Raw genomic sequence first — 230,686 nt, 5'->3', positions numbered from 1 at the left:
AAGCGGAACAGATTGTTGAATCCTCAAAAGCGGAGGCTGAAGAGTGGTGGAAAGAGCGGCGTGAGCAGGATGAACATCTAGTTGAGGCCGTCAAAGCCGAGGCTTATCAGCTAGGGTATCAAGAAGGTGTTTCTCAAGCTGAGCAAGAGATGAAGCTCAAAATTGCAGCGATGATGGATGAAGCTCGTGCTGTTTTAACTGAAGCCTATAAGGCAAGGGATGTCATTATTCAGGAAGCTGAACCTTTCTTGGTTGAGCTAAGCTGTGATATTGCGGAGAAAATTGTGGACAGACAGTTAACGGTTGAGCCGCAGTTTGCAATGGATTTGATTCGGAAGAATCTAGCTCGTAAACGTGAGCAGGGGCTGATTTCACTGTGTGTATCACCTGCGCAGTTCGCTTTCGTAAACGCAGCAAGGGAAGAATTGTCATTAGCGGTTGACTCGCAGGCTGAACTACAGATCTTGCCTGACTCGACTGTGAAAGATCAAGGTTGTGTAATCCGCTCCTCCTTTGGCAGCATAGATGCCCGAATTGATACTCAGCTTGCAGAAATCAAGAAAGAGCTGGTTAGAATCGCGCTGGACACCGATGAGCAGAGAAATGGGGAAGAAGATGCTTGATAGTAACCGTTATAAGGAGCAACTTCGTAATCTCGATCCGGTGAGGATCAATGGGAAAGTGACGCAGGTTATCGGTCTTATGGTTGAATCTGAAGGACCTGATGCTAGCATTGGTGATGTGTGCTATATCTATCCTTCTAAAGGAAATAAGCCGCTGCAAGCTGAAGTCGTTGGTTTCCGTGACAACAAGGTGCTATTAATGCCACTTGGAGAACTGCAGGCAATTGGACCTGGTTGTGATGTAGTGGGAACAGGTAAGCCGCTTAGTGTTCAGGTGGGTTCAGAATTGCTGGGTAAGGTACTGGATGGTCTAGGGCAACCGCTTGATGGTTCCTTGATCCCAGCTCGAATGCCACATAGTTCGACCTTTAACATTCCGTCCAATCCACTCAATAGACCACGAGTGCAAGAACCTATTAGCATCGGTGTAAGAGCGATAGATGGTTTGCTAACAATTGGTAAAGGTCAGCGGGTGGGGATTTTCGCTGGTTCAGGGGTCGGCAAAAGTACGCTCATGGGAATGATTGCACGTAATACATCAGCAGATGTTAATGTTATCGCTCTGATTGGGGAACGTGGCAGGGAAGTACTGGATTTCATCGAACGCGATTTGGGACCTGAGGGTTTGCAGAGGTCAGTTGTTATTGTCGCTACATCTGATCAGCCTGCATTAATTCGAATTAAGGGAGCACTTATTGCTACTACGATTGCTGAGTATTTTCGGGATCGTGGACTTAATGTGATGCTGATGATGGATTCGGTCACTCGTTATGCTATGGCTCAACGTGAAGTTGGACTTGCAGTCGGAGAACCACCAGCTATGAGAGGTTACACACCATCTGTATTTGCAAGCTTACCTAAACTACTAGAACGCGCCGGAACTGGTCCTACAGGCTCTATCACAGCTTTTTACACTGTATTGGTTGATGGTGATGACATGAATGAGCCGATCGCTGATGCAGTGAGAGGAATACTCGATGGACATATCGTCCTTAACCGAAGTATTGCGAACAAAGGACATTTTCCAGCAATAGATGTGCTTTCCAGCATTAGTCGTGTAATGAAGGATATTGCGCCAGAAGAACAGATCGCCGCAGCAGAGAATGTTAAGCGACTAATGGCCGTGTACAAGGATTCAGAGGATTTAATTAATATCGGAGCGTATCAGAGAGGCTCCAATGCTCAAATCGATGAGTCGATGGAGTATATAGACAGTATATGGGAATTCACCAAACAAAGAGTGAATGAAAAAGTTACGCTGGCTGAAGTTCAACAGTCTTTAATTTCACACTTCTCGAGGAGTTGATTCAGTATCATGAGATTTCATTATACTTTTCAAAAAGTCGTTGACTTGAAGGGCAATGAGAAGACACAGGCAGAATGGATGCTCTCAAGCGCGCTTGGAGAATTGCAGGCACAAGAAAGAAGCCTGGATGAACTCACCTTTCAGCGGAGCGCTATTATGTTATCTTTACAAAATGCCGCAGAACAAAAGGCACCTATGGCGAAGATTCGTGAAATGCAAGAATATGTAGAATACCTGGATATATGCATTGCCCGTAAACATACGGACATTAGAAGTGCACATCAGGAAGTCTTGAAGAAGCAAGATCAGTTAAGCACAAAGGTATTAGATGAAAAAGTATGGTTAAAGGCAAAAGATAAGGCTGAGACACAGTTTCAGCAAAGTATGATTTTACGGGAACAAAACGAACTGGATGAGATGGCAACCGTCCGCTTCGCGATGAAATCCCTCTAACCCGGGAGGTTTCCGCTAGTGGCTAAAATTGATAATGACATGGAACTTGAAAATGAAGGGTCAGCGGGGAAATTTGAGCGGTTCTTATTTCTAATGATACCGATTATCTTCACGCTAGTACTGCTTGGAGTACTGTTGACGCTTTTTAATATGGACATTCGTAATAACGTGCTTGAAGTTGCGAATAAAATTCCGATTCTGGAAAAATGGGTTCCTGATCCGCCAACAGATCCTTCTAAACCGAAGGAAGAAAGCAAAAAGCAGGAAGTGAGCTCAAACTCAACGATTAAGGAGCTCAAAGCTCAGCTTGCCCAGCAGGCAGATGAGTTGAAGAAGGTCACAGATGAAAAAACAGCCCAGAATACCAAGGTTCAGGCGCTAGAGTCGCAAATTGAGGGAATGAAGACGGAAGCTGCTGCAGCTGCTGAAATAAACAGTGAGGAAACAGAAGACCCTTATCAGAAGCAGGTTACTGATCTGGCGAAGCTGTACGCGGGCATGAAAGCTTCCAAAGCTGCACCGATTATGGAGAATTTGACTACAGAAGAGATGGTGCAGATATTCAGCGTAATGAATAAAGCGAGTAAAACTGCGATTCTGGAAAAAATGGATCCTCAAAAAGCGGCAGATGTCACGATTAAGTTGAAAGAAATCACCTCTTCGAGTGATATGGCTATTGCTGCTCTTCAATCTAGATTGAAGAAAGAGGCTGGCACTACTCAAACGACTAAAACTAGTACAAATCTGGATAAGGAAAAGTTGAACCAAACCTTTAGTTCAATGACGCCTGCCAATGCAGCTTCTCTACTAGGAGAAATGTATAAGATTAGCCCTGATAAAGTAGTAACGATTATGAATACCGTTAGTGATAGTGTTCGTTCTTCGATTTTGGGGGAAATGACTAAAAATGATAGTGCGCAAACCGCGAAGATTGTTAACCGTTTGATGGGTGCTAAATAAATATTGAAAGGAGGTGAAAAATAATATGAGTTTAGTGGTTCAATCGCTTGTGAGCGCAAATGCTACAGCCGCAAGTGGTAGCTCATCAACTTCTACTGGCACAACAGCTGCTGTACCTTTCGCGCAGACTTTAGTGCAAACTATGGGAGGAAACACAGCTAACACCACATCGGTACCTACTGATCCGCTTCTGGGAAATCTAGCCTCTTTATTGCAAGGTCTTTTAAAGGAAGTGCAGACAACTGGAGAAGATCAAGGGGGACAAGATACGCAGAATTCTGATCTTATCGAGAAGCTAACTGCTGATGTTGAAAATCTAGATGAAAGCATCAATAGCGATCCTGCTATGCTGGTAGCTTTGCAAGCTTGGCTTCTTCAGGTATCAGTTCTTCTATCGGGAAGTCAAGCGACTGAGGGTGATGCTACATCTGATACGGAGTCGGCAGGAAGCTTGTCGCCGTTAGCTAAGCATGCGGATACACTGCGATTTGCTGTTCAAGATGATTTGCAAAGTTTAGTTACTATGATTCAGGAAGCTGCTGTCAGTGGGAACGAAGAAGCTGCTAGTAAAGGAATAAGCCTGTTAAATAATTTCACAGCAATACTAGAACAGTCCTCCGCTAACACTATTAAGGGGAAGGGAAAGAACTCCAGTATAATTGAAAATTCTGGTGTATCTGTACAACAAGCTATAGTGACTGAAATCAAAGGTAATACGACGGACAAAACCATTCAAAACCTTAGTAATCGTGCTGGAGAAGCAGCTGCAATTAAGAATGAAGCAGTCCTAACTTCGCCTGTGACCTCAGGAGCTGTTCAAGATCCTGAAGCAGAGCTTACCGCTCCATTGATTAAAAGCAGTGCAACTGGAGAAACAAAGCAGGCAGAATCAACTCAAGATTCCACATCAGGAGCTACTATCATAGAAGGAGATCATGAGGTTGTAACTGCTGGTCAATTAGCTCTTCGGGGAGGAATTACTGCTCCGTTGAAGGCTGAGGTTCCAGTAGCTCCTGTACCCGTTCATCAGTTTGCACAGGAAATGACCGGTTTTATTACAGGTAAATTGGAGATTGTGCAAAAAGGCGGAGTAGCTGAGGCTACGATATCACTCTTTCCAGAAAATCTCGGACAAGTAGATGTTAAGATTACTATGCAAAACGGCCATCTGGTTGCACAGTTTATGACTGAACATTCCGGAGCAAAGGATATGTTGGAACAGCAGATGAACCAGCTTCGAGCGGCATTACAGTCTCAAGGCCTCCAAGTAGAAAAATTGGAAGTCACACAAAATAATACCCCCCTCAATTCAGGGTGGGGTCAAGAAGGACGCCAACCTGGTTCTGGAAGTGGTCAGCAGGGAAGACGCTCCAAAGAAAGTCGTGAGGAAGCTAATGATGCCATCCTTGCCGCAGAGCTAAATGGTGAATGGAAAGATTGGGTTTCAAACGCAGGGCAAGAAGATGAGAATCAAGGAAACTCCTTCTCTGCCAAAGCTTAAACTTATCACAAGTGAAAGAGAGGTGAACGGTTATGACGACAACAACAACTCCTCCTGTTTCTACTAAAGACCAGTGGAATTATACAACTCCTGAATCTACTAAAACAACAGGAAATTCTGTCTTGGGTAAGGATCAGTTTTTGAAGATTTTGATCACCCAGCTGCAGAATCAAGATCCGATGCAGCCGATGCAAGATAAAGAATTTATTGCTCAAATGGCACAGTTTACATCTGTTGAGCAGCTGATGAATATCTCTACACAGCTTACATCAATGAATCAGTCTCTTGGATCAGTATCCGGCTTGATTGGTAAAGATATCACATGGACGGATACCGCCACAAATCTACCTAAGACAGGGAACGTTGAATCAATCGTTGTCAGCAAAGGGATTCAATATGCGGTTGTGGGGAAAGACAGAATTGCTTTAACCGATATTACACAAATTCAGAATCCCGCAACAACAGAGAATGGTTCTGGTACAGATAGTAATACTCCGGAGAATAACGGAGGAAGCGAGGCGACAATATGAGTGACAGGCTGACCATAGGCCAACTGTATCCTGCGTCGTCCCTACATTCCTCAACGTTACAGCGATCTTCGATACCGAAGCAGACTGTGACTGGAGAAGCCACCTTTGAGAGCGTACTGCAACAAAAGCTTCTAAAATTCAGCAATCATGCTGCTAAGCGTCTTGAACAAAGAGGAATTGAACTTGGAAGCAGACAACTGGATCAGATATCTTCTGCTGTGGATAAAGCTGCTGCCAAAGGCAGTAAAGAATCCTTGATATTAATGAAGGACTTGGCATTTATCGTAAGTGTCCCGAATCGTACGGTTGTAACCGCTATGGATGGAAATTCGATTAAAGATAACGTATTTACGCAAATTGATAGTGCAATTGTGATTTCATAACCGGCTGGTCCTAACGGAAAGCCGAGGCGGCCGCTGACCGACTGACGCGGTCCCATTCACTTAGTAAGTTATTAGGACTCTATAATCTGGGAGGACAACACAAATGTTAAGATCTATGTATTCAGGGGTTTCGGGGATGAGAGGCTTTCAGACTAAGCTTGATGTAATCGGTAATAACATTGCCAATGTCAATACAATTGGTTTTAAATCAGGACGGGTTATGTTCAAGGACATTATGAGTCAAACTGTTTCTGGTGTAACTGCTCCTAGTGATGATGGTGCAGGTGGTATGAATGCTAAACAAATCGGACTAGGCGTAAGTATCGCTTCTATCGATACACTCCATTTACCCGGTAGTGCTCAAACTACTAATAACCCGACAGATTTACGCATTGACGGAGATGGTTTTTTCCTAGTAAAGCTATCAGAAGATCAAGAAACACCTTTCTTGACTCGTGCAGGAGATTTTCATGTAGATGCTGCACGTAATCTTGTAACTTCTGACGGACTTCATGTGCTAGATTCCGATGGTGGACCCATTCAACTGGGTGATGATGTAACAGCGTTCTCCATTTCCAATGATGGAACGATTGTTCAGACCATGTCGGATGGAACGACTGAAGCAGGTGTGAAGATCGGTGTAGCTAAGGTTACTAATCCATCTGGATTAGAGAAGATTGGTGGCAATCTATACCGTATGTCACTTAATGCGAATGCAGAAGGTGAGCTTGTTCCGACTACAGCGAATAATACAGAAGATGGCACTGGGGCGATCATTTCTGGTCAACTCGAAATGTCGAATGTGGATCTTACGAATGAATTTACAGAAATGATCGTATCGCAACGTGGATTCCAGGCGAACTCCCGTATCATTACGACTTCTGATGAAGTGCTGCAGGAAGTAGTTAACCTGAAGCGTTAATTTTATCAATAATTTAATATCTTTTTTTAAAGATTAACGCGGAGTCGTGGGGGAGATACCCCTCCCCCTATTTTTGTTAGGAGGCCTGTTATGATATCGGTAACGAGATTAAATGGAACACCGATGTGGATCAATGCCCTACTGGTAGAAATGGTAGAAGAAAGCCCGGATACATATATTACGCTAGTAACCGGAAAAAGACTGATCGTGCTTGAAAAAGCTGATGAAGTTATTACGAAGATCCGGGATTATAACAGGGACATAGGCACATATGCTGCCACCATTAAAGTCCAGTCAATGGAGGAGCTAACATGAAGAAGATGCTGCCATGGTTACTTACGATTTTACTTGCGATTACACTTATCGTGATCGCCGCATTTTTATTAATGGACAAGATCTTTCCGAAAGATTCGAATGATGTAAATGCTGCGGTTCAAAGTGTGGAAACCAAGTATTTAACTGCAGATGAAATCGTCGAATTAACGGCAGAGATCAAAGATATCAAAACAAATCTTGCTGATCCCGATTATATCGTTCAAATAGATTTCGCCTTCCAACTGAATTCTGCGAAATCAAAGGAAGCATTCGAAAAAATAAAAGAGATCAAAATCAAACCGATTATTATCAAAACGCTTGCAGATACCAAACCTGAGGAGCTTAATGGAGCAAATGGCAAAGACCAGCTTAGCAGCAAGCTTGTTAATCTGATCAATAAGACATTGACCGAAGGCAAAATCACTCAGATCGAAGTCACCAAATACCTTTTGGCTTCTATGTAGCTTCAGGCATGATAATTCTTTGATAGGGGGGTGATTGAATTGGTTGATGTACTATCACAAAACGAAATAGATGCTCTACTTGCTGCACTTTCTTCAGGTGAGATGGATGCCGATGAACTTAAAAAGGAAGAAACTCAGAAGAAGATCCGATCTTATGACTTTAAACGGGCTGTTCGATTTTCTAAAGATCATATTCGTAGTCTTACAAGGATTCATGACAATTTCGCACGCTATCTTACAACGTACTTTTCAGCCCAATTACGCACCTTTGTGCAGATTAATGTCGTTCAAGTAGAGCAGCTCCCTTATGATGAATTCATTCGTTCCATTCCGAAAATGACAATACTGAACATTTTTGAAGCCGAACCTTTAGAAGGTCGAATGGTAATGGAAGTTCATCCAAACATCGCTTTCGCTATGCTGGACAGATTGCTGGGCGGTTTTGGGACTGCGCCATCTAAGATTAATGCTTTAACTGAAATCGAAACAACGATTATGGAGCGTATCTTCAGCAGATGTTTTGAGAGCTTGCAGGAGGCTTGGAAGACTGTGCTGGATATCCATCCGCGCATGGAAGCGCTCGAAACGAACCCACAGTTCATGCAAATTGTATCGCCAAATGAGACCATTGCATTGATCTCGTTAAGCACCAAAATAGGAGATACAACAGGTATGATCAATCTGTGCATACCGCACGTCGTTCTGGAACCAATAATGTCTAGACTATCTGTTCACCAATGGTTTGTAACAGAGAAGAAGACGCGGGATGCAGATGAACTTGATGCTATTAAAGCTAGAGTTCATAAGGCGAAACTGCCGATTGTCGCTGAACTTGGAGAATCGAGCTTATCTATATCTGAGTTTCTTGGGCTTAGCGTCGGTGACGTGATCTCACTAAACAGGAATGTAGATTCTGGACTCTCGATTAAGGTAGGGGAGAAGCTTAAGTTCATCGGAAGTCCTGGAATGGTGAAAGACCGGGTAGCCGTGCAAATAGACGAGATTGTCAGTGAAGGAGTTGAAGAATTTGACGAGTAAAGATTATTTATCCCAAGAAGAAATCGACGCCCTTCTGAGACAATCTGCGGAAGGCTCATTGGCTCCTTCAGAGAAAACGGTAAATGACTATTTAACACCGTTTGAACAGGATGCTTTGGGTGAAATCGGTAATATAACGTTTGGTAGTGCAGCGACAGCTCTTTCCACATTACTAGGGAAAAAGGTTGATATTACAACCCCTCAAGTTTCCATCATTACACGCGGGGAATTTGAAGTGGCTTTTCCTAAACCACATGTAGCTGTACACGTGGAATATGTAGATGGATTTCAGGGTATTAACTCTCTTGTTATTAAGATTAGGGATGCACAGGTCATCGCAGATTTAATGCTTGGTGGAGAAGGCGAACCTAAAGATGAAGAATTGAATGAAATTCACATTAGTGCTGTGCAGGAAGCAATGAACCAAATGATGGGTTCTTCTGCCACATCAATGTCTACGATCTTCAATCGGTTTGTTAATATTTCACCTCCGGGTATCGACATTCTGAACATGTCCAGCGGTGAAGGTGTCGGCAGCTTACCCAATGACGAAACCTTAATTCGAATTTCGTTCCGACTTAAGATAGGAGATTTAATCGACTCTACTATTATGCAGCTCTTGCCTGTCCAGTTTGCTAAGGATATGGTAACGATGCTTCTGGGTGATGTAAGCCCTGCAGCGCAGGAGGCTGCAGTTACGTCGACAGAGACTCCTGCTAAGCCGGCTCAAGAGACGCCTCCTGTAGCTCCTCCAGTGCAACAGGCACCTTCACAGCCCGTAGGAGAAACACCTCCGCCGTACCCGCCGCAGGGGATGCCTGGTTATCCAGGAATGCCAGAAGGCGGATATTATTACCCTCCAGCAGGAATGCCGGCGTATGGCATGCCAGGGATGCCACCCTACGGAATGCCGCCTCAAGGCATGCCTTATGGGCAGACACCACCGCTTAGTCCTGAAGCGAATCGCAATGTAAATGTACAGCCTGTACAGTTTGCTAACCTTAACGGTGGAGCTTTTGGTCATATTGATGAAAACAATTTAAATTTATTGATGGACATACCGCTTAGAGTAACCGTAGAATTAGGAAGGACCCAGAAGCAGATTAAAGATATTTTAGAAATGTCTCAAGGCTCGATCATTGAGCTGGACAAGCTCGCCGGTGAGCCTGTAGATATTTTGGTTAACAACAAGCTTATTGCCAAAGGTGAAGTCGTAGTTATCGATGAAAACTTCGGCGTACGCGTTACGGATATCGTCAGCCAGTGGGACCGAATTCAGAAATTACAATAAGCATACTTAGGGAGGATTTTGTAAAAATGGCTAACCGAATTCTAATCGTGGACGATGCAGCATTTATGAGAATGATGATCCGTGACATTTTGTCGAAAAACGGATTTGAAGTAGTGGGCGAAGCTCAGGACGGTTCTCAAGCTATAGAGAAATTTAAAGAACTGCGTCCAGACCTTATCACGATGGATATAACTATGCCTGAGATGGACGGAATCGCCGCCCTGAAAGAAATCAAGAAGGTAGATCCGGCTGCTAAGGTCATTATGTGTTCAGCCATGGGCCAGCAGGCTATGGTTATCGATGCTATTCAAGCAGGAGCAAAAGACTTTATTGTGAAGCCTTTCCAAGCTGACCGAGTTATCGAAGCTATCAACAAAACGTTGGGTGTGTAGGAAAAAGACATGCCCCTCAATTCAGAACCGCTCGGGAGCAATAACACCCTGCTGAATTTGCTTAACGTTATTATTGTCCTTGCGGTAATCATTGTACTTATTGTGCTGTTGATCCGTTTTCTTGGACGTCGTAATCAGACCTTTATGAGCGGGCGCTCCATTCGAACGCTTGGTGCTGTAGGGCTGGGACCTAACAAGTCGATGCAGGTTATTGAACTGGGAAGCAGCCTTTACTTAATCGGGATTGGTGAGAACATATCCATCTTGGATAAAGTCACTGATCCGGATGAGGTGGCTTTGATCATTGCAGCATTTGAGGATCAGTCCTCCAACCAGAATAATTTTCTCGCACCGCTTATTGCCAAGGTTAAGGTTAAGCTGCGTGGGGAGGTTCCATCAGAAGAAATCGAGCTTAGTGAAACATCATCTTTTTACGAGACACTGCAATCCAAGCTTCGTTCTGCACCAGAGCGAAAAGAGAAAATGGAAGAGCTGTTACGGGATGATGTTACTAAGGATGAGTCGAGGAATTTATGAAAAAGAAGCTAATTCTTGCTATTCTGCTGTTCGGGTTCATTAGTATAGTTATGATGCGGCCGATACATGCTGATCCTATACCTAATGTTAATATTCAGGTCGGTAATGAAGATGGTTCAAGCGGTGGTACCAGTTCCATATCAATTCTTCTTCTCGTTACGGTTCTGAGTATTGCTCCGGCGTTTCTAGTTCTTATGACCAGTTTTACTAGAATTGTAATCGTGCTCGGTTTTGTTAGAACTTCACTTGGTACTCAGGCCATGCCTCCGAATCAGGTGCTGGTAGGGCTTGCTCTGTTTCTGACCCTGTTCATTATGTCGCCAACTTTGGCGCAAGTGAATGAAACGGCATTACAGCCGTATATGAAGGGGACGATTACCCAGACTGAGGCTTTTGATAAAGCTGCTGATCCGATGAAAGAGTTTATGTTTAAACAGACCAATTCCAAAGACCTTTTGTTATTTATGAAATATACCGGTTATACGGGATCGGCTAAACCGGCTACATACAGTGATATTCCACTGACGGTGATGGTGCCAGCTTTCGCAATTGGAGAATTGAAAAAAGCTTTTACAATGGGCTTCTTAATTTTCATTCCATTTCTGATTATTGATATTGTTGTGGCGAGTACGCTGATGGCTATGGGGATGATGATGCTTCCCCCGGTCATGATTTCATTACCTTTTAAAATTATGCTCTTTGTACTGGTAGACGGCTGGTACTTAGTCATTAAATCACTACTTCTTAGTTTTAACACCTGACCTTAAGAGGAGGCATGAGGATTGAGTACGGAGTTTATTATCGGTCTAGCAAGCCAAGCCGTATATTTAGTGCTGGAAGTCAGCGCTCCCATGCTGATTCTTGGTCTGGTGGTAGGGCTAATAATCAGTATCTTTCAAGCTACGACACAGATTCAGGAACAGACGCTAGCGTTTGTTCCAAAAATCGTCGCAGTACTGCTGGCTTTATTGCTATTTGGACCGTGGATCATCACGAAGCTAATTGACTTTACTAGCCAAATTCTAGGCAGTCTCTATATGTATATTGGTTAACCAATGAACATGGATACCTTATTGCAAAGTTTACCCGTCTTTTTGCTTATTTTTTGTCGAATTACAGCCTTTTTTGTTGTCGTTCCTGTATTTTCTTCTCAAGGGGTACCGACAACTTTTAAGATTGGCATATCTTTTATTGTAGCATTGGTAGTCTTTAGTGCTAATGGAACAGGGATTACGATTCCGCAGGATTTTAGTTATATTTTGCTGATTATGAGAGAAGTATTAATAGGCTTATTGCTAGGTTTCATTGGATATTTGATGTTTATGGCGATTCAGACAGCAGGTTCTTTCATTGATATTCAGATTGGCTTCGGTATTGCCAACGTCATTGATCCTATGACAGGAACGTCAGCACCTATTCTCGGTAATTTCAAATATATGATAGCCCTGCTAATGTTTTTGAGTATGAATGGACATCACCATTTACTAGATGCCATTGTGTACAGCTATAAATGGATTCCTATGAATAATGATTTATTTCTACGCATGGTTGATGGTAGTTTGTCAGAGTTTCTGGTCCGAACATTTGCGCAGTCGTTTGTATTAGCTTTTCAAATGTCGGCTCCATTAGTAACTGCACTGTTTCTGACCGATGTTGGTCTTGCTTTTTTAGCGAGAACGGCTCCGCAATATAATGTATTTGTTATAGGGGTTCCTCTAAAAATCATCATAGGTATTGCACTTCTTTTAGTGCTGATGCCAGGTCTGGCTGTGTTGTTTCAGAATCTCTTCGAAATCATGTTCGAATCCATGGAGAATTTACTGGGTCTCATGGGGAAGAAGCCGTAGGTGACCGTAAGGGGAGAGTATTATGCCTAAGACGAAGCGTTATAGACTAGATCTTCAACTCTTCGCCGGTGAAAAGACGGAAAAAGCAACCCCGAAGAAACGGCAGGATGCTCGTAAAAAAGGCCAAGTAGCCAAAAGTGCTGAGCTGTCTGGTGCGGTTGTATTGCTAGCTGCGGTAGTTAGCTTGATGATGTTTGGTGGTTTTATGAAAGAGCGTTTTATGAAGCTATACACGGACGTATTTCAGAATCGAATGATGCTGGACGTTACGCCTGAGAATATAACGCTGCTATTTAATCAGTATGGCTTGCAAATCTTGATTTTGCTAGCTCCATTACTTGGAATTACGTTTGTTATGGCACTTGTTTCCAACTTGGCGCAGGTGGGCTTTATGGCTACAGGAGAGGGGATTACTCCTAAATTCAGTAAGATTAATCCGATAAAAGGATTCAAAAATATTTTCTCTATGCGTTCGTTTGTAGAATTCCTGAAATCAATATTTAAGCTTCTAATTATTTCTTATCTGGTATATAGCACATTATGGGGAGAAAAGAAGAACTTTGCATCCCTGTCGCATATCAGTGCGGAGGGAATTTTTAAGTTTGCGGCCAAGCTGACGATGAGTCTTGGTTTGAAAATCGGGGTTGCCCTGCTAATTATGGCTTTTCTAGATTTTATGTATCAGAAGTACGAGCATGAAAAAAGCCTGAAAATGTCTAAGCAGGATATCAAGGATGAATACAAAAAAATGGAGGGTGACCCTCTAATTAAAGGTAAGATCAGGGAACGCCAACGCAGAATGGCCATGCAGCGTATGATGCAGGAAGTTCCTAACGCGGATGTAATTATTACAAATCCAACTCACTTTGCTGTTGCGCTAAAATATGATGGTTCCAAAATGGAGGCGCCACAGATTATTGCAAAAGGGCAGGATTATGTAGCACTTCGTATACGGGAGCTGGCTAAAGAACATGGCGTCGTGACTATGGAAAACAAACCGCTGGCACGGGCATTATTCCAAAGAGCAGAAATTGGAGATGTCGTTCCAAATGATCTGTTTCAGGCTGTAGCTGAAGTGCTGGCATATGTATATAAACTTAAAGGTAAGAGGAAATAAGGCGGGGGGTTAGGACATTGAAAGCTAAAGATTTAACAGTTTTGCTAGGCATCATCGGTATTGTGCTTATGATGATTCTGCCTATCCCGTCCTGGCTTTTGGACGTTTTGCTAGTTATTAATATTTCTATAGCATTAATTATCATATTAGTTGCTATGAACACGAAGAATGCGCTCGAATTTTCAATTTTTCCTTCATTATTGCTTGTTACGACATTGTTTCGTCTGTCACTAAACATTTCGACAACGAAATTGATCCTGACTTACGCAGATGCCGGTTCCGTGGTATCTACTTTCGGAAGCTGGATCGCCGGTGGACAAATTGCCGTTGGATTTATCGTGTTTCTGATTTTGGTAGTGGTTCAGTTTATTGTTATTACTAAAGGTTCAGAGCGTGTAGCTGAGGTAGGGGCGAGATTTACCTTGGATGCGATGCCCGGCAAGCAGATGAGTATTGATGCCGATCTTAACGCAGGCATGATTAATGAAACACAGGCACGTGAGCGTCGCCGCAATGTTGAACGGGAAGCGGATTTTTTCGGAGCCATGGATGGTGCGAGTAAATTCGTTAAAGGAGACGCGATTGCGAGTATCATTATCCTGTTAATCAATCTTATTGGTGGATTTATTATCGGTATGGTTGTGCATGGAATGGATTTCTCCACTGCGTTATCTACTTATTCCGTATTGACGATCGGGGATGGTCTAGTCAGCCAGATTCCTGCTTTGCTCATTTCGACTGCAGCAGGTCTTATCGTTACTAGAGCTTCATCGGAAGGTAATCTGGCAGAAGAATTAACAGGGCAGTTACTCTCCTATCCAAAGTTATTATATATTGTTGCAGTTACTGTTGCTTTTCTAGGTCTCTTTACACCTATACATATGATTACTACGCTCCCGCTAGCTGGTTTGCTGGCTTTTGCAGCCTATAGTATGGGACAAAATTTAAATCGAAAACAGATTGCCGAAGAGCAGCTTGTTGAAGAGAAACAGATTGAAGAGGTACGAAGTCCGGAAAGTGTAATTAATTTACTCTCTGTAGATCCTATTGAATTCGAGTTCGGCTACGGTCTTATACCTTTGGCAGATACAGGTCAGGGTGGAGATTTACTAGATCGTATCATCATGATTCGACGGCAATGTGCACTTGAAATGGGTCTTGTAGTGCCTGTTATTCGCATTCGCGACAATATTCAACTAAAACCGAATGAATATGTCATAAAAATTAAAGGAAATACTGTCGGCGGCGGTGAATTATTACTTAATCACTACTTAGCCATGAGTCCAGGCTATGATGATGAATCTATAAACGGTATTGAGACCATTGAACCATCTTTTGGACTTCCAGCGTTGTGGATTGACGAATCGGTTAAAGAGCGGGCTGAATTGTCAGGTTATACCGTGGTAGATCCACCATCCGTTGTTGCAACTCATTTGACGGAGCTGATTAAGCGTTATGGACATGAGTTGTTAGGACGACAAGAAACTAAGATGTTGGTGGATAACCTAAGAGACAATTATCCAGTGCTTGTTGATGATCTTATTCCTTCGGTATTAGCGATTGGGGATGTGCAAAAGGTACTTGCCAAGCTGCTGCGCGAGAAAATATCGATCAGGGATTTGGTTACTATTTTTGAGACGTTGGCGGATTACGGGACGTACACCAAGGATCCTGATATTCTTACCGAATATGTTCGTCAATCCTTGTCCAGACAGATTACTCAGCAATTCTCGCAAGTTGGAGAGACTCTGAAAGTTATTACGGTAGGACCTAACCTAGAGAAGAAAATTTCTGAGAGTGTGCAGCAATCTGAACAGGGCAGTTATTTGGCATTGGATCCAGCATCGACTCAAACGATCTATCAGCGGTTAAGTGAACAGATCAATCGACTGCTGCAGTCAGGACAACAGCCCATTGTACTCACATCACCAACCATTCGTATGTATTTGCGGCAGGTGATTGAACGGACAATGCAGGATATTCCTGTACTGTCTTATAGCGAACTAGAACCTAACATTGAAATACAAAGCGTCGGAGTGGTGAATTTATGAGAGTGAAGCGTTATGTGGTCGATACGATGCCTGACGCCATGCATTCCATTCGTAGTGAGCTTGGAAGCGAGGCAGTAATTTTAAGTACTAAAGAAATTAAGATTGGCGGATTTTTAGGATTGTTTAAAAAGAAAAAAATAGAGGTAGTAGCGGCTGTTGAAAAAGCTCAAAAGGAGAGTGCTCCTGAAAAGCCTGTGAAGCCTGCGATGAACATTCCGCGCAGCGCTGTCCCGCAAGCTTACCAAAAAGCTTCATCTTCATCATCTGCTTCTACTGTAACGTTGGAAAAGCCGGAAGAGCCTCGGTCCTTTGCGGAAATCGCCGCTGCCTTGTCGGAAGCTATTGATGTAAAAGAATCGATAACCAAACATCCAGAGCCTGATCAGAAATCTCTTGAATCCAATCCAGATGAAACTACCTCTGTATCAACCTTATATGAATCTTTAGGGTTAGATCAAACGCCAGAGGTTGCCTCGGCGCTGGAGAATGATGTTCTTCGTGAAATTAGAGATATGAAGCTTTGGATGGAACGAATCGCGAGGCAGTCTTCAGGGGCAAGAGAATTACCGGATAGTCTCCAGCAGCTTAGAGATCTTTTGATTGAGCAGGAGATGGATACTGTACTTGTTGAGGAGTGGATCAGTAATATTTCCGAACGTTGGGCGGATGAAGGGCGTACTTGGGGACCTGAGAAATTTCAGGAGTCCTTAAAAGAACAGCTCGATGGATTCCTGTCAGGGCGAATCGCTGATGGAATTGCACCTGATACCCAAATCGTATATATTGCAGGGCCCACAGGAGTAGGAAAAACTACTACCATAGCCAAGCTTGCGGCTGAACAGCTATTCAAAAACGGACGCAAGGTTGGTTTTATCACCTCTGATACGTATCGAATTTCAGCTGTGGAGCAGTTGCGTACATACGCAGCTATCCTGAATGTTCCGCTAGAGGTTGTACAATCTCCAGGAGATTTACAAAGAGCACTCTTTCGATTGGAGAGTTGTGATCTTGTAATTATGGATACAGCTGGACGGAATTATCGTAATGATATGCTTGTAGCAGAACTGCAAAGCTTGCTTGCGAAGGAATTAAGAAGTGAGACCTATCTTGTACTCAGCTTAACTTCGAAAAGCCGTGATATGAAATTGATTGCCGAGCATTTCGGCAGGTACAAGCTGGATAAAGTTATTTTTACCAAGCTAGATGAGACGGGAAGTTATGGACCACTCTTTAACGTCCTGAATGATTTCCCTCTCACATTATCTTATATGACCAATGGTCAAAATGTACCTGACGATTTATTGATGGCTTCCAAAGAACAACTTAGTGAGATGCTTCTTGGAACAGGTGAATCATGATGGATCAGGCACAATCCTTGAGACAGCTTGTATCCAGTCAGGAGCCTAAACTAGCTGAAAAAGGGGAAACATCCGCCCGTATCATTACTGTTTGTAGTGGTAAAGGTGGCGTAGGGAAATCGAATTTTACACTTAATTTCGCTTTAACTTTAAAAGCAATGGGAAAGAGAGTATTGCTGTTCGATGCAGATATTGGCATGGCTAACATAGACGTGTTAATGGGCGTGTCGGCGAAGTATAACCTATATCATCTGTTAAAAAGAGAAGCGGATATTGAGCAGATTATTCAGTTAGGACCGAACGGGCTTCCTTTTATAGCTGGTGGATCGGGCATGGATGAGTTATTTTCTCTTTCGGAATCGGACCTTAATTATTTCACAGCCCAGATAGCCCTTATTGCGGACAGCATGGATTATATTTTGTTCGATACAGGTGCTGGATTATCTAAGGAAACGATGAAGTTTATAACCTCTGCGGACGATTGCCTAGTAGTTACAACACCAGAGCCAACTGCTATAACAGACGCTTACGCATTAATGAAGGTTGTGAATCGGACGTATCCGGAGATTTCTTTTAAACTGATTGTGAATCAAGCGGGTGATGAGAGAGAAGCATCAGTGACAAGTGATAAGATCCGTATGGCGGCCAGTCGTTTTTTGCAATTAGATGTTTCCTATCTTGGTCATATAAGCTCAGATGCCCATGTAGTGCAGGCTGTCAAAAGGCAGACGCCATTTTCATTGGCTTTTCCAAACAGTGTTGCTGCAAAAGATATACATCGGCTAGCCCTAAGTTATTTGACCATAGATGGTAAAAAAGAAACAAAAGTTCAAGGTATTAAAGGCTTTATCCATAAATGGTTAAAGCGAAGTAAATAATTGTTCTGAATCTGGAACAGAGGTGGAAATGATATGAAGCCATATAAAGTTTTGGTTGTTGATGATTCTGCATTTATGCGCAAGATCATTTCCGATTTAATTGAAAATGACGCTGACTTTCAGGTGACGGCAACAGCCACAAATGGTCGCGAGGCTATCGAGAAAATAAACAAACTTCGGCCGGATCTAGTTACTATGGATGTGGAAATGCCGGAGATGAACGGCCTGGAAGCGCTGAAAATAATAATGGCGTCAGATCCGCTGCCAGTGATTATGCTGTCAGGCATCAATGAAGAGGGCATGAAGGAAACCATTCTTGCACTGGAATGGGGCGCTTTTGATTTCATTCGTAAACCTTCAATATCAAATTCCCAGGATATAACGGGCGTAGGGGAATCCCTAAGAGAGCAAATGAAAGAAGCTATGTTGGCTCGAGAGCAACGTGAAGCGCGAGCATCTGCTTTTAGGATGCCTGACATCACGCCTTTAGAGCCATTACTGCCGACTGCACCGAGATTGTTACCGGACAAATCCAAGGCAGCACTTAAATCTTCTCTCAAAGATGAAGAAATGAGAAAACCTCGGGGGAAACAGCCAGTAGATAGTACTATCCCTAAAAAAGCAACCAAACCAATCATCTCTGCTAAAACACCGTTAATCGAAAAGTCTAAACCAAAGACTAAAGTAGAGAATAAACCCATTCCGCCCAAACCGGTGATAGAGTCTTTAGTGGAGGTATCTACTGAGTCTCCGGGACTTTCTCCAGATCGAATGGTTGGTAGCAAGAATTTGCACAAATTAGTTGCTGTCGGTTGTTCTACAGGCGGACCTCGTGCACTGAAGGTACTCCTGGAAAAAATTCCAGCGGATTTTCCAGCTCCTATTGTCATTGTGCAGCATATGCCGCCTAACTTTACGAAATCACTAGCCCAGCGTCTGAATACATTCAGTCCGCTAGAAGTGTTAGAAGCAGAGCAGGGGATGATATTACGAAAAGGAGCAGCCTACATTGCACCTGGAGGCTATCATTTACAAGTTACACCCACATCTAAAGGGCAATATGCAGTTGTACTCACGAAGGAGGAGGCGCGAAATGGCCACCGACCTTCAGTGGATGTTTTATTCGAATCATTGCTTCCACTCACATCACTAGATCGGCACGTGTTGCTGATGACAGGGATGGGTAGTGATGGTGCTAGGATGATGAAATCTCTCTATGACTCAGGGGTTACCTCAACATTTGCTGAAAGTGAAGAGACCTGTGTCGTTTACGGGATGCCGCGATCTGCGGTGGAATTGCAGTGCGTCAAATATGTACTGCCTTTGCAAGAAATTGCTCCAAGGCTAGTGCAAGCCGTTAAATAACGGAAAAGCGAACTCGAAGGGGAGGTGCTCTACTATGGACATGAACCAATATTTATCCATGTTTATTGATGAGTCGAATGATCATCTGCAGTCATTGAACGAGAGCATGATGGGACTGGAAGCGAATCCTGAGGATCTTAGTATCGTCCAGGTAATATTCCGCTCTGCGCACACTTTAAAAGGTATGGCAGCGACTATGGGTTTTGAAGATTTGGCTTCACTTACACACCAAATGGAGAATGTGTTAGATCTTGTACGTAATAACAAGCTGCGCATGCAGGATTTCATTTTTGATACGTTATTCAAAAGTTTGGATGCCTTAGAATCTATGGTTGAGGATATTACTAGCGGTGGCGAAGGTAAAGCAGATGTATCAGCCATTGTCTCATCCCTACAGGCTATCGTACGGGGTGAGATTCCTGTTGAAGGCGGTACAGCATCTGCTGCTAATATGCCTGCTGCACAAGCAGCCGAAACTCCGATTCATTTAGATGAGTTCCAATTTTCTGTTCTAGAACAATCGATTCAGGAAGGGCATCATGCATTGTATGTGGACGTAACGATCCGTAAGGATTGTCAACTTAAGGCTGTACGTGCATACATGGTGTTTGATCTGCTCGAACGTTCGGGGGAAGTAGTTAAATCCTTCCCATCCGTTCAAGATATAGAACAAGAGAAATTTGACCAAAGCTTCTCACTCTATTACATAACCCAAAAAAACGCTGATCAGATTCAGGCAATGATTATGAATTTGTCTGAGATTGATAAAGTAACAGCAGTAGCACTAGATCAAGAATCCTTGAAAATGCTTGGTCAAGAAACGGCAGCTGCCGTGTCAGAGGTTGCCGCAACAGCCACTGTAGAGGAAACAGCTCCAGCTGCTTCAGTAGCATCTAAACCATTGCCTACCAAAGATGAAGCTAATAAGCCGGGAGCAACTAAAACAGGAGGGGCGCCTTCACGTACGATTCGAGTAGATATCGAACGCTTAGATGTGCTCATGAATCTATTTAGTGAACTTCTGATTGACAGAGTTCGTTTAGAACAGCTGGCTTCTGAGGTTCAGAATGGTGATCTTACGGAAACTGTCGAGCATATGGGCAGAGTAAGCGGAGATCTCCAGAATATTGTGATGAAGCTTCGTATGGTTCCAGTAGATACCGTATTTAACCGGTTCCCACGTATGCTTCGTGATCTAGCTAAGTCGCTGGACAAGAAAGTAGATCTAATTGTAACGGGTGCCGAAACAGAGCTTGACCGGACGGTAATTGATGAAATTGGTGATCCACTTGTACATTTATTGCGTAATGCGGTTGATCACGGAATTGAATCCATTGCTGACCGTATTGCTGCTGGTAAACCAGAGACTGGGACAGTTCATCTACGTGCTTTCCACAGCGGAAATCATGTCTTCATTGAAATTGAGGAAGATGGAACAGGCATTTATCCAGAGAAGGTTTTGAAATCTGCTGTGAAAAAAGGCGTGATCACGCAAGAGCAAGCGAAGAATATGACGGATGATGAAGCTTATCAATTACTATTTGCACCAGGTTTCAGCACGGCAGAAGTTATTTCTGATGTCTCAGGTCGTGGCGTAGGACTGGATGTAGTAAAATCTAAGATTTCTTCCCTGGGTGGTAATGTAACGATCTATTCTTCACCAGGCAAAGGTACGAATTTTTCAGTTCAGTTGCCACTTACTCTATCTATTATTGCAGCCATGCTTATTCGATTGGGTTCTGAGAAGTATGCCATTCCATTATCCTCTATTGTGGAAACTGGAATCGTGCAGAACACTCAAATCCGTACGATTCATGGCAACAAAATGATAGAGTTCAGGAATTCTCATATTCCACTAGTTTCTCTAAGTCGTCTATTTTCGGTACCTGATTATGATGAGAGTACTGAAGAAGAGACAGAGATCGTAGTTGTACGTAAGGGAGAACGTCTTGTAGCCTTAGCTGTACAGGATTTTATTGGTCAGAATGAGATCGTTATCAAGAATCTGGGTAAATATTTACCTGAAATTCAAGGGATATCTGGCGCAACGATACTTGGAGATGGCCAAGTCGCACTTATTATTGATCCGAACGCTTTTATTAAATAACTAGGATAGAACAGGGAGGTTCGTTCCATGGCTGAAGATATTAAAGTGATAGTGTTCAAATTAGGTTCAGAGGAATACGGTATCGAAGTTGAGAAGGTACAAACCATTGAGCGCATGATGCCAATAACTCGTGTGCCTAAAACGTATTCGTTTATCAAGGGTGTAATTAATTTACGTGGTGTTGTTATCCCTGTGATTGACCTTCGAGGCCGCTTTGGAATCGAAGAGGCGGAGCAAACAGATCAGTCACGTGTAATTATCGTATCTGTTAATGAAATGGAAGTAGGTTTCATTGTAGATTCAGCAAATGATGTAATAGATTTGAACAGGGATTCTATCGATACACCTCCAGATGTTGTTGGCGGCATCAAAGCGAAGTATTTAGATGGGGTGGCCAAGATAGGTGAAGAGCGCTTGCTGATTATGCTTAATCTGTCAGAAGTGCTTAACAAAAGCGAAATCGTTCAATTAGAAAGCCTAGAGGGCTAACCTGTGGAATTATTTAAGCACTATAAGGATTTTAAAATGGATGTGCTTAAGGAAGTCGGGAATATTGGAGCTGGGAATGCAGCCACCGCATTATCACAGCTCTTGAATAAGCCGATTGATATGGCTGTTCCCAAGGTACAGCTTCTCAACTTTGAAGAGATTACGGACAAAGTTGGTGGAGCTGAAGAACTAGTATATGCAGTTTTCTTACGTGTGGAGGGAGAAGCTCCGGGCAACCTGTTTTTCATACTTTCCCCGGAAGCCGCTTTGAACTTACTCAGTCGCATTGCAGGCATCGAGATTTTGAGTGACCAAGAACTTGGAGAAATGGAACTTTCCGCGCTGAGTGAAATTGGAAATATATTAGCAGGATCGTACCTATCTTCTCTTGCTGACTTTACCTCACTTTCTATGTATCCAACAGTTCCTGCACTTGCTATGGATATGGCTGGAGCCATCCTAAGCTACGGTTTGCTGCAATTTGGGCAAATGGGTGACGATGCATTGTTGATCGATACTACCTTTTTTGAGGGGAAAAACGAAATTGAAGGGCAATTTTTCCTTATTCCCGATCCGGAATCATTCCCGAAAATCTTCAAATCGCTAGGAGTTCCGTTTGAAAATGATTGAAGAACAAAGCATCATTAAAGTAGGGATGGCAGATCTTAACATTGGAAGCCAGGATAGTTTGATTCGTACAACGGGTCTTGGCTCCTGCGTGGGATTGACATTGTTTGACCCTGGAAAAAAACTCGCGGGAATGGCGCATGTGATGCTCCCTACTTCTGAGATTGCTAGGGAAGGGCAATTAAACATCGCTAAGTTTGCAGATACTGCAGTGCCGGAGCTCTTATCCCGTTTGCTGGAGCTTGGTGCGGTTCGGAGTCGGATCGTAGCCAAGATGGCAGGAGGATCACAAATGTTTGCCTTTGCCGGGGGGAGCGACACCATGAGGATCGGGCCTCGTAATGTTGAATCTTGTAAACTTGCTCTTGAGCATTTGAAAATTCCGTTAATTGCGGAAGACACGGGCGGTAATTATGGCCGTACGATAGAAATTGCCTGCAACACTGGTGTATTGTTCATCCGCAGTGTGCAAAAAGGCGCTAAGGAAATATAAATATGAAGATGATAGGAAACATTTTTATAAACTTGCTGTTTGGTTTGATAGGTTTTGTATTCACTTTTTTTGTAACCTACAGTAATAATGTTCTCGGTACTAGTTTATTACGAAGCCTATTAGGATTTATCATCTGGTTTCTGCTTGCTTTCCTCCTAAGATGGGTATTGGGTTTTATCGTGTATCAATCATCACCTCCGGATGAACAGGATGTTGAGGGAGAAGAACTTGGTGCAAAGCTAGACATCAGTACCCCTAATGAGGATGAAGAGTTAATTAATCTACTCAAACCGAAGCCAGGACAAGGGAGTGGGAACAGTGAGGGGTTCAAGCCGCTCACACCCCCAAAACTAGTCTCTATGAAAGATCCTGAAGAATTGGCCAAGGCCGTTCGTCACCTGAAAGAAGAATAAGCGAGCGCTGTGGCGGAATCGGTTATCTTAAATATAAGAAAGTATAAGTTTCACTTTATACATTATCCTTATATTTCTCGCTTAAACGCTACCGTCCTCATAAGGATGCCGAAGGCGTTTATGCTTGTGACTAGGCAGGTTTCGCCGCGACAAGCTCTCTGACTAAACTTTGGGAAGGGTGAAAGCTATTGAACGAGCGTAAAGCTTCTCAATTGGAAACTGACGAGCTATGGGAACAGTGGAAAGAACACAGTGACCCTGAAGCCAAAAAGAAGCTGATAGAGAGTTATCTCCATATTGTTGATTATGTATCCAGCCGTTTGGCTGTGGGATTGCCCAAAAATGTATCTAAAGATGATTTAGCCAGCAATGGAGTAATGGGATTAATTGATGCGATTGAAAAATTCGACTACAAACGGGGATTGCAGTTTCAGACCTATGCTTCCTGGCGCGTACGTGGTGCGATTTTAGATTCCTTACGCCAAAGTGATTGGGTCCCTAGATCTGTGCGAGAAAAAGCTAAAAAAATCGAGGACGCTTATCAGCAGTTGGAACAGAAGTATTTGAGATCCGTTAGTGATGAGGAAATGAGTCTATACCTGAATATTAGTGTAACTGAATTTCAAAATATGTTGCAGGATGTGGCTGTAATGTCACTATGTTCACTGGAAGACCCGATTCGTGAAGAGGAATCAGAGACCCGAATGTCCATACTGGTGGACGATAAAGCTAAGAATCCGGATAGCAAGGTAAATGAGTTCTACTTACGCGAAGCCCTCACCAAAGGTATTGAGAAATTAACGGTGAAAGAACGGACCGTTGTGTCCCTTTTATATTATGAAGATTTATCATTGAGCGAAATCGCAGAGGTCATGTCACTATCTCCTTCACGGATTTCGCAGCTTCATTCCAAGGCTATTTTGCGGCTGAGGGGAACGCTTGAGAAGAATCGCGATCTACTTATGCAGAACGATTAACCGTTAGTGGTGACAAGGGGGAGCAAAATTGATCGGTCAAAATGCTTTGGATCAGTACTTAAGTATTACTTTTTCGGATGACAAAGGGATCGCGTATTTGCAGTTCTCCAAAAAGGATGAGAATTTTTCCTGCTCTCCTACAGAATTGGAAAGCTTCCTGGACAGTCACAATATTCGCTACGGGGTCCAGCGTGATATTGTTGGACGTATTTGTAGTCATCCGGAGGAGTTTTTTTGGAGTAAAGTCGCTATTGCTACAGGCGAACCTGCAGTAAATGGAGTCGACGGAAGTATTATGCTTACTGTTGATCTGGAAGAGGATCGCAAGCCGCTTGAAAAAGCGGATGGTAAGGTGGATTATAAGGATTTAGTTCGGCTTCGTAACGTCCTCAAAGGAAAGCTGATAGCTAGAATTATCCCTGCTCAGCCTGGTAAGCATGGTAAGACTGTAACTGGTGATGAGCTTGCTTTCAGAGCTGGAAGGGAAGCTCATTTTAAAGTGGGCAAGAACGTACTCGTTGATAACAATGGAACCTCGATGTATGCCGCAATTGACGGTCTTGTTACTTTAACCGATAGCGGTAAAATCAATGTATTTCCTGTATATGAAGTGAATGGTGATGTGGACTACAGTACTGGGAATATTGATTTTGTAGGTACCGTTGTTATTCGAGGAAACGTACTTTCAGGATTTTCTGTAAAGTCCGCCGGTGATATTCGTGTGGTTGGTGGAGTTGAAGGAGCGGAATTAATCTCTGGGGGATCCATCGAAATTACGGGTGGAATTATCGGCTATAACAAAGGACATGTAACTGCTGGGAAAAATGTTAAGGTCTCTTTCATTCAAGATGGTAATGTAACAGCTGGTGAAGATGTCATTGTATCCCAGAGCATTATGCATTCCAATATACGTGCGGGCAGAGACGTTCTTTGTAACGGAGCTAAGGGATTGATAGTTGGCGGAACTGTACAGTCAGGGGAAAGAGTCGTAGCACGTACCATAGGCAATACCATGTCCACAGCGACTTCTATTGAGGTAGGAGTAGTACCTGAGCTCAGAAATGAGATTAACGAGCTACGTCAATCACTGCGTCAATTACTTGAAAATGAGGACAAAACGTCTAAAGCGTTGTATCTATTAAATCAATTGGCAACTAATGGTCAACTCCCTGCAGATAAAGTGGCACTTCGCGTTAAATTGAATGCTACTAAACAGTCTCATCAACGTGAGGAAAAAAGAATTAAAGAACGTGTACTAGAGATTGAAAGAATGCTAGAAGATACAGGCAGAGCTAGAGTTGAAGTGATCAAAACGATCTATGGCGGATCCAAAATTATGATCGGTAGATATACACGATTTGTAAAGGACCCTACAGAACGAGTTGTGTTTGTTTATAGTGAAGGTGATATATCCTTAACGCCATACAATTAATCGGGTGGGCAGCAATAGCGGCCGGCCATTCTTGAAATATAAGAAAGTATAAGTTTCACGTTATACATTATCCTTATATTTTTACGAGAAACAGTTATCGTCTTCATAAAGACGACAACATCGTTTCTTCTTATGAGAAGAGGGTTATGATGAGCCTAAAACCAGTGGAACTGCAAATTGCACTACCTCGGACTACGGAAGCGGGTAAGGTTCAGAATGAATCTCAGCAGCGCCCCGCTATTGATCAGCATCAACTGGCCGGACAAAATGTGAAACAAAGTCAGGAAATGACCATGCGAAGCGCTGAAGTGGATGAATCTTCTGAATCTGCTTTACGCGATGGCGGAGATAAAGGCAATCAACATTCCGGAGGGAATCCTTCCTCGGAGAAACGTTCGAAGTCAGGTACTCGTGATGCGGAACATCCTTACAAAGGACAGCGCATTGATCTGAGTCTTTAATAAGTAATTATATTTGATATGTTAAAGGAGATAAGGCACTTGCAACCATGGGTGTATATTGTGCTAGTAGGTGTCGCCGCTATTCTTTATGCCCTTTTACTTCCGGCGCGTATGAAGGAAGGAAAAGCAGAGCAGCAAAGCCTCAAAGAAACGGAGGCAGCGCTTGAGCTATATATGGCTGACATAGAGCGCGAGAATGAAGAGCTAGCACAGTTGGTCAGCAGTATTAAACAGCAATCGCAAACTAATCATGTAGCAATGCAAGGGCAGATTAGTGATTTACAGCATCAATTGACAGAATTACAGCAAAGCTCTTTATTACTAGAGGGCCGAGTAACTAACGAAGAAAAGCGGTTAAGAGAGTTGGAAGTTTCGGTTGAGAAGGGTTCGTATGCTAAGGTTGCGGCGATCGGAGACCCGTCTGCCGGAGCTGAATTGAGTTCAATACAACCAGAAGTGAAAGCGAAACCCATTAGTTCTATTAAATTGCGGTATCCAAGATTATTTGAACTACATGAGCAGGGGAAATCGATAGACTCCATTGCCAAGACGGCTGGACTTCAGCGGGGAGAAGTGCAACTGATTCTGCAACTCGCCAAACAGGAGGAATCGGTATGATGAAGAACCGTTCTTTTTTGTTCGGTCTTGGCACAGGGCTAATTGCAGGCGCACTATTACTTCAGTTAATGATATCCGGTGGAGCGGCTCCACTCACCAAGGAACAGGTAATACAAGGTGCTGAGAAATTGAACTTGAAGGTTATCGACGAATCTACTGAACCTCCTTCTGATGAGTCTGCTTTGGAGGACGCTGTTCAAGGTCAGAAGACTGACGGCGTTAATGAGGGAAGTACGGAGAACGTGGAACCTTCTAAGCCTACAGTAGCGGCTTCCCCCGCTCCTGTAGTATCTCCTACAGTATCTGATAACCCTAATAAGGTTGTCCCTCCTAAAGAGCCCTCAACGCCTAAAGAAGGCACTATTGAGAAGCCAGAGGTCACTACTGCACCATCTGCTGTTGCACCTGATAAGCCTAAAGCCACTGCGAATGCAGGGGTTGTTGTTCGTATACCTTCAGGTAGCACACTGACAAAAACAGCAGATATTTTGGAGAAGGCTGAAGTCATTAAGGACAAGGCTAGTTTTCTTAAAGCCGCCAATCAACGCCAGATCAATACGAAGATTCAATCGGGTTCTTATACCTTTAATAAAGATGAGAGTCTAGATTCTATACTAGAAAAATTAATAAGTTTTCAATGATCGTTGCATACACTAATAAAATATGGTATAGTAATTGACGGTGTTAAAACACACGCCGGTTGATTTCGACAAGGGGTGCTTTCTTCTGAAGAAAGTCTTGCTGAAAGATGACGCACGGCGGAGGAGACACACAATAAACCAAACTTAGGAGGTGTGTGAAGATGGCAGTAATCTCCATGAAACAGCTTCTAGAAGCTGGGGTACACTTCGGTCACCAGACTCGTCGTTGGAACCCAAAGATGGATCGTTATATCTTCACTGAAAGAAACGGAATTTACATTATTGACTTGCAAAAAACAGTCAAGAAGGTAGAAGAAGCTTACAACTTTGTAAAAAGCGTCGCTGGTGACAACGGCACAATCCTATTCGTAGGAACAAAGAAACAAGCACAAGATTCCGTAAAAGAAGAAGCAGAACGTTCCGGTATGTTCTTCATTAACCAACGTTGGTTGGGCGGAACTCTTACTAACTTCCAAACTATCCAAAAACGTATTGATCGTTTGAAGAAATTGGAATCTTGGGAAGAAGACGGCACTTTCGAAGTTCTACCTAAGAAAGAAGTTATCCTTCTTCGCAAAGAGAAAGATCGTCTTGAAAAATTCTTGGGCGGTATCAAGAACATGAAAGGTCTACCAAGCGCGTTGTTCATCATTGACCCGCGTAAAGAGCGTATTGCAGTTGCAGAAGCTCGCAAATTGGGTATTCCAATCGTGGCTATCGTTGATACTAACTGTGATCCAGACGAAATCGACTACGTAATTCCAGGTAACGACGACGCTATCCGCGCCGTGAAATTGTTGACTGGTAAAATGGCAGACGCTGTTGTTGAAGCTCACCAAGGCGAAGACACAACTACTGCTTAAGTAGCGACTAACACATACAAGAACTTAAATGAAAAGGGTGGTTGGCAGGTGGATAACCTCTCACTGCCCTTTTTTTAGGATAAAAGCCTTGAATAATGTAAGAAAACGACAATTACCTGGAGGGAATAAACAATGGCAGTTGATGCAAAAGCAGTAAAAGAACTTCGTGAAAGAACAGGCGCTGGTATGCTTGATTGTAAAAAAGCGCTTGAAGAAGCTAATAACGATATCACAAAAGCGGCTGAATTGCTTCGTGAAAAAGGTTTGTCCGCAGCAGCAAACAAAGCAGGACGTATTGCTACTGAAGGCGTTGTAGAATCTTACATCCACGCTGGCGGCCGTATTGGTGTACTTGTAGAAATCAACTGCGAAACTGACTTTGTAGGTAAAACAGATTCCTTCAAGGATTTTGCTCGCGATATCGCTATGCAAATCGCTGCAGCAAACCCACGTTATGTTCGTCGTGAAGAAGTTCCACAAGAAGATGTAGAAAAAGAAAAAGAAATCCTGAAAGCTCAAGCTTTGAATGAAGGTAAGCCTGAGAAAATCATTGAAAAAATGGTTGAAGGACGTATTGGTAAATATTACGAAGAATATTGCTTGCTTGAGCAAACCTTCGTTAAAGACCCAGACAAAACGATCTCCCAATTGCTGAACGAAAAAATCAGCACAATCGGAGAAAACATCTCGATCCGTCGTTTTGCTCGTTTTGAACTAGGCGAAGGTTTGGAAAAGAAAGTGGATAACTTTGTTGAAGAAGTTATGGCACAAGTAAATAATTAATATCAGCTTCATCATAAATGTGAAGAATTGAATAAAGGCAAGCATCAGAAGAGCGGAACACGTACACGTAGTGTTCCGTCTTTTGCAGAAAGTGAGGGTATACATTTGGAACAGCCGGTATTTAAGAGAGTAGTCCTTAAGGTAAGTGGAGAGTCTTTGGCAGGACAAAACGGATATGGTATTGATGCCGACATGATTATTTCCATCGCTGAACAGATCAAGGAAGTTGTAGAGCTTGGCGTTCAGGTTGCGATTGTTTGTGGTGGAGGTAACATTTGGCGCGGGATCGCTGGTAGTGCAAGTGGCATAGATCGCGCTACTGCAGATTATATGGGCATGCTGGCAACAGTAATGAATTCACTTGCTCTGCAGGATGCATTAGAACAAATCGATGTGCCAACAAGAGTGCAGACTTCGATCTCGATGCAGCAAATTGCTGAACCGTACATTCGTCGTCGTGCGATTCGCCACTTGGAGAAGGGCCGTGTTGTTATTTTTGCAGCAGGCACAGGAAACCCTTTCTTCTCTACAGATACTACTGCAGCACTTAGAGCAGCAGAAATCGAAGCAGAAGTTATTCTGATGGCGAAGAACAAGGTTGATGGTGTATATTCAGCAGATCCGTTTAAAGACAGCACAGCCGAGAAATTTGAACAGCTCACTTACATGGATGTTCTGAACAAAAACCTTGGTGTTATGGATTCAACAGCTTCATCTCTATGCATGGATAATAATATACCGCTCATTGTATTTGCCATTACTGAACAAGGCAATATCAAACGTGTCGTTCTCGGTGAGAAGATCGGAACGATTGTTAAAGGGAGTGTAGATTAATGCCACAATCGGTCAAAAAAAATGCCGAAGAGCGTATGGAAAAAGCGATTTCATCGCTGAAACGTGACTTGGCAACATTGCGTGCAGGACGTGCAACGACATCACTGCTAGATCGCATTCAAGTTGAATATTATGGTTCCCCAACTCCAATCAATCAGCTGGCGAACATCAGTACTCCGGATTCCCGGACACTGTTAATCCAGCCGTGGGACAAAACATCGATGTCTGACATTGAACGGGCGATTATGAAATCGGATATCGGTTTGACGCCTGCTAATGACGGCACAATCATTCGTCTTTCTATCCCTCCGCTGACTGAAGAACGTCGGACGGATTTGGTGAAATTGACGAAGAAATTTGGTGAAGAAGCGAAAGTAGCGATCCGCAACATTCGCCGTGATGCCAACGATGATATTAAGAAGATGGAGAAAAACGGTATCTCGGAAGATGAGTCCCGTGGCCATCAGGAAGACATTCAAAAGACAACGGATAAGTTCATAGCCGAGGTCGACAAAGTGCTTGTATCCAAAGAAAAAGAGATTATGGAAGTATAAAGATATTCTAGAGACTTAAGGCCCCTCCGTTAATGGTGGGGTTTGTCTCTTTCTGATAAGAGCTTGGAGGAAACGGAAATGATCAAACGGGTTCAAGCGTGGCTGAGCCGTAAAGACAGGCAACAGCCAGTCGAGATTTCACCGGATAACATTCCCCGGCACGTGGCTGTTATTATGGACGGCAATGGGCGTTGGGCTAAGCGTCGCGGGTTGCCGCGCGTTGTGGGTCATCAGAATGGCATGAAGGCTGTTAAACGTGCTACAATCGCTGCAGACGAACTGGGTGTTGAGTTTTTGACGATGTATGCGTTCTCGACAGAAAATTGGAAACGACCAAAGGAAGAAGTCGATTATCTGATGCGCTTGCCAGTGGAGTTTCTAGCCATTGAGCTTGATGAACTGATTGAGAAGAATGTCCAAGTACGTATGATGGGGGATACTGATGCACTACCTTCATACACACGCAAGGCTATGGAAGAAGCGGTTTCCCGAACACAGGGCAATACTGGACTTATATTGAATTTTGCTCTTAATTATGGGGGACGTAAAGAAATTGAGGACTGCATGCGCAGCATTGGTAAGGACATCCAATCAGGGGCTTTGTCACTGGAAAATATTACGACTGATCTAATCGATAGCCGAATGTTATCTGGTGGGTTACCAGATCCGGATTTGCTTATACGTACAAGCGGAGAAATGCGACTTAGCAATTTCATGCTATGGCAGCTTGCTTATAGTGAGCTGTGGTTTACTGATGTGTATTGGCCTGAATTTGATAAGGAGCATTTGCATCAGGCAGTTGCTGAATATCAACGCCGTACACGCCGTTATGGTGGACTGAAGTAGCTTGATAGGAGATGGAAACCTTTGAAGCAGCGATTGATTACCGGAATTGTTGCCGGAGCACTATTTTTAGGCTTATGCGTGTTGGGAAACTGGCCATACCAGTTGTTACTTACTGCCATGGCTTTTATCGGGTTTTATGAATTTGTGAAAATGATAGGGATACCTGCGCTTTCCGGTTCTACCGTTCTTGGTTATGCAGCCATTCTAAGTTTTATGATCCCTTGGAATTTGCTTGGGATCTCTGCACCTTTATCGTGGGAACAAGGAATTTGGATTCTGCTGCTGTTGTTCCTTTTAGTTACAGTTTTTACTAAAAATAAATTAGATATTCGAGTAACAGCCTTGCTGTTTACTGGTATAGTATACATTGGAATGGGTTTTTCTTATATGGCCATGGCTCGTGCATCGGATGACGGACATGGTTTGTTCTGGACTTTTTTACTCCTTTTCTGCATTTGGGGTAGTGATGCCGGGGCTTACTTTGTTGGAAGAAGCATGGGGAAGAACAAACTTTGGCCAGCCATCAGTCCCAACAAAACGGTGGAGGGTGCAGTAGGTGGGGTACTGATCTCGATGCTAATCGCGATTGTGTTTGCAATATTTGCTCCTGACCATCTAACGATAGGACGAGCGCTCCTTATAGGGCTTTCTTGTGCGGTCTTGGGTCAGCTTGGTGATCTTGTGCAATCTGCCTATAAACGTGCGTATGGTATCAAAGATTCAGGCACACTTCTGCCAGGTCACGGTGGTATTCTTGATCGATGTGACAGCTGGATTATCGTCTTTCCATTCGTACATATCCTAACGCTCATGCCTTACTATTAACGGAAGGAGAGGGTATAACTATGAAAAAAATAAGTGTTCTTGGTTCCACAGGTTCGATCGGCACTCAGACTCTAGATGTCATCGCTATGCACCCAGACTCTTTTCAAGTAGATGGCTTGGCAGCTGGAACGAATACAGCGTTATTGCTGGAACAAGTTCGTCGGTTTAATCCTCGTCGTGTTTCTGTTGCAACAAAGGAGTTGGCAGATGAGATTAGATCCAGTCTGCCTTCAGGCATACAGCTATACAGCGGGAATGAAGGTCTTGTTGAGGTGGCAGCTGGTGGAGATGCCGAAATGGTCGTAACGGCTGTTATGGGTAGTGTAGGCCTCCAATCCACGTTAGCTGCGATCGAAGCAGGTAAACATATTGGACTAGCTAATAAAGAGACTTTGGTAACGGCAGGACACCTCGTCACTGATCTAGCTAATCGTAAGGGTGTTAAGTTGTTACCTATTGATAGCGAGCATTCAGCTATCTTTCAGTGCTTAAATGGTGAGAACCTTGCTGATATAGCTTGCATCACTTTAACGGCTTCTGGTGGATCCTTCCGGGATTTCACTCGTGATCAACTTAAAAATGTAACGGTAGAGGATGCACTTCGTCATCCGAATTGGAGCATGGGCGCGAAAATCACGATTGATTCTGCTACAATGGTGAATAAAGGGCTTGAGGTGATAGAAGCGCATTGGCTATTTGGTCTACCTTATGAACAAGTAAATGTACTTTTGCATCCAGAGAGTATCATTCACTCATATGTGGAGTTCCGCGATAGCAGCATTATTGCTCAGCTTGGTAATCCCGATATGCGTGTCCCGATTCAATATGCGCTCACGTATCCCGAACGCTGGGAATCGCCGGCACAGCGTTTGTCGTTAGCTGAAGTTGGACGTTTGACTTTCCGAGAAATGGACTATGAACGATTCCCTGCGCTTAAGCTAGCCATGGATTGTGGAAAAGCTGGAGGGACAGCTACTACTGCTTTTAATGCTGCGAATGAAATTGCTGTTGCTCGTTTCTTGAGTCATGAGATCCCATTCCTGCGCATTGAGGAGATCATCGGGGAAGTGCTGCATCGTCATATTAACGAGGACAATCCGAATTTGGAACAAATTGAATCCTGTGATAAGCGTGTTCGTGAGCTGGCAGCAACGCTGTAGAAGGTAGAAAGATCTCTTTTTAAAAATATAAGAAAGTATAAGTTTCACTTTATACATTATCCTTATATTTCTCGCGTAAACGCGTACCGTCTCCTTAAGGGACGCCGATGGCGTTATTGCTTGACTGGAAATACTTACTTTGCCCTAAAAATAGGTTGGGACAGTTGATTCTCTTGTGCCTGATCGGAGAATAATGATAAATTAAGAGGACATACTTCGGTCTTACACCTAAAGGGGGATGATACGTTTGGAAATGGTTCAAGTCGTTTTATTAACGGTGCTCATGTTTTTTGTCCTGGTGACTGTACATGAATGGGGTCACTATTATTTTGCCAAACGCGCCGGTATTCTCGTGAGGGAATTTGCTATCGGTTTCGGTCCGAAACTGTTTTCTTATAAACGGAATGAGACACAGTTCACTTTGCGTTTACTGCCTTTTGGCGGTTATGCTCGGATGGCTGGTGAAGATCCAGAAATTATTGAAATTGGCTCAGGACAGACGATTGCAGTAAGACTCGGTCAGGATAATAAAGTAAAAAATATTTATCTGGACGCACTGGATACACGTAAAAATGTAATCCGTGGTGAGGCTTTGCATACTGATCTTGAAAATGATCTGCAAATCCGCTTGGATGTGGATGGCGAAGTTACTACTTATGATGTTCATCCTCAAGCGATGATGATTAAAGGAACGCAACAGACTCAAATTGCGCCTAAAGATCGCCAATTCGGTAGTAAAACCGTAGGTCAGCGAGCATTGGCTATTGTTGCGGGTCCTGTGATGAACTTCCTGTTAGCCTTTGTTCTGTTTGCCATCCATTTGCAAATGGTTGGAATTCCGGTGGAGAATCCTACTTATGTTAAGATCGGTGATGTCTCTGAAGGAATGCCTGCACAAGAGGCGGGATTGCAGAAGGGTGACATTATTGTCTCCATCAACGGTGAGAAGATTGGTGCCGATTACCAAAAAATGATTGACTTAACCTCGGAGTCCAAAGGGAAAGAAATGAAATGGATGCTGCAACGTGGTGATGAGACCCTTAATGTGACTCTCGTTCCTCGTAGCATGGAGGGACAAGAAGGCGGTAAAATCGGGATTACACCTGAGCTTCCTACCCGCAAAGCAGGGGTTGGAGAGACGTTGACAGGTTCAGGTAAAGCTATGGTCGATACGACGGAAGCTATCTTTTTGGGCTTTAAGCAATTGATCAATAAATTCAATATGGATGATATTGGAGGTCCGGTTCGTACCTTTGAAGTAACCGGTCAAATTGCCCAACAAGGCATTCAGTATCTTACCTATTGGGCTGCTATCCTAAGCTTGTATCTGGGGATTTTCAACCTATTACCGATTCCAGCACTCGATGGAAGCCGTCTGGCGTTCCTAGGTGTGGAGGCATTACGCGGTAAACCTGTAGATCCGAGTCGTGAAGGTATGGTTCACTTTGTCGGATTTGCATTGTTATTTTTATTAATGATTGCTGTTACGTATAATGATATTTTACGTTTGATCAGCGGCTAATTTTCTTCGGGAGGCATTCCATTACATGGCAAAAGATAAGCAATTCGTTACGGAAATCACGCCGCAAAGCGAGGATTTCTCACGCTGGTATATTGATGTTATAAAAAAAGGAGACTTGATGGACTACTCTCCTGTTCGTGGCTGTATCGTATTTAAGCCAGAGGGCTATGAAATATGGGAGCATATTCAGGAGGAAATGAACCGTCGCCTCAAGGAAACTGGGCATCGTAATGCTTATTTTCCAGTGTTCATTCCAGAGAGTTTCTTTCAAAAGGAAAAGGATCATATTGAAGGCTTTAATCCCGAACTGCCATGGGTAACTGAGGCTGGTGGAGACGTGCTTGAAGAACGTCTGGCTGTCCGTCCTACTTCTGAGACCATGTTCGGGCACATGTATTCCAAATGGATTCAGTCCTATCGTGACCTTCCTGTACTTATCAATCAATGGGCGAACGTGGTTCGTTGGGAGAAGCGTACTTTACCATTTATCCGCACTACTGAGTTTCTTTGGCAAGAAGGGCATACTGCGCATGAGAATGAAGCCGAAGCTCGTGAAGAAACCATGAAGATGCTGGATAACTACCGTGATTTTGCCGAGACATTCCTTGCCATTCCGGTGATCACTGGACAAAAGACACCTTCCGAGCGTTTTGCTGGTGCAGTAGATACGTATTCTATTGAAGCGATGATGAAAGATGGACGTGCTGTTCAGGCTGCTACCTCACATTACTTGGGTACCAAGTTTGCAACTGCATTTGAGATCCAGTATTTGAGCCGCGACAATAATTTAGAATATGTGCATACGACCTCATGGGGATCCACTACACGCTTGATTGGTTCGCTGATTATGGTGCATGGCGATGACCGTGGTCTTGTTCTGCCACCTAAGGTAGCACCAACTCAAGTGATTATGATTCCGATCGGACCTCCTAAAACTCGTGAAGCCGTGATTGGACGGACAGACGAGCTGTTCAAGGAGCTGAAGAACGCAGGTGTTCGTGTACGTGTGGATGATCGTTCGGATGTAACGCCAGGTTGGAAGTTCAATGAATATGAAATGCGCGGTATACCTGTGCGCTTGGAGCTTGGACCACGCGATATGGAGAATGGCGTTTGTGTTATCGTATCCCGTGTCACAGGTGAGAAGAAGGTAATTCAGCAGGAGAACCTTGTTGAAGAGGTACAAGCAATGCTCGAGCAGGTTCATAATGAAATGTTCGAACGTGCCCTGAAATTCCGTGAGGACCATTTCTATTCTGTAGATTCCTTGGAAGAAATGAAAGCTTCAATGGAAGAAAAACGCGGCTTTGCACTAGCTGGCTGGTGTGGTTCGGAAGAATGCGAGTCCAAAGTTAAGGAAGAGACAGGTGCGGGTAGCCGTAACATTCCTTTCGATCCGGCGGAGAAGAAACAAGTCTGCATTTGCTGTGGTAAACCAGCTGAGCATACTGTGGTTTTTGCAAAGGCATATTAATCTTTTGGTACCGATCAACAGTCTTGTAGTATTTTAATCTAGCTTCTGGAGAGAGGAGTCAGCGGGCCGAAAAAACCCAATGCTTTTTGAATCCAGAAGCTTTTTAAAATATAAGAATTTATAGGCTTACGTAATAAATTATCCTTTTATTTCTCGCATAAACACTTACCGTCCTCATAAGGACGCCGAAGGCGTTTATGCTTGTCATAACTTTCACTGAATATCATTGATTGTGTTTTACGGAGTTATCAAAGGTGGGAGGAAAGCATGGAACAAAACCAGGAGAGAAGAAAAAGATTCGAGCTCTTGATGAAGCAAGGTGAAATTCCACCTGCAATTATGGATCCCTACTTTTTAGATGGATATATAGAGCGTGTAGAGATCAGCCGTGGTAACCGAGACTGGCAAATTGTGATTGCGAAAGAAAGTCTGGTTCCAGCGCAGGTATACCGGACATTTTGCCTCAGAATGCGCGAGAAGCTACAGCATATAGCCAAAGTAAGCTTTTTATTCGTTTATGATCAAAAAGTTAGTAGAGCAGAGCTAGTCCAAGAATATTGGGGATTGTTTCTGGAGTGGGTGACTCGCGAGATCCCTTCGGTTAATGGCTGGCTGACACGTTCTACCCAAGAGCTTAAAGATGACACTTTAATGCTGACGATGAGTGACTCCACTTCTATGGAGCTGGCTCGTAAAAAAGGCATCGATGGGGCAATTATTAAATTTTATGATAAGTATTTCGGTCTCTCCTTAAAAGTTAAAGTGCTAATGGCAGAGAACGAAAATAATAATGTTGAAGCATACGAAGAATTTCAGCAAAAGCTTCAGCAAGAACAACGCGAGATCGTTGAGCAGATGATGACTGCTGTAGAAACAGAAGCTCCTGCTGATGATAGCGATCCTAATGAAGTAATTAAGCTTCAAGTGGGGTATGAAATTAAGGAACAGGCCGTGCCGATTCTTGAAATTCAAGATGAAGAGAAGAAAATTACAATTCAGGGTACTATTTTTGGTCTGGATCGTAAGGAACTTCGCAATGGCAGTACTTTGTTCACCTTCAGTTTGACCGATTTCACGGATTCTCTACAAATGAAGATGTTCGCGAAGACTAAAGATGATCTGAAGGTTATGAGTCAGCTAGCAAACGGTAAATGGGTAAGAGCACGCGGAAAAGTTGAATATGACCGTTTTATGCAGATTCCTGAGCTCGTGATGATCCCTTCGGATTTAACGGAAGTTAAGGCACCGCCTGCGCGTAAAGATACGGCTCCTAAGAAACGGGTGGAATTCCACCTTCACACTACGATGAGTACGATGGATGCGGTCACTCCGATCACTACCTATGTCAAAACAGCTGCCCAGTGGGGGCATCCTGCGATTGCTATTTCTGATCATGGCGGAGTTCAGGCTTTTCCTGATGCGAACCATGCAGCTCATAAGCATAAGATAAAAATGATTTATGGCGTGGAAGCCAATGTTGTGAATGACTCTGTGAATATTGTCGAGAATGCTCAGCCTTTGGACTTGAAGACAGCTACCTATGTAGTGTTTGATATAGAGACCACGGGGTTATCGATTACCCGCAATAATATTACGGAGCTGGCGGCCATTAAAATGTGTGAGGGTAAAGAAGTAGACCGTTATTCTACTTTTGTTAATCCGCATGAGAAGATCCCTTATCATATTCAGCAATTGACCAATATTACGGATGAAATGGTTAAGGATGCTCCTGATCTTGAGCCAGTGCTGCGTAAGTTTGTTGAATTTGTGGGTGACAGTATCCTTGTTGCTCATAACGCCAGATTTGATATGGGTTTTATTCAGGCCTCGTTACGTAAAATAGGTGAACCTGTGCTTTCGAATCCATCTCTTGATACGCTTGAGCTCGCTCGGTTACTATATCCAAGCATGAAGAATCACAGGCTGAACACATTAGCCGATAAATATAAAGTTCTTCTGGAAAGCCATCACCGTGCGATTGATGATACCATAGCACTCGGCGGTATATTAACAGGATTGCTCGCAGATGCTGAAAAGATGAAGGGCATGACCCGCCTTGATCGACTAAACGATTATGTGGGTAATGATCTTTCGAACACAAGACCATTCCACTGTAATATTTATGCACTTAATCAAGTAGGCAAAAAAAATCTCTATAAGCTCATTTCCATGTCACATACGGAATATTTCAAACGTGTACCTTGTATTCCGAAATCCAAGCTGGAAGAGCATAGAGATGGACTGCTCGTGATTTCCGGTTGTGAACGTGGAGAGTTTTTTGAAGCAGTACTCAACAAAACGACTGAGGAAGCCATGGAGGTTGCTCATTTTTATGATGTGCTGGAGATTCAGCCATTGACCATGTACATGCACTTGGTGGACAAGGGCTTTGTAGCAGGCCCTGATGAGCTTCGCGATGTAGTCCGCAAGGTTTGCGAAATAGGGGAACAGTTAAATAAACCTGTTATCGCAACGGGGAATGTGCATTATCTTGAACCCCGGGACAAGCTGTATCGTGATATTACGATTAATGGGATCACAGGCTTTAGTCCGCTTAAAGACCAACGCAAACCGGATGCACACTTCCGCACAACGGATGAAATGCTGTCTGAATTCGAATTTCTCGGTGCTGAAAAAGCGATGGAAGTCGTGGTTACGAATACAGTTGAGCTGGCAGAACGTTTTGAAGAACTGGAGCTATTTCCAGACAAGCTATTTACACCAATTCTTGAAGGGGCGGACGAAGAAATTCGCGAGACCTGTTATAACACTGCCAAATCCATTTATGGCGAAGAATTACCTGAAGTAGTTATTGCCCGTTTGGAGAAAGAGCTTGCACCGATTATTAAATTCGGGTTCTCTGCCAACTATTTGATTTCTGAACGTCTCGTTAAAAAATCAAATCGAGATGGATATCTCGTAGGTTCGCGGGGTTCTGTAGGCTCTTCTGTAGTAGCTACATTTCTTGGAATTTCAGAAGTTAATCCTTTGCCTGCGCATTATATTTGCCTAAACCCCGAGTGTCGCCATAGTGAATGGTTCCTGGACGGTAGTGTGCGGAGCGGATTCGATTTACCAGATAAAGTCTGCCCGGATTGCGGTCAGAAGCTCAAAGGTGAAGGCCAGGATATTCCGTTCGAGACCTTCCTTGGATTTAAAGGGGATAAAGTTCCCGATATCGACTTGAACTTCTCAGGGGAATATCAGCCGAATGCACATAACTTTACCAAAGAAATGTTTGGTGAGAAAAATGTATTCCGTGCCGGAACGATTGGTACCGTAGCCGAGAAGACAGCCTTCGGATTTGCAAAAAAATACGAAGAACTTCACCAGAAACGTTGGCGTGGAGCTGAAGTTGGCCGTCTGGCGGCCGGCTGTACAGGCGTTAAACGTAGTACGGGACAGCATCCGGGTGGTATAGTCGTTGTTCCAGACTATATGGAGGTAGAAGATATTACGCCAGTACAATTCCCGGCGGATGATGTCAATGCCGAATGGAAGACCACACACTTTGATTATCACGCTTTTGACGCGAATTTGCTGAAGCTTGATATTCTGGGTCATGATGATCCGACGATGATGCGGATGCTGCAGGATTTGACAGGTGTTGATCCAACTTCTATCCCGATGAATGATCCGAAAGTAATGAGCATGTTTAACTCTACAGATGCGCTTGGAGTGAGACCTGACGAAATCAGATCACCGGTTGCGACCTATGGTGTGCCCGAAATGGGTACCAAGTTCGTACGTCAAATGCTTATTGAGTCGAAACCGTCCAGCTTTGCTGACTTACTGCAAATATCAGGTTTGTCTCATGGTACTGGAGTTTGGCTTGGTAACGCGCAAGAGCTTATAAAGAATAACACTTGTAACATTAAGACCGTTATCGGTTGTCGGGATGACATCATGCTCTTCTTAATTTATAAAGCGGGAATGGATGCGAGCTTGGCCTTTAAAATTACCGAGAGTGTTCGTAAAGGTAAAGGTTTATCTGACGAATGGATCGAGGAAATGAAAAAGTGCAAGGTTCCACAATGGTATATTGATTCTTGTCTGAAGATTCAATACATGTTCCCGAAGGCGCATGCTGCTGCATACGTAATTTCTGCAGTACGTACCGCCTACTTCAAGCTGTATCATCCTATTGAATATTATGCGACTTATTTCTCTGTACGTGCAGCAGATTTTGATATTGAATTGTGCTGTAAGGGATATGAAGCGATCAACCGTCAGATCGTAGAAATTGAGCAAAAAGGATTTCAAGCTTTGCCTAAGGAAAAGGCTATGTTGCCTGTCCTTGAGATGGCTTTGGAGATGACGGCACGTGGGTTTACATTCAAAAACATTGATCTTTACCGTTCGGAAGCGAATAAGTTTATTGTTGATGACAAGAGTTTGATTCCTCCGTTTTCCGCATTAGCGGGAATTGGTGAGAATGCTGCTATCAACATTGCCGCTGCGAAAGATGCCGGGGAATTCCTTTCTATTGAGGATTTCCAGCAAAAATCCAAGGCGAGTAAGACAGTTATTGAGCTGCTAACCAATATGGGCTGCTTCCGCGGCTTACCGGAGAGCAATCAACTTTCCCTATTTTAAAGGCTTTAACAACACTTATTTCATGGTAAGCAGAAACGTCTTTACCGTCCTTTTTGGGACGGTACCCGTTTCTGCGAGAAATACAAAACGTATAGGATGGCGTGAAACTTATACTTTCTTGTATTTCTGGAAAAGAGAGCTCCAAAGGGGGAGTCAAGGGCTAGCACTTGTCAGTCCAGACTCACTATGGTATAATTTCTTTGGTAATAATGAGATAAGTCCGTTGTGTAAAGAGTGGGGAAACCCACTCTTTATCTTTGGTATATAGCAAAAGACAAGTTCGTGGAGGTAATTTTCTTTTGAGCACACCCAAATCTAAAATTAAACAAACGGTAGAGCAGATGCTCGGGCCCTATCTCGACGACAATGGTTTCGAACTGGTGGACGTTGAATACGTGAAGGAAGGCTCCAATTGGTTTCTGCGTATATTCGTAGATAAAGAAGGCGGCATTGATATTGATGACTGCGGAAGCATTAGCGAATATTTCAGTCAGCAGTTGGATGAGAATGATCCTATCCCTGAGGCATATTTCCTTGAGGTTTCCTCACCGGGAGCAGAGCGTCCTCTCAAAAAAGCTGCGGATGTAGCTAAAGCGGTAGGTAAGGACGTGTATGTGACTGTTTATGAGCCGATTCAAGGACTCAAAGAATTTGAAGGTCGTTTGCTCTCGTTCGAGAACGAGGAACTGCTCATCTCCGCGGGCAAAAAACAACATGTAGTACCGTACGCCAAAGTCGCAAGCGCGAGATTGGCCATTATTTTTTAACGTCTTGAAAGGGGGGCCGGAAATTCATGAGTATGGAGTTTATTGAAGCAATGAATGAGCTGGAAAGGGAGAGAGGCATCAGTAAAGATGTGCTGTTCGAAGCGATCGAAGCGGCGCTGATCTCTAGTTATAAACGTAATTTCAATGCAGCACAGAACGTGCGTGTTGACATGAACCGCAACACAGGTGTCATTAAAGTGTTTGCCCGCAAGCTAATTGTTGAAGAGGTCCTGGATACAAGGACTGAAATCTCATTGCCGGCAGCCAGAGAAATTAACCCGCATTTCCAGCTTGAAGACATTGCTGAGCTTGAAGTAACACCACGTGATTTCGGGCGTATTGCTGCACAGACTGCAAAGCAGGTTGTAACACAACGGATTCGCGAAGCAGAGCGTGGACTCATCTATAATGCCTTTATTGACAAAGAAGATGATATTGTAACAGGACTTGTACAACGTCAAGATATGCGGAACATTTACATTGATCTTGGTAAAATCGAAGCGGTCTTGCCGCTTAGTGAATTGATGCCAGGTGAGAAGTTTAAACAAAGCGAGCGTATCAAGGCTTATATCACTAAAGTTGAGAACACCACTAAAGGACCGCAAATTATGCTGTCCCGCAGTCATCCCGGATTGCTGAAGCGTCTGTTCGAACTAGAAGTTCCGGAAATTTTTGATGGTGTAGTTGAAATTCGTTCCGTAGCTCGTGAAGCTGGCTTCCGTTCGAAGATTGCTGTGTATTCCCGCAATCCGGAAGTGGATCCAGTTGGTTCTTGCGTAGGCCCAAGAGGAACACGCGTTCAAACCATCGTTACTGAGCTTCGTGGCGAGAAGATCGATATCGTCCGTTACTCTGATCTGGTGCAGGAGTATGTCGCTAATGCACTCAGCCCTTCTAAGGTGCTTGAAGTTCAAGTCTTTGAAGCAGAGAAAATGGCACGGGTGATCGTTCCTGATTATCAATTATCACTGGCTATCGGTATTAAAGGGCAAAATGCACGTCTTGCCGCTAAGCTTACCGGCTGGAAAATTGATATCAAGAGTGAAAGTCAAGCGGAGCAGGAATACGGTAGACCGAGAACTTCTATTGATGAAATGCATCAGGATTCCGTCTCCATTGATTAATTAACCTGCTTGACGGGAGGCGTATGTATGAAACAAAGAAAGGTGCCGCTGCGCAAATGCGTTGCTACCCAAGAGATGATGCCGAAAAAAGAGCTGATTCGAGTGGTTAGAACGCCCGAGGGCGAAGTACTGATTGATCTGACAGGTAAAAAGTCAGGCCGTGGTGCTTACATATGCGGCAAGCTTGAATGCTTTAAGCTGGCACAGAAGAATAAAGCACTTGACCGCGCTTTGAAATGTCAAGTGAGTCCTGAAATCTATGACCAGCTTGCCCGGGAGTTTACTTCCGTGGAAGAGCAGTTTCTAGCAGCAAAGGATAGTGAGGATAATGAGTAAGGCGCTTTCTTATTTAGGGCTTGCCATGAGAGCAGGCAAGATAGTCACCGGCGATGAGGCTGTACTCAAAGCTGTACGGTCTTCAGAGGCGAAGCTGGTCGTTCTGGCAGGTGACGCTTCAGATAATACCCAAAAAAAGTTCCGTGATAAATGCGGAACCTACGATATTCCACTAGTAATCGCATTTCACCGAGACAGCCTCGGTGCAAGTATTGGTAAAGACCAGCGTGTAGTACTGGCCATTACGGATAAAGGATTCGCGGAAATGATCTCCAAGCAACTCGGAGATACTGTCGGAGGTGGATTTATTGACTAAAGAAGAGAACAAAGATAAATTGCGCGTGTACGAATACGCCAAGTCACTAAACATGAGCAGTAAAGAAATTATTACAATTCTGAAGCGTTTGAATGTCCCTGTGAATAATCATATGAGTGTCATGGAGAACGGTTCCGTGAACAAAGTAGAGCAATTCTTCAAGGATATCAAGTCGAACGCTGCAGCCAAACGGGATACCAGCTCTAGCAGCCGTCCGGTGACAACCGGTGCGGTAACTGCCGAACCCCAAAGTGCTCAGAATGCCAACAAAAATCAACAGGAAAAGCAGGTAGGTATGAACAGTAACCAAAACAACAACCAATCGACGACGTCCCCAAGGCCCCAAAGCGGACAAGATTCCCGCAGAACAACAACAGGTTCAACGCAGAATGCACGTCCGCAACAAAGCGGAGCTCCACGTACTAACAGTACTAGCGGAAGCCGTCCGCAAGGAAGTAGCACAGGCGGCAATCGTCCACAAGGTAGCAACACTGGTGGCAGCCGTCCGCAAGGAAGTAATACTGGCAGCCGTCCACAAGGTAGCAGTACCGGTGGTAGCCGTCCGCAAGGTAGTAGCACTGGTGGCAGCCGTCCGCAAGGTAGTAATACCGGTGGTAGCCGTCCACAAGGAAGCAATACTGGCAGTCGTCCGCAAGGACAAAGCAGTGCACCTCGCACTGACAGCCGCCCACAAGGTCAATCTGGCACTGGCGGTGGCTTCACACGCGGTGACGACAGAGGTCCTAAGAAGAACACAACTGGTGGTAGACCAAATACGAACAATAGACGGTTTGATGATGGCAAAGGCGGTAACTACCGCGGTCGTGGTGGTAAGAATGGCCGCGGCAAGAATCAGCCAATGGTTCACCGTGAGAAGATCGATAACACACCTAAGAAGATTATCGTTCGTGGTAGCATGACTGTTGGTGAAACAGCAAAATTGCTTCATAAAGACGCTTCTGAAGTAATTAAGAAGCTGATCTCTATGGGTGTTATGGCAACCATCAACCAAGAGCTGGATATCGACACCATCCTGCTACTCGCTGCTGAATTCGGCGTAGAAGTAGAAGTGAAGATTCCTGTTGATGAGGATAGCTTTGAAACTGTGGAAGAGAATGATGCTGAAGAAGAACTTCAGTCACGTCCTCCAGTAGTTACGATCATGGGTCACGTTGACCACGGTAAAACTACTTTGCTGGATGCCATTCGTTCGACGAGTGTATCTCTAGGCGAAGCAGGCGGAATCACACAGCATATCGGTGCTTATCAAGTTGAAATCAACCAGAAGAAAATCACGTTCCTAGATACACCTGGTCACGAAGCATTTACTGCTATGCGTGCTCGTGGTGCACAGGTAACAGATATGACTATTATCGTAGTTGCTGCTGATGACGGTGTTATGCCTCAGACCGTTGAAGCTATTGCACACGCTAAGGCTGCTGGACTTCCGATTATTGTCGCTGTTAATAAAATCGACAAGCCGGGTGCAGATCCTGACAAAGTGAAGCAAGAGCTTACAAGCTATGAACTCGTTCCTGAAGAGTGGGGCGGAGATACCATCTTCGTTAACCTTTCTGCAAAACAACGTATTAACTTGGAAGAACTGCTGGAAATGATTCTGCTCGTTGCTGAAGTAAATGAGTACAAAGCGAACCCTGACAAACGGGCACGCGGTACGGTTATAGAAGCTGAGCTTGATAAGAATCGTGGACCAGTTGCACGTGTTCTGGTACAGAACGGTACATTGAAAGTCGGCGATGCATTTGTAGCAGGTAACTGCTTCGGACGTGTACGTGCGATGGTTAATGATAAAGGACGTAAGATCAAGGAAGCTGGACCTTCCACTCCAGTAGAAATTACTGGTTTGACTGAGGTACCACAAGCTGGCGATCCGTTTATGGCTTTCGAAGACGAGCGTAAGGCCCGTGCGATTGCTGATAGACGTTCCACATCCCAACGTCAATCTGAGCTGAATACGAACACCCGTGTAACATTGGATGATTTGTTCCAGCACATTAAAGACGGCGAGATCAAAGACCTTAACGTTATCATTAAAGCTGACGTACAAGGTTCAGTCGAGGCACTTAAAGGTTCCCTGGCTAAGATCGAAGTGGAAGGCGTCCGCGTGAAGATCATTCACAGCGGTGCTGGTGCCATTACGGAATCCGATATTACACTTGCAGCAGCATCTAATGCTATTGTTATTGGCTTTAACGTTCGTCCGGACGCTCAGACCAAGGCAGCTGCTGAACAAGAAAAAGTAGATGTTCGTCTCCATAACATCATCTACAATGTAATCGAGGAAATCGAAAGTGCAATGAAGGGTATGCTTGATCCTATCTATAAAGAGAACGTTATCGGTCACGCTGAAGTACGTAGCGTCTTCAAAATCAGTAAAGTGGGTACCATTGCAGGTTGTATGGTAATTGATGGTAAAATTACCCGTAATGCTGAAATGCGCTTGATCCGTAGCGGAATCGTTGTATTTACAGGTAAAGTTGATACCTTGAAACGCTTTAAAGATGATGCCAAAGAAGTGGCGCAAGGTTATGAATGCGGCATAACTTTGGAACGCTATAATGACGTCCAAGAGGGCGACATTATCGAAGCGTTTCTTATGGAAACTGTAGAGCGCTAAGCGAAGAGGTGAATATAGATGTCTAAAATTAGAGCAGGACGAGTGGGCGAGCAGATCAAGAAAGAGCTTAGTCAACTTATCCAAAGCGGACTGAAAGATCCTCGAATCGGTTTTGTAACTGTAACTGGCGTAGACGTGACTAACGATCTGTCGCAAGCGAAAGTATACCTAAGCGTGTTCGGGGATGAAGAGCAGAAGTCAGGCTCCCTTAAAGCGATTGAGAAAGCTAATGGTTTTCTTCGCTCCGAGCTTGGCAAGGCGATTCGCCTTCGGCATACACCGGAACTGATCTTCAAGATCGATGAATCTGTCGCTTATGGCAGTCACATTGAGAAACTTCTTGGAGAGCTTCATAAGAACGATTAGAAATAGGTACTAAAAGGAGTTCAAAATAGCTCAAGGCTATTTTGAACAACCTTTATAAAGGAGACGGCGAATGCAGAGCTATGAACAAAGTCTCCAGCAGACCCGTGAGTTTCTGCTGGAACACGACGATTACCTTGTAGTGTCGCATGTTCAGCCGGACGGAGATGCAGTCAGCTCCACCCTAGCGGTGGGCTGGCTTCTCTCATGTCTGGGCAAAAAATACACTATGCTGAATGAAGGACCGATACCGAAGCGGATGGAATATTTATGGCATTCGGATGAAATCATCAATATGGCCTCTAGTGAGCCGCCCCGTCAATACAGCAATGTGATCTGTGTGGATTGTGCTGATTTTCAGCGAGTAGGACTGACTCATCGCTATTTTGCGAAGGATGCTCTAATCCTGAACATTGACCATCATCCCACTAACAACGGTTATGGACTTGTGAATTTAATCAAACCGGATGCTGCTGCGACTGCGGAAATTTTGTTCGATCTGCTGAAGACGTTCGATATTGAATGGGACATTGATATCGCCACAGCTTTATACACAGGTCTTTTGACAGATACTGGTGGATTTCGATATACCAACACATCACCAAAAGTAATGGCAGCCGTATCTGAACTGCTTTCTTATGGCGTTAACGGTCCTGAACTGGCTGAGACATTACTTGAAGAAATGACATTGCCGCAGATTAAAATTTTAAATAAAGCGTTAAATACTCTTCAATTATCACCCGAAGGGGATATTGCCTGGCTCTATGTTACACCGGAGGATATGATTGAGAGTGCTGCTGCTAATGAAGATTTAGAAGGTCTCGTGAACTACCCTCGCAATATTAGAGGTGTGGAAGTAGGGATTCTGTTCAAAGTCATTCATGAACATGCGGTTAAAGTTAGTTTGCGTTCTGCGGGTAAGGTCGACGTGGCTGAGCTAGCGCAAACGTTTGGAGGTGGCGGTCATACCCGTGCTGCAGGTGCGCGTATAGAAGCTACACTCGAAACGGCAATATCGCAGGTGCTTGAGGAGGTAAGACGTCATTTATGAGTGAATTAGAAGGTGTACTGGCGGTTTACAAGCCAGCCGGGTTCACTTCACATGATGTTGTGGCCAAGGCGCGTCGTATTCTCGGCATGAAACGGATCGGACATACGGGAACGCTTGATCCACAGGTAACAGGTGTGCTGCCACTTTGTCTGGGCCGTGCTACTCGTGTCGTGGAGTATATTCAGGAGTTGCCTAAAGAATATGTGGCAACACTGAGACTAGGGATGTCCAGTGATACTGAGGACTTAACTGGGACTATTATAGAAACTGTAGATGAGGTGCATGTATCTGAAGAAGAGATTCTATCAGTGCTCGCTTCATTTAAAGGGGTTATTTCTCAGGTTCCACCGATGTATTCTGCGGTTAAAGTTGACGGCAAACGTCTTTATGAGTTAGCAAGAGAAGGTAAAACCGTTGAACGTAAAAGCCGTGAAGTAGAGATTTATGAAATTGAAATGACGGATATGACTTGGGAAGGCAATCATCCCGATATCACATTCCGGGTGCTTTGCTCTAAGGGGACGTACATTCGTACGCTCTGTGTCGATATCGGACGAGCACTTGGACTGCCGGGTGTGATGGTGAAACTAGAGAGAACGATGTCGGCAGGGATTTCTGCCAGTCATTGTCTTACGCTAGAGGATATTGCGACTCACAAGGAAGCCGGAACATTGGAAGATCATTTAATCGCTGCAGACGAAGCCATTTCTCATATGCCAAAGCACACTGTAATGGATGAGAAAAAGAAGGCAGCTTTGCAGGGGCAGCGTTTGTCCTCACGATTTATAGCTCCAGAGGTGAAGACGAACAGTCAATTTCGGCTATACGATCTTCAAGGTGGATTTCTTGGCATTTATGAATTGGAAGATACAGGTGCAATTGCTCCAGTGAAGGTATTTGCACAAGCTTAAATCAATTTTACCAAGTGAATTGTAGGTGAGAAACAGCGTGAGAACCGTAACGTTAACTTATCCGATGTCTCCGGAGACTGCTGCAGAGTGGGCTCAGCCTCAAGTGGCTGCTCTAGGGCAGTTTGACGGATTGCATCGTGGACATGCTAGCGTCATTACATCCGCTGTGGCCCTAGCCCGTAAACAAGGTGTGCCGGCCGCAGTCCTTACATTTCATCCACATCCTAAAGATGTTATGGGTAAGGGTGATTATGAAGGGTATTTGACGCCACCCGTAGAAAAGCAGGAGATTCTTGCTAGTTTGGGTGTCGATATCTTATATGTTATTGAATTTAACGAGCAGCTTTCCCGTGTAAGTCCACAGAATTTTGTCTCTGTTATGCTTTTGCCGCTACATATTGTAACTGCAGTTGTCGGCTTTGACTTTCGTTTTGGTTATCAAGGTGAAGGCGATGTTGAAATGCTTCGCAAGCTGGGTGAAGGTGTTATGAATGTAGAGGTTGCTCCCCCTTTTCTGCTAGATGGTGAGAAGGTCAGCAGCTCCGGCATTCGTAAAAGTCTCCAAAACGGGGATTTAGAGCTGGCAAACTCCTGGTTCGGACGTTGCTACTATCTGCGTGGTGAAGTGGGTCATGGTGAGAAGAGAGGTCGCACCATTGGTTTTCCAACGGCGAATTTGAAGCTCAGTGCTCATTTTGTCATTCCGACTAAAGGTGTATATGCGGTCCGAGTCTTTTATAAGGATAAAGTTTTGTACGGGGTCATGAATGTGGGCGTTAAACCTACCTTTCATGAGGGTGTATTGACGCCAAGCTTTGAGGTCCATCTGTTTGACTTCGAAGGTGATTTGTATGATCAAGAGCTTAAGGTGGAGTTAGTATCTTACATTCGTCCTGAACGAAAATTCGAATCCATTGGTGCATTGATTACTCAAATCGGTGAGGATGCAGAAACCGCGAAGAAGATTTTGGGTTATAATCTATAGTCATCCCGGACAAGCCGTTTACTTTTGTTAATGGAGATGCTATACTAATAAACGTTGCTGGCTTACAGCACCATAACCTTAGCTTGGTTGCACGTTCTCACCGACGGTGACGAGGCTAATGGCGATTATATTGAAGGAGGTGAACAGGATGGCATTAACTCAAGAACGTAAACATCAATTGATCGACGAGCACAAAACTCACGAATCCGATACTGGATCCCCTGAGGTGCAAGTTGCTATCCTAACGGAGAACATCGTTAATTTGACTGACCACTTGCGTACGCACAAGAAAGATCATCACTCCCGTCGCGGATTGTTGAAAATGGTTGGACAACGTCGTAAACTTCTGGCGTATTTGAAAAACAAAGACATCAGACGTTACAGCGCCCTGATCGAAAGACTGGGATTGCGTCGTTAATTTTCCATAAGATAACCCTTAAAGCAGCCTGGTTGTATACCGTATGTCCTTCTCGGAGCGACAGCGGGACAGCTGGGTTGCTTTTTGAAAATTTAGGGAAAACTTTATAGCAAGACTGATGAGATTATTCGTAAAAACGGCCACTTTACATCATCTGTAAGACTTAGCCGTTTCTTCTTATATGTATACAGAACAGGCTACATACCTTAAATTATAAGAAAGTATATGTTTCATGCTATACTTTATCCTTATAATTCTCGCATAAACGCTACCGTCTTATAAGGACGCCGAAGGCGTTTTTAGCTTGGGGACAAGCCTTTCCGATTCATTAGATCGATATGTGAACCTGCAATATTTGACTGCGGGTCTACTACTATTCAAGGAGGTATTTATGGAAAAACGTGTAGAAATGCAGCTAGGCGGAAGACGCCTTGTGCTGGAAACGGGCCGACTAGCTAAACAAGCAAACGCAGCCGTTATGGTGCGTTATGGGGATACTTCGGTATTATGTACCGTTACGGCTTCGAAAGAGCCGAAGGACCTGGATTTTTTCCCGCTTACAGTTAACTATGAGGAAAGATTATATGCGGTAGGTAAAATTCCGGGCGGATTTATTAAACGGGAAGGTAGACCGAGTGAGAAAGCGATTCTGTCCAGCCGTTTGACTGACCGTCCAATCAGACCACTGTTCCCTGAAGGTTTCCGTAACGATGTTCAGGTATTGAACATGGTAATGAGTGTGGATCAGGACTGCGCACCAGATATTGCTGCTATGATCGGTACTTCAGCTGCACTTAGTATTTCCGATGTGCCTTTTGATGGACCCATCGGCGGCGTTGCTGTAGGTCGGATTAATGGAGAATTTGTGATCAATCCGGATATGGCTCAGCAAGCGATCAGTGATATTTATGTAGTGGTTGCTGGAACGAAGGAAGCAATCATGATGGTTGAAGCAGAAGCGAACGAAGTGACGGAAGATGTGATGCTCGAAGCGATTATGTTCGGTCATGATGAAATCCGTAAGATCGTTGCAACCATTGAAGAACTGGTCAAAGTGGCTGGTAAAGAAAAAATGGCTGTGAAGCTGCATGCTGTGAATGCTGACGTGAATACTGAGGTCCGTGCATTTGCTGAGGCTCGTCTGGTGGAAGCCGTTAAAATTGCTGAAAAACATGCTCGTCAGGAAGCGATTGATGTCGTTAATGATGAAGCGGTTGCGTATTTCGTAGAGAAGTACATAGAAGCACCGGAGCTTCTGAAAGATGTTAAAGAAGTCCTACATGATATCGTGAAGGATGAAGTGAGACGTCTAATCACGCATGATAAGGTTCGTCCAGATGGACGTAAACTTGATGAAATCCGTCCGATTGAATGTGATACAAGCCTGTTGCCGCGTACACACGGTTCCGGTCTGTTCACACGTGGACAAACACAAATCCTTAGCGTTTGTACCCTTGGAGCTCTAGGTGATGTACAAATCCTCGATGGAATCGATCCTACTGAAACGAAACGTTTCATGCACCATTACAACTTCCCTCCGTTCAGCGTAGGGGAAGCTCGTCCGCTTAGAGCACCAGGACGTCGTGAAATCGGTCACGGAGCACTTGGAGAACGTGCATTATCCAAGGTAATTCCTAGTGAAACTGAATTCCCGTACACGATTCGTCTAGTATCAGAAGCGATTGAATCTAATGGTTCTACTTCTCAGGCAAGTATCTGTGCCAGCATTCTGGCTATGATGGACGCTGGTGTGCCAATCAAAGCACCAGTAGCCGGAGTAGCAATGGGTCTGATCAAAGACGGAGATCATGTCTCCATCCTGACGGATATTCAAGGTATGGAAGATCATCTCGGAGATATGGACTTCAAGGTAGCTGGTACAGCAGAAGGTGTTACAGCTATTCAAATGGACATTAAGATTGCCGGTATCGACCGCAACATTCTTCAAGATGCACTTCAGCAGGCTAAAGAAGGCCGTCTGTTCATCTTGGACAAAATGAATGAAGCGATCTCTGCGCCAAGACCTAATCTGTCCAAATATGCTCCAAAAATCATTATTATCAACATCAATCCGGACAAAATCCGTGATGTTATCGGTGCTGGTGGTAAGATTATCAATAAAATTATTGAAGAAACCGGCGTGAAAATCGACATCGAACAAGATGGCCGTGTCTTTATCGGTTCTTCAGATGAAGAAATGATCCAAAAGGCTCGTTCGATTATCGAAGGTCTTGTGCGTGAAGTACAAGTCGGAGAAATCTATGTGGGTACAGTTAGACGTATTGAGAAATTTGGTGCATTTGTTGAACTTATTCCGGGCAAAGACGGATTGGTACACATTTCCCAATTGTCTACTGAGCGTGTAGCTAAGGTAGAAGATGTTGTTGCTATTGGTGACACCATTACCGTTAAAGTTACCGAGATCGATCCACAAGGTCGGGTTAACCTGTCTCGTAAAGCAGTGTTGACTTCGGAAACTGGAGCTAAAGCGTAAGATTGATCTTAGTAATAACCTTTACTAAAGGGATCTAATTTCATTATTAAAAGAGACAGAAGCGATTTGCGTTCTGGCTCTTTTTTTATATGAACGAAGCTGGAAAACTGTAGCAAACATTCCTATCTATTAGTCTTGTATCTGTTCATGACATAAAATCCTCCCTTGTCTCATAGATTGGGACAAAGTGTCTTTGTAATCGTGTGGAACGAACCTGAAATTCGTTTCTACCGGGGAGGAAGTCGTCATGAAGACGGAAAAAGTGGCATTAGTGGTTGCTTGTGTAGCAATCGTGATAGGAATTGGTAGCACACAGGGACCAGTCAAAGACATGCTTGCGCAATTGAAGCCGCAGGATGATCTCGCGGTGTGGATGGATATCCCTAAGGCGGCGAACAACGATCTTCGTCTGAGGATTGAGACCGCCGCGGCCAAACTAAATGCACCTCCAGTGGATGCAGTGGTTGACCGGGTGTGGAAAGCCATTCCGGGCTATAACGGACTTGAGATTGATGTAGAGAGTACCTATCGGAATGCTCTTTTGGCACCAAAAGAGCCCATAAAGTTAGTGTATCGGCAGATCGAACCAAAAGTATCGTTAAATGAACTGGGAGCAGAACCTATATATCGAGGAAATCCGGCGAAACCGATGGTATCACTGATGATTAATGTGGCTTGGGGGAATCAGTATATCGTGCCAATGCTGGATATTTTGGATGAAGAGAACGTGAAAGTTACGTTTTTTCTGGATGGAAGCTGGCTGAGTAAGAATCCAGAGCTTGCTACAGAAATGTTAAAGCGTGGTCATGAGATGGAGAATCACGCCTATACCCACCCCAATATGAGTACTTTAAGTCGAGCGCGGGCTACCGTTGAGATTGAGAAGACGCAAAAGCTGCTAAAGGAATCGCTTGGAGTCACTAATAAATGGTTCGCACCTCCATCTGGTGATTTCGATCAAGAGACAGTAGAAATCGCTAGCAGCTTGGGCTTAAAGACTGTACTCTGGACTGTAGATACGGTGGATTGGCGAAATCCTTCTCCTGAATCTATAGTTGCCAAAATCACAAGCAAAGCTGAAGCCGGCACACTTGTTCTAATGCATCCTACTGCCTCATCCTCCAAGGCGCTGAAGGCCATGATACGCGGGATAAAGGCAAAAGGGTTACAGCTAGGAACAGTTAGCCAAACGCTGTCAGCGGAGCGTCTAATCCCCTCTGATGTTGAGTGAGTGATCTATTTCTGGTAGGATTATAGGCACGTGTATTAATTTAGATAGAACATGGCTATTGCCAGGAGGACATGAAGTGGAGAAAATAGTATTATCCAATGGATTACGAGTAGTGATGGAAAAAATTCCGACCGGCCGGTCCGTTTCATTTGGAATATGGGTGAAGACAGGTTCGCGGAATGAACACCCTGGAAACAACGGGATATCCCATTTTGTAGAGCATATGCTTTTTAAAGGTACGGACCGATATAGTGCTAAGGATATTGCCGAGCAGTTCGATGCTATTGGCGGCAATGTAAATGCGTTTACTTCTAAGGAATATACTTGCTATTATGCAAAAGTACTGGATGAGCATCTGCCTATCGCAGTAGATGTGTTAGCAGATATGTTTTTCCGTTCACGTATGGATGCTGAAGAGCTGGAGAAAGAAAAGAACGTCATCCTTGAGGAAATTTCTATGTGCGAAGATACACCAGACGATCTTGTGCATGATTTGATGTGTGCTGCTGCTTACAAGGATCATCCGCTTGCGTATTCTATCCTTGGCTTAAAGGAACGGCTGATGGAGATGAAGCCGGATGATCTTCGTGCCTACATGAAGGAGCAGTATACGATTGAGAATACGGTAATTAGTGTAGCTGGGAACATCAGCGATGGATTGATTGAGCTGCTGGAGCAGCATTTTGGTTCTTTTGCTAATCATGGCACATCTGCGCCATTGACTCCACCGGATTATTATGGGGACTTGTTGTTTCACCGCAAAAAAACAGAACAGAATCATATCTGTCTTTCCTTACCAGGTGTCCGCTCTGGCGACCCATTGCAATATGCTATGGTGCTTATTAATAATGCCATTGGCGGCGGTATGAGCTCACGGATGTTCCAAGAGATTCGTGAAAAACGTGGCCTAGCCTATTCTGTATATTCATACCACAGTTCTCAAGCGGATTCTGGTTTGTTCACGGTCTATGCTGGAACAGCACCGAAGCAAACTAAGGATGTAACGGAGCTAATTAAGGAAATGATGTACGAGCTTGCTACTGAGGGTCTTAGTGAAGATGAACTGAGAAAAGGCAAGGAGCAGCTTAAAGGTAGTCTAATTCTTAGCCTGGAAAGCACTAGTAGCCGGATGAATCGGATTGGGAAAAATGAACTTATGCTCGGAAAACATAACACATTAGACGATATGATCGCCAAGATTCAGTTAGTAACGATGGACAATATCAACAGTGTGCTTGATAATATGTTTGCTGAGCCGCTTTCTTTAGCGATGGTAGGTTCAACAGATAAAGCTATTGCAAATGTTAGGAGAGATGATCTTGTCATATTACGTACAAATCAATAAACTAGCTGGAAACGAGGATGTTAATCTTCCTTGTAAAATGTCAGAACAGGCTTCCGGGTATGATCTATATGCCGCAGTTGGTAGCGAAGTCGTGCTTGCGCCTGGAGAACGTGCATTAATTCCAACAGGCATATCATTAGCTATGCCAGACGGATTAGAAGCTCAAATTCGTCCACGAAGTGGACTAGCCTTGAAGCATGGGATTACGTGTTTGAACACACCTGGTACGATTGATGCTGATTATCGTGGAGAGATCAAAGTGTTGTTGATCAATCTAGGGCAAGAGCCATTTGCTATCGCTCGTAATGAGCGCATTGCCCAAATGGTATTTCAAGCGGTTCCAGTGGTCACTTTGGTTGAAGTAGATGCTTTATCCGAAACAGAACGTGGAGCCGGAGGCTTCGGTCACACTGGCAAATAATATGACTTATTAAAAAGCTTGTGAATTTATGCCTAATTGGCGTGATTCGCGAGCTTTTTTTCGTTTAAATATGACAATTTATAAGTTTCATATTTAATCCTGCATGGTAATTCTTCTCCGCTTTTCACCCATTAAGAATGCCCAGCATAAGATGCTCTATAGTCGATAGTGTATGTTGAAAGGAGCGTCATCCCTATGCTTACTGGCGTCAGGATCGTGTTCCTGGGCGGGGACGCGAGACAGCTTGAAGTGATTCGGAAATGTGTGGAATTGGATGCGACGGTAAGCGCTGCCGGGTTCGATAAATGGGAAGCCCCTTGCCCAGGGGTGAGCCTGGAACAGATGACGGTAGAGCTGCTTAGTAATGCAGATGTATTAGTATTGCCTACGGTTGGTTGTGATGATGAAGGGAATATCAGTGCTTTATTTTCTTCTGAACGCTTGATGCTCTTGGAAGAACATTTTGCTGCTCTGCCACCCCATTGTTTGGTGTATAGCGGTATGGCTAAAAGCTACTTATGCGGCATGTGCGCCAAGCATTCATTAAAGTTAATTGAATTGCTTAATCGTGACGATGTAGCCATCTACAACTCCATCCCAACAGCGGAAGGGGCACTGGTTATGGCCATACAGAACACGGATTTTACCATTCACAGTTCCAAATCGATGGTACTGGGTTTGGGCAGAACGGGTTTTACAATGGCAAGAAGTCTACAAGGACTGGGTGCTAGTGTTAAAGCCGGAGTTAGAAAACAGGAACATTATGCACGTGCTGAGGAAATGGGCTGGAAGCCGTTTATGACCAGTGAACTGTTGCTTCATGTGCCGGATGTTGATCTGATATTTAATACGATTCCAAGTATGATCATCACCGCACAAGTACTCTCACGTATCTCACCGCATTGCTTAATTGTCGACCTGGCTTCTGCTCCAGGTGGATGTGATTTTCGTTATGCTGAGAAAAGAGGAATTAAAGCGATGCTGGCACCTGGACTCCCTGGCATTGTAGCTCCTAAAAGCGCTGGGATTATTATGGCAAATGCGCTGGTTCAGTCGATATCGGACGAGGCTTTAATCAAGGGGGACGAATAAAATGGATTGGCACGGAAAAACAGTAGGGTATGCGATTACCGGATCTCACTGCACATTTGCGGAGGTAATGCCGCAAATTCAACGCTTCGTAGATGGAGGAGCAAACGTAGTGCCCATAGTTTCAGCATCCGTACTAGGCACCGACACCCGCTTTGGAACATCGCAAAATTGGCTAAAACAGTTGAAAGATATAACAGGTAATGATATCATTTCTACAATTGTTGAAGCGGAACCGCTGGGTCCTTCCAAGCTGCTGGATGTGCTGACGATAGCACCTTGCACTGGAAATACAACGAGTAAATTGGCAAATGCTATGACCGATAGTCCAGTGCTCATGGCTGCAAAATCGCAGATGCGCAATGGACGTCCACTTGTTCTCGCGATATCTACCAATGATGGCCTAGGTCTTAATGCCGCAAATATTGCAAAGCTTCTAGTGGCTAAACATATTTATTTTGTGCCATTCGGACAGGATAACCCTGAGGGCAAACCTAATTCGTTAGTAGCGCGTATGGATCTTATCCCAGAAGCTTGCTATGCCGCTTTGCAAGGTAAACAACTACAGCCGATGATTATTGAAAAGTTTCATTCCGTCTAGAATAGGGCGGAATCGGTGGAGCTAGTTGCGGACATAAAAAGGGGAGATGCACTAAATGAGCAATGAGAAGTTAAATGCCGCCTTGGTCGGAGTTACTTCTTAATCAATAGATGCGGTCGTTAACGCTCAAAGCCAAGATCTGCTAAACCCATTGCTGAGATCATTGCCACCAAAAAATATAAGATTTACTGCTACCGTCCTCATTTCGAGGGCGGTACAACCATTTTTCAAAATAAAAGAAAATTACTTAAGAAATAAGCTTACGTACTGTAAAGGAATTTCTCATTAGAGACGAAATGAGTTCTATTTACGAACGATTAGTGTGTTTGCTTTGACAATAATGGAGGAATTATACATGGGTATTCTGGTACAAAAATTCGGAGGAACATCACTTTCAACACCACAAGCTAGAGAGCACGTCATTCGTAATGTCAAACGGGAGCTCGCTAGCGGCTATAGTTTGGTCATTGTCGTTTCGGCAATGGGCAGACGCGGAGAACCTTATGCAACAGATACTCTGCTGGATTGGGCTGTTCAGAATGGAGATTCACTCCCAGAGCGTGAGAAGGATCTCTTGATGTGCTGTGGTGAGATTATCTCTGCTACTACACTTTGTGGCCTGCTGGAGAATGAAGGGATTGCTTCTACGGTTCTAACGGGAGCTCAGGCTGGTTTTATGACAGATAGCAACTATGGCAATGCAAGAATTCTAGATGTACGTCCTGAACGTATTCTTCGTGAACTGCGTGAAGATAAAGTAGTTATAGTGACCGGGTTCCAAGGACAGACTGAAGCTGGTGATTTGACGACTTTGGGCCGTGGAGGAAGTGACACCTCTGCGACTGCACTGGGTGCTGCCCTTCATGCAGATATGGTTGATATCTATACAGATGTTAACGGGATTCTTACAGCAGATCCGCGGATCGTTGAAGATGCAAAACCGCTAACGTATGTTAGTTATACAGAAATTTGTAATATGGCTCATCAAGGAGCAAAAGTGATCCATCCACGTGCGGTTGAGATTGCTATGCAGGCACAAATTCCAGTACGCGTTCGTTCAACATTTTCTGAGACTGAAGGTACGCTGGTTACGAATCCTGAAGGATTCAACGACATTCAGTCTGGCGGCATTGTAGATCGCTTCGTAACAGGGATTGCTTATGTCAGCAACGTCACACAGATTTCTGTGGAGTGTCCAGATGGAAATGGTACGGGCGTTCAACTGCAAATTTTTAAAAGTATGGCCGACAACGGAATAAGCGTTGATTTTATTAATGTAACACCTACTGAAGCTCTTTATACTGTGTTCGATGACAAATCAGAAAAGGCCATCTCAGTTCTTCAGCAATTGGGCTTGCGTCCTAAGAGTTTATCAGGTTGTGCAAAAGTTTCCGTTATCGGGGGCGGAATTAATGGTGTGCCTGGTATTATGGCGCGTATCGTTGAGGCACTTAGCTCACAAAATATTCAGATTCTCCAATCCGCAGATTCGAATACAACGATTTGGGTGCTGGTGAAGAAAGAGGATATGGTGCAGTCCCTGCGTTCGCTGCACGCTATGTTTGAATTGCACCGCTAAGGAGGAATTCAAAGTGGATTTCGGAAGATTAATAACAGCCATGGTAACCCCCTTTGACGGGGATGGAGAAATCAACTGGGATGTAACTTCACAGCTTGTCGATTATTTAATTGAGGAACAGAAATCAGAGGCATTGGTTGTCTGTGGTACAACTGGGGAATCCCCAACGTTAAGTGATGAGGAGAAACTGCAGCTGTTTTCTTTTGTACTAGAGAAGGCGAATGGTCGCTGTAAAATTATTGCTGGAACAGGCAGTAATAACACGAAGCACTCTATTCACCTCACGAAGGAAGCGGAGAAAATAGGTGTGGATGGCGTGCTTTTGGTCGTTCCTTATTACAATAAGCCTAATCAGGAAGGGCTCTATCAGCATTTTTCTGCGATTGCTACGGAGACTTCATTGCCAGTCATGCTGTATAATGTTCCCGGTCGCACGGGTGTAAGTATGAGCGTGGACACAACCCTTCGACTTGCTGAAATATCGAATATTGTTGCGACAAAAGAATGTGCATCTGTCGATCAAGTAACACTTATCGCTTCTGCGTGTTCCGATGACTTCCGTGTATATACTGGTGATGACTCTGCGGGCTTAGCTAGTCTAGCCGTAGGAGGATACGGAATTATCAGTGTAGCTAGTCATGTGGTTGGTGCACAGATGTCAGAAATGATCTATGCATTCACCTCAGGAAATGTTCAGCGAGCGGGAGAGATCCATCGGCAATTGTTCCCTATTTACAAGGGGTTGTTCGAATGTCCACAACCTTTACCGAATCCTTCAGCGGTCAAATATGCTTTAAGTCTGAAAGGTCTGCCTGTTGGAGGCGTCAGATTGCCGCTTATTTCACCTACTGAAGCTGAGGCGGCCTTTATCGAGGCACTATTTCACTAAGTGCTGAACAATGATATTCTAGTCTTTAAACCGGCTTCTCCTGTGGAGAGCCGGTTTTTATATTTATTATATTTTGCTAAAATAATGGGTCACATTTAAGGAAAGAATTTGGATACGAGATAGGGTGACTTGTCTTTTGCCAAAAAAATCATGTATAATGATCTTAAGTGACTGGGTGCGGTTAAAATTAAATATGCGGTAATCTTCCGTCAATGGTATACATTGTGAGACAGGATAGGTCCCAAGATGAGTCTGTGTAAATGATTGAAATGTCTTCGCGCGAGGGGCGCGACGGTGAATTTTGACGGCATTTGTCCGCTTCAATATGAACTTTACTGCCCGGAATCGGGAGCTTTCGCATTGCGCATTTTACAGATATCAGGAATATCCTTGTTAATTAAGGAAGCTATCAGCTGTTTGAAGAATGTGTTCAGCGCCGCTGAAATAATCGAAGTTCAATATTTACCAATAAAAGTATGACGTCCAACATCATAGGAGGGTTAGATTCATTTGTCCAAAAAAAACAACAACGATAAATTGATGATTTTCGCATTGGGCGGAGTCGGAGAAATCGGGAAAAACATGTATGTCATTCAATATGGAGCTGACATTGTAGTCGTGGATTCGGGACTTAAGTTCCCGGAAGAAGATATGCTCGGTATTGATATTGTAATTCCTGATATCTCTTATTTGACAGAGAACCGTGACAAGGTAAGAGGGATTGTACTTACCCACGGACACGAGGATCACATCGGTGGTCTCCCATATGTCCTGAAGAATTTGAATGTTCCGGTTTACGGAACAAGACTTACATTAGGCCTTGTAGAAAATAAATTGAAGGAAGCAAACTTACTGGGTGACACCAAACGAATTCTGATCAATGAAGATTCAGAAATTCAACTGGGAAGTTCGCTCAAAGTTACTTTCTTCAGAACCAATCACAGTATTCCTGATTCCGTCGGTGTATGCATAGAAACACCGGAAGGTAACGTAGTTCATACGGGAGATTTCAAATTTGACCACACTCCAGTCAACGGTCAATTTGCAAATCTGCATCGGATGGCTGAAATTGGTCAGAAGGGCGTGCTTGCTCTTTTGTCGGATAGTACAAATGCTGAGAAACCAGGCTTTACCCCATCTGAGAAAAATGTCGGTATCGTTCTGGAAGACATTTTCCGCAAAGCTGAACAACGTGTCGTTGTAGCAACTTTTGCTTCCAATGTGCACCGCATTCAACAAGTGGTTAATGCAGCAGAATCCACAGGTCGTAAGATTACAGTAATTGGCCGTAGTATGGTAAACGTTGTATCCATCGCTTCTGAGCTTGGATATCTGAACGTACCTGACGGTATGCTGATCGAGCCTGAAGAAATGAACAGAATGGCAGCGAACCGTGTCGTTGTTCTTTGCACAGGATCCCAAGGCGAGCCAATGTCCGCATTGACCCGTATGGCACGTTCCAGTCATCGTAAAGTAGATATCTTGCCAGGTGATACTGTTATTATTGCAGCAACACCGGTACCAGGTAACGAGAAATATGTAGGTCGTACCATTGATGAATTGTTCCGTCTTGGCGCTAACGTAATTTATAGCGGTTCCAATTCTGGCGTTCACGTATCCGGTCACGGTAGCCAGGAAGAGCTTAAGCTTATGCTCAACCTGATGAAACCAAAATATTTCATTCCAATTCACGGTGAATACCGTATGCAACGCAAACATGCGCTTTTGGCAGAATCTGTTGGCGTAGAGTCTCAGAACATTTTCATCACTGAAATCGGTGAGATTGTGGAAATTCAAGGCGGTGCCGCTCGTAAAGCTGGTAAAGTAACGGCTGGTAACGTATTGATTGACGGTCTGGGTGTAGGTGATGTAGGTAATATTGTATTGCGTGACCGTAAGCTGCTGTCTCAAGATGGTATTTTGGTTGTCGTGGTTACACTAAGCAAACAGAATGGTGCAATTGTCTCCGGACCTGACATCATTTCTCGTGGTTTCGTTTATGTTCGTGAGTCCGAAGGACTGCTTGACGAAGCGAACCGAATTGTTTCCAGTACACTGCAGCGCCTGATGAGTGAGAAAGTAAATGAGTGGGCATCGCTTAAAACAAGCGTAAAAGATTCACTCGGTCGTTTCTTATACGAGCAAACGCGTCGTAGACCGATGATTTTGCCAATTATCATGGAAGTGTAAGGAGAATTCTCCTTAAATAAATATATAGTTTGGGCATTGGCCCCTTTTCCCCGGAAATATTGGACGGTTTCTACGGGAAAAGGGGTTTTTGTATTGTTTATATTCACATCATGAGGAGAGGTTTGCATAATGCGGGGCCCTGAAATGTCATACTAATGAAAGTTAGTAAGGCTATAGCAGACCAGAGCTGCATAAGGAAAGGGAGAGCTGCGAAAATGAACTACATGAATGGATCAAATGGAGCAAAGAATGAGGAAGTTATACCACAAGAGGGAAATCCAAGTACAAATGAAAACATGCCGCCCACTACAATGGGTGCACTTAAAGAGCTTGGACAAACAGCGGTTCCTACGGGTGAACCGGATATCTTTTGCATAACGATCATCGGTCAGATTGAAGGCCATATTGTAATGCCTCCTCAGAACAAAACGACGAAATACGAACATATCATTCCCCAGCTGGTGGCAGCTGAACAGAATAAGAATATTAAAGGTCTGCTTATTATTTTAAATACTGTTGGTGGAGATGTAGAAGCTGGTCTAGCGATTGCCGAAATGATTTCTTCGCTCTCTAAACCAACGGTAACAGTAGTCATTGGAGGGGGCCATAGTATTGGCGTTCCGATCGCTGTATCCTCTACGTATTCAATTATTGCGGAAAGTGCAACAATGACGATACATCCGATTCGTATGAATGGCTTAGTAATTGGAGTGCCACAGACGTTCGAATACATGGAAAAAATGCAGGAGCGTGTAGTGAAATTCGTTACTTCTCATTCTCGGATTTCTGAAGAACAGTTCCGTGACCTCATGTTTAAGACAGGTGAGCTCAATCGTGATATTGGAACAGCCGTTGGGGGGTTGGACGCTGTTAAATATGGTCTCATGGATGAGGTGGGCGGGATCGGAGCTGCCTTAGCGCATCTTAACCGCATGATTGGTGGAGATTTCTCTGCAGCGCCTACAGCAGCGATTTCGGGAGGGCTTACGCAATGACACTCTATACGATAATGTCGATGGAACAGGTGTGGGAGGGGGCATTTAATAATTACGCTACTACGCGAGAAGTAAGTGTTCAGGGGATGCTCATGCAGGTTGAGCCGATGGAGGAAGGACGCGCGCGCATAGTAAGATTGCTGGATTGTCCTTTGGAGCGATATTTAGATCCGTCGTTCTCTCCTGGAGCGATAATTACGTTAACATAAAGATTCATTTTTTGACAAAAGAGAACATAGGTACGCCACGCCATTATATGGTATAATGTTGTTCCGGGGGTGGCTGGCGTGGCTAAACGAAAAAAGAAAAAGAAAAAAGCGCTGCTCGGCAGCGTTTTAAAATATGAAATTTACGGAATTTTACTAATAACGATATCCGTTATTGCTCTATCTGGTGAAGCCGCGGTAGGACGGTCACTTTCAAGTATGGCGGGTTATTTATTAGGGAGATTTTATTTTGTGTTGCCGCTTATTGGTATTTTTTATGGGCTTATGGTTATGATCCATCGAAGATGGCCTTCTTCTTGGAACAGTCGACATACAGGCGTGCTTCTGCTTCTGCTATCCATGTGCCTTATGAGCACTATTTCTGCAATGGAGCAGAAGCTTGGCCCGTTGTCCTTGCTCCATCCTGGCAACGTGATGACACAAATACATAATGATCTTTCGGGATCTCTTTCGCCCGGTGTTAACAATAGTAATGTCTATATGCTGGGTAAGGATATAAGTGGTGGATATATCGGCGGATTGGAGTATGCTGCACTGCTGTGGCTCTTTGGTAGTCTGGGAGCTAAGCTGCTCATGATTGTTATGCTTGCCATCAGCTTTATGTTAATTACAAATCTCTCCTATGTAGAGATTATTACTCTTTTGCGAGTTCGTACGGTTAAGTTTGTGGAGGGGATTCGTCTCCATGCGGCAAACCGTCCGAAGGCAGTCCCAGTAGCTGCTAGACCTTCCAAAGCAGCCGCACCCGCAAAGACTCGGCCGGTGAAGCAGCCTGTCTATGACGAAGATGACGAAGAGGAAGAAGACGATCGATATTTACCTAATCGTAAGCAACCTGTTCTATTGAAAAAAATATCCGGTTGGTTCACAGGCTCCACCCGTTCAGAGGTGGAAACCGATTCTGAGGATGATGATCAAGGTCCAATTGTAACAAGCGCTTCGCACGGTCCGATCATTTCTGGGCTTTCAGTAGATAGTCGTGTGACTCCACTTGAGGATATCCATCATGATTTTGATGATGCAGATATGGATATGGAACCTGTGACTCCAATTATTCGTGACTTCTTTGAGCATATCCGCTCAGAAGGGCTGAATGAGGAAGATCGGGAGGAATGGAGTGAATTCTCTCCAGCAGCTCGTGGTGTTACCGTCAAAGCTCCTGTTGCCGGGGTTAATCCAGTTAGTCAACAGCCTTCAGATGAGCCTGAGGAGAATGTGACTATTGACTTGGATGGATTGCTGAGCGCCACTCCTGATGGACAGATCATTTCTGCTCCACCGGCACCACCTCCACCAAAACCTTATAAGCTGCCATCTTTCAGACTTCTAGCCAAACCTAACAACAGCGGCAAAGCGGGAGATCAGAATGATTATATGCAGACCGCCCGTAAGCTAGAAGCTACTCTAGAGAGTTTCGGTGTAAGAGCAAAGGTTCTCGAAGTAGTTAGAGGTCCAGCGGTTACACGGTATGAGATTCAGCCGGATATCGGTGTCAAAGTTAGCCGCATTGTTAATCTGACGGATGACATTGCGCTTGCTCTTGCAGCCAAAGATATACGTATGGAGGCGCCAATTCCGGGTAAATCAGCCATTGGGATAGAGGTACCGAATTCCGAAGTGTCTATTGTGACCATGCGTGAAGTTATGGAGACACAAATCTTTCAGGAAGCTGAATCCAGATTATCGATTGCTTTTGGACGTGATATTTCGGGTCAGACGATTATCGGTAATTTAGCGAAGATGCCCCATTTATTGGTGGCTGGTGCAACGGGTTCTGGTAAATCGGTTTGTATTAACGGGATTATTACGAGTATTTTATACAAAGCTAAACCCGATGAAGTCAAATTCCTGATGGTGGACCCGAAGATGGTAGAGCTGAATGTCTATAATGGGATTCCGCATCTTCTGGCTCCAGTCGTTACTGATCCGAAGCGGGCGAGCTTAGCTTTAAAGAAGATCGTTGTGGAAATGGAGAAAAGGTATGAACTCTTCTCCAAATCAGGAACACGCAACATGGAAGGCTATAATAAGCTGATGGCAGAGAACCCAGCTGCTATACTTCCGTATATCGTTGTTATTGTGGACGAGCTTGCGGATTTGATGATGGTCGCCGCTAACGATGTAGAGGATGCTATCTGTCGGCTTGCACAGATGGCGCGTGCAGCTGGTATACATTTAATTATCGCCACTCAGCGTCCTTCCGTGGATGTCATTACAGGTTTGATTAAGGCGAATATTCCATCTCGTATCGCTTTCGGCGTATCTTCCAATGTAGACTCACGTACCATTCTGGATATGCCAGGTGCGGAGAAGCTGTTAGGTCGGGGAGACATGCTGTTCTTACCGATGGGGGCTTCTAAACCGATTCGTGTGCAGGGTGCCTTTATGAGCGATCAAGAGGTTGAGACGATCGTTCAATATGTCAGCAGTCAAGGTGAAGCAGAATATGATGAGTCCATTGTTCCAGAGGTTGATGACACAATCGCTGAAGACCAGGAGCCACAGGATGAGTTATATGAGCAGGCCGTAACGATCGTGCTTGAAGCGAAGCAAGCTTCAGTCTCGCTACTACAGCGCCGGATGAGGGTTGGTTACACCCGTGCAGCCCGTTTGATTGACTCTATGGAGGCTCGTGGGGTAATAGGGCCTTACGAGGGCAGCAAGCCGCGTGAGGTGCTTGTATCACTTGAGCAGTATCAGCATAACAAGATCAGTTCTTAAGCTGAACAAGTCAGTTTAAACCTTAAATAGACAGTGAAAAGGGGTCGTCCCCAAGTAGTTTGTACTACTTGGGGACGGCCCCTTACTCGTGCTGAAGAAGTGTAAATGACACTTCAAATAATGGCTTTAGTGAAGCTACGAATAAGGCTCCGAGTGAAGCTTCATTAAAATTATTAGGGAATTTCTCCCTGAAATTCTGAGATTATTGGTTCTCAAACTTATAATTAGGGAAAAGCTCCCTATAATTTATTAATTTTGGTAAGGAATAAAGGAATTGGCCTGATTTTTAGGGAGGAATTCCCTAATTCCATTCATTATCAGAGAATATCCACTATTTTCAGGGAGTTTTTCCCTAAAAGTGCGAACTGTTACTTGGACTATTGTGAATTCATATCACTAAAATATTGAAAAGTATGACGTATATCTATAATTTCAATTAATGCGTGGTTCCACAGTAAAATGTGGTCCTTTAAATTCATGATTCATATCAACTACATGGTTTTCTTATTTCGAATATAGTTGATAATTATTCTCAATTGTAATGAAAAGCTATTTCTTCTTTTTTAGTAATGCATAGGATGCGCTGACAGTCGTCATAATAACTTTAGCCATCCATGCAGAACTTACAAAAGAAAGGTAGAGCGAACCCTATGAAGAAACAAAAGATGTGGATATTTGCTGCTTTAACTCTTGCACTTGCTGCCGCGCCGTTTGCAGGAACGTTTTTCAAGGGGAATGGCATTGTTCAGACCAAGCAAAGTGCTGCTGCGTCATTTGTCCACGAGTTAAATAATCCTGACGAAGAAGCCTTGCCGGCTTTCAGTACAACACCCATTAAACTTGGGTCCACGGGTCAGGATGTCTATGAATTGCAGGGGCGATTAAAGCATTTAGGTTATTATGCCGGAAAAATAGACAGTCATTTTGGGCCAAAAACGAAGAATGCAGTTACTTGGTTTCAATGGAAATTCGGAATGAAGTCTGATGGCATTGTGGGTGCCAAAACTAAGCTGAAGCTGTATAACGCCACGAAGAACTGGAAGCCGACTGAGCCTTCTACGGGCACGGGAAATAAGACAGCACAGAATAACACTGGTAATAAAACAAATACGTCCAATAAAACGAATTCGCCAGGATTGTCTTCAGGTAATTCGATGGGCTTATCGGAGAATGATCTCAAGATCATGGCTAATGCCGTGTATGGAGAAGCCAGAGGTGAGCCTTTCGAAGGTCAGGTTGCTGTTGCTGCGGTCATTTTAAACCGAGTGAAATCACCTAGTTTCCCGAATACGCCGTCTGGCGTTATTTTTCAACCGAGAGCATTTACAGCTGTGGCCGATGGTCAGATCTATTTGGAGCCGAATGAGCAAGCACGTAAGGCAGTAGAGCAAGCACTCAGTGGTTGGGACCCTTCCGGAGGATGTTTGTATTACTTCAATCCTAAAACAGCGACCTCTAAATGGATTTGGACCCGTCCTCAGGTGAAGACGATTGGACAGCATATTTTCTGTATGTAGAGAAGAAGGATAGTGAATTCAGAGAGCAACCGGGAAGAGGCTTCCGGTTGCTTCCTTACTTTGGAATGGTTTAGAATGGTTAATAATTCATAAACATGATGTAGAGCAACTATCCACGCCGTAAAGGAGTTTTGGACTTGACTAATAATGTATTTCAGCATGGCACCGTAGGAGGCTTGCGCATTCACGTTATGCCGACCAAGGCATTTAAGACCTACGCGATCTCACTTTATGCTGGGATCCCACTTGATGAGAATACAGTAACCTCTACTGCACTAGCTCCATTCGTGCTTCGCAGAGGTACCGCGACTTATCCGGAGACCACACAATTCCGCGAGCGTTTGGAGGAACTGTATGGCGCTGGATTCGGGTTTGATATTTATAAAAGAGGCGATTATCAAATCGTTCAGTTCCGCATGGATACTATTAATGACTCTTTTGTGCAAAGCCAAGAGAGCTTACTTGAACAATCCTTCGCTTTCTTAGGTGAAGTACTGACTCGTCCATTAGTTGAAGACGGCAGCTTCCGGCCTTCGTATGTTGCAACGGAGCGTGAAACCGTTCGCAAGAAGCTGGAGTCCATCGTAAATGACAAGATACGTTACGCTGCTGAGCGCTGTATTGAGGAAATGTGCCGTAACGAGCCATATCGTCTTCACCCTCTGGGGCAAAGAGCGGATCTGGATCAAATCACTCCGAAAAGTTTGTATGAATCGTATAATTCCTGGCTGGATGATGCCATCCTTGATCTCTATGTAGTGGGTGACACTACAGCTGAGGAAGTAGAAAAGCTTGTACAGCGTCATTTCGGTCGGATTCAGTCCGAGGTGGGCTTATATAGCTCTAAGTTCGTACCTGTATCAGTTAATGAGGTGCGGACTGTAGAAGAGAAGCTGGATGTCAGTCAGGGCAAGTTGAACCTGGGCCTACGCACCTCTATTACTTATAAGGATGATAATTACGCGTTCGCACTTATGTACAACGGAATATTAGGAGGGTATCCCCACTCTAAACTCTTCGTTAACGTACGTGAGAAGGCAAGCCTTGCCTATTATGCTTCGTCTCGTTATGACGGCCACAAGGGCATTGGAACGATTCAATCAGGCATCGAAACGCAAAATTACGGCAAAGCCGTGGACATTATAGAGAAGCAATTGGAAGAGATGAAAGCTGGCAATATCAGTGATCTGGAACTGAGTCAGACTAAAGCTATGATCCGCAATCAGCTTTCCGAGATTACGGATTCTGCTTTTGAAATGATCTCTTACGACTTCAACCGCCAGTTGTCAGGAAAAGAACGGACAGCGGATCAGCTATTGGAGCAGGTGGAACAAATCGGTGCTGAAGATGTAAAAGCTGCCGCTGAAACCTTTCAGCTGGATACGATATATTTCTTGACAGGAAAGGAGGAATAACGATGGAACAAATTCATTACGACAGACTTCAAGAAACCATTTATCATGAGGTCATGGATAACGGACTTCAGGTATATGTGTTGCCGAAACCAACCTTCAAAAAGACCTATGCTACATTTGCAACTAGATACGGTTCCGTTGACAATCATTTTCATGTCGCAGGTGGAGAAGAGACCACTGTTCCTGATGGTATAGCTCACTTTTTAGAGCACAAAATGTTCGAAGAGCCAGAAGGCGATATTTTTGCTACCTTTGCTTCAAATGGAGCCTCGGCCAATGCTTTTACAAGCTTTGATCAGACAGTTTATCTTTTCTCAGCAACAGAAAATATAGAGACCAATCTTAGTACTCTCGTTGATTTTGTTCAGCGACCTTATTTTACAGATGAGAATGTAGAAAAGGAAAAGGGAATTATTGGTCAAGAAATCAATATGTATGCTGATAATCCGGACTGGCGCGTGTATTTTGGCCTTATTGAAGCGATGTATTCGAAGCATCCGGTTAGGATTGACATTGCAGGTACGGTAGAATCAATTAGTACGATCACTAAAGAAACGCTGTACACATGTTATAACGCTTTTTATCACCCTAGCAATATGTTGTTGTTCGTGGTTGGGGGTGTGGACCCGGAGAAAGTATTTTCCTTGATTCGCGCTAACCAAAAGGGTAAAACCTACGGCAAGCAGGGTGAAATCAAGCGTATTTTTGAAGATGAACCCGAACAAGTCGCTACAAAACGGCTAGAAAGCAAGCTTGCTGTTTCGATGCCGAAAATCATGTTTGGTTTCAAGGAAAAAGTAGAAGATCTAACAGGTGAAGCTTCTCTGAAACGCGACCTGATAACGAAGCTAATGCTCGATTTGTTGGTAGGTAGTAGCACAGCATTGTATCAAAAGCTTTATGATGAGGAATTGATCTCGGACAGCTTTGGACATGAATTTAATAGTTCTCCGCAGTATGCTTTTTCTGCAATGGGTGGGGATACAAAGGATCCGGACTTGCTTTTAAAACGAATTAAAGAAGAAGTAGATCTAATCTTAAAGTCTGGCTTTGCGGAGAAGGATTTCGAGCGGGCACGGAAAAAGAAAATTGGCGGTTATTTGCGCATGCTGAACTCCCCTGAAAGTATCGCACATGAATTTACACGCTACCAGTTCCGTGGTGGTGACCTGTTTGAAGTTCTGCCTATGTATGAATCGATCACTCTGGCAGAAGTAAATGAGCGTCTGCAAGCCCATGTAAACTGGGAACAGCTTGCCGTTTCATTGGTGGTGAGTCCTTAGGTGAGCGTTTTGGGAGAGAGCAGCAAACCACTAGGGGAAATGACAGTGCTCATTACAGGGGGAAGCGGAGGGATCGGCGGCGCCATTGCGGAACGATTTGCTTCTGTGGGGATGAATATAGTTATTCATTACAGACACTCACATGAAGCTGCGAATGATGTCGCTCGGCGTTGTATGGCCCTTGGCGCAAAGGTAATGACAGTAAACGCGGATATGAAGGATCGTAGTCAGATTGTACGTATGGCGGAAAAGCTTGAGAGTAATGGGATGCAGCCGGATATTCTCGTCAATAATGCCGGTAAATCGCATTACGGAATGCTAGCTGATGTGACCGAAGAGGAATGGGATGACATTATGTCCATTAACTTGAAGGGAACCTATATGTGCAGTCAGATCTTTATGCCGTACATGGTATCGCAACGTTATGGTCGTATCATCAACGTTTCTTCCGTATGGGGAATCACTGGAGCTTCTTGCGAAGTAGCTTATTCGGCTAGTAAGGGTGGAGTGAATGCCTTTACAAAGGCTTTAGCTAAAGAGCTGGCTCCATCTGGTGTAACGGTTAACGCGGTAGCTCCAGGAGCGGTTAATACGAACATGCTGTCCAATTTACAGGAGGATGAAGTCCGTATGCTGGAGGATGAGATTCCAGTAGGGCGTTTGGCTACGCCTAATGAAATATCTTCACTAATTTATTTTTTGGCTTTGCCTGAGTCCGGGTATATCACTGGCCAGATTATTAGTCCAAATGGTGGATGGATTACCTGATCTTCAGTTGGAGAAAAGCTCCAGCATAATAACTTAGCTTCTAAGACATATTATAAGTGTTGTTTTTAAATCTCACGTAAGGCGGCTTACAGCCTGTATGCAGGTGTTTGACCGTAAACATGAAGGAGGATTTAAGATGACACAAGAAGATAGCGTAATCAAAAATTTTGACACCTGGAAGAAATTTCTGGGAAAACGAGTTGTACAGGCGGAGAAACTTGGGATGAGTGAAGACACAATCTCAAAGCTGGCTTTTGAAATTGGGGAATTCCTCGATGAAAAAGTGGATCCAGCAAACACTCAAAACCGTGCAATCAAAGAGCTATGGGACGTCGGCAACGATGAAGAAAAGCAGACGATTGCTAAACTCATGGTCAAGTTGGCGAAAAATCACGCCTAAGCTTGCGGAAAAGCTCCCCTTGTGGGAGCTTTTCTGCAATTATTACAGGACTGACCTTGCCTTTCATTTTTATTTTATATATCATTAACATGACCCGTGTTTCAGACCACTTTGTCTGAACGGCATTTTTTTGATGTATATCAAAGTGCGGGAAAAGGAATCTATGAGGTGTACAAGTGGAATATAAACAATGGTATATGGAATACAAGATTCACAAGAACAGACCCGGTCTGCTTGGTGATATCGCTTCAATGTTAGGGATGCTAGAAGTCAACATTCTGACGATTAATGGCGTTGAAGGAAAGACTCGCGGAATGTTGCTGGAGACCAATGACGATGACAAAATAATGCTGATGGGCGAAATGCTCAAGAAAGTTGATAATATTACAGTTTCAGCTCTGCGGTCTCCAAGACTCGTAGACAAGCTGGCTGTGCGCCATGGGCGATATATTGAACGGGATTCAGATGATCGGAAGACGTTTCGTTTTACCCGGGATGAGCTTGGTCTATTGGTCGATTTTCTCGGGGAACTGTTTAAAAAAGATGGAAATCAGGTAATAGGACTTCGAGGTATGCCCCGTGTAGGAAAGACGGAATCAATCATTGCTGGCAGTGTCTGCGCGATGAAGCGTTGGACATTTGTCTCCTCGACACTTTTACGTCAGACGGTTCGAAGTCAATTAGCAGAAGATGAGATGAACCCACATAATGTATTTATTATTGATGGTATTGTTAGTACGATCCGCTCTAATGAGAAGCATTATAATTTATTACAAAATGTTATGAGTATGCCAAGTACGAAAGTGATCGAGCATCCAGATATTTTTGTGCGGGAATCTGAGTACACCTTTGATGATTTTGATATTATTATCGAGCTTCGCAATAATCCAAATGAAGAAATATTGTACGAGTCGTTTACGACTAGCTACAGTGATGATTTATAGAACAAGAATGAACAATGATATTCATTGAAATTTACAGGAGGTGATGGTATGTCGGAACTGGGCCGGCAATTGAAAGAGGCGCGTCTGCAAAAAGGGATGAGTCTTGACGATGTCCAGGAAGTAACGAAAATTCGCAAAAAGTATTTGGAAGCCATCGAGTCTGGAGACTATAAGGTGCTTCCAGGAAGTTTTTATGTTAGGGCGTTTATCAAAACGTACGCAGAGGCAGTAGGGATGAGTCCTGACGAACTGCTAGAGGAGCATGGGAATGTACCTGCCCCTCCCGAAGACACAGCCATGGAAACGGTGATTCAAAAACGCAGCCGTAGACCTGAAACCGAACGGAATGCAAAATGGCTGCCAACAGTGCTAATGTGGACATTTCCAATATTAATTATTGTTGTGATTTACATTTATGCATCTAGTTTGAACAAACCAGACCCTGATCAGATTGATCAGACGAATCTGACGAATGAACAGCAGGATCCTACGACTGCTCAAACATCTCCACCGGCTTCAGGAGGTGGAGTTGTAGCGCCAACTTCTTCGGCAGGAACAGAAGCAACAACTGAACCTACTGCAGAGCCAACGCCATTACCAACACCTACGCCTTCCCCGCAATCCATTACAGTTACACCGGATGGGAAAGCAGGAAAAACAACAAAATTCAAGGTTTCAGCTCCGGCTGGAAGTGAAGTGAAGGTTGAGATTTCTGCTACTGGGGTAAGCTGGCTTGAGGTGTATAAAGGTGAGAACTCTAAAGGTGAAAAACTCTCATTTGGTAACACAGCGGCAGGAGATCGTATGAGCTTTGTGCTTGGAAGTGAAGGAATGTATATTAAATCTGGTTATTCACCAGCTACTGAGATTACTGTCAATGGACAAGTGATTACGGATGAAAAGACCTCATCTCGTCTGCTACTTAATCTGGATGACGGTACTGGAAGTGAAACGACCCAGAATGAAGGTACCACCGATACTACCGACCAGACTAATGAAACAGGCCAATAAGAAAAATGATGCATAGACTTTGGCTTTGCGGGGAACATAAGACTGTTTCTAGTTCTTAGCCAAAGTGGGGTGTACATTCATGATTGTTAGCTGGATTGTAGCTGGACTTGGGGTTGTTGTCAGTCTTATCGGATACTATATGACACCAAGTGCTTGGGGTTATGGAATTCTCGGGTTCGGTCTTGCACATATCGTGCTTGGAATTCTGGATATGTTTCGAAGCCCGCTTCGAAGCAGATAGAGAATTTAGAATGTGCGTCTCCAAGGATATTTTCCATTGGAGACGTATTTCTACCTGAAACACAACTCATTTCGAAGGAAAAGCTCCACTATGTGGGGCTGTTTTCTGTGTCGGGTGAGGTACATATTATCCAATATTAGACTTAAGGGTATCATTCTTTTATAATAGTAGCAGACTAAAAAGTACAAAGGACGTGTAGTTATGAGTTCAGAAAGTTCATTTGATATCGTATCTAAAATGGATATGCAGGAATTAACCAATGCGATCCACCAAACAGAGAAAGAAATTGACAACCGCTTTGACTTTAAGAACAGCAAGAGTAGTCTGAAGCTGGAGAAAGACGCACTTATTATCGCCTCTGAGGACGAATATAAGTTAAACGCTGTTATTGATATTTTACAATCGAAGATGGTGAAGAGAGGTATCACGCTGAAAAACTTGGATTTCGGCAAAGTGGAGCCTGCATCTCTGGGTAGTGTTCGTCAGCGTTTAGGTCTTAAGCAAGGGATTGATCAGGAGAACGCAAAAAAAATTAACATCCTGATTCGTGATTCGAAATTGAAGGTGAAGAGCCAGATTCAAGGAGATCAGATCCGCGTAACTGGTAAGAGTCGCGATGATTTACAACAAATTATCCAGATTTTGCGTAAAGCTGATTTGCCGCTGGACCTGCAGTTCAACAACTTAAAATAGCATTTTGTACCCCGCAGTGCTTATCAGCGCCATTATGCGGGGTGCTTTGTATTTTTTTTGACACCTATTTATAGCTATAATATACTTGCTTAAGTAGAAATAGATGAGCCTGACTCAGGCAATTTGTATGAACGATTTAGGGGAGGAACTTCAGTGAATTTGCCCAACCGCATCACGCTAGCACGTATTTGCCTGATCCCGATTATGATGTTTTTCTTACTGGTGGATTTCAGTTTTTATCCAGAACCGATACATTGGGGCTCTTTTCAGCTATCTGTTAATCATTTGGTGGCAGCTGTAATCTTTTTGCTTGCAGCGAGCACAGATGGAATAGACGGCTACATAGCAAGGAAATATAATATGGTCACCAATCTCGGTAAGCTCCTTGATCCGTTAGCGGACAAGCTGTTAGTTTCTGCAGTTCTGATTTCACTTGTGGAATTGGGCAGATGTGATTCATGGATCGCAATTGTTATCATTAGTCGTGAGTTCGCAGTAACCGGGCTTCGCCAGATAGCATTGTTAGAGGGAAAAGTGGTTGCCGCCAGCAAATGGGGTAAGATAAAGACGGTTGTACAAATTGTAGCGATCTCACTGCTGTTGTTAAATAATTTCCCATTTCAATTCGTCAGCATTCCTGTAGACGATATTGCCATCTGGGCTGCAGCCTTGATCACTATTTACTCTGGAATTGATTATTTTGTGAAGAATAAGGATCTATTACAGCTGCATAATGCTTAAGCGTTTTAGGCAGCTACATATAGGAGAGGTAATAGGTAAAGCACCTATTACCTTTTTTAAACCCTAAAAGCAGTGTATCTACATTATAACGAGGAGGCGAAAGCCAGGTATGAAAGCGGAGATTATTGCAGTAGGCACGGAGCTTTTGCTCGGTCAAATCGTAAATAGTAATGCCCAGTTTTTGTCTATTGAGCTAGCTGCTATTGGGATTGATGTATATTTTCAAACTGTAGTTGGGGATAACAGCAGTCGCTTGCAGCAAGCCATTGAGATCGCTCAAAGCAGAGCGGATGTTGTCATATTTACCGGTGGTATTGGTCCTACAGAAGATGATCTAACGAAGGACGCGCTGGCTGCTTCCTTAGGTCGCACACTTCATATAGATCGCTTGGCAATGGATCATGTACAACGTTTCTTTGATGATCGAAAGATTGTTATGACGGAGAATAATCGTAAACAGGCACTTATAATTGAAGGAACTACACCGTTGCCAAATGAGATTGGTCTTGCTGTTGGCATTGCTTTTGAGCGTGAAAAGAAATATTATATTGTGCTTCCTGGTCCGCCTCGCGAGATGAAGCCGATGTTCGTAGATAAAGCTGTACCGTGGCTTCAGCAGCACGCTCTAACGACAGAAATGCCACTTTATTCTAAAATGCTTAAATTTGCCGGTATCGGAGAATCACTGCTTGAGGATAAGCTCATTGATCTTATTCACAGCCAGACAGACCCAACCATAGCTCCTTACGCTAAAGAGGGAGAGGTAACCGTTCGTATTTCGACAAAAGCGCCTTCCGAGCATGAAGCTTACAAGAAGCTGGAGATTCTGGAGAAACAGATCAAAGAGATTTTGCCAGAACATTTATATGCAAATATTGATGTGCCACTGGAGCAATTGATTGTGGATTGGATGGCGGATGCAGGTCTGACTTTAAGTGCGGCAGAGAGTTGCACGGGAGGCTTGCTGATGGAGAGTATAACTAACATTCCAGGCAGTGCTTCGATGTTTGCGGGAGGAATCGTCTGTTATTCCAACGACCTGAAGAAAAAACTTCTGAATGTGCCAAGTGCTTATTTGGAGGGGCCAGATGCTCCAGGGGCAGTTAGTCGTGAAGTTGCCGAGGTGTTAGCTGATCAGGTGAGAATGATCGCAGATAGTGATTTCGGTTTATCTGTAACTGGTGTAGCAGGACCAGGCTATTCTGAACGTAAGCCAGTTGGACTTGTATTTATTGGTTTAGCTGAACGCGGGCGTAAGACAGAAGTATACGAGCTTAATCTTAAAGGTACACGTGAAAATATACGACTGCGTACTGTTAAAGCTCTGTTGTATCGTCTATGGCGCAGACTTGAGGAACGGAAGGTGGAGACACCTCTTGAAGGCTCAGACTTGTAATGGGAGATTAGCCCAGTTATAATTGAGACATACGGAAGAACCGTGGCACTGAGATTTCTTTGCTGCGGTTTTTTGTATATCTGCGGAGATTTTGATCGCTGTTTTGGTTTTGATCATAAGTCGTTGATGTCCGGTGAAGTAGAGAAATCAGTTAACTTCTATGTCCGGAGGGAGGCTTACAATAAAAGGGATAATTAACGCTTGAGACAAAAAAAACGAATGTATGTTCGAAAAAAAGCTTGGCAAGACCTCAAAAACACGTTATTATATTATTATAAACAGTGAAGGAAGTGGTCTGATTGTCAGATCGTCGTGCAGCGCTTGATATGGCGCTTCGTCAAATAGAAAAACAATTTGGTAAAGGTTCGATCATGAAACTGGGAGAATCCACTCATATGCAAGTGGAAGTTGTACCTAGCGGATCTTTGGCACTTGATATTGCGTTAGGTATAGGCGGACTTCCAAAGGGACGTATTATTGAAGTATACGGACCTGAATCCTCCGGTAAAACGACTGTTGCTCTTCATGCTATTGCAGAAGTGCAAAAACAAGGAGGACAAGCTGCATTTATCGATGCTGAGCATGCGCTCGATCCGAAGTATGCACGTAACTTGGGCGTAAACATTGATGAATTGTTGCTATCTCAGCCAGATACGGGTGAACAGGCACTTGAGATTGCTGAAGCACTTGTCCGTAGTGGTGCAGTAGACATTATTGTCGTTGACTCCGTAGCTGCGTTGGTTCCTAAAGCGGAAATCGAAGGTGATATGGGTGACTCTCACGTCGGCCTACAGGCTCGTTTGATGTCTCAAGCGCTTCGGAAGCTATCTGGTGCCATTAGTAAATCGAATACAATTGCTATCTTTATTAACCAGCTTCGTGAGAAAATTGGTGTTATGTTCGGTAACCCTGAGACAACACCGGGTGGTCGGGCGTTGAAATTCTACTCTTCCGTACGGTTGGATGTTCGTCGTGTCGAAAGTATCAAGATGGGTAACGACGTTGTAGGTAACCGAACCAAGATCAAGATTGTGAAGAATAAGGTAGCACCTCCATTTAAACAAGCTGATGTTGATATCATGTATGGTGAAGGGATTTCCAGAGAAGGAAGTCTTGTAGACATCGGTACTGAAATGGACATCGTGAATAAGAGTGGTGCATGGTATTCCTATGAGGGTGAGCGTCTCGGTCAAGGACGTGAGAATGCCAAACAGTTCTTGAAAGAACATCAAGATATTGCACTTATCATTGAGAACAAGATCCGTGAAGCAAGTAACCTGTCCACTATTGTTGCTGCACCAAATGAAGCGGAAATCATTGCAGAGCAAGAGGAAGAAGAAAAGCTACTTCTCGAAATCGAACAATAGAATTTACTAAGGAATAGGACGCCCTGTGATTCATTGTTGCAGGGTGTCTTTTCTTAACAGTGTAAGAACATATATATTTGGGGTCCCCCCAAAGTACCTGAGTACGCATCGAAGTTAAGCCGCACTTTGTGGGGATATTTTATTGCTATGAGGTGACAAGCAACTATGGTAATACAGCTGGATATGGATTTTGAATCGGATGAGCAGGACGTACAGGTCCTATCTGATTTTCCTGATGGAGAATTTTTAGAAATTACTAAGGTAGAACGTCAGAAGAAGTCGGACCACCGCTACATCATACATTTCGGAGCCTATAACATGACTGTACACGAAGACGTCATGATTAAATATCGGATGATTACTGGAAATTCTTTTATGAAAGCCGATTTGGAGAAAATTGTTGTTGCTGATGAGCGACAACGAGCTTATGTAGAAGGACTTCGTTATCTAGAACGGAAGCCACGTACCGCTATGGAAATGACTCGCCGTTTACGGCAGAAGGAAATAGGGGAGACTATTATTGCGGAAGTGGTGCAACGGCTACAGCAGGAAAGATTTCTTGATGACCCCTTGTATGCAAAGCAATGGGCGGAGCAACGCATTACGAACCAGCGAAAAGGGAAAATGTGGATTCGCCAAGAGCTACGTGAGAAAGGAATCGACAAAACCTTGATCTCGGAAGCACTGGAGAATGTCAGTCCTGAACAAGAACTAGAGAGTGCACTTCAGATTGGTCGTAAGAAATGGAATCTTATTCGTGGTGAAGCCACAGATAAGCGCAGAAAGACTGGAGCCTTCTTAATGCGGCGTGGATTCTCGGGTGATATGGTGCGACAAGTGATCAATACTTTACTTGAGGAAGACAATTATGAGGGTGAAGATGAGGAATTTTACTAGACTCACTGATTCTCTTGACATTAATGCGCATATCGACTCTCTTGACAATGTCTTTTTATAAATAATAAAATATAACATGAATCGGCATAAAGTAAGAATCCTTTTTCCTTCCCAAAAAGGTGACTTTTTAAAACGGTTCGCGTACAACTCATATGAAATGTAATCGCCGGATAAGGCGGGCAGTGTGCATGTGCAGCATGTGCAGTATGGCAATCGGTTATTTACCGGTTTTTTGTATGGTGATGAACGGATAGTTTAACAACTGCACAATTCCCAGGGATATACCTTGGAGAGGAACCAACGAGGAGGTGAACAGATGCAAGCATGGATCTGGGTCATTATCGTTCTCGTTGTAGCTGCATTATTCTTTGGGTTCGGTTATTTTATTCGTAAATCCCTTGCAGAAGCTAAAATTCAAAGCGCAGAAAGAGAAGCCGTAGTCATCGTGGAGAACGCGAAGAAAGACGCAGAGGCGCTGAAGAAAGAAACAGTATTGGAAGCTAAGGACGAAGTCCATAGAATCCGTACTGAAGCTGAGAAAGAAACTCGTGAACGTCGGAATGAAATCCAACGGCAAGAGAGACGTTTGCTGCAAAAGGAAGAATCTCTGGATAAAAAAATGGAATCGCTTGAAAGAAAAGAAGAACAAGTAGCTAACAAAGAGAAACGAATTGATGAAACCCAACAGCAAATTGATGTTATTTACAAAAACCAAGTCACTGAATTGGAGAGAATTTCCAATTTAAGCATCGAAGATGCAAGAAGTATTATTCTTAGCAATGTTGAGCAAGAAGTTCGCCATGAAACGGCTCAAATGATCAAAGAGATTGAACAGCAGGCGAAAGAGGAAGCGGATAAGAAATCCCGCGAAATCATCACACTCGCTATCCAACGCTGTGCAGCTGATCACGTAGCGGAGACAACAGTTTCAGTTGTTACCCTGCCGAACGAAGAGATGAAGGGGCGGATTATCGGTCGTGAAGGCCGTAATATCCGTGCACTCGAAACTCTTACAGGTATCGACCTCATTATTGATGATACGCCGGAAGCAGTTATTTTGTCGGGATTTGATCCGATCCGCCGTGAAGTAGCCCGTACGGCACTTGAGAAGCTTGTGGCAGATGGACGTATCCATCCCGCTCGAATTGAAGAGATGGTGGAGAAATCCCGCAAAGAAGTGGACGAACGAATTCGCGAATATGGTGAACAAGCTACTTTCGAAGTGGGTGTTCACGGATTGCATCCAGATTTGATCAAGATTCTGGGTCGTCTGAAATTCCGTACAAGCTATGGTCAAAATGTATTGAAGCACTCCATGGAGGTTGCTTATTTAACTGGACTGATGGCCGGTGAGCTTGGGGAAGACATCGTGCTTGCAAAACGTGCAGGATTGCTCCATGATATCGGCAAAGCGCTGGATCATGAAGTAGAAGGATCGCATGTTGAGATCGGCGTTGAACTAGCGAAGAAATATAAGGAACATCCGGTTGTTATCAACAGTATCGCGTCTCATCATGGAGATTGCGAAGCTACCTCGGTTATTGCTATGTTGGTTGGTGCAGCTGATGCATTGTCAGCAGCAAGACCTGGCGCTCGCCGTGAAACACTGGAAACGTATATTAAACGTCTAGAAAAACTGGAAGAAATCTCAGAGTCATTCGAAGGCGTTGAGAAATCATTTGCTATTCAGGCGGGCCGTGAGGTACGCGTGATGGTACAGCCAGAGAAGATTGACGATGCAGAGGCATTCCGTCTTGCTCGCGATATTACGAAAATGATTGAAAGTGAACTGGATTATCCAGGACATATCAAAGTTACCGTTATTCGTGAGACACGGGCTGTTGAATACGCTAAATAGGTGGAATATAAGGTTAAGGGATAAGATGTAACTTATACTTTCTTATATTTGTTGAGAATTGGCCCCTAAGCGGGGCCTTTTTTCTTTTGAATATGAGGTTTTATCTATTAGATATAGCGGTTACGATTAGGAGGAGAGAATCATTAAAGTACTATTTATTGGAGATATCGTTGGAAATGTTGGCAGAAAGGCTCTTCGTGAGATGTTGCCCTCACTAAAAAGTAAATATCAGCCACATATCATTATTGTTAATGGTGAAAATTCTGCTGCCGGTAGAGGGATCACCAAGGCGATCGCTAATGAGTTTTTTAACTGGGGCGTTCACGGTATAACGATGGGAAACCACACATGGGACAACAAAGATATTTTTGAGTTCATCGATGATGAGGCTCGGATTATTCGTCCCGCTAATTTTCCGCCAGGAACACCGGGAAGAGGTTATACAGTCGTTAAAGGGAACGGTAAAGAACTGGCCATAGTAAATTTGCAAGGCCGGACTTTCTTACCTGCTATCGATTGTCCTTTCCGTGTCGGGGAAGAAATTGTGGAAGAGCTTCGCAGAGATCACAAATGTATTTTAGTCGATTTCCATGCAGAGGTAACCTCTGAGAAAATCGCCATGGGATATTTTATGGATGGTCGCGCATCGATTGTTGTTGGGACACATACTCATGTTCAGACAAATGATGATGTGATTTTACCAGGAGGAACTGCTTATTTGACCGATGCGGGAATGGTTGGTTCAAGCGAAGGAATTCTGGGTATGGAAAGAGATGCAGTACTTTATAAGTTCACAACTCAGCTTCCAGCACGATTTGTTGTCGATGAAGGCAAGTGGCAGCTTCACGGTTTATTTGCAGAATTAGATGAAAATACTGGTGCGGCGACTCGTCTGGAGAAGATACGGTTACGTGAAGATGAATGGGTTATGAGCTAAACGTAGAACAGAGTATGGTTTAATCCGGGTAATTTCGCTGAGTTAGGGTAAAGTGTGATATTTTTAATATCATAAAAGAGTATCTTTAATACCGTTTTTGGAAGACGTGGTCCGTAAAAAGAAGGAATTATTTCTTCTCTCGCGAATAACATCTAAAGTAGTGGAAGAACACCATTATTTTCCCAGGGGAGGTACTTACTATGGATGTATTAAAAGTATCAGCTAAATCCAATCCAAATTCCGTCGCCGGCGCATTAGCGGGTGTTCTTCGTGAACGTGGATCGGCCGAATTACAAGCTATTGGAGCTGGAGCACTGAATCAAGCAGTCAAAGCAGTTGCCATTGCCCGGGGATTTGTTGCACCAAGCGGAGTAGATTTGATCTGCATTCCTGCGTTCACTGATATAGTGATTGATGGGGAAGATCGAACCGCGATTAAACTGATTGTTGAACCCAGATAATAGACCTATAGAATGATTGAACCTGTTTACTTTTGTAAACAGGTTTTTTGCTTTTGATTTATAGTCTGGCGTTTTTTTGCATAGTATCTGAAATAGGCATTTGGAAATGATATGAACGGCTGGGACAGTGAGAAAGTGGGGTTGTAAAATGAGGGCTGATAAGTTTAAAGTAGCGGATTTCCATTGTGATGTGCTAAGCAAAATGCAAGCCTCCCCGGATATAAATTTTGACAATGATCCTCGATTAGATGTTACTGCAGAGCGTCTGGCTTCTGGCGGAGTGGCGTTGCAATGTTTTGCAATATATCTCTCAACTAACAGAGGAAAACCAAGCTTTGAACATGTTCTAGGGCAAATTGATCTCTTTAGGCAAAAGATAGTGAACACAGATGGGCTTCAGTGGTTACAGTGGAAGGAGCAAGTAGGAAATCGATTAGTAGGCGCACCTCCACAAGCAATGCTCTCTCTGGAGGGCGTAGACGGCTTAGAAGGGAACTTGTTTTATGCTCAGCTCTGCTTCGAACTTGGAGTACGGTTTCTTGGTGTGACTTGGAATTATGCGAACTGGGCAGCAGATGGTGTGCTAGAGAAGCGTAATGGTGGATTTACGGAAAAAGGGAGAAAGCTGATAGAATGGTGCAACGAAAGTGGAATGCTGCTTGATGTGTCGCATTTGTCACAAGCGGGGTTCTGGGAGTTGGCTGATTTAAGCAATCGTCCGTTTATTGCTTCCCATTCGAATGCTGCGGCTATATGTGGGCATGTTAGAAATTTAAATGATGAACAGATTAAAGCTTTGATTGCAATGGATGGAAGAATGGGTCTGACCTTTTATCCTTGGTTTGTAAGTGATGATGGGAAGGCTCGTATGGATGATTTGTTAAAGCACATTGAACATGTATGTAGTCTCGGCGGTGAGAAGCATATGATGTTTGGCTCGGATTTTGACGGCATCGATACTTGGGTAGAGAAGTTGGAGCATCCGGGAAAATACCCTGATCTTATAGAGCAGCTGCTCCGTTATTATCCAGAGGATACTGTGAAAGGCTGGATGTATGAGAATGCGACCTCTTTTTTAAGTCTAAATTTGCCCTCTCAGGTGTCTAAACCATGACAATCTTGTGCAAAAAACATAAATTGTCGAAAAAAGGGGCTTCGTTATGATGCAGCCCTTTTTATTTTTGGGTAAGAAGATGTATAATGGTTAATGGCTTGTACAGATACTAGAGAAAATACAAGGAGTGACTTTACAATGAGTAAGACTGTACCCGTAGGTGTGTCGGCTAGACATATTCACCTTACGCAAGAGCACGTGGAGGCTCTGTTTGGCCCAGGATATCAATTAACTGAGTTCAAACCACTTTCCCAACCAGGACAATTTGCAGCAAATGAACAAGTAGCAGTTATCGGTAGCAAAGGTAAATTTGACAAGGTAAGAATTTTGGGACCTGCTCGTCCGGCTTCCCAATTAGAAATTTCCCGTACTGACTCCTTCGCACTTGGCGTGAAAGCTCCAGTTCGCGAATCTGGAAATATTGAAGGAACACCTGGCATTACGCTTAAAGGACCTGCTGGTGAAGTTGAATTAGAACAAGGCGTTATCATCGCAGCTCGTCACATTCACTTCCACACTTCTGAAGCTGAAGCTTGGGGCATTGCGGATAAGCAATTGCTTAAAGTTCGTCTCGGTGGAGACCGCGGTCTCGTATTGGAGAACGTAATTGCTCGTGTATCCGACAGCTTCAAACTTGATATGCATATTGATACTGACGAAGCTAATGCTGCTGGTGCCAACAATGGCGACACTGCTGAAATCGTAGACTAATCTTCATACGAATGATAAGAAGCGGGGGAGAAATCCTTCGCTTTTTTGTTGTGTGTTGGGAAACGTTATTTGGCTGATACGCATACTTAAACATTTTTCGGACTGTATAGCAGCTATTTCGGTATTTTGATGTGTTTTGCTAAGGTATCGGACTGCATAGCTCTTATTAGCTATTAATTGTACAGGTATCCTGAAATGGATTTTTAATGAAAATTGGTGTGATGATAAAGAATATCTATTATTATGTGACTAATTGTGTTATGATTATTGTTTATGACGTGACAAATGGATTTAATGTTAAGAATATATGTATTAGAAATTAAGGAGACCCAATGACATTTAACGAACTGAATATTATGCCTGCGATTTTAAAGGCTTTAACCAAAGAAAACTATACATCACCTACACCTATACAGGAGCAATCGATCCCAGCTGTATTAGCAGGTAGAGATTTACTTGGATGTGCTCAAACGGGAACAGGAAAGACAGCAGCATTTTCTGTACCTATTATTCAATTATTAAGCGAACAAACAAGTCCCAATAAATCAAGCAATGTGCGACGCATTCGCTCGCTGATCTTAACACCGACAAGAGAACTAGCGATTCAAATTGCTGATAACATAAAAGCGTATAGCCAATACACAGATATCCGCTCTGCTGCCATCGTTGGCGGTGTATCACAGAAAGTACAAGAGCGTGCCTTGAATCAAGGGGCTGATATCTTAATTGCTACACCAGGAAGACTTATCGACCTGATCAATCAAAAACGTGTGGATTTACAGTATGTCCAAATTCTTGTCTTGGATGAGGCTGACCGCATGCTAGATATGGGTTTCATCCATGATGTGAAGCGAATTATCGCTAAAATGCCAACGAAGAAACAAACACTGTTCTTCTCGGCAACGATGCCTACTGAGATCTCCAAATTAATCAAAACCTTGCTTGTGAATCCAGTGAAAGTAGAAATCACACCCGTGTCATCTACTGCGGATAGAATCGATCAATCGATCTATTTATTAGAGAATGGAAATAAGCAGAATCAATTGAATCTTTTGTTACAGGATAAATCAATCATTTCTGCTCTGGTGTTTACTCGTACAAAACGTGGTGCGGACCGTGTTACACGCGATCTAGCGAAAGTGAACATTTCTGCACAAGCCATTCACGGCAATAAATCGCAGAATGATCGTCAGAATGCATTGCGGAATTTTAAAAGTGGTGCAACCCGCGTTCTTGTAGCTACGGATATCGCCGCGCGAGGAATTGATATTGATGAGCTGTCTCATGTAATCAACTTCAACTTGCCGAATATTCCAGAAACCTATGTGCACCGGATCGGTCGTACGGGTAGAGCTGGGTTAAGCGGAACGGCAATATCTTTTTGCGAATCTGAAGAGCTTCCGTTCCTTAGGGATATTGAAAAATTGATCGGAAAATCGATTCCAGAAGTGAAGGATCATCCGTATCCGATGTCTCGTAAAACGCAAATGAAGACAGAACGATCTTCGAAACCGTCAGGTTCGAGATCTGCATCTTCAAAACCATCGACTTCCAGACCATCAACAGCTAAACCAGCGGGGTCAAAACCTGTGGCATCTAAACCTGCCAAAGCAAAGCCTAAGTCTAAGTCTAACCCTCCACTAAAGCCAAAGTCTGAGTGGTTCACTAAAGGAAGACAAACGAGCAGCAGATAAGTTATTATGAACGCTGGACGTTTTTTATAGTAAGACTTCAAAACCATCAGTGAAATCTGATGGTTTTTTTGTTAGTTGATGATAAGGTGAATTCAAGATATGGTATGGTTTTTGTAATATTAGGGTGGGGTGGAAGTTATGAAGAAGATATTTAAGGCACCTAATTCGATCGTATGCGAAGAAATCATTCCGAGTATTTTTAACTCATGGGACAAGGATGCTTTGTTACTTCGAGTAAATAATGGGAGTGGAAAGTTAATAACTAAATTTGGGGTGGATAACTCTGGTGAGCGATTGATAAAATTAAAGATTCACAAGAGGTAGGGAATGACCTTAGTACTGCATTTGAAAAGGTTAAACCTCTACTGAGTATTCTAGAAAATGGTTATTACCTGATGTCTTATATAGAAATGATACCAACTAACGGAGAAGGAGAGTTTTTTTGGAACTTATTTACTAAGAGGAGAACGTATAATGCGTCAGCTGATGTTTTTTACAAGTACCATTCAAGCAAGGGGGTTCCCAATTTCCTTCTACCTTCTCAACGAATCGATTGTTTAAACATTGAAAGAGTTATGAATATAGAGAGCAAATTAAAAATGGGGAGATCATGACTGGGCTCGCATATTTTTATGAAGGTTTTATGAGTACATTAATTGACGGACATCATAGGTCCACTGCTGCATACATAGAAAATAAAACTTTAGAATATCTAACTATACTTAAAGTTTCGGGTTATGGAATTGATAGTCATGAGCCAAAACATTTTTATGTTAGTAGTATGGGATATGAGTTCAAATTGCTCAAAAATAATAAGAAAGTCTACAACAATTTAAAAAAGGATTTTTCTTCGAAAAAAGCTAAGCTTACAGCGGAAGAGATTCAGTTCATTATTGAAGACTGCGAGAAAATTAAATGTGAGAGAGAAGTGTCAAATGAAAATAGAGTTCTAGACTGAAAAATAAAGTGTTAGACTCGGCAAATAAAGTATTAGACTGACACTGCGTTATTAAGGTAACGGGCAGGTTAGTTCAATAGGACACGACATAAATTTGTTTAACCAGACATCTTCATTTAGAATAAAAGAAGAGATAGAAGGGAGTGTCGCAAATGGAATACCTATCAATTACGATATCACTTGTGTCCTTAGTTGTATGTTTAACTGTGTATAACAAAGTAAGTGCCATGGAAGCTCGTATCAAAACAATGCACGTAAACGTTGACCAAATTGCCAAGTCTGAAGGTCTGCCCCCACATCTTGTTCAAAATGAGGTTCTCCAGCTCGTACGTAACGGCAAGGAAGTAGCAGCTGTTAAAAAAGCGAGAGAAGTGCTTGGTTTGTCACTATTAGAAGCGAAGCAATATGTGGATGCCCTAAAGGAATAGCTGCAATAATGCGTCCATTCAAATAATAGCCCAAAAAAGACTATCGACAAGTCCATTCGATAGTCTTTTTTATGATATATTATCAAAAATTAAACAGGAGTAGTAATATTGCTGTCGATGGTACCTTTGCGGTAATGGCTTTAAGCTAATGGGCAGGTTAGTTAAAAGGGCGTTTTATTGAAATTAACCGAAGTAAAGGAATAGTGAAATGTTTACGATTCTTCTTGAACTAACGGGACACGTTAGTCTAGAGATCCTGGGAGCAGTTTGCCACCGCGGCAGCTGCTCCTTTCTTCGTTAAGTTAACGGAGGATAGTTTGTAAATGCTGATATAAGGATGTACATATTTGCTTGTGTAAGAATGTTCTAAAATGATTGGTATAATCCTTAAAAACAGCTGCTAAGCGCTTTTCTAGGATTATATGCGTACAAGTGAGCTTCTTGTACATAGTTTTCTGTGAATATTACATGTATAGAAGTGAATGGTTTGTGAAACAAAACCATTCCAACTCTATATATGCCAACAACTGAAGCGAGAGCGGAAGGCGTTAGTTAGAGCCAAAGATTCTTAATTCTTTGTTATTATTCAAGCGTTTTGTACAATCTTATCCAAGCGAAACTGTACATTTAGATTCAATCATTTACACCCTATCCTATTCTTTGGAGGAGGCCGGGGGCAGGATAAAATCCTGTTCCCCGTTGTCGGCGGCGAAATGGCACGTCAAAAATCCAGCCTGTCAAGGGTTTTAGGGTGGAGATTTTTTCTGTGCTGCGCCTGCGGCAGAATAAATACTACCCGCCCCTTGATAGGTTAGATTGGTGGAGTGGTGGTATTGGGATAATCTATAGATCATCCTGCACGGCAAAATGTGATATATTGGCTATAATCTATAGCTTAAAATGAGCTTAAAGGAAGGAATCGCTATCAATGATCATCGCTGTCGATGTGTATTATGAGGAAAATAAAGCGAAATCAGTGGGGGTTATTTTTCAATGTTGGGAAGATTCTAAACCACTCGAAGTCATCATGTCTTATACGGAAAACCCTCACAAATACGAAACGGGTTTTTTCTATAAACGAGAGCTCCCTTGCATACAGGAACTGTTGAAACTTACTGACATAAATCAAATACATACCATTGTTGTGGATGGCTATGTGTACTTAAACAATGAGAAAAAGCCCGGGCTCGGACATTATGTTTACACAAATTTTTCAGGGGAAATTCCAGTGATCGGTGTTGCAAAAAATGCCTTTCACGACAACGAAGCCTTTGTCAAAAAGCTTTACCGAGGCAACAGCTCCAAGCCTTTGTATATAACCTCTGTCGGCATGGAGCTAGCAGTCGCTGCCGAGCACATACAGAGTATGTACGGAGAATACCGATTTCCGCATCTGCTGAAATTGCTGGATAAGCAAACGAAGGAAGCCCGGCTATAATCAACAGGGGGGATTCAATATGTTGTTTTGGAAGAAAGAAACACAACTTGATCGAATAAAAAACAAACTCGAAAAGGCCATGCGCAAAGATACGGCTTTTTTGGTGTTTGGAGCATCTTCACATAAATACAAGGTTTATGAAGTGCTTACAGCAAAAGAGCTTGCGGACTGGCAAGCAAAGAATCAAGTCACACTTCCGGAGCCTTATGCCCAGTTTTTAACGAAAGTCGGAAATGGAGGTGCCGGGCCTTATTACGGGATTTATTCGATTGAAAAAGCAACTTCCTATACCGAAAGAAATGCATTCACTACAAAATGCGTTCTACACCCGAGAATGACAAAAGAAAAATGGAACCATCTGATCGAGCCACTGATCAGTGATGAAGACATCTCCGACCCGGAATACGACGCCGCCCGTGATAGGGTGATGGGCGGCATGTTGTGCATTGGCACACAAGGCTGTGAATACGATATGTATCTCGTACTTGAAGGGAAACACAGGGGGAAAATCATTTACACTGCAGTTTTTTATCCTGATCATCCCTTTTTCTTTGTCTATGAAGACAACTTTCTGGACTGGTATGAGCGCTGGCTGGACGAAATTATTCTGGATTATGATATCGCGTGGTTTGGCAGTAGAATGCCGGGCGATGAAAATGCGTTGATACAGGTTTATCAAAACGCCCCAAACGAAGAAATCAAATCAAAAGCGCTTGATGGAATGTTCAAGTTTAAGAAAATCTCGCAGCCAACCATTGATTTTTTAAGGAGCGTTGCTGAGCAAAGACAAAATGATCGCACCACAGCCATTCAGCTAATCTGCAAAACCTCTTTTGATGCGGGAAGAGACTATCTTCTGGAGCTGTTGTATTCTGAAAGAAATGAAGATTTTTTACAAGCTTTAATGATTCTGAATTGGTACGGTAAATCTTTTGATTTAGCGGAATTTATAAAAGTGATATTGCAAAGTCTTGACAGGGTTCACGATTCGGAAACGTTACGTCATGTGGGGTATGTTTTGGAATCTTCCGGCGCGATTACACTTCAGAACTTTGCGTCCTTTTTGTGCCACACCGACTCGAATATTCAATCTGCCGCAATCTATGCCACACGCAATTGCAATGACAAATCGGAAAGTTGGGAAATCATTGAACAGATGTTAGTGGGTGGCGATAAGGAGGTTGTGAAAAACACTATTTTATTTTGGGGAGTTATCCCTCATGAGAAGTTATTGCGTCATTATAAGGTTGCATGGCCGGAATATAAAAGCAATATTAATTTCAGAGAAAAATTTACAGGTTGTTTGAAAAAATTAAATTTGCCAGATGATTATTTTGACAAAGAATAATTACTCATTATTCATACAATGCGGATGCATGACCATAAATCAAACTTTATCCTATAAATATTAGTGGGTCTAATATCTACAAGACCAACAACCAATTAGTTTTAGGCAGGTAACGGTTTACACCGTGGCCTTATTTTTCTGTCGAATGACAAGAATATAAGCCGATTAATTACCGCGTAAATCGTGGTTTTATTGTTTTATCGGTACATATTCTTGTCAATGTACAATGTCAAGAATATGTACCGATTGCCAAAGAGCTATTAAGTTTTCTCACGAAGGCTCATTTATTAGTGAAATTTGTCAGCTTGATAAGTGACGATAGATAACGCTCTACAGGAATGCTAACGGGAAACGATAGTTCAACCATGACAAGGCTGCCAGCACGATTGGCAGCCTTGCTGCGCTAACGGGCAGGATAGCTCAGTAATTTCGCGAATACTCAACATACGGAATTATTCACGAAGTTCGCGAATAAGACGTTGTCTGAAACCCCTGATTATATAAACACAGAAACAAGAACGCTAGTTTGCATTTCTGTTTTAGGATAGAATGAAAGTACACTAACGGGTACGTTAGTGGAATAGCGGTTGCTTCGGCAGCCGTTTTTTATTTATTCAACTAACGGGCAGCAGAGCGTAAGCATTTCGACGAATACTTCATACATAAGAAAATTCACGAAGTTCGTAAATAAGGCGTTATATGAAACCGCGGTGCAAGGAAAGGATTGAAATCATGGATCCGATCAATGAAGAAATTATAGAATGGTTTCACTCAGTCTTGAGGAATAAACTTTCAACAAAGGAATTTGAACAGTGGCTTTATGACAAAGAAGAGATACTTGAAGAATCATTAGGTAAAGATGTCTATTTTAGATTGATTAATCTAAATTATAATTCTAAATATGTGATGGATGAATTAGAAGGGCAACTTACAAAAATTCTTAATTATAGGTCAGTTGAAGAGTTTAAGATCAGAGATCTATTAAATCGATTTGTTTATATTGAGGAGGAATTCATTAGTTCTTGTTCACACATTTACAGGGAGTATTGTAATGGATATTCCTTTTTTAGGATGATAGCCCTTAAATATATTGTATTTGATTACGATGATCAACTTGCAGACTCAGTTAAAAGGTCAGAGTTTTCCCGACAATATAAAGATGAATTGTTAAATGAAGGATTGAGATTGCTTAGTTTTTTTGATTCTAATGAAATAGAAATAATTAGTGAGAATGAGTACGTAGATAAGAGACATAAGGATCTGAAGATTGAAGAGCAATATTGGACGTAATTCAAGGCTTAAAAAAAGATGTTGTTATATTGCTTGAATCAATTGTTTTTTTTGCTATTGGCTTGTTACTTACTGTAAATGTAGCAAGTAAAATTTATGAGAGTTTTGGAATTGAATTCTTTACTCAACTCTCAGAAGCCCCCTTTTAATGCTAGATTGATGACTTTCAAACTTCCAACAACATTGTACCATATATTGGGATTTTTATGTTATCGTGTCGTTAAGCTAATGAGGAACTAGAGTTCAATAATGAGGGCTGCCGAGAGGTAGCCCTTTGTTCAACTAACGGGCAGATTAGTGGAGTAAAGATATGGTAAAATATATAACATACCCCCTTGATGGTTAAGGAGACTGACTTGGAATATTCTTAAGTCAATCGATAGCAAATTATACAAGGATAAGGTGTGCTGCGGATGACTGATTTTACAATGATTAAAAAGCTGTTTCATATTACGAAACGAAACGGGTTTAGTCATGACGAGATACAAACCATTAAAAATAATTTTGGTGAATTGCCCCAGGTGTTTATAGATTATTATTTGGAACTCGGTAAAGACGAGCGGCTGAACCATACGCAAGATAGTTTGATCAAGCCCGAGCAATTCCAATACTTCAAGCATAGCAAATATTTAATTTTTTATTGCGAGAATCAGCGTGCCTGTGTCTGGGGAATCCATAGGAACGATTTATCCAGGTCCAATCCCCCTGTCTATATGAGTTACGATGAAAAGGTATGGAAAATGGAATTTGAAACATTGACCGATTTTTTTCAGGCGATGGCCTATTTGCAAACCGTATTCGCTCTTGAATACGGCTGTGTATCGTTCTATTCCATTGAACAAACCGACTTGGATTTTATTCGTGAAAATTTTAAAAACAAAGGTATTTCCTTTCGGCATTGGATTGGCATCGAATTTTATGGGAATTACGATGACAGCATAATAACAGTGATGAATAATGACGATAGTTTTGATTTGATTTATGCTTCAAGCGACAAAGAACATTTTGATAAAATGGATCGGGTTCTCTCAAAACTAGGAGTAGTACTTTGAAATTTTCTGTTTCAAGAAGTCAACAAAATAGGGACTTCAGAATGTCATCAATAAGTTAAATAGCTTGGAATAGCCTTACAGAAGAAGTGCGAAAAATAGAGTTAAATCCAGTGGGGCAAGCATCTGTTGTACTGTTTGGAATTGAGGATGAACGAAATGCTAATTGGATAAAAAAATAATTGTTCAAATCAGATAAAAGATGAATTTGCTGCAGTTACCTTAAAAACTAAAGACGATGAAAGGCTTGGTCCAATTATTATATATATTGATGTCCTGAGAAAATAAAGTTGTAGACTGAGAAAAAAAGTATTAGACTAGCGGACGCTTCATTAAGCTAACGGGCAGTTATGCGTAACTTCCAGGGAATGTAAACATCTAAATAACGTAAGGAACGAGGAGGCAGACAATTCATGGGAGGAACGAATGTATGGGATGCGGAGTGGGAGGTTAACGAAGAGCAGGCGCGGACGCTGATCGGCAGACAATTCCCTCAGCTGTCATCGAAGCAAGTGAAGCGATTGGGCTGGGGCTGGGACAATACGGTTTTTCTCATCGCTGACGAGTACGTGTTCCGGTTTCCAAGAAGAACGATTGCAGTTGGCTCGATTCGTATGGAAGGGAAGCTGCTGCCGAAGCTGGAGGCATATATGACCATCCCCTATCCGAAACCGTTGTTTTATGGCGAAGCAAGTGACGAATACCCGGCACCATTTCTTGGCTATGACTACGTGCTAGGAGATTTCCCAATCGGTTTGACGGAAGAACGCCGGGCTTTATCGGCAGAGACGCTGGCGAAATTTTTGCGGAGATTGCATGAGTTTCCGGTGCAGGCGGCGCTGGAGTGCGGAGTTCAGCAAGATCATCGAAACTTGACGGACATAGCATCGCGCAAAGTGAAATTGGAGGGCTTTCTATCGAAGGTGGTTGAACACTTGTCGCCGGAGGAGTCCGGTGTGATCGAAGCGTATATTAGCAGGCTGAAAAAGGACCGTGTCGAGGCGGTGAATGCACTGCTACATGGCGATCTTCATTTCAAAAATATGCTTGTGAATGAGAACGGGATCGTTTCCGGCATCATTGATTGGGGCGATATGAGCGTAGGCCATCCGGCTTGCGATTTGAGCGTTGCTTATAGCTTTTTACCACCTTACGCTCGCGGCGTGTTTTTCGAAACGTACGGAGGAGCGGACGAGGAAACGAAGCTACTGGCGCGGCTAATCGCGGTATACATCCCCATACTGATCTTAATGCAAGCGGTCGATGACGGGAATGAAGCAATTGCGGCAGAGGCGAAATCCAACATCATGCGGGCACTGTCGGATTAGGCTTATTATTTCGTTGCGGCTATGGGGCTATGGCTATCGGCACCATTTTGTCGTTTAAAGGCCGCGATAAGGTACGATCCGCCTTCTCTGATGCCGCTTTATGTTGAGGAACACGAAATTCAACAGAGTAAGTCGTTGCGCTAACTGGGAACGATAGTTGAATAATACAAATTGATTTGCAGGAGCTACGGTATCCTGCTTTTTTCATTGAACTAACGGGCAGTTTAGTTTAAGAATGTGGTACATTTTATAAATAGTCGGTTAGTAAAGGAGCATTATCCTGTGAATAGGGAAGAAAGAAAAAAGCGTTTAGAATATCTAGTTCAAGAAAGAAAGAAACATGAAGAAAAATTGGGAAAAGAGAAACGAATTTCAGAGATGTTAGAGCTGTTCCCAGAAAAGGACAAAGTGGATATATTAGATGAGAGCGAAAGTGATAAGATTGAAAGTAAAATGACAGATTGTTTTCCGATTGGATTTTGGGGAAGAATTGATTGGGAAAAGGTAAATAAAAAAATTATTCTTACTAAAGAAGACATATTGAATATCCCTACCGTCCTATCTAATCAATCTTTGGACACTTCAGTTCCTGTTTACCTTATTGTTGGGATATATAAATACCCATTGGTAAAGACCTCCTTATTTACAATACTAGAAAGCATTGAGGATATTATGGATATGGGACCAGACCAATGGATTTATAGTCCATCGTTAAGATATGTAATTGAATTTTGTCATGATGAGGTAATAACAATAGGCTGGATATGAGGTGCTTATTAAGCTAACGGGGAACGTTAGTTCAATAACAGCGTCAGTCTAAAACTAATTTTTAAAAACTGAGTAATCTCCAATTCAAAACCCCCGTTAAAACAACAACTCCAGTCTAATACTTTATTTTCACCGAACAAGAAGATTTAAGTGAGATGTTGGGCAGGAAAAACTATCCTGATTATCTAGCCATCGCATTTGGAAATATGGCAGGAGATGTCTCTGAAGGGCGTATTAGTGAACTTATGATAAAGAGGGGTAAGAATAGATAATATCAGAACATTAGTTACAGAGAATTTAAATTTACAAAAAAATAGCCGCTAAACAGTTCCTCACTGTATAACGGCTGTTATCTTTTCTCTTATGCAGTCGCTTCAATTGCATTGTCCTGAACATAAGAACTAAGCTCTTGCTGAAGTGCTGTGCTGATGGAAGTCATTGGGAGGCGAAGCGTATCCGAATTGATTAGGCCATTCTGGCTAAGCATCCATTTGATTGGAGCGGGGTTCGATTCCTTGAACAAGAGACGGATGATCGGCAGTAGTTGTTCAAAGTTTTCTTTTGCCAAGTCGAATTGACCCGATTTGAAGGCTTCGTATATACGGATACATTCTGCTGGATAAACGTTCGCAGTAGCAAGCATACCGCCAGCTGCCCCGGAGCTAAGCATTTCATAAAAGAGTGAATCGTCGCCGCCAAGCACAGGTTTGCTACCTGTACGAACTAGCTCAGTAACCATTTTGGTGCTACCTGAGCAGTCTTTTAATCCGACAACATTATTCATTTCTAGGATTGTGCGTGCAGTATCTAGAGTCATAGCAGTACCAGTACGACTAGGAATGTCATAAGCCATGATCGGAATACCTACTTCTGCTGCTTTGCGGAAATGGGCAATGATGCCCTCTTGCGATGGACGACTATAATAAGGGACGACTACTAGTGCGCAATCTGCACCAAGGTTAGCTGCGATCTCTGTGCGTGCTACCGTAGAAGCTGTGTCATTGGTTCCTGTACCGACTACTAAGGGGATAGATGTAGATTGTAAAAGCTCACGAGAAGTGTTTACTAGAAGCTGCATTTCATTTACGGTTACAGTTGGCGATTCACCGGTGGTTCCATTAACGACCAGACCTTGTATGCTGTTGTTAATAATGTTCTTTACATAACGCTGATACGAATCCAGATCGACTTCACCAGCAGCATTGAACGGGGTGACCACGGGGACATAAATTCCATAAATCTGTTGTTCTGTAAGCATAAATTATCGGCCTCCAAAATATTTTAATTCCTCTACATACACTTTACCATGGAATGTTGCATCGTCGTTAGCTATAATAAATGATGTGTATCATCAAAAATATTGATGTTAGGGTGAGGTTATGGATTTAACTTATTTACGAACATTCCGCGAGGTAGCTAAACGTCAGAGCTTTACACGGGCTGCTGAAGAGCTGGGTTACGCGCAGTCGAGTGTTACGATGCAAATACAGAAAATAGAGAAGGAATACGGAGTGCCATTGATAGAAAGGCATGGTCGACAGCTGCGTCTTACCCCGCCTGGAGAAGAGTTGTTGAAGCTATTCGTGGAGATTTTGGATCTGTATGATCGTTCTAAAGAAACCATCGCCCAGCAAATTGGAGGTACGCTAACGATTGGTACGATTGATTCATTAGCTGCTTTCTACTTGCCACCCTACTTACAGCAGTTGAGGACGAAATTTCCGAAACTTGATATCCATCTACAAACGATGCAGGAAGCTAACCTCTTGGCCAAAATAAAAGATGGGGAAGTAGACATCGGTTTGATGCTCGATCGTACCACTACGGATTCTTTACTTGATCGTACGATCATTAGAGATGAACCGCTCGTGTTGATAGCCCCCATTAACCATCCCCTTGCCCAGATGGATATAGTAACCTTACAGGATCTAAATAAGTGCGAATTAATTGTTTCTGAAGAGAGCTGTATTTACCGGAGTCTGTTTGAGAATTTGTTAAAAGAGCACGGGATTATTTTCCGCATTGGTTTTGAGCTTTCGAATCTAGAAGCGATCAAACGTTGTGTTATGAATGGTTTAGGGATTGCATTATTACCTAAAATTGTTGCAGAGGAAGAAATTGAGCGGGGGAACTTGGCCGAGCTGCCCTTCGCACATCAAGAAATTCATTTTGATCTGCAGCTTCTGATGCATCCTAAGAAGTGGAAGTCTCAGCCATTGCAATTTCTAACGCAAATGTTACTTGCAAATCATTAGTTTATTCCCATCAGGGTCTTTCACCACAAACCATTGTTGATCTTGAATATCGGTTACTATCTCTACACCGAGCTCCTTCATATAGTTGATAGAGGCTTGCAAATCATCGGTTATAAGCATAAGAGCAGGTGTTGTAATTGGAGGAGCCCCTTCAGGCTCTAAACCTCCCCACATGGGCATGGTGTCCAGAATGATCCCAGTGCTTCCTTGCATAGTTAACGGGCATAAATGACCGTTCATAATCGGATGATCTGCTTCCTGGAGTCCTAGGACATGGCAATACCAGCTACGAGCTTTTTCAATATCGTGTACGGGGATAAATACACTGCCAATCAAATTCTTAATGGGACTTGTTGCTGAAGAATTTACAATGGACTGCGCTTGTTTATTCATTCGAATTCCTCCTAGGTCTGATAATGATAACCCTTTATTTGGAATTTATGCATCTAGTCTATTTAAAACATAGAATCAGCCTACGCGCAAGTGAATCATTAATGATCAATAAAATCTTAAATTTGTATACAAAAGATAGCATTCTTTAAAGAAAGTCGCTGTAAATATTGACATTCAAAATCAGTTTATGTTATATAAAAAGAAGAATTAGCACTCATCTAACAAGAGTGCTAATCACGAAATGTTGGACAAGATGTTATTTTGAAAGGAGATTTACTTATTCATGGCCAAAAAAGAGTTTAAAGCCGAATCGAAAAGATTGCTGGAAATGATGATTAACTCCATTTATACACAACGGGAAATTTTTCTGCGCGAGTTGATTTCTAATGCAAGTGATGCAATTGATAAGATCTATTACAAAGCATTAGCTGATGAAAGCCTGGTCTTCAATAAAGAAGATTATTATATTAAAGTGACTGCCGATAAGGCGAACAGAACTTTGACGATCTCCGATACAGGTATCGGGATGACACAAGAAGAGCTGGAGAATAACTTAGGAACAATCGCGAAGAGTGGATCTCTTGCATTTAAGAAAGAGAACGAAGCCAAGGATGGTCACAATATCATCGGACAGTTCGGTGTTGGCTTCTATGCTGCGTTTATGGTAGCAGATGACGTAATTGTGATCAGTAAGGCGCTTGGTAGCGACGAGGCCTTTAAATGGGAGTCTAAGGGCGCTGATGGCTATACTATCGAGCCTGTCGAGAAGGATTCTGTAGGTACTGAAGTGATTTTGAAGATTAAAGAGAATACTGAAGAAGATCAATACGATGAATACTTGGAAGAGTATCGCCTGAAATCCATCATTAAAAAATATTCTGACTTCATTCGTTTCCCAATTAAAATGGACGTGAAGGAGCAAAAGCCAAAAGAAGGCACAGAGAACGAGTTCGAGGAAGTTGTTCAAGAACAAACCGTGAACAGTATGGTGCCAATCTGGCGGAAGAACAAAAACGAGTTGACTACAGAAGATTACGATAACTTCTATGCAGAGAAACGTTACGGCTTCGATAAGCCGCTTAAACATATTCATATCAGTGCCGATGGTGCTGTAGTGTACAATGCAATCCTGTTCATCCCAGAAAATACACCGTTTGACTACTACACAAAGGAATATGAAAAAGGTCTTGAGCTCTATTCCAATGGTGTATTGATCATGAATAAATGTGCGGATCTGCTGCCTGACTATTTTAGCTTTGTAAAAGGTATGGTAGATTCAGAGGATCTTTCGCTAAACATCTCCAGAGAAATGCTCCAGCATGACCGTCAGCTGACTCTGATCGCTAAGAACATTAAGAATAAAGTGAAGAGCCAACTGCAAAGCTTGCTGAAGGATGAAAGAGAGAAATATGAGCAGTTCTATAACGCTTTTGGCAGACAGCTTAAGTTTGGTGTGTACAACGATTATGGAATGCACAAAGATACACTTCAAGATTTGCTGATGTTCTACTCCTCCAAGGAGAAGAAGCTGGTAACGCTGGACGAATATGTGTCAAGAATGCCAGAAGATCAGAAGTATATCTACTATGCATCCGGAGAGTCGATCGACAGAATCGAAAAGCTCCCACAGACCGAGCTTGTATCGGATAAAGGGTATGAAATTCTTTACTTCACTGATGATATTGATGAATTTGCAATCAAGATGATCATGTCTTATAAAGAAAAAGAATTTAAATCCGTATCCAGTGGTGATCTGGGTATCGAAGCAGACGAAGCGGACAAGCCAACGGAAGCGGAAGAGAACGAAAACAAGGAGCTTTTTGAAGCGATGAAGGACATCTTGTCCGGCAAAGTGAAGAATGTTAAAGCTTCCAAACGTTTAAAGACTCATCCGGTATGCCTCTCAGCTGAAGGCGAATTGACAATCGAGATGGAAAAAATCCTGAAATCGATGCCGAATGGGCAAGAGGTTCAAGCGGATAAGGTACTCGAAATCAACATCCATCACGAAGTCTTCCAGTCTTTGAAAGCGGCAGCTGAGAACGATAAAGAGAAGCTCGGTTTATACACGAACCTGCTGTACAACCAAGCTCTGCTGATCGAAGGATTGCAGGTTAGTGATCCTGTTCAATTCACCAATGATATTTGCAAAATCATGAAATAGATATTAGAAAAGCCATCCTATCGTATTACGATTGGGTGGCTTTTTTTGTGCGGAAAAGGTAGTAATCGATTTCAGAGTCATTATTTGTGCAACCGCTGATCGAATAGATTATTTCACCTTGTGTGTTTTTTTTACTCGTCACTTCGGAGCAGGTATCGGTTCTAACTCCTGTGTTACTTCCACCGAATGCATCATTAGAAGTATCGTAGCTATAACTAATTACGTTGCCATCAAACTTCAAATCCTTAAATATGGGATCGCCCTCATCTGTGTAACTTGTAACTCGTATATTGTCTGCTTTTTTGCTGGAGAGATTAGTTATAAATTGCTCAAATTTATCGAGGTTGTACACTTTTTCAAAAGAAACAATATCCCCTCTATTGATGGCTTTTTCGGAAGTATAGGGTTCACTTTTGGGAACAGAATTAACCTTATTATCGGAACAACCCCATACCCCTGCTAGTAAAAGAACAGAGAGTATAAGCAAGTTTACTTTTTTCATTGAAGGACCTCCTCCTTGTAACTTATTTATATAAAAGACGAAAATTAATTGAAAAAGTTACAGTGAGCTTGATGTTTCACATTGACAATAAACAGAAAATTAAGTATCATTTCCAGTAACTTGAATATTTAAAGGCAAAGAAGAGAAAGAGTACCACGGCAATTCTTTCTACAGAGAGCTCCGGTCGCTGAAAAGGAGTAAAGAAAAACCTTGGGAATATGGTCTCAGAGCTGCGCATCGAAACCTTTTGGGTTGTAGGCTGCGCCGGAACCTGCATCCGTTATAGTGCTAGGGTATAAACGTTTATTAACGTCGTACCTGAAGAGGTAAATGTCATGAGGCATTTATAAAATTAGGTGGTAACACGTGAGTAGAACTCTCGTCCTTTGTGGATGGGAGTTTTTTTGTTGTCTAAAAAAAGGAGGAGAAGGTTAATGAGTAATGTGTTTATTGGTGGTGCTTGGCCGTATGCGAATGGATCTTTACATCTTGGAAGATTATCAAGTGTGTTGCCTGGGGATGTGCTGGCACGCTATTTTCGCAGCAAGGGGGATAACGTTTTATATGTGTCAGGCAGCGATTGTCATGGCACACCTGTAGCGGTTCAGGCTGCTAATGAAGGGATCACACCCGAAGCTTTTGCCAGTCGATACCACGAAGAGTTTCTGCAGTGTTTTGAACAGCTGGGATTTAGTTATGATCTTTATACTCGAACGGATCAACAGCAGCATCATAAGGTTGTGCAAGAGTTGTTTGCGAAGTTACTAGAGAATGGTCATTTATATAAAAAAACCATTGCGCAATGTTACTGTGAGGTGGATCAGCGCTTTTTGCCAGACAGATACGTGGAAGGGACTTGTCCAGTATGTGGCCAGCGGGCGCGTGGAGATCAATGCGATTATTGTTCTACGATTCTAGACCCTGCCGATTTATTGGACAGAGTCTGTAAATTATGTGGGAATACACCGTCAGAACGACCGACAGAACATTTTTATCTTAGCTTATCTAAATTTCAATCTGAATTAACGGAATATGTAGAGGAAGCACAATTTTGGAGAGAAAACGCTATAAAACTGACCAAACGTTATTTAAAAGAAGAACTGCTGGACCGCGCGGTAACAAGAGACTTATCTTGGGGTGTAGATGTTCCTATAGCTGGATTTGAAGACAAGAAGATTTATGTTTGGATTGAGGCGGTAAGTGGTTATTTATCAGCCAGTAAGCAGTGGGCTGCACAGTCTGGGCGGAGCTGGGAGGATTTTTGGTCAGAGGAACAAGAGGACATCACCGCTTATTATGTCCATGGTAAAGATAATATTCCTTTTCACACCCTGATATGGCCAGCCGTCTTATTAGGAGCAAGAGAACTACATTTACCGGATCGGATTATATCCAGCGAATATTTAACCCTTGAAGGGCAGAAGTTCTCCACTAGCCGTAATTGGGCAGTCTGGGTACCTGATATTCTAGAGCGGTATCATCCTGACTCTATTCGTTATTTCTTAATTGCCAACGGGCCTGAGAAGCGGGATACGGATTTTTCCTGGAGAGAGTTTATTTATAGTCATAATGGTGAGCTACTTGGAGCATTTGGTAACTTTGTGAATCGCTCATTGGCTTTTGTAGAGAAGTTTTATGAAGGGATCGTGCCAAGTGGAAAGTTAGATAAGGGGTGGAGCGACAACATTGACCTCTTGTATCTGGAGTCAGGACGCCTAATTGAAGCGGGAGATTTGAAGGATGCGCTCGAGTATATTTTCTTTTATGTACGTAAGGCAAATCAGTATTTTGATCGGCAAAAACCTTGGATTCAGGTAAAAGAAGATCAGGAGTCCTGTGGTTCTACAATATATACATGCGTGCAGATTATAGCTAATTTGGCGAATTTGCTGCATCCGTTTCTACCGTTTTCTTGTGAGAAGATCAGGGGATTCCTATCGCTTGAACTACCGAATTGGAAGCCCCGCTCGGTTCCCCCTTATCAACAGGTAACTGATTTGCAATTATTGTTTGAACGAATTGATATAAGTCAAATTAAAGAAGAAGAGCAAAGATTAGAACAACAAAAAGTCAATAAATAGGAATGGTTAAGACAAGCTCCGGGCAGGATCCTTAACCCTTTAAAAACATCCCTGCTGATTAACCAATAAATTACATCACAGCATAGCAAAAAGGACGCCTTTTTTTGTGGAATCATTTGTACCATCAAATGACTCTGTAACAGAAAGAGGCGACCTCATGTGAAAGTCTAAAATGCTTCCAAATCTTATTCAATCCGTACTTCTCGAGGAAGACTTTGTGATTCGTCTAACTGATAATATGATTATTCTCTTACTTACTTGTTCTCCATGCAAGGATACCCGCGTTCATACTCTTACAAGCCTCTAATGCTACTTCTGACGTATTAAGCTCATCCCCCCAAGCGATGTAGTAACGGAATTCATAGAATCCACCTAGTGTCGCCTTAAAGTTCGTTTCCCAATAATTATTCATGGGCCATGAATAGAGATGGGCTGGATCATGCACGAGTCCAGGGTGTCCGCTCAATAGTCGATCCTCATAGTCTAAGGAGCCGAGTTGGATGAGAGGTGTATCTGGCATCGCAATGGCAACACCATGTGTGTCACGGACAAAAGCTACACCTTCATCGACACAATAGAAATCTGCTAAGGATCCAGGCAATTGATCAATTCGTGGACGTAAGGCTGCGCCTGTCTTTTCTATCCACAGCGCATCTTGCCCAGCAGCGGGAGCACTCCCAAACGGAAGTGAAATGTACACATTTTCTGGATCCCATACACTTTCCTTATGTATGCGTACGGCTACATCAGCACGTGCGCGATCACCGTATACGGTGACGAGTAAGGAATAGTGACTGCAACCATTCACGCGATAGGTCAATTGAACTTTTCCATAAAGGGCACCCTTTTCAACGATATTGACATCAACTAATGCTCCGACAGAGGTTATCGCATCAGCGCCTCTACGATTTCGTCCCATCTTACGACGTACATCATACATGCCAAATTCATTAGGTGCTTGTGTTACGTTGTAGACAGGGGAGAATGCATTGTGTTTCCGATCAGACCGTAGTAAATCTTGTTGACTGCTTTTGTCGACCCATTTCGTAATCCCTGCCCCAAGTTCCCATTCGATCCGAACGAAAGGTGACTCGATAAATTTCGGTGTCACATGTAGCTTCGGTGGAACAGGTGGAATAATATCCAGCATGCGATCGGATCCAACATAATCGGTGCGATACGCTGTTACAGGTGGATGCGCTTCGATTGCCTTGATCGTCAATTGGACCTTTTGATTCGGCTGCAAGGTTACTGGAATGGTAATGATGACCCCGCGGTGTGCCGTCACCATTTGTGCTTCATAGACAGTTCCAGTCACTTCATCGAGTACTTCAAAACCTTTTTTCAGCTCTGTAATGTACCAGCCCTCCATAATTAATTGGGCATAATCGGTTTGGACAAAGTTATTTGGGTTATGCAACTCAAATTTCATAGGACGATCTGGTCCTAATAGTGCATCTCCTTGTGCCTCAAGGATATCGTATAATGCGGTATGGGCAAGTGCACTCGCATTGGCGGCATAAGCTTCTTTACGACAGCCCAGCTCTTGTACGAATGGGTTCCAAGGTTCTGTCACAGAGGAATGGTATCCCCATGTATGTTCAGCAAATAAAGCCAACTCGTATTCAATCGCCTCAAGCCGCTCTTGGTCAACAATCTCACGGGTAGGATCTAATTGCTTCACTTTCGTGTACACGCGTTGCGCCTCTCGGAAGATCTGAACATGCATCGGAGTAGTAGCTGAGCCATCTGTCCACCAATCCGGCCAATCTCCTCGAAAGGTCTCGATCTCATCCGGATGCTCGTTCGCATATGCTCTTAAATCTGTAAAGAAATCATCCAGTGTCGCTGGTTGAATCAAGATCCGATCACCATGCAACGCATTCCAATGGTTTACAAAATCCATTAATGCGGCATTCGGTGAGCCATTATCTGTAGGGAGCCCAGATACCATGACAGGTACTAACGGGAAGGTATAGCCATCTTCAACTAATTGCTCTAAATATCGATCAAACCGCGCTTCAGCGACTTCCAAGGACACGCCTTTTCGCACGTCATGCTCATCACGAATGGTATAGGAACCTCCTATACCAGGAATCAAGCCGAGGTCATTTCCGAACATATAATGCTCGCCACTCCACGTTAGAATTCGATCACCTTTTGGTGTTTCCCACCAGAATGGAATTTGTTTCTTCCATAATGGAAACATGGAGTGATGTGTATGAATACAGGTTATTAAATTCTCGATACCAGCATCGGCCAAGACTTGACTATATCCCCAACCAAAGCCAGTGATGTCTGCAGTCATAGCAGAACGTACGGGGAATTGAATCGATTGACCATAGTCAGTAATCCGTTGAATCATGACGGAGAGCATCTCTTGATTTAATTGCTCGCCGAAATTGAGATAGGTTCCAGATAGACCGATATAGCCTTTTTGTACCGCTTGCGCGAATTCTTCTTTTTCTGTTGGTGTCGCTTTTAAGAGGAAGGATTCAACAGGCCAGAACGTTTCGCATACCCATTTGTAGCCCTTCCAATCTAGGCGAGCACCGCTTTCTATGTCACGTACAATTTGTAACGCTTGCCGAATGTAATTGACATGATATTGCCGGATTTTCTCTTGACGTTCTGTATAGCCAACATCCGTATGGGAATGTTGAATGACGTAAATTTTCCATGGTTTGTGGGTGTTCATTGTAAAGCTCCTCTCAGGTATTTTATGATTAAAGATGAGATTGGAATTTCAGCTTGAAGCGAAATAACGCATCTTCTTCGTACCAAGCCTGGAAATTTGTACCCCAGACATTGTTGTGTAAATTGACATGCATTCCTCCAGTAAGTGAAGCGAATGTATGATCAAATTGCACAAGCCGTGGTTCTCCAGGAGATACGAGCGCGGCATCTAATGTCGTGATATCCACTTGACCGTCCGCTGCCGCATAATACATGCCCTGATCTACCGCATGCAGATTGCGATTTCCCCCTTTAACAACGTCTAGTGGGGAAGTGAGTTGTCCGATTTTATCAAGCTTCCATTGATTTGGATTATTGACGATCGGATTGAAGCTCATCCATGCTGCTTCTGGGAGGCGATATGCATCCTTATGGAACCATTGAAGCTTACATTCTACGGTAGCAGTGTGCTTCTTAAATATATATTCGATGGTCAACTCTCGTGGAGCACCCATTCCTTCACTAGCTGCTCTAGGCATCTTTAACGTAGCAAGGACAACATCCTGTTCTTCTCCACATAATGCTTGCAAGGATAATAGTTTGGGTTTCGTCACGTTATGCATTATCCATTCTTTCGTCAGATCCATACCTGGTTTCCCGAAATCTCCGGTTGCCCATACATGCGTATCTTTCCATCGCACGTGATATTCACGGTACCAACGATCATAATCCGCTTGGGAGAAAGTCTCATATGAGAATAATCCGATCGGGTTGTTCGGCCCAGCCCACTCTCGATTACGTTGGTCTAGCAAACTGATAATAGAACCGTTATCCTCAAACACGACCTCAAAGTCTCCTAAAGTATAGGATTGATCCGTGTACAGGATTGTCGCATCCGCATTAGCAATCTGTGGACGAACCGGTCGTAATGCGGCTAGAGCAGCTCGTGCTTCGATCTGACGTTTTACGCCCAGAGTAGATACGGCATTTTCTAAATATTCCCTTTGCTCTTGCCAAGACTGCTCCATGAGACTAAATGAGCGGGCACTAAGCTTCTCCACGGCTTCCACGCCGAACATCTCGATCATTTCAGCGCGTGAATTTTTTTCGTAAAAACGATATTCAAGTGGGTTTAAGTTCACATCAACCTTGTCTCGAGCTCGTGCTTGCTGAAAATCTTCCTTATCATAATGAATGTAATCTGCCAGATAACGCTTAATATCTACACCCCACGTATGCTCAGGAATCATAATTAATTCATCGCAGAAGTTGTGATATTCCTCGTCGGCTGCAGCAAGAGATCCTTCTAGTAGCCATTTACTCTTTAAGCGAAGTAGTTCACGATAACAAGCTAATTTGTAGGGATCAGTCGAAGATCCATGGATCCAGCTATCCCCAATCTCTTCTTCGACGATCGGTAACGTATCACGAATGGCCCATACCTTCTCCGCATATTGATCCAACGTGGATGCTCTGATATCCGCATGTGGATAGGCCTCACGAAGTTGAGTGAATTCCGCTTTAATTTGTTCAACGGTGGAAGGACCATGATTATCATGCGTATGAGCAAAGTATAAAACATCATTCAAGCCTTCTGTTTCGAAGGTTGTTCCATAATCTTTACTATATTGAACGACGATTTCAGAACCATCTGGATTTCTCCACAAAAACATCTCAGGAACATGAGGAACATGGCTTGATGGGTTTACACCTAAATGAAGATACTTCATACCCGCCTTGGCCATATGTGTAATCAGCGCACGTGTATGACCAGGGACATCCGTCATTTTGGCTGCAATGGTGTGGATACCAAAGCGTTGGTCAAGACGTGTGGCCATTTGAATACCGTAATCTAGAAGCTCGGCATCGTATAATTCGGTATAGGTCGTGAAAGGGAGGCCATGCCATCTTAAATAGCCTTTTGCAATAGCTTCCTCTACTTGCTGTTTCTCCTCGGTTGTTCCATGTTTGAGTAAGTGATGAATTAACCAAGAACCCGTTGTCCAAATAAAAGAACCTTGATCAGGATGTTCATCAAAGTACTGTGCTGTTGTGATTGCACTTGGGAAAAATAGTTTCATATAACGATCAGTAACATGTTTAGCGAGATCGGTATATCCGATATCTAAATGTGTCTTGAATACAACATGGATCTGTGGTGTGCTGTGTGGCACGTTTATCACTCCTTATTCGTGTTTACGCTTTCAGTTTAAAACAATTTATATCATTTGACTTTTCAATTTGTATCTAATAGGATCAGAAACATAAATGAGCAAATATACGATTCGGAGTAAGCTAATGTGATCAGAAGAGAGGCAGCGTGTATACGATGACAGACGCTATAAAGAGTGAACGCTGGGTATATTTAATCGATTGGGAAGAGGGTCCTGCAGCCCATGTTAAAGATCTGATCCTTCTGGGATACGACCATTTCAGTAGAGCCATGCCTTTGACAAATCACGTGCACGAAGATGCTTATGAGTTTGTATATATGGAGCAAGGAACCGCAGTGTGGGAAGTTAATGGTCAATTTCACCCAACGAGCGCACAGCATATCATTTATACACGACCTGGTGAACGTCACCGTGCTAGTTTTGATTATATTGGGCCATGTAGGATCTGGTGGATCATCGTTCGTGATCCGCTGCAGCATGGTCATTGGTTCGGACTGGATGATGCTGAACGCCAAATATTTGCACAATGGATACATCGCTGTCCTCGTATTCAGTTGGTTAGCAAGGAAATCGTAGATTATTTCAAAAGGGTCCAACAGTTAATTAACCAGCAGGATACAGAGCTTGTGGAATTTCAGATTCGTCATGGAGTTCTGGAAATTCTACAACGCATTTTGCATAACACTCCACTCAAAGCGCAGTCGCATGATATGCACGCGTATACGCTGGAGCTTAAGACAAGACTGGAACAGAATCCATCTGAACGCTATACGATAGGACAGCTTGCGTCGGAGATTGGTTTAAGTGAGTCGCACTTTTACCGTATATTTCGTGAAATGAACGGACAATCACCAACAGCGTTTATGGATCGGATTCGAATGGACTGTGCTTGTCGTATGTTAGAGGAATCGAAGGTGAGCATAACGGATGTTGCTATGGAGCTTGGGTTTAAGACGAGCCAACATTTCGCGACGGTCTTCAAGAAATTAATTGGTGTAACGCCGAAGGCATGGCGCACACATTCGAAAGTCTGCAATTAAGTATTGAATTTCTGTAAGATGCATCTTATAATGAACTTAAATCTAATATCTGATATTTCAGTTTGAACTTGAATCAATTGGAGTTGTCCTATGAATGTAAAAATTGAACGACTAGATTTAAATGAGCAAGTGTACCAAATTTTGAAGAATCAAATCCTTACGCGGGAATATAAAGGTGGTGCACGACTGGATCTCAATGATTTAAGTGAGAAGATGGGGGTTAGTAAAACTCCTGTGAAGCTTGCGATCCATCGATTGGCGAATGATGGACTTATTGAAGTCGTATCACGGTCAGGTACCTATGTGAGTCAATTAACGAGTGGGCGAATCGCTGAAGTGATGGATGCTCGCATCATGATTGAGAAATGGTGCATAGAACACCTATCGCAGGAAGATCGTGAGCATCTTGTTACGAAATTAACAGAGTTTGTGGAGCGTGCAAGTACCCATCTGAATAGTCCCCAATTTTTGTATGAACAATTTCTAGAAGCAGATGTTCTGTTTCATAAAGCTATTGTGACGATGAGCCATAATCAGTTAATTCTAAAACAATATGAGCTCTTAAATAGCTTTCTGTATATTTCACGTATATTTCATTTCCAGAACTTCGATCGATCTAATGAAGGTTTGCTAGAGCACGAGCAGATTATTGAGGAAATAAAGCAAGATCGCCTGGAACAAGCGACTCATTTACTCGTGTCGCACTTGGAGAAGAGTAAGAAACACATGATGTTTCTAATAGAAGAAAATGGTGGGGCTATCTAAACTGACTGGTATTTCCTGCACAAACGCTACTCGCTCTTAAAAGGACGATGTAGTCGTTTATGCTTGTTTATACTGATATTTCAGATTTTAGATTGGATGATCTAACCAAGCATGTAAAGGAGCAAAAGAAATGCGATTAGGTATTGGTTTATATCGTCATATGTTACATACAGATTATTATCGATTTGCGAAACAGGCAGGCTGTGAGGCGGTTGTTGTCCATCTCGTAAATTATTATGGAGATATTGATGATGAGGGACTTCCTTCAACAGATGGGCAACGAAATTATGGTGTAGCACGCTTAAATGACCCAATCTGGGAATATGAGAATCTTGTGAAATTAAAAGAAGAGCTCAATCAAGAAGGACTTGAATTCGCAGCGATTGAAAATTTTAATCCATCGGATTGGTATGATGTGTTACTTGCTGGCCCAAAACGAGACGAACAAATTGAACAGATTAAGCAGATCATCCGGAATGTAGGTCGAGCAGGGATTCCTGTAATTGGATATAACTTCAGTATTGCTGGTGTGTGGGGACATATTCAAAAGCCATCTGCACGAGGAGGAGCGCTAACATCGACGTTTCATCCTGACAGCAATGAGTTAAATCATCCAATCCCACTGGGTCAGGTATGGAATATGACGTATGACGCGAGTTTGTTAGATAAGGGATATCTCCCACCAACCTCGGAGCAAGAAATATGGGATCGTTTGGCCTATTTTCTAGAACGTGTTCTACCTGTTGCGGAAGAAGCTGGGGTTAAATTAGCATTACATCCAGATGATCCGCCGATGCCGCAAATTCGTCAGCATGCTCGATTAGTGAATGAGCCTGATAAATATCAGAAAATGATAGACCTTGTTCCTAGCCAAAGTAATTCGATTGAGTTCTGTATGGGCTCTATTCAAGAAATGGTGAGTGGAGATGTGTATGAAGCAATTGATCAATATGCTTCACAGGATAAAATTTCATATGTTCATTTTCGTAATGTTAAAGGGAAGGTGCCTCATTACACAGAGGTTTTTATCGATGAAGGTGATATTGATATGTTGAAAGCATTACGTGTATTGAAGAAGCATCAGTTTACAGGTGTACTTATACCCGACCATACGCCACTAATGACTTGTGATGCGCCTTGGCATGCGGGGATGGCGTATGCGTTAGGTTATATGCGTGCCATTATGCGTCAAGTTGAACAAGAATAAGAGCATAAATATTATAGTAAAGGGATGAATCTTATGAAAAATCAAGCCTATTTAGATCAATTGCAAGAAAAACTATATTCTGCCGTCATATCTGATATTTTGGATAGTCTAGAGCTACGTAATCAGGCATTACCACAGCATATTCGTCCCCTAGACCCGGATATGGTCGTATGCGGTTACGCCAAAACAGTCCAAGTAGCAGACGTCTATCGAAAACCGGCTCAAGCCTATAAAAAGCAAATTGAAGTGCTAGATGGTATGCAGCCTGGTGAAGTTTTTGTTGGTGATGTCGGGGGTTCCGAGCGCTCTGCCTTCTTCGGTGAGTTAATGTCCGCAGCTACGATGGTGGCTGGAGGTAGAGGTGCTGTTATTGATGGCCTGTGCCGTGATGTAAAGAAAATCAAACAACTAGGCTTCCCTGTGTTTGTAAAAGGGACGCGTCCAACCGATTCTTATGCCCGCAATGAGGTGATTGATTTTGATGTACCGATCAAAATTGGTGACGTACAGATACAGCCAGGTGATCTTATTTTCGGAGATATAGATGGTATTGTTGTCGTTCCGAAGGATGTCGAGGATGAAGTCATTGCAAAAGCATTCGAGAAGGTGAACGGAGAGAATATGGTTCGTGAGCATATTTTGAAGGGGATGAAAGTATCCGAGGTATTTGAGAAGTTCGGGATCCTGTAATATGGACATTCGAACGATTTCAAACCCTGGTCACATGGACGTGTTACAGGTCGTGGGAGACGGATTAATCGTAGAGTTTCTGCCAGAGAAAGGTGGAGATATCTATAAAATATGTATTGATCGTACGAATATATTATGGGAAAGCCCTTGGGGAATCTCCAAGCAAGGGAATCGCATCGATTTCTGTCATACGTCCAAGGAGCGCTGGTTACAAAGCTACCCGGGGGGCTGGCAAATTTTATTCCCCAATGCAGGGGATGATAGCTATAACTATGGAGTTATGCATAATTTTCACGGCGAGGCTTGTCAGGTACCCTGGACATATAAGCTCGGAGAAGTAATGGATACAAAGGTTCAGATTATATTCTCCACACTACTTTATAAATCACCTTTTGCGATGGAGCGAATTGTAACGATAGACGAAGTAGAGCAGTGCATTGAGTTGAAGGAATCCGTTACGAATCAGGGGCAGCAAGCTTTGTATGCCGAATGGGGACAGCATATCGCGTTCGGTGCGCCATTCATTGGACCTGGAACACGGCTTGAAGCACCTGCGAGATCGGTCGAATCGTATGAGCGGGATTCGGAATTATCTCGTTTGAAAAAAGGTGTATTTTCATGGCCGATCGAAGAGATGGGTTGTGATCTAGGACATGTCCCTTCAGGAAAGGCTACAGATTTTGCGATTCTAAAAGAGTTGACGATGGGATGCTATACGATTATAAATGATAAAATGGATTTACGTGTTCGTGTAGAATGGGATGTAGACACGATGCCAAACCTGTGGTTGTGGCAAGAATTTAATGGTCTTCAAGACTATCCATTCTACGGGGCCTGTTATGTCATGGGTGTAGAACCAAATTCGGCTTCACATGAAGCGGGGTTACAGGAATCGATCCAACGTGGTGAAGCCATTGTGATCAAGGCGCAGCAGACAAAGTCATTTGCATTGAAATTATCATGGAGTAGCTCGATGAATGGAAGTCATACGACGTAGTGTAAGGAGATGTTCCTATGTTTGACGATTTACAGGGAAAGGTATTTATTGTCACAGGTGCAGCGCAAGGCATTGGTAGAGGGATCGCGCTTCGCTTGGGCAAAGAAAAATGTAAAGTCGTTATCAATTTTACGAGTGATCAAAGTAAAGCTTTAGCCGAGGAAGCGATTGCGCTCATTGAAGCCTCAGGCGGGCAAGCTGTTGCGTGCCAAGGTGATGTAGGACAAGTGGATACCGCCAATAAATTAGTTGATGTGGCGGTAGGTCATTTCGGAACATTACATGGAATTGTTAATAATGCAGGGGTACAGTCTCAATATCCATCGGAGCAATTACCTATAGATGAGTGGAATCGGATCATGGATGTGAATCTGCGCGGAACATTCCTAGGGTGCCAAGAAACGATTAAATATCTCCTGAAGAAAGATATGCAGGGAAGTATTGTGAATGTATCGAGCGTGCATCAACAGATTCCTAAGCCTCAATATGTACATTATGCTTCGTCCAAAGGTGGGTTAAAGCTACTAACTGAATCATTAGCACGTGAATATGCCGATCGAGGAATTCGGATTAATGCCGTTGCTCCTGGAGCGATTGATACGCCTATGAACGGTAAATTACTCAGTGATCCGCAGATTACTGAACAAATATTGAACAAAATTCCTTCACGTCAAATTGGAACACCGGAACAAATTGCTGCACCTGTAGCTTGGTTACTGTCTCAAGAAGCAAGCTATGTGACGGGAGTTACGATATTTGCTGATGGTGGAATGGTCTTGTATCCGTAGAGTATTTGATGAATATGTATGTGTAAAAACCCCATGAAGCACTTCATGGGGTTTTTACATGAAACTATGAAAGGATAAAACTTAATTGGAATGATGCTCCTGCCAAGTATTTAACTGCGCTTGAATGGCTTTGCGTACGTCGTCGATACCTGCTTCGTGCAACTCTTGATTGAATTTGGGCAGAAAGGTATCTACATCGACGCTGCCGGTCATGAGAATCGGATAATATTTATTCCAGACGATTTCGATCTCATCGACTTGCTCAGATAGCGAGGAAAGGTCTGGATTAAAGCCGAGTACTTTAGATTCTACCACTTTAGCATTGTACGCTCTGTATTGTTCCCATTTATCTAGCGGATCAGGATATTTTCCACCAAGTGTTTTTAAGATAAACCAATTGCCTTGTGTATACTGTATCCCAGTATAATTTGGTGAAACGAGGACAACCTGGCCCACTTTGTTTAAATTGTAATGGACTCCTTCGATCCCATAGTTGAATAAATTACGTAATTCGGGATCGGTATTTAATAAATTTAGAAATTTAATACTTTCCTCCGGATGCTTCGTATTTGCATTTACAGTCATCATGCCACCAAGAACGGATTCTGTCGTTGCCACTTCTTGTGTTACCGGATGAGCGACCACTTGATAGCCCAGATCCTTACTCCAAACACTCTCGGATAGCGGGCCTCCGCTTGCGGATTTCCAGAAAACTTTCAACCCGCGTTGAAGTGAACTTGGTTCACGCAGCGCAGCATCTTTATTAATGAAACCAAGTTGATAGTATCGTCGAACGGTCTTTAAAATTTGTTTGGCTTCATCCGTTTCGAAAATATTGACGATCGAAGCATTTGATTGTGTCGATTGAATCATTAATGGAATTTTATAGTTCGTTATATATTCATATCCATACATCTTAAAGAAATTATGAGCATCCCGGTTAAATTCCATGGGCAAGTAATCGGGCTCATTTATTTGAATCATACGTAACAGTGGCTCTAGCGATTCTAGCGTGTTGTATTTCGTAATATCAATGTGATATTTCTTTACAAGATCAGCGGGATACATCCAATGCTCAACTACGGCTAATTCTTTATTCGTCGGTATGCCGTAAATGCTGCCATCAGGTAAACGGACACCTTTCCAGAAGATTGGATCAATTGCATTATACATGTCCTTGCCTTGGTTCATTAAATAGTCATTCAGCTTCAACCACTTTCCCTGTTTTGCATACGTAGAGTAATCCGGCGCAAATGCAATATCAAAGGGGGTATCGGATGAAATAATTGTATTTAATCGGCTATCGTATTCTTGCCAGCCAATTTTGTTATAGGTGATCGTAATGCCGATTTTACGCAAAAGGACTTCATTTATTTTGTCATTCACCTTACGTAGATCATTGTCCGGCTCGCCGATCGTATAATAAATAAGGTTAACGGGCGTTTCATTATTAGATATTGGAGCCTCTGTATGTTTGGTGCAACCGATTAATTGAATGATTAGTAATAGAAAAAGGCCAAAGATAAACCAACGTTTATACATGACATGCATCTCCTTGACTCGTTCTTGGTAGCAAATCGTTGTCTAACTTTTTTAGCGCAGATCGGAAGGAGATTTTCCGTAATAGCTATGGAAATGTGTGTAGAAATAATTCATGTTATTATATCCGACTGAACATGCGATCCAATGGATTTTCTCATTCGTGGTCTGGATAAGCTCTTTAGCACGTTGCATGCGATACAGCATTAAATATTCGGAAAGCTTCATATTCGTTTCTTTAATGAACAATTGCCCGAGATAGGTGCTATTCATTTGAAAACGATCGGCGACAGATTTTAATGTAATATTCTGATTGAAATCTTCTCTGACCATGAGCAAAATACGATTTACTAGCTTCGATAACGAATCGTAAGGAACACCCATGACTGGATCCAAGTGGGCAGTGCTCGTCTGTGGATCCCCAATGCTACCATGAAGATCGTCAACAATTATTTTCTCGATAACTTGCTGGAGCTTTTCTTTCTCTAATGGCTTTAATAAATAATCTTTGACCCCACATCGGATAGCCTGTTGAGCGTAGCTAAAATCACTATACCCGCTCATAATTATATATTTCGTAGGAAGTTGAACTTCATTGAGTTGTCGAATGGCATCATAACCAAGATTTTTACCAATACATACATCAAAAATAGCGATATCAGGAATTAATTGTACGGCTCTGGATACAGCAGCATCCGTCGAAACACAGGTTTCGACATAATCAAATCCATAGTGCTTCCAATCTAGAATTCGTTTCATACCTTCTAAAATTTGTGGCTCGTCATCAACGATTAAAAGTTTGTACATCTCTAGTCACCTCTTTAGAAATCTGTACAGAAATCCTTACGCCTGCTTCATCATTGTTCTCAATGTGCATTGAAAAACCTTCATCATAGTAAAAGCTTAATCTTGCATAAACATTATATAAACCAATACTCTTGGTCGATATTTCATGTTTACTAGACAGTATTCGTCGTATATCGGCTAAGCGTTCTTCCTCAATCCACACCCCGTTATCAATAAATTCCAATCTGTAGTAATGCTCATCTTCGCTACCCTTGACGACAAATAAATTAAATTCTTTCTCTTTGTCAAAGCCATGAATGAAAAAGTTCTCCGCCAAAGGCTGCATCCAAAATTTAATGGTGGGTACATCGAGTAACGAATCTTCCATATCAATTTGGTAATAAAAGTGGTCAGGATACTTGAACTCCATAATTTTTAAATATTTTTCGAGTAGCTCTAACTCGCTTCCAATAGAGATAATGTTCTCTTTTTTTACCATTTCACGATAAAGGGCACCTAAGGTAGCAATCGCATCGGCTGTATGCGCATCTTGATTGACTAATGCGGTAGAACGAATGACCTCCAAGGTGTTATATAGAAAATGAGGATTAATTTGATGCTGTAGCGCTTTCATTTCAGCTTCTTGCTGTTTCAATTTTAGCAAATATTCATTACGAATATGTTTATCTAACTTGTGAATCATGTCATCCACTTCACGTGCAATCATACCATATTCATTTCGACGATAGCGTGCAGGTTTGTTTGGAGTGAAGTTCGCTGTCTTCACGCGTTTTATAGACTGAATAATACGGTGCAGGAATCGTGCGTCATCTCGCAGGTTATAGACAACGAGTAAAAGAACACAGGTCATGGCTGTTAAAATAACTAGAAATAATAAAATAAGCGTAGACGCATGCTGCTGAACCAATACCTTTAATTCAATGGTGCTAACAAACTTATAATTAAATTTGGTAGATGGAAAAGTGACATAGAAAATGGGAGACATCCAGTTTTTTAGTATTACACCATGCGTATTTTTATTGGCAATGGCCTGCTGAATGATCTGCTCAGACATTGTATTGTCGTTGCCAATCAGATACACTTCTCCTGATTCATTAATCGCTGCTGCATGGCCAAGCTGATAATTATTAACGATGCTAAAAATTCGCTCACTGCTAATTTGAAAGCGAATTTCGGCGGAACCCTCCGCAAGCTGAAGCAATTTTTTGCGATATACAAACCCCCGTTGATTATTCTCAGTAAACATAAGATCATCATTGGATAGACCAAACTGGAAGTGGGGAATGCCATTACTATTAAAGTCTATAACATTGCCTTGCTTCACTGTATGAACACTAATTTGTGTAATATCTCCTTGCGCCCAATTGTACAGATAAGTTTTCACATCTTCAGGAAAAGAGATAAGCGGTCGTTGATTGAATGTACTGTTCTTTAATCGTTTAGTAAGATACTCATCAATGGTTGGACTTAGAAAATAGCTAGCATCGTTCATCAAATCTTGATTTGAATAAATACGCTGCATATAAGCTTCAATACGATCTGCGTCATTCTGTAAGTTGTTCTCTGTGCGAGAAAAGGCATTTGCAGCCTCGATGCGGGCATTACCAACGGACTGATTGATGACGATGGCACTGGTTAGTGCTCCTAACGTCAGTCCGATTAACAGAATGAATATCACATAGGTCCAAAATTTACTACGATAAATTTTAATGCGTAGAAACGTATTCATGTGGCACCTCAATACATGTTGGTTGTAATTGAATATAGTACAAAAAGATCTATATAATCAATTACAACTTGCCTATTCTACAACAAAAGCACATGGTATAGTTGTCAAACTATACCATGTGTCGTATTGGTGTATGGCTTACTTGAAATAATTATCGATTTCTTCCTGCGCTTTTTGAATTATTTTATCCAGTCCGGCTTTTTTCAATTCGTCTAACATTTTTGGTACAATCTTCTCTGGGTCAGAAGCACCTGTTAGCAATTCGTATTTATATTTATCAAATGTAGATTGTGCGTTCGCAACTTCTGTCTGAATTTCGCTGATATCGAGTGCGAAGCCTAGAACAGTGGAGGCTACAGCTTGTTCATTTAATTTCTTCACTTGGTCCCATTGATCTTCAGGTGCGCCTTTGGTTATAGCCATATTGAAGAAGGTACCTTGTGAGTAAGCAGCTAGCGGCCATGTATCCGATGTGCGCTCGATAACGTTATCTTTACCATCTACATATTTGAAATCAACGCCTTCTTCACCAAATGCTAGCATATTACGGAGCTTTGAATCTGTGTTTACTAATTGCAGATATTTCAAAGCTTCATTTTTGTACTTGGAATTCGCAGAGATTGCGTTTAAGGAGCCTTGAATTGTACTTGTCGTATAAAGAGGACCAAATGTTTTGTTCATAACAAATTTTTCTACGCCCGCATTGATTTGCATCGCGATCTCTGCACCTGGGAAGGCTTGTTGCGTACCAAATGGGTTATATTTTTCTTTTTCTGTTTTGGTTGGAGCATCTGGGTTGATGATTCCATCCTGATACCATTTATGAAGCAATTTCAAATTTGCCATGACATCAGGCTGTTCGAAAACAGAGATCACCTTGCGAGAAGGATCATCTACTTTTACACCTACAGGGAAGAATCCTAGCGTTAAATCATCATAGTTATTGAACATTCCGGAGAAGGCTTCACTTTGAATAAGTCGTAGTGGGTAGAAGCTTTTTCCTTCACCAGCTTTTATATCATGAAGTGGCTTATCTAAATCTTGCATCGATGTAATGTTCTGGTAATCGATGTTGTATTTCTGTACGAGCTTGTCATCATAGCTCCAATATTGAGAAACAGATGAGTCTTTATAGGTTGGTACTGCGTAGTATTTCCCGCCAATTTTTGTGCCATCCCATACTTCGGACGGAATGGATTTGTACAGATCAGGGGCTTCGCTTTGGACTAAATCCGTGATGTCCGTAAGAGCTCCCATCGCGACTTGTTTACTGTACTTCGTGTTATTCGTGAACATCATGTCGAACGGCTCACCTGTGTTCACAATGGTGTTCATCTTCGTATCCCATTCGCCCCAGCTGGCCACACGAAGATCGACTTTTACCCCGATTTTCTCCGCAGTATATTCATTCATCTTGTCAATTGCTTTACTAAAGTTCGCAGGAAGTGGCGTATTACCGATCTGCCACCATACCAGGGTCGGAATATCCTTTTTACCTGCTGCTTCTGTTGATGTAGAGTTGTTTGATGGTTCATTCGTCGATGAAGCCGAGTTGTTGGAACTACCGCATGCTGCTAAGGCGGATCCCATTAATGTCAGAATACAGAGTGTTGAGGCAATCTTGAAGATTTTCTTCACTTTAACTCCCCCTATGGATTGGTTGTTTGCTATATCATAAACCAGTATAAATTTGGCTTACTTCGTAATTTAGCCTTTGACTGCGCCGACTGTCAGACCAGAAATGAAATATCTCTGGAAGAATGGATATGCACAAGCAACAGGCAAGATGATGAGGATGGCGACCGCCATACGCGCGGACTCTTTAGGCATTTTCGCGATGAGCTCTGCAGAACTAACGCCCATACTTGAAGCATTTCTGGCAAGTGCATCGGCATTGGTCATTAGATTGTTAAGCAACGCCTGTAACGAGTAGAGATTCGGGTTATCAATATACAACATGGATTGGAACCAGTCGTTCCAATAGTTGAAGCATAGGAACAATCCTATCGTTGCGAGAACAGGTAGCGATATAGGCAATATGATCGAGAAGAAGATCCTAATTTGATTAGCACCATCAATTTCTGCCGATTCGATTACACCATCTGGAATCGTGCTTGTGAAAAAGGTTTTACAAATAATGACGTTAAAGGATGAGACTGCAAGCGGTAAGATCAGAGCCCAGAAACTATCCTTCAGCCCTAGTAAGTTTGCATTGATGAAATAACTGGATACGAGACCACCATTGAAAACCATCGGAATGAATACGATCCAAGTCAGAAAGCTTTTTAACTTGTATGACGGGCGTGAAATAACATAACCCATCGATGTTGTAAGAAGGACGCCAAGTACAGTACCTACTACAGTGACAAGGGTCGAGGTGCCTAGAGCACGTAGAATCATCGTTCCTTGCTTAGCAATAAAACTGTAAGCTTCAAAAGAAAAATCGGCTGGAAAGATACTGTAGCCAACTTCTCGGATATAAGATTCATTGGTTAATGAAATCGATAATACGACGATAACGGGCACAACACAGGCAAGTGCGATGACCAGAAAAATGGAGTTAAATAGGATGTTAATTCCTTTACTTGTTCGATTAAACTTATCAAGCCCGGATTCATAGGTTTTTGTTGCCATGTTCTTACCTCCTAAATCATTGCGCTATCTGGATCAATCTTCTTCACAATCCAGTTGGCGGACAGAATCGTAATACATCCCAAAACGGATTGAACAAATGCAGCAGCAGATGCCATACCGATCGTTGCGCTTTTCAGTTGCTTATAGACGAGGACATCAACGGTCGTGGCCACATTATATAAGGAGTTAGAATCACGCGTGACCTGGAAGAAGAGACCGAAGTCGGTATAGAATATCCGTCCGACCGACAGGATGAACATCATCACGATCACCAGTTTGAGTAAAGGTAGTGTGATGAAGCGAGTCTGTTGCCAAATTGAGGCTCCATCAATGACAGCGGCTTCATAATACGAACTATCGATCGCTGTAATGGTAGCGAGATAGATAATCATGCCATAGCCGATTCCTTTCCATATATTTAATAGAACGAGAATGTAAGGCCAATACTCAGGCTGCATGTACCAATTCACGGGATCATGTCCGATGTTGCCGAGAAATTGATTCAGGATCCCTTTGTCAAAGCTGAAGAATGCCCAACCGACTGCAGAGATGACGACCCAAGAGAGGAAATAAGGGAGGAACATCATCGTTTGATACACTTTGCTGGCTTTGCGATTATGGAGTAATCCAATCATGATCGCGAACAACACTGGGAGTACGATGCCCGTAATAATAAAAATGATGTTATACCCAATCGTATTGCGGATAATAATCCAGGCATCATTGGATTTAAATAAAAATTCGAAGTTTTTAAAACCGACCCAAGGACTATTTACTACATTGCTAATAAAGCCCCCAGAAATTTTGAACTGCTTGAAAGCGATGATAATGCCGAACATGGGTAAGTAACAAAACAGAATGTACCAAATCGTTGTGGGAATGGCTAATAGTGTTAATTCAAAATCTTGTTTCCTCCAAGTAAAGCGCTTTCTACGCTTCAGTTGTTCAGGTTTTGCGCTCATCTCGTTCACTCCTTCATGTAAGTCATTTGTAAATTCACACGCTCTTGAAACCGCTTTACGCAAGTTCATTGTATAAGAGCAATGCGATTATCATCCAGATAACAAACATGATTTATTAGTCAACAAACGTTAGATTATGTGTGAATTGAGTTGTACTACGCAAAAAAAACACATGTTGTGGAGATTTACATACATTGCCCTGTGTGCAGGTGAGCATGGTAATACAACGAAATGATCAACGAGAAAGCACAAGAATGACATACTGTCATGATGCCCACATAGCGTTGTGACGCGGTTATTCCCGCACTACAACACGTAATTTTTGACAAGCGAGAATGACATATTTACGATTGGGTCAATTGTTTATATTGTAAATGTAAGCGCTAACAACAATGCGATAGATAACAATGCACCAGATAATGATGCTCACTCGATGATCTGAGTGTTCTCATCATTACCTACAAGGAGGGGATGTCGCGATGCATGAAACGGAAAGCGTACACATGCGAACTGTGAATTCAGAACCGAAAGAAAAGCGTAAGGCCAGAAACGAGACATGGAAGAAGATTTGGCAGAATTGGGAGCTTTACATTTTTATCGCACCCGCATTTTTTTACTTCCTCGTTTTCAGCTATGGACCGATGTATGGGATTCAGATTGCTTTTAAGAATTACATACCGTCAAAAGGCTATTTTGGCAGTGAGTGGGTAGGCTTTGATCATTTCATTCGATTTTTTAACTCGTATTATTTCTGGGATTTGCTGTGGAACACGCTTAGTATTAGCTTGTATGAATTAGCCATTGGATTCCCAATCCCAATTATTCTGGCGCTTGCGTTTAACGAAGTGAAGGATGGCTTCTTCAAGCGACTTGTTCAGACCGTTACTTATGCTCCTCATTTCATTTCTGTCGTTGTTATGGCGGGGATGATTATTACCTTCTTGTCTCCATCGAACGGAATGATTATTCATGCCATTGAAAGCTTAGGCTTTAGTGCACCGCAGTTTCTGACAAGCCCTGGTTGGTTTAAGACGATGTATGTATTCTCAGGCGTGTGGCAGAGTGCGGGGTGGGGGACGATTATTTATTTGGCGGCACTCTCGGGAGTAGACCCAGGCTTGCATGAAGCGGCAATTATTGACGGAGCCTCTCGCTTCCAGCGTGTTCGCCACATCAATATTCCAACGCTTATACCGACCATGACCATTCTATTAATTCTAAATATGGGTGGCTTGTTAAGTGTAGGTTTTGAGAAAATATTACTTCTGCAAAATTCATTGAATATGTCAAGCTCTGACGTGATTTCAACCTTTGTCTATCGATCTGGTCTTGTCGATGCGCAATATAGCTTCTCAACAGCTGTTGGTTTATTTAACTCCATTGTGAATTGCATCCTGCTTATTACGGTGAATCAAATTGTCCGCCGTACGAGCGAGAACAGTCTATGGTAGAAGGAGGTTGGAATTTATGGTATCAGGTATAAAGCTATCTAAGCGAGATCGAATATTTCTAATTTGCACCTATACGTATGTGACAATTGCATTGTTGTTAGTCGCATATCCCATCTTATATATTATTAGCGCATCTATCAGTGATCCGAAGATGGTTGCTTCCGGTGAAATGTGGCTTCTTCCAAAAGGTATTACCTTTAAGGGGTATGAAATTGTATTTCAGAACTCGAAGATTTGGACGGGGTATGGAAATACGATTTTGTATACATTGCTAGGCACAACGATTAACTTGGTCGTTACGATGCCAGCGGCATATGCACTCAGTCGTAAGGACTTTGTAGGTCGTGGGTTTTTCATGGGGATGTTCATGGTAACGATGTTCATTGGAGGGGGTCTCGTCCCTACATACATGTTGGTAAAAGGGCTAGGCATGGTCAACACGATGTGGGCACTAGTACTTCCTGGCGCAGCGTCAATCTGGAATATTATTGTCTCTCGTACCTTCTTCGCGAACTCCATTCCAGCTGAGCTACAAGATGCGGCTCAAATCGATGGCGCGACGAATATTCGCTTATTCCTGCGGATTGTTCTCCCGTTATCGATGCCAATTATCGCAGTTATGGCCTTATTCTACGGGGTAGGGCATTGGAACAGCTATTTCGGCGCCATGATCTACCTGAATGATGATGCGAAGTATCCATTGCAGCTTGTGCTTCGTCAGATTCTCGTGCTTCAGGAAATGCAATCTCAAGTAGGTGGCATTATCGATGCGACAGCTGCAGCAGCCCAGAACAACAAGGCAGAAATTGCTTCACTTGTGAAGTATGGGGTCATTATCGTATCTACGCTTCCGATTATTGTTGTCTATCCATTCTTACAGCGTTATTTCGTGCAAGGTGTCATGATTGGCTCTGTTAAGGGTTGATCTTAAGATACAAATAACAAAGGGGAGGTTTTTGTATGACGATTTATCGTAAAGCTGGACTCATGTTGTTAGTTCTTTCCATGTCAATGTCTATTCTTACTGCATGTGGATCAAGTAGCGATAAGGGGACAGCAAGCACAGAAGGCTCAGACACAGCCACAGAGGTTCATAAGACGGGCTTTCCTATCGTGGATAAACCGATTGAGCTATCCATTATGGCACCGGATATAGGACGTCAGGATTGGAACAAGATGCCTGTTATTCAGGAATACGAGAAGATGACGAATATTAAGTTAAAGATTCAAAACGCCCCACAAGACAGCTTTGAGACGAAAAAGAATTTGGTATTTGCAAGCGGTACGCTTCCCGATATTTTCTATGCGGCGGATCTAAAAGGATCGGATCAAGTTACCTACGGAAGTCAAGGATTGTTGCTGCCTTTAGAAAAATACATTGATGAGGGCTACGCACCTAATTTAAAAAAAATTCTCGATGCAAATCCGGATATTCGCAAATCAATGACAACACCAGATGGACATATCTATGCACTACGCAATATTCAGCCATCTGCGGTATGGTATCGTGGACCGATGTGGTATAACGGGAAGTTCTTGAAGAAGTTCGGCATGGAAAACAAATTACCGCAGACAACAGAAGAGCTATACAACTATTTGAAGAAGGTTAAAGAGGAAGATGCGAACGGAAACGGTAAAGACGATGAGGTTCCTCTATCCTCTGTGAAATTAGATGATTTACGGATGTTCTTCCTCGGATTCTGGGGGATGTATAACGAGGATATCTACGTAGATAAGGAGAATAAAGTACACTTTCCACAAGCTGAACCAGCCTACAAAGAATATTTAACCTTCTTGAATCGCTTATGGAACGAGGATTTGCTGGATCATGAAACATTCTCTCAAACCGATGAGCAGAAGAAAGCAAAAGGGAAAAACAATCAAGTGGCCTTATTCTCCGATTATTTCCCATACTTCACGCTTGGTGGTGAACCGAGTGAAGATAACCCGATGATGCAGCCTGTATCTAGTGATATTGCTGGAACACCTGTATACGGCAAGCATCCTGGTATTAACACCATTGGCGGTTTCGCGATTTCAAACACGAACCCGAACCCGGAAGCAAGTATGCGCTGGATTGATTACCAATTTAGCGAAGAAGGGTATTCCTTCTGGGCGTATGGACCTGAAGGTACGTTATTTAAATACAAAGATAAAGCAACAGGCGAGAAAGAATGGCTGCCAGTTCCAGATGGTACGGATCGTGAAGAATACCGCGGTACAATCACGCCAAACTACGGGATTAATACACCAGGTTCCTATGAGAACAGCTATGTTTTAGGTCTTCGTACTAGCTTTGATGACTGGATTGACAAAGAAACAGCTACAAAGCTTACACCTATTGCAAAGACTCCCTTCCCATCGGTATTCCTGACGGTAGACCAACAGACGGAAATCAAAACACTCCGTTCCGATTTGGATAAATACGTGAAGGAAATGGAAGCGAAATTCGTTACAGGCGCAGAGCCATTATCCAATTGGGACAAATATATCGCTCAAATGAAAAAAATGGGGTATGAGAAGCTCGAATCAACGTATCAACAAGCATACGATACATGGGCTGCTAGCGAATAATTTGTGAAGCTTATACATTCTCATATTTTGAAAAACTTCCCGGTCATCCTAGGCATGACCGGGAAGTTATGATGAACCCTAAGCGAGGAAGGATTATACGGTATCGTTAGGCTCAGTATTGGGATGATTACTATTCATCTGTCGATACTGGCCCGGGGTATAACCGGTTTCCTTTTTGAATTTTCGAATAAAGTTTGGTGTGTCGAGGTAGCCGACGCGCTGGATAATATCTTTTAACGAATCACTTGTTATTACGAGCTGTTCCTTGACCTTATCTAATCGTTTTTGCCAAATATATTGGACGAAGTTGATGCCGACCTTATCCTTGAATGAACGACTGAGATGGGAAGGTGAAATCGTAAACGCAGCAGAAACAGATTCAAGGCTAAGTGAATGATCAACATAGTGCTGGTCGATAAAAGCAACGATATGATCCATGAGTGAATGTTCTTCTTTTTTATGCGTCTGCTCTACCTGTGTACAAATCTGAGTGGCTAAACGGTAGAAATTCTGCTCTATAAGATGGACGGGACCATTCATGAAATGGGGAGAAGCAGACTGCATCATGTTATCCATCTTTAGCTCAACTGCAGTTTTGAGCATGGTATTCAGCAGGTCGAACAATACGCATCGCATCAGCAGGGTAGATCGTTGTTTATTATCAAGCCCATGGATGGCTGTGTGAATAATTTGTTTGGCGACTTCGTAGTTGCCCTGCTTCAAGCTTTGTGCAAGCTTTAATAGCTCGTTACTAGGGAGTAACACTGTTTGATCATGGGCACTGGATAGCTTTTCAAAATACACGGTGGTTCCATGCTCGGTCGATTTACGCAATTCGAAGGCGGAGCAAGCCTCAACAAAGGATTGATTAAGCTGCTGAGGGCTCTCATAACATTTGCCTACACCGATCATCGGGTGGATATCCATTATGCCTAACGTATATTCACGGATCGCATCCACGATGTGAACGATTTGTGCAGCGAGTGCCTCATCATCTTCGAGCTGTAAGCTCACAATGAGTGCGAGCTGATCCAATTGCGGGAGCTCTACACCGTATACTTGTGTAGCAAGCGCTGGAAATTCAATAAACGCAAGCTTGCGATGTACTTCTTGTCGCGCCTGAAGATGCTGTTGTTCTAAGTCATCCCAGCCCATCATCATGACAAAATGATGACTTTGGTCGAAGTGCAGATGAAAGGTATCGAATATTCCATGCGTCATCATTTGTGCATGTCCATGCTTTAATAGCATGGAGAGAACATGGTTGCGTGCATAGGGCTCTTGGAGATCAACCTTGGAGCTATACTGCTGTAATGTTGTTCGTATATACTCGAGCTCATTTCCGGAGGCCGGTGTATCTGTTTTTTTGTTCGTGAAGCGAACGAGCTCAGCAATCGGAAGATATTGCATCCGAGCGAATAATAGAGCGATGGCCGTTCCTACAATGGCGATCACAATGAATAAAATAATGATGAAGCTCCGAACATTAAGTACGCTACTGAAAAATTGATTACTCGCCATTAAAGTCACATATGACCAGCCATTGACATCCGATGTGACGGAAATAACCGAATGATCTTCGTTGTTTATCGATAGATTATGTATGCCGGGTGGAAGCTCTGATAACCGTTGGATATCCTGTTGGCTAGCTGTATCTCCATGGCCACTATAGGATAAAACACGTCCATGATTATCAAAAATATACGTTAATCCTCGATAGTTACCGAGAACGGAATCGATCAGATATGCCAACTCTTTCTCTTTAATGAGGTACATGACAGAAGCATATGGATCTGAGGTGTTGGGAATGATCGGCAGGATATAGGTTAATACAGATTGCTCGAGTGGTGAATTTTGATTCAGCATGTTCGTAAGTCGAATAGATGGAAATTTGGACGAGTTTAAAGTAGTCACAAGTTCATCATTCTTCCAGCTTCCAAACTGATAGGAGCTACGAAATACATCCAGGCTATACATGCCATGGTTAGAATAAATATTAGGGTCATGATGATAGTACAGAAATATATCCTCCACAATGGAATTGGAAGACTTGTAGCTATCTAGTGCCGCTATGGCATCACGACTTTCATAAGGATCCAGTATGCGATAATGAGCGAGACGAGCGTCGTATGACATCCGTGACGCCATATCTCTTAAATCATTCATGCGTCCATCCACCACCGTTTTAATTTGGGTGAGCTGATTAAAGTGAGCATTTTCAATCTCCTTTTGTAAATTATCGGTAGCATTTCGGTAAATGAAAACGATTACAAATATAAGCGGAATAAGAAGGATAAGTAGATACGAACCGGTGAATTTCAGAAACAATTTCGATTTGAAATAGTTATAGTTCAAAGTGTTTTCCCCCTTTTTATGGCGTATACATGGAGATGTTCCTATCAAGCTATGAATACAGCAAGATATAGATCGGCGCTTGAATACTTATTTATATTCCATAATAGGATGTTTATAGCGGATATTTATTATTATGTCAAATGTTTTTTTGAAAATATATCATACTAAATCAATAGAATCGCAGCCTCAGAAGAGCTGCATGGAGGTCGTGCAAAAATGAGTGATGCTAATGTTGTCGAAGAGCAAATTGTTGTTGAAGGAGTTCACAATTACAGCACAGAGGAGGAGTACGTTAAGCCGGAGGATTCGCAGCTATTAGATCAGCTGGAATGGTTCAAGGATCAGAAGCTGGGCTTGATGATGCATTGGGGACCTTATTCGCAGCTTGGACTTGTTGAATCGTGGGCGCTTAGTGATAAGGATGGAGATTGGTCACGAGATGATATTGATTGGGGAGTTGATTCGGCGGAATTGAAGCGGCAATACTTCGGGCTGAATAAAACCTTTAATCCGCTCCGTTTCGAACCTGAGAAGTGGGCAGAGGTTGCGGCAGAGGGTGGTTTTAAATATTTGAACTTTACGACGAAGCATCATGATGGCTTCTGTATGTGGGACACGCAGACAACAGACTATCGCATTACGGGCAAGGATTGTCCTTTCCATGCACATAAGTACGCGGATATTTGTAAGAACGTATTTGATGCTTTTCGGGCCAAGGGACTTGGGATCTCCGCCTACTTCTCCAAAGCCGATTGGCACACACCAACATACTGGGCCCCAGGTATGGAGACGGGGACGTTCATGAATCGAGGTCCTTCGTATCCAACACAAGATTATCCATGGCTATGGGAGCAATTCGTACAGTTCACACATGATCAGATCATGGAATTGATGACGAAATATGGCCGGATTGAAATGCTCTGGTTGGATGCGGGGTGGGTATGTCCACAGAATAAGAATAATCCACAGGATATTCGGTTGGGTGAAGTGGTGGAGAAGGCACGTCAGCAGCAGCCATGGCTGCTAAGTGCAGACCGTACCGTTGGCGGCCCGTATGAGAATGTCGTTACACCTGAACAAACGTTGCCCGAGCATCCCCTGCTTATTCCATGGGAGAGCTGTATTACGATGGGGACAGCGTTCTCTTATCGGTACGAGGATCACTACAAGACGACACGTCAATTAATCCATTTGCTCGTTGAAGTTGTAGCTAAAGGCGGAAACCTGGCACTTAATGTCGCTCCACAACCAGATGGCCGCTTGTCACCAACAGCGTTGGATCGGATGAAAGGAATGGGCGCTTGGCTCAAAGTCCATGGTGAGGCGATTTATGGAACACGCATATGTGCGCCATACTCTGCTGGAAATACACATTTCACGAAAAAAGGCGATATCACCTATGCCATTCATTTGTACCCGAAAGAGCAGGAAACGGTGAGCAAAGTAATTTGTATTCCACTCGAGCAGGCTGTAACTCAAATGGATCTTGTTGGCGGACAAGAAAATCTAACATTCGAACGAACAACAACGGGATTGATCGTTCATTTACCAGAGAGCGAGCTTACGGGAGTTGCCCCAATTGCACATGTATTTCGCATAAAATAACGAGTTGAACTATGGGAGGAAGAGCAGATGCAACAATGGTTTACGGACGCAAAGCTAGGAATTTTCATTCACTATGGGATTTATGCGGTGCAAGGTGTAGCGGAATCATGGTCGTTTTATAACGGGAAAATGTCACATGGGGAGTATATGAAGCAGTTGGATGGTTTTACAGCGTCCAAATTCGATGCGAAGCATTGGGCAGATATCATTGCGAGGTCAGGTGCAAAATATTCTGTGCTTACAACCAAGCATCATGATGGTGTTGCGTTGTTCGATACGCAGTACAGTGATTTGAGTGTCATGAAGGCGACACTAGCCAAGCGGGATATTGTAAAAGAATGGTCCAATGCGATCCGTGAACGTGGTCTGCATGTAGGCATGTATTATTCCTTAATTGACTGGTCTCATCCCGATTATCCTTCCGTATTCGAGAGTGGTATCGTACCGGCTGATTTGAGTCAGGTGAATCGTTTCTCAAGTCCGGTAGATGGCATACAGGATGAAGAGACATGGCAGAAATTCCTCGCGTTTAACAATAATCAGCTACGTGAAATCATGACGAATTACGGCACTGTCGATTTATTATGGTTCGATGGTGACTGGGAGCGTAGTGCAGAACAGTGGGGGCTGCCAGCATTCAAGGAATATTTGAGATCCTTGTCTCCGAATGTGATTATCAACTCACGCTTGCAAGGGCATGGCGATTATAAGACACCAGAGCAGGGCATTCCCATTACTCGCCCAGAAGGCGCTTGGGAATTCTGTACGACTATTAATACATCTTGGGGCTATGTCCACGATGATCATAAATATAAATCCTTGAACCAAATTATCCGCATGTTCTGCGATTGCATCAGTATGGGCGGAAATATGTTGCTGGATATTGGACCGATGGAGGATGGCACCATTGATCCAAGACAGGAGGACATTCTTCTGGGACTAGGTGACTGGATTCGTGCACACGAGGAGGCAATCTACGGTACGCAGGATGGAATTATGACACGCTATTATCTGGGTGGGAGTACCTTATCCGCAGACAAGAAGACCATATATTTATTCGTCTACGATGCGCCGAAGGAGAATATCTGTCTCAAGGGACTATGCAATCCGATCAAGAAAATTACGGTACTACACTCGGGCAAAGAGCTGACTCACGAAATTCATGGTGGTGTACCCTGGTTCGATATTCCGGGAACGACGTGGATTCATATGACACCAACGGACACGCATGAGCAGGTAAGCGTGCTTAAGCTGGAATTTGATGAAGAGGTTAGGATGTACGGTGGAGCTGGCACTGTTGTTACGCATAACTAAATGCCAAAGGGAGGGAGAGGTCAACGATGATGAACCGAAGTGGAGTACCAGAACCGCAAGTTGTGACATATGCGCCTAAGCATTATTTATGCAAAAGAGCGACGGAGTCGCTTGTCTTAGATGGGAAGCTGGATAAGCCCTTTTGGCAGCATGCAACATGGACGGATGATTTCGTAGATATTGAAGGGGACCAACGTCCGCTACCCGCGAAGCAGACACGTGTAAAGATGCTATGGGATGATGAGTATTTTTACTTTGGTGCAGAGCTGATGGAGGATCAGATCTGGGGCACGCTGACTGAACGTGATTCCGTTATTTTCTATGATAATGATTTTGAGATCTTTATCGATCCAACAGGGGATTCACATCAATATTACGAGTTTGAGATTAACGCTTTGAACACGGTGTGGGACTTACTGCTTGTGAAACCATATCGTGACGGGGGACCTCCAATTAATGGATGGGATATCCAAGGTCTGAAAACAGCTATTCATATCGAAGGGGAGTTAAATAACCCGCATGCTGATCATCGGAAATGGACGATTGAAGTTGCCATGCCATGGCGTAGTTTGAAAGAATGTGCTGCGAATAGACAACCACCTGTTGCAGGTGAATTCTGGCGTGTTAATTTCTCTCGTGTTGAATGGCGGACTGAGGTTGTGGACGATCAGTACCGCAAAGTTATGAACCCGGATACTGGAAAGCCTTATCCGGAAGACAACTGGGTATGGTCACCTCAGGGGATTATCAATATGCATTATCCAGAGCTATGGGGTTATGTGATGTTCGTAGGTGTTGATGGCCCGCAGTCATTCGACATGCCTACGGATGAACTGGTGAAATGGCAGCTCCGTAAGCTGTATTATCGTGAACGTAATTATTTTGAAGCACATGGACACTATGCAGCAACGTTCGAGCTGCTGCGAGGTGAAGATGATTGGAGCATTGAGCCTCACATGGAGATAACGAGTAAATCATTCCATATCTCAGCTCTAACAACCGATGGAACCGCTCGCCTATATATTCGCGAAGACGGCTTACTGTGGAAGGAGTAATCATTCATGACCATGTTGACCCCTACCTCAGTATTTTCATTGTCGCAGGAAGCCTTAGCGTTCATTGAGCAGAAGTTTCAGGCCAAGAAACAGCTCGCCAGATCACGTGAGCAGCAGCTATTCCATGTATTCGAGCACGAGCTAACGGCAGAAGAAGCTTGGGCATTAAAGCTACTCTTCGCGTATATGCCAGCCAATGACTTGGCGGATTATAACGGGGAGCTTTTCTTCAATCATGTAAGAACGATGCTGCAGATTCGCCGCGATATGCCATGGCAAGTACCTGATCATTTATTTTTACATTTCGTGCTACCGTATCGAGTGAATACTGAGAACATTGAAGAGCATCGCCATATTATTCATGAACAGTTAGCGGAACGAACACGTAATCTTCCCATGAAGGAAGCGATTCTAGAGGCCAATTACTGGTGCCACGAAGTGGCGACGTACATTGGGAGCGATCTGCGGACGATTTCACCATTAACGATGATGCGAAATGCACGCGGTCGTTGTGGGGAAGAATCTACGCTAGCTGTAGCAGCGCTTCGTAGTATCGGGATCCCTGCACGTCAAGTGTATACCCCGCGTTGGGCGCATTGTGACGATAACCACGCATGGGTGGAGGCATGGGCTGATGGTGAATGGTATTTCATTGGGGCTTGTGAGCCGGAAGCGCGTCATAATCAAGGATGGTTTGGCCCACCAGCGCGCCGAGCCATGCTCATTAACACACGTATTTTCGCGAATTATGAAGGACCCGAAGATATTACACTCGCAGATGAATGGTTTACTGAAATTAATGTACTAGAAAATTATGCGCCTACGAAGACAATTACGGTACATGTAAAAGATGCATGCGGACAGCCCGTGCAAGCTGCAGAGGTGCAATTCCAGTTATATAACATGGCGGAATTTTACCCAATTGCCAGCATTCCGTCTAATGCACAGGGGGAAGCTTCGTTCAAGACAGGTCTTGGTGACCTCATCATTCGTGCAGCAAAGGACGGCATTTGGGGAGAAATGAAAATATCCATGGCTGATTGTGAGCACATTGAGCTTGTATTGAATCAAGAGGATCAGCCACTTGTAGGAACGATCGTTGACTATGATATGGTTCCACCACCAGCGCGTGAAGGCGAGGTCATGGAGGACTTGTCCGAGGCACGGATAGAGCGACACAATAAGCGTTTGGAGGAAGGAATCGCGATTCGTGCACATTATGAAGCGACGTTCTTGAATGAAGAAGCTGCGAGGAAGCTCGGAGAATCGCTTGATCTATCAGCGGATCGAGTATGGAACGTACTTCAGACAGCACGTGGCAATAGTGCTGAGATCGCAGCTTATCTAAGTAAAGCAACACCTCTATATGGAGAATGGGCATTACGATTATTGGAGTGTGTTCATGACAAGGATCTCATCGATACATTCCTTCCAACCCTTATAGATCATGTGGCTGGTGCGCTTGCTGTACGTGGTGAGCTCACGGAGGACGTCTTCATTCCCTACATTTTGTGTCCTCGCGTTCATTACGAGATGATTACACCGTATCGTACATTTTTCCAACAAGCCTTCACTTCAGAAGAAGTGGAATTGTTCCGTGAGGACCCAACGAAGCTTGTTCAATTCATCGATGAAGCGTGGGATATATGGAATGATCTACCGAATTTGCAAGGGAAGGGTACTGTTGTTGGAACTTTCGAACTGCGTGTAGGAGATCGTAGCTCTCTCGATATTATGTTCGTATCTATATGTCGTAGCCTAGGCATTCCAGCGCGACTGCATCCCATTGAGGCTAAGCCGCAATTTATGGTGAATGGTCATTTTGTGGATGCTCCATTTACGAAAGGTATAGTTGGAAATGAGGCAGCAGTAGCGAACGGAACTCTAATTATTCTTCGTGATCAGGATGCAGCGTCAGACCAGCCAGCGGCTGCATACTATGAGAATTTTACGATCGCTCGTCTGGAGAACGGTTTTTATAAAACGTTAAGCTACCCGCACGGCGCCAATAACCTGTATGATACGCCCCTTGAGATGGAGCAGGGAGCATATCGTCTGACGACGGGGATTCGCTTGAAGGATGGAACCGTGCTGACCAAGCTCACCTATTTTGAAATGACAGAAGTCGAAGAGACGAAGCTGGTTATGAAGTATCGTCAAGCTACGCAGGACATTCCCGTGTATGGCAAGGTAGATCGATTCGAGAAGCTAGCTACATGGGATGGATCGGAGCAGATCTTCGCTGAGTTTCTGGGCAGTCAAGGCGCCTATGTCGCATGGCTGGAACCGGAACGGGAGCCTTCGAAGCATCTGCTTCGCGAGCTGTCGGAGTTGAAGCATGAGTTCGATATGATAGATGCTCCTATCATTCTTGTGGTGGGTGACAAGCAATGGACAACTTCATTTCAACCAGCCGATTATCCGAATCTTCCAGCAAGGACATTATTTGTACGTGATTCAACGTATCATCTATTACCTGAATTGTTTACAGTGGCCCAATCGAGTGAAGCGGGCTTCCCACATCTGATGATTCTAGATCGTGATGATCAGATTCGTTATATGTCTTCGGGATATAAGATTGCAGCCAGTAAGGAAGCGATGCAAATTTTATCGAGGATGTGAAAGGATGGATCAACAAATGATTGTAGCAGGCTACGTGAGTGATTCCAAATTACCTGAGCTAACGCGCGACCACGTGATGAAGCTGACGCATATGAACGTTGCATTCGGTTATGTGTTGGATGATCAGATTACAACGGCACATTTGCAATATACGAACCAGTTGCACGAGATTAAAGCGATGAATCCGAACGTACAGCTGCTGCTCTCTGTTGGCGGATGGGGAAATGGGGGCTTCTCCGAGGCGGCATCTACCGAAGAAGGACGTCAGAAATTCGCAGCTTCGGCTGTACGAGTAGTAACAGAACTTCCATTCGATGGTGTCGATCTGGACTGGGAATATCCCTGCTACAGTGAAGCCAATATTGCCTCGTCACCGGATGATAAACGTCATTTTACGCTGCTGTTGAAGACCATTCGAGAAGCGTTAGATATGAAAGGTGCAGCTGAGGGCAGGCATTACTTGCTTACGATCGCTGCAGGAGCAGATCAATATTATATCGATGGTACAGAGATGGATCAAGTACAACAATATTTAGATTTTGTTCAATTGATGACCTACGATATGCGTGGAGGATTCCAGATTCTAACGGGACATCACACCAATCTGTACAATTCAACGGGAGATTTGTTCCGAATTAGTACAGAAGCATCCGTCAATATGTTCATGCAGGCAGGTGTACCCCGAGAGAAAATCGTCATTGGCGTAGCATTCTATTCCCGGATGTGGAAGCAGGTGCCGAACAGGAATGATGGATTTCTACAAATGGCGGGTACAACAGGAGGTTATGGTCCGGAATATACAGAACTTCTAGCCTATTATATCGACAAGAATGGGTTCACACGTCATTGGGATGATGAGGCCAAAGCACCACATTTATTTAATGGAGATACGTTTATTTCCTATGATGACGTAGAATCGATCACACATAAATGTGAATATGTCCAACGTGAAAAGCTTGCGGGTGCGATGTTCTGGGAGTACAGCTGCGACAAGACACATACACTGCTGGATGCGATGTATGCAGGCCTATCGAGAGACTGAAATGATGCGCCCCATTCAATTAGTTAACAAACATGATTTCCTAGTCAACAAACGTTAGATTAAGAATAAATAGACTTTTAATGCGCTTTATTATCATTTACAGTATGGGGGAAAGGTTGGACTCAATCGTTGAGGACAGGCCGTAGACTACATTCAAAGACGTGGGAGGAGTTTAGGAAATGAGCAAAATTATTGGTGAGGCACTACCAAATATGCCGTGGCAGGATAAGCCGAGTGGCTATAATGCCCCAGTGTGGCGGTATACTCAAAATCCGATTATTCAGCGTGATGCACAGGTGAACTCGAACAGTATTTTTAATTCTGCGGTGATTCCGTTCGAAGGTGGATTTGCAGGGGTGTTCCGCTGTGACTCTAGATCCGTAAGTATGGATATATTCGCTGGCTTTAGTCAGGACGGGCTACATTGGGAAATTAATGAGCAACCGCTCCAATTCGAAGGTGACGAATATGTAACGAAGCGGGAATATCGCTACGATCCGCGCGTGTGCAAAATCGAGGATAAATATTATATTTCATGGTGTAACGGGTATCATGGACCAACGATTGGTCTTGCTTATACGTATGATTTCAAAACATTTCATCAATTGGAAAACGCTTTCTTGCCATATAACCGTAATGGAGTGCTCTTCCCACGCTTAATAAATGGCAAGTATGCCATGATAAGCCGTCCAAGTGATACAGGTCATACGCCATTTGGAGATATTTTCTTTAGTGAGAGTCCAGATCTAACGTATTGGGGTAAACATCGTTATGTGATGGGGACGATTAATTCAGATGCATCCGCATGGCAATCGAAGAAAATTGGTCCAGGGCCGGTTCCGATTGAAACCGATCGTGGTTGGTTGTTGATCTATCATGGTGTCATTAATACATGTAACGGGTTCGTATATCGTATGGGCGCGGCATTATTAGATCTACACGAACCATGGAAGGTGCTCGCACGATCACGGAATTACATTCTTGGACCAGAAACATTGTATGAGTGTGTAGGAGATGTACCGAATGTCACTTTCCCTTGTGCCGCATTGTCAGATAGCGAGACAGGTCGCATTGCCATTTACTATGGTTGTGCCGATACCGTAACAGGCGTGGCATTTACAACAGTGGATGAGCTGCTGGACTATATGGATAAGTATCCGCTGTAACGACATCATCAGATGCAATGACAGAATTTCAATTGTAGAGGAGCTTATCAATGGAACAGTTTAGATTACCCAAAATTACGATGCCATCCTTAAACTTGCCACAATCGATTCAAGAAGTTCTACAAGAAGCAGAAGAGAAGCTTGCGCATCGACCGAAGCTACTTCAGCTATTTAAGAACTGCTTCCCGAATACCTTGGAAACGACGACGAAATTAAAAGAGGATGGAACGACTTTTGTCATCACAGGAGATATTCCAGCCTGTTGGTTACGGGATTCGGTAGAGCAGGTCATTCATTATGTACCGTTTGCCAAAGAGGACGAAGATCTTCAACGCATTCTTAAAGGCTTAGTAAAGCGTCATATACAGTACATCCATATTGATCCATACGCGAATGCATTTAATGAATCTGCGAATGATTGGCATTGGAATACGACGGATATAACAGACATGTCCCCTTGGGTATGGGAGCGTAAATTTGAAATTGACTCCTTATGTTTCTCGATGCGGCTTGCTTATGCGCTATGGAAGGAAACAGGGATTACAGATATATTCGATGCTGGGTTCAAATCGGCTATGCGTATCATGTATAACTTGTTCATCACAGAACAGCGTCACTTTGAAGAATCGCCATATCGCTTCACTCGAAATAACGGTATTCCTGAGGATTCCTTACGAAATAAAGGTCTTGGAATGCCTGTCAACTATACAGGAATGGTATGGTCAGGCTTCCGCTCAAGCGATGATGTATGCGAATTCCACTACAACATTCCAGGAAATATGTTCGCGGTGGTTACACTTCGCCAAATGCAGGAATTTGCGGAGTGGGTATTCCGTGATATGGAATTTTTGCAAGAGCTGAAGGATTTAGAAGCAGATATCGATCATGGGATCAAAACATACGGTATTTATCGTCATCCGCAATTCGGACCGATTTATGCTTTTGAGACGGATGGCTATGGTAACCACTGTCTCATGGATGATGCGGGAACACCGGGATTGATTTCGATTCCTTACTTGGGCTATTGCACAGCTGAGGATGAAATCTATCAGAACACGAGAAGATTTGTGTTATCCAAGGAAAACCCTTATTACTTTGAAGGTAAAGTAGCAAAAGGTATTGGTAGTCCACATACACCGGCAGGTTATGTTTGGCATTTGTCACTATCTATGCAAGGGCTCACAGCAACGACAGCAGAAGAGAAGCTAGCGATGATCGAGTTACTGGAGAAGACGGATGCGGATACAGGCTATATGCATGAAGGCTTCCATTCCGACGATCCAACGATTTTCACAAGAAAATGGTTTGCTTGGTCGAATAGCTTGTTCTCTCAACTCGTGTACAAGGCGATGCAGGAAGGTATCTTGTAGTGAAAGGGGGAGCAATGGCATGACGAAGAAAAGAACGGCACATATCGTTTCCCATTCGCACTGGGATCGTGAATGGTATTTACCCTATGAGAAGCATCATGTTCGTCTCGTTCAATTGGTAGATAGTTTGCTAGATCGGTTGGACGAGGAGTCAGAATTTCGTAGTTTTTTCATGGATGGTCAGACGATCATTCTCGAGGATTATCTTCAAGTTAGACCGGATCAGAAGGAGCGGCTGTTGCGTCATATTCAAAATGGTCGAATCCTTATTGGTCCATGGTATATATTGCAGGATGCGTTCCTCACCAGTAGTGAAGCCAATGTAAGAAATATGCAGATCGGTCATCAAGATGCACTGAAGTATGGGGAAGTATCCAAAATTGGATACTTTCCTGATACCTTCGGGTTGTGTGGACAGACACCACAGCTGATGCAGCAGTCAGGTATTCAGAACGCCTTCTTCGGTCGTGGTGTGAAGCCGACGGGCTTCAACAATGAGGTATCGGATGGAGATTATGAATCGTCTTACTCCGAATTGATCTGGGAAGGCCCAGATGGCTCCAAGGTACTCGGTATTTTATTTGCGAATTGGTACTCGAATGGAAATGAAGTCCCAGTAGATCCGGTAGAAGCCAAGGCATATTGGGATCGGAAGCTAGCGGATGCGGAAAAATATGCATCGACGAGCGAGCTACTATATATGAACGGCTGTGATCACCAGCCAGCTCAGCTGGACTTGCCGGAAGCCATTCGGACAGCTAGTGAACTCTATCCAGACACGGAGTTTATTCACTCCAATTTCAATGATTATCTGAATGCACTGCATCGTTCACTTGATTGTGAATTATCAACCGTCCAAGGGGAGCTTAGAAGTCAGCGAACAGATGGATGGGGAACATTAGTGAATACGGCTTCCTCCCGTATATATTTGAAGCAAATGAATCAGCAGGGTCAGACTTTGCTTGAGAAGGTTGCTGAGCCGTTATCTGCTTATGCTCATCAATTGGGACATGCGTATCCACATCACTTATTCACTTATGCATGGAAGACGCTCATGCAGAATCATCCGCATGATAGCATCTGTGGCTGTAGTGTGGATGAGGTACATCGTGAGATGGTAACGCGATTCGACAAGAGTCGTCACGTTACAGAATCTATTGTACAGAACAGTATGGAGTCGATCGCAAATCATGTGGATACATCATGCTTCGCTGAATACGGGGATCACGCATGTCCATTCATTGTGTTTAATACGACAGGCCTTGACCGCAGTGGGGTAGTTACGGTGGAGCTGGATATTGCTCGTATCTATTTCCGGGAAGGCGAAACGATCGAGAAGATGCGTAATCAGATGACATCGCTCGAGATTCATCCTCATCGCGTGATAGATCATGGTGGGCGTCAGCTAGAATATCAGCTAACCGATCTGGGGCTCCACTTCGGTTATGACTTGCCTGATGATAAATTTCGTCAGCCGTATTTCTCACGACGTGTTCGATTAGAGCTTCATGTCGAAGCAGTTCCTGCAAATGGTCATCAAGTTTATGCCTGGATGAAGGATGTAGTAGAGAGACCACATTCTGAAATAAAGGAAAGCTCGCTACTTCATGAACGGACGCTAGAGAATGAGTTTATTGCTGCACGGATTGAAGATAATGGCTCGATCACATTAACGGATAAGGCAAATGGTAAAGTATATCGCGGTCTCGGTATTTATGAGAATAGCGGCGATATCGGAAATGAATACATGTATTGTCAGCCGAAGAATACGAACGTATTGACGACAGAAGCGCTTATAGCTGATATTTCTATCGTATCCGATCAGCCATACGCATGTACGGTACAAATCGTTCATGATTGGGACATTCCAGTAAGTGCGGATGAATTGCTCGCAGCAGAGCAGCAAGGCATCGTGTGGTTCCCGAGTCGTCAGGCTGGACGTTCAACCGAAACCGTGAAGCTCCATATAACAACGACTGTAACGCTTGAGAAATATAGTAAGGGACTTCAAGTGAAGAGCTCCTTCGATAATCAAGCGAAGGATCATCGCATCAGAATGCTGTTCCCAACGGATCTCGTCAGCGATGTGCATCAGGCGGATTCGATGTTTGAGATCGCAACACGAAGCACAGAACCTTCGAGTGAGTGGACGAACCCAGACAATAGTCAACATCAGCAAACGTTCGTTAGTGTGAAGGACGACGTGACGGGCTTAACCATCGCTAATAAAGGGTTAAATGAATACGAAGTGTTACGTGATGGACGGAATACGATTGCCGTTACATTGCTACGCTGCACAGGTGAGCTTGGAGATTGGGGCGTCTTCTACACACCAGAAGCACAATGTCTAGGTCCTGCTCAGGCGGAGCTCATGATTATTCCACATGGTTCTGCGGTAGCTGAAGAAGCGTATGCGCTTGCCTATCAATATCAAATACCATGGATGACTGTATCGACAGATATTCATAATGGTAGTCTTCAGCCGAAACATCAATGGTTGCAGGCGAGTGGAAATGACATGCAGCTCTCTTCCGTGAAGGTAGCTGAAGCAACGGGTGATCTTGCGATTCGTTGGTTCAACATGACCACTTCACCAACGACTTTAGCCTTCGAACCTCGTATGAACTATAGTCAGGCGTATAAAAGTAATATACTCGAATCACATGAGGAAGCGCTTACGGCCGATTCAAACGCTGTCATCCAGCTTGAAGTAAAGGCGGCCGAGATCGTAACTGTTGTTCTTAATAAATCGATATGAGCATCAAGTAGAGGAGAATAAAAGATGACTAACACAAAACCTTGGAAAATTTATGCAATTCATCATTCCCATACCGATATCGGCTACACAGAGCGTCAGGAGAAGATCCAACAATATCATGTAGACTTTATCCGGCAGGTGCTTCACATTTTGCGTGAAATTCAATCCGGTCGTCGACCTGAATGGGAGGGGTTTAAGTGGGTATGTGAAACGTTTTGGCCTATCGAAACCTTCCTGAGTCGGGCAACGGAGCAAGAAAAGGAAGAGTTCGTAGCCGGAGTTAAGCGTGGTGATATCGGCTTGTCCGGTACGTACTTGAATATGACGGAATTAATCGGCAAAGATTTGTTCACATCGATGATTGCCCGTGTACGAGATTTTGGATATTCCATTGAAGCTCCAATTACATCAGCGATGACTGCAGACATTAACGGCTTCAGCTGGGGGTATGGTCAGGCATTGTTAGATGCCGGTATTCATAATTTATCTACCTGCATTCATACCCATCACGGAATGTTTCCTTGCTGGAAGAAGCAGCAGCCTTTCTGGTGGGAAATGCCTTCCGGTGATCGCTTGCTGACCTGGAGTGGCGAGCATTATGTATTCGGTAATGATCTGGGGCTTGTACCTGGTATGGGCGGGAAATATACGATCAAAGATGAATTTGATATGAGTCATGGCGCTACATTCGAGATTGCTGAACAGCGTATACTTCGCTACATTGAGCGTTTGCAAGAGGATGGCTATGCCTTTAACTTCTTCCCGGCTATGTTCTCAGGGCTACCAACGGATAACAATCCACCGAATGCGGAGACGATGACCTTCATTCGTCAATGGAATGCGAAGCACGGCGAAAATATTGAGATTCAGATGGCAACTTTAGATGATTTCTTCGATGAAGTTCGTGCTCATGCACAGCAGCATGCGGAAGATATTCCTGTGTATCGTGGAGATTGGCCAGACTGGTGGACGGATGGCGTAGGTTCAACACCGAAGCATGTACAAGTATTCCGTGAAGCACAACGTGTATATCAAAAGGTTAGAAGGCTGGATCCGAACTGTGAAATCGTTACATCGGAGACGATGAAGGAGATGGAATATCAGTTAACGATGTTTGCTGAGCATACATGGGGCTATCATTCATCCATTTCCGAGCCTTGGAATCCGTTCGTTCAGGAATTAGGCTTGCGGAAAGAAGCTTTTGCTGCCAATGCAAGTACGATTGCGCATCGTGCGTTGTATGACATTCTTGAGGCGAAGGGCGATGCATTACTTGCTCCTGGGCGCCCTATGAAGTTTAAAATTCATAATCCATATCATTTCGTACAAGAAGATTATGCGCATCTCATTCTCGAAGGATGGTATCACGATGAGATCAAGAATGGCTTCGAGGTGCGTGATATTACGACGAATGAGGTCATTCCAGCACAGCTTCGTCTGGCATCTCGAGGTGTGATCGTAACGATTCCGGTAACATTGCAGCCAAGTGAAGAGAGAGTACTTCAGATCTTCGCCGTGAAACCAAGTATCGGAACTGCTTTTATGAACGATTATTTAGCATCCGATCGCGTGATGGATCTGGATGTTACGCATGATGTGAAGAATTTCCGCATGACATCTTCCTATGTAGAAACTCCATTTGTACACATCACGTGGAAAAAGGGCGAAGGGATCACCTCGTGGGTCGATAAAACGACAGGAAAAGAGCTACTTCGAGCTGATCGCCAGCACGCAGCTTTTACGCCAGTCTATGATGTTACACCTGCAACGAAGGTTGGAGAAATGACCGAGGTGCGTCGTCTGATGGGCCGTAATCGGAAGGGACCGGATGCGATCGTTTCAACGGGCGAGTTAATTAGTGCGGAGCTCATTACGCAAGGTCCGGTGTATGGCATTATTCAATTGACCTATAAGGTGGATGGCTGTGAGCATTATTCCTTGTTCTTAACAGTATACGCGGATCGTCCACGTGTGGATGTGGCCGTACGTATGCATAAAGAGAGCGTATGGAAGCCTGAAAACTTATATGTTTCACTTCCTTTTGGTGGCTCATTATCAACGGATAAGTATGACTTATGGGTGGATAAGATGGATGCGTTGACACGGATGCGGAAGGATCAACTACCAGGCAGCTTAGCAGATTACACAGCGGTTGGAGAAGGAGCTGTATATGTTTCCGAATCGCAAGGCGTTGTGATCGCGATGCCAGATACGCCATTAATTCAGCTAGGTTCGCTAGAACATGGGTATCGATTGCTTAACGGTGATGAGAAGCTAGAGCAGGATCCAGCTCATTTGTACGCTTGGGTGATGAATAACTATTGGGAAACTAATTTCTCTGCGACATTGGGTGGTTTCTATGAATTTAGATATTTCATCACTTGGGGCGAGAACTATAGCAAACCGGATGCTTCCATGGATGCATGCCGTGGAATGAATGCTGGCATTCTAGCTTGGCGCCAACACTAGCTCAACAAAACTGGAGGTATATATCGAATGAAATATAAAAACCCTTCGTTATCTATTGCTGAGCGTGTTGCAGATTTGTTGGCCGAAATGACGCTGGAGGAGAAGCTTGGACAGCTTCTCCAGCCTTTTGGCTGGAAGACATATGTAAAAGGCGACGGAGATGTTCAGCTCACGGATACATTTAAAGACGCAATTGCGAATGGTGGAGTCGGTTCACTATATGGTGTGCTTCGAGCAGATCCATGGACAGAGGTTACACTTGAAACAGGCTTGTCCCTGCGTGAAGGGGCCGAGGTTACTAATCTTATTCAGCGATATGCAATGGAGCATACGCGACTGGGCATTCCAATTCTATTTGGTGAGGAATGCTCCCATGGACATATGGCCATAGGGAACACGGTGTTCCCTGTACCACTGACCATAGGAAGTAGCTGGAATACAGAGTTGTTCCGACAGGTTTGTCAAGCTGTAGCGGTAGAGACTCGTGCACAAGGGGGAGCAGCTACCTATTCTCCTGTATTGGACGTGACACGTGATCCGCGATGGGGGCGGACAGAGGAATGCTTTGGTGAAGATCCTTATTTGATTAGTGAAATGGCAATAGCTGCGGTGAAAGGGTTGCAAGGGGATTCGTTAAATACGGATCATACCATTCTTGCAACCTTGAAGCATTTTGTAGCTTATGGTAGCCCAGATGGTGGGCGTAATGCGGATACCGTACGTATGGGCATGCGTGAGCTGATGGAGAAGGATTTACTTCCTTTTCAGCGTGCGGTTGCGGCAGGAGCCAAATCCATTATGACGGCCTATAACGAAATTGATGGGGTACCTTGTACGTCTAGTAAAGAGCTGTTGACGCATATTTTACGTGACAAGTGGGGCTTTGACGGCTTCGTCATCACGGATTGTGGAGCGATGAGCCAGCTCAGACATGGTCATCAAATCTGTGAGACGGAAGAGGAAGCGGCCAGCCTAGCATTGAAAGCGGGCGTAGATATGGAGATGTCCGGTGAGACCTTTGGCCAATATCTACAATCTGCTCTTGATCAGCAATTGATCGCGGTGTCAGATCTAGATCTTGCGGTGGAGCGAATCTTGCGCTTGAAATTTGAATTAGGATTATTCGAACGTCCTTATGTGAATCCAGCGTTGGCAGAGCAGGTTATTGGTCAATCCTCTCATCGAGAATTGGCTCGGCAAGCTGCACGTGAAGGCATTGTGTTACTGAAGAATAAGGAACAGGCATTACCGTTATCTCCATCCCGTGGCAAGATCGCCGTGATTGGACCGAACGCGAACAATATGTATAACCAGTTAGGCGATTATACGTCACCGCAGGAGCGGGAGCAGATTGTTACCGTGTTGGATGGCGTTCGCGCGAAGTGTTCAGGCTTTAGTGAGGTTGTGTATGCACCAGGCTGTCGAGTGAAGGACCCATCTCGAGAAGGATTCGAAGCGGCGATCGCAGCTGCGGCTTCAGCAGAGACAATTATTGCTGTTGTAGGCGGATCGAGTGCACGTGATTTTGGAGAAGGTACGATTGATTTGAAGACTGGGGCTGCGGTCATTACCGATACGTTTATGCTAAGTGATATGGATTGTGGAGAAGGCTTTGATCGTGCCCAACTGAATTTATGTGGAGTACAGCTCGAGCTGTTGCAGGAGCTTCACAGTTTAGGCAAGAAGCTGATTGTTGTGTATATCAATGGTCGCCCAATTGTTGAGCCATGGATTGATGAGCATGCTGATGCGATTGTGGAGGCATGGTACCCAGGGCAAGAGGGCGGTCATGCGATTGCGGATATCCTGTTTGGTGACTACAACCCATCAGGAAGATTAACGCTATCCATTCCGAAGCATCTGGGACAATTACCTGTGTACTATAATAAGAAGCGTTCGCGTGGGCATCGATATTTAGAGACGGATTTCCATCCGCAGTATGTATTTGGGTATGGGCTTAGCTACACGAGCTTTCACTATGACAATATACAATTGAATCAACCAAGTATTTCTGTTGATGGTACGTGTACGGTTTCAGTGGATGTGATGAATACGGGTGATATGGCTGGACACGAGGTCGTGCAATTGTACATCAAGGACTGTGTTAGTTCGATATCACGCCCGGATAAGGAGCTGAAGGGCTTTTGTAAAATTTATTTGGAGCCTGGGGAGAAGCGTACCGTTCACTTTACTATTTCATCACAGGAGCTGCAATTTGTCTCAGCAGATTTAACGTGGATCGTCGAGCCGGGTCGATTTGAACTTTATACGGGCTCGAATGTAGAGCAAACATTGTCCATCGATTTACAGGTTGTACAATGAGTGCGATGAAGCGGACGAACGATCAGGGGGACTATTAATGATTAGAATACAACGGTTCATTCGAGAGTTATCTGAACGACAGTGGCTCGAATCGATCCCCATTAAAGACTGGGACGTACAATCAACAGAATATATTTTACCGGGTAAATATTCGGAAGAACGCGCTTTTGTAGGAAGCGAAGCCTTTGATTTATTCCCAAGCAAACAAGGTACAACGTATATGCTGCGTACGACGTTATCCATTCCGAACGAATGGCCTGAGGATGCAGTAGGGTTATATTTTACCTCTGGATCAGGTGGGGAAGGGCTGCTTCGTATTAACGGACAGTCCTTTCAAGGGTTGGATCGAAATCACCCATTTGTAAAATTACCTGATCGGGTTGGCAAACAAATCGAAGTGGAGATTGAACTGTTTGATGCTGTACCGGAGCCTGTGGATCCCTTAAATCAGCAAGCAACCATTCATGCACCCATTCGCAAGATTCATAGCACGCTAGTCTATGTGAACACAACAGTGCAGTCGTTGATGTATTCTGTGAGCGTCATTATGAATGCTGCGGAATTGCTACCAGCGTCAGATTTTCGTCGTACTCGCGTGATGGAAGCTCTATATACAGCTATGGATGCATTTATTTTGCTATCACAAGAGAAGATTGCAGGCGGTGCCGCAGCTTCAATTGAACACCACCTTGTCGAACAAATAAGACAGATCGGTGGCAATAGCGAAGGTGTCATCCATATGGTAGGACAATCTCATATTGATATTGCATGGCTGTGGCCATGTCGTGAGACAGTGCGTAAGACGAGTCGGACGTTCTCAACTGTAAATGCTTTAATGGATGAATTTCCTGAATATCGGTATGCACAGAGTCAGCCGTTGCTCTTCGAGTATTTGAAGTTGAATGATCCAGTGTTATATGAGCGTGTAAAAGAACGAATTCGTGAAGGCCGCTGGGAGCTTGTCGGTGGCATGTGGGTGGAGCCGGATCTCAATATACCAAGTGGTGAATCATTGATGCGGCAAATGCTCTACGGTCAACGATTTTATCAGCAGGAATTTGGAAAGCGATCCTTTATAGAATGGTTACCGGATACCTTTGGCTACTGTGCATCATTACCGCAAATTTTGAAGCATGGTGGCATGCGTTACTTCATGACGACGAAGCTGAATTGGAATGATACGAACCCATTTCCGTATGACTTGTTTTATTGGGTAGGCATTGATGGAACGCCAATGCTATCGTATTGCAACCATGGGGTAAACGAGGATACGCAGCCGAAGGATGTTCATGAACATTGGCAATCTTATAAAGAGAAAGCTAAGCATCCGGAACAAATGTTATTGTATGGGCATGGGGATGGCGGTGGTGGTGTCACGCGTGAGATGCTCGAATATATTCATCGCTCGGATCTCATGATCGGTCAGCCCTCATCTCAATTTAGTAGCGCGGAGGCATTCTTCACGGGTATTTCCGAAGCAAATCCAAATTTACCGAGCTGGCACGGTGACCTGTATCTTGAACTACATCGAGGTACGTATACGACACATGGGCGTAACAAACGTAATAATCGGAAGGCTGAGGTTCTGTATCGTGAAGCAGAGTTATGGTCTACGTTGGCCCGATCATCGCTGAGCTCAGAACAAGCAAAGACGTTACAGCATGATTTACATGAGGGATGGAAGTTGATTTTATTAAATCAGTTCCACGACATTATTCCGGGTTCTGCCATTACAGAAACGTATGAGACATCGATGAGAGAGTATGAGGAAGTATTCCAGCGCGGGAAGACAAGCTTAGAGATCGGGATGGCAGCCATTGCATCTCATGTTCAGATCGAAGGGACGATGGAAGGAACACCGTTCCTTGTATTGAATAGTATGGGCTGGAGCCGTGATTGTGTATTAGAGCTGACTACCCAGGATCTTATCGATCAAGGTGTTACGAATATTGAATGGAATCGCTTAACGATCGTGACTACGGATGGTGAATCATTGGATTATGAAGTTAGTAGCCATGGAACGACCAAGATCCTTCGAATTCGCGTACCGAATGTTCCAGCAATGGGCTACAATACGATTCTAGTACGTGAAAATGAAGTAGCTGTAGTGCCAGAATCGCCGAAAGTATTACCAAAGCTACTTGATGAGTGGGAGACAGCCTACTATCGTATACGCTTCAATGAACAAGGAGAAATCATAAGCTTATACGATAAACAAGCGAATCGTGAAATCGTGAAGGCGGGAGAGCGGGCGAATCAGTTCCATTTCTTCCATGATCGTCCGACGCTATGGGATGCGTGGGACATTGATCCGCGCTATGAGCAACAGTCTGCTGGAAAGGCATTTCTTTTAGAGAAGAAGCTAATCAGTTCAGGAGCTGTTGCTGATGTTATAGGCTTCCGTTGGCGTATAGGACAATCCACGATTGAGCAGGAGATGGTCCTATATCATCATCATGCTCGCATTGAGTTTAGAACAAAGGTGGATTGGCAGGAAGCTCATAAGCTGCTGAAGGTGGGCTTCCCACTCGATGTTGTAACAAGTCGAGCCACTTATGAAATACCGTTCGGTGCTTTAGAGCGGAATACACATCGCAATACAAGCTGGGATCAAGCGCAATATGAAGTATGTGGTCATCGCTTCGCTGATGTGTCTGAGCATAGCTATGGTGTCAGTGTGCTGAATGATTGTAAGTATGGTTATGATACCCAAGGAAGTACGATTCGTCTTTCCTTGCTACGTGCGCCAAGATGGCCGGATATATCGGCAGATCAGGGATATCATGAGTTCACCTATGCACTGTATCCACATGCCGGCGATTGGCGTCAAGGACACACACTTCGAGCAGCAGCAGAGCTGAATCATCCACCTGCTTATATTGCAGTATCCACCGTAGATGCTACAGAGCTACAGAGCACGAATGTATGGGATCGATGTTGTTCATTGCTTCCTTTTACAAGTGAGCATGTTGTCTTGGAGACGGTCAAATGGGCTGAGGATGACGATGGCATCATTCTTCGTATGTACGAATCCGCTGGAGGTCGTGAGACGATCGATCTTAAGTGGCCGTATCCACATCAAGCGGTGTATGTATCGAATGCCTTGGAAGAAGAAGTCCTGTTAATGGACAGCTGGCAACTGACCTTTACACCTTATGAAATAAAAACGATCAAGATTAAGACTGTATAGTCAAAATTGGACGAATCCTGCATCTGAAAGACATAGGAAGACGACTGCGGTTCGTTCTCTTCCTATGTCCATTTTGGAATGATATTGACGCTAGGCATCCATCAATCTATGCTCGGAGGTTGAATTAGCATGATCATGGCAACATCAGTACTAAACAATTCGACAGCATGGAAAAGACCTACAATAATTACGAAGCCTACCTATACTTCGGGCACGAAAGATCCGGTGATATGTCTCAATACATGTCTTGAGAATCAATGGTATTTCAGTATGAATCCACTCTCAACTGAACATATTGAGGCACAAAACCTCGATTCTTATGATTGGCATGAAATCATTGTTCCTGGTGAAGTTGCTATGCAAGGCTATAATATCGAAAGTGACACACCATACTACTACACAACTTCTTTTATGATTCCAGAAGATTATGATGGAAAGCATGTAATCCTAAGGTTCCATGGTATATATTCCAAAGCTAAGGTATGGATAAACGGTTTGTATAACCGTGATCATCAGGGTGGATTTACGACATGGGATTGTGATATTACGGATCAGATCCGCGCTGGGCAAGCTACTACTATCGTCGTTGAATTCATCGATGACATATGGGACCCTTCAATTGGTAGCAAATACGCTCATCATAATATTGGTGGGATTCTAAGATCGATAGAGCTTATTGCAGTACCTAAGACGCATCTTACTAGATTTCATTATGACATTGAATTTGACACCGCTTACAATAATGCGTTTTTGCAGGTATCACTAGGTGCCGCACTCCATCAAGCTAAAGCTGTTTATGTTCAACTTGAGCTAACAGACCAACAACAAGCCCTCGTACCACTTGAAGAGCATTCTATCGTTTTTGAGCCTGAGCAACAACACCTCGATATATCCTTCAACATTCAACACCCAAAGAAATGGAATGCTGAGCAGCCCTATCTATACACCCTACATGCCAAGTTATTTGACGATGAGCATCAATTGATCGAGCAAGCTGAAGTACAGGTTGGATTCCGACAAATCTGCTTCGCAGGAAAGAACGGGACAGATCCGAAAGAAATCTACATTAATGGAGAACGAATTAAATTAAGAGGCACATGCCGCCATAGTATCCATCCAAAGCTCGGAAGAACAACAACACCAGAAATGGATATACAGGATGTCATATTGCTACGAGAGCAAAATGTTAACTACGTACGAACCTCCCACTATCCACCATCGGAGGAGTTTCTTGCGGCGTGCGATGAGCTTGGCATGTATGTAGAGGAAGAAACAGCCGTTAACTTCCAGTATGCAAATGGACCTGGACCATGGCGGGATGACGAACCATGGTATATGAATCAATTAGCAGAAATGATAGAACGTGATCGTTCTCATCCTAGCGTCATAATATGGTCATTAGCTAATGAGAGTGGCTGGCGCGCTAATGAGGAAGGGGATAAATTCAGAAGACAGCTGCAGTACGTTCAGCAAGAGGAGACGACTCGGCCAACTAAATTCAGTTATCCGTTCTTAGTTGAGGATGGCAGTACAACCGATATTTACAGCGCACATTATATTGATTATACAAATGATATGGATTACCACTTAGTTACTTATGGGGTGTCTGAGAAAGATATCGTAATTAACTATTCTTCTCCTGTTATTCACGATGAATATGCACATATCGCTTGCTATAACATCGAGGAACTTGAACGAGACAATAACGTACGCAACTTCTGGGGAGAGAGTGTATATAAGATATGGGAGAAGATTGTCAATACGCATGGTGCGCTTGGTGGTGCATTGTGGGCTAATATTGATGATATATTCTTCCTGCCTGATGGTGTCCCCGAACGACATCAACAGCATTCAATTGGTACTGCCGCAGGATACGGAGAATGGGGTAATATGAGTGATGTCTGGCGCAGACATAAGCCTGAATATTGGATGACTAAGAAAGCCTACTCCCCAATTCGGATTATGGAAGGCACCGTTGGGAATCCAGGATATGCCCCACTCATCATCTCAATTAGTAACTGGTTCAATCACACTAACCTGAATGAAGTGAACATTTGCTACAGCATTCACGTGGATGGGCAAATTATTGCCCAACCGTCTTTCTATGGACCTGATATTAAGCCATACTCAAGTGGGCAACTCGAACTCCCAGCACGAGATTGGAGCGATCGAGAGCGCATACATTTACAGTTTCAAACATCGGATGGGATAGTCGTAGATGAATATCTGCTCCCAATTGCAACAAGACAGTTCATATTCTGTGATGCCCAGTATGAAGCATTAAAGGTCGAAGAAACGGATGAGCAATATCTCATTCGTAACAACATGGTTTCTTTCACATATTGCAAAGAATCAGCGATGCTCTCTCAAGCAACTTTCCAAAACCGAGTCATACTTACAGGTGGCCCGCATTTGAATTTGACTGGTGTCGAGCTTGGTAATTGGATTCCAGGTTCCATTCATGTAGAAACTTGCGAGAATGACCAGCAGATTGTAGTCACAACTACTGGTCATTACACACTAGGCATAAAAGTTTTATTTGTTCAGAAGCTGTTCGCAAGTGGTAAATTTGAAATTCGCTATACGGTGGACAATGATGAACTTGAGCTTGAGATACAAGAACTTGGTCTAGCAATCGATATGCCTGAGCACATCGATTATGTGGAATGGCAGAAATCAGGACGATTCAGTGTTTATCCTGAGAATCATATAGGGAGACTTACCGGCCGTGCCAACCGGGTTCGTAAAGCTAGTGATGAACAACCAGATGTTTACGGAGAGCAACCTGCGTGGGAATGGAAAGACGATATGCGCAACTATTATTTGGAACGTAAAGACGATTCTACTAAAGGAATAGTTACTAATGATTTCCAAACGATGCGAGAGTATATTCACTTCTATGCTGTTGGCCTAGCAGATACGGACGCCACTCTACGCGTAGAATCCAACGGAAACGAGGCTGCTCGAATAGCTTATATGTATCAACCGCCTACATTAGTTAGTTATGCGGATACCGATTCATTAACCTATAAGGGTGAATGGCAGCACCTACAAGATTCAAAAGCTATCATAGGTACGGTGTGGCATTCGAATACTCCGGGATCTACCATTGAATTCTCATTTTACGGTACAGGCGTTCAGTTCATGTATAAGAAACATAAAACTGGTGGAACGATGCATGTTCACGTAGATGATCAGCCCAAGCATATCATTGGTACACATAGTGATATTGGTATGCCACTGTACCAACAACGATTTACTTGCAGAGAACTTCCACTCGCGTACCATAAGATTACCATTGGAGTCCCCTTCGATTACGAGGGAGCGGAAGTTGTCATCGAGGCATTCGAAATTCTGAATGATACCATTCCTGCAAAAATCATAGCACAGCTTATTATCAATCAAGCCTGGTATTACCCAGCGTTAGGCTGGGGGAACTATTGCGGAGAACCAATCCGTATTGAATCAGGTTATTCGCAAATGACTACGTTCAGAATGACTAATAATCCTCAAATGATTATAGAGTACGGTAAATAACGTATGATAGTATGGAAGGTCGGCTACTCAAATAATGGGTAGCCGACCTTCCATTTTTTATGAGAATAATTGATCAATACCTTTGAACGTATTCTCTATAACATGCTCAGATGTATAAATAGATAGATGATGTGGTAGTAGTCCCTGTTCGAGCGCAGGTCTAAATACATCAAAACTTTTCGCGATTTGTCCGCCAAGCACGAGTCGCTGTGCTCCAAAGCCCACGATATAGGGATCAAGCATCTCAGCTAGACACGAACCAAATTCTTCGAATACTTGTTGATAGGCGAGGTTTCCCTGTCTTGCCAGATCAGCGAGCTCCTTCACATCCATGCCTTCTATCCAAAATCCACGTTCCTGTGCGGCATGTAGAATACCAGGACGGAAGAACACTTCATCGATCATTGTATGGCGATAAGGCTTATCATAGAGCTCTCCATTACGAGGAACTCCCTCACCCTCAATTCGGATTTTTCCTTGATCAATGAAAGCAGAGCCCAGCCCTGTGCCGAGTGTTAAAGAGATAAAACGTTCTTGTGGAACACTGCAGCAGATAAATCGTTCGATAATGTTGTTCCAAACATATATTGGTATTGCATGATCGTCATGAATTGCTGGAGCGTAGTGCTGGCATCCTCACTTGCAAGCGAAGGGACTTGGAATTGAGAAGCTTGAATGGAGCAGCCATTCATGACGAGACTGGACTTGATAAAGGTCTCGCCAACGTCGAGTGCGATAACGAATTTAGTCTTCAAGGAAGCTCACATCCCAAGATTTGGATACCCCAGTTTTTATGAGCTTACAAGGCTGGCTACCTAAATTCTCAACTCGATAGGCACCGAATGCAGCAGGCAGGATATAGGACTCCGCATACCAGAATTCGACTGAGACGGATTCATTGTCGCAGGATATAATTCTCACCTTCTACGAGATTGAACATGACCATTTGGTGATCTGTATGATCTTCCCATTTATCAGTTAAATGTAATCGGTGTACATAGAAAAGTAGATCCTCTCGTTGACCAAGTTCCACCATTTCGTTGCGACCTTGGGATTGTAATAGTACGGGCTTAGCGATTAAATTCTCCTGCACCCACGCTGTTTTCTTATAGAAATCAATATTCGGAAAGGCGTGATCAATATTAATCGGACGAGGTTTACCATCCATTCCTTTGCGCAAGAAATCATAGATTTTAAACGTAAACCACCATGTTGTTGATGAAATCTCGAGGACAAGATTATTTTTTCCTGATGCATGCATTGTACCTGTTGGAATGAGGAATAGGTCGCCTTTTTCAGCTTCAAACTCGTTTACATAGTCTTTTAATGGGATAGGAATAGCCGTTTCCTGCGCTGTCTTCACCGCTTGATAGAAATTTTCTTCGGTGCAAGTATCCGTTAATCCCAAATAGACATGGGATGTTCCTTGCTTCTCCATAATGTAATAGGATTCTTGTTGCTCCATAAATTCATTAAATTCACTTCGAATATACGATTGCTTAGGATGGACTTGGCAAGATAAATTGTCACCCTCTATCGTATCCAAGTAGTCGAAGCGAATCGGGAAGTAATCTCCGAATAATTGAACGTTGCGTTCGCCGAGAATGGCAAGATACTCATAATAAATGCATCACATTAAGGAAGGGGATTTCGATGTACTCACCTTGATATTCCAGAATAATAGAGTTCTTCGGTGCGATCGCTACATATATAGTAACATGCCTGTTGTTTAACCATTCTTAAAGCTTTCAATAAACTTGGAAGCTAGTGATGATAAGTATTTATCTTTGATCCAGACGGCGGCGACCCGCGTGCGAAGCGACTCACTACTGATTTCTTTATAGATCAAATTACGATTACTCGTTAATTCGAAAGCGGATTTGGGGATAATTCCGATGCCAAGACCAGCATTTGCCCAGAGCAGTGTTGTTCGCGCATCATCATTCATACAGAAAATTAGCGGATCAAAACCATTCTCAAGACAGGTTTCCCGGATAAGCTGCTCAAAACGGCGGTAGATAATGAGCGGCTTATCTTTTAACTCACCGATCTCAACGAAGTTTTCATCTGTTTTCCAGTCATACTCTGGAGTCATTACGGCAATCATAGGCTCAGCTTGTGTGTAAAGACATTCTAAATTTGTAGCATTAAAGGGTGTCCGGACAATGCCAATCTCGACAATGCCCTTGTTCAAAAGGTCGATGATTCTGAAGGTATTCCCTTCATGGATTTCAAATTTAACGCCTTGATACGTTTTGTGAAACTCACATAGTCGATCTTGGAGCAGGGTCGCTCCTGAGGAAGAGACAGTGCCAATGGCAAGAGTTCCTTTTAAGCCTTTGACAAAATCATTGAGCTCCCGGGCAGTGGAATCAGCCAGCTCCAGAATTTGTTGAGCCCGGTCACGCAAAATGGCTCCTGCTTCGGTAAGTTGTACACTGCGCGGACCTCGATCTACAAGCTTGACGCCTAGTTCTTCCTCAAGCAGCTTAAGCTGCTGACTGAGCGGAGGCTGAGCCATTTGCAGCTTTCTGGCTGCAGAAGTAATCTGCCCTTCCTCAGCGATAGCCATAAAATATTTAAGCTGTCTAATATCCATAAAAAGAATCCTCCGAACTTGAGATATGTTAATCGTATGGGAGCGATACGAATCAAATATTATTAATATGTGAGTAGATATGCCATAATCATAACTGTTATTATACATATTTCAAGTGCTTAAATACTTCTTATGTTGGGTGTGGATGACGTTGTTTAAAATTGCAGTCTATTTAAAACCGTACAAAAAAGAAGCCATCATCGGTCCAATCTTCAAGCTGATGGAAGCGATTCTGGAGCTGATTTTGCCTACCATTGTTGCGTTAATCATCAATAACGGGGTAGGAAATCATGACAGTGCTTATGTATACCGTATGGGTGGCCTGATGGTGCTGATGTCTCTGCTTGGCTTCGGTTGCTCCATGGTGTGCCAATACTATGCAGCACGAGCATCTCAGGGATTCGGCACGACGCTTCGTAATAAAATGTTCAAACATATTACATCTTTATCGTACGCTGAGCTGGATACGTTCGGTACGCCTACGCTGATTAACAGAATTACCAATGATGTAAACCAGCTGCAGATTGCAGTGGCTATGCTGATTCGCCTGGTTATTCGTGCGCCGTTTATCTGCATCGGGGCTATCATAATGTCCATGATTTTGGATTTTAGATTATCGCTGATTTTAATAGCGGCAACGCCGATTTTTGGCATTATATTATATTTTATTATCACTCGAAGTGCACCTTTGTATCGAAAATACCAGCAGAAGCTGGATGCCCTTGCGCTCGTTCTTAGTGAGAATTTGTCGGGGATACGAGTCATTCGTGCTTTTGCGAAGAGACGTACGGAAAAAGAACGTTTTGATGCCTCATCTGAGGATTTAACCACTACAGCGATCCGGGTCTCGCGGATTTCCGCTTTACTTGGACCTATGACGACACTTGTAGTAAACGCGGCGATCATAGCTATTTTATGGGTAGGTGGAATTCACATTGATGGGGGGCGATTGTCTCAAGGTGAGATCATTGCCTTTATCAATTACGTCACTCAAATCTTGCTGGCACTTATAGTGGTCTCCAACTTGGTCATTATTTTTACAAAAGCCTCATCTTCTGCCAATCGTGTGAATGAAGTGCTGAGTGTCAAAGCATCCGTGTCCGAGGACGGGAATGTTGTGATGACTGAACCTGATCATACCGCTCCTGCCATATCATTCGATCATGTATCGTTTGGTTATAATACAACAGGAGAATTGGCATTAGAGGATATTTCGGTAGTCATTAACCGCGGAGAAACTGTAGGGCTGATTGGCAGTACGGGTTCTGGTAAATCTACTTTCGTGAACTTAATTCCACGTTTTTATGATGCAGTGCAAGGTGAAGTTAAAGTGGATGGAGTGAATGTCAGAGATTATAAGCTGCATCAGCTTCGTGAGAAAATAGGGATTGTGCCGCAAAAAGCAGTGTTGTTTACTGGAACAATCGCTGAGAATATTCGTTGGGGTAAGGAAGACGCAAACGAGGAAGAAATCATGCAAGCAGCCTTTGTTGCTCAGGCGGAAGAGTTTATTCGTAAATTGCCAGAAGGATTGAATACGCAGGTATCACGTGGCGGACTTAATTTATCCGGGGGGCAAAAGCAGCGCTTGACGATAGCTCGCGCAGTGGTAGGTAAGCCGTCGATTCTAATTCTGGATGACTCCTCCAGTGCGCTGGATTTCGCTACTGATGCGGCTCTACGTAAAGCGCTCAAAGAGAGCAGCCAGCAAATGACCGTACTCGTTGTCTCGCAGAGGGTGAGCACTGTAAGGCAAGCGGATAAAATTATGGTATTTGAGGAAGGGCGGATCGCCGGTATCGGAACCCATGAGGAGCTGATGCGTGGTTGTGAAGTGTACAAAGAAATCTGCCTGTCCCAGCTATCGAGTGAGGAGTCGGGCCAATGAACAAAAACAACATTTGGAAAAGACTAATTGTATATACAGGACATTATAGAAAAATAGCTATTGGGGCAGTTATATGCGCGTTACTCAGTGTGATCGCCAGTCTAATCGGACCACTACTTATCGGTAAAGCCATTGATTTTATGATCGGACCGGGAGAGGTGGATTTTGACGCCGTACTTAGACTGCTTTTGATTCTGGCAGCGGTATATATTGTCGGCAGCTTTTTTGGATGGCTCCTTACCTATCTGACGAATCGAATCGCCTACCGGACTGTATATGACTTACGGCGGGAGCTTTTTGATAAATTAAATATTTTGCCTTTAAAATTTCACGACAACCACCCGCAAGGTGACAGTATCAGCCGGTTTGTTAACGATATGGATGCCGTCTCTGATGGACTGCTGCAAGGTTTCTCCACACTGCTTACAGGGATCATCACCATCGTTGGGGCAATTGTGCTTATGTTGTACATCAGTCCTCTGATGACCTTAGTAGTTCTTCTGTCAGCACCCGCCACCTTTTTTGTGGCCAGATTTATTACGATGCGATCTCAAAAGATGTTTAAAGAGCAGGCGAAGATTCTCGGTGGTCTCAATGGCTATGTGGAGGAAATGATCGGCGGGCAAAAAGTAGTCACCGCTTATCATTATGAAGAACGTGCAATGTCTCAGTTTGAAGAACAAAACGAGACATTATATCAGACCGGTGTGAAGTCACAATTTTATGGCTCCTTATCCAATCCGACAACGCGGCTAGTAAATAACGTTACGTTCTCAGTTATAGCTATGATCGGTAGTGTTATGGTAATTCGGGGTCATTTCACGGTAGGGGATCTGTCCAGTTTCTTGATCTTCTCCAACTTGTTCGCTAAGCCGTTTAATGAAATAACAGGTGTGATTACACAGCTTCAATCGGCAACTGCCTCTGCGCAGCGGATCTTCGCCATTCTCGATCTAACACCAGAACCCGCTGATTCTAAGGGCGCAAAAATCATGAGTACAAGTCAAGGAACCATTACCTTCGAAAAAGTATCCTTTGCTTATAATCCAGAACGTCCCTTGATTAACGATTTCAGTCTAGAAGTGAAGCCCGGTACCCGAGTTGCGATTGTAGGTCAGACTGGAGCAGGGAAGACGACGCTGGTAAACCTGCTCATGCGTTTCTACGATGTGGACCGTGGGTCCATCAAGATTGATGGTGTGGATATTAAGACCATTACGCGTGACAGTCTGCGACGTAATTTTGGGATGGTGCTGCAGGATACTTGGCTCTTTGGGGGCACGATCAGAGATAATATTGCTTACGGAAAACCTGGGGCTACAGAGGAGGAAATCATCGCTGCTGCTAAAGCTGCTAATGCTCATAGCTTCATTAAACGTCTGCCAGAAGGGTATGATACGAAGATCAGTGGCTCAGGGGATAATCTCTCCCAAGGACAGAAGCAGCTACTTACCATTGCACGAGTAATGCTTGTAGATCCGCCTATGCTCATCTTAGACGAGGCTACAAGCAGTATTGATACCTTAACTGAGGTACGGATTCAGAAGGCTTTTCTGACTATGATCGCTGGTCGGACCAGCTTTGTGATTGCCCACCGATTGTCAACGATTCGGGAGTCGGATCTCATTCTTTTCATGAAGGATGGAGACATTGTGGAGAGTGGTACGCATGATCAACTCCTAGCCAGCGGTGGATATTACGCCAGATTATATAACAGTCAGTTCGCCTCAGCGTAGACTTTGTGAAGAAAAAGAAGTATTCGACCCTATTTGGGGCGAGGATGCTTCTTTTTTGTCAGTAGCATGGCATTTACTGTCCCGTAAATGAAACCTCAGGTGGTTCCCTTCGTATCCTTAAATATGCAAATATTAGGGAGGGAATTCATTACAATGTCAATGTTTAAACGAATGCTCGCGAGTGCCGGAATTGGAGCGGCTAAAGTAGATCTCATGCTCCATCAAGATTTCGTGAACGCAGGTGATACGATCAGTGGTTCCGTTCGAATTCAAGGTGGCCGAGTGGATCAGGAGGTCGATGACGTCTACGCATTCGTTAAGACGCGTTACTTGAAAGAGCTGAACGATAAGAAGATGGAAGTGGAAGCGACGGTATCCAAATTCCTGTTAGCAAGTAAATTTAAAGTAGTGGCGGAGCAGGTTTATGAATTTCCCGTCTCATTCCAGCTTCCGGCGATAACGCCAGTGACGTTAGGGAGATCGCCGGTTTGGATTCAAACCGGACTTGATATTAAAGAGGCAATTGATCCAAAGGATCAGGATTATCTTCAAGTAGGCCCTCATCCATATTGTGCTATTATTTTGGATGCGATGAATCAGCTCGGGTTCCTTATTCGTGAAGTGACTTGTGAATATGCACCGCGTTACGGCAGGATCAATGGCTTAGATTTTGTTCAAGAATTTGAATTCGTTCCCCCCTCACAGTTCCGGAATCAACTAGACGAATTAGAAATCGTTTTCTTTCCAAATGAGGATGGCATTGAGTTGCTCCTACAGATTGATCGCAAGGCACGTGGTTTAGCTAGTTTGTTCGCCGATGCGCTTGATACAGATGAGAGCTTTGTGAAAATACGCTTCGATCACAACCAACTTGCTTACGGAGTTGACTATGTAGCTGATCAACTGCTCGCAACGATCCATAAGTACGTATAAACAGGATTATCAAAGAGAGGGGAGAACCCCTCTCTTTTTTCGTTTTTATAAAGAAAAATTTATTTATATGAAGGAATGAACTAAATGGACAGGATAAACGTACTATAGTAAAACTATCCTAACAACGTATGAAACGGTAGGCATTGAATGCATGATGAAAGTTACTAATACGAATACGAACGGAGAGGGAGTGTCAAGATGTTGACAATAAAGCATTTTACCAAGAGCTATAAGGGCGGTAAGAAGGCAGTGAATGACTTGAACTTAGTGGTCGAGAAAGGCGATATTTATGGCTTTATCGGTCATAACGGCGCGGGGAAAACAACGACGATTCGGGCAGTAGTAGGTGTTCTTGATTTTGAAGAGGGGGATATCGAAATAGGTGGACATTCCATCAAAAAAGATCCTTTAGCCTGCAAAGCGATCACTGCGTATATTCCAGATAATCCAGATCTATACGATCATCTGACCGGCATTCAATACTTGAATTTTATTGGTGATCTTTTTAGTGTATCGAAAGCTGATCGGGAGTTGTTGATTAAGAAATATGGGGATGAATTTGAGATTACATCTCATTTGGGGGATTTAATCTCCTCGTATTCTCATGGTATGAAGCAGAAGCTCGCGATCATCTCAGCACTGATACATAAACCGAAGCTGTTAGTTCTGGATGAGCCCTTTGTGGGACTTGATCCAAAAGCGGCACACACGCTTAAAAAAATCATGACGGAGATTTGCAGTCAGGGAAGTGCGATCTTTTTTTCAACGCATGTACTGGATGTAGCGGAGAAGCTCTGTAATAAGATTGCCATTATCAAAGCGGGAGAATTGATTACGCATGGGAAAACAGAAGAGGTGAAGGGTGACAGCAGCCTTGAAGATGTATTTTTGGAGTTGATTAAGCATGATTAATATCTGGAGATTGACGAAGATTCAGCTGATCTCTTCCTTTGGGTTAAATAAAGCTTTGCACACACGTGATGTGAAAGAAAGACAAAAAATGCTGTGGCTGACCATCGGGATCCTAATTGGAATTGTTATGATGGCTGTGGTTTCATTTGGTTATAGCTATATGATAGCAGAGACCCTTGAACAGATTGGTCGGCCAGAGCTGCTCCTTGCGATAATGATGGCAGTTACTTGCTTAATCGGATTTTTTACAACGATCTATAAGGCTAGTGGTGTATTATTTGGCTCCAAAGACTACGATCTCGTAATGTCGCTGCCAATCAAAACGAGTCATATTGTAGCAAGTCGGGTGGCTCAGCTTTATGTGTTAAACCTATTCTTCTCTTTGATGGTGATGGTACCTGCAGGCATTGTTTATGCTATAAAGGTGAATCCCGGCGTACTATATTATTTGTATTTTTTGATGACACTGTTATTTATTCCATTAGTGCCGATCATAGCTGCAACGATTATAGGTGCTCTGATCAGCTGGGTTTCCTCAAGATTTAAAGGAAGTCGTATAATAACGCTCATCCTAACTTTTGTTGTAATTATTGCTATAATTGTTGGTTCAGGTCAAATAAATGGTAACAATCCACAATTACTTGCGGATATGAGCGCTCAAATTGCTGATCAAATATACAACTTGTATCCTTTGACGCTTATGTATGTAAATGCGGTTTGCTCGTTTCAGTTTGATTCCTTAGTATTGTTTATTGGGTTTTCGCTGATTTCTTTTATGCTGTTTACCATCGTGCTTGGTAGCAAATATAAAGCGATCCACACAGGTCTTACGACTTCTTTTTCAAAAAATAAATATCAAATGAAATCACTTGCAGTATCCTCACCGCTTTATACATTGTATAAAAAAGAGCTGCGTCGCTATTTTAGTTCTTCTATCTATGTACTTAACACGAGTATAGGCATGGTAATGTTACTTGTGTTAGCGATCGCCTTACTGTTCGTTAGTGCAGACCAACTAGGTCAACTCGTTGAGATACCAGAGCTTTCAAATTATCTGAATCGACTGGCTCCCCTGTTTGTTTCCGTTTTTGTAACTTTAAGCTGTACGACATCCAGTTCTATTTCGCTCGAAGGTAATAATATTTGGATTTTAAAAAGCGCACCTGTGCCGACAATAACGATATTGCTAAGTAAAATCGCAGTGAATCTTACGATTACCGTGCCGATTGTAGTTGTCAGTAGTGTGCTCCTCATGATATCTCTAGACACCGGATGGATGGAAAGTTTGCTATTATTGGTTATTCCCGTCTTATATGCTTGTCTTACTGCAATGACTGGTGTACTCGTTAATTGGAAGTTACCTAAACTGGAGTGGACAAATGAAGTATCGGTAGTCAAACAAAGCGCATCCGTCTTAGTGGCGACGTTGATAGGGTTTATAAGTTTACTGATTCCTTTTGGTATGAGTCTGCTGCTATCTGATCTGAATGGCAATCTCGTATTGTTAGGGATTGGATTACTAATAATAGTGGTTTGTGGTGCGATGTATCGATATATTCAATCCAAAGGGGAGCTTTTATTTCGGGCTCTTTAAATCATAGGGGGATCCTAAAAGTCGTAATGGCTAGTGGGATGCCCTATTTTTTTTGCGCTCTACCAATATTTTAGCAGTGTTTATAGCTTCTATCCTTGGTATAATTCGAAGATTATATCCGAGGAGGATCATCTCGTGAACAATAGATTTGGTAGATTTGTAATTACGATACTTGTAGTAGTGCTTGTAGCTGGAGTATTTATTCAACATATATCGGCTGATGATGAGGCGCCTTTTAAGGATATAGATACTAGTTATGCTAAAAATGAAATTATAGATTTGTATCACCGCAACATATTAACCGGCACAACGGCGACAAGCTTCTCACCTACTAAATCGATTACTAGAGCGGAATTCATTACGGTTCTTGACCGTCTGCTAAAGCTTGATCCGGCAGTCAGTCCAGTATCTCCTTATATAGATGTAGCTAAAAAAGCTTGGTATTACGGCTGGATACAGGCAGCTGTTCAGCTTGAGCTGGCTAACGGCACATCGGCAACTACTTTCACGCCAGCAAAAGCAGTTACCAGGCAGGAAGCGGCTGTATGGATGGCCAAAGCTTTAAAGCAAACAAACCATACTCATGCTCTAACTTCGTTCAATGATCGAAATGAAATTGCTAGCTGGGCAAGATCAGCTGTTGCTACTGTAAATGATCTAGGTTTGATGAAGGGGGATAATCGCAAGAATTTCCGCCCCTCTGATCCTATAACTAGACAGGAAACGGCCGTCCTCATTGACCGAGTGCTGCAAAATGAGAGTTGGGCAGCAGAACTCGATGATGAGCCGGAGGATCGAATCGTTATAGGCTGGCAATATGGGCAGACGACGGCACAATATGAGAATACGGTTCTGAAATCCAACGTTAACACCTTATCACCACGGTGGTATTATGTAGGAAAAACAGGTGCAGTAACGGATTCAACGGATGCTTCGCTGATCACATGGGCAAAGAAGAATAATAAGAAAATATGGGCGATGGTAGGCAATCGATCGGATCAAGAAGCGACCCATCAAATGTTGTCGAGTATAACCACAAGGAATACTGCAGTAAATCAATTAGTAGCTTTAGTGAGCAAATATAGATTAGATGGACTAAACATTGATTTTGAAAATGTAGCGCCTGACGATCGTGAGTATTTGACCTCGTTCATTACATTATTAGCTGAGAAAATGCATGCTCTTAACGCGAAGCTATCAATAGACGTCTCTCCTGATCTTGGAACAGATTGGACAGATGCTTTTGACTACGCTGCACTAGGTAAGCAAGTGAACTATATGGTAATGATGGGTTATGACGAACATTATGACGGGAGTAAGCTTCCAGGGTCCAATGCTTCTATTCCTTTTGATCAACATGCAGTGGATACTGTACTAAAGGACGTACCCAGCCATAAGGTTATATTGGCACTGCCTTTATATAATCGTGACTGGACATTGAATCAGAATGGTACGGTTTCATCTTCAAAGTATATCTCGCTTCCGGAGCAAAATCAGATTATTAGTAGCTATGGAATGAAGCCCGTATGGAATGAGACTTTAGGACAATATGTTGCCAACTATTCAAAGCAGTCCATAAAACACACGATCTGGATTGAGGATGGCCGTTCATTAATAGCAAAATACGATTTAAGCGTTAAGAACAATCTAGCCGGAATTGCTTATTGGTATATAGGTGGGGAAAGCGCAGATATATGGTCTAGCGTAAGTAATGCAGAGAAATTTTACGATTATACCTTTTAAAAAGAAAGACTGGATGCATATAGCTATCTTGCTATGGCATTCAGTCTTTTTATTTAGTTATCACAGCGCAACGACCGCGCGTTACGGTGAAAGCTCTTGGCACGCAACATATACACTAAATATATATATTTGAGGAATTATAAGTCATAATCATCCATATAAAAGTTACATTTTTCACTAGTATGAAATAATTAATAAATGCTATATTTTTCTTGAGCAATTATACATATGGAGGAATTCAAAGGATGCCATCAATTACAGAAACAATTCAACTGATCGAATCAAAAGAATTTCAAAGAACACTAGAAAGTCTGTATGGTGATGTTCCATCTATCATTAACGATCAAAAGCAAAGATATAAAACCTTGGTTCAGGAATATGTAAAAAAATTTGCAGAGGGCGAAGTGTTTCTCTTTAGCTCACCAGGGCGCAGTGAAATTAGTGGCAATCATACAGATCATAATCTAGGTAAAGTAATTGCTGCCAGTATAAACATGGATTGTATTGGAGCGGCTGCGAAAAATGATCAAAATATTATTCGTATAAAAAGCATTACCTATAACGAAGACTTCATTATTGATTTAAATTCGAGTGGGAATAGCCTTAACCTTTCAGGAACATATACCTTAGTTAAAGGGATTTTGGACGGTTTTGAACGTTACGGTTATAAATTAGGCGGTTTTGATGTTTGTATCACAAGTGATGTCATAAGTGCAGCAGGTGTAAGCTCATCAGCTTCTTTTGAGATGTTGATATGTTCTATTATTAATTTCTTCTACAACAATAACGAGATGGATGTCGTTACCTGTGCCAAGATAGGCCAATATGCAGAGAATTCAGAGTGGAACAAACAATCGGGTTTGCTCGACCAAATTGCTTGTGGATATGGGGGACTAATTTCGATTGATTTTAAAAACATCGAGGCTCCGCTGATCACTACATTAAATTTTTCAACCATTGACAAAGGTTATGAGTTATTTATTGTCCCCACAGGTGCAAACCATGCAGATTTAAGTGAAGAATACTCCTCAATTCCAACAGAAATGAAGGCTGTTGCCCGAGAACTCGGGAAAAATGTGCTTCGTGATTTAGAAAAGCAAGATATATTGGACAACCTGGACAAACTTAGAGAGAGTGTTGGAGATAGAGCTGTATTGAGAGCACTGCATTTCTATGAGGAAAACATTCGAGTTGATCAACAAGTAGAAGCTTTGACAGACGATAATGCAAACAGCTTCATAAGACTCGTAAATGAATCTGGAAACTCATCCTGGAAATGGCTGCAAAATTGCTATTCTAACTCTACTCCTACTGAACAGGGTGTGACACTATATTTGGCATTAACTGAGCTGTTTATCAAGGAGAAGGGGGCAGGAGCCTGCAGGGTACATGGAGGCGGTTTTGCAGGAGTTATAATGGCTTTATTGCCAAAAGAATATACGGATTCCTATAAAGCATATATGCACTCATTTGGTGTTGAGCAGATTTATCCTGTCCGCATTCGTAAGCATGGTGCTATTAATTTAAATCTATTATAGGCGTTTATCAGCCGGCACCTAGTTAGCATATAGCTATATACTTGGTGCCGATTTTTTTTCTGATGATGTTCTGGTTCACGAAATATGAGAATATTAAATGAGTGTTTTAGTCATTATAAAATCAATTTGTTCTTCATTACCCATATAGAAAGAGTGAGTCCCTGTTTGAACGAAATTCATTTTTTCATAGAATTTAATTGCATTCTCATTTTTTTCCCAAACGCCTAACCAAATCTTCTCTTTATTCTGATCTTTTGCTATGTCTAAAGCTTTATTCATCAGGTATTTACCTAGTCCCCGTTTATGAAATTTCCCCCTGATATAAATCCTCTCGATTTCAAGCGAATCATTACCCATTTTTTCTGATTGGGCATCATTAAAGTTTAGCTTTAAATACCCTGCAACTTCCTTATTCAAAAAAATAAAATAGAATTCCGAACAATTATTCAATAATTCTTTTCCTAATTGTTTCAAATTAAAAGCACGATCTAAGTAAGCATTCATAATTGCAGGTGAGTTTTGATTCTGAAATGTATCGTTAAATGTTTCAACACTGATTTCTTGGAGTAGCCCTAAATCTTCAAACGTACACTTTTTTATTTTTATGGTCATTTTTATTTGTCCTCCGTTTACTAAGTCAATAATTTCTTTTGTTTCCTTTTTTGACTAACTCCCAGTCTTTTTCTACATTTTTTCTGACCCTCTGCAGCAAGGTAAACATAGTTTCTACTTCACTCTCAGAGAATCCAGATAATGCGACCTTATCGGAGTAATCGTTTTCCCTTTTTATGTAAGGGTACAAAGTAACCCCTTTCTCTGTAGGAAATAGTTTTTTTATTTTTTTATTTTGATTGTCTTCTTTCTTTTCTATAAATCCATTGATTTCTAATTTCTTAATTGCACGTGAAGCTGTTGTTCGATCTACTTTTATCATCTCAGCTAACTTTTCTTGAATTATTCCTGGGTTTTCACATATTCGAACAAGGTACAAATATTGCCCTTTTGTAAGATCATGTTCTGCAAATTCTATATTGCTTATTGAATCTAATGCCCTAGCTATCATTCCAATTTCACGTAGGATTTCCTTCATAAATAACTCCTTAGCGCGTATTTTGTTGTAAATGCAATAAATAATATATATTAACTTATCTCATAATTGTTGCATTTGCAATAAAAAATAAATGAAATAGCGAGGTGAGTAAAGTGAAGCGTGACTTCTATGTATTAGAAATTTATAAAACTAACTCTTGGTATTTCACGATTTGAAGCCCTTATAAAAAGACTGGATAGCAAGATGGTTATGTTGCCATCCTGTCTTTTTATTGGGCTATTACCGCACAAATGGTAGTCTCTCGTTATGGAACAGTGTCCGGTAACATCAGCAAATAACTCGATCTGGCCAAAGTCTGCATTTCGTATTTCATTAATTCAGTTTCGAGTGACGTATTTTTTGAAGTTTTTTACTTTAATAACTTTAACACTTTTTGATAAAAGCTTCTTGTCGCTGACGATCCAGGTGTGATCTTTGGAGTTTTTTCTACGAATTGCAGCGAAGTTATACTTATTACCTGCGTAAATCTTAAAGCCATGAGCTGCGCAATCAGCACAAAATTTAACGCATTCACCTCTGTTCCGATTTGGAAAAGAAATCTGATCGAACACCTTGCGTTTAATGAGTAGGGTCGCACCTTGAACATTGGTTACATATTTATTCTCCATTCGGAGGTAACGAAGCAAAAGTAACTTCTTATCATTCAAATACATATAGTGAGCCCGTTTTCCAACGATATCTGCTTTAGTCTTATGGAGTATTTGCATGCTATCAGTTAAATAGTTGGAAGCGTAATAATCGTCATCATCAAATTTTGCAATATAACTATAATTCGCTAATTGCACACCAAAATTCAAACAATAACCGAGAGAATGATGTTCCGGTACTTTAAAAACCCACACATTCTTATGTTTTTTTGCAGCAGCTGTATAGTCATCTATCTTCAAACTATCATTATTTATGATTACGATAAGTTCTTTAAGATTAAAATTTTGTCGTCGATAGTTATCAAACAGTGTATTTATACAGTCAGCTCGTTTCGTACAGGTCAGAATAGATACAGCAGATATAGTGGAATCTGTAGCCCGTTTCATAATTTGATCTTTGGACTGCGTCCAACAAATGCTTTGTAATTTTTAATATTACGGATGATCTTATGGTTTGCTATTAAAGTGCTATCACTGATGATCCATGTGTGCTTTAAAGAGTTTTTTCTACGGATGGCTACGAAGTTATTCTTACTCGCAGAATAAACCTTATAACCTTTCTTTCTGCTTCTGCTGCAAAAAAGATCATCTTCACCCACGTTTTTATTAGGGAATTTCACATGATCGAATACTTTACGTTTGAAGACGAGTGTAGCGCCTGGGAGATGGGTAACTGTTCGATGTTCGTCATGCGCGAAACGAAGGATTAAAGTCTTTGAACCACTTAAATACATATAATGAGCCCGCTTTCCAAGAATATCAGCATTTGTTCTATTTAATGTCTGAATACTTTCTGTCAAATAATGAGGGGCATAATAATCGTCGTCATCGAATTTGGCGATGGTATGATATTTGCATTTTGTGACGGCATAGTTTAAGCATGAACCCAGAGTTTGATGTTCTGGCTTACGAAATATCTTTATGTTTTTGTATTTTTTAGCTAAGTGTTGGTAGGGGGAAAGTGGAATTGCATTGTTATTGATAATAATGATGAGTTCTTTTTGGGCATATCGTTGTCTGTTGAAATTTTGGAGTAGGTTGTTTAAATAATTTTGACGATTTGTACAGGTAATAATAGAAACACCTTTCATCTAACCAACCCCTCAGATGCTTTTTTTGGAAAAAGTCTCATAATACGATATGTCCAAGTTAGAATAGAGTAACGGCATATTAACCTCAGGGATGCAAAAATGGATTTTTATAAAGAACACAAGATCACAGTCATGACTGTGTTATCGAGATCTAGCTCAGCTTGAAGCAACAATACAGTATCTCTCCCTAGTAAAGGCCATTTCCAAAATTCAGGTGAAAAGTAGGAAGACTCAGGACAAATGATCACTATAATGGAAATAAGAGACATACTTAGATACAATCTATAGGATATAAATAAGAATTAGTCTGAATAAGAAAGCGATTAGAGGAGGCCATCTCGTGGGAAGATCATTCGCAAATTTGCATATCAAGTCGAACAACCTTGAGAAGACTGTCGGAGCATTAAGAGAGCTAAGCGAAGGGCATGCCACAGTATTAGGCAAGCCAAATAATGAGGCTCAAGAGTTCAATGTTGTCATGTACGTAAGCAAAAGCAACGAGTACTGGATCAGCGTGCTCCATGATTATTTTGTATGGGGTACGGTGAAGAAGATCGGCAAAACGCTGTCTCGGCTTATCGAGGAGCCAGTGATGACCGCCGGATATATAAATGAGGAAATATTCGAGTTGTCGTTGTTCGAGAATGGAGATATTGAGGCCGAAAGAATCTTTTGTGAACAGTGGACGAGGGATGAATATGAACAACTCAAAGAAGAGCGTCTTAACGATGACTATTTGCAGAAAGCGTTGGATATCCGCAATGAGGATTTTGACGACTTCATTAGCATTACGAGTCCGGCACAAGCCGTAGATAAGCTGTCAGAACTCGTAAGAATGTCATTATGGAGCGATTGGGAGTGGATCCCGCACGAAGAAACTCTCAAAGAACGATTTGCGAAATATGAATTTTGAAAATAAATGAGCAAATGGCTAAGGTCATCTGAGATGACACTTTAGAACATGGCGGTGAGAGAAAAGAAATGGATAGATTAAAGAACAGCGGATTTTATAAACTTAGATTCTTCATAAGGCCGGAAGAGTTTGAAAGCGTTTTGAAGCTTTTTGAACATAAGCAAGCGCAATTTTATCTAACCAATTATGCCCAGACAGAGCATGACCAGAATCAGGTGTATGAGGCGTATCAGTCATTTTATCATTATTTTACGGCAGAGGAAAAAAGGAATGATGGTCACCCATTCTTTGTTTATTCCATTTCTGTTGCGTCTGATAATGAAGGCTCCGGATTTTTTGCGAGAAATGAAGGTGTCCATTTTCCCTATTACGGACAATGGGCAGAGGATGAATTGCCGTGTATCTTGCTTTCATTTCCTAAAGGCTTTCAAATGGATTTGGAAGATGAAAACGGGAAGTATTATATCTATGAGGATATCAGGGATCATAAGCCGTTAACATATAAGTTTTTCGATGAAATAAAAGACTCTATTAATAAAATGACAAAGCCGCTTCGCTTCTCGGCGCATGACGCAGATGCTATGAAGGAGCAAAAGCCTTCTGTGCGTATAAGCCATGATGCGATTCACGATTTGAAAAAATCGTGGATTTTCAGTAAATACGGGCTTGTGATCAATGGCAAAAAAGGAGGATTAATGGATGCGGAAAATATGGAAAAAAAGAATTCTGATCAATAATCCTGCCCTGCTGGACCGGGATCTGATCGAGCGGGATTTGCACGACGGTAACCAAGTGATTATTCAATTTTCTCACCCGGATTTTTATGGCTCCATATTGGAAGAAGTGGATGAGCTTTGCGCGCGCTGGAATGAGGATTTCGGAGTACGTTTCTACGCCCACTATTCGCTGTCTTTTGATTGTCATACTCTCTTGCGGATTCCTCATGTGAAAATGCTGCACCTCGATAGTCTCACCCAGGCACATAACACTGAAGCATTGGCGAAGCTGGATCACCTGCGCAGTTTGAGCATAGGCATATACGAGCTGGAGAATTCGGAAATTTTGGGGATTGATACGTTGCACTCTCTAAATAAATTAAACATTATCTCGGATAAAAAGACCCTCAACCTGCAATATTTTAGAGAGTTCTCTGATCTGGAGGAATTACATGTAGGGGGTAAGGTTAAAAACCTTGATGCTATAGGTTATCTGGAGAACTTGAATTATCTCGCGCTGCATTCGATCAGCAAACTGCCGTTACATTGTATTAATCGGCTGAGGAAGCTGGAGCACCTTCGCATTTTGCTTGGAGGCCGGGAGCACATTCATGAAATTGAAGAGAATACAATCGAGAACCTGGAGATTACTAGAGTCCGCGGCTTCCATGACCTGACCAATATTACAGCCTTTCAAGCGCTGAAGAGACTTGTTATTGAGGATCAAATCCAACTGAAGGAAATCAGCTTTAACCAGGATATGAAGGCACTGGAGGAACTTTCTATTAGGAATTGTAAAGGCTTAACCCGTTTGACGGGAATGGAGCAACTACCTTTGCTGCACACGCTTCGTATTCTCAAGACGGCAATCGATTTTGATTCCTTTATCCATCAGAAACTTCCGAATTCTTTATCTTCAGTGGAGTTTGCAACTTTCAAAAGTAAAGCAGACCGGGAAATACAACAATCTTTAGCAAAATTGGGTTTTCAATAAAAGGTAGGATCGTTCAGTTAACAGGAGGAGTATTTATGTACATCGTATCTCAGCTAAACCCGCTATCTGACGGCCAAAACCAAGCACTTGCGAAGGAAGACGTTACTGTTTATCCACAGGGCTACCTCCGGTTTTTGCGGCGATTCGGTGAAGGGACTTACAGAGGGTGGTTGAATGTTCAGCTTCCCGATGCGGAGGTGCTTAAACCTTTTGCCGAGTACGGATTATGGGAGCATGACGAAAACAGCCCCATTAGTGAGCAACAGATCGGCGAGTGTATCGTTATAGGTACAACGGTGGACGGTGATTTTCTGGCAGTACATCCCCAGACAGCTAGGCTGCTCTGGCTACCTCGGCATGCGGAGCACGTAAAGGCGATTTCCCTGCAGGCACGGGAGCAGGAAGACGAAGGGATGTACGCCTTGGTGCTGGATGAAATATATCGTCAGGTGTATGGAATCAGCCAAGGGGAGAGCATCTACTATGAACCGTGGACGGGCACTCGGAGCCATCTCTTTTTGCGTTTGCCACAAGGACAGGATCAGCTTACGCTGCCCGAACTGGCCGACTTATGCCAAAACGAATTTCCGCCGGATTTGTCCATTGAGAATGCCTATGCTTGTTTCCTGTTCTACCGGCAGCTGGGCGGCTATGTACGATTGAATTATGCCTACCAGCAAGAGGTGGCTGTCTTCTATGAACAGGATGCGGGGCAGGCGTTTGAAGTTATGGAGCAGTGGCTCTTGTCGAAAGGCTGCGAAGCGATCTCAGAAAATAACAGATGATCCGGATACTCCTTAAGTGTGGGAGAGGGAGGTATGTATGAAACTAGTTTTTACTTTGGATACACATGGAACGTGTGTGGGTCAATTGAGAGATGAGCTGCTGCCCTTAGAGGAATTAGCAAATACATGGAAGTTTCCCTATGATATCTTTTTTGTATTGCGTGTTTTACCTGAAAGTTATGGTCGAACAACATCCAGACGTTTTGATAGCAGGGATCATACCCTCGAATTAGATATCAGCATAAGTTATGAACAGTACCAACGGATGTCCAAGCATGAGCAACGTGAGGTATTAGGCAGTCACCTTTGTAACTATTTGTCAGAGTCAGTCGCTAAATATAATAAGCATGCAGATAAGGAAACTCAAAATCAACTACTGGATCTGGTGAAAAAATGGATGCTTGAAAACAATTGGCTAAATGGAAAGCTAAATCAAGCACGGAAACTACTTTCGCAAGACATGCGTCTTTATGAAGTCAGCCAAAAATTGCAGATGCCATTAGAAGAGATTGAGTATATCCTTCTCCGTATGAATGACTATGAGCCAACTGACGTTCATCCTGATAACATTGTAGCAGGAAAAGCGCCGCCATATCATTTGTAGAAGATTGGAGAGATATCCAAAACTTACAATAAACCCATGTATAAGGAGAGGGGATCGAACTTATGTATGAGCGTTTGGCAGAAAAACTGAAAACGACCTCCGCTTTAAAATGGTTTCCTGGCCATGGTGCGGAAGAAAGCTGGATAGCAGAAGCTGAAGAGGAATTAGGATTCTACCTGCCGCCATCTTATCGCTGGTGGCTGGTTCATTACGGTAATGCCCGGTTGGGAGACGGCAATATTCTAGCGATCGCAGCTCCGGAACATAGAGAGTATTACGACGGCGACCTTCTTTACATACATAGACTGAATAAAGCCGAGGAATGGTGGGTAGGTCGGTTTCCCCACAGACTGGACTTGTTCGTGCCGGATAGCGACGAGCTTTATTTTTTTGATACGTCTACTAGAGATAAACAGGGGGAATTTCCGATCATGTGTTATGATCTCATGAATGATTTGATCGACAAGTATGCTTCAACGTTTGCGGAATTTCTAGAACGGCTGATTGACGAGCGTTCTTAAATAACCTGAGCTGATCGACTAATGGAAAGGAGGACCATTATCATGAAGCCGATGCAAGAAATAGAGACGCTGGCGATAGAAATCGCCGCTGCTGCCAGAAAGTCATTTCGTGCTCTTTTTGAAAATGGCGAACATTATTATTACTGTACGCTACATACTACTGGCGAGGGACATGCGCCTAGCATCTCTGCCTGGTCGTGGGAAGCTTTGGAGATGGAATCGACCAGACAAGGAGACGAAAGTGACACACCGGGATCGACGATTGCTGAACTCATCAAATGGTCCTATGCCGATTCACCCTATTGTTGTTTCGGGGATGAGAACTTCGATCACGTTAAACAACGATTCATCGAGCGTCCTTTCATTGCGGATCTTGAGAATGACGAAGGGAATCGCGAGTTTGATTTGAGGCTGAAGGCCATGGAGCTGGCAATGAAAATGCTTGATGATGAAGGCATGTTTGCCATGAATCAGCTGCGAGAGTCAGTATGTGTCCTTGTCGAAGTCATGCCGCCGGATGAGATCAATACCGAAATCGCCCTACGTTTGAATCGGGCGGAATCACCGGTTATGCAAGCATGGTTGACGGAAGCGGCGGAGTAGAAACGTTAGTCTCCCGTACTTAGGAATTTTGCCACTTTAGTCGCGAGTAGTTCAATCAGTTGCTGCCACCAGTGAAAGCCGGCAGTCTTCACAACTAACTAGCCCACTCCTAGTAAGGTGTAATTAGTATATATTTTGCGACTGATCGGAAATCTAAAGCTGATTCTGAAGCCTGAATCTTGTGCTCTGATAGTTAGTAAAAAACGGGAGCGTATTAATCCGCGAATTAAACTGTTCAGTCTTGTCGTATTACCTGAATTAATTGCGGCAGTGACACGCGTTGCAAATGGAATATCAGTTGCCAACCTGAGGTATAAGGGAAGAATAGCTTGTACTACTACGAGATGTTCTCCCACTTTATACTTACTTTGAGCGGGGTCAAGAAAAAAACCGTTGACGTATAGTCGATCCCGCATAGGTGTACGAAAGCCGAAACTGTACCCTGATCCCAATTCTGCAATTGGGGCATGGCTTACCTTTTGAAACAGTCTTTCCATCTGCACAAAATCAATCGTATTCACCGCTTGCACCCATGCAGCTGAGTATGCTGGATTGCGTACGATTTCGCGATAGAAGGGCAGCACATTTCGTATCGTTCGTCTTAAAATTGCAGGTGTTATAAATTCGTTTTGCTGTTTGCGAACGGGGTGTTGACGTTTTCTTTTCTTATTCAATATGCTTCCCTCCTTGAAAATTCAGTTATCTGCAACATATGCTTTACCGGAAAGATGCGTTTGGACATTTCATCGAAAAAGCACTCCAGGCTTTCGGGATTTAGATTTACTGCTAGAGAGATAAGGAAATTACTTAGCAAGAAATGACGCGGCTGCCGGTAGGAACGGTTTAGTCGCGTTTTGTTTGTGTGCTGCAGCTTGCATGGAAATGATCGATATTCTCTCCCGAAATGTAGGTATACAAGGATGAAATCTGTTTTATTTTTCAATGTTCGGATATCCGCTATCATCTTCATTTGCTCCTTGACAACGAAGATTGTAATGCGAGAAGTGCGAGCAGTAATCGTTCCTTGCTACAAGTTGCTTTCTCAAAAATAAGGTTTTTACTTATGAGCCGGCAAACATCATGAAATGAAAAATCATGAAATACGAGGATCCATTCTTGCCGTGCCTTCCATAAGGTAACATACATAGAATGCAATGGAAGAGCGATAAGGAGGGAGACGGCATGGTTTCGAGAAAACGACTTATGGCATTTATTCAGAATGCGGAAAAGGCATGGGAGAAAGTAGTCTTTTCGTATGATCTAAACAGTCCACTGATTCGAATCGGTGATTTTGATTACTACAGACTTCCCTTACGATTCTCGACCCGAATCAAAATTTTTCGGTATTACCGCCAATTTTGGAACAATGTGTACGCAAATCGCATGATCTGCTCCGCAGGTTTTAAAAACATTCGAGGACGTCTTTACTCTCCTGATGCAGATACGGGGGGATTGCCTAGCAGAGTGTTGGGTTTGAAAATTATAAACCAGACAAGCACAAATATAATAGTTGACGCTATTTTAGGTATTCCAGGCGACTCAATCGCTGATGGGGAAAATGTTCGTTATTTCATCTTGCGCAACCCATCCACCCAAGTACTTACGATCAATTTACGCAGAAGCCGATATGCCGATTACCGTTACGATCCATGCAAAAAAAAGAGTAGGATACTAAGAAGGAAAAAATAAAATAGCGCCTGTTATATAGAGAGATAAATTATTCATTGAAAAAACTGATTGCAGAAAGAAGAGCTAGAGCTTTTATATTGAGATGGATAGTAGCCAAATCGGTAAAATGAATTATTGAACTAACAGAAAACGTTACTTCAATAAAACAGCGACAGCCTAGGACTTTTTTCTCGTCCTGTGCTATCGCTGTTTTAATTTCTAGGTTCAGTGTAATATTTTACTTTCTGCTGACAACTGTATGATTCAGTGTGAACCCCTTGTCATTAACTCCCTATCCCTTTAGCGAGCCGGACGTGATGCCGTTAATGATATATTTTTGCATGAAAATGTAGAACAGAATGAGTGGTGCGACCGCTAGGAGCATCATCGGGAAGAAATTCGTCCAGTCGGTCGAGAATTGCCCAATATTGCGGAACACTTCTAAGAGTAATACACCCTTTGAACGGGATTGCAAGAACAAGAGCGGTGTCATGAAATCATTCCATACACCCAGTGTATTCACGATCGCTACAGTGGCAATCACCGGCATAAGCAGCGGGAACACAATCTGCAAGAAAGTTCTCCACACCCCACAGCCGTCTACTTTTGCTGCTTCTTCCAGTTCAAATGGAACGGTAGAACCGATAAAGCTTTTAATTAAAAAGATAGAGAGCGGGAGGCTGTAACAAATTTCTATAAGAATAACACCCGTGTGGGAATTCATAAGTCCAAGCTGGGATACTTGTTTATAAAGTGCCAAGATCCCCATTTGGTACGGTACCATCATTCCAACCATGAATAAAAGGAACACGAGGCGATTGAAGCGGTTCGTATGTCGTACCAAGCTGTAAGCAGCCATCGCAGAAAACATAACAATACCCGCGACGGAGGAAATCGTAATGAGAAGGTTATTTCCTAACACATGGAAGTAGTTCATTGCTTTAAAGGCGCGAACGTAGTTGTCGAATGTGATATTAATTGGAAGGCCCATCGGACTAGAGACTGCATCAGCTGGGGTTTTAAAAGTCGTGATAATCAAATAGTAAATAGGGATCAAAAAAATCGCGGCTATGACGATCAAGAGAATTTCAGTAACGGCAGACCCTTTAGTATATCGATTCATATTACCGCCGCTCCCACATTTTGATTAGTGTAAAGTGAAGAAAGGTGATGAAGCCAACGAGGATCACGAAGACGATTCCGAATGCGGCTCCGTAGCTATAGAAACCTTCACTGAGCCCTTTTTTGATCATGAGTGATACGATCGTTTCAGTAGAATACCCAGGGCCACCTCCAGTCAAGGCATAAACAATATCAAATACCTTCATACCGTTTATCATCCCCATAACCGTATTGAAGGTGATCGCTGGAAGCAGTAGAGGAAGCGTGATATAACGGAACAATTGCCACCCGTTCGCTCTGTCGATCTTCGCCGCTTCATAATAATCTGTTGAGATGCTCTGTAAGTTGGCCAAATAAATAACCATTGTGTAACCCACCCACTGCCATACGGAGGCGATGATGACTGAGTAGAGCGCAAGACGCGGATCTCCGAGAAAATTGATGCGTTCGAAGCCAAGAGCAACTACTAGTTGATTAATCAAGCCGAAGTCGGAAGGTGAGTACATAAAATTCCAGAGAAAACCGATAACCAATACGCTGAACACCGCAGGAAGGAAGAACGCAGCCCGCAGCAGATTTTTTGTTTTTAATTTTTTATTGAGAAATACCGCTAATGGAATGGCTAGCAAATTCTGTCCGAGCATCGCGAGTACTGCATAGATTAAAGTGTTGCTAATCCCTGTTAAATAGAGGGAATCTTTAAATAGAGCGATATAATTGTTTAGTCCAACATATTTGACAACAACGGGATGCACGTCTGACCAGTTCGTAAAGCTGTATACAGCGGTCTTTAACGTCGGATATATGAAAAAGGTACAATAAATAAGTAAGGCAGGAAGCAGAAGCAGAACATAATTGATTTCTCGTTTGAAAATGTTTGGTTTGTTCATACGCAACAACCTTTAGCTTATAGGATGTACAAGGAGCAAATCGCTTTGCCCCTTGTAATTTATACGACCTATTTAGATTTCTCCAGCAGTTCAACTGCTTTTTTGTCTACCGCTTCTAGCACTTGTCGAGGCGTTTTAGTACCTGCTATGATTTCTTGAATACCTTTTCCTAGATCTGAGAAAGCAGGACCAGCAACGCCCCAATTATTAACAGGGTACATGACATTGCCCGCCTTGAAAGCTTCTTGAGCACCGTTGTACTCTGCTGGCATTTCAAAAGTAACCCCTTTCAAAAAAGAGGAACCTCCTTTATTATCGACCCAGTAAGCATTCTGACCTTCTGGTGTAGATAACAGGTCAAGCACCTTGTACGCTGCATCCTTGACTTTGGACTTCGCATTCAAACCAAACGATACCCCTGGACCACCGACCATCCAACCCGGGCCACCTTTTGTACCCAGGTTCGGGAACATATCAATCTTCATGTCAGGCGCCTTTTGCTTAAAGGTTTCCATATACCAAGGTCCTGCTTGGAACATAGCTGCCTTGCCACTTGTAAACTCGTCAATCGCTTGTTCTTCTTCAAGCCCAAGCATATCTTTGGTGAAGACACCACGTTTCAAGTATTCGGTCCATGTCGTCAAAGCAGGCTCCAGGGCATCGACCATTTTTGAGTTTCCTTTACCAAAATCATCGTTCCATTTTTTTCCTTCGGTTGTGCCGATAAATTCATTAAGTGCTAAACCAAGGAACGACTGGCCTGCTACGTTAGGATTTTTTAGACCGATTGCTTGCGGTTTAATTCCATTTTTCTTAAGTACTTCAGCTACTTGGAAATACTCATCAAGCGTTGTTGGTACGTTTAGGTCATATTTGGCAAATAGATCAACATTATAGTAAACCCCGTTAAACCAACTAGCTTGCGGCAATCCGTACAGTTTATTATCAAATGTCGCGGTGGACGTGCCGGTTTCATAATACTTACTAGCATAACGTTCTGTTAAATCTTCGAAATATCCTGTCTTGACGGTATTTGCGTCGATTACTCCACCGATAATGTCAGGACCTTCGCCTGCTGCAAGCTGGGTCTTGATGACATCTACGTAAGTCTTGTTATCGATGAACTGATACTCCACTTCTATATCGGGAAGTTTATCTTTGAATAATTGCAGAAGTGCCTTTACACTGTCTTCTTTGTTCCAATAGGATAATCTAACCTTCATTTTTTTTACCGGTTCGGGAGCCTTTGATTCTTTCGGCGCCGCCGTATCATTTGGTGTTGCACTTTCCTTTGTGCTGCTGTTGTTCGTACTGTTGGAACTGCAGCCTGTTATGAGGATTGACAAGGCGAGTAAAGCAGTAGTGGGAATTAACCACGTTCTCTTCATACAAAGACCTCCCAAATTTAAAATTTGTTTTGCGGTATAGATTTCATTGTAATGTAAATACCATTTCCATCGAAATAACAGATTTTTGCGAAATCTAACAGAATCCATCTGACAATAGAAACCAAATCATGTGGTTAATGTAACATGGTATGAATTGGAATGCCTAGTGTGCTATGCTTTGGTTTGTAGTGAGTATCCTCTGGAAGCGAGTAAATACCGCCCGATGAACGGTTAGGAGGAAAATATGTATCATATTCTAGTAGTCGATGATCAACAAGCCGAAATCGATGCTATTGAATGGCTTATTCAGAAGCATGCTCTACCCTTTTCTGTTGCTCAGGCCAACGATGGGGAAGTAGCGCTGGAATATATTAGGGGCCATCATGTAGATCTGTTATTCACGGATATTCGCATGCCATTCATGGACGGTTTAGAGTTAATCAAGCAGGCAAAGATAGTCATTCCGGACCTTAAGGTGCTTATTTACAGTGCTTATGGGGAATTTGAATATGCACAAAAAGCGATTCAACTTGGAACGGTTAGTTATATGTTGAAGCCGATCGATGTGAAGGAATTCCTCAAAATATTCCAATCCATAATCGCTATACTAGAGGACGAACGACTTCAGAGAGAGAAGGACGAGTTGCTGATCAAAGGCTTTCATAAAGGAGTGGCGTATGAGAAAGAAAAGCTCCTGTTTGATCTCATTCAAGGTCGTGAGAGTGACGTCCATTACGAGGAACGGGCAGCTTTTGCTGGACTAAATCATCTGGAAAATAAGCGGATGTATATGATTATGATTGGATTGCAAAATCACTTTTTTGATCAACATCATACAGAAGCGTTTGAATTTCTTCAATCGACTAGTAAACATGAGATGTTTTTATTACATATCAATGAATACCAAAGCATCATGCTCGTCGTAATTGATCCCGCTTCAAAGAACAGCGATAACGGGCAAGAGCTTATGACTTATGGAGAAAAGGTTAAAGAATGGCTGGAGACTCGCTTTGACCGGCGATGTTTAATTATTGTCGGTAGTCCGGTAGATAAGCTAGAGGGGCTTCATGACGAGTTCACCCAAATGGAAGAGTTAATGAATTTTCGGTTTTTTATGGATAGAAGTGTCGTTTGTTCCAAAGATGCCGAAAGCATTCATGACCATATAGACGACGAATCGTTAGAGCTTATGCTTAAGGAGATTTATACTTCCATTGCACGAAATGAATATCGTACACTCGAGCATCAAATAGAGTATCTCATTGCGAGTATGCGAAATAGTAAGCGCTTTAGTTCTATGTATGCCAAACTTTTATTTACAGAAATATTGAAAAAAGTAGTAGAGCTTCAAGGCAAAAAAAGCAGCAGTTTACTAAAGGAAGGTTTGGAGCGAATCGCACTTTGCAATTCAATTGCTGAGTTGAGGCAAGTCATTTTATCCGTTTTTCAGGAACATTTGCTGCAAATTAAAACGAATACAGATGATCAATGCCGCAAAGTAATTGAAGATGTACAGATACTCATCCAGATGGAGTACGGAAATGATATTGGGGTTGACTATTTAGCTAATCGTGTCTTTTTATCGCCAAGTTATTTAAGTTTCCTCTTTAAAAAAAGTACAGGTCAAAACCTAATCAAATATATTACAGCTGTACGTATGGAGCGAGCGAAGGAGCTACTGCGAGATTCAACGATTAAAGTTGTTGATATTGCCAGTACAGTTGGATTTGCGAATACTTCCTATTTTAATTTAATGTTTAAGCAGCATAACGGCCTGACTCCTATTCAATATCGGGAGGGTGGCGGAAGAAGATGAGTCTGCTCAAATTTATTCGTAATATCCGCCTGCGTCAGAAATTATTGCTTTCATATGTGATTGTTATCTTCCTGCCAACGATTGTACTGGGCTTGTATGCCTATCAAAGTTCCAAAGCTTCATTGAAAAGCCAGGTTCAGCAAAGCGCGGATAACGAGGCGAGGAAGCTGGCGTTAGAAATTAGTTACCGTCTTCAGAGACAGGATGTATCCATGAAATCGATTGTATTTCATCCTGCGCTTCTTGATTTGATGAGTAATCCAGATCAGGATTTGTACGCTCAATTTAAGACGTTGAATGATAAAATTGAACCTATTTTTTTTAATTTAATGTATATGGTTGGGGATATGACTGAGATTATGTTGTATTCTGAGAATCGGCAATCCGAATTAGGAAACTTCATTACGCCTTCTTCAGCAGTTAAGGATAAGGATTGGTATGAAGCGACAAAGAGCAGCGAGTCAACGAAGTGGTGGTTCGAGGATGGAGAATTGTTTGCCACTCGAGTGATTCGCGATATCGATCTTCAAATCGTGAGCGCTGAACTTTACGTCCGGTTTGATTACAATAAAATCTTCGGTGATTTCATTGGCAAGATGAATGAAGGTAGGGGCATCATTATTACCGATCAAAAGAATCAGCCGGTGTTAACAGAGCATGCCCCGCAGATGGATGATGTTCAGCTTCAATCCCTTTCAAGGAGTGGTACTTCAAAAGCAAGCTTAGGTGGCGAATCCTACCTAGTTATAAACAAAGATATTCCGCAAACCGATTGGGTCCTGCATTATTTGGTTTCCGATGATCAATACAATACAGGCATTCGCAATATTTTAAGCGCCACGGGTATCATTGTACTCATCTGTATGGTTTTCCTCAGTATCATTATCTTCTTGTTCTCAGAGACGCTGTTAAGAGGAATCGAGAAATTAAACACCAAAATGAAGATGGTGGAAGATGGTGATCTTACGGTTGTTGTATCCACGAATTCCAAAGATGAAATCGGGCAGCTTACCGATCGTTTCGGTTCTATGCTTAAACAAATTAATCAACTCATTTCGGAAGTATATCAAACAAAGGTCACGCAAAAGTCAGCCGAACTCAAAGCGTTGCAAGCTCAGATCAATCCCCACTTTCTATATAATTCTTTATCTTTAATTAATTCCAAAGCGCTGCGAATCGATGCTCAAGAAATTAGTGACTTGGTAAATAACCTTTCTAGTTATTACAGAACGACTTTAAATAAAGGGAAGCAAATTATTGCGATTCAAGATGAATGGACTAACGTTCAAGCATACATACATATTCAATTAGCTATGCACAATTCAAGATTTGACGTAGAATTCGATGCCGACGACAAGGTATTTCAATTTGAAATGATTCATTTGATTTTACAGCCGATAGTTGAAAATGCGATTATGCATGGCATCGATCTGAAGCGGGAGGGGCGAGGTAAACTCATCCTGCGGGCAAGTCTTGACGGTGAGGATATTGTTTTTGTCGTGGAGGATAATGGCGTCGGTATGGAACCGTATATGATCGCACGTATTCTTGAACATGAAAGTTCCGGCTATGGGATTAAAAATGTGCAAGAAAGATTACAGCTCTTATTTGGATCTGAGTACGGGATCAATATTCATAGTCAACCTGGGATTGGCACTTCCGTTATCGTACGCATACCGCAGTATCGTCACATCAGAGAAGAAGATTCATGATCACATAAGGGCCAATGCTCATAAAAGCATGGCCCTTTTTTTGTTTACAATCGAAATCTGTTAGATTTCAAAAAATACTCTTATTTAGCAAGACTTCAATTGAGATTATAATGCATAATGTGAGCGCTTTAAATGTGTTCTAAAATTAAATGAATATGAAAGGATGGTTGATCTATGTTCAAACGGACAATGTATACAATGATCTGTTTCATGATTCTAGTAAGTACATTTTTCCAGGGCAATGCGCCTAGTGTCCATGCTGAAAGTAACAACCTGGACGTGTGGGTGGAAAATGCATTGAAAGCCGTATATAGGACCAGCACGATTCCCGCAAATCATGACAACAGCATTGATCTTGTTTCAGCCAAAAACGAATACGAAAGTGAGCAAATTGCTGTAAGAGGCACAAGCGATTTTAAGATTACAGGAATTGAATTTTCCGATCTTGTATCTCCTGGAAATACGATCTCAAACAGCAACTTAAGCTATCATTTTGAAGAATACATGCTTGAGGATACCGTGCAGCCCAATCAATATCGACCGGATTTGGTAGGCACGCAAATCTACCCCTTATCCGAAATTCCCGACCCGCTTTCGAATGATACCTCTATAAATGTAGCAGCAAATTCAACTCAGCCCATCTTAATTACGAATTATGTCCCTGCCGATGCTGTTCCTGGCCTCTATTTCGGTATAGTTACGGTGAAATCAACTTTGGGCGATTATCAAGTACCTATTAACGTTGAAGTTGCTAACGCTGCAATCCCTCCAACCTCTGAGGCTAATTTCGTTAATTATCAATGGTCGATGACGAATGGTTTTATGATTGGAGGTAATCCACCTGAGATTGTAGATGATCCTTTAACTCAGTCTAGTTATGACGTTGGCGAGAACTATTATGGAGTGGAGACGTATAGCGATGAGTGGTTTGAGCTTATGGATAATTTCGCCAAGACCATGACGGACTATCGCCAGAACATGATTTGGGTTCGTACAGACTTATTATTAAATGAAAAGGGTACAAAAATGGTGTCTTTTAAAGACGGGATACCGGAGAATATCGACTGGTCTTTGTTCGATCGATATGTTCAAACCTTTATGGATCGAGGAATTACTCATTTTGCGAACATACACTTGATCCATGCGTTAGAACAAATGCCACAAAGTGAGAGGCCAAACAATAATAATCCACAAGATCCGTGGAAAACGTCGGTACCTGAATTCGATTCACTACCTGTTACAGACGCTTATCTTACGAACTACTTGACAGCATTGCACGATCATTTAGAGGAAAAAGGTTGGCTTAATGGTATTACTTGGTATCAGCATACTAAGGACGAACCTAACGGTTCGAGCATTACAAACTATATGACTTATATCGCTAGAAAAATAAAAGAGGTCGTTCCGGATTTCAAGACTTTGGATGCTGATGCGGCCGGTACTCTAATGAACGATACCATCAAACCTTATGTGGATGTGTGGGTCCCGTTAACCCCAGTTTTCGAGGACAAGAAAAGTCTCTATAAAGCGGAGCAGGCGGCAGGCAAAGACTTATGGGTGTATACTTGCGATGCGAATCCGGCTCCGTGGTTGAACAGATTCTGGACGCAGCCCATATTGACTGGCAGACTGTTATTCTGGAATCTTAGTCAAGAAGGTGTACATGGACACTTACATTGGGGATGGAACGTATGGTATGTCCCTCATTATGGAGATTCTACGATCGTATATCCAGACAAGGAACATATGACGGTTAAGAGCTCACTGCGTTACGAGGCCCAAAGAGACGGACTTGAGGAATACGAACTGATGCACCAACTCAAGCAAACCAATCCTGGGCTTGCAAAACGTATAGTAGATAGCGCTGTTAACCCATCTGATCCGAGAAAATATACCCTGGATAATGAATATATCAGCAAGCTTCATGATTATCTGGTTAAAGCGGCGGCCGGAGAAACATTGGGTCAAATTCCTGTGCCAACTAGTCCCTACGATGGGCAGGATGTACCTATGACTTACATGACCGATAACGCGACCGGTGAGATCACTTTTGATGGTGAATGGTTTGCAAAAAGCCGGAAATACGCTTATATGGGCGGTGTTCAAGGCACGTTAAAAGCGGGTGATGAATTGACCTATACTTTTACAGGGGCTGGCATCGATCTTATCGCGGAGAAAAATGAAGGCTCCGGTAAAATTTCCGTATCCATCGACGATTCCGCGCCAGTGATTATAGACCTATATGAAAAAGTTCAACTTGATTCGATATCGGTATATAGCAATCATAACTTGTCAGCAGGCAAGCATACGATCAAGGTAGTGAATCTGGAGAACAAAAACCTATTCGTTGACGGCTTCAGAGTAAGCATGTATGAAGGACAGGAGCTCTATGACGGAACGCTGCAAAGTTTGGAAATGACTAACATGCCGTCGGTTATTTTTAATAAAAACAATATCAATTACCAGGCCATTATTCCGAGCGATGTAGATGTGATCACGATTACGCCAACACTTACGGATGCAAATGGCACCCTGGAAATCAACGGGTTACCTTACCGCAGCGGTGAGAGGCTTACATTCAACATCCCTACTGGCAAAAGTAAGATCCTTATTCGCTCTACCGCAAGTGATGGGGAAACCTCGAGAATGTATACTTTAAACTTTCTCAAAGGCAATGTAAATCAACCGACCACCAATATTGCGAGAAGTTATTCAGCGATTACAGCAACAGCTGATAGGGGAGGCAGCAGTGGCTATGGTGTGGCTAATATGGTTGATGGAAATTACGGTTCCATGTTTGCTAGTATAAGCGGGTATACGAGTATTGTACCATTCCCACATGAGATCAATCTGACTTGGACTCAACAAAAGACCTTTAATACGATGGTCATGGCCACGCCATCAGGCTTATTACAGGGGATAACGGATATTGATATTGAGGCTACATCAGATGGAACGAATTGGACCACCTTTGCAAAGAGGGTACCGATTCAATGGTTTAGCAGCACAGACGACAACAAGATGGAATACGCATATGCGAATATCCCTACAGTTAATGACGCACTGAAGCTGAGAATACGGGTCAATGACGCTAACAATACGTATTGGGGAATATACGCGCTATATGAGCTTGAGCTTTATAATCTTCCAGACAACGGAGAGATTTCCCCTACAGCAGACGGAACGCTTAGTAATTTAACAATCCCTAATGTTCCTACTTTTACATTTGACAATAGTACGATGACCTACTCAGTAATGATCCCGAATGATCTAAACTCCATCGAGATAACGCCAACACTTTCGGACGGAGCGGGTACCTTGCAGGTCAACGGAAAGACTGTCGCCAATAACACAGCGCAGACTTTTGACATTCCAGTCGGGAAAAGCGTAATTCATATCAGATCCACTGCAAGCGACGGGACAACTACAAAGCTCTACACGTTGAATTTTCTCAAAGGAAATGAGGATGGGATAGGTACCAATATTGCCAGAAGTTATTCTGAGATTACAGCAACGGCAGAACGTGAAGGCGAGGACTATAGTGCTAAGAAAATGGTTGACGGTATTATTTATACCATGTTCGCGAGTTCGCGAGGCTACAATACCGAACATCCGTTTCCGCATGAGATTAATCTTACTTGGGAACAACCGCAAACCTTTAACACCATCGTCATGGCTACGACATCTGGTTTAATTCAGGGTATTTCCAATATCGATGTTCAGGCTTCTACAGACGGAATAAACTTTGAAACCATAGCAAGTGGAGTTCCGATCCAATGGAATAGCAACGAAGACGACGGCGTTATGGAGCATACCTTTGCCAATATTCCTGAAGTACGAGATGCGCTTAAGCTCAGAATAAAGATCAACGATGCGAACTATACGACATGGGGTATGTACGCTATGTATGAGCTTGAGCTCTATAATCTCGCGGAGAACGGAGAAATTGGCGAGAGCAGTAATACGATTACGGCGAGCGCGGGGGACAACGGAACGATCAGTCCAAACGGCGCCGTTGTAGTCAATGAGGGTGATGATCAAACCTTTACCTTCAATCCGAACAATGGATACGAAGTCGACGAGGTATTGTTAGACGGTACCGCCGTGTCGGTGACCGGAAGCGTGTATACGGTTACTAACATAACCGCCGACCATACGATCAATGTTACGTTTAAGCAAAAAGAGACAGGTGGCGAGAACAGTAAGACGATCACGGCGAGTGCGGGGGAAAATGGAACGATCAGTCCGAACGGCGCCGTTGTAGTCAATGAGGGTAATGATCAAACCTTTACATTTAATCCTAATAATGGATACGAAGTCGACGAGGTACTGTTAGACGGTACCGCCGTGTCGGTGACCGAAAACGTGTATACGGTTACTGACATAACTGCCGATCATATGATCAATGTTACATTTAAGCAAAAGGTGACAGGTGGCGAAAATAGTAGTCCTCCGACGAGTGGTGAGAATAGTAGTATTCCTTCTACCGGTGGTACAGTCAATGGGAATACCGATGCTCATACACTAGTAGTGAAATCGGAGGACCTTACCACTCCAGCCTCCAACGGAGTCATGACGATTGTTGCCAAAGATAAAGAGAAAATTGTACTTCCTGCCAATGCAGCCGAACTGCTTGGACTACATCCATTAGTCATTCAAACGGGTTCATTCACATTGGAGGTCCCTGCTGAATTACTTAAACAGTTGACGGATAAATACTCCGCAGAAGCTAAACGAGACAGTACGATAGAGTTAATCATGACTCTCTTATCCGAATCTGATGCTAACAACCTTCTAGCGATAAGGCAGTCTTCCACGCATGCAAATATTAAAATTTCCGGCAATGTGATCAATTTTAGCTTATCGATTGTCGGAAAAGATGGTAAAGTGACAAGCTTGAACAGCTTCGATAAACCGATGACGATTCGATTTAAAGCGGATCCTTCCTTAAATCCGAATCTGACTGGCATTTACTATTTGGCAGACAACGGTACGCTGGAATATGTGCGAGGCACGTTTATACACGGAGAATGGGTGGCCGATATTCACCATTTCAGTAAATATGCGGTGCTCGAATTCAAGAAATTATTTACCGATGTTAAGTCCACTCACTGGGCGGCCGATGCGATCGAACAGCTAGCAGCGAAGCAATTTATTGAAGGCACTAGCGCGGCAATGTTCGAGCCAGAGCGTTCTATAACACGGGCCGAATTTACGGCGATGCTTGTCAAAGCGTTGAACCTGACATCAGTGGGCGAATCGAAATTTACGGATGTATCGAAGGGTGCCTGGTACGAGGGAGCTGTTTCCATGGCGGTCAAAGCAGGCATTATTAAAGGAATTAGCACAACGTCTTTCAATCCCGATGCTAGCATCAAACGCGAAGAAATAGTCACTATGCTGATGCGGGCGTATGTTATCTTGAAAGACGTCGAGCTGAACGGAAAAACGGCTTCTTCCTTTACCGACGAATCCGCTGTGGCAACCTGGGCGCTTGAGTCAGTAAGAGCGGCGGCGGCACTTCATTTAATTAACGGTCGAGAAGCAAACAAATTCGTTCCGAGCGGGATCACTTCCCGTGCAGAAGCAGCAGCTTTGCTCAATAGAGTTATACACTAGCCGGGTAAACCCCCAATTTCTATATTGGGGGTTTACAATTAATAATTTTATTTTGATGTGACGCGGAGAACCGAAGGAGGCAACCCGATGAACGATATGGAAATCAAGGAACTTCAGCAAGCAGATTTGGCGGAACTGAAAGAAGGCGTCCACGGTTACAGCAGCGAGACGAATTGGGTGAAGCCGGAAAATCCAATTACGCTGGAAAGGTTGGAATGGTTCAAGGATCAGAAATTGGCCCTAATGATGCATTGGGGACCTTATTCGCAGATTGAGGTTGAGTCCTGGATTCTCAGCGACGAAGATGGTGAGTGGGCGCGTAAAGATGTCGATTGGACGAGCGATTACGAAGAGATGAAGCGCGAATATTTCGGACTCAACCGCACGTTCAATCCGTTCCGCTTCCAGCCGGAGCTATGGGCGGAAATCGCTGCCGAAGGCGGGTTCAAATATTTGATTTTCACGACCAAGCATCACGACGGATATTGCATGTGGGACACACATACGACGAATTACCGAATTACTGGCTCCGAAACGCCGTTTCATGCACATCGCTATGCCGACGTTTGCAAGCATGTGTTTGACGCTTTCCGCAGCAAGGGGCTTGCGATCGCCGCATATTTCTCGAAGGCGGATTGGCAATCGCCGTATTACTGGGCGCTAGGAATGGAACGGGGCAGCAATACGTGGAGAGGGCCTTCGTACTCCCCCGAGGAATATCCGTGGCTGTGGGAGCAATTCGTCGATTTCACCCATGAGCAAATCATGGAGCTGATGAGCCGTTACGGCCGGATCGATATTTTGTGGCTGGATGCGGGCTGGGTTAAAGATAGTGATCAGGTAAAGCAGGACATTCGATTGGGCGAGGTTGTCGAGCGCGCCCGTCAAACGCAGCCGTGGCTGTTATCCGCGGATCGTACAGTCGGAGGGCCTTACGAAAATTACGTGACGCCGGAGCAAACGATTCCGGAGGGTCCGCTGAACGTACCGTGGGAAAGCTGCATTACGATCGGCACACAGTGGGCTTTCAAATACGATGACCAGTTTAAATCGGGGAGAGAGCTCGTTCGCATTCTGATGGAAGTCGTATCCAAAGGCGGCAATTTGGCGCTTAACGTAGGTCCTCAACCCGACGGACGATTGCCGGCTGGGGCGGTTAAGAGTATCAATGAGCTGGGCGGATGGATGAAGGTTTACGGTGAAGCGGTATACGGCACACGCGTGTGCGGACCGTATTTTGCCGGTTCCTGCGCGTTCACCTCGAAAGGAAATACCGTATACTGTACGTACTTGTATGAAAGCGCAGATCAAGCCGTAGCTAAGCTCGTTCATATTCCTTATAAGGAGCCCGTTTCAGGCATCGAGCTTGTTGGAAGCGACGCTTTGCTGCAGGTTGAGCGTACGCCGGAAGGAATCTCGATCACACTTCCGGATTGCGAATTGAACGGGCAGGCTCCGATCGCCCATGTTTTCCGCATGCAGAAGGGCGAGGAGGCAAAGTGAACGATAAGATTCTTAGCTTTAAGTTATTATACGATGGGGTCTGTGGGCAATAATGCGAGAGCAGAGGTGAGAAGAAGAAGTAGCCGGATGACAAATACATGTTCGAACGCCAACCCGCGTAAATCGCGGGTTTTTTCCTTTGTCAGCGTATATTCTTGCCAGAAATCATTGTCAAGAATAAGTACCGTTAGCTGATTCTAGAAATAGGCTTATGCTAAGGAAGAGGATACCGACCATGGACTGGGGCCAGACTTAAGTTGGAAATTATTCTCACCTTTTTATTGCATCTTCCTCGCCTTTTTGCTATATTTGATATTAACAAATTGTTATTATCAAAAAGTTACTAACAATAAACTGAATGGTGAAGATTCGGAAATTTAATGAAAGGGAGTGATGAAAGTGAATAAAACATGGGGTGGCTGGAATCTGTTTGAAATCGTCTGGCTAGTTTTATTTACCTCTATTGCTGTTGCGTTTACGGTTATTTCTAAAGATTCCTTATTCGGATTTACGGTCTTTATGACCGGGGTGCTGTGTGTGGTGCTCGCGGCGAAAGGAAACCTGATGAGTTATGTTTTCGGAATGTACAATACCGTTGGTTACGCGTACTTGGCTTATATAAACGGTTTGTTTGGAGAGGTCATGCTGAATTTGTTATTCTTTGTACCTATGAATGTCATTGGCTTCTATATGTGGAAAAACAACCGCCAAGACGGCAAGCTATCCATGCGACAGATGGATCTTAAGTGGCTGTTCCTTGTTGGAGCGGTCTGCGTAATAGGCTGCCTGTTACTGGGAATCGGGCTATCGTTCATCCCAGTGCAGAACTCGCCTTATATAGATGCTATTACAACGGTATTATCCATTGTGGCTACCTTTTTAATGGTCAGAAGATTTAAGGAACAATGGCTGGTCTACATTGTTTTGAATATGTTTACGGTGCTGCTGTGGGTAATTCGGATGCTAGAAGGCAGTAGCGAAGGGGTGCTAATGATCGTCATGTGGAGTGCGTATCTGATTAACGCGGCATACGGCTATTACAATTGGAATAAAGGGGCTAAGGAGGTATCGGTATGAAGACGCTTGGATTAACGCTGGGGAAGTTTGCCCCGTTGCATAAAGGACATCAATTCATGATCGAGACCGCGTTGCAAGAGGTCGACGAATTGATTGTGGTAATCTACGAAACGACGGTGACCCCGATTCCGCTTCATATCCGGGCGAACTGGATCCGCAAGCTCTATCCGACGGTCCGGGTAATCGAAGCTTGGGACGGTCCAGACGGGTATTCGAACGATCGGGAGCATGAGATTCGAGAGGAGCAGTATATTTTAGGGCTGTTGAAGGGCGAGCAAGTGACGCATTTTTACTCTAGTGAGTTTTACGGTGAGCATATGAGTGTCGCATTAGGAGCGGCGGACCGGCGGGTGGATGAAGCCCGTGAGCGGGTGCCGATTTCGGCCACGATGGTACGTGCCGACCCTTATAAATATCGCAGATTTGTAAGTGATGTCGTGTATAGGGGGTTAATCACGAAAGTGGTTTTTGTGGGAGCGATGTCGACTGGAAAATCTACAATCACCGAAGCGCTGGCGCAGCGGTATCTCACAACCTTTGCGAGCGAATATGGGCGTGATTACTGGACCGAGCATCAAGTGGATCGTAGAATCAGCCTAGAAGCGTTCGATGAGATCGCTTTGGGCCATATCGAACGTGAGGAGCAGGCGATGCTGGAAGCTAACCGATATCTCTTTGTCGATACCAATGCAATTACCACATATATGTTTGCTTTGGATTACCACGGCCGGGCCCCTGAATGCTTAGTCCGGATCGCGTTAGAAAACGCGCAGCGCTACGATCTGTTTTTCCTGTGTGACGATGATATTCCTTATGAGAATACATGGGACCGTAGCGGGGATCAGAAGCGACATATTTTTCATAAGCAAATCATTGCCGATTTGAAAGAGCGGCGGATTCCCTATATCACATTGCGAGGAAACCTAGAGGAACGAATGCACAAAGTAAGCGAGGTCTTGGCAAAGTTCGAGCCCTACCGGAACTATTTCGGAGAGTTGAATGGCTAGAATAAAGAACAAAGGAGGCAAGGATACATGAATATGTTGGATCGCGATGGACTTACGGAACGTCAATTTTTAGAGCAGTACCATGCCGGGGATTTCGAGCGGCCTTCGGTGGCGGCGGACATGGTCATTTTCACCGTTACGAACACGGAGGCGGACAGCTACCGCAAGCTTCCGGAAAAAGAGCTGCGAATTCTGCTCATTCAGCGGGGAGGTCACCCGTTCCTGGGCAATTGGGCACTTCCAGGCGGTTTCGTCCGGCCGGACGAGACGACAGAGCAGGCGGCGGTGAGGGAGCTGAATGAGGAAACCGGTGTGGATGACATTTATTTGGAGCAGTTGTACACCTTCAGCGATGTTGGAAGGGACCCGCGTACCTGGGTGATGAGCTGTAGCTACATGGCCTTAATCAACAGTGATCAGGTACAGCTGAAAGCAGGAGATGACGCTGCCCATGCTGCCTGGTTCAAGGTAACCTATCGGCTTCTGCGCGAGCGGAAAGAGATTATTGAGGATGGGTATGTGAAAACGAAGGAATACGAGCTCAAGCTAAGCAGCGATGAAGAAGAGTTTACGGCAGTTGTGGGTCGGACGATAACGTCAAAGTCGGCCTCTACGTCAACCGCATACTCCATTGTATTAAATGACGGATTGGCTTTCGATCATGCGAAGATTATAGCTTGCGCTATTGAGAGACTGCGGGGAAAAGTGAATTACACCGATATTGCGCTAAACTTGATGCCGGATCTCTTCACTTTGACGGATCTACAGCAGGTTTATGAGGTGATCTTAGACAAAGAGCTGCTGAAAGCCGCATTCCGACGTAAAGTAGCGGATCTCGTAGCGGAGACCGATCATTATACTGAAAATGCGGGACACCGTCCTTCCCGCTTATATCGGAGAAATATGGAGGAATATCAATGATATACAATATAGAGCAGTTAAGAAAAGCTTATATCGCGGGCAAAACGTTCAAGTTTGTGTTCTTCTGGGGCCATACACCGCCAAAGCACGACGGCGTGGACAAAAGCTGCTTCAGCCAATGGTGGATGAGTCCTTTCATGGTAGAGGGGATAGAGTATTCCTGTGTCGAGCAGTTTATGATGTCCGAGAAAGCAAGACTGTTTGGAGATGACGAGATGTTGGACGCGATCCTTAAAGCTAAGCATCCCAAGGAGATGAAAGCCTACGGGCGTGCAGTAAGAAACTTCGAAAATGACACTTGGGATAAAGAATGCTATAACATTGTCAAAAGAGGAAATATAGCCAAATTTTCGCAGAATCCGAAGCTTGGCGAATACCTCAAGTCAACGAAAAACCGTATTCTCGTCGAAGCTAGCCCACAGGATCGCATTTGGGGAATAGGCATGAGCCAGTCCAATCCTGATGCGGAGAATCCCGTAAAATGGCGGGGTAGGAACCTACTTGGATTCGTGCTGACCGAAGTGAGAGACGAATTGCTGCGGGATTAACTTCATCCTATATTTAAATGAAAAGATAACGATATCCCTTTGGATTTCGTTATCTTTTTTGTTCACCCTCTAAAAGCCGAAGCTTCATCACCCCAGGTGTACAGCCATAAGTATTTCGGAAGATTCGGATAAAATAATTCGTCTCCATTCCCAGTTGAATCGCAATATCCTGAACGAGAATATCAGCATTCTCTGTCATTAACTGTATCGCACGTTCTAGTCGCAGATTCTGTAGATATTTATGTGGAGTTACGGCATATTCCTGTACGAATAGACGCTGGAAATGCTGGACGGAATACCCCACAGCAGCTGCTAGATTGGAGATAAGGAGTGGCTCAGTATAATGTTCGTTAATAAGTTCAACCGCTTTAGCCAACGCTTCATTACGCACAGACTCAAGTTCTAAACGACTGCCTGAGGAGTGTATGGATTCAGAACGACGTAACATCAGAAGTAATCGATATAGGGTTATAGATAGATCCTCCATCCCTTGCTCGTCTTGACGACTAGCCGTCTGATTGTTCACCGTATTCCAGATCTTTCCGATTTCCTCCCAACATTGTTCAAAACGAGCAGGATGATAAGGGAGATAAGGGAGAAGGCCAATCCCCTCCAGCATTCCCTGCGATTGACTCCCTTCGATTCCGATGAAACCTACATGCCATGGTTCATGTGAGGTAGGATAATATTCGTGTCCTCGATCCGGTGGGAAGGCGAAAGCCATTCCAGGTTCTAGTATGATTTCAGTACCGCTCTCCAGATCACGAAACAACCCAGTTCCGGTACGAATCAGAAAAACTTGATGAACAGGAAAACCTGTAGGGCGCACATGATGGAATTGTATATGACGACCTACAGAGTAGGGATACAAGGGAAGCGTCTCAGCGTCGCGCGGTAGTTCTATCAGTGAAAAAGGAAGCAGGATGATTCACCTCATATTCATTTTGTACTATCACTTCGAGAGTATATTCCTACTGATCGGGATGAATTTTCTTATATTATAAATAGTATAAATGATGATTCGTGAATTTGATAGCTTAAGCATCTAGCGTCTCATCAGAGAATAGTCCCATTCAAAAAATGGGCAGAATTGAGAGGATGATCTTACATTATGACTAAAAAATACTCCCCGATTAGCAGCAAAGCTCCAGTGATGCTGCACGGTGCCGATTATAATCCTGAGCAATGGCTGAAGTACCCAGAAATTTTGCGTGAGGATATTCGTCTGATGAAGCTTGCGAATTGCAATGTGATGTCTGTCGGAATTTTTTCTTGGGTATCCCTAGAGCCTGAAGAAGGTGTGTTCACTTTCGATTGGCTCGATAGTGTTTTGGATTCTTTTGCAGAGAATGGGATTTATGCTTTCCTGGCAACTCCTAGTGGAGCACGACCTGCTTGGATGTCTGAGAAGTACCCTGAAGTTCTAAGAGTGGAACGTAATCGTGTTCACAATTTACATGGCTTCCGTCATAATCATTGCTTCACCTCGCCTGTGTATCGGGAAAAGACTGCGATTTTAAATGCGAAGCTAGCAGAACGTTATAGCCAGCATCCTGCGGTTATCGGTTGGCATATTTCGAATGAGTTCGGTGGTGAATGTCACTGTGATCTTTGTCAGAATGCTTTTAGAGATTGGTTAAAGGTCAAATACAATAACAGTCTGGATGAGGTGAATCATGCTTGGTGGGCTACTTTTTGGAGTCATACCTACACTTCATGGACACAGATTGAATCCCCGGCTCCACATGGAGAGACGCAAGTACATGGCTTGAACCTCGACTGGCGGCGGTTTGTCAGTGAACGGACGATTGACTTCTGTCAGCATGAGATCAATGTTGTTCGTCCTCACAATCCTGCACTGCCTATTACAACGAATATGCATATGATCGATGGCATTGATTATCGCGAACTAGCCAAAATTCTGGATGTTGTCTCATGGGATGCTTATCCAGAATGGCATTATACCGAAGATGGTGACGATGCTAGACTGGCGGCATGGACGGCAATGCACTACGATTTAATGCGTTCCTTTAAAAAGAAACCGTTCCTGCTCATGGAAAGCACGCCATCTCTTACGAACTGGCAATCGGTCAGTAAGCTGAAGCGTCCAGGCATGCACAAGCTGTCTTCGCTTCAAGCGGTAGCACATGGTTCGGATTCTGTACAATACTTCCAATGGCGTAAAAGCCGGGGCTCTAGTGAGAAGTTCCACGGTGCAGTTGTTGACCATAGCGGCCACTCCGAGACTCGTGTGTTTAAAGACGTTACAGAGGTAGGAAAGACGCTGGCGGGAATGACAGAAGTAGTAGGTACATCAACTCCAGTAAAAACAGCGATTATTTTCGATTGGGACAACCGCTGGGCGATCAAGGATGCGCAAGGCATTCGTAATTCCGGATTGCGTTATGAGGAGACTGTACTACAGCATTATCGTGCCCTTTGGGAGCTAGGCATTCCAGTTGATATGATCGGATCGGGGGATGATCTGTCCGCTTACAAGCTGGTGATCGCACCTATGTTATATCTGATCAGTGAAGAGAATGGAAAGCGTATCGAGAAGTTTGTTGAGCAAGGCGGAACTTTCCTTGCAACCTATTGGTCTGGTGTCGTTAACGAAACGGATTTATGTCATTTGGGTGGATTCCCAGGACCGCTACGTAGAACGCTCGGGATTTGGGCAGAAGAGACCGAAGGGCTGCATAGCCGTGATTTGAATGGTGTTGTAATGCAGGCGAGCAATGCACTTAATCTTAGTGGAAATTATGATGCGCATGAAATTGCTGAGCTGATCCACTTGGAAGGTGCGGAAGCATTAGGCACTTATCGCAGCGATTTCTATGCTGGCCGTCCAGCGCTTACGGTAAATCGTTTCGGTGAAGGAAATGCGTATCATCTCGCTACTCGTGTAAAAGATGCCTCTTTCTACGTTGAATTGTATGCTGCAATCACTGCAAAAGCGGGAATTACTCGTGCGCTTGATAGTGAGCTTCCAACTGGTGTGACAGCGCAGCTTCGTACGGATGGAGAGAGTGATTATATTTTTGTGCAAAACTACAGCGGCAGTCCGCAAGCGGTTAAATTAGATGGAGCGGATTATACGGATTTGTGCTCAGGCACTGCTGCTCCGTCTGTGTTAAATCTAGCTGTAAATGATCTCGCAATGTTGAAGCGTAAATCGTTAGTATAAAAAGAAGGCAGGACCTGAGGGATTCAGGTTCTGCCTTTTTACTATCAATCCATAAATCGTCCCATCATAATCGTGTTATAGAATTTTCCGTCAGCAAGAATCTTATCATTTTTTAATATTCCCTCGATCTCAAAGCCAAGCTTCTGATAAAGGGTGATAGCTTTGTCGTTCGTTTCGAGGACATTTAAAGTGATTTTTTGGATACCGTTAGCGTCGGCCCAAGCAATAGATTCTGCTAAAAGATTCTTTCCAATTCCATAACCCCAATAATTCTGCAGCACACATACTCCGAACTCGACTTTATGAGCGAATCTTGCTAATGAATGGCCTTCGCATCTAGAGAACCCAACGATTTGATTATTAACTACCGCGATTAGAAATAAGTTTCTTAGTTTCTCTGAATCAGATAGAATAAGCTGCTGAAACCCTATTTCGTCTATAAAAGCCTCCCCTGGTTCTCTGTCTAAATTCTCGGTCTCACCATCAATTTGTACTCTTAATTTGGACAATGTCATAGCATCCGTAGTGATTGCAGATCTTATGGTGTAATGGATGCCTTTCACGGTAAATGTTCGTTGATCAATAATCATTTGTCCTCCGTTACTACTAGTGATTTTAGAAATATAGCTTCGATACCCTCGATAATACGAGTATAATAACCCACTTCATGGGGTACAAAATGGGTCTTGTCTACATCCTGCTCAATGGTAATTCTATGTCCATGGGGATCGATTTGAAAACCGTTGACTTGTAGACTATGTATTTCTCCCTGCCAAAATCTGCGGAAATCAGAGAAATTTGCTTTGACAATGCCGGCGACCTCTTCTTTTTGTAGCTGGAAATCTTCTAGACGATAGGGATTGTTATAAACAAAGACATGCGCTCGTTCATTATCGATAAGTTTTTCTTTTTTCATACTGTAAGGAATTGTTCCTAGCGGGATCAGGTCTTTTAAGGATAAATCCAGTCCGAGCTCTTCATGAACCTCGCGTGTTCCATCTTCTACAGTTTCGTTTGCTAGCAAATGTCCGGCGGCCGTGATGTCCAGTAGTCCCGCATAATCTTGTTTCTGTTCACTCCGAAGTTGTAAATAGATATAGGGTATTTCCTGATCTTTGCTAATAAACCAGCAGTGGAAAGTCTCATGCCAATGTCCTAACCGATGTACCTCTTCACGTGGAGCCGTACCTGTTCGGTTGCCTGCTTCATCAAAAATGGTAAGTATCTCATTATGCATAGAAAAGCTCCTTTGTGATGATTTCTTCTTTCTAAAGCCTATCATAAAAACGTTCGAATTACCCTAAATGTTAGGGAGGTTCTTATTGACAACAGCTAGAATGAAATGTATATTTTTGGATGTTAATCAAAGGAGGAGTTAAATGAATTTAGTAACCATGAAGCAGAAGGATTTGGACACTTTTAGTGATGAAAGATTAGGATGGGCCTGTATGGAGCCTACCTTTCAGCAGATTCGCGCAAAATCACCATCGATCAAATCCGAAGTGATCTCAAAGCTCACAGATGGACAGAAAGCACTTTGTATGTTCAGAGTAATGCATGATCACAGCCGTAATTCCGAAGGGGAGTATTATGCTTGGATTTCTTACATGCAAGACCTGCCGGGGTATTGGACAGGGGTGATGGGAGGCATACGATTTTTTGGCGATGATCCGATGATTCTTTTGCTTCAGGAAACAAAGGCATTTCTCGAAGAAAGAAACAATCGATTAGGAATACAGTGGGTTGATGCTACCATCACGGATCTCGATCGAGATCCTGAGTTGTTGAATGAGATGAGTGGTTTATTTGAACGATTTAAGAACATAGCCGAAGATAGCCACAGGTTGATTGGCGAGTATATTCGGGCACATCCGGGAGAATTTGTGGAGATAGAAGGCTAATAATTATGAAAAAAAGTAAATTATTTTTATTGTTTCTTATAGTAATAAATCTGCTTCTTTATGGAGTTCCCTTATATCACAGTTATAATTCATTTCAAAATCTTGTACTGGATCGAATCGATGATACTCAAATCACCTCCATTAGAGTTCTTAAGAGTTCTAATGAACAAGAAATTAAAGTGGATGACCCGAAAGAAATTGAAAAGATCATACATGAGTTTTCTGACGTGAAATTAAAAAGAAGTGATGCATCAGAACGACCTGCGGAGACCTATTGGATAAGAATATATGTAAATAAAGATCAGCGCTTTGGAATGACACTCTATGGCACAGATTACTTGTATTTCAGCGATCGATCTAGTAATAGTAAGTATCACTCTGGAAATTTTAAGATTACTAGTAAATTTGATGGGGAATCCATTACAAGCTTGTTTAAGTAAAAATAACCCGCTGCCACAGGCAGCGGGTTAAATATTTCAGGTTATTTATCTAGCCATCCATCCGCCGTCAACATTAAGAATATGACCATTCAAATAGTCGGATGCTGCGGAAGCTAAGAATACAGCAGGACCTTTAAGATCATCAGGTGTTCCCCAACGTGCAGCTGGAATACGATCTAAGATAGCATCCGAGCGGCTTTGGTCAGCACGGATCGGAGCTGTATTTTCAGTCGCCATGTAGCCTGGTGCAATCGCATTGATGTTCAGACCGGAGCCTGCCCATTCATTGGCAAAAGCTTTAGTAAGACCTGCAACCCCGTGCTTACTCGCGGTGTAGCCAGGGACATTGATTCCGCCTTGATAGGAGAGCATAGAGGCGATGTTAATGATTTTGCCGGATCCTCTTTCCAGGAAGTGGCGGCCAGCGATCTGAGACAGAAGGAACACTGTGTTCAAGTTCAGGTTAATAACATCGAACCAGTCTTTTTCACTATGGTCTTTTGCAGGAGTACGGCGGATCATTCCTGCACAGTTCACGAGAATGTCAACATGACCAGTCAGTTCAAGTGCTTGGTCAAATGTGTTTTGCAGGTTGCTATGATCACTTAAGTCAGATTCGATGCTAACTGCTTTTACACCAAAAGCTTTTGCAGCGTTTACGGTTTCTTGACTTGTATTAAGCGATACGGATGCAATATCCGCACCTGCTTCTGCGAAGGCAAGGGCAATGCCTTGTCCAAGACCTTGAGCAGCACCGGTTACGAGTGCTGTTTTACCTGCCAAGCTGAATAATGATGATGACATTATAAATTACGCCCCTTTGATTTAAATGAATTTGATTCCGTTATTACTCACATTCAATGGCAATGCCTGCGCTGCGGAACTGTTCTGCCGTTTCGGGAGAGAGTCCTTTATCTGTCAAGATAACGTCAACTTCCTGCAGAGAAGCGAATGTACGCAGCGCAGTTTGGCCGAATTTATGATGATCCACAACCGCGAACACTTTACGGGCAGTAGACACAAGGGCTTGCTTAAACTCAATTAAATCTCCTGTATAAATAGAAAGTCCATGTTCGATATGAACAGCTGTCGAGGACAGAAATGCTTTTTGAATATTAAGTTGTTGCACATAGGAGACGGCTTCAGGGCCGGCCAACATATTGCGGACACGGTAACCCCCGGGAACGACGAGACGAATATGATCTTTGGGAACCAGTTCGCTGATGATGTATACATCATTGGTGACTACCGTTAGAGGCATATTGTCCAGGCGTCGGGCAATTTCAAGCGTTGTGCTCCCGCCGTCAAGAGCTATAATATCGTCCTGATCAATATGAGCAAGCGCGCGCAAGGCGATCTCTGTTTTTTCGTCGGAATACTTATCCAATGGATCCTTAGAGGGCAAAATACCAAACTGGTCGCTTTGTGCCAGCACAGCTCCGCCATGTACACGTACGATCAGTCCTTGCTCCTCCAGCTTGCTTAAATCCTCACGAATTGTTTTTCCCGTAACTTGTAGCTTATCGCTCAGTTCATTCACCGTTACATCTTTTTGGTTCAGCATAACTTCCATAATCATCTCATGTCTTCGTATCGGGTTCATCCGCTTGCCTCAGCTTTCCGTAATTGATTAAAATTATAAGAAAGTTTAAGTTTCACGCTAGACTCTTCCTTATAATTCTCGCACAAACGCTTATCGTCCTTAAAAGGACGCCGAAGGCGTTTTAGCTTGTCTCTATTGTAGTTCTTTCATGGATACGGGGTCCATATCATCATATCTTTTATTATCGCCAGCCATACTCCAGATAAAAGTATAGTTATGAGTACCAACACCACTGTGTATGGACCAGCTTGGAGAAATAACCGCTTGTTCGTTTTGCATTACGATATGGCGAGTTTCATTAGGCTCTCCCATCAAGTGGAACACAACGGAATCGTCCGGTAGATCGAAATAGAAATAAGCTTCCATCCGGCGTGGATGTGTATGTGCTGGCATCGTATTCCACATGCTACCTGGCTTCAGTTGAGTCATACCCATAACTAGCTGAGCACTTTGCACGCCGTTTGTATGAATGAACCGGTGAATGGTACGCTCATTGGAGTTCTCCAAACCGCCCATTGCACCAGATTCGGATTCAGCCAGAGTGGTTTTGGTAGTTGGATAGGACTGGTGAGCAGGCGCAGAATTCAAATAGAATTTAGCGGGCTTGGAAGCGTCTGCACTTTTGAAGATAACATCTTTAGAACCTTGACCGACATACAGACATTCTTTGAAATCTACTTCATATTCTGTACCATCGACAATAACCGAACCTTTACCGCCAACATTGATGATCCCCAGCTCACGGCGTTCCAAGAAGTAAGTAACTCCAAGTTCTTTAAGGTCAGTTGTAAGTGCAACTTCTTCCTTAACAGGATTAGCACCGCCAACGATCATGCGATCCTCATGGGTAAGTACAAGTTTCAGTTCATCTGGTGCAAAAATGACAGGAATGTGGAATTCCTTACGGAGGCGCTCAGTGTCAAACTGCTTAACTTCATTAGGGTGGGATGCAAAACGTCTTTCCATGGAATATTCAATCTCCTTCACAAGCATATTTTCGTTCGTATAAGTACAATTTACTCCATTTATGTTCATATTACAAGTGTTTATTTTTATATGTTGGTTCGTTTTAGTTTATTTTTAAGTTTTGCTAATTGCCAAATGAACGAAAAGTGTGCACAATAGATCTAAAATGCTTAGTTCTCATTTATAGGATTGTTATCATACTATTGAAAATTGAGATGTGGGAGGTTGAACTTGAATGCTGGAGTCGAATGGTATTCAGAGTACTTATCAGGACCGTCAACAAGAAATCATTATAAGTATAGCGCTGGAAGCGCAGAGACGGCCTCTGCTTGAGAGTGGACTCTGGTTCCACGAGGATGTGCGAAATAACTTTTATTATGCCTCATATCTTTTTGCAGCTGCAGTAGATGATTCTTTGTCGTTGCCTTTTGACCGGGAAGAAGCGAAACAGAAGGCACAGGATGTGCTGCTAGAGACATTAATGTTACAGAATCGTCAACCTGGCACGGAGCTATACGGGCACTGGCCGCTTGGATTGAATCCGGTTCCACGTGAGGCTTCGCCGCATGAATTGCCTGTGGAAATTATGGGCAGTCTGATGGCCTACTTTTGCAAAAGATATGGTGGAGCACTAAACGCTCAACTTCGCATTGTCCTGAATACAGCATTTGGACACATTTATCGGAGTGATTTCTACCGTAAGCCGGTAATCACTTTTGGACATCATGAAGCGAAATATACAGCAGCAAAGCTGATTTTTGGCACTATGTTTGCAGATGATGTGCTCGTTGAGGATGGTCGGCAAAGCTTGAAGGACACATTGACATACATCCGCTCTAAGGGTATGCCAGAATACGGCAGTCTCCCGTGGTTCTGGCATTGGATACAGGCGTTTACCTGCGCTTTGGAGCTTGTCCCGACAGAAGATACGGATTTAATAACTACTCTTAAAGACATGCTTGATCATCTTTGGAAGGTAAGAGCAGAGTTTTATTTACGTGGAGCTTGGGTGGGTGCACATTCTAGAGGTTGGCCACATGATGTACCAGGGGATGCTAATGTGCTTCATGACTATGTTCAGTTCGGGGACTTCAAGCTTTCAGAGGCAATGCCACGCACGGAATACGCTGGACTCCTATTCTATAAAGCGCCAGTTGAGGCTTTAACAGCTGCGATGAATCGCCAGACGCCAGTGGAAACCACCAAGATTACGCAGAAGGTAGTCCCAGCAGATCCGAACGCTCAACCGTTGCTTCATTCCTATGCCTATATTACAGAGGATTTTGCAGCAGGCGGGATGTGGGAACGAGTAGAGGAATTTGATAATGAACAGCTCCGTTGGACTTTCTCTCTGCCTGTGAATGGAGAAGGAGGGTCTAACCAGCTATTTTTCTTCCATCCAGGTCAAGGCTACAATGAGGGAGATCCTCGCCATCAGAGCCGTTATATGGAGGTCCTCTATCACAAAAATGTAGTTATTTCTTTATTTCCCATTCCTCAGGGGGAAAAGAATACGATCATCGGTGTTCTTCCTCATGGGGAGTGGATGCAAGACCCGAACGCCTTATTCGGTCAGGTTGGGGATGTCTATTTCGCAATATATTTATCTCAATCGTACCAACTACAGGAACGTCCGGGATACATTGAGGTAACCGTTCAAGGGATGCCGGGTGGGGTGATCGTTGAGGCGATCGGTGTTAAGGAGTCTGCAGAGCGTGGCATCATCGGAATGGATGCATTCGTAATAGCAATGGCCCATAATGAACCCCAATTTGAGATGGAAGGCGGCTTGGCGGCTCATTATACGACCAGTAATGGCGATAGATTGCATTTGAGTATGAAGAGCGAGTCAGAGCAACCGCGAGCTTTGCTGAATGGTGTGAAGATCTCTTTAGAGAACTATACGGTTTAATAAGAACTCAACATAGTTGTGAGTTAAGTTTGGATGGAGTCGACCTTAAGGTCGGCTTTTTTATATTATAAATGCGCATATTATGCTATAGCTTCAATTGGAAATTTACTCCTAATAAAAACCAGCTTTCCTTTAAGGGCAAGGCTTTCGTAATCTTATTTGAAATTAATTACATTAATCTCTAATTTTATGAGAGACATTTATCACAATAAAGGTTAATATCTAAGTGAGACATATGAATGAATGCGCTTTCTTAAATCCGTTCAAACCTAACTCAAAGAATGCGAGGGATTTACTGTGACAGGAACTGAATTTCGTGTAGAAAATGATTTTCTAGGCAGCAAACAAGTAGATAAGAACGCATACTATGGGATTCAGACATTACGCGCAGTAGAGAATTTTCCAATTACGGGATATAGAGTGCACAATGAATTAATCAAAGCGATGGGGATCGTAAAGAAAGCCGCTGCGCTTGCAAATATGGAAATCGGCAGGCTCTATCGTGGGCTTGGAGAAGTTGTTGTGAAAGCAGCAGATGAGATCATCGAAGGTCAATGGCACGAACAATTTATTGTAGACCCTATACAGGGTGGTGCAGGTACCTCGTTAAATATGAATGCCAATGAAGTCATTGCTAACCGAGCATTAGAGCTGCTTGGTCATGAAAAAGGAGACTATCGTCATTTAAGTCCCAACTCTCATGTGAATATGGCGCAGTCTACAAATGATGCATTCCCGACGGCTATTCATATTGCGACGCTTTCTCTTCTGGAACAACTGCTTGTTACTATGCGCAGAATGCATGAGGTGTTTGCAGACAAAGCCAAGGAATTTGATCCGGTTATAAAAATGGGACGCACGCATCTACAAGATGCAGTGCCAATTCGTCTGGGCCAAGAGTTTGAGGCTTATCGCAGAGTACTTGAGAGAGATATCAAACGTATTGAACATACACGTCATCATTTGTATGAAGTGAATATGGGGGCAACGGCAGTAGGAACTGGATTAAATGCTGACCCTCGATATATCGAAGTGGTTGTAGAACATTTGGCCGAAATAAGTGGATTGCCGCTAGTTACTGCAGATCATCTTGTGGATGCTACGCAAAATACAGATGCATACACAGAAGTATCTGCTGCGCTAAAAGTCTGCATGATGAACATGTCCAAGATCGCTAATGATCTTCGACTCATGGCCTCCGGCCCGCGGACAGGGTTTAATGAAATTTCATTACCTGCTCGCCAGCCTGGTTCCTCCATTATGCCAGGTAAAGTTAATCCGGTTATGGCAGAGGTCATCAATCAGGTAGCTTTTCAAGTGATAGGAAATGACCATACAATCTGTCTGGCTTCCCAAGCGGGTCAACTGGAACTGAATGTTATGGAGCCAGTTCTAGTGTTTAATCTCATTCAGTCCATCAGCATCATGAACAACTCCTTCCAAGTCTTCACAGATTTCTGTCTGGCTGGTATTGAAGCCAATAAAGAGAAGCTAGAGCGGGATGTGGAGCGTAGTGTCGGAATCATTACTGCGGTTAACCCACATTTGGGCTACGAAGTAGTTTCACGTATTGCTCGTGAGGCGATTTTGACAGGAGAATCTGTTCGTGAATTGTGCCTTAAGTATAATGTGTTATCCGAGGAAGAGCTCAATCTGATTCTGGACCCATACGAAATGACGCATCCTGGAATCGCAGGCTCAGCTTTATTGCAGAAGCAATAGGGGATTACCTAACCGTTAATCGCTGACTTTGTCATGCGTGTCCTACGACATTTAAAAAGAACCTACTTCAACGCTAGTTAGAAGTAGGTTCTTTTGCGTTTCAGGCTTACAGGAAAAAGAATGAGCGTAATAGACCACGTTTCCTTGGTGGAGAGGGCAACCTTGTAGTAGTAACGGGACGAGAAGCTTCGTTAGATGTGAAGACGTTGCCTTTTGAAGCTTGCATGGGTTCTAGGGTTGCTGCTAATTGTTTGATCATTATCCGCAGATCCTCAAGCTCTTCACGCTGCTGAAGCAACTGTATCATGACTACTTCATCAGCTTTTTGATCGAGTGTACGTTCAATATAATGAATCCGGGATAATATATCTTGCATAGGCTCAGCGTCTGTGGGATGAAGTGGATCTTGCGGTGACGTGGACATCTGCTTTTCATTCGAGTCAGTTAATTGAATACTCTCTAGTGGTTCTCCGTGATTAATGCGGTCTTTAATATGACTAAGCAAGCTGATTTGCTGCTCTGAGAATGTATAGTGGCCAAACCGGTCTTTTGGAAAAAAATCAGGGAACATAGCAGCCCAACGTTTGATCGTAGTCTGGCTTACTGACAGCAGCTCTGCGGCATCCTTTGTTTTCAGAATTTCCATTTTGATTCCTCCAGTTCAGGTAGTCATGTTATGAGTAATTCGTTGTTCAATTGCTGCTCCCTGCAAGGCTGACAAAGGAAGTGCGGATTCGATAAACAAAGTGTAATTACGAGCAATCTCACCATTCTTGGATTTCACTATCTTGCTTTTACATTCTAGAATGAGTACAGATGACCCAGTAGCGGGGTATACTTGGTTTTGAGGTGAATCGTATGGATAAGAGTGGAGAAGTGGAAAAGATGACTGAGGAGCAATGGCAGGCTATTTTGAAAAATGATGCAGCTTATAACGAAAAATTCTTTTATGCTGTGAAGACTACGGGAATCTTTTGCCGACCTTCCTGCAAGTCCAAAGCACCTAATCGAGAGAATGCACGTATCTTTCAAAATGCAGAACAAGCATTAGAATCTGGATTTCGTCCCTGTAAAAGATGCAAACCGACGGGTGAGCGGCTGCCGGATAAGGAATGGGTGGCTGTAATGACTGAATATATCGACAAACATTATCATGAACCTCTTACTCTTGAAACGCTGGCAGAAGTCTGTCATGGAAGCCCTTATCATCTTCATCGAACCTTCAAGAAAGTAATGGGAATCACTCCAGCGGATTATATACAGCAAAAGAGAATCGATCAGGCATCTGAATATTTGGTTACCACGGATCGGGATGTAGCTGATATTGGATTACATGTGGGTCTGCCAAATACGTCGTATTTTATTACCTTATTTAAAAAAAAGACGGGGCTTACCCCAACGAAGTATCGACAGCTTAACAAATTAGAATTAACGAATCATTCTGAATTATTCATGGAGGTACAGAAAAATGGAGAATAAACCAAGTGCAATCATATACTGGACATTGCTAGCTTATAAGGAATGGAGTTTCTATATCGCAGCGTCGGAGAAAGGATTAAGTTATGTGGGGTCGCAGCAGAAGCCATTCGAAGAAATGAGTGACTGGATGAGCCGTAGATTTCCTGAAAGTAAACTGGTGCAGGACGATGAGAAAATGGTTCCATTTGTACAGGAACTGATCGAATATTTGCAAGGGGTACGGCAGGCTTTCAGCATTCCTTTTGACTATCGGGGGACTCCATTTCAACTCGCGGTGTGGAAAGCGTTATGTGAAATCCCATATGGACAAACGTGGTCTTATTCGGATATCGCCACACATATTCAAAAGCCTGCTGCAGTACGCGCGGTAGGGACGGCCATAGGTGCAAATCCGATACTAATTACGGTGCCCTGCCACCGAGTCATTGGCAAGAATGGAACATTAACTGGCTACCGCGGGGGATTAGAGATGAAGACTAGGCTGCTTAATTTGGAAAGTGGAAAGAGTGCTCTAGAATTATGAATATTGAGATCCAGTACAAAACCCCAAAGACCTTACTAAATAAAGGGACGGGTTATCTGAACGGATATAGTCATTCTTTAAACCCATATACCGGCTGTACTTATGGCTGTTCTTATTGTTATGTGCGTCAAATGCCTGTTTCACTGTTTCGCCAAGAGGAATGGGGAACGTGGGTAGATGTCAAACAAGAAGCTGCAGCTATCTTACGCAAAGAAATCCTGAAAGCAAAGTCCAAAGGACCGGTCTCCATCTTTATGTCCTCTAGTACAGATCCATACCAACGGATAGAGCACAAGGAGCAGGTAACCAGGGCTTTGCTGGAGGTTATGGTGGAGACCCCGCCCGATTTTCTGTTCGTGCAGACGCGCAGTCCGCTCGTACGCAGAGATATAGATTTATTATTACGCTTAGAAGACAAGGTTCGCGTGAGTATGACTGTAGAGACGGATCGTGAAGATATTCGCAAAAAATTCACACCAAGTGCTCCGCCCATTTCTGCAAGATTAAAGACACTGAAATTACTGCGTGAAGCGGGCATTCCTGTTCAAGCAACCATCGCTCCGGTATTGCCAAGCAGCACTTCTTTTCCAGAGATCCTAAGGGGTTTGGTGGATAGGGTCTGTATCGACGATTATTTTATGGGAGATGGCAGTGGGGGCAAACGGACACGGAGATTAGGTATTTATTCCCTTTATGAAGAGCTGCAATTGGAAGAATGGTACGATCCGGCGGCTTATCGCAGGGTGTACGATGGACTCCGGAGTGTTTTTAATGAAGATGAGCTTTTCTTGAGCCAGAAGGGGTTCGAGCCTTAAACTGAAACATGATATAATAAACGAGAGCATTCATACTTAGTATTTTAAAATACTTAATACCTGTAATCGCTTATTGGAGGAGTAGAGTGGCAAAAGCAAAAGTGGCCAAGCGGCCCACAAGAGATGAATTTGTACTTGAGGAGCTAGGCAATCAGCTAGTTGAAGCGAAGCAAGAAGGTTCTGAGATTTTATTGACCGTATGGGGAAAAGAAGAACAGGTGCGCGGAACGATTGTAGAAATGGACTCGCGGACAGGAAAAGTACACATCAGTAAAAACGAAGGTATCGAAAAAGTTCCGTTTATGGATATTATGCAAGTTAATTATCCCAGAGATTAATGGGAACGCAGCAATAAGAGGTCCTGTGAGCCATGTTGGCTTTGGGGCCTCTTTGACCATATAGTATCGAATAGATTAAAGAGAGGTAGATCAGATATGGCAGTAACCAAAACCAACGCGATGCGAATGCTAGATGCGAAGAAAATTGGATATGAAGTGTTTGTTTATGACAACGAGGATGGACTAATCCATGGTACGGCAGTTGCAGAGAAGATTGGAAAGGCGGCAGAGACGGTTTTTAAAACTTTGGTCGCTCATAGCGGAGCAAATCTTTATGTATTTGTTATACCGGTTGCTGAGGAGCTGGATCTCAAAAAGGCGGCCAAGGCCGCCGGAGAGAAAAAGATTGAGATGCTGCCAGTGAAGGACTTGCAGAAGTGGACGGGTTATATCCGTGGTGGATGTTCACCAGTCGGTATGAAAAAGCTATATCCAACGTTCATTGATAGCAGCGCAGAAAGTCAGGAAACGATAGCCGTTAGCGCCGGAAAAATTGGTCAACAAATGGATGTATCACCGCAGCTTCTTGCAGGGGTAACAAATGCGAAATTCACAGATCTAATTAAATAGATGAGCAACAAGAAGACCTAAATACTCCTTCAAGGCTGTGCCTGTAGTGGAGATGGCTCCTGGCGAAGGAGTGAACTTTGAGGGTTGCAACGAAAATTCAGCGCTGGCGATATAATCTGTAGGAAAAGCTTGCGCTGTTAGCCCTGCATTCTTGAAGTGCTGCATCGAGCGGGGCATATGAAACCCTGATGTGACTAGTACAGGACGCTTAAGTCCCTTCTCTTGTAGGATTGCGGCGGTATTTACAGCATTCTGCTCCGTGTTAAGAGATTGATTGTCGGTCAGGATATCCTCTTCGGGGACACCGAGTCCAAGGAGTTGTCTTTTGGCGATATCCGCTTCATTGCCGCTGTCGGAGAAGACTTGTCCACCAGAGAATAGGATGGGTAAACCACTCGCATTATGTAGTCGTACAGCTGTAATTAGCCGATTCGCTGCTGATCCATATAAGTTGCCTTCGCCATCAATATCCGGTGTCCCAGAGCTTGCACCTCCACCAAGCACAACGATGACATCTCCTTGCAATGTATCCGGTTGAGGATATTTTCGTTCTAAACCTCCGATTAACGCATCGCTGACTAAAGAAGTCATGGAGAAATACATAAGCAGTGTAACGCCAAGCAGGACAAGCGCAGGACGACGGTTCTTTTTCCATAACCAAATGACAAGACCGAGCAGAAGCAGGATGAAAAGTCCTGGAGGAAGCACAAAGCTGTATACAAATTTGATGATGTAAATCAACAGTATCAACCGCCTTCTTAAAGTATGAGTTCAGGTTGTATTGTAACATGAGTTGGGGTGTTCGAAGTTGCACAAAAGACCGAAACGGTCTTTTTTTATTTGATGAGAAGCCTAATCTAGAACTAGATTGGGAGCGGCATTAAGCTAAAGGGAAGGATAGTTGAATAAATTTTTCCTGAACTCCCCAACCTTTTTCGTTTTCGCTGCAGTATATATTTAAGTGCCACCGATAAGAAGGAGCTTTTAGAACATGAATAAACAACATGCTGACCGTGTCATCGAGGATTTCATCAAGCCGCTATATGGTTTTGCTTTGAACAAAACGGGAAAGATCGCCGAAGCCGAGGAGCTGGCGGGAAGAATTACACTGGAAGTATACCAAGCGCTTCTTAAAAAATCAGACTTCTTGGATCTGAACAGTTACGTCTTTAAGATTGCGCATTATGTATGGGCGAAATTCGTAGGCGAAAAAGTGAAAGCTTCCAACCAAATGCGGATTGATGACCAAGAGGTGATGTCCAGAGAACAGGGTTTCGACGAGATCATTCGTCAAGAAACGGCTGGCGCTTTGCGGCGGGAAATAGCTTTTTTATCTCATCAGCAACGGGCAATCGTTATCAAGTACTATTACGGTGGAATGAGAATTAGTGAAATCGCGGCTGAGATGGGTCTTTCTAGCGGCACAATCAAATGGCATTTATTCGAAGCGAAAAAGGAGCTGAAACACAAAATGAACACCATTCGATCAATGGGTAATCTCGGCATCAACCCGATTCGCATGACAGGTTTAGGGCATAACGGATCCCCAGGAAACAAAGGCGACACCTCTGACTTTTTAGCGACGGCGATTAGACAAAACATTGCTTTCTCAACGTATCACAAGCCACTCACGATCAATGAAATTGCTGAAGAGCTGGGCATTTCACCTGTATTTATAGAGGATGAAATCGAATTGCTGGAAGAATACGGATTCATGGATAAACTACCGGGTAGAAAGTATCGTACCAATATGTACATAGAAGATCCGTCCCCAATGAAAAGCGAGGTACTGTACCCATTGTTCAAAGAATATGCAGAGATTGCAGTCGAGCATTATTTCAAGACGTTTTTCTCGATGGGTGAAGTGTTCCATGAGACGGGTGTCTATATTCCTGGCGGCGATGTCAATCTACTGTTGTGGAGTCTCATTCCGTATGCTGGTAATCAATTGAGCTTCAAAGAACTCAATAGGGTTAGCCATGAAGAGGTTTCCGTCAGCCGCAAAGATGGCGGGCATTACGCCGCTCATGCAACGATTCACAGAGAGTTTGACGTCAGTTTTGATCCTAAACAATATTATTATAGTGGAAATATGAATCGGGATTCCGATGAGTTTGCAATAAAGGCATGGCAGGTCGATACGTGGTGGTGTGGCAGGAAGGACAGTTGGCGAGACAATCTGAGTTCGGATTTCATTAGTCTGATGCATGTGATCAATGGAGATTTACCGCAAAACGATGTAAACATTGATGCCTATCGCCGTCTTTTCGATAAACAATATTTGCTGAGAACGGAATCTGACCTTGAAGTTAACATTGTTTATTGCAAGGATAAGCAAACAGGAGAACGTCTGCATGCGGCGATTCCGCAACCGTCCGAACGAATCAAAGAAGCCGCCACGAAATTGGATCAAGCTGTTTATCAAGTGAACCTCGAAGGACAACCAGATCATGCACATAAATATGTGCGTTACTGGTCACAGAACTGCATGGCGTCGGGAACCATACTCGCCTTCGTACTCAAACATTTAGTTGATATCGGTATGTTAAAAGTACCTGATCCGCATCGTAAAAAAGGCATTTCTACAATCATGTTCATGAATCAACGCTAGCTTCAAATTAATCAAAGAAAATGGAATATTCTTTAATGCAGCAATGTGAAGATATCTCGCAGTAGCCTTCGATTTAGCTAAGAACGATTTAATAAAAGGCGATTAAGATGATTGCAGTTACAAGTTGCTCAACTAACTGAGAACTATAGTTCAATAATGAGAGGGCTGCCGAGAGGTAGCCCTTTGTTCAACTAAAGGGCAGGATAATTTAAGTATAAATCTGGATAATGTAGGCTGAAAACTTCTTCAGCTGAACGGTTATTATGAAAAGATGGGTGATTTCTCTAATAGCTGTCGTAATGAATTAACATCAAAAAAGTCTGATAAGAAATTCAAACCAGAAAATTTATTGATAACCTCGCAAGTAGCAGTTCACCCAAGTGAGGGAAAAGTTTTTTCCTCTTTTTATGAACCAAAATACGAGAACTGGTGAATAAGAAGTGAAAGGAAAAACGAGGAGGTCTTTTAAGTGAAAGAAAATCATCATTTTCCAATACCCAAGGAAGGAGGTCCAGTTGATTTTGAAACACTTGTTCAACCTCACTTAACTAGTGCATTTCGAGTCGCTTTTTTGATCGTCCATGATTATCATCTAGCTCAGGATGCCGTTCAAGAAGCACTATGGGAAGCGTATAAATCACTTTATCGATATGATAAACGAAAAGGGACATCGTTTCGAGCTTGGTTTATAAAAATTGTGACACATCGTGCACTTAATATGGTGCGTAGAAAGAAAAATACGGAAGAATATTTGGACTCTATTGACCCTGGGCAAAACCCATTGGAGAGTATTCTTCAAAAGGAGAAAGAGCAACAGATTTGGCGAGCGATTCAGATGATGACGCTGAAACATCGCTCAGTAGTTATCCTTTACTATTATGAGGAGTTTAGTATAGCTGAAATTGCAAAAATCCTTGGTGTATTTGAGGGAACGGTAAAATCAAGGCTACATAAGGCCAGAAACTTAATTGCTGAAAAAATACAAGTTAACAAAGAAACACAGGTATTTACCGAGATGGGAGTGAACATGCATGACTAATCTTGACAAACAAATTGCACAAACTCTAAAAAATGTTGCTGGAGAATTGGATCAGCCTAGTTTTGTGATTCCTGACCAAGTGGTAGCCTATAAAAGAAAAAGGTCGCGTTTACTAGGCACTTTGGTACTTCCTGTCTTAATCAGCTGCGCTTTGCTTTTAACGATATCGGTGAGTCCTACCTTTGCGGCCTATGTTAAATCGCTATTTAATGGTTCTGATAAAGAACTGCAATATGCAGCACAGGAAGGTTTTTCACAGAAGGTAAATGCCTCTGTTACTGATCGGGGCTATACTCTTGAAATAGAGGAGATATTAGCTGATCCGATGAGAATTGTGGCTGTTTATTCGATCAAGGATCAGCAAAAGAACTTTATTCATCCGGATAAGCTTCACATAAGTAACGTAGAGGTAACAGATTTGAAAGGGAATGTGATTAAAGAAACTAAAACGTATATGGTAGAAATCCAAGAAAATTACGGATATCTCACTCTAAAAAAACCGGGGGAAACAGAAGAACAAAACCTTTTATTACAGTTCGAGGGGAATCAGATCGACTCTGTTAAAGGAAATTGGGCCTTAAAGATTCCTATTGATTTAGAAAAAGCAATTAAGGCATCCAAGGTGCTACCAATCGATAAGACGTATACCACACCACAGGGACTGCAAATCAATCTAAATAGCATTATGCATTCACCGACTGCTGCCCGTGTGGATTATGAAACGAAATGGACGGAAGAGGCAAAGAAAAGATTAGTAGAGGAAAGTAAACAAGTGAAAGGAAAACTAGATTCAGTTGATCCTTATGTTCGCTATGATGATTATAAACTGAATTTTCATGTTGAAAATGAAAAAGGAGAGAAAGTAAAAGATTTAACTAGGGCGCTTGATATTTCACGCAAAGCCGTGGGAGAATACGGTCATTCTAATCGGAAGTATGGATTTGCTCCCCTGTCTCCTGATCATCAATATACACTAGTATTGGATTCTTTAGAAAAAACAGAACCGTATGAGCTAGGTGTATCATTTGAGCCAAAACAGCTTGCTGAAAAACCTGTAAGAGTAGATGAGGATGGCAAAACGATTAAGATCATGTCCGTAACCTTTGACGAACCATTAAATGAAGCATCTCCAAAGAATGAGAAGCACGCTACTATTTTGCTAGAGGCTTATTTAAAGGATATATCATATATTAATGTAGCAGATACGATTTTAATGGATGATGACACAGATAAAATTATTAATCGTTTTGGTTGGACTATAAAGGATGAAAAGGGCAAAATATACAATGTAACAGGTGGAAATTTTAAAATGATAGGAAAGGATGAACAAGGCAGAAACCATATCCGAATAAAATTGCAAAGTGATGAAATGAAAGAACTCCCTCAAAAGCTAAGTCTTACTTCAGAATTGGCAAAAAAGAGCTATGACCTGGATTGGAAAGTACCATTGCCAATGCCAAAAGAAGACAAATAAGAAAAGCGAAAGCGGAAAATCATGGCCTTTTAATTCTTTAACAGTGTCTGGTAGTAGCCGTTCGAGTCTCTTCAACTAACGGGGAACTATAGTTACTTAAAACAAGGAGCAGATCGCCGCGGCAGCTGCTCTTTGTCTTATTGAGCGATAAAGGAGACGGGTGAATTATATGCCAAATGATTATGTTTGGGGGATTTTCGTTGCTGATGCTTCAACTGATTTTCCGAAATAATAACTTCGCATATTACCATAGAAAGAGTAGTAAGTTGGTTGGAATGGATACGATCCATCATGAACATTATCATTTCAAAGATGAAAGTAAACCGATAGCGGTTGCTTCGGCAGCCGTTTTTTATTTGTTCAACTAACGGCAGGTTAGTTGAACTAAATTTTTATGTTAAAATGTGAATAAATCTGTTTATCGGGGTTGAATGATGATTAATTCGGCTGAAGAATTTGTAAGGTTAAGGCTTAGTGATAACATGGAGGAATATCTGAAGGCTGCATGGGATGAAGCACCTTTTGAGGTTTGGTTACAAGTAATTGAAACGTACCCTGAAATGCGTGAATGGGTAGCACATAATAAATCAATTCCTGTTGAGATTATGGAAATTCTAGCTGACGATGCAGATGAAAGGGTTAGATTTAATGTTGCTACAAAAAATCGACTACCAGAAAGTTTACAAATGAAACTGGCAAAAGATTTAGATAGCTCAGTTAGAAAACGAATTGTCTATAACAAAAAAGCGACATTTCGAGTTTTAACTATTTTATTGAACGATGATGACGAAGATATAAGAGTAGTGGCGAAGAATAGGGTTGATGAGGGACGACATAGGTAAACGTTAGTAGATTAGCGGTTGCTTAGGCAGCTGTTTTTTATTTGTTCAACTAATGGGCAGGATAGTGAGCAAAGAATAGATTGATGGGAAATGGTAAATATTAGAATGACAACGTGCTGTCGAATTGTACTGAAGCAATTATAAATATAATAGACAAACCAGAAGGTTCTAGATTATGCAGGAAATCGCATCGGTCTACACCATATATGAACTTCCTCAGATAAATTTAATGGAGCGTGCCAATGGAAAATATATATAATGAATTGCATACAGCGGAAATACTGAACCGTATCGAGAATTTAAGTCCAAATTCAAAACCACAATGGGGAACAATGAATGTTGCTCAAATGTTGGCTCACTGCTCAGCATTTCAAGATATCGCATTGGGAAATTCCTTTCCCCCTAGATATTGGCTAGGAAGGTTAATAGGAAGGTTTGTGAATTCTATTTTCTATAATGACAAGCCGGTACCACACAATATGTCAACAATTCCGACCATACTTATTGTAGATGAAAGAGACTTTATGACAGAAAGAGAAAAACTGAAACAAAAGATTTTAACTTTCCAAAGAAACGGTCCGGAGAAATGTTCATCCCATCCGCATCCTTTTTTTGGCAAGTTTACTCCTGAGCAATGGGGTAAAGGGATTTATAAACATCTAGACCATCATTTAAGACAATTTGGTGCTTAGTATTTTTTCGCAATGATTAATAATTGTTCAGTTTAGTGCAGTAACAACACTTCGCTGTGCTAACGGGACTCGATAGAGGAATAGCGGTTGCTTCGGCAGCCGTTTTTTATTTGTTCACTAACGGTAGTATAGTTCAATTATAGTTGTTTTTTATTTCCAGACTTACAGTTTAAATATTAAAATGAGATTAATTGAATTAATAAGGGGCATTAACAGGATGAACAAGGGTAGAATCGTATTTTTGAACGGTGTTACGAGCTCTGGAAAAACATCAATAGTAGATGCTTTACAGTTAAAATCGCATGAATTTTTTTATGTTGTTGCCAATGACCTTTTTGAAGAAATGATAGGTGAACGTTATCTTCGTGAAGATTATTGGAAGTATTTAAGTGAAGCAATTATCATGATGTATCATACAGCCAAATTATTTTCTGACCATGGTAAAAATGTACTTATTGATGGCATTATGGTAGAAAGGCCTGAGTTGAAACCGCATTATGAAAAAGTGAACAATATATTTTCTGGTTACCCATTATACATTGTTGAAGTGTTTTGCCCTTTAGACATTTGCCGTCAGAGAAATATTGCACGAGAAAATAGAACCGAAGACCAATCTGATTGGCAACACAAAATAATGGCAAAAGATATCCAGTATAATTGTACTGTCAATACACATTTAAACACTTCCGAAGAATGCGCAGATTTGATTTTAAAAAGTATATTTGAAGATGAAGTATGAATTACTATGCTCGAGATGATACATTCCGGTAACGGGGAAGGTTAGTGTAATAGCGGTTGCTTCGGCAGCCGTTTTTATTTGTTCAACTGTGTTCAGGTTAATTTAACAAGGAACTTATCTAATGATGAAATTTGAAGGAGAGATGAAATGATAGAATTATCTAAAGAAAACTACGCACACGTTCTGCCACTGTTGAAAAATCTAGCATATGAACCTGTGTTTGCGTATTCCGTAATTGAGCGAAATCAATCTGGAAAAGTGTTTGTTGATCACAACGAAAATCCTACCTGCAGTCTTATTATCAATTCATATGGACAGTATTTTTTGGTTAAGAGGGGCGACAATGAGTGCTTCATGAGCGATGTAGTTGAATTTTTGCGAAATGATCAAAATCATTCAAAATATTACGATCTTTATGCTTCAACACCCGAACTACTGTTTCAAATTAGCGAAAGTTTAGCGGGAAAGACCGTATTATTGCACCGTTCTTCTTTTACATTCGATCTATCCAAATTCCAACATCTAAAAAAACCTAACGCATTGCCAGAACAATTTGTTATGAAACGGATGGATAAAGCGCTATTCGATAAATACAAGAATGAAATGGACGCTTCTTATGATTCGTTATGGAGTTCGGCACAACACTTTTCGGATCGAGGGTTTGGTTACTGTCTTGTGATGGATGATGATTTTGCAAGTGTTTGCAATTCTTATTTTGTGGGTGGAGGGTATGCAGCTATTGATATCGTAACCGTGGATGAATACCAGAATAAAGGGCTAGCAACACTCACGGGTGTAGCATTTATCGAACATTGTCTGAACCATAATCTAGTGCCGAATTATAATTGTGACGCTGGCAATGAACGATCAATACAGCTAGCGAAAAAGTTAGGGTTTGCAAAAAAGTATGATTTTCCAATGTTATGGTGGCATCAGGATCAGAGTATAATTAGTGATTATTTGAAAAGATTCAATTATTAAAAAAGAGAGTTTAAAACGAAAACTTTCCAAAATGACAGGAGTAAACCGGTGATAAAACTATTATTATATGAAAATACATGGGAGGTTTAGCTATGACGATTAACCGCGAGACCATTCTAAACGCAATTGTATCAGACCTTGGAATTGAAAATTATATTTTAGCTATCTGGCTAGAGGGTTCAGATGGTACTAAAACTTTGGACGAGTATTCTGATATCGATTTGGTGTGCTATACAAAAGAAGGCTGCATAGATTCTGTAATTACCCGGTTGGATGCCTGTATGCGTCGATTAGGAAAAGTAGATATTGCCTATGAAGAAACTGGTCGACCCACAAATAACCGCTACAAGGTTTACCACCTACAGGAGTCATCAGATAGTCTCTTAGTTGACGTGACGATCCAAAGTGAGAGTGTCCCTGTTTTATTCATTAACGAAGACAAAACTGTCGTACCCGTTATATTGATAGATAAGACTGGTATCGTGAAGTATCAAAACGTTGATCACACGACTCACCATTCACAACTTCAATCACAATTGATACGTGCTCAGGGTATTTACAGTCAAAGGAACCGAGCTGTCAAATATACCAAACGCGGGCTTTTTTTAGAGTCGTTGATTTACTATCATAAGTATGTTGTGAATCCACTTGTAGATGTACTTCGGATAATCTATACACCATTCCAAGCTGACAGCTTCTTGGTTCATGCATCTCGGGATTTTCCTGTCGAAGTGGTACTAATCTTGGAAAAGCTATATGGTGTAAAAACCTTAGAAGATATAGTAGATCGCATCGAAATGACAGACAAATTGTTTCGTAATGCTGTAGCAGAGGCTGATGTCATGCTGTCACAATCTAAAGAAGGCGAAAGATTAGCGGATATCAGCCCATAAGCATTACTGGGTTATTGTGAGTGATCGCAGATACATAACTACGGGAACGCTACTAAAAATAGAAATTCAAAATGGAGCGATTGAATTGTTTATCCAATCCTTTGAAGACGAAATACTTGAGCAATCTTTGTCCATATTTGTGAAAGATATGAGAGCCATACTTTATAGAAAGTTGCGAAGCATTTACCTTTACGGTTCGGCCATACACAATGATTTATCCCCGGGATACGGGGATTTGGATTTTCTCGTCGTAATTGGAGAGGACCTAAGCCAAAATGAAATCGAATTTCTAAATAAACAAAGATCCAATTATAGATCATCCCTTCTTAGAAGATCCGTTGATAGACAAATCCCCAACCTCTATATCGATATGCTTGAGGGTGCCTTTCTTACGATTAATATGCTGAGTGGGGAAAAGGGCAGTGGCTTATGGTGGGGAACAAAGCGCGAATCCGACTGGACAGAAAATCAATTAGATCTGTTCACCATGCACACGATCAAGGAGCAGAGTATCTTGTTGTATGGTGAGTCCCATCTAGACAATATTCCATCGTATTCGAAGGAAGAGTTCATTAGTTTTTTTAAGGAATATGCCAAGTGTATGCGGAAGTTTGGCAAGGGAAATAGTCTACATTCCGTCGACTGGCTCCTATTAGCTTCTAAATTTATAGCTTGGTGGCAGGAAGGTGTCATCTTGTCTAAAAGCCAAGCAGCAGATTGGGGGCATTTACATCTAAGTAGCGGATGGAAAGATAATTTGAAGAGATGCAAGGAGCTAAGGAAGGATCCATCCATGGTAACACGTTTAGAGTATTCCGAATGGTTGAGCAATTTGGAGCCAGCCATTATTGAAGCATCACATGATCTGGACAGAGTTCTCGAAACAACAATTCATTAAACTAGAATCTTTTTTGTCCTATAAAAAAGACTGTTAATAATAACTTTTTCGCTAACAGAACACGTTAGTTAAGTGGAGTAGTGACAGTCTAGGACTTTATTTCAATTGTCGATTCACCGAATGAGAGTAATGAAAGAAACTCCGAAAACCCACCTATATTCAAGGGGTTTCGGAGTTCTTTTTTTTAGAGTTAACCCTGCACAGGGCTGGTTTTCATTTCATGGATTTTTTGGAGCGTATGAAGACACTTTGTTTTCTCGTCATCGCCCTCTGTGTGGAGATACCACTCTACAAGCCTGTACCCGAATATGAGAAGGATCAATTCGAAGACGCAATTATCGGCGATAGGGGATGCATCTGCATACTCCGAAAAACCGTTGTAATACGCAGGGACACATCGTTGGTAGTATTCGACCATGTGATCGATATCCGCTTCATCCGCAATCAAGCTTGCGAGATCCTCACCCATGTAGCCCCATCCGCATGTATCCCAGTCGATGAGCGCGATTTTCCCGTCGGCATAGATCAGATTGGTCACCCAGAAGTCCCGGTGGCATAGCACTAGGGGCAATTGCTCGATGCGGGCGAGTATCTCATCTGCGTGCTCATCGATGTCGATGAGCATTTGCCGCATGTGCTGCGGGAATTCACAGTCCTCCGAGCGTATATAATCGTAGACGACTGGCCACGACCGGTAATGCAGATACGTATTCTTCATGAGATCCGCATGACTCAGGTTTGTCAGGCTCTGCAGCACAGCGGGCTTTTCCGCATACAGCTTGCCTTGATAGCGTCCTAACTCCAGCGCCGCCTGTTCATACATGTCACCGGTTAAGTCTAAACCGGTTACGCCATCGATATATTCCAGCCACAGCTGGAATTCATTTTCTTCGGTATTCATCTCCGCATGGTAACATGTTGGCCAGCGGAAGGTATCCGAGAACGTCATTCCCAAGTCAGACATATAGAGATCATATTCACGGCGCCAGGAATCCGGATCGTTGTAACGTTCCCATTTCTTTTGAATTTTCAGCACGATATGGTACGGCATTTTTTCACCATCCGCGGTTTCGGCGATCCCGTTTACCAGGTGCACATTTCCCACAGTTCCGCCCTGTAACGGCATGGTTTGGTAGTCAGCCGAGATAATATCCTTCTTGAACTGTCGGTTTAAGGCATAGATCAGCGTTTCAAATTTAATATTCATTTCTTCCATCCTCCGTTTTTCTTCGTTTGCTTGCTTGACATAGCTATCGTTTTATTTCGAGCCCTCTTGTCGATGAGGTAGCTTGTTTTATCCTGGACATACTTGTGCTCATGCTGCTGGGCAACATAATACTCCCACCGTTCACGCGGCAACGAACCGTCGGCAAGCGCGGCGAGAACGGCACAGCCCGGCTCGCCCTGATGGCGGCAATCTGCAAACCGGCATTGCGGGAACCATTCCTCCACATCGGTAAAGCTTGCACGTATGCCTTCGCCGGCATCAAAAAGCCCAAGCTCACGCATTCCCGGCGTATCGATGACCATCGTACCGGAGGGGAGCATGAACAGCTGACGGTGCGTTGTCGTATGCCGCCCCCGGCTATCAACCTCTCGGATCGCCTGAACCCTCATTACGTCCTGTTCTATCAATGCATTGAGCAGAGATGATTTACCGACGCCGGACATGCCGAGAAAGACGACTGTTTTACCAGGCATCAAGTAGGGGGCGAGTTCGTTCAGCCCCAGGCCAGTATGACTGCAGACCACATGAACTGGCACATCAGGGATGCTTTGTGTAACTTCTGCGAGCGGGAGACTATAATCTTCAACGAGATCAGCCTTGGTCAGAATGACGACTGGCTGACTTCCGCTCTGTCTGACTTGTGTCAGGTACCGCATGAGGCGGGTAACGTTGAAATCCCAATTCAAAGAAGAAAGAATAAACACATAGTCAAAGTTGGTTGCAACGACCTGTTCCCGCACGGTTTTGGCGTAGCCTACGGCATGCCCTGAGTAATCTGCGCGTGAGAACTTGGAACGGCGGGGCAGTACCGTAACGATGAGCGAATCTCCGCTCTCGTTGTATTGCAGCAAGACGAAATCTCCGACGCATGGAAAATCTACGCGTGTTTCCACGCTGTGATAGAATGCTCCTTTGAGCACCGCCGTTGCTTCGCCGCGCTCGGTCATGACCGTGAAGCGCTCGCGCCGAAGCTCTGTCACCCTGCCGGGCAATAATCCGTCGGGAATTGCTTCTATTTCTGTATAGCCATAGGTTTTCAGATTTATCATAGTTTTTTTGTTAGCTCCTTTAATGTTGTTTTTGGACGCAAAAATGCCACGGACAAGCAGCCTCTAAAGAAGCTGCTGTCACGCGGCATCAGGACGCAAAAAAGACACGACCTTCATCGTATCCTGCAAACAGCAATATTCACGAAAGGTTACTTCGGATGGCATACCAAATAATTGGGGCGTTTCCCCGCTTTTTTCGCGTATGCCTACTATTCAGTTTTAAGACCAAACCACCATATAAGTAGTTGCCATTAAAACACATCTCCCTTCGTGTCAGGAACTTGCTTATCGCTAAGCTTTCTATAAAATAACCTATTTTGGAAAAAAAATCAATGCCTGACAGCGCAGATTGTCGGCCTGCTCCATCGAGTCTGCCGTTGATAAAGAACTCGCGAGCATTAAAAGTCAGCGTGAGCGCTTCCTCAAGTTGTTTGAAGGAAACGGCGATGGTATATCAAAGATCAGCGAAATTGCAGGAATTGACAAGAAGCTCATTGAATACTAGTAATTAATCATTGAACTAATCGGCAGGTTACGTGGCAGTTATTTACAAATAAAACCTAATGTCTATCTTCTTTTTATGCATATATGGAAATAGGTAGAAAAATGGAAAATACTATCGTGAAAAATCTTCGAGGAAAGAAGTGCTAATAGAGAATGAACTAGAATGGAGATAACACTTTGAATTAAAAATAATGAGGTGAAATATGAATCCAACAATTGAAGCCTTTTTTACGGATAAGATTGTAGTTGAAGCAGCAAAAAGGTATGGGTTCATACCTGAAGAGTTAATTTTATTGGGGAAGAATCAAAACTTTACCTATGGTAGTAAAAACAAAGCACGTAATCTCATCATTCGGATAATACATGAATCTCACAGGACGCTGGAGCTTATACATGGTGAATTAGAATGGATACAATATCTTGCGAAAAACGGTGTTCCAGTATCCACTCCAGTGAAATCAAGTAACGGCGAGCTAATTGAAAAGATGGATGGTTTTTTTGTTGTAGCATTCCAAAAAGGGCTTGGTGCCTCATGGAGTGATGAAATATCTCAAAATGAAGAGTTTAATAAATTGGGAGAAATTGCAGGGAGAATGCACGCACTAGCTAAAAAATATGTTCCTAGTACAGCCGAGATAACACGATACGACTGGCATGAAAATAGTTATCTTCAAGAATTCATAACATATATTCCTTCTTCCCAGAGCCTTGTAATCACTCATTTTGAATCCTTGATGCAGAGTATCCATAAATTATCTCGTGATAGTGAAAATTTTGGACTTATTCATGGTGATTTTTGTTTTGGTAACTATACAGTTCAACCAAATGGAGGCATCACTGTATTTGACTTTGATGAATGTCAATACGGATGGTTCACGCAAGATATTTCTGTTAATTTATTCTATGGTATTGCAGTGCCTAGTCCTGATGAAGATGTTCCAACTTTTGTGAAAAGGTATCTAACTTCGTTCTTGGAAGGTTACGAAAAGGAAAATACGATTGATATAAGATTGTTAAGAGACTTACCACTATTTATAAATTTGAGACGAGCAATCCTTTATTCAGCTCTCTATCGAAACGGGAATATTGAAGCACTCGATGGTTGGTCTAGGGAGTTCTTAAAGCGTGCCCGATATAATATGGAAAACAATATTTCACTGGTTGAACCCGATGATATTTTGAATTTTATAACTTAATAGAGCATAAACGTGAATAAACGGCAGCCAAGTTAATTGGCTGCTGTTTCTCAACTAACGGGCAGGATAACGCAATGCTTATATGGAATATATTTGAAAAATAAAATACTATGAGGAGTGAAAAATTTGCGATATAGAGCTTGTTCACTTTGCATTATTAAAAGAAGAGAATCAATATTACTTGAACAATTCCCGGAAGAAGATGGTATCATTACATTTCGCCCAGTTGGTGGCACGATTGAGTATGGGGAAGATAGCAAATCAGCTGTAATACGAGAAGTAAAAGAGGAAATTAATATTGATATTATTGAACCAAAATTGATAGGGATTATCGAGCACATCTTCCCTTGGTATGGAGAAATTGGACATGAATATGATTTTATTTATGAAGCGAGCTTTAGTCGAATGGATAACTATAACAAGAATGAATTTGAAGGGAATGAGGGGGACAAAAAGTTTATAGCTGTTTGGAAGAACTTAGATGATTTTGAAGAAAACCTTCAGTATAAACTTGTTCCTGACGGTCTTTATGAAATGCTTACAAGTGGGCAAATTTCTGATATTAAACATATTAACACAAAAGATTTATTGGCTTTTAAAGGGTCTTGATTTAACCTAGCGGGACACGTTAGTGGAATCGCGGTTGCTTCGGCAGCCGTTTTTAATTTGTTCAACTAACGGGCAGGTTAGCTGAGTAACAGAAATGTTGATATTGGATTATATACCATTAAATTGAAATTTAAAAAATATCTAACGTCTATACTGTCATAGCGTAATAAAAAGGGGTTTCTAAGTGTATTGAACCTGTGTGGTTCGGTAGGATATTTATATTTTTTGAGAGAGGTGTTAACTTGAAGAAAACATTCATAATCATTTTAATAATTGCAGTAGTTGCTCTTGTTTTACTAGTCGTATCCACTCCATTTATTAACAATTATATTGCATATTCCATAAAAAAAGATCTAGTAAAAGTATCTTTGCCAGACAAAATTGAATTGATAGATGATTTATCATCAGCTGGAAAATTAATTGGGAATGGAAATGGAATGCAATTTTTTGGCGCTATTTTAATCAAATCGGAACTAACTTTAGAAGAATTAAATCATTTTTATTCAAAGTATCGCGAGAATGAGTGGAGTTACATCGTTGAAAAACAAGTGAGTAATAACATTGATTTTCTTAATGGTAACTTGAAATTCAAAGCATTGAAAGCAGATGAAAAACTAATTGACTATTATATTGTTTATACTTGGGGCAGTAGTAACTATCCATTAAGTGATCTTGACATCCGTGGGCATTAACACTCTGCATAAGCAAGATTACGTGCTAGAATATTATAAGCATTGAGGGTGCTTTATGAAATTAATTCGCCGCGCCATTAAGTAGAACCGTACCATAGATGACAGATCATCATTACGCTAACGGGCAGGATTGCGTGGTGGTAGACTGATGCCTCCGCATGAATATTGAGCAGTAAAGAACGGTTTAAATTCAAACCAAACTTCCATTTATTAGGATTCTATTGCATAATCATTAGCACAATAGAAGTTTGAACTGAAGGTGGGGGGAAGACAGATGAATGCTTTTACATTAAGCGATGCTAATGAATATGCTCTGGCCAATGATATTGAAACGTGGGTTCATCTTTTTTTAAATGGAGAAGGCGACAATAGGTAGGAATTAAACTTACGAGACACTATAGTGGAATAGCGGTTGCTTCGGCAGTCGTTTTTTATTTGTTCAACTAACGGGCAGATTAGCGCGAAGGCAAGCCAAACGAAATAGAGTATAATAGGATTAAAAATTGAGCCCAAAAGGTGTGTTCTCATGCCCGAATATTCTCAAATCCAAACTTATATAAAGTGTGATCATCTCAATTTCCAGGATGTTATCAGGCTCTTTTCAGAAGTAATAAACTCGCTAGAACTTGATTCTAAATACTTCAACGATGAGCTGGAATGGAAAGTCTCGGAAAATGGTTTCATGTACGTTGGTGGCGGCGCTGCGCCTCAATTGTATGACAATAACGGGTTCCAACTCCATTTACGGCCATTTGTAGTAGGTTTAACACCTGAAGTTATTGAGGAATTAAAAGAATCATATCTGGAAATTAGTATCTTGCTTTGGACGGAAGAGATAGAACTCGATTGGAGAACAGGACTATTACGAAGCCAGCATCAATCCTTGATTTGGAGGATTATGACAAAGTTCTCTGAGGAGTTTAAACAAACTGGAGTATTTTTCACAAATGAAGTTATGGATGGAGTTCCTTGGGAGGCAATAGTGTCAGGCAATAAAGAGGGACTTTGGGCATTTGATGCTGCTATTTTACCTGTGCACCTGTTTGATTTATATAAGGATTTTCCAGAAAATATTTTTATTTATAAGGATGAAAAGGTAATGTATGTTGCCAAAAAATCCGTATGGGGGACAGAACCTTGGCATATCCAACGATTGAACTAACGGGGGAACTATAGTTGAACGAAACAAGGAACAGTTTGCCTCGACAGTGTTCCTTGTTTTTATTAAGCTAAAGGGCAGGAAAGCATGGAGTTCTATTAAAAGAAAATATTTACAAATAGGAACAATTGTTCTATTGTGAAAGAGTGAACTTATTACATAGGGGGCTCATGGAAATGATAAATCGAATTTCAACGCCGTTTAGCTATTCGTCTGCTGTTGAGGCTGGAGATTATGTATTTCTAGGATTACATAGAGGTTTTGGAGTAACCTTTACCGAGCAGATTCACAATACTTTTTCACACTTAAAAGACACACTCAATCAACTCGATGTACCACTTGAAAACGTTGTGAAAGTTAATGTTTACCTCAAAAATATTAAGGACTTACCCGAAATGGAACAAGTTTTTTGCGGGTATTTTGAGAAGGACAAATTCCCTGCAAGAATGACATCCACAACAGAGTTCATTGATTCAGATTGTCTTATGATGATTGACGGAATAGCGTACAAAGGATTGAACTAACGGGGAACTATAGTTGAACAATCACCAGAACGAGGCTGCCGGTAAGAAACGGCAGCCTCGTTGAGCTAACGGGCAGTGTAAAGCCCAATAGATAGTTGATTTCATAAATTCTAATACTTCGATACATCCACCCCACAAATATCCTAGCTCGGTGGTAAAAACGTCCATCCAGTCTCATTATTATAAAACTGTTGACACTCACCTAGCGTATCTAATTTGCTCCAATCTTTATATCCATTGGTCCATTTCTCAAATGGAGAATATGTATAAGGGAAACGACCTTGAAATAAAATCGCTTCTAAATGTTCAGTATATTCGGTTGGAAGGCTTTTTATTTGGGCTAAACCTGCCATAACAGAAGGTCCGTAAAAAGTTACCATACCCATTGGTTTAAGTAAGTTATAAAAGTAGTCGCGTCTGAAAAACCCATGATAAATTCGGTTTTTTTTTGGATTGTCTTTGTATCCAAAAACGGTAGTATTCTAACCGATTCATACCCACCAATTGAAGTGATGATGTCATCTATACTCTCATACTCGAAACATTTATTTATATCATCTGCACGAATTTGTGGATTTTTGTATAAATCATCTGGAGACATTCTTGCGGTTGGCATCTCAATAGCTTCTAATCCCAAGTTGTCTTAAAGATTTTTTATACCAAGCTCGTAGATATCTGGGAACAGATAAGGTAGACCATTAGAAAGTGAAATTATCGCTATTTTCGAACCAGACTTAAGTCTTTTGGGTTTTATCATTGCTCTTCCTCCCAATATATTATTTCCTAATGTTACCACGCAACCCTACTTGTAATAAGAACAATCTTAATTCAGCTTAAACATGGATCTGTTTGAAATTGTAAAACTATGTAAAAGAAGAGGGTTTCTAGTATCTACCTCGAATATATGAATGGTCCATCATGAACGGTTGCATCTTGAAACTAGCTTATTTTTCTATACCTTATGCGGTACATTTTGAACAAGCTCTATGGGAAAGAGGTCGTTACATGTCAAGAATAGAATTGAAGCCGACGGGGCGAACCCCACGGTTAATGAACAAATGGAAAAAAATTAGTCCACTTGCCCCAAGATGGAAAGGGGCCTCCATCGTATTGCTCATCATCGCATTATGCTTGTATTTCATCCAAGGATATTTCGTTTTGGGAACGCGCAGTTTGGGCGAATATCTGATCGGAACGTTAGTGATCTTGCTTGTGATTGTGCTCGTAACCGGCGCAATTGCAGGAGTGCTTCATGTTGCCAAGCGAATGCCTTCGCGTTATGTTTGGATTGCTCTCGCTTCGTTTTTTTTGCTGTTCATTAGCTTCATCGGGCCGATACAGTTGATGTTTATCGTCCCATTGTTGATAATTGTCGTATTTTCTATACTAGGAGCCCTCTTATCCCGATTGATAACCGGTAGATACCGAGAGGCAAAGCTTATTTCGAAAGTAACTGCTGGGGTTTTGGCGGCAGTTACGCTAGGATCCATTGGCATTGGCGGGTATTGGCTGCTGAACAACGGCAATGCGGATTTGGCGAAGCCGTACCGCTTAACAGCGATGAAAACTGCGGACCGCTACCCAACGGCGGCGGCGAATCCAGCTGAACAAGGACCGTATAAGGTCAAAACGTTAACTTACGGTAGCGCAAACAGTTATCGGAAGGAATTTAACCAGAATGGGTCGCTCGTGACAAAACAGGTGAACGGATCGGCTTTTGTGGAAAAGTGGTCATCTAATCGTACAAATACGTTTGGTTTCGGACCGGATCAAATGCCGCTGAATGGATTGGTCTGGTATCCTGATGGCGAAGGACCGTTTCCGTTAATCGTCACCGTTCATGGCAACGCCAACTCAACCGATTATTCGGACCCGGGATATGAATATTTGGGTAAGCTGTTGGCGAGTCGCGGGTATATTTTTGTATCCATAGACGAAAATTTTCTCAATACATCCCTTTACGATGATTTGTTTACACTCAACCTGTTGGAGAAAGAAAACCCAGCCCGGGGATGGTTGATGTTGGAGCATGTGAAAGTGTGGAACGAGTGGAATAAGACGAAGGATAATCCGTTTTTCGGTAAAGCGGACATGAGCCAGATCGCTCTGATCGGCCACTCTCGCGGCGGTGAGGCGGTAACGGTCGCAGCGGCATATAACAAACTGCCGGCCTCCCCGGAAAACGGCAACATCAAATTCGACTACAACTTTGGTATCCGTTCCATCATTTCGATTGCGGGTACTGACGGGCAATACAAGCCTGCGGGACACCTGACTCCGTTAAAGGATTTGAACTATTTGACTTTGCAAGGCGCACACGACATGGACGTCAGCACATATTCCGGCGCGAGCCAATACAGTCGGATCGGCTTTTCAAACGGTAGTGATTATTTTAAAGCATCGGTATACATTTATGGTGCGAATCACGGCCAATTCAACACCGTCTGGGGAAGAAACGACAATGTAGGGCTTGGCAATAAACTGTTCAACACCGCTCAACTGATACCGCAGGAGGAGCAGCTACAAGCAGCTAAGGTGCTCATATCGTCCTTCCTAGATACGACATTGAAAGGGAAAGGAGAATATCGGTCCATGTTCCAGGATATTGGTTATGCCCGAGAGTGGCTGCCGGACACCATGTATATCAGCAACTATATGGACTCGAATACAAAGCTCATTAGTAGCTTTGACGAAGACATCGATCTGAGTACGTCGACATTGGCTGGAGGAAGGCTGAACGGGGAGCATCTGAAGCAGTGGAAAGAGGAAAAAGTGGAGATGAAATTTGCCCCCGACTTGTACAGTGCAGTGCGTCTGGGGTGGGACAGTACTGCGACACCTGGCGTTCCCTCTTACACGGTTGTTTTGCCAAATGACAGTCTCGATATACGAGAAACGAGCTCCATCGTTTTTTCGATGGCTGACTGGAATGACGAGAAAGCAAATCGTGACAAGGATGTCCTCGTAGATTTGACCATTAATGTGGAGGACAAAGAAGGCAACGTGGCGACCCTCCCTCTTAGCAGCGAAGCTTATTTACTACCGATGTTCGAAGGCAACATCATAAAATGGCCTTTCACGACTTTGCAACCGACGAAGGAGCCGGTGTTCCAAAACTTTGCGTTCCACCTTGCCGATTTAAAAAGGGCCAACCCGAATTTCCAACCTGAGCAATTGAGCAAAATCGGTTTTGTATTTGATAAAACGAAAAAGGGCACGGTACTGATCGGTAATATCGGCATCCAAAATGAATATGTTACAGGAGGTAATACGCCTTAATACAGGAAGTTAGACTTGAACAAGTTGGTGACAAGGGCAAAGGTGCTGGAGACCATCGTATCTCAAGAACAGGAAAACACATTTATCTATATCAAAACAGCCCGATCATTTGGTGACCGGGCTGTTCTGATTTTGCAACCACACTGTGTCTATACCAGTGTAAACGCGATAAGATTCTTACCCCTCTTCAAAACGTTGTGAGAGGCCTCATCGCTAATATGGAATAAGCTTTATGTGCTACAAGTTTATTTATTCTGCAAATTAATTTTTAATACATCCCCCTTAGCACCACCAAAAACGATCATCCCACCTTTAGGCAGTACTACTGAATGATTGCTCGTTGCCTTTGAAAAGTTCACAACCATTCCCTCCGCGTCATAAACGACAAATCCCCCAATTAATAAATACACTCCATTCAATTTTGTTGTGAAGGATGTAGAAGAAGTGAGGGCTAGACTCGAGAAAAATGGAGTAGCCGTTTCAGAGGTAAGGAACGGTGAACCTAAACGTTTTGATCTTACTGATAATAACGGAAATATGATCAGTGTCATTCAATTGTAATTCAAAATAGAGTTCGAGGTTATTTTTTGTTATTGAACTAACGGGACACGATAGTTGAATAATACAAATTGAAGAGCAGGAGCTAAGGTATCCTGCTTTTTTCATTGAACTAACGGGCAGGATAGTTGAATGAGTAATCGAATAAATACAAATAAAAATCTATAAGTCAGGAAGTGCTAAACATGAATTATCTGGGGTCTTTAAGGTTAAATCAAGAAGGCAAACAGAAACAAGTTGAAGATATACTTGAAAGAAATAAAGCACAATCTGTCGGACATGGTTATATCGACATAATAACTGACTCTAGATATATTCGAAATTTAGTATTTGAACTCACACAAGTCGGGATAGCAATTAATGGTGTAACATGGTGGTGCCATTGTACAGATGAGAATAGGAGTCTTTATGGATGTCCTCATGGAATGGGAGGTCCCCAAAGCATTCATTTCGAGGGCTGGTTTAGTGAAATGGGTGTAGATTATGAAAGTTCTGATTTACCTGATGGTATATACGAAAAATTAGAACAGGGCAATATATCACCTACTGAAATAACCTCAATAAATGAATCTATTCTAGTCTACACTAATCAGTTTAAGGAAGATGAGCGGATTAGCCCATGTTTTGTACCCGCCATATGGCTAAATGTTCCTAAAGAATGGAGACGGCTACGGTAGGTGCAGTTAATCTAACTGAGAACGATAGCTCAATACAGGCAGAAGTAGACTGCCTTGAGGACCAGCTGCTTCTTGTTATGTTAACGGATAGAATACTACCAATATGATCTAAAATTAGTTGGGATTATATCCCATGACACACGTTGAAGAGTTAATTAGGAAAAGGAGGAAGTGAAAGGTGCAGGTCTTCGATACACGTCAAATTAACAATTTAATGACTGGGGTTGGCCTTGCTTGTGAACTTGAAGCTAACACTGAAATGAATCGAGCTTTCGTAAAAGTACAGGTTATTAATGAACAGAAATACTTAAATAAGTTAGAACCTGAATCGGCTAGGTTTTACTTAAGGAAATATGAGGTACCCACAACGTATCTAGAAAATGAATGGGATGTTACAGACGACGAACTTGTCGAATCGATTCATGAAATTAATATTATAGGAATCAAAAATCTTGAAAAATATCTGGCTAAGTATCTGGATAATTTCGGAAGACTGGTATGCGAGTGGAGTTGTGAAAATCCGTTGTAGATGGAGAAATGACGTTACGCTAACGGGACACGATAGCTCAATAAGCACGAAGAAACGGCAGCTGATGAATTGGCTGTCTTTTTCTCAACTCCCTCAAGAACTTTGATATAATATGTGTATCTGGACTATAAGTATGAAAGGGAGTACAACAATGAATAAAATTTTGCGCAGCAGCTCGGCGGAAGCTGAGATTAATACCCTTGGGGCGGAACTGATCAGCTTCAGAAAGCTGGATCCGGAAGCTGAATACATCTGGAGCGGTGACGCCACGTATTGGACAGGCCGTTCTCCGTTGCTGTTTCCCATTATTGGTGCGGCCCGGAATGGAGAGATTAAGGTGGACTGCAAAGCCTATAAGATCGGCAATCATGGATTCGCCAGACGCAGCGAATTTACGCTGGTCCAAGAAAGCGATACCCACGCGGTTTACCGCCTCTCTTATGATGAGAAAACCCTGGCCAGTTATCCTTTTAAATTCAACCTATATATTACATATAAACTGAATGCAAGCACACTGGAACTTAGTTACCGGGTGGAAAATAGCGATGAACAGGATATCTTCTTCCAGCTCGGAACCCACCCGGCGTTCAATTGTCCGCTTGATGACAACGGTAGCCTGAACGATTACTATCTGGAGTTCGCTGAATCGGAAAACCTTGAAAGGTTGTTCTTGAATTCGGACGGCCTGCTGATCAGCGGCAAATCGGAGCCCGTTCTGAAACAAGAGACCATCCTGCCTTTATCCCATGAAATGTTCGCCGAAGGCGCATTGATTTTCCGAAATGTGAGCTCTCGGCAGATTTCGCTTAGAAGCAAGCACTCCTCCAAAAGCGTAGTTGTCAGCTATAAGGGTTTTCCCGACCTCGGCATCTGGCAGCCTTTGAACGCTCCCTTCATATGCATCGAGCCTTGGCAAGGAGTAGCGGATATGGACGTCTTCGAAGGTGAACTTCAAGCTAAAGAGGGAATAATCACCCTGGAGCCGGGGGCGAATTTCACAAGCTCCCTGACCATAGAAATCAACTGACGATCCGAAGGGATCTGCAGGGTTCTCAACTGGTTAAGCTCGGCTCCATTGCAAAAAGCTTCAATCTATTGGAGAGGGCACTGAAGAACTTACGTTTTTCTTAAGGAGTATGTATAAACTTCAAAAAAGAAGACATTCAACCCCATTTTTAGGAAGAATGTCTTCTTTTTTAGCTCTATTTTATTCAATTTATCCCTATGTTTTCAATCTGTTAACTTCAATATCCGCTTTAAGTTCACGGCGAATATCGTCATCGCACCTTGTAATTCCATACCAATCAGACCCGAGGATGTAGCTACATCATACCCGTGCCCATGTTTAAGTTCGCTATTCTTCGCTTCAATTTTGTAGCGTTCCTTAGATTTTTCTTTAAAGTACTCTGTTTCCTGGAACGCAACGCAATCTGTTCCGAATGTTCTTCAGATTTAATCGTTACAGAGTAGGTTTGCTCTTCGATCCTTCTTTATAACAACCCTCTTTAAACGGACAACGCTTGCACTGTTCCACGTTAAAATAATAGGTGTCTGCTTGGTTTTTGTCGATGCCTTTCTTGCCCTGTTCTCTTTTTTATTGAAGTAGGCGTCAAATCGTGGATGCCGTTGAGCTAACGGGCAGGATAGTTGAATGATTTCGCGAATAACTTAAGTCATGACGAATTTACGAAGTTCGCAAAAAAGACGTTAGCCGAAAGAAGTTCTTAGTTTAGGAGGAGTCTATATGATATTAGAAAAAGTTATAAATAGAATTGTAATACAAAGTGAATATAAGGATTTTGTTGATAAGTATATAGAAAATATACTTACCGAATTTAAAGGTAAGATTCATAGCATTTATATGTGTGGCTCGATTCCAAAAGGAACTGCTAAACCTTTTAAGTCAGATGCAGACTTTACTATTGTATGTGTAAATCCCAAAGATATTGATTACGAAAGATTGTCAAATATTAAAGACAGGCTTTTGGAAGAATATCCAGTAGTAACTAAGATTGATACGATAATTTGCTCGATTGACGATGTATTAAGTAAACCAAATGAGTGGGGTTTTTGGGTAAAGATAATTTGTGTTTGCATATATGGTCATGACGTTGGTGAAAAAGTACCACCGATAATTATTTCTCCAGAGTTCATTTTAGACTTAAATACAGAGACCAAGGAGGAAGTAGATCATATACATAGTTTACTTTCTAATGCTAATGATAACACAATGAAAACTAGATATATTAAAGGTTACTCTAAGAGATTAATTCGTGCATTATACTCTTTGGTTTTAGAAGATACAGGTGTATGGCAAGATGACATTATTAAGATGAAGAATGCCATATTAAACTATTGTGAGATTGACCCCGCTTTAGTTGATTATCTGTATGCTTGTTACTTGGATAGTAATGTACTTGTTGAAGAGTTTCTGGGAATTGCAGATGAAGTATATAGCTATTTTGAGAACGCCTTAAATGCAATGGCTGCTTCCAGAACTTCCTTCGGCTAACACCATATTGACGCTCCGGGTCACTCTCAGAAGCGAGTGACCACATCCAGCCCCCTAAGCCCGTCGGGACGTCACTGCATTAGGTGTTCGGCAAGCCTTACAACTATAAGCAGCGACTCTAATTAAAACATAAGACTATTGAACTAACGGAGAACTTTAGTTGAATGATACACATTAATGAGCAGGCGCTACGGTAGCCTGCTTTTTTCATTGAAGTAACGGGCAGGATAACTTGGACAATCACGGAGATTTGAATATGAAGATTGTTAAGGGATGTGTTATTAACATGAGTCTACAATTGGTGCCATTAAATATTCCGTC

The 230,686-nt window shown here is 42.9% G+C and carries 208 protein-coding genes, 1 pseudogene and 1 other annotated feature (2 of these 210 cut by a window edge); of the genes and pseudogenes, 171 read left to right on the top strand and 38 right to left on the bottom strand.

Annotation, left to right across the window (positions count from 1 at the left end):
• The 92 genes from MKY19_RS18795 to MKY19_RS18340 all read left to right on the top strand — a co-directional run.
• Window positions 1-623 carry the 3' portion of a FliH/SctL family protein gene (locus tag MKY19_RS18795; RefSeq protein WP_042189449.1) on the top strand. Its footprint begins 226 nt before the window's first position, so only the last 623 of its 849 coding nucleotides appear in the window; its start codon lies off the left edge, out of view; its stop codon occupies window positions 621-623.
• Window positions 592-1,929, top strand: a complete 1,338-nt coding sequence (gene fliI / locus MKY19_RS18790) for a flagellar protein export ATPase FliI (protein ID WP_279306853.1) — start codon at window positions 592-594, stop codon at window positions 1,927-1,929. The genes MKY19_RS18795 and fliI overlap by 32 nt, the downstream gene beginning before the upstream one ends.
• A gap of 9 nt (window positions 1,930-1,938) precedes the next feature.
• On the top strand, window positions 1,939-2,382 hold the full coding sequence (gene fliJ / locus MKY19_RS18785) for a flagellar export protein FliJ (RefSeq protein WP_076285416.1): 444 nt from the start codon (window positions 1,939-1,941) through the stop codon (window positions 2,380-2,382).
• Between the two features lie 18 nt (window positions 2,383-2,400).
• Window positions 2,401-3,342 (top strand): kinesin, encoded by a 942-nt coding sequence (locus MKY19_RS18780; protein WP_339796811.1) that lies wholly within the window; start codon window positions 2,401-2,403, stop codon window positions 3,340-3,342.
• Between the two features lie 25 nt (window positions 3,343-3,367).
• Window positions 3,368-4,843: a flagellar hook-length control protein FliK gene (locus MKY19_RS18775; RefSeq protein WP_339796809.1), complete on the top strand. Its 1,476-nt coding sequence runs from the start codon at window positions 3,368-3,370 to the stop codon at window positions 4,841-4,843.
• Between the two features lie 32 nt (window positions 4,844-4,875).
• Window positions 4,876-5,373: a flagellar hook capping FlgD N-terminal domain-containing protein gene (locus tag MKY19_RS18770; RefSeq protein ID WP_076285418.1), complete on the top strand. Its 498-nt coding sequence runs from the start codon at window positions 4,876-4,878 to the stop codon at window positions 5,371-5,373.
• A complete protein-coding gene (locus MKY19_RS18765) occupies window positions 5,370-5,756 on the top strand; it encodes a TIGR02530 family flagellar biosynthesis protein (RefSeq protein WP_076119556.1) in 387 nt (128 codons plus the stop codon). The genes MKY19_RS18770 and MKY19_RS18765 overlap by 4 nt, the downstream gene beginning before the upstream one ends.
• A gap of 103 nt (window positions 5,757-5,859) precedes the next feature.
• On the top strand, window positions 5,860-6,678 hold the full coding sequence (flgG, locus tag MKY19_RS18760) for a flagellar basal body rod protein FlgG (protein WP_042189446.1): 819 nt from the start codon (window positions 5,860-5,862) through the stop codon (window positions 6,676-6,678).
• Between the two features lie 90 nt (window positions 6,679-6,768).
• On the top strand, window positions 6,769-6,993 hold the full coding sequence (locus MKY19_RS18755; protein WP_042128923.1) for a flagellar FlbD family protein: 225 nt from the start codon (window positions 6,769-6,771) through the stop codon (window positions 6,991-6,993).
• Window positions 6,990-7,457: a flagellar basal body-associated FliL family protein gene (locus tag MKY19_RS18750; RefSeq protein WP_042189445.1), complete on the top strand. Its 468-nt coding sequence runs from the start codon at window positions 6,990-6,992 to the stop codon at window positions 7,455-7,457. Before MKY19_RS18755 ends, MKY19_RS18750 begins: the two co-directional genes overlap by 4 nt.
• A gap of 39 nt (window positions 7,458-7,496) precedes the next feature.
• On the top strand, window positions 7,497-8,495 hold the full coding sequence (gene fliM, locus MKY19_RS18745; RefSeq protein WP_339796805.1) for a flagellar motor switch protein FliM: 999 nt from the start codon (window positions 7,497-7,499) through the stop codon (window positions 8,493-8,495).
• Entirely contained in the window at window positions 8,485-9,786 is a 1,302-nt protein-coding gene (gene fliY, locus MKY19_RS18740; protein WP_042189443.1) for a flagellar motor switch phosphatase FliY, read from the top strand. The genes fliM and fliY overlap by 11 nt, the downstream gene beginning before the upstream one ends.
• A 26-nt stretch (window positions 9,787-9,812) precedes the next feature.
• Complete coding sequence (locus MKY19_RS18735; protein WP_036688523.1) at window positions 9,813-10,178, top strand: response regulator; 366 nt, start codon at window positions 9,813-9,815, stop codon at window positions 10,176-10,178.
• Window positions 10,179-10,187: 9 nt separating this feature from the next.
• Entirely contained in the window at window positions 10,188-10,715 is a 528-nt protein-coding gene (locus tag MKY19_RS18730; RefSeq protein WP_042189442.1) for a flagellar biosynthetic protein FliO, read from the top strand.
• The gene (fliP, locus tag MKY19_RS18725) at window positions 10,712-11,476 is read left to right on the top strand and encodes a flagellar type III secretion system pore protein FliP (protein ID WP_042189441.1); all 765 of its coding nucleotides are present in this window, start codon (window positions 10,712-10,714) and stop codon (window positions 11,474-11,476) included. The genes MKY19_RS18730 and fliP overlap by 4 nt, the downstream gene beginning before the upstream one ends.
• A gap of 21 nt (window positions 11,477-11,497) precedes the next feature.
• Complete coding sequence (fliQ, locus tag MKY19_RS18720) at window positions 11,498-11,767, top strand: flagellar biosynthesis protein FliQ (RefSeq protein WP_042189440.1); 270 nt, start codon at window positions 11,498-11,500, stop codon at window positions 11,765-11,767.
• A 9-nt stretch (window positions 11,768-11,776) separates the two neighbouring features.
• Entirely contained in the window at window positions 11,777-12,562 is a 786-nt protein-coding gene (gene fliR, locus MKY19_RS18715; protein ID WP_339804394.1) for a flagellar biosynthetic protein FliR, read from the top strand.
• A gap of 22 nt (window positions 12,563-12,584) precedes the next feature.
• A complete protein-coding gene (gene flhB, locus MKY19_RS18710; protein ID WP_042189439.1) occupies window positions 12,585-13,679 on the top strand; it encodes a flagellar biosynthesis protein FlhB in 1,095 nt (364 codons plus the stop codon).
• Window positions 13,680-13,696: 17 nt separating this feature from the next.
• Window positions 13,697-15,730, top strand: a complete 2,034-nt coding sequence (gene flhA / locus MKY19_RS18705; protein WP_042189438.1) for a flagellar biosynthesis protein FlhA — start codon at window positions 13,697-13,699, stop codon at window positions 15,728-15,730.
• Window positions 15,727-17,088, top strand: a complete 1,362-nt coding sequence (flhF, locus tag MKY19_RS18700; protein ID WP_042189437.1) for a flagellar biosynthesis protein FlhF — start codon at window positions 15,727-15,729, stop codon at window positions 17,086-17,088. The genes flhA and flhF overlap by 4 nt, the downstream gene beginning before the upstream one ends.
• On the top strand, window positions 17,085-17,966 hold the full coding sequence (locus tag MKY19_RS18695; protein ID WP_076285422.1) for a MinD/ParA family protein: 882 nt from the start codon (window positions 17,085-17,087) through the stop codon (window positions 17,964-17,966). Before flhF ends, MKY19_RS18695 begins: the two co-directional genes overlap by 4 nt.
• Window positions 17,967-17,999: 33 nt before the next feature.
• Window positions 18,000-19,331: a chemotaxis response regulator protein-glutamate methylesterase gene (locus MKY19_RS18690; protein ID WP_339242118.1), complete on the top strand. Its 1,332-nt coding sequence runs from the start codon at window positions 18,000-18,002 to the stop codon at window positions 19,329-19,331.
• A gap of 34 nt (window positions 19,332-19,365) precedes the next feature.
• Window positions 19,366-21,438, top strand: a complete 2,073-nt coding sequence (locus tag MKY19_RS18685) for a chemotaxis protein CheA (RefSeq protein ID WP_076285424.1) — start codon at window positions 19,366-19,368, stop codon at window positions 21,436-21,438.
• Between the two features lie 27 nt (window positions 21,439-21,465).
• Complete coding sequence (locus MKY19_RS18680; protein ID WP_339265632.1) at window positions 21,466-21,927, top strand: chemotaxis protein CheW; 462 nt, start codon at window positions 21,466-21,468, stop codon at window positions 21,925-21,927.
• 3 nt (window positions 21,928-21,930) lie between these two features.
• Window positions 21,931-22,557 (top strand): chemotaxis protein CheC, encoded by a 627-nt coding sequence (locus MKY19_RS18675; RefSeq protein ID WP_042189432.1) that lies wholly within the window; start codon window positions 21,931-21,933, stop codon window positions 22,555-22,557.
• Window positions 22,550-23,047 (top strand): chemotaxis protein CheD, encoded by a 498-nt coding sequence (locus MKY19_RS18670; protein WP_076285426.1) that lies wholly within the window; start codon window positions 22,550-22,552, stop codon window positions 23,045-23,047. Before MKY19_RS18675 ends, MKY19_RS18670 begins: the two co-directional genes overlap by 8 nt.
• 2 nt (window positions 23,048-23,049) lie before the next feature.
• Window positions 23,050-23,460, top strand: a complete 411-nt coding sequence (locus MKY19_RS18665; RefSeq protein ID WP_052404338.1) for a hypothetical protein — start codon at window positions 23,050-23,052, stop codon at window positions 23,458-23,460.
• A gap of 188 nt (window positions 23,461-23,648) precedes the next feature.
• Complete coding sequence (locus MKY19_RS18660; RefSeq protein WP_042189430.1) at window positions 23,649-24,437, top strand: FliA/WhiG family RNA polymerase sigma factor; 789 nt, start codon at window positions 23,649-23,651, stop codon at window positions 24,435-24,437.
• A 28-nt stretch (window positions 24,438-24,465) separates the two neighbouring features.
• Window positions 24,466-25,869, top strand: a complete 1,404-nt coding sequence (locus MKY19_RS18655; protein WP_339796799.1) for a FapA family protein — start codon at window positions 24,466-24,468, stop codon at window positions 25,867-25,869.
• Window positions 25,870-26,015: 146 nt separating this feature from the next.
• Entirely contained in the window at window positions 26,016-26,330 is a 315-nt protein-coding gene (locus MKY19_RS18650; RefSeq protein ID WP_339796796.1) for a hypothetical protein, read from the top strand.
• A 39-nt stretch (window positions 26,331-26,369) separates the two neighbouring features.
• On the top strand, window positions 26,370-26,948 hold the full coding sequence (locus MKY19_RS18645) for a hypothetical protein (RefSeq protein WP_339796794.1): 579 nt from the start codon (window positions 26,370-26,372) through the stop codon (window positions 26,946-26,948).
• On the top strand, window positions 26,945-27,589 hold the full coding sequence (locus tag MKY19_RS18640; RefSeq protein ID WP_339796791.1) for an endolytic transglycosylase MltG: 645 nt from the start codon (window positions 26,945-26,947) through the stop codon (window positions 27,587-27,589). Before MKY19_RS18645 ends, MKY19_RS18640 begins: the two co-directional genes overlap by 4 nt.
• Window positions 27,590-27,750: 161 nt before the next feature.
• Entirely contained in the window at window positions 27,751-28,452 is a 702-nt protein-coding gene (gene rpsB / locus MKY19_RS18635; protein WP_036688493.1) for a 30S ribosomal protein S2, read from the top strand.
• A 132-nt stretch (window positions 28,453-28,584) separates the two neighbouring features.
• A complete protein-coding gene (gene tsf / locus MKY19_RS18630) occupies window positions 28,585-29,235 on the top strand; it encodes a translation elongation factor Ts (RefSeq protein ID WP_042189425.1) in 651 nt (216 codons plus the stop codon).
• A gap of 105 nt (window positions 29,236-29,340) precedes the next feature.
• Window positions 29,341-30,069: a UMP kinase gene (gene pyrH / locus MKY19_RS18625; protein WP_036688491.1), complete on the top strand. Its 729-nt coding sequence runs from the start codon at window positions 29,341-29,343 to the stop codon at window positions 30,067-30,069.
• Window positions 30,069-30,623 carry a ribosome recycling factor gene (frr, locus tag MKY19_RS18620; RefSeq protein WP_042189424.1) on the top strand — a complete coding sequence of 185 codons (555 nt, stop codon included), beginning with the start codon at window positions 30,069-30,071 and terminating at the stop codon, window positions 30,621-30,623. Before pyrH ends, frr begins: the two co-directional genes overlap by 1 nt.
• 78 nt (window positions 30,624-30,701) lie before the next feature.
• On the top strand, window positions 30,702-31,469 hold the full coding sequence (locus MKY19_RS18615; protein WP_339796787.1) for an isoprenyl transferase: 768 nt from the start codon (window positions 30,702-30,704) through the stop codon (window positions 31,467-31,469).
• A 21-nt stretch (window positions 31,470-31,490) separates the two neighbouring features.
• A complete protein-coding gene (locus MKY19_RS18610; protein ID WP_339796783.1) occupies window positions 31,491-32,294 on the top strand; it encodes a phosphatidate cytidylyltransferase in 804 nt (267 codons plus the stop codon).
• A gap of 20 nt (window positions 32,295-32,314) precedes the next feature.
• The gene (locus MKY19_RS18605) at window positions 32,315-33,454 is read left to right on the top strand and encodes a 1-deoxy-D-xylulose-5-phosphate reductoisomerase (RefSeq protein WP_042189421.1); all 1,140 of its coding nucleotides are present in this window, start codon (window positions 32,315-32,317) and stop codon (window positions 33,452-33,454) included.
• 247 nt (window positions 33,455-33,701) lie between these two features.
• The gene (rseP, locus tag MKY19_RS18600; protein ID WP_042189420.1) at window positions 33,702-34,976 is read left to right on the top strand and encodes an RIP metalloprotease RseP; all 1,275 of its coding nucleotides are present in this window, start codon (window positions 33,702-33,704) and stop codon (window positions 34,974-34,976) included.
• Window positions 34,977-35,001: 25 nt separating this feature from the next.
• Window positions 35,002-36,450 (top strand): proline--tRNA ligase, encoded by a 1,449-nt coding sequence (gene proS / locus MKY19_RS18595; RefSeq protein WP_042189419.1) that lies wholly within the window; start codon window positions 35,002-35,004, stop codon window positions 36,448-36,450.
• A gap of 267 nt (window positions 36,451-36,717) precedes the next feature.
• Window positions 36,718-41,046 carry a PolC-type DNA polymerase III gene (locus MKY19_RS18590; RefSeq protein WP_339265620.1) on the top strand — a complete coding sequence of 1,443 codons (4,329 nt, stop codon included), beginning with the start codon at window positions 36,718-36,720 and terminating at the stop codon, window positions 41,044-41,046.
• 299 nt (window positions 41,047-41,345) lie between these two features.
• On the top strand, window positions 41,346-41,813 hold the full coding sequence (rimP, locus tag MKY19_RS18585; protein WP_339265618.1) for a ribosome maturation factor RimP: 468 nt from the start codon (window positions 41,346-41,348) through the stop codon (window positions 41,811-41,813).
• 26 nt (window positions 41,814-41,839) lie between these two features.
• Window positions 41,840-42,937 (top strand): transcription termination factor NusA, encoded by a 1,098-nt coding sequence (gene nusA, locus MKY19_RS18580; protein ID WP_042189417.1) that lies wholly within the window; start codon window positions 41,840-41,842, stop codon window positions 42,935-42,937.
• 27 nt (window positions 42,938-42,964) lie between these two features.
• Window positions 42,965-43,273 carry a YlxR family protein gene (locus tag MKY19_RS18575; RefSeq protein ID WP_042189416.1) on the top strand — a complete coding sequence of 103 codons (309 nt, stop codon included), beginning with the start codon at window positions 42,965-42,967 and terminating at the stop codon, window positions 43,271-43,273.
• Complete coding sequence (locus MKY19_RS18570) at window positions 43,266-43,589, top strand: YlxQ family RNA-binding protein (protein WP_042128860.1); 324 nt, start codon at window positions 43,266-43,268, stop codon at window positions 43,587-43,589. The genes MKY19_RS18575 and MKY19_RS18570 overlap by 8 nt, the downstream gene beginning before the upstream one ends.
• A complete protein-coding gene (infB, locus tag MKY19_RS18565) occupies window positions 43,582-46,227 on the top strand; it encodes a translation initiation factor IF-2 (protein ID WP_042189415.1) in 2,646 nt (881 codons plus the stop codon). The genes MKY19_RS18570 and infB overlap by 8 nt, the downstream gene beginning before the upstream one ends.
• Window positions 46,228-46,245: 18 nt before the next feature.
• The gene (rbfA, locus tag MKY19_RS18560) at window positions 46,246-46,593 is read left to right on the top strand and encodes a 30S ribosome-binding factor RbfA (RefSeq protein ID WP_042128856.1); all 348 of its coding nucleotides are present in this window, start codon (window positions 46,246-46,248) and stop codon (window positions 46,591-46,593) included.
• Between the two features lie 70 nt (window positions 46,594-46,663).
• Window positions 46,664-47,641, top strand: coding sequence for a bifunctional oligoribonuclease/PAP phosphatase NrnA (locus MKY19_RS18555; protein WP_339796776.1), 978 nt, complete (start codon window positions 46,664-46,666; stop codon window positions 47,639-47,641).
• The gene (gene truB, locus MKY19_RS18550; protein ID WP_339265615.1) at window positions 47,638-48,552 is read left to right on the top strand and encodes a tRNA pseudouridine(55) synthase TruB; all 915 of its coding nucleotides are present in this window, start codon (window positions 47,638-47,640) and stop codon (window positions 48,550-48,552) included. Before MKY19_RS18555 ends, truB begins: the two co-directional genes overlap by 4 nt.
• A gap of 37 nt (window positions 48,553-48,589) precedes the next feature.
• The gene (locus tag MKY19_RS18545; RefSeq protein WP_042189412.1) at window positions 48,590-49,537 is read left to right on the top strand and encodes a bifunctional riboflavin kinase/FAD synthetase; all 948 of its coding nucleotides are present in this window, start codon (window positions 48,590-48,592) and stop codon (window positions 49,535-49,537) included.
• Between the two features lie 148 nt (window positions 49,538-49,685).
• The gene (gene rpsO, locus MKY19_RS18540) at window positions 49,686-49,955 is read left to right on the top strand and encodes a 30S ribosomal protein S15 (RefSeq protein ID WP_036656390.1); all 270 of its coding nucleotides are present in this window, start codon (window positions 49,686-49,688) and stop codon (window positions 49,953-49,955) included.
• Between the two features lie 391 nt (window positions 49,956-50,346).
• Window positions 50,347-52,449, top strand: coding sequence for a polyribonucleotide nucleotidyltransferase (gene pnp / locus MKY19_RS18535; RefSeq protein ID WP_042189411.1), 2,103 nt, complete (start codon window positions 50,347-50,349; stop codon window positions 52,447-52,449).
• A gap of 247 nt (window positions 52,450-52,696) precedes the next feature.
• Window positions 52,697-53,680: a polysaccharide deacetylase family protein gene (locus tag MKY19_RS18530; RefSeq protein WP_339265611.1), complete on the top strand. Its 984-nt coding sequence runs from the start codon at window positions 52,697-52,699 to the stop codon at window positions 53,678-53,680.
• Window positions 53,681-53,756: 76 nt separating this feature from the next.
• Window positions 53,757-55,025 carry a pitrilysin family protein gene (locus MKY19_RS18525; RefSeq protein WP_339796770.1) on the top strand — a complete coding sequence of 423 codons (1,269 nt, stop codon included), beginning with the start codon at window positions 53,757-53,759 and terminating at the stop codon, window positions 55,023-55,025.
• Window positions 55,000-55,446: a dUTP diphosphatase gene (dut, locus tag MKY19_RS18520; RefSeq protein WP_197071224.1), complete on the top strand. Its 447-nt coding sequence runs from the start codon at window positions 55,000-55,002 to the stop codon at window positions 55,444-55,446. Before MKY19_RS18525 ends, dut begins: the two co-directional genes overlap by 26 nt.
• A gap of 195 nt (window positions 55,447-55,641) precedes the next feature.
• Window positions 55,642-56,538 (top strand): dipicolinate synthase subunit DpsA, encoded by an 897-nt coding sequence (gene dpsA / locus MKY19_RS18515; RefSeq protein ID WP_339796767.1) that lies wholly within the window; start codon window positions 55,642-55,644, stop codon window positions 56,536-56,538.
• 1 nt (window position 56,539) lies between these two features.
• A complete protein-coding gene (locus MKY19_RS18510; RefSeq protein ID WP_042189406.1) occupies window positions 56,540-57,136 on the top strand; it encodes a dipicolinate synthase subunit B in 597 nt (198 codons plus the stop codon).
• Window positions 57,137-57,491: 355 nt separating this feature from the next.
• Window positions 57,492-58,715, top strand: coding sequence for an aspartate kinase (dapG, locus tag MKY19_RS18505; RefSeq protein WP_339265608.1), 1,224 nt, complete (start codon window positions 57,492-57,494; stop codon window positions 58,713-58,715).
• A 13-nt stretch (window positions 58,716-58,728) separates the two neighbouring features.
• Window positions 58,729-59,604 carry a 4-hydroxy-tetrahydrodipicolinate synthase gene (gene dapA / locus MKY19_RS18500; RefSeq protein ID WP_076285437.1) on the top strand — a complete coding sequence of 292 codons (876 nt, stop codon included), beginning with the start codon at window positions 58,729-58,731 and terminating at the stop codon, window positions 59,602-59,604.
• Window positions 59,605-60,114: 510 nt separating this feature from the next.
• Window positions 60,115-61,794 (top strand): ribonuclease J, encoded by a 1,680-nt coding sequence (locus tag MKY19_RS18495; protein WP_042189403.1) that lies wholly within the window; start codon window positions 60,115-60,117, stop codon window positions 61,792-61,794.
• 215 nt (window positions 61,795-62,009) lie between these two features.
• Window positions 62,010-62,789, top strand: coding sequence for an ATP-dependent Clp protease proteolytic subunit (locus MKY19_RS18490; RefSeq protein WP_179281594.1), 780 nt, complete (start codon window positions 62,010-62,012; stop codon window positions 62,787-62,789).
• Window positions 62,786-62,998, top strand: a complete 213-nt coding sequence (locus MKY19_RS18485) for a YlzJ-like family protein (RefSeq protein WP_042128829.1) — start codon at window positions 62,786-62,788, stop codon at window positions 62,996-62,998. Before MKY19_RS18490 ends, MKY19_RS18485 begins: the two co-directional genes overlap by 4 nt.
• 78 nt (window positions 62,999-63,076) lie before the next feature.
• Window positions 63,077-65,737, top strand: a complete 2,661-nt coding sequence (locus tag MKY19_RS18480) for a DNA translocase FtsK 4TM domain-containing protein (RefSeq protein ID WP_339265606.1) — start codon at window positions 63,077-63,079, stop codon at window positions 65,735-65,737.
• A gap of 650 nt (window positions 65,738-66,387) precedes the next feature.
• Window positions 66,388-67,254: a spore cortex-lytic enzyme gene (sleB, locus tag MKY19_RS18475; protein ID WP_339265604.1), complete on the top strand. Its 867-nt coding sequence runs from the start codon at window positions 66,388-66,390 to the stop codon at window positions 67,252-67,254.
• A 191-nt stretch (window positions 67,255-67,445) separates the two neighbouring features.
• Window positions 67,446-68,669: a pitrilysin family protein gene (locus MKY19_RS18470; protein WP_339804389.1), complete on the top strand. Its 1,224-nt coding sequence runs from the start codon at window positions 67,446-67,448 to the stop codon at window positions 68,667-68,669.
• 2 nt (window positions 68,670-68,671) lie between these two features.
• Entirely contained in the window at window positions 68,672-69,952 is a 1,281-nt protein-coding gene (locus tag MKY19_RS18465; RefSeq protein WP_339796760.1) for a pitrilysin family protein, read from the top strand.
• A gap of 39 nt (window positions 69,953-69,991) precedes the next feature.
• Window positions 69,992-70,720 carry a 3-oxoacyl-ACP reductase FabG gene (gene fabG, locus MKY19_RS18460; protein ID WP_339271710.1) on the top strand — a complete coding sequence of 243 codons (729 nt, stop codon included), beginning with the start codon at window positions 69,992-69,994 and terminating at the stop codon, window positions 70,718-70,720.
• 136 nt (window positions 70,721-70,856) lie between these two features.
• The gene (locus MKY19_RS18455; protein WP_042189396.1) at window positions 70,857-71,120 is read left to right on the top strand and encodes a DUF3243 domain-containing protein; all 264 of its coding nucleotides are present in this window, start codon (window positions 70,857-70,859) and stop codon (window positions 71,118-71,120) included.
• A 176-nt stretch (window positions 71,121-71,296) separates the two neighbouring features.
• A complete protein-coding gene (locus MKY19_RS18450; protein ID WP_042128818.1) occupies window positions 71,297-72,064 on the top strand; it encodes a DUF3388 domain-containing protein in 768 nt (255 codons plus the stop codon).
• 48 nt (window positions 72,065-72,112) lie between these two features.
• On the top strand, window positions 72,113-73,075 hold the full coding sequence (locus tag MKY19_RS18445) for a RodZ domain-containing protein (RefSeq protein WP_076285441.1): 963 nt from the start codon (window positions 72,113-72,115) through the stop codon (window positions 73,073-73,075).
• Window positions 73,076-73,154: 79 nt separating this feature from the next.
• Complete coding sequence (locus tag MKY19_RS18440; RefSeq protein ID WP_179086684.1) at window positions 73,155-73,316, top strand: hypothetical protein; 162 nt, start codon at window positions 73,155-73,157, stop codon at window positions 73,314-73,316.
• A gap of 201 nt (window positions 73,317-73,517) precedes the next feature.
• Window positions 73,518-74,009, top strand: coding sequence for a YajQ family cyclic di-GMP-binding protein (locus MKY19_RS18435; RefSeq protein ID WP_042128814.1), 492 nt, complete (start codon window positions 73,518-73,520; stop codon window positions 74,007-74,009).
• A gap of 153 nt (window positions 74,010-74,162) precedes the next feature.
• Window positions 74,163-74,750, top strand: coding sequence for a CDP-diacylglycerol--glycerol-3-phosphate 3-phosphatidyltransferase (pgsA, locus tag MKY19_RS18430; protein ID WP_036688397.1), 588 nt, complete (start codon window positions 74,163-74,165; stop codon window positions 74,748-74,750).
• A 109-nt stretch (window positions 74,751-74,859) separates the two neighbouring features.
• Window positions 74,860-76,146, top strand: a complete 1,287-nt coding sequence (locus MKY19_RS18425) for a competence/damage-inducible protein A (protein WP_339796753.1) — start codon at window positions 74,860-74,862, stop codon at window positions 76,144-76,146.
• A 299-nt stretch (window positions 76,147-76,445) separates the two neighbouring features.
• The gene (gene recA / locus MKY19_RS18420; protein WP_042128809.1) at window positions 76,446-77,513 is read left to right on the top strand and encodes a recombinase RecA; all 1,068 of its coding nucleotides are present in this window, start codon (window positions 76,446-76,448) and stop codon (window positions 77,511-77,513) included.
• 165 nt (window positions 77,514-77,678) lie between these two features.
• Entirely contained in the window at window positions 77,679-78,410 is a 732-nt protein-coding gene (locus MKY19_RS18415) for a RecX family transcriptional regulator (RefSeq protein ID WP_339796750.1), read from the top strand.
• Between the two features lie 316 nt (window positions 78,411-78,726).
• Window positions 78,727-80,268, top strand: coding sequence for a ribonuclease Y (rny, locus tag MKY19_RS18410; protein WP_042128807.1), 1,542 nt, complete (start codon window positions 78,727-78,729; stop codon window positions 80,266-80,268).
• Between the two features lie 142 nt (window positions 80,269-80,410).
• Window positions 80,411-81,205, top strand: coding sequence for a TIGR00282 family metallophosphoesterase (locus MKY19_RS18405; RefSeq protein WP_042189389.1), 795 nt, complete (start codon window positions 80,411-80,413; stop codon window positions 81,203-81,205).
• A gap of 200 nt (window positions 81,206-81,405) precedes the next feature.
• Entirely contained in the window at window positions 81,406-81,666 is a 261-nt protein-coding gene (locus tag MKY19_RS18400) for a stage V sporulation protein S (protein WP_019910496.1), read from the top strand.
• Between the two features lie 148 nt (window positions 81,667-81,814).
• Complete coding sequence (locus MKY19_RS18395) at window positions 81,815-82,780, top strand: membrane dipeptidase (protein WP_339796746.1); 966 nt, start codon at window positions 81,815-81,817, stop codon at window positions 82,778-82,780.
• Window positions 82,781-82,918: 138 nt separating this feature from the next.
• Complete coding sequence (locus MKY19_RS18390; RefSeq protein ID WP_042128797.1) at window positions 82,919-83,491, top strand: phosphate propanoyltransferase; 573 nt, start codon at window positions 82,919-82,921, stop codon at window positions 83,489-83,491.
• Window positions 83,492-83,823: 332 nt separating this feature from the next.
• Window positions 83,824-85,185 carry a DEAD/DEAH box helicase gene (locus MKY19_RS18385; RefSeq protein WP_339796742.1) on the top strand — a complete coding sequence of 454 codons (1,362 nt, stop codon included), beginning with the start codon at window positions 83,824-83,826 and terminating at the stop codon, window positions 85,183-85,185.
• Window positions 85,186-85,828: 643 nt separating this feature from the next.
• Window positions 85,829-86,143 (top strand): hypothetical protein, encoded by a 315-nt coding sequence (locus MKY19_RS18380; RefSeq protein ID WP_339265590.1) that lies wholly within the window; start codon window positions 85,829-85,831, stop codon window positions 86,141-86,143.
• Between the two features lie 152 nt (window positions 86,144-86,295).
• On the top strand, window positions 86,296-86,571 hold the full coding sequence (locus MKY19_RS18375; protein ID WP_339242067.1) for a hypothetical protein: 276 nt from the start codon (window positions 86,296-86,298) through the stop codon (window positions 86,569-86,571).
• 928 nt (window positions 86,572-87,499) lie between these two features.
• Window positions 87,500-88,009, top strand: a complete 510-nt coding sequence (locus MKY19_RS18370; RefSeq protein ID WP_042189378.1) for an endonuclease V — start codon at window positions 87,500-87,502, stop codon at window positions 88,007-88,009.
• Window positions 88,010-88,028: 19 nt separating this feature from the next.
• Window positions 88,029-89,357 (top strand): SMI1/KNR4 family protein, encoded by a 1,329-nt coding sequence (locus MKY19_RS18365; protein WP_339796738.1) that lies wholly within the window; start codon window positions 88,029-88,031, stop codon window positions 89,355-89,357.
• 732 nt (window positions 89,358-90,089) lie between these two features.
• Window positions 90,090-90,647 (top strand): hypothetical protein, encoded by a 558-nt coding sequence (locus tag MKY19_RS18360; RefSeq protein WP_339796733.1) that lies wholly within the window; start codon window positions 90,090-90,092, stop codon window positions 90,645-90,647.
• Window positions 90,638-90,796, top strand: a complete 159-nt coding sequence (locus MKY19_RS18355; protein ID WP_339796730.1) for a hypothetical protein — start codon at window positions 90,638-90,640, stop codon at window positions 90,794-90,796. Before MKY19_RS18360 ends, MKY19_RS18355 begins: the two co-directional genes overlap by 10 nt.
• Window positions 90,797-91,060: 264 nt before the next feature.
• Window positions 91,061-91,699, top strand: a complete 639-nt coding sequence (locus MKY19_RS18350; RefSeq protein ID WP_339796727.1) for a hypothetical protein — start codon at window positions 91,061-91,063, stop codon at window positions 91,697-91,699.
• A 410-nt stretch (window positions 91,700-92,109) separates the two neighbouring features.
• Window positions 92,110-93,024, top strand: a complete 915-nt coding sequence (locus tag MKY19_RS18345; RefSeq protein WP_339796723.1) for a phosphotransferase — start codon at window positions 92,110-92,112, stop codon at window positions 93,022-93,024.
• A 282-nt stretch (window positions 93,025-93,306) separates the two neighbouring features.
• A complete protein-coding gene (locus tag MKY19_RS18340) occupies window positions 93,307-93,792 on the top strand; it encodes a hypothetical protein (RefSeq protein ID WP_339796720.1) in 486 nt (161 codons plus the stop codon).
• Window positions 93,793-94,153: 361 nt separating this feature from the next.
• Here MKY19_RS18340 and dapA (MKY19_RS18335) read toward each other — a convergent pair whose 3' ends face one another.
• The gene (gene dapA / locus MKY19_RS18335) at window positions 94,154-95,050 is read right to left on the bottom strand and encodes a 4-hydroxy-tetrahydrodipicolinate synthase (protein ID WP_076286276.1); all 897 of its coding nucleotides are present in this window, start codon (window positions 95,048-95,050) and stop codon (window positions 94,154-94,156) included.
• A 121-nt stretch (window positions 95,051-95,171) separates the two neighbouring features.
• Between dapA (MKY19_RS18335) and MKY19_RS18330 the strand changes: the two genes are divergently transcribed.
• Window positions 95,172-96,047, top strand: coding sequence for a LysR family transcriptional regulator (locus MKY19_RS18330; protein WP_339796716.1), 876 nt, complete (start codon window positions 95,172-95,174; stop codon window positions 96,045-96,047).
• Here MKY19_RS18330 and MKY19_RS18325 read toward each other — a convergent pair.
• Window positions 96,030-96,440, bottom strand: a complete 411-nt coding sequence (locus tag MKY19_RS18325) for a VOC family protein (RefSeq protein WP_339796713.1) — start codon at window positions 96,438-96,440, stop codon at window positions 96,030-96,032. The two genes, MKY19_RS18330 and MKY19_RS18325, sit on opposite strands and share 18 nt — an antisense overlap.
• A gap of 283 nt (window positions 96,441-96,723) precedes the next feature.
• Between MKY19_RS18325 and htpG the strand changes: the two genes are divergently transcribed.
• The gene (gene htpG, locus MKY19_RS18320) at window positions 96,724-98,604 is read left to right on the top strand and encodes a molecular chaperone HtpG (RefSeq protein ID WP_076286274.1); all 1,881 of its coding nucleotides are present in this window, start codon (window positions 96,724-96,726) and stop codon (window positions 98,602-98,604) included.
• Window positions 98,605-98,629: 25 nt separating this feature from the next.
• Here the strand turns inward: htpG and MKY19_RS18315 are convergent, their stop codons facing one another.
• Window positions 98,630-99,106, bottom strand: a complete 477-nt coding sequence (locus MKY19_RS18315) for a DUF4362 domain-containing protein (RefSeq protein ID WP_339796709.1) — start codon at window positions 99,104-99,106, stop codon at window positions 98,630-98,632.
• A gap of 128 nt (window positions 99,107-99,234) precedes the next feature.
• Window positions 99,235-99,496: a binding site (T-box leader), on the top strand.
• Window positions 99,497-99,540: 44 nt separating this feature from the next.
• Here MKY19_RS18315 and metG point away from each other — a divergent pair.
• A complete protein-coding gene (gene metG, locus MKY19_RS18310; protein WP_339796706.1) occupies window positions 99,541-101,187 on the top strand; it encodes a methionine--tRNA ligase in 1,647 nt (548 codons plus the stop codon).
• A gap of 250 nt (window positions 101,188-101,437) precedes the next feature.
• On the opposite strand, the gene MKY19_RS18305 is transcribed toward metG, so the two are convergent.
• A complete protein-coding gene (locus MKY19_RS18305) occupies window positions 101,438-103,885 on the bottom strand; it encodes a glycoside hydrolase (RefSeq protein WP_339796703.1) in 2,448 nt (815 codons plus the stop codon).
• 28 nt (window positions 103,886-103,913) lie between these two features.
• A complete protein-coding gene (locus tag MKY19_RS18300) occupies window positions 103,914-106,037 on the bottom strand; it encodes a DUF5054 domain-containing protein (protein ID WP_339796700.1) in 2,124 nt (707 codons plus the stop codon).
• A 155-nt stretch (window positions 106,038-106,192) separates the two neighbouring features.
• On the opposite strand from MKY19_RS18300, the gene MKY19_RS18295 reads away from it, so the two are divergent.
• The 6 genes from MKY19_RS18295 (at window position 106,193) to MKY19_RS18270 (ending at window position 111,524) form a co-directional block, all read left to right on the top strand.
• A complete protein-coding gene (locus MKY19_RS18295; RefSeq protein ID WP_339796697.1) occupies window positions 106,193-107,077 on the top strand; it encodes an AraC family transcriptional regulator in 885 nt (294 codons plus the stop codon).
• A gap of 90 nt (window positions 107,078-107,167) precedes the next feature.
• On the top strand, window positions 107,168-107,842 hold the full coding sequence (locus MKY19_RS18290) for a GntR family transcriptional regulator (RefSeq protein WP_339265568.1): 675 nt from the start codon (window positions 107,168-107,170) through the stop codon (window positions 107,840-107,842).
• A gap of 130 nt (window positions 107,843-107,972) precedes the next feature.
• A complete protein-coding gene (locus MKY19_RS18285; RefSeq protein WP_339796693.1) occupies window positions 107,973-109,049 on the top strand; it encodes a mannonate dehydratase in 1,077 nt (358 codons plus the stop codon).
• Between the two features lie 33 nt (window positions 109,050-109,082).
• Window positions 109,083-109,739: an RraA family protein gene (locus tag MKY19_RS18280; RefSeq protein WP_339796691.1), complete on the top strand. Its 657-nt coding sequence runs from the start codon at window positions 109,083-109,085 to the stop codon at window positions 109,737-109,739.
• A 34-nt stretch (window positions 109,740-109,773) separates the two neighbouring features.
• The gene (locus MKY19_RS18275) at window positions 109,774-110,736 is read left to right on the top strand and encodes a DUF4432 family protein (protein WP_339796689.1); all 963 of its coding nucleotides are present in this window, start codon (window positions 109,774-109,776) and stop codon (window positions 110,734-110,736) included.
• Between the two features lie 17 nt (window positions 110,737-110,753).
• Entirely contained in the window at window positions 110,754-111,524 is a 771-nt protein-coding gene (locus MKY19_RS18270) for a glucose 1-dehydrogenase (protein ID WP_076286264.1), read from the top strand.
• Between the two features lie 81 nt (window positions 111,525-111,605).
• Here MKY19_RS18270 and MKY19_RS18265 read toward each other — a convergent pair whose 3' ends face one another.
• From MKY19_RS18265 to MKY19_RS18240, 6 genes are all read right to left on the bottom strand, one after another.
• Window positions 111,606-113,066, bottom strand: a complete 1,461-nt coding sequence (locus tag MKY19_RS18265; RefSeq protein WP_339796687.1) for an ABC transporter substrate-binding protein — start codon at window positions 113,064-113,066, stop codon at window positions 111,606-111,608.
• A 51-nt stretch (window positions 113,067-113,117) separates the two neighbouring features.
• On the bottom strand, window positions 113,118-113,870 hold the full coding sequence (locus MKY19_RS18260) for a response regulator (protein ID WP_076286262.1): 753 nt from the start codon (window positions 113,868-113,870) through the stop codon (window positions 113,118-113,120).
• Window positions 113,848-115,599: a histidine kinase gene (locus tag MKY19_RS18255; RefSeq protein ID WP_076286261.1), complete on the bottom strand. Its 1,752-nt coding sequence runs from the start codon at window positions 115,597-115,599 to the stop codon at window positions 113,848-113,850. The genes MKY19_RS18260 and MKY19_RS18255 overlap by 23 nt, the downstream gene beginning before the upstream one ends.
• 138 nt (window positions 115,600-115,737) lie before the next feature.
• Window positions 115,738-117,237, bottom strand: a complete 1,500-nt coding sequence (locus MKY19_RS18250; RefSeq protein WP_076286260.1) for an ABC transporter substrate-binding protein — start codon at window positions 117,235-117,237, stop codon at window positions 115,738-115,740.
• A gap of 69 nt (window positions 117,238-117,306) precedes the next feature.
• On the bottom strand, window positions 117,307-118,233 hold the full coding sequence (locus MKY19_RS18245) for a carbohydrate ABC transporter permease (RefSeq protein WP_339796683.1): 927 nt from the start codon (window positions 118,231-118,233) through the stop codon (window positions 117,307-117,309).
• Between the two features lie 11 nt (window positions 118,234-118,244).
• On the bottom strand, window positions 118,245-119,195 hold the full coding sequence (locus MKY19_RS18240; RefSeq protein WP_076286258.1) for an ABC transporter permease subunit: 951 nt from the start codon (window positions 119,193-119,195) through the stop codon (window positions 118,245-118,247).
• 503 nt (window positions 119,196-119,698) lie between these two features.
• Here MKY19_RS18240 and MKY19_RS18235 point away from each other — a divergent pair.
• From MKY19_RS18235 to MKY19_RS18225, 3 genes are read left to right on the top strand one after another with little or no spacing between them, the layout of a single operon-like run.
• Window positions 119,699-120,646, top strand: coding sequence for an ABC transporter permease subunit (locus tag MKY19_RS18235; protein ID WP_339804384.1), 948 nt, complete (start codon window positions 119,699-119,701; stop codon window positions 120,644-120,646).
• Between the two features lie 16 nt (window positions 120,647-120,662).
• Window positions 120,663-121,571: a carbohydrate ABC transporter permease gene (locus MKY19_RS18230; protein ID WP_076286257.1), complete on the top strand. Its 909-nt coding sequence runs from the start codon at window positions 120,663-120,665 to the stop codon at window positions 121,569-121,571.
• A 35-nt stretch (window positions 121,572-121,606) separates the two neighbouring features.
• Window positions 121,607-123,220, top strand: coding sequence for an extracellular solute-binding protein (locus tag MKY19_RS18225; RefSeq protein WP_076286256.1), 1,614 nt, complete (start codon window positions 121,607-121,609; stop codon window positions 123,218-123,220).
• Window positions 123,221-123,313: 93 nt separating this feature from the next.
• Here MKY19_RS18225 and MKY19_RS18220 read toward each other — a convergent pair whose 3' ends face one another.
• Window positions 123,314-125,575: a helix-turn-helix domain-containing protein gene (locus MKY19_RS18220; RefSeq protein ID WP_339796678.1), complete on the bottom strand. Its 2,262-nt coding sequence runs from the start codon at window positions 125,573-125,575 to the stop codon at window positions 123,314-123,316.
• Window positions 125,576-125,791: 216 nt separating this feature from the next.
• On the opposite strand from MKY19_RS18220, the gene MKY19_RS18215 reads away from it, so the two are divergent.
• The 12 genes from MKY19_RS18215 (at window position 125,792) to MKY19_RS18160 (ending at window position 150,025) form a co-directional block, all read left to right on the top strand.
• Window positions 125,792-127,180 (top strand): alpha-L-fucosidase, encoded by a 1,389-nt coding sequence (locus MKY19_RS18215; RefSeq protein ID WP_339265549.1) that lies wholly within the window; start codon window positions 125,792-125,794, stop codon window positions 127,178-127,180.
• A gap of 27 nt (window positions 127,181-127,207) precedes the next feature.
• Window positions 127,208-128,494, top strand: coding sequence for an alpha-L-fucosidase (locus MKY19_RS18210; protein WP_339796674.1), 1,287 nt, complete (start codon window positions 127,208-127,210; stop codon window positions 128,492-128,494).
• Window positions 128,495-128,523: 29 nt separating this feature from the next.
• Window positions 128,524-129,549, top strand: a complete 1,026-nt coding sequence (locus MKY19_RS18205) for a carbohydrate-binding family 9-like protein (protein WP_076300649.1) — start codon at window positions 128,524-128,526, stop codon at window positions 129,547-129,549.
• A gap of 6 nt (window positions 129,550-129,555) precedes the next feature.
• On the top strand, window positions 129,556-132,171 hold the full coding sequence (locus MKY19_RS18200; RefSeq protein WP_339796671.1) for a transglutaminase domain-containing protein: 2,616 nt from the start codon (window positions 129,556-129,558) through the stop codon (window positions 132,169-132,171).
• A gap of 4 nt (window positions 132,172-132,175) precedes the next feature.
• Window positions 132,176-133,213: a glycoside hydrolase family 18 protein gene (locus tag MKY19_RS18195; RefSeq protein ID WP_076286252.1), complete on the top strand. Its 1,038-nt coding sequence runs from the start codon at window positions 132,176-132,178 to the stop codon at window positions 133,211-133,213.
• 179 nt (window positions 133,214-133,392) lie between these two features.
• Window positions 133,393-134,379, top strand: coding sequence for a glycoside hydrolase family 130 protein (locus MKY19_RS18190; protein ID WP_076300575.1), 987 nt, complete (start codon window positions 133,393-133,395; stop codon window positions 134,377-134,379).
• 50 nt (window positions 134,380-134,429) lie between these two features.
• Window positions 134,430-135,749 (top strand): glycoside hydrolase family 125 protein, encoded by a 1,320-nt coding sequence (locus tag MKY19_RS18185; protein WP_339265541.1) that lies wholly within the window; start codon window positions 134,430-134,432, stop codon window positions 135,747-135,749.
• Between the two features lie 19 nt (window positions 135,750-135,768).
• Window positions 135,769-138,507 carry an alpha-mannosidase gene (locus tag MKY19_RS18180; protein WP_339796666.1) on the top strand — a complete coding sequence of 913 codons (2,739 nt, stop codon included), beginning with the start codon at window positions 135,769-135,771 and terminating at the stop codon, window positions 138,505-138,507.
• A 24-nt stretch (window positions 138,508-138,531) separates the two neighbouring features.
• Entirely contained in the window at window positions 138,532-140,976 is a 2,445-nt protein-coding gene (locus MKY19_RS18175; protein ID WP_339265537.1) for a glycoside hydrolase, read from the top strand.
• Window positions 140,977-141,003: 27 nt separating this feature from the next.
• Entirely contained in the window at window positions 141,004-143,298 is a 2,295-nt protein-coding gene (locus MKY19_RS18170) for a glycoside hydrolase family 3 N-terminal domain-containing protein (RefSeq protein ID WP_339796663.1), read from the top strand.
• Window positions 143,299-143,335: 37 nt separating this feature from the next.
• A complete protein-coding gene (locus MKY19_RS18165; RefSeq protein ID WP_339796660.1) occupies window positions 143,336-146,488 on the top strand; it encodes an alpha-mannosidase in 3,153 nt (1,050 codons plus the stop codon).
• Window positions 146,489-146,617: 129 nt separating this feature from the next.
• Complete coding sequence (locus MKY19_RS18160) at window positions 146,618-150,025, top strand: glycoside hydrolase family 2 TIM barrel-domain containing protein (RefSeq protein WP_339796657.1); 3,408 nt, start codon at window positions 146,618-146,620, stop codon at window positions 150,023-150,025.
• Between the two features lie 57 nt (window positions 150,026-150,082).
• Here MKY19_RS18160 and MKY19_RS18155 read toward each other — a convergent pair whose 3' ends face one another.
• The 4 genes from MKY19_RS18155 to MKY19_RS18140 all read right to left on the bottom strand — a co-directional run bounded on the left by MKY19_RS18155 (window position 150,083) and on the right by MKY19_RS18140 (window position 152,624).
• A complete protein-coding gene (locus MKY19_RS18155) occupies window positions 150,083-150,511 on the bottom strand; it encodes a hypothetical protein (protein ID WP_339804382.1) in 429 nt (142 codons plus the stop codon).
• A 29-nt stretch (window positions 150,512-150,540) separates the two neighbouring features.
• A complete protein-coding gene (locus MKY19_RS18150) occupies window positions 150,541-150,780 on the bottom strand; it encodes a hypothetical protein (RefSeq protein WP_339796653.1) in 240 nt (79 codons plus the stop codon).
• Between the two features lie 140 nt (window positions 150,781-150,920).
• Window positions 150,921-151,571, bottom strand: a complete 651-nt coding sequence (locus tag MKY19_RS18145) for a class I mannose-6-phosphate isomerase (RefSeq protein WP_223178965.1) — start codon at window positions 151,569-151,571, stop codon at window positions 150,921-150,923.
• 183 nt (window positions 151,572-151,754) lie between these two features.
• Window positions 151,755-152,624, bottom strand: coding sequence for a LysR family transcriptional regulator (locus MKY19_RS18140; RefSeq protein WP_076286242.1), 870 nt, complete (start codon window positions 152,622-152,624; stop codon window positions 151,755-151,757).
• Between the two features lie 151 nt (window positions 152,625-152,775).
• Here MKY19_RS18140 and MKY19_RS18135 point away from each other — a divergent pair, with 151 nt between their 5' ends.
• From MKY19_RS18135 to MKY19_RS18105, 7 genes are all read left to right on the top strand, one after another.
• On the top strand, window positions 152,776-154,512 hold the full coding sequence (locus MKY19_RS18135) for an ABC transporter ATP-binding protein (protein ID WP_339796649.1): 1,737 nt from the start codon (window positions 152,776-152,778) through the stop codon (window positions 154,510-154,512).
• Window positions 154,509-156,248 carry an ABC transporter ATP-binding protein gene (locus tag MKY19_RS18130; RefSeq protein WP_339796646.1) on the top strand — a complete coding sequence of 580 codons (1,740 nt, stop codon included), beginning with the start codon at window positions 154,509-154,511 and terminating at the stop codon, window positions 156,246-156,248. The genes MKY19_RS18135 and MKY19_RS18130 overlap by 4 nt, the downstream gene beginning before the upstream one ends.
• Window positions 156,249-156,401: 153 nt before the next feature.
• Window positions 156,402-157,181, top strand: a complete 780-nt coding sequence (locus MKY19_RS18125) for a sporulation protein (protein WP_339796642.1) — start codon at window positions 156,402-156,404, stop codon at window positions 157,179-157,181.
• Between the two features lie 198 nt (window positions 157,182-157,379).
• A complete protein-coding gene (locus tag MKY19_RS18120; RefSeq protein ID WP_042189353.1) occupies window positions 157,380-158,093 on the top strand; it encodes an ABC transporter ATP-binding protein in 714 nt (237 codons plus the stop codon).
• Complete coding sequence (locus tag MKY19_RS18115; RefSeq protein ID WP_339796639.1) at window positions 158,086-159,687, top strand: hypothetical protein; 1,602 nt, start codon at window positions 158,086-158,088, stop codon at window positions 159,685-159,687. The genes MKY19_RS18120 and MKY19_RS18115 overlap by 8 nt, the downstream gene beginning before the upstream one ends.
• Before the next feature lie 135 nt (window positions 159,688-159,822).
• Entirely contained in the window at window positions 159,823-161,430 is a 1,608-nt protein-coding gene (locus MKY19_RS18110; RefSeq protein ID WP_339796636.1) for an S-layer homology domain-containing protein, read from the top strand.
• Between the two features lie 245 nt (window positions 161,431-161,675).
• Window positions 161,676-162,968: a galactokinase family protein gene (locus tag MKY19_RS18105; protein WP_339796634.1), complete on the top strand. Its 1,293-nt coding sequence runs from the start codon at window positions 161,676-161,678 to the stop codon at window positions 162,966-162,968.
• 93 nt (window positions 162,969-163,061) lie between these two features.
• On the opposite strand, the gene MKY19_RS18100 is transcribed toward MKY19_RS18105, so the two are convergent.
• The 4 genes from MKY19_RS18100 to MKY19_RS18085 all read right to left on the bottom strand — a co-directional run bounded on the left by MKY19_RS18100 (window position 163,062) and on the right by MKY19_RS18085 (window position 165,817).
• Window positions 163,062-163,580 carry a GNAT family N-acetyltransferase gene (locus MKY19_RS18100; RefSeq protein WP_339796631.1) on the bottom strand — a complete coding sequence of 173 codons (519 nt, stop codon included), beginning with the start codon at window positions 163,578-163,580 and terminating at the stop codon, window positions 163,062-163,064.
• A gap of 25 nt (window positions 163,581-163,605) precedes the next feature.
• The gene (locus MKY19_RS18095) at window positions 163,606-164,058 is read right to left on the bottom strand and encodes a MarR family transcriptional regulator (protein ID WP_339796628.1); all 453 of its coding nucleotides are present in this window, start codon (window positions 164,056-164,058) and stop codon (window positions 163,606-163,608) included.
• Window positions 164,059-164,396: 338 nt separating this feature from the next.
• The gene (locus MKY19_RS18090; protein ID WP_042189343.1) at window positions 164,397-165,113 is read right to left on the bottom strand and encodes a glycosyltransferase family A protein; all 717 of its coding nucleotides are present in this window, start codon (window positions 165,111-165,113) and stop codon (window positions 164,397-164,399) included.
• Window positions 165,110-165,817, bottom strand: a complete 708-nt coding sequence (locus tag MKY19_RS18085; RefSeq protein ID WP_339265501.1) for a glycosyltransferase — start codon at window positions 165,815-165,817, stop codon at window positions 165,110-165,112. The genes MKY19_RS18090 and MKY19_RS18085 overlap by 4 nt, the downstream gene beginning before the upstream one ends.
• A gap of 340 nt (window positions 165,818-166,157) precedes the next feature.
• Between MKY19_RS18085 and MKY19_RS18080 the strand changes: the two genes are divergently transcribed.
• From MKY19_RS18080 to MKY19_RS18050, 7 genes are all read left to right on the top strand, one after another.
• Window positions 166,158-166,730: a hypothetical protein gene (locus tag MKY19_RS18080; protein WP_076300592.1), complete on the top strand. Its 573-nt coding sequence runs from the start codon at window positions 166,158-166,160 to the stop codon at window positions 166,728-166,730.
• A 68-nt stretch (window positions 166,731-166,798) separates the two neighbouring features.
• A complete protein-coding gene (locus MKY19_RS18075) occupies window positions 166,799-167,467 on the top strand; it encodes a hypothetical protein (RefSeq protein ID WP_339796623.1) in 669 nt (222 codons plus the stop codon).
• A complete protein-coding gene (locus MKY19_RS18070; protein WP_076300594.1) occupies window positions 167,430-168,440 on the top strand; it encodes a hypothetical protein in 1,011 nt (336 codons plus the stop codon). Before MKY19_RS18075 ends, MKY19_RS18070 begins: the two co-directional genes overlap by 38 nt.
• A gap of 35 nt (window positions 168,441-168,475) precedes the next feature.
• Entirely contained in the window at window positions 168,476-169,225 is a 750-nt protein-coding gene (locus tag MKY19_RS18065; protein ID WP_339796620.1) for a hypothetical protein, read from the top strand.
• Between the two features lie 37 nt (window positions 169,226-169,262).
• Window positions 169,263-169,829, top strand: coding sequence for a hypothetical protein (locus tag MKY19_RS18060; protein WP_339796617.1), 567 nt, complete (start codon window positions 169,263-169,265; stop codon window positions 169,827-169,829).
• Between the two features lie 62 nt (window positions 169,830-169,891).
• Window positions 169,892-170,350 carry an SMI1/KNR4 family protein gene (locus MKY19_RS18055; RefSeq protein ID WP_339796615.1) on the top strand — a complete coding sequence of 153 codons (459 nt, stop codon included), beginning with the start codon at window positions 169,892-169,894 and terminating at the stop codon, window positions 170,348-170,350.
• A gap of 21 nt (window positions 170,351-170,371) precedes the next feature.
• Window positions 170,372-170,953 carry a DUF4303 domain-containing protein gene (locus MKY19_RS18050; protein ID WP_256721748.1) on the top strand — a complete coding sequence of 194 codons (582 nt, stop codon included), beginning with the start codon at window positions 170,372-170,374 and terminating at the stop codon, window positions 170,951-170,953.
• A 98-nt stretch (window positions 170,954-171,051) separates the two neighbouring features.
• Here the strand turns inward: MKY19_RS18050 and MKY19_RS18045 are convergent, their stop codons facing one another.
• A complete protein-coding gene (locus MKY19_RS18045; RefSeq protein ID WP_339796612.1) occupies window positions 171,052-171,627 on the bottom strand; it encodes a hypothetical protein in 576 nt (191 codons plus the stop codon).
• 508 nt (window positions 171,628-172,135) lie between these two features.
• On the opposite strand from MKY19_RS18045, the gene MKY19_RS18040 reads away from it, so the two are divergent.
• Complete coding sequence (locus MKY19_RS18040) at window positions 172,136-172,642, top strand: DL-endopeptidase inhibitor IseA family protein (RefSeq protein WP_339796610.1); 507 nt, start codon at window positions 172,136-172,138, stop codon at window positions 172,640-172,642.
• A 271-nt stretch (window positions 172,643-172,913) separates the two neighbouring features.
• On the opposite strand, the gene MKY19_RS18035 is transcribed toward MKY19_RS18040, so the two are convergent.
• From MKY19_RS18035 to MKY19_RS18025, 3 genes are all read right to left on the bottom strand, one after another.
• Complete coding sequence (locus MKY19_RS18035; RefSeq protein WP_149646055.1) at window positions 172,914-173,744, bottom strand: carbohydrate ABC transporter permease; 831 nt, start codon at window positions 173,742-173,744, stop codon at window positions 172,914-172,916.
• Between the two features lies 1 nt (window position 173,745).
• Window positions 173,746-174,633, bottom strand: coding sequence for a sugar ABC transporter permease (locus MKY19_RS18030; RefSeq protein ID WP_076286224.1), 888 nt, complete (start codon window positions 174,631-174,633; stop codon window positions 173,746-173,748).
• A gap of 68 nt (window positions 174,634-174,701) precedes the next feature.
• Window positions 174,702-176,021: an extracellular solute-binding protein gene (locus tag MKY19_RS18025; protein ID WP_339796607.1), complete on the bottom strand. Its 1,320-nt coding sequence runs from the start codon at window positions 176,019-176,021 to the stop codon at window positions 174,702-174,704.
• Between the two features lie 244 nt (window positions 176,022-176,265).
• Between MKY19_RS18025 and MKY19_RS18020 the strand changes: the two genes are divergently transcribed.
• The 8 genes from MKY19_RS18020 (at window position 176,266) to MKY19_RS17985 (ending at window position 190,224) form a co-directional block, all read left to right on the top strand.
• Window positions 176,266-177,837 (top strand): response regulator, encoded by a 1,572-nt coding sequence (locus tag MKY19_RS18020; protein WP_339796605.1) that lies wholly within the window; start codon window positions 176,266-176,268, stop codon window positions 177,835-177,837.
• Window positions 177,834-179,549 (top strand): histidine kinase, encoded by a 1,716-nt coding sequence (locus tag MKY19_RS18015; RefSeq protein WP_076300602.1) that lies wholly within the window; start codon window positions 177,834-177,836, stop codon window positions 179,547-179,549. Before MKY19_RS18020 ends, MKY19_RS18015 begins: the two co-directional genes overlap by 4 nt.
• A 174-nt stretch (window positions 179,550-179,723) precedes the next feature.
• Window positions 179,724-185,168, top strand: a complete 5,445-nt coding sequence (locus tag MKY19_RS18010) for a glycoside hydrolase domain-containing protein (protein WP_339796600.1) — start codon at window positions 179,724-179,726, stop codon at window positions 185,166-185,168.
• Window positions 185,169-185,255: 87 nt separating this feature from the next.
• Window positions 185,256-186,671 carry an alpha-L-fucosidase gene (locus tag MKY19_RS18005; protein WP_339796597.1) on the top strand — a complete coding sequence of 472 codons (1,416 nt, stop codon included), beginning with the start codon at window positions 185,256-185,258 and terminating at the stop codon, window positions 186,669-186,671.
• A gap of 399 nt (window positions 186,672-187,070) precedes the next feature.
• Window positions 187,071-187,748: a nicotinamide riboside transporter PnuC gene (pnuC, locus tag MKY19_RS18000; RefSeq protein WP_339796594.1), complete on the top strand. Its 678-nt coding sequence runs from the start codon at window positions 187,071-187,073 to the stop codon at window positions 187,746-187,748.
• Window positions 187,745-188,755, top strand: coding sequence for an AAA family ATPase (locus MKY19_RS17995; RefSeq protein ID WP_339796592.1), 1,011 nt, complete (start codon window positions 187,745-187,747; stop codon window positions 188,753-188,755). The genes pnuC and MKY19_RS17995 overlap by 4 nt, the downstream gene beginning before the upstream one ends.
• Before the next feature lie 27 nt (window positions 188,756-188,782).
• Entirely contained in the window at window positions 188,783-189,676 is an 894-nt protein-coding gene (locus MKY19_RS17990) for an NUDIX domain-containing protein (protein WP_339265474.1), read from the top strand.
• Window positions 189,673-190,224, top strand: coding sequence for an NADAR family protein (locus MKY19_RS17985; protein WP_339265472.1), 552 nt, complete (start codon window positions 189,673-189,675; stop codon window positions 190,222-190,224). The genes MKY19_RS17990 and MKY19_RS17985 overlap by 4 nt, the downstream gene beginning before the upstream one ends.
• Before the next feature lie 49 nt (window positions 190,225-190,273).
• Here MKY19_RS17985 and MKY19_RS17980 read toward each other — a convergent pair whose 3' ends face one another.
• Window positions 190,274-191,095 carry an AraC family transcriptional regulator gene (locus tag MKY19_RS17980; protein WP_339796589.1) on the bottom strand — a complete coding sequence of 274 codons (822 nt, stop codon included), beginning with the start codon at window positions 191,093-191,095 and terminating at the stop codon, window positions 190,274-190,276.
• A 240-nt stretch (window positions 191,096-191,335) separates the two neighbouring features.
• Here MKY19_RS17980 and MKY19_RS17975 point away from each other — a divergent pair, with 240 nt between their 5' ends.
• On the top strand, window positions 191,336-193,411 hold the full coding sequence (locus MKY19_RS17975) for a beta-galactosidase (RefSeq protein WP_339796586.1): 2,076 nt from the start codon (window positions 191,336-191,338) through the stop codon (window positions 193,409-193,411).
• A 44-nt stretch (window positions 193,412-193,455) separates the two neighbouring features.
• On the opposite strand, the gene MKY19_RS17970 is transcribed toward MKY19_RS17975, so the two are convergent.
• Both MKY19_RS17970 and MKY19_RS17965 read right to left on the bottom strand, forming a co-directional pair.
• Window positions 193,456-194,001 (bottom strand): GNAT family N-acetyltransferase, encoded by a 546-nt coding sequence (locus MKY19_RS17970; protein WP_339796583.1) that lies wholly within the window; start codon window positions 193,999-194,001, stop codon window positions 193,456-193,458.
• Window positions 193,998-194,648 (bottom strand): NUDIX domain-containing protein, encoded by a 651-nt coding sequence (locus MKY19_RS17965; protein WP_339796580.1) that lies wholly within the window; start codon window positions 194,646-194,648, stop codon window positions 193,998-194,000. The genes MKY19_RS17970 and MKY19_RS17965 overlap by 4 nt, the downstream gene beginning before the upstream one ends.
• Window positions 194,649-194,790: 142 nt before the next feature.
• Between MKY19_RS17965 and MKY19_RS17960 the strand changes: the two genes are divergently transcribed.
• Window positions 194,791-195,312 carry a hypothetical protein gene (locus MKY19_RS17960; protein WP_042189307.1) on the top strand — a complete coding sequence of 174 codons (522 nt, stop codon included), beginning with the start codon at window positions 194,791-194,793 and terminating at the stop codon, window positions 195,310-195,312.
• A gap of 5 nt (window positions 195,313-195,317) precedes the next feature.
• Window positions 195,318-195,752 carry a DUF5301 domain-containing protein gene (locus MKY19_RS17955; protein WP_339796579.1) on the top strand — a complete coding sequence of 145 codons (435 nt, stop codon included), beginning with the start codon at window positions 195,318-195,320 and terminating at the stop codon, window positions 195,750-195,752.
• A 45-nt stretch (window positions 195,753-195,797) separates the two neighbouring features.
• Here MKY19_RS17955 and kduD read toward each other — a convergent pair whose 3' ends face one another.
• From kduD to kduI, 3 genes are all read right to left on the bottom strand, one after another.
• Entirely contained in the window at window positions 195,798-196,556 is a 759-nt protein-coding gene (gene kduD, locus MKY19_RS17950) for a 2-dehydro-3-deoxy-D-gluconate 5-dehydrogenase KduD (protein ID WP_042189303.1), read from the bottom strand.
• A gap of 43 nt (window positions 196,557-196,599) precedes the next feature.
• A complete protein-coding gene (locus MKY19_RS17945; RefSeq protein ID WP_339796577.1) occupies window positions 196,600-197,355 on the bottom strand; it encodes a DeoR/GlpR family DNA-binding transcription regulator in 756 nt (251 codons plus the stop codon).
• A gap of 132 nt (window positions 197,356-197,487) precedes the next feature.
• A complete protein-coding gene (gene kduI / locus MKY19_RS17940; protein WP_076286208.1) occupies window positions 197,488-198,321 on the bottom strand; it encodes a 5-dehydro-4-deoxy-D-glucuronate isomerase in 834 nt (277 codons plus the stop codon).
• 235 nt (window positions 198,322-198,556) lie between these two features.
• Between kduI and MKY19_RS17935 the strand changes: the two genes are divergently transcribed.
• Entirely contained in the window at window positions 198,557-200,233 is a 1,677-nt protein-coding gene (locus tag MKY19_RS17935) for a hypothetical protein (RefSeq protein WP_339796574.1), read from the top strand.
• A gap of 297 nt (window positions 200,234-200,530) precedes the next feature.
• Window positions 200,531-201,955 carry an aspartate ammonia-lyase gene (gene aspA, locus MKY19_RS17930; protein ID WP_042128747.1) on the top strand — a complete coding sequence of 475 codons (1,425 nt, stop codon included), beginning with the start codon at window positions 200,531-200,533 and terminating at the stop codon, window positions 201,953-201,955.
• 106 nt (window positions 201,956-202,061) lie between these two features.
• Here aspA and MKY19_RS17925 read toward each other — a convergent pair whose 3' ends face one another.
• Window positions 202,062-202,601 (bottom strand): MerR family transcriptional regulator, encoded by a 540-nt coding sequence (locus MKY19_RS17925; protein ID WP_042189294.1) that lies wholly within the window; start codon window positions 202,599-202,601, stop codon window positions 202,062-202,064.
• A 15-nt stretch (window positions 202,602-202,616) separates the two neighbouring features.
• A complete protein-coding gene (locus MKY19_RS17920; protein WP_339241999.1) occupies window positions 202,617-202,739 on the bottom strand; it encodes a hypothetical protein in 123 nt (40 codons plus the stop codon).
• Between the two features lie 74 nt (window positions 202,740-202,813).
• Between MKY19_RS17920 and MKY19_RS17915 the strand changes: the two genes are divergently transcribed.
• The 5 genes from MKY19_RS17915 to ybaK all read left to right on the top strand — a co-directional run bounded on the left by MKY19_RS17915 (window position 202,814) and on the right by ybaK (window position 205,680).
• Window positions 202,814-203,434, top strand: coding sequence for a bifunctional transcriptional activator/DNA repair enzyme AdaA (locus MKY19_RS17915; protein WP_339796570.1), 621 nt, complete (start codon window positions 202,814-202,816; stop codon window positions 203,432-203,434).
• A complete protein-coding gene (locus MKY19_RS17910; protein ID WP_339796567.1) occupies window positions 203,424-203,957 on the top strand; it encodes a methylated-DNA--[protein]-cysteine S-methyltransferase in 534 nt (177 codons plus the stop codon). The genes MKY19_RS17915 and MKY19_RS17910 overlap by 11 nt, the downstream gene beginning before the upstream one ends.
• On the top strand, window positions 203,954-204,772 hold the full coding sequence (locus MKY19_RS17905; RefSeq protein WP_339796564.1) for a radical SAM protein: 819 nt from the start codon (window positions 203,954-203,956) through the stop codon (window positions 204,770-204,772). The genes MKY19_RS17910 and MKY19_RS17905 overlap by 4 nt, the downstream gene beginning before the upstream one ends.
• 86 nt (window positions 204,773-204,858) lie before the next feature.
• Window positions 204,859-205,110, top strand: a complete 252-nt coding sequence (locus tag MKY19_RS17900; RefSeq protein WP_042189285.1) for a YolD-like family protein — start codon at window positions 204,859-204,861, stop codon at window positions 205,108-205,110.
• 96 nt (window positions 205,111-205,206) lie between these two features.
• The gene (gene ybaK / locus MKY19_RS17895; protein WP_042189283.1) at window positions 205,207-205,680 is read left to right on the top strand and encodes a Cys-tRNA(Pro) deacylase; all 474 of its coding nucleotides are present in this window, start codon (window positions 205,207-205,209) and stop codon (window positions 205,678-205,680) included.
• On the opposite strand, the gene MKY19_RS17890 is transcribed toward ybaK, so the two are convergent.
• Complete coding sequence (locus MKY19_RS17890; protein ID WP_339241988.1) at window positions 205,669-206,421, bottom strand: YdcF family protein; 753 nt, start codon at window positions 206,419-206,421, stop codon at window positions 205,669-205,671. The two genes, ybaK and MKY19_RS17890, sit on opposite strands and share 12 nt — an antisense overlap.
• A gap of 250 nt (window positions 206,422-206,671) precedes the next feature.
• Between MKY19_RS17890 and MKY19_RS17885 the strand changes: the two genes are divergently transcribed.
• The 10 genes from MKY19_RS17885 to MKY19_RS17840 all read left to right on the top strand — a co-directional run bounded on the left by MKY19_RS17885 (window position 206,672) and on the right by MKY19_RS17840 (window position 215,849).
• Window positions 206,672-208,291 carry an RNA polymerase sigma factor gene (locus MKY19_RS17885; protein ID WP_339796559.1) on the top strand — a complete coding sequence of 540 codons (1,620 nt, stop codon included), beginning with the start codon at window positions 206,672-206,674 and terminating at the stop codon, window positions 208,289-208,291.
• 469 nt (window positions 208,292-208,760) lie between these two features.
• A complete protein-coding gene (locus MKY19_RS17880; RefSeq protein WP_339241986.1) occupies window positions 208,761-209,330 on the top strand; it encodes an RNA polymerase sigma factor in 570 nt (189 codons plus the stop codon).
• The gene (locus MKY19_RS17875; protein ID WP_339796556.1) at window positions 209,323-210,804 is read left to right on the top strand and encodes a DUF4179 domain-containing protein; all 1,482 of its coding nucleotides are present in this window, start codon (window positions 209,323-209,325) and stop codon (window positions 210,802-210,804) included. The genes MKY19_RS17880 and MKY19_RS17875 overlap by 8 nt, the downstream gene beginning before the upstream one ends.
• Before the next feature lie 200 nt (window positions 210,805-211,004).
• Window positions 211,005-211,172, top strand: coding sequence for a hypothetical protein (locus MKY19_RS17870; protein ID WP_339796554.1), 168 nt, complete (start codon window positions 211,005-211,007; stop codon window positions 211,170-211,172).
• A 114-nt stretch (window positions 211,173-211,286) separates the two neighbouring features.
• Window positions 211,287-211,646, top strand: a complete 360-nt coding sequence (locus tag MKY19_RS17865; protein ID WP_339302216.1) for a hypothetical protein — start codon at window positions 211,287-211,289, stop codon at window positions 211,644-211,646.
• Window positions 211,647-211,888: 242 nt separating this feature from the next.
• Window positions 211,889-212,338 carry a DUF1569 domain-containing protein gene (locus MKY19_RS17860; RefSeq protein ID WP_339796552.1) on the top strand — a complete coding sequence of 150 codons (450 nt, stop codon included), beginning with the start codon at window positions 211,889-211,891 and terminating at the stop codon, window positions 212,336-212,338.
• 217 nt (window positions 212,339-212,555) lie between these two features.
• A complete protein-coding gene (locus tag MKY19_RS17855) occupies window positions 212,556-213,077 on the top strand; it encodes an AAA family ATPase (protein ID WP_076300624.1) in 522 nt (173 codons plus the stop codon).
• Between the two features lie 147 nt (window positions 213,078-213,224).
• Entirely contained in the window at window positions 213,225-214,058 is an 834-nt protein-coding gene (locus MKY19_RS17850; RefSeq protein ID WP_339796549.1) for a GNAT family N-acetyltransferase, read from the top strand.
• Between the two features lie 92 nt (window positions 214,059-214,150).
• The gene (locus MKY19_RS17845; protein ID WP_339796547.1) at window positions 214,151-214,951 is read left to right on the top strand and encodes a hypothetical protein; all 801 of its coding nucleotides are present in this window, start codon (window positions 214,151-214,153) and stop codon (window positions 214,949-214,951) included.
• A gap of 16 nt (window positions 214,952-214,967) precedes the next feature.
• Window positions 214,968-215,849: a hypothetical protein gene (locus tag MKY19_RS17840; protein ID WP_339796545.1), complete on the top strand. Its 882-nt coding sequence runs from the start codon at window positions 214,968-214,970 to the stop codon at window positions 215,847-215,849.
• 190 nt (window positions 215,850-216,039) lie between these two features.
• Here MKY19_RS17840 and MKY19_RS17835 read toward each other — a convergent pair whose 3' ends face one another.
• Together MKY19_RS17835 and rsgA are read right to left on the bottom strand one after the other, a co-directional pair.
• Window positions 216,040-217,056 carry an aminoglycoside phosphotransferase family protein gene (locus MKY19_RS17835; protein ID WP_339804380.1) on the bottom strand — a complete coding sequence of 339 codons (1,017 nt, stop codon included), beginning with the start codon at window positions 217,054-217,056 and terminating at the stop codon, window positions 216,040-216,042.
• Window positions 217,053-218,126, bottom strand: coding sequence for a ribosome small subunit-dependent GTPase A (gene rsgA / locus MKY19_RS17830; RefSeq protein WP_339796543.1), 1,074 nt, complete (start codon window positions 218,124-218,126; stop codon window positions 217,053-217,055). Before rsgA ends, MKY19_RS17835 begins: the two co-directional genes overlap by 4 nt.
• A 707-nt stretch (window positions 218,127-218,833) precedes the next feature.
• Between rsgA and MKY19_RS17825 the strand changes: the two genes are divergently transcribed.
• The 5 genes from MKY19_RS17825 to MKY19_RS17805 all read left to right on the top strand — a co-directional run bounded on the left by MKY19_RS17825 (window position 218,834) and on the right by MKY19_RS17805 (window position 222,810).
• On the top strand, window positions 218,834-219,826 hold the full coding sequence (locus MKY19_RS17825) for a phosphotransferase (protein ID WP_339796540.1): 993 nt from the start codon (window positions 218,834-218,836) through the stop codon (window positions 219,824-219,826).
• Window positions 219,827-219,952: 126 nt separating this feature from the next.
• Complete coding sequence (locus tag MKY19_RS17820; RefSeq protein WP_339796537.1) at window positions 219,953-220,435, top strand: NUDIX domain-containing protein; 483 nt, start codon at window positions 219,953-219,955, stop codon at window positions 220,433-220,435.
• A gap of 242 nt (window positions 220,436-220,677) precedes the next feature.
• Window positions 220,678-221,127, top strand: a complete 450-nt coding sequence (locus MKY19_RS17815) for a hypothetical protein (RefSeq protein WP_339796534.1) — start codon at window positions 220,678-220,680, stop codon at window positions 221,125-221,127.
• Window positions 221,128-221,653: 526 nt separating this feature from the next.
• Complete coding sequence (locus tag MKY19_RS17810) at window positions 221,654-222,289, top strand: hypothetical protein (RefSeq protein WP_339796531.1); 636 nt, start codon at window positions 221,654-221,656, stop codon at window positions 222,287-222,289.
• Window positions 222,290-222,462: 173 nt separating this feature from the next.
• A complete protein-coding gene (locus tag MKY19_RS17805; protein WP_076300634.1) occupies window positions 222,463-222,810 on the top strand; it encodes a RidA family protein in 348 nt (115 codons plus the stop codon).
• A 143-nt stretch (window positions 222,811-222,953) separates the two neighbouring features.
• Here MKY19_RS17805 and MKY19_RS17800 read toward each other — a convergent pair whose 3' ends face one another.
• Together MKY19_RS17800 and MKY19_RS17795 are read right to left on the bottom strand one after the other, a co-directional pair.
• Window positions 222,954-223,163, bottom strand: coding sequence for a hypothetical protein (locus MKY19_RS17800; protein ID WP_256716391.1), 210 nt, complete (start codon window positions 223,161-223,163; stop codon window positions 222,954-222,956).
• Window positions 223,164-223,183: 20 nt separating this feature from the next.
• Window positions 223,184-223,447, bottom strand: coding sequence for an LD-carboxypeptidase (locus tag MKY19_RS17795; RefSeq protein WP_339796526.1), 264 nt, complete (start codon window positions 223,445-223,447; stop codon window positions 223,184-223,186).
• A 368-nt stretch (window positions 223,448-223,815) separates the two neighbouring features.
• On the opposite strand from MKY19_RS17795, the gene MKY19_RS17790 reads away from it, so the two are divergent.
• The 5 genes from MKY19_RS17790 (at window position 223,816) to MKY19_RS17770 (ending at window position 228,880) form a co-directional block, all read left to right on the top strand.
• Window positions 223,816-226,089 (top strand): MFS transporter, encoded by a 2,274-nt coding sequence (locus MKY19_RS17790; protein WP_339796523.1) that lies wholly within the window; start codon window positions 223,816-223,818, stop codon window positions 226,087-226,089.
• A gap of 15 nt (window positions 226,090-226,104) precedes the next feature.
• Window positions 226,105-226,290: a hypothetical protein gene (locus MKY19_RS17785; RefSeq protein ID WP_143759563.1), complete on the top strand. Its 186-nt coding sequence runs from the start codon at window positions 226,105-226,107 to the stop codon at window positions 226,288-226,290.
• A 542-nt stretch (window positions 226,291-226,832) separates the two neighbouring features.
• Window positions 226,833-227,324, top strand: a complete 492-nt coding sequence (locus MKY19_RS17780) for a hypothetical protein (RefSeq protein WP_339796518.1) — start codon at window positions 226,833-226,835, stop codon at window positions 227,322-227,324.
• Window positions 227,325-227,502: 178 nt separating this feature from the next.
• On the top strand, window positions 227,503-227,853 hold the full coding sequence (locus MKY19_RS17775) for a hypothetical protein (protein WP_339241935.1): 351 nt from the start codon (window positions 227,503-227,505) through the stop codon (window positions 227,851-227,853).
• A 151-nt stretch (window positions 227,854-228,004) separates the two neighbouring features.
• Entirely contained in the window at window positions 228,005-228,880 is an 876-nt protein-coding gene (locus MKY19_RS17770; RefSeq protein ID WP_339796516.1) for an aldose 1-epimerase family protein, read from the top strand.
• Window positions 228,881-229,083: 203 nt separating this feature from the next.
• On the opposite strand, the pseudogene MKY19_RS17765 reads toward MKY19_RS17770, so the two are convergent.
• Window positions 229,084-229,438 (bottom strand): annotated as a pseudogene (locus MKY19_RS17765) (transposase); the annotation flags it as partial.
• 159 nt (window positions 229,439-229,597) lie between these two features.
• Here MKY19_RS17765 and MKY19_RS17760 point away from each other — a divergent pair.
• Together MKY19_RS17760 and MKY19_RS17755 are read left to right on the top strand one after the other, a co-directional pair.
• Window positions 229,598-230,365, top strand: coding sequence for a nucleotidyltransferase domain-containing protein (locus tag MKY19_RS17760; protein WP_339796512.1), 768 nt, complete (start codon window positions 229,598-229,600; stop codon window positions 230,363-230,365).
• Between the two features lie 256 nt (window positions 230,366-230,621).
• Window positions 230,622-230,686: the beginning of a hypothetical protein gene (locus MKY19_RS17755; RefSeq protein ID WP_339796509.1), read on the top strand. It continues 310 nt past the right edge of the window; 65 of the gene's 375 nt are visible here — the first part of the coding sequence; the start codon lies at window positions 230,622-230,624; the stop codon falls past the right edge of the window.

The organism is Paenibacillus sp. FSL R5-0744 (genome assembly GCF_037972555.1).
GTDB lineage: Bacteria > Bacillota > Bacilli > Paenibacillales > Paenibacillaceae > Paenibacillus_AQ.
Note: the sequence above shows the minus strand (reverse complement) of the source record. Positions and strands in the feature narration are given on the sequence as shown.

Excerpts from the sequence above, each read along its gene's own strand:
- MKY19_RS18575 (WP_042189416.1), top strand. The coding sequence starts at position 42,965 with ATGAAACAAAGAAAGGTGCCGCTGCGCAAATGCGTTGCTACCCAAGAG.
- htpG (WP_076286274.1), top strand. The coding sequence starts at position 96,724 with ATGGCCAAAAAAGAGTTTAAAGCCGAATCGAAAAGATTGCTGGAAATG.
- MKY19_RS17780 (WP_339796518.1), top strand. The coding sequence starts at position 226,833 with ATGAATTATCTGGGGTCTTTAAGGTTAAATCAAGAAGGCAAACAGAAA.
- MKY19_RS17915 (WP_339796570.1), top strand. The coding sequence starts at position 202,814 with ATGGATAAGAGTGGAGAAGTGGAAAAGATGACTGAGGAGCAATGGCAG.
- MKY19_RS18375 (WP_339242067.1), top strand. The coding sequence starts at position 86,296 with ATGGAATACCTATCAATTACGATATCACTTGTGTCCTTAGTTGTATGT.
- fliI (WP_279306853.1), top strand. The coding sequence starts at position 592 with ATGAGCAGAGAAATGGGGAAGAAGATGCTTGATAGTAACCGTTATAAG.
- MKY19_RS17855 (WP_076300624.1), top strand. The coding sequence starts at position 212,556 with ATGAACAAGGGTAGAATCGTATTTTTGAACGGTGTTACGAGCTCTGGA.
- MKY19_RS18105 (WP_339796634.1), top strand. The coding sequence starts at position 161,676 with ATGCCATCAATTACAGAAACAATTCAACTGATCGAATCAAAAGAATTT.
- MKY19_RS17965 (WP_339796580.1), bottom strand. The coding sequence starts at position 194,648 with ATGCATAATGAGATACTTACCATTTTTGATGAAGCAGGCAACCGAACA.
- MKY19_RS17875 (WP_339796556.1), top strand. The coding sequence starts at position 209,323 with ATGACTAATCTTGACAAACAAATTGCACAAACTCTAAAAAATGTTGCT.
- MKY19_RS17905 (WP_339796564.1), top strand. The coding sequence starts at position 203,954 with ATGAATATTGAGATCCAGTACAAAACCCCAAAGACCTTACTAAATAAA.
- MKY19_RS18020 (WP_339796605.1), top strand. The coding sequence starts at position 176,266 with ATGTATCATATTCTAGTAGTCGATGATCAACAAGCCGAAATCGATGCT.
- MKY19_RS18755 (WP_042128923.1), top strand. The coding sequence starts at position 6,769 with ATGATATCGGTAACGAGATTAAATGGAACACCGATGTGGATCAATGCC.
- MKY19_RS18315 (WP_339796709.1), bottom strand. The coding sequence starts at position 99,106 with ATGAAAAAAGTAAACTTGCTTATACTCTCTGTTCTTTTACTAGCAGGG.
- MKY19_RS18025 (WP_339796607.1), bottom strand. The coding sequence starts at position 176,021 with ATGAAGAGAACGTGGTTAATTCCCACTACTGCTTTACTCGCCTTGTCA.
- MKY19_RS18440 (WP_179086684.1), top strand. The coding sequence starts at position 73,155 with ATGATTGTTAGCTGGATTGTAGCTGGACTTGGGGTTGTTGTCAGTCTT.
- MKY19_RS18100 (WP_339796631.1), bottom strand. The coding sequence starts at position 163,580 with ATGACCATAAAAATAAAAAAGTGTACGTTTGAAGATTTAGGGCTACTC.
- MKY19_RS18030 (WP_076286224.1), bottom strand. The coding sequence starts at position 174,633 with ATGAACAAACCAAACATTTTCAAACGAGAAATCAATTATGTTCTGCTT.
- metG (WP_339796706.1), top strand. The coding sequence starts at position 99,541 with ATGAGTAATGTGTTTATTGGTGGTGCTTGGCCGTATGCGAATGGATCT.
- MKY19_RS18180 (WP_339796666.1), top strand. The coding sequence starts at position 135,769 with ATGACGAAGAAAAGAACGGCACATATCGTTTCCCATTCGCACTGGGAT.
- MKY19_RS18590 (WP_339265620.1), top strand. The coding sequence starts at position 36,718 with ATGGAACAAAACCAGGAGAGAAGAAAAAGATTCGAGCTCTTGATGAAG.
- MKY19_RS18075 (WP_339796623.1), top strand. The coding sequence starts at position 166,799 with ATGGATAGATTAAAGAACAGCGGATTTTATAAACTTAGATTCTTCATA.
- MKY19_RS18510 (WP_042189406.1), top strand. The coding sequence starts at position 56,540 with ATGGATTGGCACGGAAAAACAGTAGGGTATGCGATTACCGGATCTCAC.
- tsf (WP_042189425.1), top strand. The coding sequence starts at position 28,585 with ATGGCAGTTGATGCAAAAGCAGTAAAAGAACTTCGTGAAAGAACAGGC.
- MKY19_RS18465 (WP_339796760.1), top strand. The coding sequence starts at position 68,672 with ATGGAACAAATTCATTACGACAGACTTCAAGAAACCATTTATCATGAG.
- MKY19_RS18200 (WP_339796671.1), top strand. The coding sequence starts at position 129,556 with ATGACCATGTTGACCCCTACCTCAGTATTTTCATTGTCGCAGGAAGCC.
- MKY19_RS18005 (WP_339796597.1), top strand. The coding sequence starts at position 185,256 with ATGAACGATATGGAAATCAAGGAACTTCAGCAAGCAGATTTGGCGGAA.
- MKY19_RS18670 (WP_076285426.1), top strand. The coding sequence starts at position 22,550 with ATGATTGAAGAACAAAGCATCATTAAAGTAGGGATGGCAGATCTTAAC.
- fliR (WP_339804394.1), top strand. The coding sequence starts at position 11,777 with ATGGATACCTTATTGCAAAGTTTACCCGTCTTTTTGCTTATTTTTTGT.
- flhB (WP_042189439.1), top strand. The coding sequence starts at position 12,585 with ATGCCTAAGACGAAGCGTTATAGACTAGATCTTCAACTCTTCGCCGGT.
- MKY19_RS18280 (WP_339796691.1), top strand. The coding sequence starts at position 109,083 with ATGAAAAATCAAGCCTATTTAGATCAATTGCAAGAAAAACTATATTCT.
- frr (WP_042189424.1), top strand. The coding sequence starts at position 30,069 with ATGCCACAATCGGTCAAAAAAAATGCCGAAGAGCGTATGGAAAAAGCG.
- flhF (WP_042189437.1), top strand. The coding sequence starts at position 15,727 with ATGAGAGTGAAGCGTTATGTGGTCGATACGATGCCTGACGCCATGCAT.
- MKY19_RS18390 (WP_042128797.1), top strand. The coding sequence starts at position 82,919 with ATGAGTAAGACTGTACCCGTAGGTGTGTCGGCTAGACATATTCACCTT.
- MKY19_RS18680 (WP_339265632.1), top strand. The coding sequence starts at position 21,466 with ATGGCTGAAGATATTAAAGTGATAGTGTTCAAATTAGGTTCAGAGGAA.
- MKY19_RS17860 (WP_339796552.1), top strand. The coding sequence starts at position 211,889 with ATGGAAAATATATATAATGAATTGCATACAGCGGAAATACTGAACCGT.
- MKY19_RS18015 (WP_076300602.1), top strand. The coding sequence starts at position 177,834 with ATGAGTCTGCTCAAATTTATTCGTAATATCCGCCTGCGTCAGAAATTA.
- MKY19_RS18325 (WP_339796713.1), bottom strand. The coding sequence starts at position 96,440 with ATGAATAAACAAGCGCAGTCCATTGTAAATTCTTCAGCAACAAGTCCC.
- MKY19_RS18385 (WP_339796742.1), top strand. The coding sequence starts at position 83,824 with ATGACATTTAACGAACTGAATATTATGCCTGCGATTTTAAAGGCTTTA.
- MKY19_RS18690 (WP_339242118.1), top strand. The coding sequence starts at position 18,000 with ATGAAGCCATATAAAGTTTTGGTTGTTGATGATTCTGCATTTATGCGC.
- MKY19_RS18570 (WP_042128860.1), top strand. The coding sequence starts at position 43,266 with ATGAGTAAGGCGCTTTCTTATTTAGGGCTTGCCATGAGAGCAGGCAAG.
- dapA (WP_076286276.1), bottom strand. The coding sequence starts at position 95,050 with ATGCTTACAGAACAACAGATTTATGGAATTTATGTCCCCGTGGTCACC.
- MKY19_RS18090 (WP_042189343.1), bottom strand. The coding sequence starts at position 165,113 with ATGAAACGGGCTACAGATTCCACTATATCTGCTGTATCTATTCTGACC.
- MKY19_RS17885 (WP_339796559.1), top strand. The coding sequence starts at position 206,672 with ATGAATAAACAACATGCTGACCGTGTCATCGAGGATTTCATCAAGCCG.
- fabG (WP_339271710.1), top strand. The coding sequence starts at position 69,992 with ATGACAGTGCTCATTACAGGGGGAAGCGGAGGGATCGGCGGCGCCATT.
- MKY19_RS18140 (WP_076286242.1), bottom strand. The coding sequence starts at position 152,624 with ATGGATATTAGACAGCTTAAATATTTTATGGCTATCGCTGAGGAAGGG.
- MKY19_RS18010 (WP_339796600.1), top strand. The coding sequence starts at position 179,724 with ATGTTCAAACGGACAATGTATACAATGATCTGTTTCATGATTCTAGTA.
- MKY19_RS17910 (WP_339796567.1), top strand. The coding sequence starts at position 203,424 with ATGGAGAATAAACCAAGTGCAATCATATACTGGACATTGCTAGCTTAT.
- rbfA (WP_042128856.1), top strand. The coding sequence starts at position 46,246 with ATGTCTAAAATTAGAGCAGGACGAGTGGGCGAGCAGATCAAGAAAGAG.
- dpsA (WP_339796767.1), top strand. The coding sequence starts at position 55,642 with ATGCTTACTGGCGTCAGGATCGTGTTCCTGGGCGGGGACGCGAGACAG.
- MKY19_RS18455 (WP_042189396.1), top strand. The coding sequence starts at position 70,857 with ATGACACAAGAAGATAGCGTAATCAAAAATTTTGACACCTGGAAGAAA.
- MKY19_RS17970 (WP_339796583.1), bottom strand. The coding sequence starts at position 194,001 with ATGATTATTGATCAACGAACATTTACCGTGAAAGGCATCCATTACACC.
- MKY19_RS17850 (WP_339796549.1), top strand. The coding sequence starts at position 213,225 with ATGATAGAATTATCTAAAGAAAACTACGCACACGTTCTGCCACTGTTG.
- MKY19_RS18395 (WP_339796746.1), top strand. The coding sequence starts at position 81,815 with ATGAGGGCTGATAAGTTTAAAGTAGCGGATTTCCATTGTGATGTGCTA.
- MKY19_RS17945 (WP_339796577.1), bottom strand. The coding sequence starts at position 197,355 with ATGAACCCGATACGAAGACATGAGATGATTATGGAAGTTATGCTGAAC.
- MKY19_RS18040 (WP_339796610.1), top strand. The coding sequence starts at position 172,136 with ATGGTTTCGAGAAAACGACTTATGGCATTTATTCAGAATGCGGAAAAG.
- ybaK (WP_042189283.1), top strand. The coding sequence starts at position 205,207 with ATGGCAGTAACCAAAACCAACGCGATGCGAATGCTAGATGCGAAGAAA.
- MKY19_RS18775 (WP_339796809.1), top strand. The coding sequence starts at position 3,368 with ATGAGTTTAGTGGTTCAATCGCTTGTGAGCGCAAATGCTACAGCCGCA.
- MKY19_RS18425 (WP_339796753.1), top strand. The coding sequence starts at position 74,860 with ATGAAAGCGGAGATTATTGCAGTAGGCACGGAGCTTTTGCTCGGTCAA.
- MKY19_RS18260 (WP_076286262.1), bottom strand. The coding sequence starts at position 113,870 with ATGTACAAACTTTTAATCGTTGATGACGAGCCACAAATTTTAGAAGGT.
- MKY19_RS17825 (WP_339796540.1), top strand. The coding sequence starts at position 218,834 with ATGAATCCAACAATTGAAGCCTTTTTTACGGATAAGATTGTAGTTGAA.
- pnp (WP_042189411.1), top strand. The coding sequence starts at position 50,347 with ATGGAAAAACGTGTAGAAATGCAGCTAGGCGGAAGACGCCTTGTGCTG.
- MKY19_RS18205 (WP_076300649.1), top strand. The coding sequence starts at position 128,524 with ATGAACCGAAGTGGAGTACCAGAACCGCAAGTTGTGACATATGCGCCT.
- MKY19_RS18345 (WP_339796723.1), top strand. The coding sequence starts at position 92,110 with ATGGGAGGAACGAATGTATGGGATGCGGAGTGGGAGGTTAACGAAGAG.
- MKY19_RS18060 (WP_339796617.1), top strand. The coding sequence starts at position 169,263 with ATGAAACTAGTTTTTACTTTGGATACACATGGAACGTGTGTGGGTCAA.
- MKY19_RS18195 (WP_076286252.1), top strand. The coding sequence starts at position 132,176 with ATGGATCAACAAATGATTGTAGCAGGCTACGTGAGTGATTCCAAATTA.
- MKY19_RS18665 (WP_052404338.1), top strand. The coding sequence starts at position 23,050 with ATGAAGATGATAGGAAACATTTTTATAAACTTGCTGTTTGGTTTGATA.
- MKY19_RS17805 (WP_076300634.1), top strand. The coding sequence starts at position 222,463 with ATGATAAATCGAATTTCAACGCCGTTTAGCTATTCGTCTGCTGTTGAG.
- MKY19_RS18380 (WP_339265590.1), top strand. The coding sequence starts at position 85,829 with ATGAGTACATTAATTGACGGACATCATAGGTCCACTGCTGCATACATA.
- MKY19_RS18735 (WP_036688523.1), top strand. The coding sequence starts at position 9,813 with ATGGCTAACCGAATTCTAATCGTGGACGATGCAGCATTTATGAGAATG.
- MKY19_RS18165 (WP_339796660.1), top strand. The coding sequence starts at position 143,336 with ATGATTAGAATACAACGGTTCATTCGAGAGTTATCTGAACGACAGTGG.
- MKY19_RS18215 (WP_339265549.1), top strand. The coding sequence starts at position 125,792 with ATGAGTGATGCTAATGTTGTCGAAGAGCAAATTGTTGTTGAAGGAGTT.
- MKY19_RS18765 (WP_076119556.1), top strand. The coding sequence starts at position 5,370 with ATGAGTGACAGGCTGACCATAGGCCAACTGTATCCTGCGTCGTCCCTA.
- MKY19_RS18245 (WP_339796683.1), bottom strand. The coding sequence starts at position 118,233 with ATGGCAACAAAAACCTATGAATCCGGGCTTGATAAGTTTAATCGAACA.
- MKY19_RS18055 (WP_339796615.1), top strand. The coding sequence starts at position 169,892 with ATGTATGAGCGTTTGGCAGAAAAACTGAAAACGACCTCCGCTTTAAAA.
- MKY19_RS18770 (WP_076285418.1), top strand. The coding sequence starts at position 4,876 with ATGACGACAACAACAACTCCTCCTGTTTCTACTAAAGACCAGTGGAAT.
- MKY19_RS18400 (WP_019910496.1), top strand. The coding sequence starts at position 81,406 with ATGGATGTATTAAAAGTATCAGCTAAATCCAATCCAAATTCCGTCGCC.
- MKY19_RS18240 (WP_076286258.1), bottom strand. The coding sequence starts at position 119,195 with ATGAGCGCAAAACCTGAACAACTGAAGCGTAGAAAGCGCTTTACTTGG.
- MKY19_RS18235 (WP_339804384.1), top strand. The coding sequence starts at position 119,699 with ATGCGAACTGTGAATTCAGAACCGAAAGAAAAGCGTAAGGCCAGAAAC.
- MKY19_RS18275 (WP_339796689.1), top strand. The coding sequence starts at position 109,774 with ATGGACGTGTTACAGGTCGTGGGAGACGGATTAATCGTAGAGTTTCTG.
- MKY19_RS18115 (WP_339796639.1), top strand. The coding sequence starts at position 158,086 with ATGATTAATATCTGGAGATTGACGAAGATTCAGCTGATCTCTTCCTTT.
- MKY19_RS18050 (WP_256721748.1), top strand. The coding sequence starts at position 170,372 with ATGGAAAGGAGGACCATTATCATGAAGCCGATGCAAGAAATAGAGACG.
- MKY19_RS17835 (WP_339804380.1), bottom strand. The coding sequence starts at position 217,056 with ATGAATATTAAATTTGAAACGCTGATCTATGCCTTAAACCGACAGTTC.
- MKY19_RS18175 (WP_339265537.1), top strand. The coding sequence starts at position 138,532 with ATGACTAACACAAAACCTTGGAAAATTTATGCAATTCATCATTCCCAT.
- MKY19_RS18695 (WP_076285422.1), top strand. The coding sequence starts at position 17,085 with ATGATGGATCAGGCACAATCCTTGAGACAGCTTGTATCCAGTCAGGAG.
- MKY19_RS18365 (WP_339796738.1), top strand. The coding sequence starts at position 88,029 with ATGTTGTTTTGGAAGAAAGAAACACAACTTGATCGAATAAAAAACAAA.
- MKY19_RS17865 (WP_339302216.1), top strand. The coding sequence starts at position 211,287 with ATGGAGGAATATCTGAAGGCTGCATGGGATGAAGCACCTTTTGAGGTT.
- MKY19_RS18170 (WP_339796663.1), top strand. The coding sequence starts at position 141,004 with ATGAAATATAAAAACCCTTCGTTATCTATTGCTGAGCGTGTTGCAGAT.
- MKY19_RS18255 (WP_076286261.1), bottom strand. The coding sequence starts at position 115,599 with ATGAATACGTTTCTACGCATTAAAATTTATCGTAGTAAATTTTGGACC.
- MKY19_RS17810 (WP_339796531.1), top strand. The coding sequence starts at position 221,654 with ATGCCCGAATATTCTCAAATCCAAACTTATATAAAGTGTGATCATCTC.
- MKY19_RS18350 (WP_339796727.1), top strand. The coding sequence starts at position 91,061 with ATGACTGATTTTACAATGATTAAAAAGCTGTTTCATATTACGAAACGA.
- rsgA (WP_339796543.1), bottom strand. The coding sequence starts at position 218,126 with ATGATAAATCTGAAAACCTATGGCTATACAGAAATAGAAGCAATTCCC.
- MKY19_RS18295 (WP_339796697.1), top strand. The coding sequence starts at position 106,193 with ATGACAGACGCTATAAAGAGTGAACGCTGGGTATATTTAATCGATTGG.
- MKY19_RS18065 (WP_339796620.1), top strand. The coding sequence starts at position 168,476 with ATGTACATCGTATCTCAGCTAAACCCGCTATCTGACGGCCAAAACCAA.
- MKY19_RS18415 (WP_339796750.1), top strand. The coding sequence starts at position 77,679 with ATGGTAATACAGCTGGATATGGATTTTGAATCGGATGAGCAGGACGTA.
- MKY19_RS18470 (WP_339804389.1), top strand. The coding sequence starts at position 67,446 with ATGCCGACCAAGGCATTTAAGACCTACGCGATCTCACTTTATGCTGGG.
- rpsB (WP_036688493.1), top strand. The coding sequence starts at position 27,751 with ATGGCAGTAATCTCCATGAAACAGCTTCTAGAAGCTGGGGTACACTTC.
- sleB (WP_339265604.1), top strand. The coding sequence starts at position 66,388 with ATGAAGAAACAAAAGATGTGGATATTTGCTGCTTTAACTCTTGCACTT.
- MKY19_RS18445 (WP_076285441.1), top strand. The coding sequence starts at position 72,113 with ATGTCGGAACTGGGCCGGCAATTGAAAGAGGCGCGTCTGCAAAAAGGG.
- MKY19_RS17800 (WP_256716391.1), bottom strand. The coding sequence starts at position 223,163 with ATGGCAGGTTTAGCCCAAATAAAAAGCCTTCCAACCGAATATACTGAA.
- MKY19_RS18070 (WP_076300594.1), top strand. The coding sequence starts at position 167,430 with ATGCGGAAAATATGGAAAAAAAGAATTCTGATCAATAATCCTGCCCTG.
- MKY19_RS18210 (WP_339796674.1), top strand. The coding sequence starts at position 127,208 with ATGCAACAATGGTTTACGGACGCAAAGCTAGGAATTTTCATTCACTAT.
- proS (WP_042189419.1), top strand. The coding sequence starts at position 35,002 with ATGGCAAAAGATAAGCAATTCGTTACGGAAATCACGCCGCAAAGCGAG.
- flgG (WP_042189446.1), top strand. The coding sequence starts at position 5,860 with ATGTTAAGATCTATGTATTCAGGGGTTTCGGGGATGAGAGGCTTTCAG.
- MKY19_RS17955 (WP_339796579.1), top strand. The coding sequence starts at position 195,318 with ATGAAAAAAAGTAAATTATTTTTATTGTTTCTTATAGTAATAAATCTG.
- MKY19_RS17935 (WP_339796574.1), top strand. The coding sequence starts at position 198,557 with ATGCTGGAGTCGAATGGTATTCAGAGTACTTATCAGGACCGTCAACAA.
- MKY19_RS18485 (WP_042128829.1), top strand. The coding sequence starts at position 62,786 with ATGACACTCTATACGATAATGTCGATGGAACAGGTGTGGGAGGGGGCA.
- kduI (WP_076286208.1), bottom strand. The coding sequence starts at position 198,321 with ATGGAAAGACGTTTTGCATCCCACCCTAATGAAGTTAAGCAGTTTGAC.
- MKY19_RS18370 (WP_042189378.1), top strand. The coding sequence starts at position 87,500 with ATGATCATCGCTGTCGATGTGTATTATGAGGAAAATAAAGCGAAATCA.
- MKY19_RS17995 (WP_339796592.1), top strand. The coding sequence starts at position 187,745 with ATGAAGACGCTTGGATTAACGCTGGGGAAGTTTGCCCCGTTGCATAAA.
- MKY19_RS17790 (WP_339796523.1), top strand. The coding sequence starts at position 223,816 with ATGTCAAGAATAGAATTGAAGCCGACGGGGCGAACCCCACGGTTAATG.
- MKY19_RS17770 (WP_339796516.1), top strand. The coding sequence starts at position 228,005 with ATGAATAAAATTTTGCGCAGCAGCTCGGCGGAAGCTGAGATTAATACC.
- MKY19_RS17845 (WP_339796547.1), top strand. The coding sequence starts at position 214,151 with ATGACGATTAACCGCGAGACCATTCTAAACGCAATTGTATCAGACCTT.
- MKY19_RS18130 (WP_339796646.1), top strand. The coding sequence starts at position 154,509 with ATGAACAAAAACAACATTTGGAAAAGACTAATTGTATATACAGGACAT.
- fliP (WP_042189441.1), top strand. The coding sequence starts at position 10,712 with ATGAAAAAGAAGCTAATTCTTGCTATTCTGCTGTTCGGGTTCATTAGT.
- MKY19_RS18555 (WP_339796776.1), top strand. The coding sequence starts at position 46,664 with ATGCAGAGCTATGAACAAAGTCTCCAGCAGACCCGTGAGTTTCTGCTG.
- dapG (WP_339265608.1), top strand. The coding sequence starts at position 57,492 with ATGGGTATTCTGGTACAAAAATTCGGAGGAACATCACTTTCAACACCA.
- MKY19_RS18360 (WP_339796733.1), top strand. The coding sequence starts at position 90,090 with ATGGATCCGATCAATGAAGAAATTATAGAATGGTTTCACTCAGTCTTG.
- MKY19_RS18290 (WP_339265568.1), top strand. The coding sequence starts at position 107,168 with ATGAATGTAAAAATTGAACGACTAGATTTAAATGAGCAAGTGTACCAA.
- MKY19_RS18095 (WP_339796628.1), bottom strand. The coding sequence starts at position 164,058 with ATGAAGGAAATCCTACGTGAAATTGGAATGATAGCTAGGGCATTAGAT.
- MKY19_RS17760 (WP_339796512.1), top strand. The coding sequence starts at position 229,598 with ATGATATTAGAAAAAGTTATAAATAGAATTGTAATACAAAGTGAATAT.
- MKY19_RS18650 (WP_339796796.1), top strand. The coding sequence starts at position 26,016 with ATGATGAGCCTAAAACCAGTGGAACTGCAAATTGCACTACCTCGGACT.
- truB (WP_339265615.1), top strand. The coding sequence starts at position 47,638 with ATGAGTGAATTAGAAGGTGTACTGGCGGTTTACAAGCCAGCCGGGTTC.
- MKY19_RS18435 (WP_042128814.1), top strand. The coding sequence starts at position 73,518 with ATGAGTTCAGAAAGTTCATTTGATATCGTATCTAAAATGGATATGCAG.
- fliJ (WP_076285416.1), top strand. The coding sequence starts at position 1,939 with ATGAGATTTCATTATACTTTTCAAAAAGTCGTTGACTTGAAGGGCAAT.
- MKY19_RS17960 (WP_042189307.1), top strand. The coding sequence starts at position 194,791 with ATGAATTTAGTAACCATGAAGCAGAAGGATTTGGACACTTTTAGTGAT.
- MKY19_RS18685 (WP_076285424.1), top strand. The coding sequence starts at position 19,366 with ATGGACATGAACCAATATTTATCCATGTTTATTGATGAGTCGAATGAT.
- MKY19_RS18265 (WP_339796687.1), bottom strand. The coding sequence starts at position 113,066 with ATGTATAAACGTTGGTTTATCTTTGGCCTTTTTCTATTACTAATCATT.
- MKY19_RS18530 (WP_339265611.1), top strand. The coding sequence starts at position 52,697 with ATGAAGACGGAAAAAGTGGCATTAGTGGTTGCTTGTGTAGCAATCGTG.
- MKY19_RS18125 (WP_339796642.1), top strand. The coding sequence starts at position 156,402 with ATGTCAATGTTTAAACGAATGCTCGCGAGTGCCGGAATTGGAGCGGCT.
- MKY19_RS18285 (WP_339796693.1), top strand. The coding sequence starts at position 107,973 with ATGCGATTAGGTATTGGTTTATATCGTCATATGTTACATACAGATTAT.
- MKY19_RS18615 (WP_339796787.1), top strand. The coding sequence starts at position 30,702 with ATGATCAAACGGGTTCAAGCGTGGCTGAGCCGTAAAGACAGGCAACAG.
- MKY19_RS18270 (WP_076286264.1), top strand. The coding sequence starts at position 110,754 with ATGTTTGACGATTTACAGGGAAAGGTATTTATTGTCACAGGTGCAGCG.
- MKY19_RS18305 (WP_339796703.1), bottom strand. The coding sequence starts at position 103,885 with ATGAACACCCACAAACCATGGAAAATTTACGTCATTCAACATTCCCAT.
- rny (WP_042128807.1), top strand. The coding sequence starts at position 78,727 with ATGCAAGCATGGATCTGGGTCATTATCGTTCTCGTTGTAGCTGCATTA.
- MKY19_RS18185 (WP_339265541.1), top strand. The coding sequence starts at position 134,430 with ATGGAACAGTTTAGATTACCCAAAATTACGATGCCATCCTTAAACTTG.
- MKY19_RS18490 (WP_179281594.1), top strand. The coding sequence starts at position 62,010 with ATGAACTACATGAATGGATCAAATGGAGCAAAGAATGAGGAAGTTATA.
- MKY19_RS18225 (WP_076286256.1), top strand. The coding sequence starts at position 121,607 with ATGACGATTTATCGTAAAGCTGGACTCATGTTGTTAGTTCTTTCCATG.
- MKY19_RS18085 (WP_339265501.1), bottom strand. The coding sequence starts at position 165,817 with ATGAAAGGTGTTTCTATTATTACCTGTACAAATCGTCAAAATTATTTA.
- MKY19_RS18640 (WP_339796791.1), top strand. The coding sequence starts at position 26,945 with ATGATGAAGAACCGTTCTTTTTTGTTCGGTCTTGGCACAGGGCTAATT.
- MKY19_RS18160 (WP_339796657.1), top strand. The coding sequence starts at position 146,618 with ATGATCATGGCAACATCAGTACTAAACAATTCGACAGCATGGAAAAGA.
- MKY19_RS18605 (WP_042189421.1), top strand. The coding sequence starts at position 32,315 with ATGAAAAAAATAAGTGTTCTTGGTTCCACAGGTTCGATCGGCACTCAG.
- MKY19_RS17985 (WP_339265472.1), top strand. The coding sequence starts at position 189,673 with ATGATATACAATATAGAGCAGTTAAGAAAAGCTTATATCGCGGGCAAA.
- MKY19_RS18750 (WP_042189445.1), top strand. The coding sequence starts at position 6,990 with ATGAAGAAGATGCTGCCATGGTTACTTACGATTTTACTTGCGATTACA.
- kduD (WP_042189303.1), bottom strand. The coding sequence starts at position 196,556 with ATGTCATCATCATTATTCAGCTTGGCAGGTAAAACAGCACTCGTAACC.
- MKY19_RS17925 (WP_042189294.1), bottom strand. The coding sequence starts at position 202,601 with ATGGAAATTCTGAAAACAAAGGATGCCGCAGAGCTGCTGTCAGTAAGC.
- rpsO (WP_036656390.1), top strand. The coding sequence starts at position 49,686 with ATGGCATTAACTCAAGAACGTAAACATCAATTGATCGACGAGCACAAA.
- MKY19_RS18035 (WP_149646055.1), bottom strand. The coding sequence starts at position 173,744 with ATGAATCGATATACTAAAGGGTCTGCCGTTACTGAAATTCTCTTGATC.
- MKY19_RS18190 (WP_076300575.1), top strand. The coding sequence starts at position 133,393 with ATGAGCAAAATTATTGGTGAGGCACTACCAAATATGCCGTGGCAGGAT.
- MKY19_RS17975 (WP_339796586.1), top strand. The coding sequence starts at position 191,336 with ATGACTAAAAAATACTCCCCGATTAGCAGCAAAGCTCCAGTGATGCTG.
- MKY19_RS17990 (WP_339265474.1), top strand. The coding sequence starts at position 188,783 with ATGAATATGTTGGATCGCGATGGACTTACGGAACGTCAATTTTTAGAG.
- MKY19_RS18120 (WP_042189353.1), top strand. The coding sequence starts at position 157,380 with ATGTTGACAATAAAGCATTTTACCAAGAGCTATAAGGGCGGTAAGAAG.
- MKY19_RS18730 (WP_042189442.1), top strand. The coding sequence starts at position 10,188 with ATGCCCCTCAATTCAGAACCGCTCGGGAGCAATAACACCCTGCTGAAT.
- nusA (WP_042189417.1), top strand. The coding sequence starts at position 41,840 with ATGAGTATGGAGTTTATTGAAGCAATGAATGAGCTGGAAAGGGAGAGA.
- MKY19_RS18230 (WP_076286257.1), top strand. The coding sequence starts at position 120,663 with ATGGTATCAGGTATAAAGCTATCTAAGCGAGATCGAATATTTCTAATT.
- MKY19_RS18330 (WP_339796716.1), top strand. The coding sequence starts at position 95,172 with ATGGATTTAACTTATTTACGAACATTCCGCGAGGTAGCTAAACGTCAG.